Below are 225895 nucleotides of genomic sequence, written 5' to 3' on the forward strand. Positions count from 1 at the left end.
CGAAACGTTTTTCGGCCTGATCCCAGACTCCGATGACGGACGAAGCGGACTGCTACTGCGCACCATGGGCTATGCGGAAAAAGCCCCAGCCACATCGCGCTTTTCCATGGATTCCGAGGATGGCCTGATCCTGGAGACCGCCTACGAAACAATGACTGTCTGGGAACGGTTCAGCTTCCTGAGCCCAGACATTCGCGTGCGATCCAGCACGGTGCAGGGTCTCTCCAACAATGCGTCCTATTGCGTCGAATGCCGAGTCAACGAGGAACAAACCGAGGCGAATGAGGCCACGAAGCCCACAGCACAACCGTCGCAGCAATCGATCTCAGCCCTTGGTTGGTAGCGAGTATTACGGTCTGTAATCGCTTTTCAGAAAAGCCAGGAAGCCACTGAGAACGTCGCTTTACAGTCCGGTTCAGTGTGCGTTGAAGCTCGCGTGGCCATTCCTCTTCTGAAGTACGCGCCGATTACTCAGAACGCTCTGAGAGCGGGTGTTCCCAACATCCGTATCGGCTCTGACGAGGGATCCAGGGCCTACTCCATGGAAATTGCCATGGACGGCGACAACCTGAAGACGGTGATCGAAAGCGCTTACCGCCAGATTTTTTTCCACGCGTTTAAGACCGATCGAGACGTCAACCTCGAATCCCAGTTGCGCGACGGTCAGATCACCGTGCGCGATTTCATTCGAGGGCTGGTCCTCTCGGATACCTTCAAGCGCACCTTCTACGGGTTCAACAGCAACTACAAAGTTGTGCGTCACCTCTGCGAGCGCATTCTTGGCCGCAAGGTGAATGGCAAGGGTGAGGAGCTGTCCTGGTCGATCGTGATCGCCAGCAAGGGGCTCGAAGGCCTTGTGGATGTGCTCCTCGACAGCCAGGAGTACTTGGACTCATTCGGTTACGACACCGTTCCTTATCAGAGGAACCGTGTCCTCCCCGGTCGAGACCTTGGCGATACGCCTTTCAATGTCTCCACGCCTCGCTACGACGAGTACTACCGGGGCATCTTGGGCTTCCCGCAGATCGTCTTCACTGGCACTGCCAAAGCCCTTCCGGCTCGCGCCAAGATCAAACGTGGCGGCGCCCCATCCGACTACATGGCTTGGGTTGCAGGCCTTGCCAATCCCCCAGGAGCCTCCCCAACCAACTCCTCCGACATGGACTACATGGCCAAAGTGCCTTATCGCAGCGTCGGCCGCTGATCGTTTGGCCTTCGCAACTCCAGAAGGGGCTTTGGAGCCCCTTTTTTTGTGCCCCAAAAGCCGCCAGTGGTCAGGATCTTCTGACCCTGGGGAATGCAGGTGATCTGAATCGGGATCTTTCACGCAGACTGATCCCAAAGAAACCTGGGTGACTCCCACCGTGACGCAAGCTCTGACATCTCTGGCCCGCCTCACGCTTCGCCAACTGCGTCAGATGGCGAGTGATCTGGGGGTGACGCTGTATAGCCGCAAGAGCAAAGACGCCCTGGTTTCCGAGATTGCAGAGCGCCAGGAGCGCAAGAGCGGAGATCAAAAAGCGATCGAATCTGAGCTGTCGGCACCCACCCGTTCGACCTCCTCGACTCGCGTTGTCTTTCTGCCGCGCGACCCTCAGTGGGCCTACGTGTTCTGGGAAATCAGCGATCAAGACCGCAAGCGAGCACAAACCGACGGCGCTGCCCACCTCAGCCTTCGTCTGGCTGATGTGACTGGCATTCAGGACGGAAGCTCACACCCCCACACCCTTCAGGAAGTCCCTGTGGATAGCCACAGCACCGAGTGGTACCTGCCTGTTCCCCTGTGTGACCGTGACTATCGGGTTGAGCTCGGTTACCGCGCAGGGGCCAGCTGGATCTCCCTGGCCTTCTCGTCGGTCGCAAGAGTTCCGGCCCTGCATCCGAGCGAGCAGATCATGGATCAGTTCGTGCCGTTCAGCCTGGAGGCAACGCCGGCAGCGGCTGCTCCAAGCGCACCGGTCAATGTTCCCGACAACACCGATAGCGGCCTGCATGAGCGCCTCTACCAAACGGCAACGACCCATTTCCGTAGCCGCCGCGTGGGCTCCGAAGTGCTGCACGAGCAAGAAGGAATTGGAAGCGATCAGCGCGGCCTGAGCGACTCCGGCGCTGGCCTCTGGGCGAGTGGTCGCAATGAGTCCGGCCTTGGCGGTGTCGCCCCTCGCCAACGCTCTTTCTGGCTGATCGCTGACGCCGAGCTGATTGTTTACGGCGCCACCGATCCGTCGGCTCGCCTGACCATTGGCGGTGAGGATGTTCCCCTCTCCAGCGATGGCACCTTCCGGATTCAGGTGCCTTTCCGGGATGGCAAGCAGCTCTACCCGATCGAGGCCACAGCTGCTGATGGCGAACAGAAGCGCAACATCACACTCAACTTCGAACGCGTCACCCCAGAAGACAACACCAACCCTGCGAGCGAAGCTCAGGTTGAGTGGTTCTGACCTGATGAACGACAAGCGTTCAACCCTGCGTTGGATCGTGGCCATCACTCCGCTTGCCGGGGCGATGGCCTTCCCTGTGGTCGTTCCACTGACCATTGCCAAGGTGGGGATCGGAGCCGGTGTTGGCGTGGCGCTCGTTCTCAGCACTGCATGGTTCGTGGCGATGCTGAGCACCGCCGAAATGCCCCATTAATGCTCCCTGGAGCAAGCTCGGGGAACACTGCCATCAGCACCTGAATCCAAAGCCATGACCCTTCGCCAGGTTTGGGGCCTTGCGCTGATGGCGCTTACCCCCATCACCTGTGCCTCCTGCAGCCAAGCAGGACAAGTGCTTGGTGATCCCGCCCCAGATCTATCGCTGCCAGCCGGCATCCAGGTGCACTTCAACCACCGCGATGGAGTTGGCTATCGCAGCCCGATCGATGGCCAGTGGCGCAAGGGAGACAACCTGGAAGCCGAGCTGATCAACGCCATCGATGGTGCTGACGAGGAGTGCCTGGTGGCCGTGCAAGAGCTGACCCTTCCAGCTGTTGCTCAGGCTTTGGTGCGCGCCCAGGCACGCGGGGTTCGCGTGCAAGTGGTGCTGGAAAACACTTACAGCACTCCCTGGAGTCAGATGCATGAAGCAGGCTTGCCACGCCATGCACGTCATCGGATTCAGCGGCTTGCCGAGCTGGCAGATCGAAACGGTGACGGACGCCTCACCGCAACAGAACGACTGGAAGGGGATGCCCTAGCCCTGCTTGCGCAGGCTGGCGTACCGATGATTGATGACACGGAAGACGGCAGCAAAGGCAGTGGATTGATGCATCACAAATTCGTGGTGATCGACCGCCGTCTTGTGCTCACAGGCAGCGCCAATTTCACCAGCTCTGGCATCCATGGAGATGCGGGAGCGCCGCGGACTCGGGGCAATGTCAATCACCTGCTGCGCTTCAACAGCCCTGAGCTTGCTGCCGTCTTTGCCGCAGAATTCACGCGCATGTGGGGTGATGGCCCTGGAGGCGTCGCCAAAAGTCAATTCGGTCGCGGCAAAAGTGATCCCGCTCTTGAACAGGTGCAGATCGGCAACCAAACCATCAGCGTGCTCTTTGCCCCACACAGCAGGAGCCATCCAAATCACGGACTGCGTCTGATCGCGCAGGAGCTGGGACAGGCCCAACGCAACATCGACATGGCCCTGTTTGTGTTCTCAGCGCAAGCACTGGCCAATACGTTGCAAGCGCTGGTGGAGAAAGGCATCAAGGTGCGGCTTCTGGCTGACCCAGGCTTTGCCAGCCGCCCATTTTCAGAAGTCCTCGACTTACTCGGGGTGGCCATGCCGGATCACAACTGCATGCTGGAAGCCAGGAACCGACCATTCACGACACCGGTGAAAGGAGTCGGCACGCCTCGTCTTGCACGTGGTGACAAGCTGCATCACAAGTTCGCCGTAATCGATCACAAAACAGTGATCACGGGATCCTTCAACTGGTCACCTTCTGCCGCTCACACCAACGATGAAACCCTGCTGGTGATCCACTCACCGCAACTTGCCAAACACTTCACCCGTGAAATGAATCGGATGTGGCGCGGGGCAGAACTGGGGATCACCAAGCGGATGCGGCGAAAGCTGGAGCGACAGCATGCACTGTGCGGGAGTGGGCGGAAGAGAGACTAAGCCTTATTTGAAACAAGAAACCACACTCGACTGCGAAACCACCTGGAAACTCAGTAAAGCAACGCTAGACTGAAATGCGAAAAGAGCAGGCTCGCAAAAGCAAATCAAAAGCAAAAAACAGCCCGAAGAGAAGAAGAAAAATGATATGCAAAGCCTCTGTTTTGTGTCTAGCGCCACAAAACATTAAAGAAGGCATGGCAAAATAGGAAAGCACCCGAGGGAATTGATGCCGTCAATTCACAAATCAATTGGCAAAAAAGCACTATTCACCCTGCTTGGGACCCTTAGATTCTTTTTGGTAGCAGCGGCCATCAGCGTTATCACTGTTGAGATAGTCGAAGTCTTTCTAAAAAAGGATGTTCTTCATCTGGCACTCTTTGCCATGTTTTTCTTGATATGCAATTTTCAAATTAATTTAAGCAGACATACAACAGTCCTCAAAAGCGAGGAGCGAGTAAGCAGGCTGTTCATCCTGGCCCTCTTCAGCCTTGGGGCAGCGTTCCTTGAACTTGTTGACCTGGGCTTTGATCAAGTCAACGACAGTCTAAAAGCAAGTCCCGCACTAGCCAGTGCCTATCAAAGCATCTGCATTCTGGAAGCAGGAGTTGGCATTGCCGCCATTATGCTCATCACATTTTCGGTTGATCGAATGCTGGTAACCCTACGGTCGACTGCCCATGACTACAGAGCGATTGACTTATAGCCCTGAGCAGAGCAGCGCCCCTCAGAAGACCAGCAAACTTAGCCCTAAAATGATCGGCCTTCCACAACTCACCTGTACATTTAGACGGCTGAGGCGAACTCATACGACCCGGAAAATCTTGCCGGCCAAAGCCAGAGCAAAGTGCACTTAAGTACTCGCAATTACTTTCGACAATCACTAAAATCCTTATCTCTAGGTTTAGGCGATACAGCCACCGCCCTATATTGCCAATTCACACATAAAAGCAATGCAAAAACCCTCACACATTAACCTTCCCGTAATAACGCTTTGTCTCAGGCTTAAGCCAAAAGATTAGAAGCGGCAACGCAGCCGGCAGACAACAAACACTGGTCATACCAAAAGCAATTTCCACCAAAATCCAGACCCAGACCCAAGGCTTTGGAGGAAGAAAAATGGGAACAAGCGAAAGAAGCGCGCATGGAAGACCGATCACGAAAAAAACTATTCCATAAGCAAAAGCCTCTTCATCCCCAGAAGCCATCATCAAGGGGGCTAAAAGCAGGAGAGCAAAATACAGAGCAGCCATCGCTCCCAAATACACCTTTGCCCAGACAACTACTCCAGGCTTTACAGGAGTCGGGGCCATTGAAAGAACAACCAACTGACATAAATATGATTCAGATCAAGGATTGAAACCACGGAGTCGAAACTTATTTTCACAAGGACCACTGCAGCCCTAAAACATCCGCAAAAAATGCCCCCACGAAATCGATCACCGTTGACACAGCACGGAATGGGAGACCACCAAACCTGAAGCCCTACAAACCAGAACGTCAGCGAGCACGATAGGAAGGGTGAACAGGAGAGTTCTAAATTGAAAAAATCATGCAGAATTAAACAAACGATCCGAATCCATCAAACCAATCACCAGACATGACACCAAAGAGAATCCACCGTACCAATTCGCGCACACATCAAACCAAAAACAGAATAAGAGTCGCCTTATCCACAGCATCACTTCTTCTATTGACAAGCTTGACCAATACAGCCCAGGCAAAAGAAATGATGTGCAAAGTTTCCGATCCAAATGATACCTATGTCAATCTTCGCTACCCAGCAAATGGGGAACTGATGAGGTCACTAGCTAACGGTAGCTGGATCGAGATTGATAGCAATGGGACCACATATGATCAACAAGGACGACCATGGACCGCAAGCGTAAGCCAGCGCACAAGGTCTCCGATTGGCAGAGAATATGTCATGAGTCAATTTGTTTATGGCTGCAGACCCGGCAATTCGTTTTCGGAATGGTTTATCCGTCTCAAGTAAGGCGGATGACCGGCAGACTATGGCGCGATGCAGGCTCCAGATGAACTAGCAGGAGCACCGCGGACGACAAGGCCACGATAAAAAGTTAGAGGGTGTCAGCATACGGAATAGACTCAGACAATTCACTGAAAAATCGATGAAAATTTTGTTTTTCTCACTTGCATCAGCACTTGCAATCATCCTACAAATGCCTGCAGAAGCCAGCAGAGGCTTACCAGCAGATCTTGAATCACTTGATCAACTCTGGCAGACATACAACGCGTCTTGCGAACAGGGAGATCAAAGAGCCTGTCAACTGAAAGAAAAGTATCGCGAAATCATCAAACAAAATTTTCCCAATGCAGTACCTGCTGCATGCCCACCTAACCTCAAAAGAGTGTGGTTTGAAAGTGGCAGGAAGGGAATGGCCTCAGGCTGCCAAATGTTTTAGTGGCTGAGGCTAAAAACGGCCTTAACCCAAGAAACATGTTCAAGACTGACCCCGCTACACGTCCAACGCAAGCTGGATTGCCAGCAGGTTCTTTGGCGGGATCAGTCGAGGGGAACAGGAGAGAACGTGTGCGATTCAGATCAAGAGAGGATGCAGCCTCCTCGAGTCACCTCGAAATCACTTTGCAGCCGTCAAGCGTTACCCCCAAGGTTGTTCCTCCCACAACACCAGCCACAACAATTCTTTGCCCCTTGCTCAAAGAAGTGGCACCAGAAACTTCGTCATCCGTCAAGAAACACTGAACACTCGCAAAGTCGTATTCTCCCCTGATCGAGACATACGGATTATCCAAAATGTCTTTGTCGATAGAGCCAACCGGACCACTGACATAAATCAATTTACCCTCATACTTAGACTCTGCAGCAATTGAATTATCATCAAACTCATCAGCCAAAGTTTTGTAGTTGACCTCATAGCTAGGCGACGAATAATCAAAAGAAGAATAATCCGTATCATCCTCGACCGAGCCCGCCCCCAACACAGCCAGGGCGCCAAGCCCGAGAGACAAAGAAATCAGCTTTTTAATCATTGGCCTAAAAAACCTTAAGGCATCCTAACACCTGCCATTTTGACGAGCACTATTTAAAGGCACCATTAAGTCACGGACCACACAAAAATAGAAGCAAGAAAAGCCAACGCAATATCCAAAACGTCAAAAGTCCCTGGAAGCAAGCCCAGAAACTGGAGAAAATCAGGCACAAACGCTACAAATAAGAACAAGACAAGACGAAACCTCCAAACGGCTCCCTTCACACCCCAAAAAGACTTCAGGCCAAAACTCAACACAAAACACAGAGACACATGCCACAAGGCATTGGGCAGCGAGTAAACAACGAGACGGTACGCAAAATCATCCGCAAGAATAGATCGACAGGAATAATTTAAACCCCTTTTCAGGGAAGGCCACGAATCTCCAACAAACACATGAACAATGCGCTCATACAACAGAGTGGTCGGGCGACACAACGCGTAGAGGGATGAGCCCAACAAAATAGGGAGGAAATATCTCCCCAAAAACCGTTTCATCGGGAGCAAAGACAATTGATAAAACGCCCCTGGGTGCTCATAACAGCGATGAACCAACAACAACTGATCCTCTCACCAAAGTCGCGCAGGACGCTTTCCTCCCAAGCAACCTCAAGCACCCGAACTTGTTCGTCGTTCAACCCAATCCAAACCATTGTCATTGCATCAATCTCTCATGATCAAAGCCTCCACCATGAGCCGGTCAAACACGGGAGGAATCCCCACATTTTTGGGATCATGATCAAGTCAAAACATAAAACATACGACCGATCAATCAAGTAGTACGTGCCTCCGCACACACTGATTTGCTTCCACTCTTGAAAGTAAGACAGGAGTTTTTGGCGTGATGCGAGAGGAGAGCGCTATCGAGTTGATATCCGCATCAGGACACCATGCAGTGCCGACGACGAGGGCGCTTCTTGCTGGTGAGTTGGCAGCCGAAAGAAAGCGCGTGGATCACCACGATGCTGATCGATGTATTGCACCCCCTGCGAACCCGGCGGATCCAGATCGGCTGAAGCGCGAATCAGCCTTCACAATGGCCGCAGGAACGGATTCAAGATGCGACGTGCCCTGCAGCTTCTGATCGGCTTGAGCCTCACTGCTCCTGCAGGCCTCCAGGCCAAACCTGTGTCTATGCCGTATCCAACTCGCGAGGCGCTGCGTGAGATCCAGCTGCAGGCTTACGCCTGCTCCAGAGAGAACACAGCCGAGTTCTGTGATCGCACCGTGAAACTTGCAGATCCGCTGATGGATCACCCCCGCCTGCCAGCAGCCTGCAAAGACACCATCTGGGAACTGCTGCAAAACGCCAAGGTGGTCAGCAGCAACAGTTTTCAGCGCCGGGACAACATTGATCGGCCAGCCCGGCGAATCACCGTGGTCTGCGCCAATCCTGTGAAGCCATCGGCACCCGTACCCACGGGTGCGCCATCTGGGGGATTCAATCCCAATCGAACGTAAAGCGCTGAGCGGGGAGGTCACGACCCTCCTCATCGCGAAGCTCCTGCATCAACTGCACCGAGATCCAGGCCAGGACTTTCCGAGCATGAGCTACGAGAAGTGGTCGTGACCACGTCGTGAAAGCAAGTTCCCGTGTTTACCTGCCTCAGACAGTCCCGTTCGCGTGATGAGCAGCACGGCAACCGCGGAACCCATCCAACGCCAGGTCCGCCTTGAGACCCCGTTCAGTGACCAAAAACCTGGCACTTCAGGCCTGCGCAAAAGCAGCGAACAGTTCGAGCAGCCGAACTATCTGGAAAGCTTTGTTGAAGCGATCTTCCGCACCCTTCCTGGTGTGCAGGGAGGCACCCTTGTGCTCGGTGGCGATGGCCGCTACGGCAACCGCCGTGCCATTGATGTGATCTTGCGCATGGCAGCCGCCCATGGCGTCAGCAAGGTGATCACCACGACTGGCGGGATCCTGTCCACTCCGGCGGCATCCAACCTGATTCGCAGCCGCAAGGCGATCGGCGGCATCATCCTGTCGGCCAGCCATAACCCCGGTGGCCCCAACGGCGACTTCGGCGTGAAGGTGAACGGCGCCAACGGTGGCCCCACTCCAGCCTCTTTCACCGATGCGGTGTACGAATGCACCAAAACCCTGGAGCAGTATTCGATCGTTGAAGCTCCAACCATCGATCTCGATGCCCCTAGCAACCATGGCATCGGCGCCATGGTTGTTGAAGTGATCGATGGCGTCGATGACTTCGTCGAGCTGATGCAGGAGCTGTTCGACTTCGAGAGCATCCGCGATCTGATCCGCAGCGATTTTCCGCTGGCCTTCGATGCCATGCATGCGGTGACCGGGCCCTACGCCACGCGGTTGTTCGAAGAGCTTCTGGGCGCCCCGGCAGGCAGCGTTCGCAACGGCATCCCCTTGGAGGATTTCGGCAAAGGCCACCCCGATCCCAACCTCACCTACGCCCATGATCTGGCGGAGCTGCTGCTGGAAGGCGATGACTATCGCTTCGGAGCAGCCTGCGACGGCGACGGTGATCGCAACATGATCCTCGGGCAGCGCTGCTTCGTGAATCCCAGCGACAGCCTGGCGGTGCTCACCGCCAACGCAACCCTGGCCCCGGCCTATGCAGACGGCCTCTCCGGGGTGGCTCGCTCCATGCCCACCAGCGCTGCGGTGGATGTGGTGGCCAAGGAACTGGGGATCGAGTGCTTTGAAACACCCACGGGCTGGAAGTTCTTCGGCAATCTGCTCGATGCCGGACGCATCACGCTCTGCGGCGAAGAAAGCTTCGGCACCGGCAGCAATCATGTGCGCGAAAAGGATGGTCTGTGGGCCGTGCTCTTCTGGCTTCAGATCCTCGCCAAGCGCCGCTGCAGCGTGGCCGAGATCATGGATGAACACTGGAAGCGCTTCGGCCGCCACTACTACTCACGTCACGACTACGAAGCGGTAGCCAGTGAGGCAGCCCATGGTCTGTACGACCGCCTTGAGGGCATGCTCCCAGACCTGATCGGTCAAGCCTTTGCAGGTCGTCAGATCGCCAACGCCGACAACTTCAGCTACGTCGATCCAATCGATAGCTCCGTCACCAAAGGTCAGGGGCTTCGCATCCTCCTGGACGACGGCAGCCGTGTCGTGGTTCGCCTGTCGGGAACCGGCACCAAGGGCGCCACGATCCGCATTTACCTGGAGAGTTATGTGCCCAGCAGTGGTGATCTGGCCATGGATCCCCAGGTGGCTCTGGCCGACATGATCAGCGCCATCAATCAGCTTGCTGAAATTGAGCAACGCACTGGCATGGACCGTCCGACAGTGATCACCTGATCAGACTGATCAACCAAGCGTTCGAGCCCCCGCGAGGGGGCTTTTTGATGCGCTCCAACAGGCTCAACCTTTGCGGGATCGACGCCCGCGATGGGCGTTGGAATGGCGGTAGACAGGATCGGTGGCCTGCTCCTGCAACTGCCGGGTGGACTCGATGGCAAATCCAGCCAAGGCGCAAGAGGTGATCACCATCAAATAAAAAAGACGCAGACGCCGTACATCGAGCTCAGCAGGGGTGTTGTCGATCAACACCTTGAGGAAATAAGCCAGCGCAAGTCCGACTGCAGCGCCGATGGCAATGGCCACCAACACCCTGGAACCACTGAAACGCTTGGTGATCGCATGTTCAGGGCCTGAAGATTGTGACGACGAACGCTCCATCAACTCACCTGGGCATCAGCGGGCGGGTTGGCATCGGCTTGCCCCAAGAGTGACTTCATCACCACATAAAAGACCGGCACCACAAGCGTGGAGAGGAAGGTGGCGACCAGCAGCCCGCCAAACACCACCAAACCCAACGACGACTGGCTCTGGGCACCGGCACCACTGGCCAGCATCAAAGGCAGGAAACCGGTGAGCGAAGAGATCGCCGTCATCAGGATGGGGCGCAAACGCGACTTTGCGGCGAAGCGAGCCGCATCCAGAGCAGAAGCACCCTCCCCCATCTTCTGGTTGGCGAGGTCAACGATCAGGATCGCGTTTCCTCCTGCCAAGCCGATCAGCATCACCAGACCAACCTGCGCATAGATGTTGAGCACCTGGCCAGCGGCCCCCAAAAACACCAGGGCACCGAGGAGCGCCGTCGGCACCGTGAGAAGAATGATGATCGGATCGGTATAGCTCTCGTATTGAGCCGACAGCACCAAAAACACCGCCAGAATGCCGAGGGCAAAGATCACCACGGCCAACGATCCGGCTTTGACCTCCTCACGGGAAATGCCCGTCCAGTCGAAACCCAACCCCTGGAAGGAGCCGTCATTAAAGATGGTCTTCATGGCGGTGATCGCCTGCCCCGAACTCTTGCCTTCCGCTGGATTGCCCTCGACCTTGATTGAGCGGTAGAGGTTGAAATGCGGGATCACGCTGGGACCGGTGGTGGCCTCCACCGTGAAGAACTCCGCCAGCGGAATCGACTCCCCCTTGGCATTGTTCACATAGATCGCGGAGAGTTGTTCGGGGGTGGCACGGCTGGCGCCCTCTGCCTGGACATACACCCGGCGCACCTTGCCTTCCTGGAAGGTGTCATTCACATATGCACCACCGAAGTTGACGCTGAAGGCCTGCATCGCCGAACCGAAATCAACACCGAGCGAGGCCATCCGATCCCGATCCACGTTGACTTCCACCTGGGGAGCTGAAGGCGTGAACAAGGTGCGCACACGGCTGAGCATCGGATTGGTGTTGCCCGTCTGAACGATCTGCTCTGCTGAACGGAAGAACTGATCGAGGGGATAGGCCCCACTGCTCTGATCCAGGAGCTGAAACTCGAAACCACCACCGGCGCCATAGCCAGGAATCGAGGGTGGTTCGACGACAAACACCCGTCCACCATCGATGGTCATGAACAGCTTCTTGTTCAGCCGCTCAACGATGGCGGCGACGCTGTTCTCACTGCCCTTGCGGTCATCCCAATGCTTGGTGCCGAAGAAAAACAGACCCTTGTTGGGAGCATTGCCGTCGAGACTGGCACCACTGAACAGGGCCGCAGCCTTGATGTCCTTTTCACTGCGGAGCACCTCGGCCACCTGACGGTTGATCGCCAACGTGGTCTCGTTGGAAACACCGTCCGGTGCCTGCACGACACCAATGGCATAGCCCTGATCTTCAATCGGCACAAAGCCTCCAGGGATCCGGGTGAACGCAAATCCAGTGAGCAGAATGCCGATTCCCAGAGCCGCCATCACCATCGGCCGTGCCTTCAGCACCTGCTCCAGGATCTGGGAGTAGCGCTTTTCAAAGGCCGCGTAATAACGGTTGAAATTGACGAAGATTTCGGGCACAAACCACCCCACACCGCCACCGAGGACGGTGAACAACACGACTGGAATCAGATTGGTCACCCCAGCCAGGATCAAGCCGACCACCGCACCACCCACTGCACCGGGCAAGCGCAGCGGACGCCCAGTCAGTTTGCCGGCAACAAAGCCGAGCAAGGCACCAACCACAAGTGGCACCAGGGCCAACGCCGCACCACCTCCGGCGCTGAGCAAGCCATACACAAAACCGAGACATCCACCGGCAGTGGCGTACTGCTGCTTGGAGAGCTCCTTCGTGTCACGGGAGAGCAACAACGCCGCCAGCATCGGCGAGAAGGTCAGGGCGTTAAAGGTGGAGATCCCGATGGAGAACAGGATCGTCGCCGCAAACTGCTTGTAGATCGTCCCTGTGGCACCAGGGAAGAACAACACCGGCAGGAACACCGCCATCTTCACCAGCGAGGTCGCGATCACGGCACTAAACAGCTCGTCCATGGTCGCCATGGCGGCCTGAACGGAGGTGAGCCCCTCGGCCTTCTTGGCCGAGGTGTCTTCCACAACGGTGATCGCGTCATCCACCACCAGGCCAGTCGCCAGCACCAGACCAAACAGCGTGAGCTGGTTCAGGGAGAAGCCAAAGGCGAGCACAAGGGCAAAGGTGCCGATCAAAGCCACGGGAATGGCAATGGCCGGAACCAGGGTGGCTTTCCAGTTCTGCAGGAACAGAAACAGAATCAGCACCACCAAGATCACCGCGTCCCGGAGTGAGTTGGTCACCCCTTTGATCGACTGATTGATGAAGTCAGTGGTGTCGTAAATGACTTGCGATTCAAGGCCCACAGGGAGGGTGCGCTCGAACTCGGCAATCACATCCTTCACACCATCAGACACCTGGATGGCATTGCTACCCGAGAGCTGATAAACCGCTACACCCACTGAGGGGGTGCCCTGGAGATCCATGGCATCAATGCCATAGGTCTCACCACCAAGGCTGACGCGACCAACATCGCGAAGCCTGATCAAACCACCGTCATCGGTGGTGCGCAGCACAATGTTGGCGAATTCCTCCTCGGTGGTCAGACGACCCTGGAGCTGAACGGTGAAGGTGAATTCCTGCCCGTCAGGAGAGGGGGGTCCGCCCACCTTGCCGGCAGGCACCAAACGGTTCTGGCTTTTGAGCTGATTCACCACATCGGTGGATGTCAGCCCATTGGCGGCCAACTTGTCAGGGTCCAGCCAAAGACGGAAGGCAACCTTGCGATTGCCGAAGTAGGTGACTTCACCCACACCAGGCACACGCTTGATGTTGTCGGTGAGGTTCTTATCGAGGTAGCCGCTGATCGTCTCAACGCTGTAAGCGGTTTTGGACGGATCGCTATTGACGAAGTTGTAAACCAGCAGGATTGAGTTCGAGGCCTTATTGACCGTGACGCCAGCCTTCCGAACCTCCTCAGGCAACTGGGGCTCCGCCAAGGAGACCCTGTTTTGCACATTCACCTGGTTGATATTGCCGTCGGTGCCACTGTTGAACGACACCGAAATCGAACTCACACCATCGGCCGAACTGTTGGAGGTGATGAAATCCATCTCCTCCACACCATTGATCTGCTGCTCGAGCACCGAGGTCACCCCTTGCTCCACCGACACGGCATCGGCACCCACATAGGTGGCCTGCACCTTGACGGTGGGAGGTGCAATATCCGGGAGGTTTTCGATCGGAAGGATCGGGATCGCAATCAAGCCAACGATCACGATCAGGAGGCTGCAGACCGTGCTCAGAACCGGCCGAGTGATGAAGTTATTGGATGCAGACATCAGGTGACCTCAGTTCTTGGCCTCAGAAGCACCAGAACTTCCAGCCGCTTTGAGCTGCACCGGCATGCCGTGCTTGAGGTTGAGCAGATTGGTGGTGATCACCTTTTGATTGAGGGTCAATCCCTTGGTGATCGGGTAGCGGTTGTTCTGCAGCGCTCCAACCTGCACCGGGGTTTGCAGGGCAAAGAGGGTGGTCTTCGGCAACTTGCCGTACTGAATGCCCTTGCTGATGCGCTCGATATCAGCCTTTCCTGGATTGGCCTTCAGCTCTTCGAAGCTGCCCATGCGAAAGACAAAGCTTTGACCGGACGACTGGGTCACAGCAGCGAACGGCACAGACAACCGCTCCTTTGACTGCACTTGCACCCGGGTCCGCAACCGCTGACCGCTACGCAGACGTCCATCAGCGTTGGCAAACAAGGCCTTCACCAACAACCCCTGGGTCTGTGCATTGACCTGGGGATCGATGGAATCCACCTTGCCGGTCGCCAGCACCTTGCCGCTCCCCGGAGCGCTCAGGAGCACGGGTTGGCCAAGCGCTAATCGATCACCAAACACCGCCGGCACCTCAACACGGGCCTCCAAAGCGTTGTTCTGGACCAGGCTGGTGAAGGGTTGGTTCTGCTGAACGATGTCGCCCACCTTCACCTGCACATCAGCGACGGTCCCGGCGGTGGGGGAGCGCAGATTGCTGTAGCTCAGGGTGGCTTCCAGGGATTTCACCTGCTCAGCAGCAGCGATGTAACGCGTGCGGTAAGAGTCGCGTTGACGCAGCGATGACGCACCTTGACGGGCCAGGAATTCCTCCCGTTGCCAGTCGAGCTTGGCGGTTTCCGCCTTCGCTTTCTGCTCAGCGAGGGCCGCCCGCTGTTGGGCCTGATCCAACACCACCAGCAATTGACCAGGCTGCACCTGATCGCCCTGACTGATCTTGAGCTCCAGCACCCGACCTGAGGCTTGGGCCGCCAACTGCACCAGGTTGTAAGCCTCAAGCGTGCTGACCGTGTCAATGTCGTCGGTGAACCGTGCCAGCTGCACCGGCGCCTGCTGCACCGCGACCGGTGGGCGCTGAGGGCCTGAGGGACCGCAGGCGGTCACCATGACGCCCAAGCTCAGCAGGCCTGCCATCCGGGTGGATCGGTTCACGCGCACTCCCCTTCACGGGCGAATTATGGGAGAGGTTTTTCAACCTGTTGGTCCCGAACAGGTCAAAATTGGTAGATGGAAACTGAGCCATGACGGCCGACCTGTTCTCCCATCACGGTGATCAGCTGCGTCAACGGCAGGCTCCCCTGGCCGATCGCATGCGGCCGCGCAACCTTGAGGAGTTCGTCGGGCAAGGAGCGATCCTGGCGGAAGGTCGTCTCTTAAGACGTGCCATCGCCGCCGATCGTGTCGGCAACCTGCTGCTCCATGGCCCGCCTGGAGTCGGCAAAACCACCCTGGCGCGGATCATCGCCAATCACACCAGAGCCCACTTCAGCAGCCTGAATGCGGTGCTGGCCGGCGTCAAAGATCTGCGCACCGAAGTGGATGCCGCACGCCAACGCTTGGATCGCCATGGCCTTCGCACCATCCTGTTCATCGACGAGGTGCACCGCTTCAACAGTGCCCAGCAGGATGCCCTGCTGCCCTGGGTGGAGAACGGCACCCTCACCCTGATCGGGGCCACCACGGAGAACCCCTACTTCGAAGTCAACAAAGCCCTGGTCAGTCGTTCCAGGTTGTTTCGGCTGCAAACCCTGGAAGCCGATGACCTGCGAGACCTCCTCAGCCGTGCCCTCTCCGATCAAGAGCGAGGCTATGGCGACCGCCTGGTGACGATCACGAGCGAAGCGATCGACCATCTGGTCGATGTGGCCAACGGGGATGCCCGCAGCCTGCTCAATGCCCTGGAGCTAGCGGTGGAAAGTACGCCCGCAGATGCAGACAGCGGCACGATCTCCATCGACCTCACCATCGCCGAGGAATCGATCCAACAGCGTGCCGTTCTCTACGACAAACAGGGGGACGCCCATTTCGACACGATCAGTGCCTTCATCAAGTCACTGCGTGGATCTGACCCCGATGCGGCACTGTTCTGGCTCGCTCGCATGGTGGAAGCGGGAGAAAATCCCCGCTTCATTTTCAGGCGCATGTTGATCTCTGCCGGAGAAGACATTGGCCTGGCAGACCCCCAGGCGGTGGTGGTGGTGGAAGCCTGCGCCGCGGCCTTCGAGCGCATCGGACTGCCGGAAGGCCTCTATCCCCTGGCCCAGGCAGCCCTTTATCTGGCGAACACCGACAAGAGCAACAGCACGATCGGCATTTTTGAAGCGATCAAACATGTGCAAGCCAGCGCCCGTCAGGACGTGCCCAGTCACCTTCGCGACGCCCACCGTGATGGCGATGCTTTCGGTGATGGCAAGGGCTATCGCTACCCCCATGCTTTCCGGGAACACTGGGTCGCCCAGCAGTACCTACCAACAGCACTCCAAGGCGAAGTGTTCTGGACCCCAAGCCAGCAAGGCTGGGAGGGCACGAGACGCCAACGCATGCTTGAACGTCGTGCCGCCCAGCTCGCCGCCGCTGCGGAAGCTGTGGATGAACACCCTTTGCTGGTCAGCAGTGGGCCCGAGATTCCAGATCTGGAGCGCTGGCTGCAACGCCAACTGAGCCAAGACGGCGAACGGCTCCAACGCCTGCGCGAACGCCTCTGGCAAGGGTTGGCCTGGCAACGCACTGACCGGGTGCTGATGCTGGGGGGAGCGTCACTGCTTTGGAGCCTGGATCCGCTGGCGGCCGTTGCCGATGGCGGTCTCACCATCCTGTGCACCACTCAGGCGGAACACGAGCGGCTAATGGCGCAGCTGCAGCTTCTCGACCCCTTGCAGCGGCCTCAGCTGATTGTGGGCGATGACACCTTTGCCAACCTCACGCCTGACCATCATTTCGAGGTGGTCGCCGGGCGCCTCAACCGCCAAGACATGGGCCAACGCATCACGACACAGCTGCTTCAACAGCTCGATCAACGCTGTCCCGCTGGATCCCAGATACGACTTCTTCTCAGCGACGCCGACCTAGGCCCCACCGAAGCTTTGCTGCGGCTTTGCGAGCCCGGCAAACTGACACCCGAAGAGCAGGGGCTTCTCGACGGCCTACTCACACGCGAAGCCGACTGGATGCACAAACCTCAGCAACAGGAGACGTTGCTCGCTGCATTGCGCAGTCAAGGTTGGCAATTGGAGATCGAACAATGGGAGGAACCCCTCAGCCTCCCCGTTGACAGCTCCCTGCAGGAGCGCTGGCTGGGAAAAGATCGCCCCTTTCGCGCCGTGCTGGCCGATGGCCCCCAGGGGGAATCGGAAGCAGCTTTGCTGCGCCGGCTACTCAAAACGGTGCAGGGCGCTCAGCTCCCCCAACGACTTTTGCACCTGCGTATCAGTGGCCACCGCACCGCGGCTTAGCCAAGCAAAAAGCCCCGGCATCTGCCGGGGCGGGCTGCAAAACGAAGGCAACGTCTGATGACGTTGCGCACTGATCACCAGAGGCCGCGCACTGGAGCAGGAGCAGGTGCGGGCTCAGCAGGCAGGATCTGGTTGGCCTGCACACACTTGGGCAGGAACACGTACCAAGAGAGCAGGGAGGTGTCTTGGGGAGGCTCCAAGCCAGGCTGGCAGACGTTCTGAGCACCATCGGACTTGCCGTTGTCGGCCAGACCGAAATCAACAGGCAGGTTGTCCATGATGCCGGCCGAAGACAGCTGACCATCGATGGAGTCGGCGATGATCGCCGAACGCAGAGCCACCACAGCGGTCTTCTTCTTCATCCAGTAAGGGAAGTAGCTGCGGGTCTGCTCATCCAGCCACGCCTCACCATCGGAGGAGTAGAGGAAGCGGGAGACGCCGATCAGATCAACGTCGTAGGTCTTGGTCATGTTCTCGCGGATTTCATCGGCGGTCCAACCGGACTCGGCGATGCCTTGAGCGAGGCCACGATCGGTGATGTCACCGTCGTTGAAGAAGGTCTTGAACGCACTGCTGGTGGTGGTCCAGACAGCACCACCGGTCTCCCAACGCACAGGGCGCTTGGTACCGGCTTCGGCTGAAACAGCCAGGGTTGAAAGAGTTGCGCCAGCGAGAAGGCCGGCTGCGAGACGATTGAACACGGACGGCGATTGAAGACGTCAAACCTTTTTTAGACACAGAGGAAGAAAGTGCCAACAGTGTTGCTCTCAAGAGCAGCCAGGGAGTGAAACAACCGATCCGATAGGGATCATTGAGCCGCAACAATCACCGCATCGCAATGGATCTGCCAGTCAGGCAACAGTGAAACACTGCAATTGCATCAATTATTGAAGTCGCCTATCAACCAATCATCAAGACGATGGTGATCCAATCTGGGTCCATCCATCAGGGCAGCCATCGGCAAGGCTGAGGCGCACACCCTTCTCAGGCAATGGGCCTCGGCACTGCCAGCGAAGAATCCGCGGACCGCCTTGGCGCACTGCAGCTGCATAACCTTCCTTTCCGCGCCGAGGCTGCAACCACAACTCACTTCCAGCAGGAGTCGATGTCACAGTTGCCTCCAACTGCGGCCCACTATCCAGCCCCAGATCGCGGAGCGAAGCAGCGAAATGGCCCCAGTAATGGCGAGTCATTTGGCCCCGAATGAACTGCTCAAGCAGGGCTTCGGCATCACGCCGCTGCTGCAGAGTCAACTCACGCTGTTGAAGCGCTCCATCCACCATCAGCAGATCCGGACGTCCTGAAAATGTGCGTCCTTGCGACGAGTGCAGGGGTTGGCGAAGACCAACAATCCCTACAACGACAAGACAACCTGCAGCCACCCATGACGGTGCTGAAGCAGAACGGGACCACACCACAACCACTCCAAACGGGAGCCTCAAATCACGCTAGGCAAAGCATTCCGCTGTGCACAGGATTGGCACCAGCGACGACATCTCCCTGAGAGGCCACAAGGGCCAATATCCAATCCCCCTGCCGCCAAAGGTCAGAACAAAGTTGCGTTCCATCGCGTTGATCGACCACAAGGTTGCCGTCAGGCTCACAACACCAGTGCGCAAGGTCGCGGGCCAGGCTGCCTCTCTGCCATTTGATCGCCGCTTCCTTGCGCACCCAATGCTCGAGCACCGCTTGACGCTGCTGCTGATCCGATAGCGCCAGCAGCCCAGGCTGCTCCGCGTTGCAAAAGAAACGGCGCACAAGCGCGTCCGCCGGAATCCTCCGATCGGCGCGTTCCAAGTCCACCCCAATCCGCCAAGGGCTCCAGGCCACCAACAAGGCATCCGGGCAGTGGCTCAAACTGACGAACCCCCATCCATCCGTGAGCTCAGGCGGCTGACCCGGCGGGGCCTGAAGAGGCAGCTCAGCAGCGGGGATCTGCAGCAACTCCGCGATCAAATGACGCATCCAACGGCGTGACCAGCGGTAATGGTCGCTGCGGGGAGCGGGCAAAGTCCCTGCCCAGACCTGCTCTTGGGACGACAAATCAATGGTTGGCGCCGGATGCGACAACGGCAACAGCCAGAGGGCGGGTACGCTCCGCCTCGGCCTCTGAGCACGTTGACATGCCGCTTCAAATCGGTGATCCCGCACCTGATTTCACTCTCCCGGACCAGAACGGGGCATCGCTGCAGCTGTCCTCTCTGAGAGGAAAACGCGTGGTGATCTACTTCTATCCCAAAGACGCCACACCCGGTTGCACCAAGGAAGCCTGCAATTTTCGCGACCGCTGGGACAGCTTCAAGCAGCACGACATCACGGTTCTCGGCATCAGCAAAGACAACGCCACCTCGCACCAGCGCTTCATCACCAAGCAGGAGCTGCCGTTCACTCTGCTCACGGATGAAGAGCCCTGTGCTGTGGCCACGAGCTACGAAAGTTACGGCCTGAAGAAATTCATGGGCCGCGAATACATGGGCATGATGCGCCACACCTTCGTGATCGATGCCGACGGCAACCTCGAACTGATCTACCGGAAGGTTAAGGCCGACACCATGGCGGATCAGATCCTGACGGACCTCGGGCTCAACTGAGTAGAGCCACCAGCCCCTCCATCACAAGATCAGGAGCATGGCGTACATCGGCCCCCCTCGCGCGCAGTTGGTCGTGCAGCAGGGGGGCGTCGCCACCGCACAACCACAGGGGCCAACCACACTGGTGCTGAGCCTCCAGCAGGAGACCCAGCAACGATTGAACTGCGCCTCGCTGCATTGCCTCGACTGTGAGCTGCGGGAACAGATCACGGGGCAGAGAACCAAGCTTCTCCGGGTGGGGTAGATCCCTGGTTCCGGAAGCCATGGCCCGCAGCTGCAAGCCAAACCCCGCCGCCAACTGGCCGCCGGCAAAACTGCCATCCGCTCGCACCCGGGTGAGGCTGAGCACCGTTCCGGCATCGGCAACAAGCAACCCGTCCTGCGTCAGAGGGTTAGCAGCACGCCAAGCCGCACAGCCGGCCAGGGCACGATCGACTCCGAGCCAGGGAGGCAGTCCCTGCAAAGGCACATCAGCCAGACCAATGCGCCTGGACTGAGAAAGGCGTGGATGGTCAGGCACGGGGCCTACCGCCGCCCAGCCAATCAGATCCACTTGGTCCAAACGACATGGCTCGGGCTGGGTGTGTTCAAAACACCAGCCGCGCGGCGCGTCAACAGCCCAATGCCAACGACTGTTGCCGATCAGAAGAGCATGGCCGCCCTCTGGCATGCCTAGATGCCTTCGCCAGCCAAACCCGAGAGACCCTCGGACCCGCTCCCCGGCAGATGAATGCCGCATTCCTGCTTGAGCCCACCGAAACGGGTGCTTCGCCCGGATTGTTCGGCACCGTCAGGAGCACTGGAGTGCCAATCGCCAACAGTGGAGTAGCCCTGATCGAACAGGGGATGCTGCGGTAGTTCGTGCTCCTGCATGTAATAGAAGACGTCTCGCGGGGTCCAGCTGAGCAAAGGCCTCAAGGAAAGACGACCTCGAATGGGTTCGAGCCACTCCATGGAGCTGCGGTGATCCGTCTGCCCCCGACGCACACCACTGGCCCAGCACTGGACGTCGAGGGAGGCCATTGCGGCTTCCAAAGGCTCCACTTTGCGGATCTGGTGATAGAGCTGCAGGTCTTCGACTTTGCCGGTGTCCCACAGCTGGCCGTGCAGAGCTTCCATCCGCGCAGGGGAAAGCTCGCTCTGGGCCACCCGGAGGTTGAGCTGAAAGCGATCGCACAGCTGAGCGGCGTAGCGGTAGGTCTCCTCGGGAAGATATCCAGTGTCGACCCAGATCACCGGGATTGCCTCGGCACCATCCAAGGTGCTGAGCATGTGCAGCAAGACCGACGACTGGATCCCAAAACTGGTGGTGATCGCAAAACCATTGCCAAAGCGTTCGTGCGCCCAGGCCAACCGTTCGACAGGAGCAAGCTGCTCCAGCAATGCCGCATCCTCGGCCGACCCGGCAGCCGCGGATGACGTTTGTCGTGCCGCGGCGGCAGTGGTGAGGCCTTCAGTCATTCACCCATCTTCTAATGCCGCCGGTCCCAATCGAATGCCTATGGTCGTTTTCACTCTTTACTGCAGCGATGACCTCCCGATCCACTGGCTTTGAGGGGGAGACAGCACGGCCCGTGGTGATCGTCGGCGGAGGCTTTGCAGGCCTCACGGTTGCCCTCAGGCTGAGCCGGCAGAGGCCAAGACCTGGAGTGGTTTTGGTGGAACCCAGGAAACAGTTCGCCTTCCTGCCGCTGCTCTACGAACTCCTCAGCGGTGAAATGCAGCCTTGGGAAGTCGTGCCCAGCTACGACACCCTCCTCAACAGCTCCGGCATCGCTGTCATTCACGACCGCGTCAGTGCCGTGAATTGGAAAGACAAAGAGGTGCAGACCGCCTCCGGCCAACGACTCGCCTACGAGCAGCTCGTGCTTGCCACGGGCTCGCAACCCAATGATTTCGGAGTACCAGGGGTCAAGGAGCATGCCCTGCAATTCCATTCCCCTGACGATGTAACAGCGCTGCGGCAGCGCATCAAAGACCTGCAACGCCAGGGAGGTGCTGTGGAAGGGGCAGTGCCCGCGCTGGTGATCGTCGGGGCGGGTGCCGCCGGCGTAGAGCTGGCCTGCAAGCTGGCCGACCTCACCGAAGGGCGCATCAGTGTGCACCTGATCGAACAGGGCGATCGCATCCTTCCCATGGCCAAGGCCTTCAACCGCGAACAAGCGGAGGCCTACCTGGCGCAACAAGGCGTGCACTGCCACCTGAACACCCGCGTGGAGTCCGTCACGCCCAACGACGTCAGTCTTCGCGATGGCGATCAATCCACCGTGCTCCCCCATCAGGGATTGATCTGGACAGCGGGCAACAAACCAAGACGGCCCCAGCTGATCCCCGAGATCACAGCCAGCAACGGGCGACTGGCAGTGGATGAGGCGCTCCGCAGCCAGGATTTACCCGATTGTCTGGTGCTGGGGGATCTGGCCATGCGTGCTCAGGCGGATGGTGCGGAAAGAAGCCCATGGCCTTGCACAGCCCAGGTGGCGATGCAGCAAGGAGAAGCCGCGGCCAACACCTTGATCGCCCTTCAAAAGGGGACACAACCCGAGCCATTTGCCTACAACGACCTCGGCGAAATGCTCAGCCTGGGGATCGGCAAAGCCACCCTCACCGGCATGGGGATCACCCTCGCCGGCCCGCTGGCCTTCAAGTTGCGGCGTCTCACGTACCTCGCCCGGTTCCCAAGGCTTTCACTGGGCTTGCGATCCGCTGGAGCCTGGCTGCTGAGCCGTTGAAACAAACCCACTTAGCCGGACGCACCAAAGGCCTGCGTCCCTCGCAAGTGCGTCAGGCCGAACGCCTCGGACACCGGCGCCATCCACAAGGGGCCGGTGCTGACCTGCTGGCCCTAGAGCGTCTGGCCGAACTGGTGATTGACCTTGCCCAGCCTCTCCATCTGCTGGTGGACACCCGAGGGCTGTGCCGCCTGCTCTGGGTCGGGCCTCTGACGGAATCCGGCCAACTGCTCTCCCACTTGCCAGCCAACTCCCGCCGACGATCGGACGACCAAGGCGGTTGGCGTCTGATCAGCTGCCTGAAAGGACAGGCTGACGCAAGCCTGAGCCTGGATGCCCGGGAGTCGGTGGTCGCACTCGATCTCAATCCCGACAGCTGGCTGCGTTATCCCTGTCAGCCCAAGGCCGGCGGTCTCTGGCGGGCAGGAGCCTGGCGACCGGACCCAAGCGCCCCTCTGGGCTGGAGTGCCGTGGGCAGCGATCAGTTGCAGCCCTTGTGCAATGAAGATCTGCCTGCCGTGGATCACGTTGCGTCATCACCCGCTGCCACCCCATCGGCCGCTGCTGGACAGGGTGAGGAGCGGGTGCTGCTGCTGACCCTGTCCAGCAGCGACCCCAAACGCAACGAACGGGATCTCGCCGAGCTGGAGGGCCTTGTGCGCAGCGCAGGTGCCAATCCGGTGATGGTTTGCCATCAGAAACAGTCAGGCGCCAACCCTCAGACGCTCTGGGGCACCGGCAAACTCCAAGAGGCCGCCCTCGAAGTGCGGCGGCACAACGCCTCATTGGTGATCACCGACCGCGAACTCTCTCCAGTCCAGGCCCGCAACCTCGAACGCTGGCTCGACTGTCCGGTAATGGACCGGAGTGAACTGATCCTCGACATCTTCGCCCAGCGCGCCGCAAGCGCAGCAGGACGCATCCAAGTGGAACTGGCCCAGCTGCGCTATCGCTTGCCCCGCCTCCTGGGGCGGGGCCGCAGCCTCTCCCGCCAGGGAGGCGGCATCGGGACCCGAGGACCGGGGGAAACCCAGCTGGAAAAAGACCGCCGGGCGATCAGCCGACGGATTGAGGCCCTGCGCAGAGCCACCAAACAACTGGAGGAGCATCGCGCCCGACTACGCGACCGTCGCGAGAGCCTGCCCAGGCTGGCGCTGGTGGGTTACACCAATGCCGGCAAATCGTCGCTGCTCAATGCCCTGTGCGTGAAAGGCGAGCGCAAAAAAGTGCTGGCCGAAAACAAGTTATTTGCCACCCTCGATCCCACCACCCGACGCCTGACCCTGCCCCAACCCGCCGCTGCCGCCAGGGAGCTGCTGATCACCGACACGGTGGGCTTCATCCGGGACCTGCCCGATGCCCTGGTGGAAGCATTCCGGGCCACATTGGAGGAAGCCCTGGACGCCGATGTCCTTCTTTTGGTCGTGGATCTGGCTGATCCTGACTGGCAGGCGCAGCTCACCGCTGTGCATCGCCTTCTGACGGACCTGGGCTGCAACAAACCCCGGCTCGTGGTGGCCAATCAGATCGACCGTTGCCAGGTGGAAGCAATTGATGCCATCACGGATCAGGAATCTGAGGTGATCTTTATTTCTGCCACCGATGGCACCGGACTGCAGGGGCTGAAGCAACGCTTGGAACGGCAGTTCTGGGAGGTCGAAACAGACACCTCTACGGTGGCCATGCCGAAGCCCGACGGGCCCGCCCCTCCATGGTCGAACTGACTGCGGCGCTGCAGAACCCCCAAGCCCAGATCACGCTGGCGGTGCTGGGCCTGGCTGTCGTGCTGTTCGTCACCGGAGCACTCGCACCGGAACTGACCGGCCTGCTCAGCGTCGCCTTGCTAATGAGCACGGGTGTGCTCACCCCGGAACAGGGTCTGGCGGGGTTCGGAAGTCCGGCCCTGATCACACTGATGGGGCTGTTTGCCGTTTCTGCTGCGCTGTTCCGCAGTGGAGCCCTCGACCGCCTGCGGGAACTGATTGCGTCTGAGCGCATTCGCAGCTCCCGGCGAATGGTGGCGCTGCTCTCGCTCGTGGTGGGGCCGATCTCCGGTGTGGTGCCCAACACTCCAGTGGTGGCAAGCCTTCTACCAGTGATCGAAACCTGGTGTCATCGGCGACGCATCTCGCCATCCCGGGTGTTGCTGCCACTGTCGTTTGCCACCTTGCTGGGGGGAACCCTCACCCTGCTGGGGAGCTCGGTGAACTTGCTGGCCAGCGACATCAGCCGCCAGCTGGGCTTCGGAACCCTCGAGCTGTTCAGCTTCACGGCCATCGGCATTCCGGTTTGGCTCGCCGGGTCGGCCTACATGCTGGTGGCCTCTGGCCTCCTGCCCAATCGTTCAGACACCAGTGAGCGATTGCGTACCGACCAATCCCAGATCGGTTATTTCACCGAAGTCAGCATCCCCAACAACTCCACCCTTGTGGGCCAGACCCTGCGCCACAGCCGGCTGCAACGTCGCTTCGATGTCGACGTGCTGGAGTTGCAACGGGGACGCGAGCGGGTCTTGCCCCCCTTAGCCGACCGCCGTCTTGAAGCGGGCGACAGGCTGCTGCTGCGAGTCACCCGAGCCGATCTGCTGCGTCTTCAGCAGGAACACACCATTCAGCTGGCCGATGCCAACCGGCCAGCAGCCAACCCCATGGCGCTGAGTGCTGGCGACAAGCCCCTGTTCAGCAACGAGGAAAGCGGTCAGAAAACCGTGGAAGTGCTGCTGCCGGCAGGCTCCACCCTCGCGGGGGCCAGCCTGCGGGAACTTCGGTTCCGTCAGCGGCACAACGCCACAGTGCTCGCCCTGCGCCGCGGCCAGCAAACCGTTCAGGAGCGCCTGGGGCAGGCCGTGCTGCGGGAAGGAGACGTGCTGCTGCTGCAGGCGCCCTTCGATGCCATTCGCGGACTGCAGGCCAGCAACGATCTGCTGGTCCTCGATCAGCTTGAAAACGATCTACCCACAGTGCAGCGCAAGCCCTTGGCAGTCACGATTGCCCTGCTGATGCTGCTGATCCCCACGGTCACCCCAATTCCCTTGGTGGCGGCCGTGTTGCTGGCGGTGGTACTGCTCGTACTGGTTCGTTGCCTACGCCCTGGCGAGGTGCAACGGGCGATCCGCCTGGACGTGATCCTGTTGCTGGGTTCCCTCTCAAGCTTCAGTGTCGCCCTGCAAACCAGTGGTCTGGCCGATGGTCTGGCTGCAGATCTGGAGCGGCTTCTTCTGCAGTGGCCCGCCTACTGGTCACTGGTGATGATCTTCCTGGTCACCACCCTGATCACCAACGTGATGAGCAATGCCGCCTCCGTCGCCCTGCTCATCCCCGTCGCCACTCAGCTCGCCCAACCGCTCGCGATTCCTGCCCAGGCCATGCTTTTGGTGGTCTTGTTTGGGGCCAGCCAGTGCTTCCTGACACCCATCGGGTACCAGACCAACCTGATGGTGTTCGGCCCCGGTCGGTATCGCTTCCTGGATGTACCCCGCTACGGAGCTGGCCTCACGGTGCTGATGTGCCTTCTAGTTCCTGCTCTAATTCTCTGGCACTACGGCACCGTGTGATCGATGCCGATTCCCACCGCCATCCACCGCACCCAGGCCTGGTATCGCCGGCTCACGGTGCCCCAATTCACCGTGGTGACAGGCCTGCTGGTGGTGGCCGTCGGAACCCTGGTGTTGGCCACGCCGCTGTGCTCGGGGCCCAGCGTGGGGCTTTGGGAAGCATTTTTCACCGCCGCCTCAGCAGTCACAGTCACCGGGTTGAGCGTGATCGATGTGGGGCGGGATCTGACCGGCTTTGGTCAGGGGGTGCTTGCCCTGATGATCCTGGTGGGAGGCCTTGGTTTGATGGCGATCACCACCTTCCTGCAGGGATTTGTGGTGCGCGGAACAGCACTGCGCCGCCGCCTGGATCGCGGCCAAACCCTCGACGAATTCGGCGTCGGCGGCGTTGGATCCACGTTCCGAGGAATCGCCCTGACGGCGGCCGTTCTGATTCTGCTTGGAGCGGTCGTCCTCTACTTCTACGGATTCACAGACCTTCCCCGCGGTGGCGGACGGCTGTGGGCCGCGCTGTTCCACAGCATCTCGGCTTACAACAACGCTGGCTTTGGGTTGTGGCACGACAGCATTGAGCATTACCGCACCAACAAAGTGGTGAATGGGGTGGTGCTGCTTCTGATCGTGCTCGGAGGCCTTGGCTGGCGCGTCACCAGCGACCTCTGGAGCAACCGCAAGCGCCTCCAACGCCGCAACCTCAGTCTCCATACCCGTCTGGTGTTGCGGTCCTCGGTGATCCTGATCGCCGTGGGCACCCTGGGGCTACTGGTCACCGAGAGCCTCACCCAAGGGCAGCTGCTCACGGGCATGGCCTGGCCAGAACGGCTGATGAGTGCCTTATTCGAATCCGTGAGTTCCCGCACCGCGGGATTCACCACCGTGCAGCTCTCTCTTGCGAGCGTCTCGGACTCGGGGCTCCTGCTGCTGATGACGTTGATGTTCATCGGCGCCAGTCCAGGCGGAACAGGAGGCGGCATCAAAACCACCACGGTGGTTGCGCTCATGGCGGCCACGCGATCCACCCTGCTGGGCCGCGAGGAGGTGGTGATCCGCAACCGTGAGATCTCCGACAAGGTGGTGCTGCGGGCGGTGAGCATCACCGTGGCGTCCCTGATGTTCGTGCTGGGAATGGCCCTGCTGCTAGCCCTCAGCACCAATCTCAAGGGCGACGAACCATTCACCTTCCTCGAGCTGCTGTTTACCTGCATCTCAGCCTTTGCCACCGTTGGCCTCGACCTGGGAGTCACCGAAAAATTGAGCCAGTTCGGCCAATTGGTGCTGGTAGTGGGGATGTTTGTGGGCCGCCTTGGGATCCTGTTGCTGCTGAGCGCGATCTGGGAGACCCTCAAGCGCGAACGCAACAATCGTCAGAATCGAATCGGTTTTCCGCGGGATGATCTTTATGTCTGAGCTGGAGCGACGGGCATGAGGGAGTGGTGGCACTGGTCTCAAGCCCAGGGCGAGCAGCTGCAGAGCTTTGGGGTTGTGGGCGTTGGGCGCTTTGGCAGTGCTGTCTGCCAACAACTGCTGGAAAACGGCGCTGAGGTGCTGGCTGTCGATCGCGACCCTCGCGCGATCGAAGAGTTACGTCAGCAGTTGCCGTCTGTTGAAGCCCGCGTGGTCGACTGCACCGACGAGGAATCCCTGCGTGCCGCAGGAATCCTCGACATGGACACCGTGGTGGTGGCCATCAGTGAACCGATCGAGGCCAGCATCACCGCCACACTGATCGCCAAAGACAGTGCCGGAACGCGGGTCCGACGGGTGATCGCCCGGGCCACCAGCGACCTGCACGAAAAAATGCTCAAACGGGTCGGTGCCGATCGGGTGGTGTTCCCCTCGCGCATGCAGGGCGAACGGCTGGGCCTGGAACTGGTGCGGCCGAACTTGATGGAGCGGCTTGAGCTGGATGAGCGCCACTGCATCGAAGAGATCAAAGTGCCGAGTCGCTTCGTTGGTCGATCGCTCCGCGACCTGAACCTGCGCAAGAACTATCGCGTCAACGTGCTGGCGGCAGGACCCGCCAAAGAGCTAACGGTGAACCCACCGGCCTCTCACATGCTCGTGGAGGGCAATGTGCTGGTGGTGATGGGTCTGATCGACGATCTCCAAGACCTGCCCAAGGATTGATCGCATGCGCGTTCTGGGCCTGATGAGTGGCACCAGCGCCGATGGCGTTGATGCGGTGCTGGCGCATTTCGAAGGTCCCCCGACACATCCGCGCTGGCACTTGCTGCGCAGCGCGTCCCTGGCCTATCCCGCTGAACTGCATCGACGCATCGTGTCAGCAGGGCAAGGTCACCCCCACTCCGCAGCAGCCCTGCTGGATCTCGCCGAAGACATCACCGAGCACCAGGCTGCCGCCGCCCGGGCCTGCGATCCCGACGGCCAAGCGGCAGTGGTGGGATGCCATGGACAAACCCTCTGGCATCGCCCTCCCCAAGCAGGGAAAGGTGACGCTGCGAAGCGGGGAACCAGCTGGCAGATGCTGCAGGCACCGCTGTTGGCGCATCTGTTGCAACGCCCAGTGGTGCACGACTTTCGCGCCGCCGATCTCGCCCTCGGCGGCCAAGGCGCACCGCTGGTGCCGATGGCAGACGCTGCGCTCCTGGGGGCAGCATCCGGCTGGCGCGCTCTGCTCAATCTCGGGGGGATTGCCAATCTCACCCTCATCCCCCCCGGCACGGGCCCCGACCGTCACTCCCCTGTACTCGGCTGGGATTGCGGCCCCGCCAACACCCTGATTGACCTGGCGGTGGAGCATTTCAGCGAAGGCCGGGAGCATGTGGACCGGGATGGTCGACGCGCCGCAGCCGGACACATCCAGGACTCCCTGCTCAACCGCTGGCTGCAGGAGCCCTACCTGCACCAGCCGCCACCCAAATCCACCGGCCGCGAACTGTTCGGACGCCAAGACCTTCAGCGACGCCTGATGGAACTGGAGGGCCGCCATCCCGATGACTGCATCGCGACGCTCACTGCCTTCAGCGCCGCCGTGGTCGCCCAGGACCTCGATCAACTGACCGATCGCGGACTGCCGCGCCCCTTCGAACTGGTGGTGGCCGGAGGAGGCAGCAACAATCCTGTTCTGATGAACGAACTGCAACGCCGCTGCCGGGGCCTCCGCGTGCGCCGCAGTGATGACCTGGGCCTGCCCGCGGAGAGCAGGGAAGCACTGGTCTTCGCCCTGCTGGCCTGGTGGCATCAACGAGGCCATTGCGGCAATGCGCCGGCAGTCACCGGAGCCAGCAGGGCATCTGTGCTGGGCGTGCTGGCTCAGCCCCCTGGGGTCTGAACGGACTTGAATCAGCCCGGCCGAAACAAGCGCAGCCGACGGGGGGCACCCCGCAACCGACGGGCCGGCTGGGATTCCAATTCGGAGCGAATCTGAGCCGAGTCTCGTGCCCTTGGCTGAGCCACAGGCGCCTGGGGCGCACCCTGCTCAAAACGCTGCACGCCCTGCTGAATCAGCACCTTGGCCATGTTGCTAACGGTGCGCGACTCCTGCTCGGCCAGGGCCGCCAGCCGTTCGCACAATTCTTCGGGCAGCACCACCTGAATCCGAGGCGACTTCGGCTTGCCACTGGATGAGGTTTGGCGGGTGGCCATGCCCCTGAGTGCGTCAGAGCTACTTCAGAGTGTAGTCAGATGCGCAAGGATAGTATCCAGCACTATGCTGTGGTCACGCTTCAGCACCTTGCTCACCCACCCGGAGAGCCCATGCCCCGATCAGCCAGCCAGGCGCCCAACGCTGGGGAAGCCACTGCAACAACAGGCAAGACGGCCCCTGAGCTCCCGAAGACGCCCCCCAGCAGGCGCGCTCCTCGGGCTGCATCCAGGACCTCGGCACGCCGCAGGCGCAGCGCTCCAGCGCAGCGCAGCCAAGAAAACAGCGACGTGCTTGTGTCGGCTGTGATCAGCACCTATCTGCTCACCCATTTGCACCACGTGTTGCAAAGGGCTGAATTCGGTGCTGTGCAGGAAGGGCGTCAATCTCAGGCGGCCAACTACGCCCAGCTGCGCAAAGTGCTCTGCATGGATGCCCGCAGCATGGAAGACGCCTCGGCATCCGGCCTCCGCGATTCCGACCTCGAGAGTGCTGCCTGAAGGTTGTTGCCCAACAACCTTTATCGCAGAACAGCCTGTCGCAAAAAAGCCTGGCATTCACTCCAGAAGCCAAGCGAGAGACAACGTCTGCATGAGTGAACAATCCGCAGGTTCACAACAGCGGCAATCCAAAACCGGCGACTCTGAATAGCTTGAAGGAGAGTTGCCACCCTCTCCATGAGCAACGCTGCTGAGCTCTACCGCAGGATCGAGAGTGATCATGAGCTCACCAATGGCCTGTTCCGCCAGGCGCTCCAGAATCCAAGCGGAGCAATCTCGGCCATTTGCGAGATCGGCCAGTCCCTTGGATTGCCCGTGACACCCGACGAGGTCAAAGCGCACATCAGCAGCCTCGATGACGACCTCACCAAACAGTGGCTGATTAAAGCCAGAGGCGGCCTCTAACCTCCCGGCCCTATTTCCATTTGCCGTCAGCTCGGCTGGTGATCTCCGCCGCCCCCAGGCAGACATTGAGCATGGAGAGCAGGCTGAACACAGCCCAAGTCAGAGCGCTGTTTCTGACGGCTGTAGCCACCACCGCCTGCCCAGCTGAAAAAGAGCCAGTAGCTCACGATCGCCAGGCCTGCGGCAACCACAAGCGCCGTCACCTGTTCCAGTCGCCGCATGGCCTCGGAGCTCCGTTCTCGCGAAGTCCAGTCTGCATCGCCCCCTCCGCACGGGATGATGTGGGCCGCATGCCCCCACACCTGTGCTGAGACTGGAGCGCGTCAGCAAGATCTATCCCACGGGAGAGGTGCTGAAAGATGTGACATGGGAGGTCAAGCCAGGCGACCGCATTGGCCTGGTGGGCGTGAACGGCGCCGGAAAATCAACCCAGATGCGCCTCATTGCCGGGCTGGAAGAGCCATCGTCCGGCCAGGTGGTGCGTCAAGGGGAACCCCGGATCGCCTATCTGCAACAGGAATTTGATGTGGACCCGCAACGGACCGTGCGGGAAGAGCTCTTCCAGGCCTTCGGTGAAGCCGCCGAAGTACTGAACCGCCAACGGGCAGTGGAGGCTGACATGGGATCAGAGAAAGCGGCCGAGGACCCGGAGCATCTCGACCAATTGATTCATGAGCTCGGGCGGCTGCAATCCCGCTTTGAAGCCCTGCATGGCTACGAACTGGAAGCTCGAATCGACAAACTGCTTCCCACCATTGGCTTCACACCGGAAGGCGCAGAACGCACCGTTGCGGACTACTCCGGCGGATGGCAGATGCGGATCGCCCTGGGCAAAATCCTCCTGCAGGATCCCGACCTTCTTCTTCTCGACGAACCCACGAACCACCTCGACGTCGCAACCATTCAATGGCTGGAGGGCTATCTCACCGAACAAACCGCGGCTCTCGTCGTGATCAGCCACGACCGCACATTTCTCGACCGGGTGTGCAACCAGATCGTGAGCACTGAACGCGGAGTATCCCGTGCCTACCTCGGCAACTACACCGCCCACCTCGAACAGAAGGCCCAAGAACGGGAAGCCACCCAGGCCGCTTTTGATCGCCAGCAAAAAGAGATCGCAACCCAGCAGGCCTATATCGATCGGTTCAGAGCCAGCGCGACCCGGAGCACCCAAGCCAAGAGCCGCGAGAAGCAGCTTGACAAGGTGGAACTGGTGGACGCTCCTGTGGAAAGCGTGAGCGGACCCAGTTTTCAATTCCCGCCGGCACCCCGCTCGGGCCGTGAGGTCGCCCGCTTTGAGAACCTCACCCACTCCTACGGCGACAAGATTCTGTTTCTTGGCGCGGAACTGGACGTGGAGCGCGGTGATCGGATCGCGTTTGTGGGCCCCAATGGCGCTGGAAAATCCACCCTGCTGCGCCTTGTGATGGGCATCGAGACCCCGGATGAAGGCAGCGCCGGGCTCGGAGAACACAACATCATTGCCAGCTACTTCGAGCAGAACCAGGCCGAAGCCTTGGATCTCACGAAAACGGTGATCGACACCCTTTTTGAAGCGGTGCCGGACTGGACCCAAACCCAGGTGCGCTCCTTACTCGGCAGCTTCTGCTTCAGCAATGAGAGCGTCTTTAAGGAAGTCGGCAAACTCAGCGGCGGCGAAAAAGCACGGCTGGCCCTGGCCCTGATGTTGCTAACCCCTTGCAATCTGCTGGTGCTGGATGAGCCCACCAACCACCTCGATATTCCCGCCAAACAAATGCTGGAGAACGCCCTCTGTGACTATGACGGCGCCGCTCTCCTTGTCTCCCACGACCGCTATTTCATTTCCCGGGTCGCCAATCGGATCGTCGAACTCCGCGACGGAGAACTGATCCTCTACCGCGGCGACTACGACTACTACCTACAGAAAAAGCAGGAGGAAGCCGAGCAGGCGCGTCTCGCCAAGGTTGCAGCAGAAAAAGAAGCCAAACGCAAAGCGAATCAGGCGAAACAGAAGCAGAAACAGGCAAAACGCAAAAAAGGCTGATACCAGATCAGGCGCAAATTGCAAGATGAAACTTCATACTTGGCTAGGCAGGAAGACTTATTTCTCTTTGCCGACCAGTTTTGTCTGCATAGGCTGACTTCACTGACTCCTCGGGCCCGCCATGACAAGCCTTCACTCCAACCATGACGGCCCCAATGGCGACAACGGTCTCAACTCGGATCAACAGCACGAGCAGACCTGGGATTCGGTTGAAACCTATTTCCATTGCATCACCACTTGCTCTCTTGATGACGGGGAGTGCGTCACCCGTTGCGTTGAACAGTTGCGCGATTCCGACTCCTGACCTTGGTGATGCGGTTCAGCGCTGCAACCGACCCATTTCCGTCGGGGTCATGGTCACCGCCACCCGCCGACTGCCCCTTTGAACCTCCACCTTCAATGGGCGATTGACCCCATTGCGATCGATGGCCGTGACCACATCGCTTGGAGTTTTGACCGCTGATCCTGCAATCGCCACAATCACATCGTTGGTCTTCAAACCAGCTTGAGCGGCTGGCCCATTGGGCACCACAGAACGCACAACGGCGCCATGGGGATTGGGGGCACCGGGCCGGGGCGCAGGCACGGCCGAGAGGGTGACGCCGACCATCGGATGACTGGCACGGCCAGTGCTGGCGAGCTGCTTGGCAATGACACGAGCGCGATTAATCGGGATCGCAAAACCCAAACCGGCCCCAGGGCCTGAACGCACCAAGGTATTGATGCCCACCACTTCACCTGCGGCATTAAGCAGCGGGCCACCGGAGTTACCCGGATTGATCGCGGCATCGGTCTGAATCAGGTCGAGTCGCTTCCCAGAGATCCCCAACTGGGAGACGTTGCGATTGAGATTGCTGATGATCCCCAACGTGACGGTATTTTCCAAACCGAAAGGATTACCCACAGCAATAGCCCAGTCCCCCACTTGCAAAGCGTCGGAATTTCCAAGAGGCGCCGTGGGCCACGGGCCACCCTGATCAAGACGGACCACAGCCAGATCCGTGAGGCTGTCCTGGCCAAGCACCCGGCCGGAGACCCGACGCCCATCGGGCAATCCCACCATCACCTGTTCCGCCTTCTCCACCACATGGGCATTGGTGAGGACCAGGCCGGAAGCTTCGAAAATCACGCCACTGCCTTGTCCGGTTTCCACCCTTGAACGGGGAGCGAGAGGCCCCTGGAGACCGAAGAAGCGCCGGAAGACTGGGTCCATCATCAAGCCCCTGGGAAATCCAGACAGCCCGCCGGCCTGAACCGTGCGCTTGGTTTCCAGGGTCACCACTGCGGGACCGCTGCGCTTGACCGCGTCGGCCACAAACGAGCGAGGCGTGATCAATCCTTGGGTGGCCGGTGCCGCCTGAACTGTGGCGCCCGGAGCCAATGACCACAGGGGCATCGCCAGAGCCGCAGCCGACATCAACAGGGGGATGGATCGCCGAGCGGACATGGTTGTCACTTCAGGCCAACGATCGACAGACCGTAGACAGAAAAGACGCGAAGAACCGCGTGGATTGGTCGCGCAGACGTGACCGGATGCGACCGGACCAGCGAAGATGAAGAGATGCACGAGGACCCAGAGCACAGGGTCCACCGCGACCCCCAGCTTTGACGCGATGCTCAACAGCTTGTTCCCCTTGGTCTACGGCGCCGTTTTTGTGCTGCTGCTTTGGCAAGCCTTCCGGGTGATGGGGCAGGGGTTCAAAGCCGCCCACCCGTCCAAAGACCGCACCGGCAAAGTGACCGTGCATCCAGAACTGCTTGATCAGGACGGCCGCCTGACGGAGGAAGACCTCCTGACGGTTCGTTTCAGTGGAGACCAGGAGCCCTCAGAGAACCCCGACTGAATAAGGTTGGAGCCACGGCAGCCCTGAAAGCGCCGATTGGACTCGTAGGGGGGACTCCCAAGGTGGATCAACGAACACGGATCGTGGCAGCGGTGATCAAATCCGTGAAATTGCCTCCTCGTTTCCGGCTGCGGATGCTGAAAGACGATCCCGTGCGGCTGGAACTGAGCCTCACCCCTGCCTACGGCAAGCAACCCATCCAGGTGGGACTGGTGGAATCACTCGACCTCGTGGCACGCCGTGACCGCGAAGGACGCATCCCACGGGACCTTCAGGGCACCTGGGACTGGACCGTTCGCCATGGCCAGGTGAGCACCGGGGGTTGGAACCCTTACTTGAAGGAAGCACTGCAGACCATGTTTGAAACCGGCCTCCCCGCCATCGTTTACGAGGAACTGACCGGCGAGGACTATCACCCCGTTGATGGGGCGCGCCACGTCCGCTGACCCATCCATCCGAGGGAGTACTTCACAAGCGATATGAAGGCGTGCGAACCGTTACCGCACGCCCGGCCCAGTTGGGCTAGACAGAACAAGTTCGGCCTTTAAGGTTTTCTTTATGGCCACCCTCCGATCGTCCCTTGGCCCCCTGGTGCGCCTGCTGGCTGCCATGGGTGCTTTGAGCAGCCTCCTGCTTCTGGGCTTGCTCAACCTGTTCAGCTGATCGCAACCGCGTTGCCTCAACCGCCATCGGGATCCTTCCCGATCGATCCCTTGCTGCAGCGCCTGCGCAAGAACCTTTCGCCAGGCTCTCTTGTCCTGTTGCAGGCTCCTCCCGGAGCAGGGAAAACCACCCGAGTCCCCTTGGCATTACTCGGTCAATGGCCTGAAATCCCTCCCATGGAGGGCACAGTGCTGATGCTGGAGCCCCGACGTCTGGCGACCAAAGCCGCTGCTTCGCGTCTGGCAGATCAGCTCAATGAGCCCCTCGGGGAACGGGTGGGTTACGCGGTGCGTCATGAGAGCAAACGCAGCCGCCGCACCCGGCTGGAAGTGCTGACTGCCGGCTTGTTTCTGCGCCGCCTCCAGGCCGATCCAGACCTTGAGGGGGTCAGTTGCGTGATCTTCGATGAATTCCACGAGCGCGGACGGGACAGTGATCTGGCCCTGGCCTTGGTGCGCGACACCCAGACCCTGTTAAGGCCTGATCTAGCCCTGCTGCTGATGTCAGCAACCCTCGACCTCAGCGACCTCCAAGCACGGCTACCAAACGCAGACGTACTCGCCAGCGAAGGGCGGGCCTTTCCAGTCAGCACCTGCCATCTCCCACCCCGAGCGGACGAGTCCCTGAGCCGCACGGTGTTCAGAGCTGTCGAAGCCCATGGCCTTGCCCTGCTCGATCAGCCGTCCCCAGAGCTGGCATCGCCAACCCCGCCAACCGTGCTGGTGTTTCTGCCCGGCCTGCGCGAAATCGAGCGCTGCCGCGACCAGCTGGAGCAGGCGAGTTCCCTCGCGCGATGGGAGATCTGCAGCCTCCATGGCCAACAGGCATTGGCCACGCAAGCACAAGTGCTGCACCCCTGCCGTTCCGATGTGGAGGGACGGATTGTGCTGTCAACCGCCATTGCCGAAAGCTCGCTCACCATTGACGGCGTCCGCCTGGTGATCGACAGCGGCCTCAGTCGCCACACCCAGTATTCGCCGGGCACTGGCATGGAAGGCTTGGTGACCGTTCCTTCCAGCCAGGCCAGCGCTGACCAAAGGAGAGGCAGAGCCGGCCGACAAGGCCCTGGCCAGTGCGTGCGTTTGTGGTCACCTGCAGAGCAGCAACGGCGCCCCGCACAAGATCCACCAGAGCTCCTCCGCTGTGACCCTCAACCCCTGGTGCTCGACCTGGCGGCCTGGGGGGCTGGGCTGGGGCAAGAGCTGACCTGGCTCGATCCCCCGCCGTTGGCATCCTTGCAAGAGGGGCAGCAAGCGCTCAAAGACCTGGGTGCGCTAACACCCACAGGAACCCCCTCGCGCATGGGGAAGCAACTCGCCCAGCTCGGTACTCACCCACGGCTGGCGCTGATCTTGGTGCAGGCGCGCGCATGGGGGTGCAGCGGTCTCGGCGCGGATCTTGCCGCGGTCCTCAGCGAACGCGATCCGCTCAACCCCCGTGACCATGGCGCCGATCTGGGTGCCCGTTTGCAACGTTTGCAGCAACGCGGAGGCGACCGTATGGGCACGATCCGGCGCCTCAGCCAACAACTGGAACTCCAGCTTCAGCACTTACCGGCGCTACCGGATGAGGCCTTGCCCGGCTGGAGTGATCCGCCTGGTGAACGCGACGACGCCATGACCATTGCGGCTCGCCTGATTGCCACGGCCTTCCCTGAATGGCTCGCCCTACAGCGCGACGCGCAACCCGGGCGCTATCAGCTGCGCCAAGGGCGGGGCGCCCAGCTGCCGGAGGGCGACCCCTTGTTGGGGCATGACGCTCTGGCGGTGGCAAGGCTCGACATGGGAGGACGCAATGCCCGGATCCAACTGGCACTCCCCCTACCGAAAGCCTGGTTACAAGATCGAGCCGAGCTGGAAGGGAACTGGCGCACCACCGTGTTCTGGGACGACGCCAGCAGCAGCGTCCGAGCACGCCGGACCCTGGCGTTGGGTGCCCTCAACCTTCAAAGCTTGCCGCAGCCCAAACCGCCTACTGCGGAAGCCTGTCAGCTGTTGTTGGACAAGGTGCGCGACCAGGGGCTCGAGCTGCTGCCCTGGAATGCACGAGCGGAGCAACTACGGGCCCGCCTGCAGATGCTGCATCTAAAGCAAGGTGCTCCCTGGCCCTGCCGTGACCACGAACAGCTGCGCATGGCACCAGAAACCTGGCTGCAGGATGCACTGCATGGCTGCATGGGTTGGCGCGACCTCAAAGAAGAGACCCTCATCGAAGCGCTCTGGGGGGATCTGGACTGGAGCAGCCGTCAAAGGGCAGCACAGCTGCTGCCAGAACAGATTCGAATTCCGTCAGGGCGCCATGCCTCCCTGCGCTACAGCGAACAGGAGGTTGTGCTGGCCGTCAAACTCCAGGAAATGTTCGGCTGCGACCAGAGTCCATCCGTCCTGGGAGGTCAGCTACCGATCACGCTCGAACTCCTCTCGCCAGCAGGACGGCCGCTGCAACGCACACAGGATCTTGCTGGGTTCTGGGACGGGAGCTATCAGGACGTTCGGCGAGAGATGCGCGGGCGCTATCCAAAACACCCCTGGCCAGACGATCCACGCACCTGCCAGGCCACCGCAAAAACCAAAAACCGACTCCAAGCGGAAGCCAAGGGCCAGAGCCGATGAGCAATGCCGCGAACAGCCCTGCGCCAGAGTGTCGGTACTTGCCTGCTGGCTTTGCCCAGACTGTTCGTCAACAATCGCCGCGATGGCGCCCGGCTGATCAGCAGTGCGCTGGTGCTGTTCACCATCTTTGCCACCCAGATTCATCAGACCTGGGCGCTGCCTTTCGTTCTGTTCTTCACTGTGTTGTGCCTTTACTGGGGCATGCTCTACCGCCGCCTTGACCGCTGACGCCCCACCGACTTACTCCGTCCGTGAGCTGAACACAGCCATCGGATCACTGCTGGAACGCGGGTTTGCTCCCCGCTTTCTTGTGCAGGCCACCGCATCAAAACCACAGGTCAAAAAAGGACACCTCTGGATCACACTCACCGATGGTGAGGCCAGCATCACTGCCGTGGCCTGGGCCTCCAAGCTGAAGCAACTGGACTACGTGCCCGCAGACGGTGAGGGGGTGACCGTTGTCGGGAAGCTGAACTTCTGGGCGGCCCGCGCCACCCTGGCCGTCCAGGTGCTCGATCTGCGACCGAGCCTGAACACGGTGCTACGGCGGTTTGAAGCAGTGCGCGCTCTGCTCGAAGCCGAGGGAGTGATTGACCCGCTCAAGCGACGGCCGCTGCCCACCGCCCCACGACGCGTCGCTGTCCTCACCAGCGTGCCCAGCTCCGCGTTGGCAGACATGCTGCGCACAGCCCGCGAACGCTGGCCACTCAGTGAGCTGCTGGTGGTGCCCATCCCCGTTCAAGGAGACGTCAGCAACCGTATTTGCTCCGTGCTTCAGCGGTTGCGTGACGCGCCCGAGCCTCTGCAGGCTGATGCGTTGGTGCTGGCCCGTGGTGGCGGCAGCAGGGAAGACCTGATGGTGTTCGATGACGAACAGCTGTGCCGAGCCATCGCCACATTTCCTGTGCCAGTGGTGACTGGCATCGGCCATGAAGACGATTTAACGGTGGCTGACCTGGTCGCAGACCACCGAGCGGCGACGCCGACAGCGGCGATCGTCAGTCTCTTGCCATCCCGCGACACGGCTCTCCTGCAACTGCAGGAGCGGCTCCGTCGTCTCGCCAATCAACGCCAATGGTGGCTTGAACGGAAACGCCAGGTGCTGTGGGAGCGCCGTCAACGCTGGCAACTGCTGCAACCACAGGTGCTGCTGCAGCAACGACGCGATCAACTGCTCCAGCGACAGCAGCTGTTGCGAGCACTCTCGCCACAACGCTGGTTGGCACGCGGGTTTGCAATCCTTGAATCGCCGGAGGGGACGGTGTTTCGCAGCGTTAGCGAAGTCAAAAAAGGAAGCGACCTGGTGGTGCGTCTCAACGATGGAACCATCGCCGTTCAGGCGCAGAGCATCCGACCATCGAGCGCGGAGCAACCCGTCACCCCGTAGCGTTCGAGCAGTAGAGCAAAACTGATGGCCCCTCGAACGGCGAAGGACCCTCTCAAACAATGGCGCAAGGATGCACAGAGCCTCAGCTATGAAGAGGCTCTGCAAGCAGCCGATCTACTGCTCAACCAACTTCAGAGCGACACCATCCCACTCGCTGATCTGCAGCAGACCTACCAGCGCGGCCAGATTTATCTCGAGCACTGCGAAACACTGCTTGCAGCAGTCGAGCAAAGCGTACTCACGCTGGATCCCGACACGATGACCAGCCAACCGCTCAAAGACAGCGCCAACAATGACTAATCCTGTGCGTTGGATTTACCTGCTGCTGGCAATCCTGGGGGGAATCCTGCCCTGGCAAGCCAATCTTGAATTCATGCAGGCCCAAGGGGGGGCAGGCTTTGACATTCAGCAATTCATCGCTGATGCGAATATCAACGCTGCAGCACGGTCCCTCAGTCGAGATCTACTGATTGGCGCAACAGCCGTCAGCATCTGGATCGTGGTGGAGGCACGACGTCTCCAAGTGAAGCGTTGGTGGATTGCCCTGGTGGCCTGTTTCTCAATCTCATTTGCGTGTGGGGCACCACTGTTTCTCTTCCTTCGTGAAGCACGACTGAAAGAAATGGAAATGGAAAGCGGTGATCCGTCTTAGGGCTCAGCGCTTCGGCCTCAGTCCAGTTCTTCCGCACTGACGTCAATGGTGGCGGCGCTCGCAGGCACCGCGTTGTCTTCGACAGAGCCTGAAGAGGGTGCAGAACCAGTCGACGACGTGGTCGGCAATTCAGCTCCACACATCTGGCAGCTTCCAGAGGTGGCAAAACTGACCGTGCCGCAAGCCGGGCAGGTGCGCATCCGGCTCTGCAACAGCCTCCACCCGATCCAACCCACACCACCGAGGATCACCGGCAGTGCCAACACCACCAAGATCAAGCCCCCTGCGACATCGAGAAGCACCCGTCCGGCAGCGGTTGGCAGCAACAACAAAGCCAACAGCGCGATCCAGACCAGGGGAATCGGAGAACGCAAGGGTCGAACCGCTCAGATCAAGATTCAGTGTCGCCGATCTTTGGGAAGAGAGATAGGCCGGTCACGTTCGGATCCCCGATGCGGCGCAGATACCCGCGAGCAATCACAACGCTCCAGCATTGGCCGTAATAGAGAACCACTCCCACCATCCAGACCCACAAGGTGAGCACTAAAACGCTTCCAATCACGCCATAGGCCTGAAAACGTGAACCCAAGGAAAGAATGCTTCGGCTGACAGCCAAGTTGAGAACAGTGAGCAGAACTCCGATCAACGCCGCACCGGGGATCAATGGCTTCAAGGGGACACGACGACTGGGCAATAGAAACTGCAACAACAGAGCCATAACAGCAAAGCCGAGGCATGGAATTAAGAATCGACCAAAACTAAGCACAGGGATATAACGCAAGACCCCTTCCAGCCAAGGCACAGACAGCACAAAGTCAGCGAGCGCGGCAGCCGGAACCATGCGCAAATTGGCACTGATCTGATCGACAACAATCAGCAATCCAATCAACAACACAACGACAAAAGCCTCAAGTCGTACTTTGACGAACTGCCAGACCTGCTGCTGCCAAGGCAGATCAACCCGAGCCCGAGGCAAGACTCCATGCCAAATTCGATCAGCACCACGTTGCAAGGTGAGATAAACATTGCCAGCCGTTACCAACAGAACGCCTGCACCAAGAACACCAGCGCCCACACCCTGACGCACAAGCTGATCGAGCGTTGTCCGCACCAAAGCAACAACTGAGGGCGGAAAAATATTGGCTGAATACTCAACAATCTGATCAGTCAAGCCAACCTGGCGCCCCAAAAACCAGGAGGCAATCGAAAGCACAATCAACAGCAGCGGGAAGATCGACTGCAGGGTGTAATAAGCAAATGCCGCACTGAGATCAACGCAGTCATAGCGACACCAACGCAGATAGGCCTGCCAAAGCGACCGCACCACGCGCTTTACAGCAGATCGACGCCCCATCAAGATCAGCTTTCCATACCCGACGCTAGCAACCCCCCACATCTCGATCTGAAAGCGAGCACAAAAAAAGCCGCCCCGGACGGAGCGGCTTTCTTCTCAGAAGAGGCGATGGAGGGTGTCAACACCACTGCCATCACCTTCTTCAGATTGAAAATTGAGTTTTACCTGGCATCGAGTTATTTTCTCAGGGGGCTACCCCCCAAATATCGTCACCGCTGCTGCGTTTCACAACCGAGTTCGAGATGGATCGGAGTGGTGCCACAGCGCTATGGACACCAGGATAGGTCTCAATTCTCAAGGATGAACCCTGAGAACTGCATAGGTTTTGATCACTTGCGTGATCTCATCTAGAAAAGAATCAAGCTTGTTTCAAGGCAAGAACCAAAATGTTGGTCAAGCCCTCGGTCTATTAGTACTCCTCTGCTGCATCCATTACTGGACTTCCACATAGAGCCTATCAACGGGTGTTCTTCCCGTGACCTTACTGGGTTACCCCATGGGAATACTCATCTTGAGGTGGGCTTCCCACTTAGATGCTTTCAGCGGTTATCCACTCCGCACATGGCTACCCAGCGTTTACCGTTGGCACGATAACTGGTACACCAGAGGTGCGTTCCTCCCGGTCCTCTCGTACTAGGGAGAAATCCTCTCAATATTCCTACGCATACACCGGATATGGACCGAACTGTCTCACGACGTTCTGAACCCAGCTCGCGTACCGCTTTAATGGGCGAACAGCCCAACCCTTGGGACCGACTTCAGCCCCAGGTTGCGATGAGCCGACATCGAGGTGCCAAACCTCCCCGTCGATGTGAACTCTTGGGGGAGATCAGCCTGTTATCCCTAGAGTAACTTTTATCCGTTGAGCGACGGCCCTTCCACTCAGAACCGTCGGATCACTAAAGCCGACTTTCGTCCCTGTTCGACTTGTAGGTCTCACAGTCAAGCTTCCTTCTGCTTTTGCACTCGTCAGCTGATTTCCAACCAGCCTGAGGAAACCTTTGCGCGCCTCCGTTACCTTTTAGGAGGCGACCGCCCCAGTCAAACTGCCCACCTGATACTGTCCGCTCCCCGGATAACGGGTGAACGTTAGAACCCTAGCTCTGAAAGAGTGGTATCTCACCATTGACTCCCTAGCACCCACGAGCACTAGATCAACGTCTCCCACCTATCCTGCGCATTCAGAGCCCGGGCACAATACCAAGCTACAGTAAAGCTTCATAGGGTCTTTCTGTCCGGGTGTATGTAGTCCGCATCTTCACAGACAATTCTATTTCGCCGAGCCTCTCTCCGAGACAGCTCCCAGATCGTTACGCCTTTCGTGCGGGTCGGAACTTACCCGACAAGGAATTTCGCTACCTTAGGACCGTTATAGTTACGGCCGCCGTTCACCGGGGCTTCAGTCGCCAGCTTCGCTTACGCTGACCGGCTTCCTTAACCTTCCGGCACTGGGCAGGCGTCAGCCCCCATACATCGTCTTGCGACTTAGCGGAGACCTGTGTTTTTGGTAAACAGTCGCCTGGGACTCTTCACTGCGACCAGCTCTCGCTGGCACCCCTTCTCCCGAAGTTACGGGGCCATTTTGCCGAGTTCCTTAGAGAGAGTTACCTCGCGCACCTCGGTATTCTCTACCACCCCACCTGTGTCGGTTTCGGGTACTGGCAGTTATGCCTTAACGGGTATAGAGCTTTTCTTGGAAGCATGACGTCACCAACTTCGCTGCCGTAGCAGCTCGTACTCACGCCTCAGCTCGGATCGTTTTCGCCGATCCTCAACGCCTCGAACGCTTGAACCAGTAACCAACATCTGGCTTGGCTAGCCTTCTCCGTCCCTCTTCCCAAAACATAACCGGTACAGGAATGTTGACCTGTTATCCATCGACTACGCCTTTCGGCCTCGCCTTAGGTCCAGACTAACCCTCCGCGGACGAGCCTGCCGGAGGAACCCTTAGGGTTTCGGTGCATGGGATTCTCACCCATGTTTTCGCTACTCAAGCCGACATTCTCACTTCTATGCAGTCCACGCCCGCTCACGCTAACGCTTCACCCCACATAGAACGCTCCCCTACCATAAATCCGCAGCTTCGGTACAACACTTAGCCCCGTTCATTTTCGGCGCAGGATCGCTCGACCAGTGAGCTATTACGCACTCCTTTGAGGATGGCTGCTTCTAGGCAAACCTCCTGGTTGTCTGGGCAATCCCACCTCCTTTATCACTTAGTGTTGATTTGGGGACCTTAGCTGGCGGTCTGGGCTGTTTCCCTCTCGACCATGGAGCTTATCCCCCACAGTCTGACTGCCTCGCTACACACAGGGTATTCAGAGTTCATCTCGATTTGGTACCGCTCTCGCAGCCCGCACCGAAATGGTGGCTTTACCCCCCTGCTGGAGCACGAGACGCTACGCCTCAACGTATTTCGGGGAGAACCAGCTAGCTCCGGGTTCGATTGGCATTTCACCCCTAACCACAGCTCATCCGCTGATTTTTCAACATCAGTCGGTTCGGACCTCCACTTGGTATCACCCAAGCTTCATCCTGGCCATGGTTAGATCACCCGGGTTCGGGTCTATAAACACTGACAAACGCCCTATTCAGACTCGCTTTCGCTATGGCTCCACCATTCCCGGTTTAACCCGCCAGTGCCTATAAGTCGCCGGCTCATTCTTCAACAGGCACACGGTCACCCTATCAGTAGGGCTCCCATTGCTTGTAAGCTCACGGTTTCATGTTCTATTTCACTCCCCTCCCGGGGTTCTTTTCACCTTTCCCTCGCGGTACTGTTTCGCTATCGGTCACACAGGAGTACTTAGCCTTACGAGGTGGTCCTCGCGGATTCACACGGAATTTCACGTGCTCCGTGCTACTCGGGATACAGCTAGGTCAGTTCAGTTTTCGTGTACGGGACTTTCACCCTCTGTGGTGTGCCATTCAAACACTTCCACTAACATCCCTTTTCCATAACGCTGTCCCACAACCCCGATAGTCGAAACTATCGGTTTAGGCTCTTCCCCGTTCGCTCGCCGCTACTGAGGGAGTCGTTTTTACTTTCCTTTCCTCCAGCTACTAAGATGTTTCAGTTCGCTGGGTTGGCTCGCGCCAGCCTATGGATTCAGCTGGCCGTTCTAGGGGTTGCCCCATTCGGAAATTCCCGGATCAAAGCGTGTTTCCAGCTCCCCGAGACTTATCGCAGGTAACCACGTCCTTCATCGCCTCTGTGTGCCAAGGTATCCACCGTGAGCCCTTTGTAGCTTGACCAATGTATCTCCATCACGCTTGCCGTCGTTGAAACGGATTCTCCATAATTCATTGCTGAATTAAAGATCAAACTCCCAATTGCTCGACACAATCAGAAGAACGTGGTGGAGTCTCGGCTCTTGCTCAAGAATCAAACATCATCCATAAAAGAATGATGCATCCATGAGATGCTTTTATTCTTTCCAGACTCACCTATGCAGTTGTCAAGGTTCTGCTAGAACTCAAAACTGATTGCTCAGTTCGAGCCCAGCATCTTATCAACTAAAAACTGATTCGATCAATTTCTAGAATGACAGGAAGCTGGGGTCTTCCAGCGGACACATCTAAATCACACGCCATTCGAGCTCAACTCCATACTCTGAAGTTGGGGACAAAGTTCGGTCAGTGGAGGTTAGGAGACTCGAACTCCTGACATCCTGCTTGCAAAGCAGGCGCTCTACCAACTGAGCTAAACCCCCAACACCGAATGGGCCATCCTGGACTTGAACCAGGGACCTCACCCTTATCAGGGGTGCGCTCTAACCACCTGAGCTAATGGCCCAGGAGTCTCATCCCTTTTGGGGTGTGACCTAGACAAAGTTTAGGAACTAAGAATCTCCATCAAGCAATCTGCATCACTGCACACTCTTGACTTCAAAGCTGAGGTACCGATCGACCTAAGGTGACAGGATTTCGGCCTAAGAATAAAAGCACTCAGGCATCAAAATCATTGTGTTGTCTCCCTGTTAGGAGGTGATCCAGCCGCACCTTCCGGTACGGCTACCTTGTTACGACTTCACCCCAGTCATCAGCCCCACCTTCGACGTCCTCCTCCACAAGGGTTGGAGTAACGGCTTCGGGCGTGGCCAACTTCCATGGTGTGACGGGCGGTGTGTACAAGGCCCGGGAACGTATTCACCGCAGTATGCTGACCTGCGATTACTAGCGATTCCTCCTTCACGTAGGCGAGTTGCAGCCTACGATCTGAACTGAGCCACGGTTTATGGGATTTGCTAGCTCTCGCGAGTTTGCTGCCCTTTGTCCGTAGCATTGTAGTACGTGTGTAGCCCAGGATGTAAGGGGCATGATGACTTGACGTCATCCACACCTTCCTCCGGTTTATCACCGGCGGTCTCTCTAGAGTGCCCAACTCAATGCTGGCAACTAAAGACGTGGGTTGCGCTCGTTGCGGGACTTAACCCAACATCTCACGACACGAGCTGACGACAGCCATGCACCACCTGTCACTGCGCTCCCGAAGGCACTTTCCGGTTTCCCAGAAATTCGCAGGATGTCAAACCCTGGTAAGGTTCTTCGCGTTGCATCGAATTAAACCACATACTCCACCGCTTGTGCGGGCCCCCGTCAATTCCTTTGAGTTTCACACTTGCGTGCGTACTCCCCAGGCGGAACACTTAACGCGTTGGCTACGACACCGGAGGGGTCGATTCCCCCGACACCTAGTGTTCATCGTTTACGGCCAGGACTACAGGGGTATCTAATCCCTTTCGCTCCCCTGGCTTTCGTCCATGAGCGTCAGTTATGGCCCAGCAGAGCGCCTTCGCCACTGGTGTTCTTCCCGATATCTACGCATTTCACCGCTACACCGGGAATTCCCTCTGCCCCTACCACACTCTAGTCCAGAAGTTTCCACTGCCATGATGGAGTTAAGCTCCACTTTTTAACAGCAGACTTTCTGGACCGCCTGCGGACGCTTTACGCCCAATAATTCCGGATAACGCTTGCCACTCCCGTATTACCGCGGCTGCTGGCACGGAATTAGCCGTGGCTTATTCATCAAGTACCGTCAGATCTTCTTCCTTGATAAAAGAGGTTTACAGCCCAGAGGCCTTCATCCCTCACGCGGCGTTGCTCCGTCAGGCTTTCGCCCATTGCGGAAAATTCCCCACTGCTGCCTCCCGTAGGAGTCTGGGCCGTGTCTCAGTCCCAGTGTGGCTGATCATCCTCTCAGACCAGCTACTGATCGATGCCTTGGTGAGCCATTACCTCACCAACTAGCTAATCAGACGCGAGCTCATCCTCAGGCGAAATTCATTTCACCTCGCGGCATATGGGGTATTAGCAGCCGTTTCCAGCTGTTGTCCCCCTCCTGAGGGCAGATTCTCACGCGTTACTCACCCGTCCGCCACTAACCCGAAGGTTCGTTCGACTTGCATGTGTTAAGCACGCCGCCAGCGTTCATCCTGAGCCAGGATCAAACTCTCCGTTGTAGATCATTTCCTCTTAGACGTTTTTCACATCCTCAAAATGATTTGCTTCACCCGCAAAGCAGCAAAAATGCTCTCCGCAGTTGTTGCCTCCTTTCAGCTGACACAAAAAGGGTTCTTAAGAGTGCACTTCTAGATCTCTCTATCCATGACTTTCCAGAATCTCAGATCCGGTTGTTGCTCCGTCACTTCGCACACCGGCAACAAAGAGGCTCGTGAAAACCTCCCCGTTGCAGCGAATGACTTCAACGCAACGAAAATTTTTGACGGGACCTCACACCTTTATCGCAATTCCATTCAGCTCCTCACCTCACCTTTCAGTTCGGCTCAAAACCAAACGCGATAAAAGCGTCAGTTCCTAAACTTTTCAATTGTCCAGGTTCTCGCTTCCCTACTCCCTCTCAGGAGTGGTTCTGCGCTGCGGCCTCGCGACCGCCTAATGAACTTACAACACCGTGGGATCGCTCCCTCATCTGTTGCAAGCGCCACAGACACAACAAAGCTCTCGCCTCATCAGACCGTGACCTGCGCTCTCGCCTCTCGGCTCCTGCGCAGTCCAAAAACATAACCCATCAATGGGCTGTGCTCCAAACCCACCGGCGTAGGGCAGTCGAAACGGAGTTCAGGCCTGCAGTAACGCCTCGCCCCACTCGCGGAGACGCTCCAGCATCTCGACGTTTCCCGCCACCACGACCGGAAAATCGGCATCTGATAAGTCATCTCCGGCGTTAAGGCTGCCCGGATCTCGCGACAGCCAGATGATCGGACACTCCAGCTCACTCAGCACGAGCCACACTGCAGCCAAATCCCAGATCTTGGGAGTGGCTTCCAAGGCACCTGCGGTCTGCCCCATCGCCACACTCAGCAAATTGAGACTGGCGACTCCAAGCAATCGAATTTTTCCCGGAAAACGGCGATCGGGACGACGTTGCAACACGCGAATCGAGCGGCTGCACAGCGAGACACAGGCACTCTCAGATGCAGTGCGTGTGTCCGAAGTCAGGAGCTTGCCGTTGCGCCAAACGCCTTTCCCTCTGATCGCCACGATTCTCTGCCGCAACGACGGCACATCAAGGAACACCTCCGAGGGGACACCATCCACCCAACGCGCCACTGAGATCGCCCAATAAGGAATTCCGGCAGCAAAGTTGGTGGTGCCATCCAAGGGATCCACCACCCAGTAAGCCTGCGTGGTGGGCACAGACTTCGAGCCTTCCTCGCTAAGCACGCCTTCTCCGGGGGCAATCAGACCAAGCCCCGAAGTAATCGCTTCATCACTCCAGCGATCACAGGTGGTGATCAGCGTGCCGTCGGACTTGAGATCAGCAGAGATATTCCCGAAATCTTGACGCTGGCGTTCAGCAACCCGATCGAGCAGCTGATGCACGGCATTGAGCTGCTGAGACGAGAGCGCGACTGCCACGATCGGGAACTACCCCTCAGACGACATAACAGCAGCTTGGCAGGCCGGTCGATTCGGAATCGGCTCAATCGGCACGCTGTAGTCCTTGTCTTGAACAGGCTTCGTCGCCGACAGTTGAACGGCAGGGCAGGTCGTGACCTGATCCAGGCCGGTGCGACGACGCAACTGCGCCAGCGAGGTGTTGTAGGTGGTCACGGCATCGGCATAACGCACCTCGGCCTGGGTGAGATCCCTCTGGGTATCCACCACTTCACGCTGCGTGGTCACACCGGCCTGGAAACGCAATCGAGCCAGACGCAGGGATTCGCGTGCAGAGAGAACCTCGCGGGTGGTGGTGTGGATGTTCTGGTTGGCCGTGCGCAGATCGAAGAAACTGTCTTCGACTTCCTGACGGATCTTGTCCCGTTCCGAAGCGAAGTTGTAGGTGCTCTCCTCAGCCTTCTGCTTGTTGAGCCTGTACTGAGCACGGGCCCGACCGCCATCAAAGATGTTCCAGGTGGCATTGAGCGCCACCGTGTTGCTGGCACTCCAGCTGTAATCGGCCATATCCACTGGAGTCTGAACGGCGGTCTGTCCCTGGGTTCGGGAGGTGGAGAACGTGTTGACCAAGCTCAGAAGCGGCTGCACTGCGGCTAAAGCCGCATTGGCATTGCTGTTGTTGATGGAGATGTCGAGGATGAAGCGATCCAGTTCTTCGCGGAAGGCATAAGCCGCCACGATGCTTTCCTGCAACGAGGGTTGCCAGATTCCAGTCACCCGCGCTGGGGATGCAGCGGTCGGCGTGATGTCCTGAGGGAGGTCCAGCTGGGCCGCCAGCGCACGACGGGCTTTGGCTTGATCGCGGACAGCCTCGCTGAGCAACTGCTGGTCGCGAGCGAGCTGGGTTTCGGCTTCCAGAACCTCCAGCTTGGTGGCGACGCCAGCCTCAAAACGGGCACGAGCATCGCGCAAACTCACGAGCGATACCCGCACCGACTGCTGACCAATGCGCACCTGCTCGTCCTGACGCTGCAAGTTGAAGTAGCGGGTGGCGGTATTGAGGCGCAGCTCACGCAGGGCAATTAAATAGGTATCGCGCGCTTTCTCGTAGCCGTCGCGTGCAGCGGCGATCTGGGGAACACGGGCAGGGTCGATCAGGTTCCACTGCACCTGAGCCGCAAAGTTGGCGGTCCACTGGCTGCTGGTGGTGTAAGGACTAATGGTCTTGCCCGTGACAGGGTCAATGCGGGGCTGACCGAAGCTGGGGCTAGCGGGGTCCTGAACCTTGAGGAAGTCAGGGTTGCGGTATTGATCGGCGGAGAGGTACTGCGGCAAGCCATTGGCCGTGAGGTTGACCGTCGGGTACCAGGCAGAAATCGCAGCCAACAACTGGGATTTCGCTTGCTCAACTTGGCTAGCAGCCGCCTTGAGGCTGGGGTTATTGACCTCGGTGAGACGCTCAGCCTGCTCCAGGGTCAGGGGGCGCAACTCACGCACCTTCACTTCGCTGGGCTTGTCGGGCAAGGCCAGCGATGGAGGGGATGCAAGGGGCGTGAGGTCCTCAGGGAGGGTGGTTGCCGCTGGAGGCAACACGGATGGATCAGCCTTTGGCCTTGATCCATGGGTGTCGATTGCTGAGGGCAGTGCGGTCTGATCCAGCAGCCCTGTCTCTTCGTTCAGCTCTTCAGCACGAAGCGAAGCAAAATTGGTAAACGTGAGGGCGCTGGCAACGAGCAACAGGCGAGCAGCAGTCCGACTCACAGCAATTCACAATCTGGCTCGGAGCTTAGGGGCTTTCTTGGGTCTCGCCGAGCACCGCGGCCACGATGTCAGCTGCTCCATGCACGATGCGGACCGGCACGGGTAGGCGTTGCTCCAGTTCCGCCAACGTCATGTCGTCCAGAAACACTGGTTCGCCCTGGCGAAGCATCACCGCCGGCAAGAGCAACTGATCCCCCAACTCTCGTCCTTCCAGGCCTTGAAGCAAGTCTTGCCCCGTGAGCAGTCCGGTCACCACCTGATCCTGCCCCCAGTAGGGACTGGGCAGGCCATGGAGAAGAAGGTTGACGCCATCCACCGCATTCAGGCGCGCCGTGACCGGAGTCAGGGCCTCGTCCACCAGACGGCCCACAACCCAGCTGCTGCGTAAGGGTGTGGGAATGGAGACGGGCAACCCGGTGCTGGCGTCATCCAGCGCTTCGAGAAACGCGCGAATGCTGCCAACTCCATTTTCTTGTTGAGGCAGGTCTTCGTAGCTGGCGCGTGGAGGCAAGGGCTGACCAGCAATCAGATACCACTCATCCGACAACCAGGCGAAGCGACTCCCGAACTGGGCCTGGAAGCGCTGCTGCAGGGGCTCAACGCGAGCGATCACGGCGCGGGCATCGAATGGCGTCACCGGAACCAGACCATCACCATCCGGACGGAAACGGGTCAAACCAACCGGCACCACGGCCGCCGACAACACGGCAGGCCACTCACCGCCTGCAAAACCAGCGAGGTCGAGAAGCGTTCGCTCAAGCGCATCCCCATCATTAAGACCCGGACAGACCACCACCTGAGCGTGAATCTGGAGATCGCGTTCCGCGAACCAGCGCACCTGATCCATCAACAGACCAGCGCGAGGATTTTTCAACAGCTGGCCACGGAGCTCGGGGTCTGTGGCATGCACAGACACAAACAATGGCGTGAGCCGCTGTTGTTCGATCCGCAGCCAGTCAGCGTCGGTGAGGTTGGTGAGGGTGAGATACGAGCCGTAGAGAAAACTGAGGCGGTAATCGTCGTCTTTGAGATAGAGGCTGCTGCGGCGTCCGGGCGGCTGTTGGTCGATAAAGCAGAACGGACAGGCGTTGTTGCATTGCCGCAAACCATCGAAGAGAGCCTCACTGAATTCCAGGCCCAGTCCGTCATCGGCATCTTTCTCGAGGTCGACCTCATGCAGCTCTCCCGCCGCATCCCTGACCTCCAGATGGAGCTCCTCCTCCACACACAGGTAGCGGTAATCGATCAGATCCCGGGGTCTGATGCCATTGATGCTGAGCAGCTGATCGCCGGGCTCAAAACCAAGCTCCTCCCCGATCGAGCCGGGCTCGACAGCAACTACCACTGCCGGGGCAGGCTGCCGGGAGGCGGAGTCAGGATCCAGCGCCGCGACGGCGACACCGGCAGAGGGCTCATTCCACACGCCGAAGGAGCTGCTGCATTCAGTTTGCTGCGGAGGTTGACCACCAGGCCAGCAACAGCACACCGAACAGCAGGCGATAGACCACAAAGATCCAAGTGCTGTGGCGCTGGAGGTAGCGAATCAACCAATCAATGGCCAACCAAGACACCACCGCGGCAGACGCAATCCCGACCAGCAGGGGCAGCACACCACCTGTGTTCGGATCCCCCAGAGCGTCTTTGAGCTCCACCAATCCGGCAATGGTGATCGCAGGGATCCCCAGTAGGAAAGAAAAACGAGCCGCATCCGCCCGCTGCCAACCGTCAAATAGAGAGGCGGTGAGGGTGCTGCCGGAGCGGGAAACCCCAGGAATGATGGCCAGCGCCTGGGCGAGTCCCACCACGAAACCATCACGCCCCTGCACCTGAACGAGCTGCTTGACTCTGGGACCAAATTGTTCAGCCAGTGCAAGCAGCAGTGCCATCACGATCGAGACGATGGCAATCGAGGGCACGCTCCGCAGAGGCGAGCTGGAGTAACCCGGCCAAAAGGTCTTGATCAGGAACCCGACCACAAGAATCGGCAGGGTGCCTACCGCCATCGCCAGGCCTAGGCGCGCCTCCGGCTCGCGCCATTGCCCGCGACTGACGGCAGCACCAATGCCACGAATCACGTTGCTGAGATCGCTACGGAAATAGGCGATCACCGCGGCAATGCTGCCGAGCTGAATCACGGCAGTCACGGAGACCCCTGGATCTCCCCAGCCCGCCAGCACAGGCACCACCTTGAGATGGGCGGTGCTGCTGATGGGAAGGAATTCCGTCAACCCCTGCACCACCCCAAGGATGAAATTGCGCCAACAGGCTGCCAGCAGGCCAGGAGCCGCCACAACGTCAGTCATTGCCAAGACCAAAGCAGGTCGAAGCTATGCGCTACGCGGCTTAGGCGCCAGCCCCCGCCCTCTGGCATGGGTCTTCTAAGGTTTCGGTTCTTTCTTCACAAACGGAGGCTCTCCTTTTGCCAAGCGGCCTGATCCAATCCGAAGCGCTGGATCGTCGCCTGCTCAGGGAGCTTCCCCTGACCCAAGAGCCGCGTCTCAAGGCTGAATCCCAGTCCCAGATTCAGCTCTGGGCCGCTGGCTTAGTGGTGCTTCCTGTCTTTTTGCAGGCTCCTTGGGTGCGGCTCAACCCCTTCAGTGCCTGCCTGTTCACGGTGGTCTTGCTGGCGGTTGCCATTCCGCTGGGATGGCAGCAAGCCAAAGGCCGACATCAAGCTGGGTCTCTGCTGCTGGGGTTTTGTGGCAGTTGGCTGGCTGGGAGCTTGTTCTGGGGATGGCTAAGGGCGCATCCGAGTTGGCACCTCCCCGTCGAAGCCATTGCCCTGCCTCTTGCTCTTGCTGGCCTTGGCAGTCGATGGAGGCTTGGATGCGCGTTCTATCTCTCGTCTCTGGTCGGAACAGCCCTTACCGATCTCGCCATGGCGCTGACCGGAGTGATGCGTTTCTGGCCCGCAGTGGTACAAGCCCCCTTGCATGAGGCCAGCCCACTGCTCCATTCCGCAGCGACCTCGCTCGAGCAGCCTCTCGCCATTGGGGTCATCGCCCTGTTGGCAACCCTGATTCTGAGTTCAGCGCGCTGGATGCACCGACGGGGCAGCTCCGGCATCATCCATGCCGACAGTTGGGCTGTCGCGGCGTCCGTGCTGATCACCACCGTGATGGTTGATGGCCTTTTCCTGGTGCTGGCCTTGATTCACCCAAGCCTGAGTGGGCTGATCTGAAACGAACTGCAAAAGCTGGTCACAAGAGCAGGGATTTGGCCAGGACTGACTTGTATGGTGCCTCTACCGGCGATGCCGGAAGTCTCGTTCCGATTCCTAACGGAGTGTTCCGATGAAGCGGCTGGTCTCCTGGCTGACTGGTGTTGTGGTGATGACAGGCCTGCTGCTGGGGCTAGTCCTTCCCCAAGCGGCCTATGCCGATGAGATTCGCAACGTTGCCGACGACAAGATCGCTGAGCGCGGCGACAAGGTGGACCTGAACAACTCTTCAGTGCGCCGCTTCCAGCAGTTCCCCGGCATGTATCCCACCCTCGCCGGCAAAATCGTGCTAGGTGGCCCCTACGACAGCGTTGACGATGTGCTGAGCCTTGACCTGACCGAGCGTCAGAAAGAGCTGTTCAGCAAGTACCGCGACAATTTCGTCGTCACTGCCCCCTCGATTGCCTTGAATGAAGGCTTCGACCGCATCAACGATGGTCAATACCGTTGATCGGTTGATCTGATCACGACCTCTCGCGTTCAATCACCCTTGAAAAAACCGCCGGAGCTCCCGGCGGTTTTTTTGGTTCTGGCATGAGATCCCACCCCTCCACTGGCGAGCCCATTCCTCCAGGCCCCTGGGATGTGGTGGTGGTGGGTGCCGGTGCGGCAGGGCTGATGACTTGCCTTGAACTGCCTCAAGGGTTGCGGGTCCTGCTGCTCAATCGCAACACCAGCCGTCGCTCATCCAGCCGATGGGCCCAGGGGGGCATCGCCTCGGTGACGCGACCGGACGACAGCGCCGCCAGTCATGCCGCCGACACACTCCAGGCAGGGGCTGGGTTGTGTGATGGCAATGCAGTACGCCTGCTGGTGGACCATGCCCCCCAATGCGTCGAGCGACTGCTCCAGGTCGGCATGGCGTTCGATCGCAACAGTGACGGCAGCCTGGCGACCACCCTTGAAGCGGCCCACAGCCATCACCGGGTGCTGCATGTGCAGGATCAGACGGGGCGAGCCCTGGTCGATGTGTTGCGGGAGCGCGTGGAGCAACGCGAAGGCCTGCTTCACAGGCGAGGTGTTCGCGTCAGCAAGCTTTGGGTGGAAGACGGCCGCTGCTGCGGCGTGCAGGTGCTAGATGGGCCCTTGCTGCACTGGATTCGGGCGCGGGCTGTCGTGCTGGCCACCGGCGGAGGGGGCCACCTTTACACCAACACCACCAATCCCGCCCAGGCAGCCGGTGAGGGCGTGGCACTGGCCTGGCAGGCCGGCGCCGCCATTGAAGACCTGGAATTCGTTCAGTTCCACCCCACTGCTCTGCATCGACCTGGGGCTCCCTGTTTCCTGATATCCGAGGCGGTGCGTGGTGAAGGTGGTGTGCTGGTGGATGCCACTGGCAACAGCCCCGTGGCCGGCCTTCCAGGAGGAGATCTTGCCCCCCGGGATCAGGTGAGTCGCGCGCTGGTGCGCAGCATGCGTGCCGCCGGCACCGACCATGTCGGGCTTGACCTGCGCCCGATCCCTCGGAGCCAGGCGGAGCGCCGCTTCCCCACGATTCTTGAGCACTGCAGGGAATTCGGTCTGAATCCCCTCGAACAACCCCTTCCTGTCGCTCCGGCAGCCCACTACTGGATGGGTGGAGTCGCCACCAATGCCCATGCCGCCACCAATGTGCAGGGCCTGTATGCCGTTGGCGAAGCCGCCTGCACTGGCGTGCATGGCGCCAACCGCTTGGCCAGCAATTCACTGATGGAATGCCTGGTCTATGCCAGGCAACTGCGAGACATCGACCTGCCGCTGTGGTCGCAGAGCGACCGCCGCAGCCTGGACCAATTAACAGCCGCGCCTCCAGCGCTTCGCACGAACCTGGTCAGCAGCCAGAACGCAACAGAGCTCAAGCGGGGGATCAATCAGCTGCGCAAGCAATGCTGGGCAGTGGCCGGTGTGGACCGCTCCGTGCCCGGGATGCGAGAGGTGCTCGCGGCAACACTCCGGGCCATGCCCCGGCTCGAGCAGGAAGAAGCACTTTCATTAATGAACAGTCAGCGCACTGATCAACAGTTCCTGCTGGAGGAACCGAGTCGGCGTGACCTCAACCTGCTGCTGGACCTGAACCACCGCCAACGCACCAGTGCGCTGCTACTGGAGGCCTGCCTGTTCCGGAAGGAAAGCCGCGGCGGCCATTTCCGCAGTGACGCTCCAGTGGCGTTACCGCATTGGCAATGCCACTCACGCCAACAAAAAGGGCGGATGATTCACACCCGCCCAGTCAACCCTTAAACCTGAACCCTCGATGGATCAGAAATCGGCAGGGCCCTGGTAGCCAGACAACTTGGCGAGCTCATCCAGAGGCTTGACCCCGGAATCGAGCGTCCCGTCAATTTCCCAGGTGGGGAAACCCTCGATGCCCTTTTTCTCGCACAGTTTGGGCTGACCATTCACCCCATCTGGAGCGCACTCCACCACATCCAGCTTTTCGGCAGCCTGCTGGCCAAACATTTCCTTTTGTTCCGTGCAATGAGGGCACCAATAGGCGGTGTAAAGCACGGCACCTTCAGCAGTCAGATGCTCGGCAAGGGCCACCTTGGCCGGGGAACTCGTTGTGGTCAGCGCTGGAGCAGCACGACCATCGGGCCGGTTCGGATCAACCACCGAAGCCCAGATCAAACTCCCGAGCAGCACCGCCAACCCCAGCAGCACTCCACGAAACAGCAGAGGCGCGGGATCATCCCAACCGCCTCCGGCCACTGCCAACACCAAGAGAATCACCGAGATGGTGGCTGAGAGAACGCAGAAGAAACAGAAGGCGTCAATCTTGAACACCATCAAGCCCATCAGCACGAAACTGAAAACGGCCATCGACAGGGAGACCGTGAACAGCCCCCACCAAGTACGGCGGGAGAGGTCAGCTTTGTTCTCCGACAGACCAGGGAGGAGAGGAACGATGGCCATCACCAGCACGGCCAGATAAGCCAGTAGGCCAGCGAACGACAGCGGGATGCTGAATCCATCGCCCTGAAACAACGTGCCCCAGGGGCTGTTGAGCACTTTGTCGCAACCATCGCCACCCACGGGGCAAGTGAGCTGACCAAGCAGCCCCCAACGCTTGAGGGTGATCGAACCGGTGTCGATCAAACCCACAGTGGCCAGGACCGCCATCGCAATCCGGACCCACTTCGATCCAGGGTCCTGGCGGCGGCGACTGGTGAGGCGCGTGGTGGCCATACAGGCGAATCAGATGACCGCAAGTTTGCCAGGGATTGCGGCGTTGTTCAGGCTGCCGCCTCGCCATGAACACACGGCTGCGCCTTGCGATTGGAGGCGCAACCGTAAGGTGAAGAATTACGAGTTCCAGCCCATGGGCGGCGACGCGACGACAGCAAGCGCTCAGGCCGCACGGCCCACGGTTGCTTTCGCGCATCTGGGCTGCGAAAAAAACAGAGTGGACACCGAGCACATGCTCGGGCTGCTCTCAGAAGCTGGATATGGCGTCAGCAGTGATGAGAACGACGCCAATGTGGTGGTCGTCAACACCTGCAGTTTCATCCAGGACGCCCGGGAAGAATCCGTGCGCACTCTGGTCGGTCTGGCGGAACAGGGCAAGGAGCTGATTATTGCGGGTTGTCTGGCCCAACATTTCCAGGACGAACTGCTGGAGTCGTTGCCGGAAGCCAAGGCGATCGTCGGCACAGGTGACTACCAGCACATCGTGGATGTGCTCAAGCGGGTCGAAGCTGGAGAGCGCGTCAAACAGGTGAGCGAAAACCCCACCTTTGTGGGCGACGAAAACCTGCCGCGATACCGCACCACTGGCGAAGCCGTGGCCTATCTGAAGGTGGCCGAGGGCTGTGACTACCGCTGTGCCTTCTGCATCATTCCCCACCTTCGCGGCGACCAGCGCTCACGGCCGATTGAATCGATCGTGGCCGAAGCCCATCAGCTGGCGGCACAGGGTGTGCAAGAGCTGATTCTGATCAGCCAGATCACGACCAACTATGGACTGGATCTCTATGGAAAGCCTCGGCTGGCAGATCTCCTGAGGGCCCTTGGCGAGGTGGAGATTCCCTGGATCCGCGTGCACTACGCCTACCCCACGGGACTCACCCCCGACGTGCTGGCTGCATACCGAGAGGTCCCCAACGTGTTGCCCTACCTCGACTTACCTCTTCAACACAGCCATCCTGATGTGCTGCGGGCCATGAACCGCCCCTGGCAGGCCGACGTGAACGAACGCCTGCTGGATCAGATCCGTGAGCAACTGCCGGATGCCGTGCTGCGCACCACCTTGATTGTGGGTTTCCCAGGCGAAACCGAAGAGCAGTTCGAGCATCTGGCCTCGTTCATCGAGCGTCAGCGCTTCGACCATGTGGGCGTCTTCACCTTCTCCCCTGAAGACGGCACACCGGCAGCCACCCTTCCAGACCACGTACCTGAAGAGGTGGCCATCGCCCGCAAGGACAAATTGATGGGTCTGCAGCAACCGATTTCGGCTGCGGGCAACGCCAGCTGGGTGGGGCGCACAGTGGATGTACTGATCGAACAGCACAACCCCACCACCGGCGAAATGATTGGCCGCTGCGCACGCTTCGCTCCAGAGGTGGATGGAGAGGTGCTGGTGCAACCGGGAGACAACGGCATCCAGGCCGGACCCGGAACCATGGTGCCGGTGTTGATCACAGGGGCCGACGTCTACGACCTCACCGGACGGATCGTGGGCGCCGCCGACATGGTGGCGGCAGCACGCGGAGCCTCGTGAGGGGCCACCTCGACTGGCATCAACAGCAACGCAACCTCTTCCTTTTTGCTTCCGGCCTGAGCACAGCAGGGTCGTTCGCCGGCCTCACCGCCAAGGGCTGGATTCTGATGAGCGGAACGCAGAACGCCATGCTCCTGGCACTGCACTTTGCTGCCCTGTCCCTGCCCACCCTGCTGGTGAGCGGACCCGCAGGGGTCAGGACCGATCGCATCGGGTGTGAACGAGTGCTGGTGCAGGCGCAATGGGCCCTGCTGGGGGCAGGCCTGCTCGGTGCCCTGGCCATTCCTTTGCTCTCGGGCCAAGCCCAGGTGGTCATGCTGTTGAGCAGCACCCTGCTCACGGGCATTGCCGGGGCCTACGAACTCACTGCCCGCAACAAATACTGCGCTCTGCTGGTGGACTCACCCCAGCAGCTGGCCCCCTACCTCACCAGCTTTTCAGTGGTCTTCAACGTGGGCAAGCTGGTGGGTCCCCCCATCGGTGGCTGGCTCGTTGCCCTCACAGGACCAGCCATGGCGCTGGGCCTTGATGCCCTCAGCTACCTACTACCCATCGCGAGCGTGATCTGGCTGCTGAAACCCAATAGAAGCCTTGAGCAGCGCAGCGACAATGCCGAGAGCACCACGTTGAAGGCCGCCTGGAACGAGTGCGGTCCGGTGCTGCGCCACGTTTTGCAGTTCACAGCGTTGATCTGTGTTGTGGGCTTCTTCCATCCAGGCCTGGCACCTCTGATTGCAGCCGACACCCTGGGACCAGACCCCCGAGATCTGGGATTGTTCACGAGCGTGCTGGCGGCAGGGAGCATTACCGGCGGCATCGTGCTCCAACGCAACAGCCACAGGTTCAGTCACCGTCCTGCCCGCACTCTGGGATGTTTCGCACTGATCACAGCCGTGGCCCAGCTAGGGATGTCCCGAGGCGGTTCGATGGCCGTGGTGCTGGGAATGGCTTTTTTAATCGGAGCCGGAACGGCAGGTCTGCTGAGCAGCGCCAACTTGGTCACCCAGGTGGGATCTCCACAGGTCATCCGTGGCCGAATGGCCGGTCTCAGCCAGATTGCCTTCCTCGGTGGCGGGGGACTCAGTGGCCTGCTTGCAGCACTGCTCGCCACAAACCTCGGCTTGAACCAAACCTTCGCCATTACTGGAGGCGTCGGGCTTGCACTTGCGAGTTGGGAGATTTGGAAACGCGGCGGAAGCACACTCGAAGAGCAGTGCTAATAGCTGACCGGGTCTGGGACGTGGACCAAGAAAGGGGCGTGAACCCCTCAGATCAACTTGATCCCACGCAGCACGCCACTGATCACAGCAGCGGTGACCAGACCGGCACCGACGAGACCCAGATAAATGACAACGCCCACGGCAGTGATGGCAAGACAGACCCATTAGATCAGACCCGGGGCCGGTCTTTGCCAGATACGCCTTAAGGTTGATGCATTCAAAGTCCTGAATTCGGACGGGTCTGCGCCCATCGCCGGCGACCTGCTTCTGCTCAATTCCAGCCCCGTCGCGATCTCACCATGCGCACCCTCTTTCTCTACCCCCAGTTCCCCAAGACGTTCTGGAGCTACGAGAAAATCCTCGAACTGGTGAACCGCAAGGTGCTGCTGCCACCCCTGGGGTTGGCCACCGTTGCGGCCCTACTCCCCCAGGAATGGGAGATGAAGCTGGTGGACCGCAACGTGCGGGAAGTCACCGAAGCCGAATGGCAGTGGGCCGAACTGGTGGTGATCTCCGGAATGATCGTCCAGAAGGACGACATGCAGGTGCAGATCCGAGAGGCCAAGCGCCGTGGCCTGCTGGTGGCCGTCGGAGGCCCCTACGCAAGCTCCACTCCAGACGCTCCGGAAATCGCGGACGCTGACTTCAAAGTGTTGGACGAGGGCGAAATCACCCTCCCTCAGTTTGTCGAAGCCATCCAACGCGGTGAACGCAGTGGCCGCTTCAGCGCCGAAGGCGACAAGCCCGACGTCACCGCCACGCCGGTGCCCCGTTTCGACCTGCTTGAGCTGGATGCCTACGACTCGATGAGCGTGCAGTTCTCAAGGGGCTGCCCGTTCAACTGCGAGTTTTGCGACATCATCGTTCTCTACGGACGCAAGCCCCGCACCAAAACCCCCGAACAGCTGGTGGCCGAGTTGCAGCGGCTCTACGAGTTGGGGTGGAGGCGCTCCATCTTCTTGGTGGATGACAACTTCATCGGCAACAAGCGCAACGCCAAACTGCTGCTTCCCCAGATCAAGACCTGGCAGGAAGAACGGGGCTACCCCTTCAGCTTCGCCACCGAGGCGTCTGTCGACCTTGCTGACGACGAGGAGATGATGCGCATGATGCATGAAGCACGCTTCGAGAGCGTGTTCCTCGGCATCGAAACCCCTGACGAATCCAGCCTGGAAACGGCTCGCAAAGTCCAGAACACGCGCAATCCCCTGGATGCGGCAGTCGATCGCATCACCGCCAATGGCATCCGGGTGATGGCCGGCTTCATCATCGGCTTCGACGGCGAAAAGGATGGTGCCGGAAAGCGCATCGTCGATTTTGTAACCCGCACCGGCATTCCCGCCGCCATGATGGGCATGCTCCAGGCCTTGCCGAATACGGCCCTCTGGCACCGTCTCGAGAAAGAGGGGCGCCTGATTCAAGACAAGGATGCAGCCAAGGGGGTCAACCAGACCAACCTGCTCAATTTCAAACCCACTCGTCCGATCCGCGACATCGCCAACGAGTACGTGGAGGCTTTCTGCGCTCTCTACGAGCCGAATGCCTACATGGATCGCGTGTACTCCTACTACCTCAAGATGGGCGCCCCTCGGTGGAAAGGGAAGGCCAAACTGCCCACCTTCACCGACCTCCGCGCCCTCTCGATCGTGGTCTGGCGCCAAGGCATCAAACGCGGCACCCGCACCCGCTTCTGGCGCTACATGCTGAGCATGGCCCGCAAAAACCCGGCCATGCTTGAGCAATTCCTGGTGGTGCTCGCTCACAACGAACACTTCATGGAATACCGCGCCATTGTGCAGCGGGAAATCCGCGAACAGCTGGAATCCCTGCCTCCTGAAGAACCCCGGAACACCCGCGAACTTCAGCCGGTCTGAGCAATCGGAACCAAGCCGGTTCCGGTTGCTGGTTAATCCTGCACGTAATCAATCCCTGTGAGCAGCGCCAGTTCAGCGCGCTGCAGTTCACGACCCAGATACAAGGCGTGATCAAGGCAGCTCAGTGGATGGGGACCATCTCCTTCCGTGAGCTGGATGCCCATCTCTTTCGCTGTACGTGCGCGGTACACCGCTGCTGCCGTCCGCGGCCCAGACCCGCGGCAGCTAAGCACCTCACCCGTTTCGGGATCGGTGGCCAGGCCCCGCTCGTCGACGTCGTTGCGGTAGTGCTCCACCACCAGCTCCGCCGTTTCACGATCGAGCTTGATCAGGAAATACCCAGCGGGATCAAGGGCAATAAACCGCTGCGACAGCTGATCATCCAAGGCCTTGCGAGCCTCAGGTCTGGCAACGGTCTGGGAGAGATCAACCATCACTTCACCCTACAAATTCCAGGGCTGGCGGCTCTGACTTGAACGGCAACTCCGCGTTGATGGCTTCGATTTCCTCGGCCATCAGCCCATTGGCCTGCGGTAACCACTGACGGATCAGCCCATCCATTCCGGAGTGGTACCAACGGTGGAGGCTGGCATGGGGCCGAGCCACAAACCCGCGACGACGCTTGTGGCTACCGCCTGCACCTGGATCAAAGCTGTGCAGACCGTTCTGCAACGCCCACTCAATCGGGGCGTAGTAACAGACCTCGAAATGGAGACAGTCGATCTCCTCTTCACTGCCCCAGTAACGGCCCCAGAGCTGCTGCCGATCGTGCACACAGAGAGACATCGCCACCGGATCACGGGGATCACCGCGGTGAGCGCTGAACAGCACCACCTGATCCCGAAGCGCAGGACTGGCCAGCTGATCAAAAAAAGCGGCTTCAAGGTATTTGCTGCCCCACATCCCCCAACGGGCGCAATGCTGTTCGTAAAAGCCGTGCATGCGCTGCAGCAGCTCCGCATCCAACGCCTCACCGGTTAACGCCGTCACGGTGATCCCCGCCTGCTGCACCGCGCGCCGTTCGCGTTTGATGTTGCGCCGCTGGTTGGCATTGAAGCCAGCCAAATAATCCGCGAAGGTCTGCTGCCCGTCTGCCGTCCACAAACTCTGTTGGTTAACCCAGGTGGCGCAGCCGGCGGCTTCCGCCAGGGGCTGCCACTGCGGATCCACGTAGAGGAAATTGCAACTGAGAATGCCGTTGCGGCCAGCAAACTCATCAATCACCTGCAGCATCAACGCTGTGAGCTCTAAAGCGTTTTCCTCCGCGGCAATGTGAAAGCGATATCCCTGCACCGGACTAACCGGGCTCATGCCTACCAGCTTCGGGTAGTAACGCTCTCCGAGGTCTGCAGCGAGACGGGCAAAGACCTGATCAAAGACAAACTCGCCATAGCTGTGGCCCTTCAGATACAGAGGTGCCACAGCCACCAGCTGCTCTCCACGCCAGAGAGAAAGATGCAGAGGTTGCCAGCCCTGATCCGGCGCGATGCTGCCGGATTCCTCCAAGGCCACCAACCAATCCCAGCGGTAGAAGGGAATGACGTGCTCCCCCACCAGGGCCTGCCACTGGGCTTCGGGGATGTCCCGCAGTGAACGATGCCAGCGGGCAGACAGCGCGGTCATAGCCAGCGGTGAGGGGTCTGTTGGGCGACGTTAACCATCACGCGCCCCAGCGGGCGCAGAGTGGTGGTTTGCGGTGATCACCGCTGTGAACAGTTCCGCCACTCCCGCCCGCGTCGCCCTGGTGATCACCATGCTCACCCTGGGGCTAGGAACCAGCCCCCAGGCAGCCCGAGCAGGCTTGCTGCAACCGGTGCTGCAGATGCTTCGACCTCGGCTGGAGGCTGAGCTCACCGACACGTGCACCAGCCTGGTCGGCGAAGCCACCGGAGGATTGGAGGGGATCGAGACCTTGGCGAAGGGACCTTGCCGATCCGCAGCCAAACCGATGAGCGAATGCCTGATCCGCGAAGCGGGCCGCAGTGGCCGGGAACTGGAATTGCTCAGCGAATTGATTCGCGGCACGGTGGGCGACAACTCCACGCTCGTGATCCGGCGTTGTGTGAGCTCCCTGATGGGCTTACCCGCGGATGGCCAGGGGAGTCTCGAGGGATTGCTTCGTCAGCTTCAGGGGGAGCGCCGACGCTGATAGCGAACCACCAGTTCATCCTCTTGCAGCCGCTCCGCACCCTGCAGGATCCAGGCATCGGAGCTCGCCAGAGATGGGGGTAAGCCAGCAGCATCAAACGGCACCCAGCTGTGCTCTCCGCCCACCACCCGCGGCGTGAGTGTGAGCTGCAGGTCATCCACGGCATCATCCTGGAGGCATGACGCCACCAGGGAGGCACCGCCCAGCAGCACCAGGCGTTGCATCCCTTGAGCCGTGAGCTGGGTGAGGGTCTCCTGCCATGTGGCTCCCATCGCCAAGCGTTGCGAGAACCCGGCGGGCGCTGCCGAAGGAGCCGCGGCCTCTTCCCCATGCAGCAACCAACGCTCCAAAGGCTGCTGAAAAAAAGGCCACTCCTCGGGGAAGGTGGGGGTGGCCGATCGACTGACCACGCACGCAGTCGGCTGAGGAGAACGTTGCGCTTTGGCCCTCTCCTCCAGCAACCCGGAATCACGAATCAGACAGGTGCAGTGATGGGCCCGCAGCGTGCCGGCACCCATCAAGCAACCGTCGGCCCAGGCCAAAGCCTGTTCCAAGACTTGGCGGTCACCCGCTCCACCCAACTGCGCTGGGCCTCCACCAGGAAAGGCCAAGCGGCCGTCAAGGCTAACGGCCAGCACCAGACGAACAGTCGGCCTGAGGGGCAACGGAATCAGGAGGCCATCACCGCCTCAAGAGCAGCGGGCTGCATCTCGAGCTGGGGCACTTCGGCGTAGACCTCAGCGGCATTGTTTGGGCTCTCCTGGAGGCGCACCTTGTGCAGCTGGGCTCCAATCGCGCGAATTGGGGCGGACAACTGATCGGCGATGTGGAGGGCAATGTTCTCAGCCGTGGGAACACAATCCACGAAATGGGGAACGTCCTTGTTGAGGAAGGTGTGGTCGAAGGGCTCCACCACGAGGTCATCGACCAAACGCTGTAAAGCGGCCAGGTCGCAGACCATGCCGGTGCGGGCATCAATCGCGCCCCGCACGGTCACATCCACCAAATAGTTGTGGCCGTGGCCATGGGGACGGGCACATTTGCCATAGATCGCCTCGTTCTCCTCCTGGGAGAGTTCTGGACGGGCCAGCCGGTGGGCGGCAGCGAAGTGGGTGCGAATGGTCAGGTAAGCGTCCATGCCTTGTCCGAGGTAATCAGCCCAGAGGGTTTGAGATTCATGCAGCCGCAGGGCGACCAAGGGGAGGTGAGGGGAAAGCCGCTGCCAGATCACCCGCACGAGGGCTTCGGTGGTGGGCAGACACCCCTGAGGTTGAGAGAGGTCAAATTCCGGCCACGCCTCATTGAGGAAGCGGAAATCCAGCTGGCCAGTCACCTCCGAGCGGATGGCGTGTTTGACATCCGAGAGATTGAGAACCATGCCGTCCGCATCGAGGGCACCAGCCATCGACACGATCAGCTCATAGTTATGTCCATGGCCGGGGGCGATGGCGCAGGGGCCGAAACGGGCAGCGTTGTCATCGGCACTGAGTTCGGGCAGCCAATAGCGATGGCTGGAGCTGAAACACGCTCGTCGGGTGATGACACAGCCGCGGCCACGCCCATGGGGAGCTTCTGTCATGGCGCGATCAGTCAAGGGGGCATCCTAGTGAGTCCAGCGGCGCGACCGAGCAGGCATGACCGACCAACCCCAGAACGGGCCCCACCCCCTTCGCTCCCGCCTGGGGGGCCGCAACCTTTATCTGGTGGGAATGATGGGCAGCGGCAAGAGCAGCAGTGGCCGTCCCCTGGCCCAGCAGCTCGGCTACGGCTTCGTGGATGCCGACCCCGTGATCGAACAAGTGGCCGGTCGGCCCATCCCGCAGATCTTCAGCGAAGACGGCGAAGACGGCTTCCGCGCCATCGAAGCCCAGGTTCTGCAGGCCATTGGCCAACGCCATTCCCTGGTGGTGGCCACCGGCGGAGGGGTCGTCACCAAACCAGAAAACTGGGGCGTGCTGCATCAGGGCATCGTGATCTGGCTCAACCCAGGACGGGACCGGCTTCTGGCTCGACTGCAGAACGACAGCACCCAACGGCCGCTCTTGCAGACCGAGAGTCCTGCCGAAGCACTGGATGCGCTGCTGGAGGCGCGCACGCCCCTCTATTCAGAAGCAGATCTCCAACTCAGCGTGGGCGATCAGTCCCCTGAGCAGGTGGCAACCATGGTGTTGGATGCCCTGCCCTCAATCCTCACCCCTGCGTCGGGGGGTCCAGGCGCACCGCAAACCACTGCAGGTTGAGGCCTGGCTGCAACTCCAAATCACAGGCCGTTTCCAAAAGACGCTGCGCAGCGGCGGCGGATGAGCCAAGCCCACTGAGGTCTTCCGGTAATGCATCCAGGCACCGCAGGTGCCGTTCGAGCCATGCCAGGGTGTCGTCGGCACTGAGCAGCTGCTCCGGCTGACCGGGCTCCAGCACCACGTAGTGATCACAGGCACGGATCAGGGGATCAGACATGGGGCGACGACTGCTGACGATGATCATCGGCCTGCTGGGGCTGCAGGTGTTGCTGTTTGCTCCCCTGCCTGCCGCCTGGGCCGCTGATGGCTGGCTGACCGAGCGCCTGGAGGCCTGGCCCAACTGGCAGCTCCCCGCCCCACTGCCGCGGCCCCGGGCACAGCAGGATTTGGTGTATCCGACCTGGTTCGAGGGGACCTGGCGGGTGGAGAGCACCGACCTCGAGGACGACAGCACGCTTGACCATCTCGCCCGCTTCGGGACCACCAGCACCAGCAGGGGCGCCGTGGTTGGCGATCGCAAGTTCAATGCCCGCGCCATTGGCAGCGCGGTGCTGGGGGACCAGCTGCTGGCGGTGGAGCAAGCACCGGGTCAGGTGAACCGCCAATTGGCACGGCTCTCAAACGACCGGCAACTGGAAACCACCGTGATCGGCAGACGCGAGAGCCCTCTCGATCAGCCCACATTTGTCAGCGATGAGCTGGTGCTGCAAATCCTCCATGGCCCTGGAGCGCCCCGCATCAGCCGCATCGAGACCCTCAGCCGCTATGAACGCTGCGATGACGGCATCTGCGCCGAGCAGTGGCAGGCGCGCTACAGCCCCCCCGGCGAGGACATCACGGCCGCGCCACTGCACCTGAGTCACTACCGACTGACACTCAAACGGCAGCCGGATCCGACTGCATCAACTGCGTTTCCAGCTGATCGCGCCAGTGGAACAAAGGCTGCAAGCGGGGGTGATCACTGAGACCTGCCACTCCCTGACCGGCGAGCAGCTCTCCGGAAGACGCCGGGAAACGCAGCAACGACACCTGAGCCGCCACGGCGATATCCGCAAGGCTAAGGGTGTCACCCACCAACCAGGGCTTCAGCGCCACGGAATCCGCGATTGCGATCAGGCTGGCGAGCATCTCAGCGCGCCCCCCCTGGTCGACCACCTCGCCAAGCCCCTGTAACCACCCACCCGGCAGAGCCGCGACGGTCTGACGCACGGGCGACGGCAACCCATCGGGCAGTAAGGCCTCCCGCAGAGCGTTATCACCCACCGCTGCCTGGGCCAGGGCCATTCGGGCAGCAGCGGCCAAGGTGGTGTCCGCCCAATCTTCGATCAGTTGCGCTTGGGCCCGGTGCCAGGGATCGGAGGGAAGGAGGGCCGGATCAGGTTCCAGGGTCTCGAGATGGCGGGCGATGGCACTGGAGTCGGCCACCACCGTGTCGCCATCGACCAACACGGGCACCTGGCGCTGGCCCGACAACCGGAACACATCGATCTGCCCCACACCGGGAACGACTTCCACCACCCGATAACTCAGGGATTTGGCCTGAAGAATCATCCGCACCTTCAAGCAAAAGGCGGAGTGACGGAACTGATGGAGCTCCAACATGGCCAGACCTGCCTTGCGACCGGCAGAGTAGCCATCAGATTCCAACGTTCGCCAGCTGCATGCGCGAGTTTTTCGTCAACGTGACGCGCTATCCGCGCTATTTGATCGCCTTCACCCTTGGGGTGATGAATTCCGTTGCTGAGCCCCTGGCGCGGCGACGCAGCAACCCCGTCACCGCGGTGGCCCTCATCGGCGCGCTGATCAGCGGAATGATCAGCATGGGCCTGGTGTTGCGTGCCATGGTGACTTCATCACCTCTGGCTTGAGTCGCCATGGCACCGGGACGGCGTGTGGAGCGGGTCGCGGCCCTGATCAGGCGCGAAACCAGTGAACTCTTGATCAATGGCATCCGTGATGAGCGGGTGCATCAAGGGATGGTGAGCATCACAGAGGTGGAGGTGAGTGGAGATCTCCAGCACTGCAAGATCTTCGTCAGCATCTACAGCGAAGAGGAGCAGCGGCAGCAGGTCCTGGAGGGTCTTCAAGCCGCGAGTGGCTACCTGCGGGGGGAGCTGGGACGACGACTGCAGATGCGTCGCGCCCCTGAAGTGGTGTTCCAATTGGATCGCGGCATTGAGAAGGGCACGTCGGTGCTCAACCTGCTGAACCGCCTCGAGGACGAGCGGGAGGAACGGGGCGAGATTCCCCCTGGCAGCGATGTCGAGGACGCTTGACGCGCAGGCTCTGCGCCGGCGGGTGGCCAGCCTGCTGGTGGTGCGAGCCAGTGGCCATGCCGGGGACCGGCAACGGCGTTATCCCCGATGGGAGCTGGCCAATGCCGAACTGAAGCGACTGCTCGAAAGCGGCGTGGGTGGGGTCATCCTGTTGGGTGGCAGCAGCGTGGAACTACGGCAACGCTGCCTACAGCTCCAGAACTGGGCTAAAGGCCCGCTGCTGCTCTGCGCTGACGTGGAGGAAGGGGTCGGTCAGCGTTTCGAAGGCGCCACCTGGCTGGTGCCGCCCATGGCACTTGCGCGCTTGCATGCCAACGACCCCGAACGGGCCGAAGCCCTGGCAGAGCAATTCGGCCGCTGCACCGGACGCCAAGCACGCCACTGCGGCCTGAACTGGGTCTTGGCACCGATCGTGGATGTCAACAACAACCCTGCCAATCCCGTGATCAACGTGCGGGCCTGGGGAGATGACCCGGACACGGTGACGCGCCTCACCCTGGCCTTCCAGAAGGGCGTGGAGCAGGAGAACGTGCTGGCCTGCGCCAAACACTTTCCTGGCCACGGCGACACCGCTGAAGATTCCCATCTCCAGCTGCCGGTGATCCCCCACACGCGGGAACGACTGGAGCAACTGGAACTGGCTCCTTTTCGTGCCTCAATTGCAGCCGGCATCGACAGCGTGATGACGGCCCACCTGCAGATTCCATCCCTTGACCCCGACCGTCCCGCGACGCTGTCGAAGGCAGTGCTCAACGATCTCCTTCGCGATCAACTGGGATTTCAAGGCCTGGTGGTGACCGATGCCCTTGTGATGGAGGCGATCCGGGCCCATCACAGTGCAGGCGATGCCGCCCTGCTGGCCTTTGAAGCAGGGGCGGATCTGATCCTGATGCCGGAAGACGCGGACGCCGCCATCACAGCGATTTGCGATGGGCTTCGCAGCGGGAGGATTCCCCGGGAGCGGCTGGACGCCAGCGTGGAGCGTCGGCAGAGGGCCCTGGCCAAGGTCGCAGAGGCCAGCGAATGCGAGACAGGGGCACTGGAACTGGAACGGCAAGACGAACGGGCCCTGAGCGAGGCCCTACTCCAGCTCACCTGCGAGCGTCAGGGCCCCCAGCTGCACCCCCTGGGCGCTGCGCAAGGCATCAATCTGATTCGCATCGATGGCGTGTTGGCCTGCCCCCAGCTCCCGGCAACGGCACCAGGCCTGAAACAACCGGAGCAGGCGGGCTTCCGCGCACTGATCACCCACCCGGGCGCGCTGTCGATCTGGGAGACCAACCACCCCGACGCGCCACTGGCCTTGGACCGCCTGGGGGCAGGGCCGGTGTTGCTGCAGCTGTTCCTACGCGGCAATCCGTTCCGCGCCGGACGAGAACAGCAGGAACCCTGGGAAGCAGCTTTGGGTCAATTGCAGGCAGCCGAGCGGCTGGCCGGGCTAGTGGTTTACGGCAGCCCTTACGCCTGGGAGAGTCTGCGCGCCAGGCTCGCCCCGTCGATTCCAGCGGCCTACTCCCCAGGCCAGATGCCCGAGGCCCAGGCCCTGGTGCTCAGTGGCCTGATCAGCAACCAGGGCGCTGAAGCAGCGGAACCGGACGGCCCTGGGGAAGGCTTCACCGACTGACCCGCCCAGCCAGCACACGCCGAGCAAGGGCCGTAACCTCGGCGCCAGCCGTTCTGCTTCCATGCTCAGCCTCAACATGATCGTTCGCGATGAGGCCGAGCGCATCGAAGCCTGCCTGGCCTCGGTGCGGGATCTGGTGGACGAGATGGTGGTGGTCGACACCGGCTCCCGGGATGACACCGTGCAGCGGGCGCAAGCAGCCGGCGCCCGGGTGGAACAGCAGAGCTGGCCCGGTGATTTCGCACCCGCCCGCAATGCAGCCCTGGAGCTGGTGACTGGCGACTGGGTGCTGGTGCTCGATGCCGATGAACAGCTCGTGCCTGAAGCGATTCCGGCCCTCAAGGAGCTGATGGCCCAGCCGGATGTGCTGGTGATCAATCTGCTCCGCTTTGAGCGGGGCGCGGCGATGGCTCCTTATTCGAGTGTCAGCCGATTGTTCCGGCGCCATCCACGCCTGCAGTGGAGCCGGCCCTATCACTCCATGATCGACGACAGCGTCGAAGCTGTGCTCAGGGATGAGCCCCACTGGCGGATCGTGAACTGCGGCACTCCAGCCCTGCTCCATGACGGCTACAGGCCCGAACTCCTGGCCGGCAGCGACAAAGCGGCACGGCTGCGAGACGCCATGGAGCAATGGCTTCAGGCCCACCCAGGCGATCCCTATGCCTGCGCCAAACTCGGCGCCCTGGAGGTGGCTTCAGGCCAGCGGGAACGAGGTATCAACCTGCTGCAGCAAGGTCTTGCCGCCCTCAAGGACGCTGGCGAGCGGGCCGCTGAACGCTACGAACTGCTGCTCCACCTGGCCATCGCCCAGCGGGATCAAGATCCAGCCCAGGCCATCACCACCTATCGCCAAGCCCTTGACCTCCCTGTGGAAGCGCGTCTCAGCCTTGGGGCCCGCCTCAACCTGGCGACCCTGCTGATGGAAGCCGATCAACTCGATGAGGCCATCCGCCTAACCACCATCGCCACCGAAGAGGCACCGGAAGTGGCCCTCGGTTGGTACAACCTCGGCCTGATGCAAAGACGCAAGGGCGACATCGCCGCGGCGATCCGGGCCTATGCCGCAGCCCTCGACCGTCACCCCGACCACCCCGAAACCCACCAGAACTTGGCCGTGGCCCTGCTCCTTGGCGGTGATATCGATGGCGCCCGCAAGGGCTTCCGCGTGGCCATCGCCCTGCTGGACGACCAAGGAAGATCAGAGGAAGCAGAAGCGCTTTACAAGCAGGTGCAGGGAATGGTGAAGCTGGATGAGGTGGGTGCCTGATGCTCCCCCTCGAAGGCCGCACGGTGCTGGTGACGCGGGCCCAGGAACAACAGGGGGAAGGGCGCAGGCAGCTGGAACAGCTGGGCGCCCAGGTGATCGATTTGCCAGCCCTGGTGATCGGCCCGCCGGATGAGTGGGGGCCCCTGGACGATGCCCTCGACGAACTGGATGAGTTCCATTGGCTGCTGTTCTCCAGCGCCAACGGTGTGCGGGCTGTGGAAGAACGGCTGCAGCGTCTCGGGCAAAGCCTGGCCCGACGCCCCGGCAGCTTGCGCATCGCGGCTGTGGGCCGCAAGACAGCGGCCCTGCTGGAGCAACTGGGAGCACCCGCTGATTTCGTGCCGCCGGATTTTGTGGCCGACAGCCTGATTGAGCATTTCCCCGTCTCAGGCTGGGGGCTGCGGCTGCTGATCCCCAGGGTGCAGAGCGGCGGACGCACCGTGCTGGCAGAAGCGTTCGGAGAAGCGGGTGCCCGGGTTGTGGAGGTGGCCGCCTACGAATCCCGCTGCCCGGACCACATCCCTGAAGCGGCAGCCTCTGCGCTGGCATCTGGCGAGGTGGCCGCCATCAGCTTCAGCAGCGGTAAAACCGTGACCCACACCGCCCAGTTACTGGAGGCCCGCTTTGGGCCCGACTGGCGCCAGTTGCTGGCATCCACCCAGATCATCTCGATCGGGCCACAGACCAGCCAACGGTGCCAGGAGGTGATGGGCCGAGTCGATGCGGAAGCGACCCCCCACGACATTGCCGGGCTGGTGCAGGCCTGTGTTCAGGCCTTGGGCTCCGCCAAACACACCGGGGGTTGAGTCTTGCCATCCACCGCATAGGTGAGACAACCGCTCGGAAGGTCGATCGACAGCACAGACCATTCCTTGGGCAGCAAGGGAGTCTTGATGCCCTTGCAACGACCGGCCTGCCCCAGGCAGACGGGTCCAGAGCCCGACGCGGTGCGCACCAACGCCTGCACCTGGCCACCCACCGCCAGCACCCCCTGAAGGCTGAGGCCAGCCGACGCTGCGGCCGTGGTGCTCTCACCCCCACCAACGGCAGCTGAAGAACCCGCCGAAGCGCCTGTCAGGGGAGCAAAGGGGTCGACACGGCCCCGACTGACCGACCCCTGCACCTGGGCCGTGGTCGGTAAGGGAGTGAGGGCGGCCGGTGGGGTCGCAGGACTCACCACCGGGGGTTCCGGGTCGGGCTTCGCACCAGAAGAGCTTGTCCCAGCATTCGAAGGCTGGGACTGGGATGGTGGCTGCGACTGGGACGACGCGGGTTCATTGACCTGTTGGCCACTGCAGCCCACGGCCACGAGCGTCAGCAACAGGCTCGCTAGCCGTTTAGGCCGAAACGGCGTAATCGCTCTCCACCAGATCCCTGAATCGGTCAAGGTTTGCCTGCAGTTCTTTCGTGACGATCCCCCCCAGGATGCTTGGTTCCATCAGGGGTGCCAAGACCCTTGGGAGTTCGTAGGTCACGCTCAGCTTCACAGCCGTGCGATCGGACGCTTCGGAATAGAACCGCACCGCTCCCTTGGTGGGCAATCCACCCACCGACTCCCAATGCAGCTGCTGCGCCTCCACCCGGGTGGTGATCCGCGCCTTCCAGCTGAAGCGAAAGCCTTGGGCCGCCAGAGTCCAGTCGGTGAGGTCAGGATCATCCAGGGTCTTGACCGATTCGATCCAGCGCATCCAACGCGGCATCGCCTCCAGGTCGCTCCAAACCGCCCAGACCCGCGCCACGGGAGCGTTCACCTCGGTGGTGACAGTGTGTTCAAGCCAACGTCCCATGGATTCGTTCAGGCAACAGCGGCATTGGTGGCCAGGCTGGCCGACCGGCCCAGGATGGCAGCCGCTGCCAAATGACCGCTCATGGTGGCTCCCTCCATGGAATCGATGTAGTCCTGCTTGGTGTAGCTGCCGGCGAGGAAGAAGTTGGACACCGGTGTGCGCTGATCAGGCCGGAAGGGCTCCATGCCAGGGGCTTCGCGATACAGCGACTGGGCCAGCTTCACCACGTTGCTCCAGGTGAGCTTGAGGTTGCGAGCCGACGGGAACAACGCGCGCACCTGGGCATCGGTGTGGGCGACGATCTCGTCCACACCCTTGGGGATCCAGGGATCGCCGGGTGTCAGCACGCACTGAAGAAGGGACCCCTGCCCTTCCTTGCGGTAGTCCTCAGGGCTGGCCAGGGCCAGATCAGCGAAGCAGCTGAAATCTGCATCTGCTGTGTAGAGCAGGTTATTGAGCCCAGCGGGAGTGGCCAGATCACGGCGGCGCTGTTCCTGCACCTGCTCGTCACCCAGCTCCGTCACCCAGCCGTCGTACCGCAACTGAACAGTGGCAACAGGGACCGCTTCCAGCTTGTGGATCGCCTCGAACTGAGGGAAACGACGCCAGGCCTCAGGCAACAAACGCTGAATCCCGGGCACATCGCAGGCAGCCAGGTAGGCATCAGCCTGCACCTGAATCTCTCCATCAGGGGTACCCAGGGTGAGCGACGTCACTTCAGGCGACGCGCCCTCGCTGAAGTGCACCTCTTTGACACGGTGGCGGAGGTGAAGCTTGGCTCCACGGGCCTGGATGTACTCCAGGATCGGACCGGTGAGCCAGCGATGGGGCGACCCCTTGAGCAGATTGAGCTTTGAAGCCTCGGTTTTGGCCGCAAACATCATGAAGATGGTGAGCATGCAGCGGGCGGAGATCGCCTCGCAATCGATGAACCCCAGGGCGTAGGCAATGGGATTCCACATGCGGCGAATGCTCTCCATGCTTCCGCCATGGCCCACAAACCAATCTTGGAAACTGACGGAATCAAGGGCACGAATCGTGCGCATCGCGCCTTCGTAATCCACAAGGCCACGCACAATCGGGCTCGTGCCAAGGGCTAACGCATTGCGCAGCTTGTCAATCCAGGTGAGCTGGGGGGTTGTGAAGAACGCCTTGAGGCCGTTGAAGGGAGCGCCGAGAGCGAAACGAAAATCGAGCTCACGCAGATCACCGCCCTTGTTGCAGAAGAGGTGGGTGTGATCCTTCGGGAGAAGGTTGTCGATCGCTCCCACCTTGCGCATCAGGGCGAACAGGTTGGCGTAGTTGAAGAAAAAGACATGCAATCCCATTTCGATGTGATTGCCACCGTCATCCACCCAGCTGCCAACCTTGCCGCCCATGAAGGGACGTGCTTCGTAGAGATCCACCTGGTGGCCAGCATCCACCAGATCCACAGCCGCGGCCAATCCAGCCAGACCCGCACCCACGATCGCGACCTGCACCGGCTGCTCCCGCCAAAAAACTTCACGACTCTATGAATGCGCCATCCCGGAATGGGCCTCAATACAGTACGGAGAACGGACTGATTCCCACACCATGACCGCATCCGTCCCCTCCAGCGGCACATCTGAGAGCCCCGTCAGCGGATCGGACATGGCCGCGCCCCACACCGCAAGGGACGGCAAAGGCATCCAGATCACTGACCCGGCCATGCAACAGCTTGCCAAGCTCTGCCGCGAACAGGGCGAAAGCCAGGTTCTGCGCGTGGGTGTGCGCTCCGGCGGATGCAGCGGCATGAGCTACACGATGGATTTCGTGCCCAGCAGCGAGATCGAAGACGGGGATGAGGTGTACGACTACACCGCTCCCGATGGCGCTGATTTCCAGGTGGTCTGCGATCCCAAGAGCCTGCTTTACATCTACGGAATGCAGCTCGACTTCAGCACTGCATTGATCGGTGGCGGGTTCAATTTCACCAACCCCAATGCCAGCCAGACCTGCGGCTGCGGCAGCTCCTTCGCGGTCTGAACCGGCTGCATGGGAATCTGAGGTCACTGCCACAACACGCGCACGGTGACCGAGTCGCACGAGGAAAGCCTGTTCGAGCAGGCCATGGCCCGCTACCAGGACGGAGCTGCAGCCAGTGACGTGCTGGACGATTTCATCGCCATCACCAATGCAGCCCCCCGGCAGTCGGCGGGTTGGACCTGTCTGGCCTGGTTGCAACTGCTCTGCGACCAGCCCGAAGAGGCACTGCGGTCTGCCCGCTTCGCCGTGAAACTGAACGGCCAGGACCCCCAGGCCCGCATCAACTTGAGTGTGGCCATGCTCGAAACCCAGGCCAAAGGGGTGCGCGACCACATCCAGGTGGTGCAGCAAATTCTTGCGGTGGCGCCGGAAGTGACTCAGGAACTGCAGGCCTCGATTGCCGACGGCCTGGCCCGCAAGCCGGGTTGGCCTGCCCTCACCAAGGTGAAGAGCTGGCTGGAGATCTGAAGTGGCACGGCTGCTGCTGCTGAGCAATGGTCACGGGGAGGACCTCTCCGGCGCCTTGCTGGGCAAAGCTCTCAAGACCTGCGGCCATCAGGTCGAGGCCCTGCCGTTGGTGGGTGGTGGTCATCCTTACCGGGACGCCGCGATCCCCGTGGTGGCCAACACCCGGGAATACAGCACCGGCGGGCTTGGTTACACGAGCTGGCGCGGCCGCCTCACCGAGCTGATTCAGGGGCAGGTGCTGCATCTGCTTCAGGCCTTGCTGCGCCTGCTGCGGATCCGCAAGCGCTACGCACTGGTGGTGGTCATCGGCGATGTGATCCCGGTGATGGCGGCCTGGCTCAGCGGCAGGCCCGTGGCCACATACCTGGTGGCCTACTCCAGCCACTACGAGGGGCGCCTCAACCTGCCGTGGCCCTGCGGCAGCTGCCTCAGCCATCCCCGCTTCCAAGCGGTCTACAGCCGCGATCTGCTCACCGCCGACGACCTCAGCAGCCAACTGGGCCGGCCGGTGCAGTTTCTCGGCAACCCCTTCATGGACCCGGTGCTGGCAGCCGCCCCAGCACTGCCCGCCCGCCGGCGGCGGATCGCCCTGCTGCCCGGCAGCCGACGGCCTGAACTCGAACACAACCTGCAGCTACTGCTGGCGCTGATTCAGCGTCTACCAGCACCCCTGATCAGCAGCGGCGAACTGGCCATCGACCTGGCGCTGATTCGCGCCCTGGATGATGCCGCGCTGAACGCCCTGACAACGCCCCTCGGCTGGCAGCTGCGGGAGGCCGACAACAGCATGACCCTGATCAAGGGATCCCACCGCGTTCACGTGCGCCGGGGCCAGTTCACCTCCGTGCTCCAAAGCGCTGATCTGGTGATTTCCATGGCCGGCACCGCTGCCGAACAGGCGGTGGGTCTGGCCAAGCCAGTGCTCCAGATCGCCGGCGCAGGGCCACAATTCACCGCGAGCTTCGCTGAGGCCCAGCGACGGCTGCTGGGCCCCACGGTGTTCTGCGCGGAAGGCGACAGTGGATCAGCCAGCACCCTCGATGCCAGCGCGCGTCTGGCGTTGCAGCTGCTCGAACGCAGCAGCCAGGATCCATCTCTCCAGCAACGCTGCCGCCAACAGGCAGATGAACGGCTGGGCAGCATGGGCGGGGCTGCACGCATGGCTGCTGCAATCACGGCCTTGATCAAGCCCTAACCCCCCAACAACTCTCGCCAGCGATGCCGTCGACCCCTGATCAACCCACCTGGAAGCTCTGGCTCGACCGGTTGCTGGTGGTGGATGTGTTCCTGGTGCTGGCGGGGGCCGGCTGGTTCGGCATCGCCATTGTGGCCAGCAGCCAGGGAGTCGAAGGCCCCCTGCATCTGTTCCAGCAGCTCTGGGACCCCCTGTTCACGCCCGCCATTGGCCTGCTGATCGCCTCAGCGCTCGTCAGCGGGATTGCGTCGTGGTGGCAGCGGCGAGGGCCTCAGGCAGATCGGGATAGCTGAAGCTGAACCCGAGCTGAGGCAAACGCTCCGACCGCACATGCTGGCCATCAAGCACCACCCGGGCGCCATCGCCCAACAGCAGATGCAGCACCGGGCCGGGCACGGGAAGAAGGCTGGGGCGTCCCAGGCAACGTCCGAGCGTGGAGGCAAAGCTGGCCATGCTCACGGGTTGGGGAGCCACTCCATTCACCACCCCGTCCCAGCTGCTGTCGGTGAGAGCGGTCTGAATCAGGGCGCACAGATCGGTGCGATGGATCCAGCTCATCCATTGACGCCCTGAGCCGATCGGGCCGCCGAAACCAGCGCGGAAGATCGGCAGCATCTTGCCCAGGGCACCACCATCGGCCGCCAGCACGATGCCAATGCGCACCACCACCAGCCGGGTGGTCTGCGGGCGACCCGCGGCGGCGGCTTCCCAATCGCGACAGAGGGAGCCGAGCACATCCGTGCCAGCAGCACTCGACTCAGCAAAACTGGCCTGTTCGCTGGTGCCATAGAAGCCCACGGCGGAGGCATTCACGAGCACAGCCGGGGGCGTGGCCAGGGCCGCCATTGCTGCGGTCAGATGGCGGGTTGTGGCAATGCGACTGTCGTGGAGCAGCTGCAGATGGGCCGGCGTCCATCGCTGCTCAGCAATCGGTTCACCGGCCAGGTTCACCACCCCCTCAGCGGTGGCCAGCGCCTGCTGAAGAGCACCGCCCTGCGCCCAGCTGCTGGCCTGGGCGGGATCACATTGCACCCACTCGACCTGCTGTTCGGGCGCCCAGCTCACGGCGGTGCGGGGACGCCGGCTCACCAACGTCAGCTGATGGCCTGCCTCCTGAAGGGTTGGAACCAGCTCCCGTCCGACCAAACCAGTGCAGCCGAGCAGGAGCAGACGCATGGGAAGCGGAACAGGCGTAAGGGCGCCACGTTAAGAGGATGGGGCGGTGTCGAGTGGCGGATCGGCGCCGGGATCCGGGAGGGTGATCTGGAGGCGACGCGCCAAGGGAACCAGGGCAAACCCCTGGATCAGGAGTCCGTAGAGCACCACGGCCAGAGCCAGCGGTGGCATCTGCCAGCCCCAGGGCACATCCGATGCCCAAGCACCGATCGCCAACGCGATCGGCACCGCTCCCCGCAAACCGGCACAGACCACGAACATGCGCTGCGGTGGAGGGAATGCGGTACGCAACAGGAGCACCTGGACGATCACCAAGCGCACCACTTGCATGACCACAAACAGCAGCAGGCCCCAACCGGCTGCGTGCACCACATGGGTGGGGTCCACCACTAACCCCATGCAGAGGAACAGCAGCAGCTCGGCCATTTTGGCGAAGCTGGCATGGGCTTCCTCGAGAACTTCCCGATCAAGGCTGTCTGCATTGCCCATCACCAGACCTGCCACATAGGCGGCAAGCAGGGAGCTGCCGCCGAGCAGGATGGTTCCCCCACTGAGCACCAGCAACAGCGCCAAACTCACCACCGGCAACATGGTGCTGTGGCTGAGGCTCGTGCGGCTTCTCAGCAGCTGCACGGTGAGGCTGCCTCCGAAGAAGCCCACCATGATTCCGAGCAGAAACTGACGCACCACGTCAATCACCAACTGCCCCGGCGTCACCCCGCCACCACCGACCAGGGCCAGGGCCACTCCCGCCAACACCACCGCCATCGGGTCGTTGAAGCCCGATTCAATCTCGATCAAATCCAGCAGCGGCTTGGGCAGGCGATTGCGGAGTGGTCGCAGCAGGGCAAACACCGCGGAGGCGTCGGTGCTCCCCACCATCGCCCCGACAAACAACGCTTTCGGAAGGCCCGTCGTCCATGACGCCCCCGACACGCCAACGCCAAACAGCAGCATGACGACTGCCAGCAGCACCGAGGTGAACACCACGCCCAGAGTGGCCAGACGCGCAGCAGGCCGAATCACCCCTTTGACCTGTGACCAGTTGGTGGTGAGGCCCCCGAAAAAGAGCACCAGCACCAGGGCGGCCTCGGTGATCTGCTGGGCCTGGTGCAACGAGAGCAATGGCGCTGCCCCAGCCCCGGAGCCCAGTTTGTTGTCGATCAGCAAACCCAGCAGCAACACCATCAGCACGCCAGGCATGCGGATCCGCTCGGCCAGGTCGTCCAGCAGCACGGCCAGCAGGAGCAATCCACCAAACACCAGCAGATAAATCGCAAGCTGGTGGGTCACGGAGCCGACCGCAGAGGGACGGGTTGGTTCTAGCCTGCATTCCAGCCCACACCTTCTTGATGGCCGAAACCGACACCGCGGCGCCAGCCAAGGCCAAACCCGCTGCCCTCAAGAAAGGTGCACTGGTGCGGGTCAACCGCAAGGCCTACGCCGGCAGCGTGGAAGCTTGTGCCAGCGATCCCACCCCTCCGGACTACATCTTTGAAGGCCCCGGCGAGATCCTGGTGGTGAAAGGCAACTACGCCCAGGTGCGCTGGCGCCGACCGGTGCCCGATGTGTGGCTGAAACTGGCTCAGCTTGAAGCCTGGTCCTGAAGTTCAGACTCCACGCTCTTCACGGCGTTCGGGATGGATTGCAGCGCCGACGGCACCCGCCAAAGGGCACCGGACAGCACGGCACTGAGATCATCGAGAGCGATCAGCAAAGGCTGCTCACCATGGCGTTGCCGCGCAGCTGATGTGATCGCTGCAGCTCGCCAGGGATTCCAACCGGCAATGGTGACCACCGCCCGGTAGGCACTGGGCCAGGGATTGGCGGGGAGAACCTGCTCCAGGGCCGCGAATTGGGCTGAAGCTTCGGCTGGGCGATTGGCCAACACCGACAGCAGCGCCAGGGTCCAACGGGCCTGGGCATCGTTGGGGTTCTGCGCCAGACGTGCCCGGGCCTGACGGCGTAAAGGCTGGCGATAGAGGAAGTGACCATCGAGCATGTGCTCCGTGGCCACGGCACTGAACAGGGGGTCGAGGCCTTCCGGACCGGCGGCCAGCCCCTGGGCCAGTGCAGGAAAACGCTCAACAAAACCCGGCGCAGCAGGAGAGTCCGCCCGGCGCTTCCAGAGGGAATAGCTGTCTCCGCCGCTGCGAGGGAACTGCTCCACCAGGGCAAACACGCCGCTGTTGCGCACGGCCTGATCCAGCTTGCGAGCGCTCTTGCGCACCGAGCCCTGGTCACCTTCCGCCAGCACCACCCATTCGGCCCGGGCCAACACCGGTTCGCGATCACGGCGACTGCTGCCCAACTGTCGACCCACCAAGTGCCCTCCACCGCGGCGGCCGTAATAGCTGACGTTGTGCTGATTGAGATCTGCGGTGCTCGGCACCACAATCAAGGTGGTGGGGTCCGCCCCGGCAGTCGCACCGCCAGCGCGGCGCACAATCGCCTCCAGCGGCCCCTGCTGACGATCCTTCAAGCGACTGAGCTGCGCTTCCGCGCCAGCCTCAGTGCCAGCACCGACGCCCAACACCAGCAACACAGCCGGAAGCCATGGCGAATGCTGAGGCCAGCGCTGCTGACACCACACCCCCCACTGCCACCATCCCCTGGTGAGCAGCAACAACAGCGCCGGTAGAAGCGGGGCGATGTAGCGGTCATCCTTGTTCGGGCTCAGGCCGGTAAACACCCACCCCGCCACCAGGCTGATCAACAACCAACACCAGGCCAGGCGATCGTCGTGGGCTTCAGCGCCAGGTCCCAGCGCCCCCCGCAACGGGCTGCCTGGCCCAAGCCTCCAGCGCTGCCAGCTCCAGAGAAGCAATCCAGCCAGACCCACCGCCAGCACCACGCCCCCCAGCTGCTCGGGCAACAGGCGTGGGTACCAAAGCCAACCCTGCAGCGACAGGGGGCCTGGATCGCCCTCACGGGCGGCGGATTCCAGCACGGCCCGGTTGGTGCCCCCCAGGGTGGTGATCCAGTTGTGCCGCAACCACGGCAGCACACCCGCCAGGATCAAGGCCAAACCGGCCAGCAACTGCACACGCCGGCCAGCACCCCGTCGCAACGCCTGCACAGCCGCCCAGGCCAGCGCCGGTAACAACACCAGCAGGGCGCTTTGCTTCACCAGCAACGCCAGCAGGCAGGTCAAGGCAGCCGTGAAGGCCTGGTGCCAGCGGCCACCGCGTTGGGGATCCCACCAGCACCCCAGGCGCCAAAGGGCGAGGGTGACCGTCGCCGTGAGCGGCAGCTCCAGCACGTAGTCACTGCGCAGATCGAGCAGAGCTGGCGCAAGGGCCACCAGCACAGCCGCCAGCAGCGCAAAGGCACGGGCCGCGGGCCGCGGTCGGCGCAGCTCCAGGGCCCAGGCCGCCACCGCCAGCAGCAACAGTCCATGCCAGAGGCTCAGGGTCCAGGCAGCCTGGGCAGGGGCATCCCCCGCCAGAGCCATCACACTGCCGTTCACCAATGAGGCAAGGGGGGGAATCTTGGGCGACAGATCGAGCAGCGCATCCCAACCCTGCCAACCGCCTCCGGGGAGGAACCCCAGAGCCCGGCCGTGGTCGAGAGCGCTGTTGAGATAGTCGGCCTGATCCCAGGCGGGAATGCTGTTGAAGTGTGTCCACCACAGGCGATCCGCCAGCGTGGACAACAGCCAGACCAGCAGCAAGGCCAACCGGAACAGCCAAGCCGACATCAGGCGATCTCCAAACGGCGCCGTTCCTGCTGCAAACGCTGGCGCCGCTGCTTGGCCTCCCGCAGCATCTCGCGGCCGTCGTGGAGATAACTGTCCACGTAGCCCATCGTGTAGCGCTCGAGTTCAGTCACCGCATCCTCCACCTCCGAAAGGCAGTGATAAAGGCTGAGGCCGAAGCCACGGGCCCCCTCAGGCACGGGCAGCGACTGATACAGGTCCTTCACCTTCTCCAGCTTCCGCTGGCTGGTCTCGATGTAGGCACAGAAGGCCTCCATCAAGGTGTCGTCGTAGGGGTCGGCGGACAGGGCCCGCAACTGGGCGGGAAAGGGATTGATCACCTGGCCGAGCTGACGATCCACCGGGGCGTACACGGTCTGCAACCAGTGCACCAGGGCATCATCAGCCGCAGCAGCCTGACCACTGGCCGCATGGGCCGCCTGACTGGCCCTGGCATTGCGAGCCCCACGGCGGCGGGCCTCCGCCACCCCTTCCGCCTGGGACGCACCGATGCCAACGGCGCTCTGCCGGTCAAATTGGCGGCGCCGCTCCGCATCCCCCAACAACTCCCAGGCGGCATTGAGGGCGAGGATCCGCTCAGGATCACCGCCGGCATCGGGATGATGCTGTTTCACCAAACGGCGGTAGGCGGCCTTGAGTTCGGCCTGGGTGGCCTGGGCTGTGACCCCCAACTCGGCATAGGGGTTGTTCACAACTGACCATCCAGCCGCGGGGGCAACGGCAGGGCCGAGCTGAACATCGGTGTGGAGAGATAGCGCTCACCGAAGCTGGCGAGGATCACCACAATCCGTTTGCCTTCCAGCTCCGGCCGCTGACCGAGTTGAAGAGCAGCCGCCACGGCCGCACCACTGCTGACACCACTGAGCAACCCTTCCTCCCGGGCCAGGCGACGACCGATCACCATCGCCTCCTCATCACTGACAGCCATCACCTCATCAATGAGGTCACGGTCCAGCACTGGGGGGACAAAACCGGCACCGATGCCCTGAATGCGATGGGGGCCTGGGGGCTGACCGCTGAGCACCGCGCTGCCCGCAGGCTCCACCGCCACCACCTTCAAACCTGGATGACGCTGCTTCAGCAGACGTCCGCAACCGGTGATCGTGCCTCCAGTGCCCACCCCTGCCACCAGCACATCCAGCTGGCCTTCGGTGTCAGCCCAGATCTCTTCAGCGGTGGTGCGGGCGTGGATCGCGGGGTTGGCAGGGTTGGCGAACTGCTGCAGCAGGTAGGCCTCAGGGATTTCATCCACCAGTTCCCGAGCCAGGTCAATCGCCCCCTGAATCCCTTCAGTACCCGGAGTGAGCTGCAGTTCTGCCCCGTAGGCCCGCAACATCGCCCGCCTCTCGGTGCTCATGGTGTCGGGCATGGTGAGAATCAGGCGGTACCCCCGGGCTGCTGCCACCATCGCCAAGGCGATCCCGGTGTTGCCGCTGGTGGGCTCCACCAGCACCGTGCGCCCTGGTGAGATCGTGCCCGCCTCTTCTGCCGCCTGCACCATGGCCCCGGCGATCCGGTCTTTGACCGAGGCGGTGGGGTTGAAACTTTCCAGCTTTGCCACCAGCTCAGCCCTGCAACCACTGGCTGCAGGCAAACGATTGAGACGCACCAAAGGCGTGCGTCCCACCAGGGCCGTGATGTCGGAGGCAATCACCATGCCGTCATCCAACCAGACAGAAGTCAGAACTGAAAGCTGATTTTGAAAAGAGCTCTGCAGCCAGGTTGTGGTTGCAAGCAAACCGAACACCCACGGCGGTGCGGCCATCGCAATGCATCGGGCACTGATGCATCCCATGACCAAGACTCACAGCGCAACGATCACCAACGGGGCATTAATCACAGAAGGGGGCAATCTTCGCCACATTCCCAACAAAAAAGCCCTCCAAGGGGAGGGCTTTACGAAGAACAAATAACAAAGGATTCACGCAGAAGCGGGAATCCTTCTTGTTCGTCAGATCAGAACTTGAAGGTGGTCTGAACCAGACCGCCGAACACATTGAACTGACCGTCGTAACCACCGCCGTTTTTCGCCAGATTGCTGGTGTACTGACCCATGGGGCGGGACAGATAGAACACGGCAGGGGTGATGGCGATGTTGTCGGTCACCTGGAAGTTGTAGTACCACTCGAAGACATAGTTGCCATCGAAGGGAGTCTCATTGCAGGTGCCGGCCTTCTTGGACGCCTTCGTGCAGTTCTTCAGGCTGGTGGCGAAGGTGGGCTGACCAACGGCAAAGCCCATGTCATTGCCCTTGAGGAACACATCGTCCCACTTGAGGCCAACCATCCAGCTCTGAGACTCGGTGGGGGTCTCTTCCACCAGATTGTCGGCGCTCACAGTGTTGAGGGCCCAACCCAAAGAAACGGAAGGAATCCAGCCAGCCTCTTCTGGCTGCCAGTAAGCGTTCAGGGCGTAGCTGTTGGAGCTGCTGTCTTGACGCTTGTCGACACCATTGGCGTTCTCGAACACACAGTTGTTATTCCAGCTGTTGTTCTTGGCGAACTCGGTGCCACGACGCAGACCATTGCCGCTGTCGCACTGTCCGTAGCGGTAGGCGAACGCAGCACCCCAACGGGAACCGCCATAACCGAGCTGAGCCAAGAAGCTCGCCTCGGAGTTGTCGGTCATGAAGCCACCCTCACGGGCGTTGGAGCTATTGCCATTGCCGCTGTCAGCCACATAGTTGGCGCTGACGCTCCAGGCGTTCTCACCCTTCTTGACCTTCTGCTTCCAGTAGGCACCGATCAGCTGACCGGTTTCCTTGTTGTAAACGCCGCTGGTGCCCATCAGAGCAGTCCAGTCGAGGATCTTAGCGCCACCCTTGTTGTAAACAGAGGGCCAGATCGCCAGAGCTTCGGTGTTACGAGCTTCAGCACCAACGAAGGCGGTGAACTCTTTTCCGATCGGGAACTTGTAGTAGAGGCGATCCAGCTTCACGTTGTTGGCAATGCGATTGGAGCCAGCCACGCCGGAATCGGTTGCCACGTCGAGGGCGGCCAGATTCACACCAGAACCACTGAAGGCATTCAGGCCCTTGGTGAAGTTGCCAGTACGGAGGCGGACACGCAGCTTGTCCTTACCGGTGAAGCTGGTGTCAAACACCAGACGCTGGTCGTAATTGAACGTGAAGGCGCCGTAGTTGCGGTTGTAAGCGTCTGCACCACCCTTCTTGCCCTTCTTATCGAAGGCAGTCTTGTCGCGCAGCTTGGTGCCGTAATACTTGTAGCCGTTGTTGCCACCGGCGGTGGTGGCGCCCATCACGAAGGTGGTCTTGCCCTTCAGCTTGGTGGTGGTGGAGAACTGGGTTGCTTCCAGTTCGCCCACGCGGGCTTCCAGACCGTCCACGCGGCCCTTGAGGATGGCGAGTTCCTTCTCGAACTCCTTCATCAGGCGCTTCAGCTCGTCGGTCACTTCAGTGATCCGGTCGAGGCAAGCGTTCAGCAGTGCGGCCGCTTCATAGCGGGTCATCGCACGGTTGCCGCGGTAGGTGCCGTTGGGGTAACCGGCGACGCAGCCGTAGCGCTCGATCAGGTTGCTCAGTGCCTGGTAGGCCCAGTCAGTCGGATACACATCCGAGAACTGGCTGATGCTGGTGACCTGCTCGCCGGTAGCGGCGTAGTCAGACACACCGTTGATGTTCAGCTCAGCGGCGTTGGCAGACCGGTTTGCATCAACAGCCAAAGGAGCCAGAAGGCCCAGGGCAGCAGGTGCCACCAGCAGTTGCTGGAAGAGTTTCATGGTTTCCTCACACAGGAAGGGCGCAAAATGCGCCACGTGCGGAGCTTACCGATGAGCCATACCAGTCGCCGATAAGCACCCATCAAGAAACGGTGATGGATTGGTTAACAGGCAAAAAAAAACTCCCTGCCGAAGCAGGGAGCCCAAGGTGATGAGGAGTGTTGGAAGCCCCGAATGTCGGGGCTTCCAAGGGGTGTTCGATCAGAACTTGAAGGTGGTCTTCAGGAGACCGCCGAACTGGTTGAACTGGACGCCCTGGGTTGCAGAACCGAGAGGACGGCTCATGTAGAAGAGGGCGGGGGTCACAGAGATGTTGTCGGTGACCTGGAACATGTACCACCATTCCCAGGCGTACTGGCCGTCGCGGACGAGGCGCTCTTCGGCCTTGTTGGAGTTGCCGTAGCCGAAGTCGAACTTGTTGTTCGACAGATCCAGGGCAGTCACGAAGCCCTTCTGACCAACAGCCATACCGGCGGTGTTGCCCTTGAGGAACACGTCGGTCCACTGCAGACCCACAGACCAGGACTGGGTGGTTGCGGACTGGAAGTCGTAACCAAACAGGTTGGTGTAGCCCTTCGACTTGCTGTAGCTACCGCCGTTCTTAGAAATGCGGTAGGTGTCGTTATCAGCACCGGAGGTGGAGTTGAGGCCCCAACCAGCGGAGATCGAAGGCATCCAGCCGGACTCTTCGGGGCTCCAGTAGGCGCTCAGACCAACAGAGTTGGTGTTACCCAAAGCGGTGATGTTGCTCGCCAGAGGGGTTGCCGTGGCGGGGTTCAGAGCGGACGCGTACTGGCTGCTGTAGTTGTAAGCAGCAGCGACACCCCAGTTGTCGTCGGTGTAGGCGAGCTGAACGGTACCGGTACCACCAGCACAATCGGTGGCAATGCCACCAGAGGCTGTGCAGTCCTGGGAATCCTGGAAGACGGTGTAGACGTCAGTGCCGTTGCTGTAGACGGCGTAATCAGCGCTATAGCCGTTGGTGGCCTTCGAAACGTTGCCGTTGTTGGAAACGTAGTTGGCGCTGACGCTGAAGCCGTCGTTCTGCCACCAGATACCTGCACCTTGACCCAGGTTCAGGTTGTAAGCGCCAGGAGCGCCGGCGTAGGTGAAGAAGTCGAGAACGGTGTCAGCGGGGTATGCGCTGGGCCACACAGCCAGCATGTCGTCCTGACGGACAACACCACCGGCGGTGACGGTGAAGTTCTCACCCAGGGGGAACTGGTAGAACACGCGGTTCAGGACCACGTTGTTGTTGGTAGCACCGCCTTCGAAGGCAGTTTCCAGGGTGGACTGGGTGGAGTACTGACCGCCGAGGAAGCTGGGGATGCCGGTGGAAGCACCGCCGAAGGCGCTAGGACCGAAGTTGCCACCGCGAAGCTTGACTTTCAGCAGATCCTTACCGGTGAAGCTGGTGAGGAAATCAAGCTGCTGGTCGTAGTTGAAGGTGACAGCACCCAGATACTGGTTGGCCACATCGGCCATCTTGCGGCCTTTGTAGACCTTCTTGCTACCGGAGTAGTAGAAGGGGTTGTCAAAGGTCTTCTCTTTGCCGTTGACGTCGGTGTAGCTGAAGCTTTCGGCGTTGTCGTAGCCGTACTTCGAGCCGATGAACAGGTTGCGGCCGAACTGCTCACGCACGTAGGCGTCGCCACCGAAGCTGCTGCCACCGATCACGAAGGTGGTCTTGCCCTTCAGCTTGGTGGTGGTGGAGAACTGGGTTGCTTCCAGTTCGCCCACGCGGGCTTCCAGACCGTCCACGCGGCCCTTGAGGATGGCGAGTTCCTTCTCGAACTCCTTCATCAGGCGCTTCAGCTCGTCGGTCACTTCAGTGATCCGGTCGAGGCAAGCGTTCAGCAGTGCGGCCGCTTCATAGCGGGTCATCGCACGGTTGCCGCGGTAGGTGCCGTTGGGGTAACCGGCGACGCAGCCGTAGCGCTCGATCAGGTTGCTCAGTGCCTGGTAGGCCCAGTCAGTCGGATACACATCCGAGAACTGGCTGATGCTGGTGACCTGCTCGCCGGAAGCGGCGTAGTCAGACACACCGTTGATGTTCAGCTCAGCGGCGTTGGCAGCCACAGGAGCCAGAAGGCCCAGGGCAGCAGGTGCCACCAGCAGTTGCTGGAAGAGTTTCATGGTTTCCTCACACAGGAAGGGCGCAAAATGCGCCGAACTAAACATTGCCGATTACCAGGAGTTAACCCACGGCCCTTGTGCCAGCTCAAAAAAGGGCCAGTAACGGTTGCTACACAACCAATCCTTAATTAAGCGGCCACCGAACCACCCCTTCAAAACGATGCCCCCGACCGGAAAACCGGTCGGGGGCTCTCGCCGGGTCCGCTCTGGCGCGGAACCGATTGATCAGTCAGAGGAAAGAGCCGTCAGCCGGCGTTCTCCGCGATCAGCAGACCCTGCATCAAAGAACTGGAACTCATGGACACCTCCTCCCGGATGGATAGATGAACGCCGGCGATGCATTCGAAGCCAAACGAACCGCGGACGGCCCAAGATGCCTTCACATCACTGCGATCAGGACTCTTGAACCCTAACGGACTTGCAAGGTCTGTGCTGCTGTGGTGTTTCACCCTGCTGGTGTGGCTGCCAGGCCTGGGCACCCTGCCTCTGCGCGATTGGGACGAAGGACGCGTTGCCAGCGTGGCCCGCTCCACCATGGCCCGCCTGGATCTCAGCCAAGCCAACCTGGACTGGCTGCTGGCCTGGAAATGGCACGAGGCCTATCTCAACAAGCCTCCAGGTCTGCATTGGTTCATCGGGTCAAGCACCCGCCTGCTCGGCGAACAGGAGTGGGCCGTGCGCTTGCTGCCTTGCCTGATCGCCAGCCTGGCCATACCTCTTCTCTATGCGCTGCGCCGCCAACTCGGAGGCCCCCATGCGGAACGCAAGGCCCTACTGGCCAGCCTGATCCTGATGACCCTGCTTCCTATGGCGCGCCATGGGCGGCTGGCCATGCTCGACGGCAGCCTGGTGACCAGCATGCTGCTGCTCTGGACCGGTTGGCTCAGCAGTCGTACCCGCCCCTGGCATGGCCTGCTGGCCGGACTGGGCATCACAGGCGTGCTGATGCTCAAGCCGCCAGCGGTGCTGGGATTTCTGCTGATCACGGCAGCGATCAGCGCGATCGACCGCCGCCAAAGCCATTGGCGCCGCTCAGCGATGGCCTGGGTCGTGGCTGGTAGCGCTCCTGGTCTCGCCTGGCATCTCTGGCACGTCTCGCAACGGGGCAGCGATGCCCTGTTGATGTGGGGCGGCCAGGGGCTCAGCCGGGTAGCTGAGGTGGTGGGCGACAGCACCGGCGCCTGGGTGATGCCGCTCACCGAAGTGCTGGAAGGCGGATGGCCGTGGCTGCTGCTGCTGCCAGCCGGGGTGATCTGGGCCTGGCGCCAGCGCCACCACAGCGTGGGGCGTTGGGAACTGGGCCTGCTGCTGGGCAGCGCAGCCCTGGTGCTGCCGCTGCGCACCCAACTGCCCTGGTACAGCCATCTGCTCTGGCCCTCCATTACTCTGCTCTGCGCTGAAGGCTTGGAGCCCGTGCTCAGTGATGGGCGCCCCCGCTGGGTGGGGCGCATCTGGAGCCTGCTGGGAGCTCTGGTGCTTCTGGGAACAGTGGTGGTTTGGGGCGCCGAGGTGATGCAGCTCCCCGCCACCCCGTTGGCCCTGCCGACACTGGCCTTGCTCTGTGCCGGTTCGGGCCTGCTGGCCGGTGGCCTGCAAGTGCTGCAACCCACCAGGCAGCAGAGGCGCCGAGGGCTACTCACCCTGCTGGCGGGCTGGGGCCTGGCCTTGCTGGCGCTTTGGCACAGCCCGTTCTGGCTGTGGGAACTGAATGAAAGCTGGGATCCTCGACCGGTGGCTGCCGCCATCCGCCAGCTTCCCGATCAAGCGCCCGTGATCCTCAAAGGCCCCACCCGCCCTTCGTTGGGCTGGTACGCCGGACGGGAACTGCTGCCCAAGGATGCTCCGCGCCAAGGCGAGCACTGGGTGGTGAGCCGCAAGCCGCTGCAAGGCTGCCAAGCCGTCTCCCCAGCCAGCCCGACCCAAAGGACCCAGACCCCAAACAGTCACTGGCAGCTCTGGCATTGCCCGACGCCATGAACACGTTCCTGACAACGCCTACTCTCGCTCCACCCCGACGCCTTTGGGCCCTGAGCCTGCTGCTGGGCCTGGTGGCCTGGGGCGGCAGTGCAGCGCGCCACCATCTACTGCAAAGCAACGCCTACGACCTGGGCCTCTTTGACCAATGGGCCTGGCTGCTGAGCCAAGGCCTGCCGCCGATCTCTTCGATGGAACAGGTGCACTGGCTGGCCGACCACGGCGCCTGGGGCTTTGCCGTTGCAGGTGGCTTCTATGCGCTCACCCCATCCGTGCAATGGCTGCTGGCCACCCAGGCCCTGGCCTTAAGCCTCACGGCAGTCCCGATCTGGATGTTGGCCGCCCAGGCGCAGTTGCCCCGACGGCTGTGCTGGTTGGCCTGCCTGTTGTGGTGGCTGCAGCCGGTGGTGTTCAACAGCACCCTGTTTGATTTCCACCCGGAGGTGTGGGTGATGCCGGCCCTCGCCCTCAGCCTCTGGGCCCAACGGGCCAGGCGATTCCGGCTCTGGTTTGCCCTCTTGCTGCTGTTGCTGAGCTGCCGCGATGGGCTGGTGCTGATCACCGCCGGCATTGCCCTTGAACTGGCCTGGCGGCGCCGCTGGCGCTGGAGCACTGCAGCGGCTCTGCTGTCAGGCGGCTGGCTGCTGATGCTCAGCCGCTGGCTTTACCCCTGGCTGCGGGATGGCGAAGGCCCGAAAGCGGCAGGGCGCATGTTCAGCCATCTCAGCGGCGGGCCCATCAGCGCGCTTGCTGGCCTGGATTGGCCGGGAGGGCTCAGCTATCTGCTGCTGCTGGCGTTGCCCTGTGGCGTGCTGTGGCGCCGCCGCTCCCTGCCGGTGCTGCTGATCGGCCTGCCGCTGGTGCTGGTGAACCTGCTTTCAGCCGCCTCCAGTTACCGCACCCTGGTGCACCACTACAGCCTGCCCTTGGCGGTGGTGGCCGTGCTCGCCGCGATCGATGGTCTGGCCGCTGACGGGCAACAGGGCCTTGCTGTTGGCCGGCGAAAAAAAGCCCTGGTCGTGGGCTGGGCGGTGCTCTGCTGGCTGGCCCTGGCCAAACCGTGGTTTTTCACCGGGCCCTACCTGGAACGCATCAGCCTGCGCAGTGAAGCGGCCGCTGCCACCGCCGCCATCCCCTCCGATGCCGGTGTGCTCACCACCAGTTATCTGGTGCCTCACCTGAGCGCGCGGCGCCAGATCGCCTTCCCGAAGAAAAGCTTTGATGGCCCGCTGGAGGCAGACGGCTGGACGGCTCTGCTACTTCACCCAAGCGACCCCGGCTGGGGCTCATCCAGAAAGGTGCAACAGCAATTGCTCAACCGAGCGCATCGCAACGACTGGGACTGCCGGCGTTGGCCGTCAGGCCTGGAGTTGTGCCTTGCACCCGGCGCAGCACCACCGCCCCCCCTTGGCAGTGAATCAGCTGGTAGTCACCGCGGCTGATCAACTGGCTGATGCGATCGCGGATCGATTCCTGTTGCTTGCGCTCCCGCTTGAACACCGGCGCCATGGAGGTGTAGTAGCCGGGGAAAGCCACCACGTAGTCGACGGCCTGTTCCACCCCCTCGCGATCACGAAACTGCCAATGCTTGGGGAAGCGAATCACCTGCTCGCGCTCCGCCAGCAAAGGCAGCAGAGGCGTATCTGCCGAGACGCTGGCGGATGAAGGCACCTGAGCCACCGCCAACCGGGCCGCTTGCCGCCGGGCCAGCATCTCCTGGGGCGACACATGGACCCAGGGGGAAAAACTGTCAGGAATCAGGGCCGACAGGCTGCGATGGGGATTGCCCGCCAGGGTGAGCACCAAGCCAAGGGCCAGCGCTCCCGTCCAGAGCGACCGCAGCCGGCGCCGTTCCCAGACCTGGGGGTGCGCTTCCCACCACAACACGGTTCCCATGTAGAGACCGGGAACGAGAGCGAGCACATAGCGCAGGGTGACCGCCAAGGCCGTGCGCCCCTGCGACACCAGGGCAATCAACAACGGCACGGCCACCAGCAGAGCGGCATCCGCCGACACCAGCGGCACAAACAGCAGCGGCAGGCTGAGGGCCAGCACAAAACCGAGGGTGGCACCTGGTGGTGAAACCAAGGCCTGCAGCACCGCCAGGGGCTGAGACACCATCGTGAGCACCACCGATACGGTGCCGCCGGAAGGGTCATCGACCAGATGGCCGAATTTCTCGCTCAGGAAGCGATCGGCAAGAGACGAATCCACCGCCGGCTGAATCCAGCTGGTCACCAGCAGCACCCAACCAAACGACGCAAGCATCAACGCCAAGCCCCACCAGCGCACCTGCGGGCGACGCACCAGGGCCCAGAGGCCCAGGGAAAACAGCACCAGACCACTATCTTCCCGCACCAACAGCAGCAGCGCGGAGCAGAGCAACACCTGCCACAACCGCCGCTCCAGCAGTCCCTCCACCACCCAGAAGCCCAACAGGGGGAGCCAGATCAGATCATGAAAGTTCTCCAGTGCGGGCCCGATCACGGCACCACTGAGGAAGTAGGCGAGCGTGATTCGGAACGCCAGAGGATGGGGCAGACGGCGGGCTGCCATGCGCCACAGCACCAAGCCCGCAGCGGTCAGCACTGACACCTGCACCAAGGGCAACGCCCAGCGCCCCAGCAGCGCCACCAAGGGAGCGATCACCAGCGTGAGGGCATTGGCGTGCTGACCGAGATGGAGGTAGTCGACCCAGGGGAGAGCACCCCCAATCGCCACCGCCCCCGACAACACCGAGGACAGGCTGCTTTCAAATGGACGCCCCTGAGCTGTGGACCACAACTCCTGCAGGAACAGGGCCTGGTCATAGGTGGCGCTGAGACTCTCCAACCGCCAAACCTGGATCAGCAGCGTGACCAGCCAGAAGCCCGCAGCCAGCCAGCCAATGGAAGGGGGCCAGACCTCAGCCCTTGACGCAGATGCAGGCATCGATGTGCTGAGGCGGGCGACGTGCTGCCATTCAAAACGACGCCTCCCAGGCTGCGATCACAGGCCCGAACGACACCCGCCCCAGGACCAAAAACTCACCAAGAGACACTAATTTGACACTATTTCGTAACGGTAACGCGCCAATAATGCGACAAAGGCGCCCGGGTGGGCAACAAAAAAGGGATGCCCGAAGGCATCCCCAGAGAGGAAGGAAATCGACGCCTGACAATCAAAGAGCGTTGCCGCGGGGCAGAACCTCTTCAGGGAAGACGAAGTTTTCGTGCGGCTGGTCAGCCGGTGCCATCCAGGCACGCAGACCTTCATTCAGAAGGACGTTCTTGGTGTAGAAGGTCTCGAATTCGGGATCTTCTGCAGCGCGGATTTCCTGAGACACGAAGTCATAGGCGCGCAGGTTGAGAGCCAGACCGATGATGCCGATGGAGCTGGTCCACAGGCCCATCACAGGCACGAACAGCATGAAGAAGTGCAGCCAGCGCTTGTTGGAAAACGCAATTCCGAAGATTTGGCTCCAGAAGCGGTTGGCGGTGACCATGGAATAGGTCTCTTCTTCCTGGGTGGGCTCGAAGGCCTTGAAGGTGTTGGACTGCTCGCCGTCCTCAAACAGGGTGTTTTCCACGGTGGCGCCGTGAATGGCGCAGAGCAGTGCGCCGCCGAGGATGCCGGCCACGCCCATCATGTGGAAGGGGTTCAGGGTCCAGTTGTGGAAGCCCTGAAGGAAGAGGAGGAAGCGGAAAATCGCAGCCACACCGAAGGAGGGCGCGAAGAACCAGCTGCTCTGACCGAGGGGGTACATCAGGAAGACGCTGACGAACACCGCGATCGGGCCGGAGAAGGCGATGGCGTTGTAGGGGCGGATGCCCACCAGACGAGCGATCTCGAACTGACGGAGCATGAAGCCGATCAGCGCGAAGGCACCATGTAGGGCCACGAAGGCCCAAAGGCCGCCGAGCTGACACCAACGCACGAAGTCGCCCTGGGCCTCAGGGCCCCAGAGCAGCAGCAGGCTGTGACCCATCGCATCAGCGGGGGTGGACACAGCTGCGGTCAGGAAGTTGCAACCTTCCAAGTACGAGGAGGCAATGCCGTGGGTGTACCAGGAGGTGACGAAGGTGGTGCCGGTGAGCCAGCCACCGATGGCCAGATAGGCCGTTGGAAAGAGAAGGATGCCGGACCAGCCGACAAAAACGAAGCGGTCGCGCTTGAGCCAGTCATCGAGGACGTCGAACCATCCCCGCTGTGGCGCGCGTCCTACAGCGATCGTCATGAGAAAGGCGCTTCATGAAGCGTTACGTTGCGCAGCCTAATGGGCGCAAGCCGTCTTGGGGGAAATCCACCCCACACGCCCAGGGCGATAAGTGGAAATACTCAGAAAGCACAGCAGCGAGCCTTCCCCGCCAGGTGCACCCTGCACACCAGGCGGAGATTCCATTCGCGAGAATGCGCCGACTTGCAGCCCACCCCCGTGTACGTCATTGAACTGGCCATCAAGATGAGCCCGATGCCGGTGTCGGTGCAGCGCAAGGACCAGGCCGCCGCCGAAACTCTGTATCAGCAGGTGCGCCAGACCATGGAGCAGGGCCAGCCCCGCCTGCTGGAACTCAGCTGCGAAAAAATGGAAGGCAAGCGCGTGAGCGTGCTCAGCAGTGAAGTGCTGGCCGTTCAGATTTACGAAAAGACCGCCACGGGCGGCGGCAGCAAGCGCCCTGGCTTTGCCTTTGATGGCTGAGCTCACCGCTCCAGGCTTGCGGTTCGACCGGGTCAGCTTCAGCTGGCCCAACGGCACACGCGCACTTGATCAGTGCTCCTTCACCATTCCCGGACCCGGCCTATGGATGCTGGTGGGCAGCAACGGCAGCGGCAAAAGCACGCTCTTCCGCATGATCGGGGGGTTGCTTGAACCACAGAGCGGTCAGCTGGACTGCACCCTCAGGCCTGCCCTGGTGTTCCAGAACCCCGACCACCAATTGCTGCTGCCCAGCTGCGGCAGCGAACTGCTGCTGAATCTGCCCCGCCATCTCAGCAGCGGGGAGCGCCACACCCGCATCAACCACCTGTTGGAACAAGTGGGCCTGGCGGGGATGGCCACCCGGCCTATTCACACCCTCAGCGGCGGGCAAAAACAACGCCTGGCCATCGCCGGCGCCTTGGCGAGCGACGCCAACCTGCTGCTGCTGGATGAACCGACAGCGCTTCTGGATCCCGCCAGCCAACAAACGGTGCTGGCTGCTGTGCAACAGCTCTGTCACCGCTCCCAAGCCCCATTAACCGCTCTCTGGGTCACCCACCGCCTCGACGAGCTGGACCACGCCGATGGAGCGGCACGCATGGAAAAAGGCCGCATCGCCCCCTGGAGCAGCGGCCAAAAACTGCGCAAACAGCTTCAACCGCTTGCAGGGCGGCGGGGCTGAGGGGTAAGTTCTTCGGGTCCCATTCCTCGGTAGCTCAGCGGTAGAGCGGTCGACTGTTAATCGATTGGTCGCAGGTTCGAATCCCGCCCGGGGAGTTTTTCAAAAGCCACAGCAGAAGCTGTGGTTTTTTTGTGTGTCCAGCTAAAAATCAACCTGAAAAACGCTCATCGCGTAACAAACCACAGCTGGATTCCGAAAACATTCTGAAAAGACAGGCGCTTCCAGAGCGATCAATGGTGAGCAAATCACAGTGAGAGACTGGCATGTGAGGGCATTACCGCAAGAGGCAAGCCCCTGCACCAGCCCGCCAGAGGGTCTACAAATCTTGTGAGAATCCGAACGAACGTCATTCCTCTGCGCGTCGCGTTCCAATCGTTCACCGAGCCAGCGTCCCGATGAAGCCCTGCATCCTCCTGATCGAAGACGACGGCGACATGCGCGAACTCGTGGGTGGACACCTCGAGCACAACGGCTTTGACGTGCAGCGTGCCGATGACGGCATCAAAGGTCAGGCCCTGGCGCTTCAGTACACCCCGGATCTGATCCTGCTCGACTTGATGCTGCCCAAGGTGGATGGCCTCACCCTTTGTCAGCGCCTGCGCCGGGATGAGCGCACCGCCGGCATTCCCATCCTGATGCTCACGGCCCTTGGTGGCACCAAGGACAAAGTGAGTGGCTTCAATTCCGGGGCTGACGACTATCTGACCAAGCCCTTCGATCTCGAGGAGCTCCAGGTGCGGGTCAAAGCGCTGCTGCGGCGCAGTGATCGTGCCCCTGTGGGCAGCTCGAACCACAACGAAATCCTCAGCTACGGCCCCCTGACCCTGGTGCCTGAGCGTTTCGAAGCCATCTGGTTTGACACGCCTGTGCGTCTCACCCATCTGGAATTCGAACTGCTCCACTGCCTGCTGCAACGCCATGGCCAGACCGTGGCGCCATCCCTGATCCTCAAAGAGGTCTGGGGCTATGAGCCCGATGACGACATCGAGACCATCCGCGTGCATGTGCGTCACCTACGCACCAAATTGGAGCCGGATCCCCGCAAGCCACGGTTCATCAAAACGGTCTATGGCGCCGGGTATTGCCTGGAACTGCCCACCGGGGCCCAGCTTGACGACCTCCAGGACGTCCTAGCCCAGGCCCGCCAAGAGCGGGAGCAAAAAGACGAGTCGAGCAAGCGGGTCAGCGCCTGAGTCAGGCCTTGCTGAAGGCGTCACTTAGCTCGATCCTGCTGTGAGCAGATCAAGCAAGGTGACTTCCCAGGCCAACCGCGGTTGCACAAACGAGAGCAGGTGGCTGCGCAACCGTTCCAGGCGTTTCAGCCCCTGGCTTTGCCCCTGCTGATACCAAAGGTGGTGCTGCCACCAGGAGATCAACCAGAGCTGCTGTTCGCCACTGAGAGCTTCGGTCACATCCCGTGCGAGAGCCAAGGCCTCCGCTGGCTTGCTGGGCAGCACCGTCAACCGATCCCGCAGGGAGTCCGGCACCGCCTCCCAGTAGTTGGCATGGTCGAGCAGTGCTCCAGGGGAACCGGCCGCCAGGGCCCGAAGCTCCGGGAGCTCCAGAGCCGCCGCGGCCTGGGCACGCTGCTCGCCATCCAGGCGCGCAAGCACCGTCTGCATTTGCCCTGGATCGAGGCGTTTGAAGCTGATCTGCTGACAACGGGAACGAATGGTGGTGAGCAGGCGTTCCGGCGCAGCTGAGAGCAAAATCAGCAAACCATGCCCAGGCTCTTCAAGGGTTTTGAGGAGGGCGTTGGCCGCCGACTCCGCCATCGCTTCCGGGTCTTCAATCACCACCAGCCCCCGAGGCGACTCCAGAGGCTGTCGGGCCAGGAAACGACTCACCTCACGGATCTGATCGAGGCGCAATTGCGGCGGCGTGCGCTTGCTCACGCCCGCCTCCTCCGCCTCCGAGCGAGGGATCAGCCGACCCTGATGGGAATAGCTGGGTTCCACCCAGAGCAGATCAGGATGGTTACGGGCCTCCAACCGACGACGTTCTCGGCGGTCCTCTTGCCCTCCCTGAAGCACCCCCTCCAGAAACCGCAGCGCAGCCAGACGCCGGCCTACACCATCAGGTCCAGCAAAGAGATAGGCAGGCGCCACCCGCTGATGGCTGAGGGCCGCCTCCAGCAACGACACCGCCTGGGGCTGGCCCACCAGATCAGAAAACAGAGGAACCATCAGCCCCCCTCAGAGAAACCGCGCTGCAGGCGATCCCGGATCTGAGCCGTGACCGCATCGGGGACTTGATCCGCATCAATGCACCACCAGCCGCGGCCTGCCGCCAACACCCGGAACCCCTCGCTGACGCGCTGCAAAAACGCCTGACCGGCCGCCTCGATCCGATCATTGGCCTGATCCGCACGGCGGGCCTGACTGACCGCCAAAGGCAGATCCAGCAGGAAGGTGGCATCAGGCTGAAGCCCCGTTGTGGCGATCTGCTCGAGTTGAACAATGAGCTCCCGATTAAGCTCCCGGCCATAACCCTGATAAGCCAGTGTCGATCCGGCGAACCGATCACTGATCACCCAGTCGCCCCGCGCCAGGGCAGGCCGAATCACCTGGTCCACATGCTGGGCCCGATCGGCGGCATACAGCAGCAGTTCGGCAACCGGGCCTGGTGCCACTGCCTCAGGAGGATGGAGCAACAACTGACGCAGGGCCTGGCCCAGGGGAGTACCGCCCGGCTCCCGCGTCTGCACCAACTGGGCCCCTGAAGGCATCAAACCGCTGCCTGGCAACCACTCCGCCAGGCGCTGCATCTGGGTGGTCTTGCCGCACCCATCAATGCCCTCCATGACCAGAAAGCGACCCCGCATCCCGCTCATGGAAGGCGAAGACTGAGGGCATTGAGCACCACAGTGATGGAGCTCAGGGCCATCAACAAGGCCGCCAGTGGCGGCGACAGCAGCAGGCCAAAGCCCGGCAGCAACACTCCGGCCGCCACCGGTAAGGCCAGCAGGTTGTATCCGAAGGCCCAGAAGAGGTTCTGGCGGATCTTGGCCATGGTGCGCTTGGCCAGCTGCAGCGCTTCAGGCACCGCCTCCAGGCGGTCTCCCAATAGCACCAGGTCAGCGGTGTCTTGAGCGATCTGGGTGCCAGTGCCCACAGCGATCCCCAGATCAGCCGCTGCAAGAGCAGGCGCATCGTTGATGCCATCCCCCACCATCGCCACGCTGCCGGTGGTCCTGTAGGCCTCCAACCGCTCCAGCTTCTGCTCCGGCAACAACTGCCAGGCGAGTTGATCGGCCTGAAAACCCAGCGCATCACCCAGGCGCTGCACCGACGGCTGACGGTCGCCGCTCAGCATCGCCAACATCAGACCCTGACCGCGCAACCGTTGCAAGGCCACAGAGGCATCGGGGCGCACGCGGTCGTCCACACAGATCAAACCCAGGGGCCTCTCATCCAGAGCCACCGCCACGAGCGACTGCCCTTTGTCGGAGGCCTGATCAAGAGCCTCCTGGAAAGGCGCAGGCCAGACGATGCCTTCCCGTTGCAGCCATTCGGGAGCACCCACGCGCACCGTGCCCTCAACCCCCTCAAGCTCACCAGCCACACCCGCGCCGGGGACGGTGCGACTGCCCACCACCGGCAGCAAGGGCAAGCCACGACGCTGTGCCTCCTGCAGCAGGGCGTGGGCCAATGGATGGCGACTGGTGTTCTCGACGCTGGCCGACAGTTGCAGGGTGCGGGCTGGATCAGCACTCGCCAGCACCTCAGCCACCAAGGGACGGCCAAGGGTGAGCGTGCCGGTCTTGTCGAACACAACGCGATCCAGCCCAGCCGCCAGCTCGATCACATCCCCACCGCGAAACAGCCAGCCCTGACGGGCCGCCAATCCCGACGACACCGTGATCACGGTGGGGGTGGCCAGACCCAGTGCACAGGGACAGGCGATCACCAGCACAGCAATGGCCAGCTGAATGGCCAATCCCAAGGGAGTTTCAGCGCCTGCACCCAAGGGGCCATGCAGGCCATGGCCATGCGCAGCGGCCATGGCAGCGGAATGGTGATGGGCCGCTGGCATCGGCGCCGCCAACACCTGGGTCCAGAGGCGGGGACCCACCTGCCACCAAAACAAAAATGTGAGCGTGGCCAGACTGATCACGCCGTAACAGAACATCCCGGCAACGCGGTCAGCCAGCCCTTGGATCGGAGCCTTCCGGGCCTGGGCCTGCTCCACCATGGCGATGATCCGAGCCAGGGCGGTCTCCGCACCCACCCGCTGCGCCTCCAGCACCAAGGTCGCTTCGAGGTTGAGGCTGCCTGAGGACAACTCCGTGCCAGGGGCTGCCTCAAGGGGCAGAGGTTCGCCGGTCAGGCTCGAGACATCCACCGCCGAGCAGCCCTCGATCACCACGCCGTCGACAGGGATGCGGTCACCCGCCAGCAACTGGAGGCGCTCACCAGGCCGCAATGCAGCCACCGGCACCTCCCTGACACTGCCATCGGCCATGACCAACCGGGCTTGATTCGGCTGCAACGCAGCCAACTGCTGCAACGCCCGGCCCGTTCGTACCCGGGCCCGCTCCTCCAGGAAGCGGCCGAGCAGCACAAAGCCGAGCAACATCACCGGCTCGTTGAAGAAACAGGGCCAGCCCACCTGGGGCCAGATCAAAGCCACCAGGCTGGCGAGATAGGCACTGCTGACGCCGAGGCCCACCAGGGTGTCCATGCTCGGCGCTCCCGCACGAACCGCCCTCCAGCCCCCCACCAGGATCGGTCGACCCGGTCCGATCAGCGCTACCGAGGCCAGGGTCGCGTGAAACCACAATTCCCCCACGACGGGCAGGTTCAGGTGGCCGCCTTCCGCCAGATGCCCCAACACCGACAGCACCAGCAACACCAGGGCCACCATCAGCTGCCGCCACTGACGCCACCAGCCCCAGCTGCGCTCCACATCGTCTTCGCCGGCACCGGGGGCGGTCTGGGAGCGGGCTTTGGCGGGGAAGCCGCGATTTTCAAGCGCCGACAACACCCCTTCCAGGGCTTGACCTTCGCCGGCAAGGCTCAACCAGGCACTGCGCGTCACCAGATTGACGCTGGCCTCCTCCACGCCCGGCTGCTCGAGCAAGGTGCGCTCCACAGCGCGCACGCACCCTCCGCACTTCATGCCCTCCACATCCAGGAGAACAGTGGTGTGGGGACCAGCGGTGGAGGTGCGACTCACAGCAGGGTTTGAGACATTTGCACGCTAGGCAGGGCTGCGTGCACCAGGATGGGAGCCATTCCAGCAGGCCCGCCGTGCCCCGCAGCAACCGCAACGACAACTTCATCGACAAGAGTTTCACGGTGATGGCGGATCTGATCGTGAAGCTGCTTCCGATCAACGCCCGGGCCAAGGAGGCCTACGTCTATTACCGCGACGGGCTTTCAGCCCAGAACGACGGCGACTACGCCGAGGCACTGGAGAACTACGAGGAAAGCCTGAAGCTCGAGGAAAACCCGATCGACCGCGGTGAAACCCTCAAGAACATGGCGATCATCTACATGAGTAATGGAGAGGAAGACCGGGCGATCGAGACCTATCAGAAAGCGCTCGACGAGAACCCCAAGCAGCCCTCCTGCCTCAAAAACATGGGGCTGATCTTCGAGAAGCGCGGACGCACAGCTGAAGAGGAGGGTCGCCGCGATGAAGCCGACAGCTGGTTCGATCAGGCGGCCGAAGCCTGGACCCAGGCGGTGCGCCTCAACCCAGGCGGCTACCTCGACATCGAAAACTGGCTCAAATCGACCGGTCGCAGCAACGTCGACGTTTATTTCTGATCGTCCTGAGCCGTCGCTCCATCGCCGAGGGCCAGCACGAGGGCTTCGGTGATCCGCGAGGCCTCCAATAACTCCAGCCCCAAGGCAGCCGCCACCGCACCCAGGCCGCTGGCCTGGGGCACAACAGCACGCCTGAACCCGAGTCGGGCGGCCTCCTGCAGGCGCAGCTCCAGTTGGGGAACGGAGCGCAGCTGACCGCCCAGACCCAGCTCCCCCATCAGCACCGTGCCAGCCGGCAACGTCAGATCCCTGTAGCTGGCCACCACAGCCGCCGCCACCCCCAGATCAGCGGCGGGTTCCTCCACATCGAGGCCGCCAGCCACCGCCAGGTAGCAATCGAAGCGTGAGAGCGGCAGGCCCATGTGCTTCTCCAGCACCGCCAGGATCTGGTGCAGACGGTTGACCGCAATCCCCGTCGCAGTCCGGCGCGGACTGGCGTAACTGGTGGTGCTCACCAAGGCCTGAAGGTCCACCACCAGCGGACGGGTGCCCTCGCAGGCCACGATCGTGGCCACACCACTGGCTTGTTCACCGCTGAGGAACAGCTCACTGGGGTTACCCACCTCCGCCAGCCCCTGCCCGCGCATTTCGAACACGCCCAGCTCATGGGTGGCACCGAAGCGATTTTTGACCGCACGCAGCAGGCGATGGCTAGCAAAGCGATCGCCTTCGAAGGTCAGCACCGCATCCACCAGGTGCTCCAACACCTTGGGCCCAGCCAGCACTCCCTCTTTGGTGACGTGACCCACCAGCAGCAGTGCCGTGTTCTGACGCTTGGCCAGCCGCTGCAGGGCAGCCGCACACTCTCGCACCTGGGCCACCGATCCCGGCGCACTGGTGAGGTTGGCGTCGTGCATGGCCTGGATGCTGTCGATGATCGCCACATCCGGCCTGAGAGCCTCCAGCTCCTCCAGCACCAGCTCCAGATCGGTTTCCGCCAGCAACTGCAGATCGGCGCCGCGGCGCTGCAAGCGCTGCCAACGCAACTTCACCTGCTGCGCCGATTCCTCCGCACTGACATAGAGCACCGAGCGGTCCCCTCCCATGGCCGTGGCGCTCTGGAGCAACAGGGTGCTTTTGCCGATGCCCGGATCTCCCCCCACCAGCACCAAAGACCCCGGCACCAAGCCACCGCCAAGCACCCGGTCGAATTCGTCGTAACCACTGCCAAGCCGCTGCATCGGCTGATCACCAAGGTCAGCCATGGCTGTGGATCGGCGCGCCACGGGAGCCGCCTTGGGATCAGCACCAGCACGCCTGCGACGGCCGTCGTCTTTGGGCTGCGACTGCTCCACCAGGGAATTCCAGCTGCCGCAGCTGTTGCAACGACCAAAAAACTGACGGGTCTGCGCCCCACAGCTCTGGCAAACGAACAGGGTGGAAGAACGGGGCACGAATAGGGGGAGGAAAGGCAGCGAACGCCGACTTCCGAAAAAGTCGAACTATGAAGAAAACTGGCGGGGAGTGAATAAATCGGGCGGCTGGCCACTTAGGTGTAACCAGTTGTTGTAGTGCCCGCGGGCCTGATGACAGTCGCCAGTCCTGCCAAGGAAACCATCCTCGTCGTCGATGACGAAGCCAGCAGCCGCCGGATTCTGGAAACCCGCCTCTCGATGATTGGCTACAACGTCATCACCGCCTGCGACGGCAACGAGGCACTGGAGTGCTTCCGCAACGTGGAGCCCGACCTGGTGGTGCTCGACGTGATGATGCCGAAGCTTGACGGCTACGGCGTTTGCCAGGAGCTGCGCAAGGAATCGGATGTGCCGATCGTGATGCTCACAGCCCTGGGGGATGTGGCGGACCGCATCACCGGCCTCGAACTGGGCGCCGATGACTACGTGGTCAAGCCGTTCAGTCCCAAGGAACTGGAAGCCCGCATCCGTTGCGTGCTGCGCCGGGTGGACAAAGAACAGGTGGCTGGCATCCCCAACTCCGGCGTGATTCAGGTGTCCGATCTGCGCATCGACACCAACAAGCGTCAGGTGTTCCGTGGCGATGAGCGGATCCGACTCACGGGCATGGAGTTCAGCCTGCTGGAACTGCTGGTCAGCCGTTCTGGAGAACCCTTCAGTCGCGGGGAAATCCTCAAGGAAGTGTGGGGCTACACCCCAGAACGCCATGTGGACACCCGGGTGGTGGATGTTCATATTTCCCGGCTTCGCTCCAAACTGGAAGACGATCCGGCGAATCCCGAGCTGATCCTCACTGCTCGCGGCACCGGCTATTTGTTCCAGCGCATCGTTGACTCCGTTGCCTCCGAAGGAAACTGACTCCAATGCGACGCCCCCTGTGGGCGATTCGTTGGCTCGGGCCAAGCCCCGACGCTCCAAGGCCGTTCGCCGTCTTGTGATTTGGTATCGCCGCAATGCCGCGGTCACCAGCCTTGTGGGCACTGCCACCTCCTCAGCAAGCGCCGCTGGCTCTGTCGCCGGCACGGTGGTGTCGAGCGCGGGCAACGTGGCCGGCACCGTGCTGCAACCCTTGGTCTTCGACCCTCTTCGACGGCTGCAAGGTGGCCATAGCGATGGCGACACCGCCATCAACGATGCAGAACGCCTGTGGGTGGCCGTCGACGGCATGGGTGGCGACCATGCGCCTGGCCCGATCTTGGAGGGATGCCTCCAGGCCATCACCCGCCTGCCTCTCCGCATTCGTTTTGTCGGAGAAACCGATCGGGTGCTGGCTGCCGCCGAGGAGATGGGGCTGACGGAAGCCCTGAATGACGCGCGCAACGCCGGCTACCTCGATCTGGTGGCCAGCGGTCCTTCCGTGGAAATGAATGAAGAGGCCACGGTGGTGCGGCGCAAACGCGATGCCAGCATCAACGTGGCCATGAACCTGGTAAAAAAGGGGGAGGCCCTGGCGGTCTATTCCGCAGGCAACTCAGGAGCTGTGATGGCCTCAGCCATTTTCCGGCTGGGGCGCCTGGCAGGCATCGAACGCCCTGCCATTGGAGCCCTGTTCCCCACCAAGGATCCAGGCCAGCCCGTGTTGGTGCTGGATGTGGGCGCCAACATGGATTGCAAACCGTCCTATCTCCACCAGTTCGCCCTGCTCGGCAACATCTACAGCCGGGATGTGCTGCAGGTCGCTCAACCGCGGGTGGGGTTGCTGAACATCGGCGAAGAGGAGTGCAAGGGCAACGATCTCGCCCTCAAGACCTACCCACTACTGAAAGAGGAGTCCCGTCTCCATTTCGCGGGCAACTGTGAGGGCCGCGATGTGCTTTCCGGTGAATTTGACGTGGTGGTCTGTGATGGATTCACCGGCAACGTGCTGCTCAAATTCCTCGAATCGGTGGGCAGCGTGCTGCTCGGGGTGCTCAAAGCCGAACTGCCCCGTGGCCGCCGCGGGAAGGTGGGTTCAGCCTTCCTGATGAGCAACCTCAAGCGCATCAAGAAACGCCTCGACCACGCCGAACACGGTGGCGCCCTGCTGCTGGGCGTGAACGGGATCTGTGTGATTGGCCACGGCAGCAGCCGGGCCCTGTCCGTGTTGAGTGCCCTGCGCTTAGCCCACTCCGCCGCCAGCCATGGCGTGATGGACGATCTCGCCGAACTCGGCAACACCGCCAAGCCCGTTGGGGTCTGAGACTGCACCGCGCCAGCCTCGACTGTGATTGACTGACGCCACCTCGTCTGACATCGCCCTTGGCTGGATCAGCACCACTCTCCGGACCCTCCGGCGGCGTGGCCCTGGTGGCCAGCGGAAGTGCCCGCGGTGAGCAACAGATCAGCAACGATCAACTCGGGCAACGGGTCGACACCAACGACGAATGGATCCGCACCCGAACCGGCATTCAGGCCCGTCGCATCTGCGGGCCTGATCAATCGCTCTCCGGCCTGGCTGCCGATGCTGGGCGAGAAGCCCTGTCCATGGCGGGATGGGACGCCGACAGCCTCGACCTGGTGCTGCTGGCCACCTCCACCCCCGATGACCTGTTCGGCTCAGCGCCGAAAGTGCAGGCTCTGCTGGGCGCCCGCAACGCCGTGGCCTTCGATCTCACCGCTGCTTGCAGTGGCTTTCTGTTCGCGCTGATCACGGCATCGCAGTTCCTGCGCACCGGAGCCATGCGGCGGGTGCTGGTGATCGGGGCCGACCAACTGAGCAGCTGGGTCGACTGGGACGACCGGCGCAGCTGTGTGCTGTTCGGCGATGGCGCTGGAGCCCTGGCTCTGGAGGCGTGTCCAGCGGATCAAGATGGCCTGCTCGGCTTCCAGATGCGCAGCGATGGCAGTCGCGGCGAATGTCTGAACGTGCCCCAAAGCCGCGATCGCCGACCCCTAGTGGATGGCAGCAGCCATCAGGGCGGCCACTACGAACCGATCCAGATGATCGGCCAGGAGGTCTACAAATTCGCCGTCCGGGAAGTGCCGGCGATCCTCAAGGCGCTGCTGCAAGACACAGCCACCAGTGCCGATCAACTCGACTGGTTGTTGCTGCATCAGGCCAATCAACGCATCCTCGATGCCGTCGCGGATCGGTTTGCCATTCCCCACAGCCAGGTGCTCACCAACCTGGCCAACTACGGCAACACTTCAGCAGCCACGATCCCGCTGATGCTCGACGAGGCCGTGCGCGACGGACGCATTCAGCCTGGTCATCGCATCGCCAGCAGCGGCTTCGGTGCGGGCCTCAGCTGGGGTGCAGCTCTCTTGCGCTGGCAGGGCCCCTCGTAGGCTCCCCCCACAACCGCGCACTTTTCGATGGCGATCGCCTGGGTGTTCCCTGGTCAGGGGTCTCAGAAAGTCGGCATGGCCGACCCTGTGATCAGCCTGCCTGGCGCTGAAGAACGCTTTGCCCTGGCCTCGCGGCTTCTCGGTCGTGATCTGCTGGCGATCTGCCGTGGCGAAACCAGTGACGCCGACGGTCCCGCCGACCTCAACGACACCCGCAACACCCAGCCCGCCCTGTTCGTGGTGGAGTCGCTGATCGTCGACGAACTGCGCCGACAAGGACGGGAACCGGCCCTGGTGGCTGGCCACAGCCTGGGAGAGCTGGTGGCTCTCTATGCCGCCGGCGTTTTCGATGCCGCCACTGGCCTGGAGTTGATGCTCAAGCGCTCCACCCTGATGGCCAATGCTGGCGGTGGAGCGATGACGGCCGTGATCGGCTTCGATCGTGACCAGCTCGACTCCCTGGTGGCCGCCCATGAGGGCGTGGTAATTGCCAACGACAACAGTGCCGCCCAGGTGGTGCTGTCTGGCACCCCCGAGGCGGTCAAAGCCGTGAGTGCTGAACTCACCTGCAAACGTGCCATTCCTTTGCCGGTGTCTGGGGCATTCCATTCCCCCTTCATGGCCGACGCGGCGGACGCCTTCGCCTCCCACCTCGACAGTGTGACCTTTGAAGATGCCCGCGTGCCGGTGCTCAGCAACACCGATCCCAGCCCCAGCTGCGATGCCGGAGTGATCAAGCAGCGCCTGCGGGATCAGATGACCCGTGGTGTGCGCTGGCGCGAAACCATGGAGGCCATGACCGCTGCCAAGGTGGACACCCTGGTGGAGATCGGCCCCGGCAACGTGCTCAGTGGTCTGGCCAAACGCTCCATGAGCGGCGTGGTTGCCAGCCAGCTGGCCAGTGCCGGCGACCTGGGACTGTGAGCGTGGTGCAGCCTGATCCGGCCCGTGAAAACCCGGCGCTGGTAAAGCGACCACCCCGCCCCAGCCTCACCTACAGGCTGGTGAGTGCTCTGCTGGTCTTCCCCCTGTTCCGAGGCCTGTTCCGTGGGCGGATCAGCGGTTGTCAGAACGTTCCGATGCAGGGCCCACTGGTGGTGGTGGCCAACCACGGCTCCCATCTCGACCCTCCCCTCCTGGGTCATGCCCTTGGACGCCCTGTGGCCTTCATGGCCAAAGCGGAACTGTTTGCTGTCCCCCTACTCGGCTCTCTGATCCGGGCCTTGGCGGCCTATCCCGTCAAACGGGGAGCCAGTGATCGGGAAGCGATTCGCACGGCGACAGCCCGCCTGCAGGAGGGCTGGGCCACGGGGGTGTTCCTCGACGGCACGCGCCAGCCCGACGGACGGGTCAATCAACCCATGCCAGGCGCGGCCCTGCTGGCCGCCCGCAGCGGCGCTGCCCTGCTGCCTGTGGCGATCATCAACAGCCATCGCGCGCTCGGCACGGGCCAGAGCCGTCCGCGCCTGGTGCCCATCCAGATCCGAGTGGGGGAGCCGCTTCCGCCTCCGGCCAGTCGGCGCAAACCCGACCTGGAAGCCACCACCCTGGAACTGCAGCGGCGCATCAACGCCCTGCTGGATCAGGGGCTGCTCACCAAGCGTTCCCACTGAGCTCGAGCCCAGGGTTTCAGATCCCTTCCCGTAATCACCCAAGCCAGGGCACGCAGGCCATCGCCCCAGCGTTTTCCTGGACTTTCCTGCACACAGTCCACACCACAGGACACGGGTACACCGGTCAAACGAATCCCTCGGCTCCCTGCCACCAGGCTGCCCACCGTGAGCGCGCGGGGGAGATGGTCTTCGCTGGTCACCAGCAACACATGCTGAACACCCTGCTCACGGAGGTCATCCACAAGGGATGTGAAATTCCCGAGGGTGTCATTGGCGCGGTAATCCAGCACCACCTGGCCCTCCCGCAACCCTTCGGTCTCCATCAACCAGTGGGCATATTCGGGATTGCTGCCCCCGCTCACCACAAGCGGCAGATTGAGCCGACGCGCCAGCTGAAGGCCGGCCCGCTCCCGGTCCACATCGCCCCCCAGCACCAGAATCCGTTCCGGCGGCTGAGCCGTGACAAGAGCTTGGTGATAAGGCCGGAGAGGCAAAGCACACACCACGCCGAGCAATCCAGCGCCAGCAACCCACCCCCAGCGGCTGCCCATCGCCCTTACACCACCCCCACCGGAGAGGTGGGGTAGATCGGCAACACAGCGGTCCAAGGGCTGGGGAGACCGCGCTGATGCGCCGCCAGGCAGCAGTCCAGCAACCGGCTCACATCGGCTTCCACGTCTTCGCTCATGGTCAGGGCCGGCTGCACCATCTCGTCCTCGGCCAAAAGATGGGGCACCTGCAGCTCCTCCACCGCATCACCCTCACACACTTGGTAGGCGCCCCCGACCTGACCACGGCGCGGCAGGGTCTGCACGATCCAGAAGGGGTCGTGCGGCGACGCCAACGCCCCTTGGCGTGCCAGCCGAGGGGCCATCAGGGCAAAGCTGCTGATTCCATCCAGCGGGCAGTCGAGCTGCTGGGCCAGCGTGCGCGCCATCACCACCGTCAGGCGTGTGCCTGTAAACCCACCGGGCCCGGTAGCCACCGCCAGCCGCACGATCGCTGACCACTGATCCGGAGGCAACAGCTCCTGCACAGCAGCCGGAAGACCATTGGTGAGTTCACGCCCAGCAGGCCGGGTCAGCACCCGGCGGCTGCCCTGGGGATCATCCAGATCCAGCACCGCCACTCCCAGCACAGGGGTGGAACTGTGCAGAGCCAGCAACCAACGGCTCATCGCGGCAGCTCCACTCCGGGCCGCAGGCGCTGCCAACGCCCTGGCTCGGCCTCAAAACTGGCGCAACTGCGCACGTCCCATTCGATCCCGGCCTGACCGCCGGGAAGATCATGAACGCTGATGTGAATCCGCGGCTGCTCAGGCACCAGATCCGGATCCTCGCTGAGGTGAACAGCGCCATGCTGACGCTCCACCGCGTGATAGGCCTGACATCGATCCACCCAGCGGCAATCCACGCAGATGCACATGCCTCCCCCTGCCGCTGAGGGTTCCATTCTGGAGGCCAATCCCGCCGATCAGGCGGAGCTGTTGCGGGATGCCTTAGCCCCGCAACGCTGGCCAGTGCCTCTGGAGTCGTTTCCACCAGGCAGTGCCCTGGTGGGTGGAGCGGTGCGGGATGCCCTGCTGGGACGGCTCAGCTCGACCCCCGACCTTGATCTGGTGGTGCCGGCGGATGCCCTGGGGGAAACCCGCCGTCTTGCCAAGCGCTATGGCGGTGCCTGCGTCGTGCTGGACGAACAGCGCGACATGGCCCGGTTGGTGGTGAAAGGCTGGACGATCGACTTGGCCCGCCAAGAGGGGGCCAACCTCACCGCTGACCTGCAACGACGGGACTACCGCATTAACGCCATTGCCCTGCGCCTGGCCCCCACCCCCGAGTTGGTGGACCCCTGCGGCGGCCTTCAGGACCTCAACGCTGGGCTGCTGACAGCCGTGGCGGAGCAGAACCTGATCGATGATCCCTTGCGCCTGTTGCGGGGGATCCGCATTGCGGCGGAACTGAACTTCAAGATCGCGGCGGACACCTGGCCCCTCTTGAACAAACATCGAAAGGCACTGCCCAAGGCGGCACCCGAACGGATTCAGGCCGAACTGACCAAGTTGGTGCAAGCCCCCGGCGCTGATCAAGCCATGGAGCAACTGCGCTGCAGTGGGCTGCTCTCTCCCTGGGCCCCAACCGAAGACGCTGGCTCTCAAGCCGATCTCAAGAGACCTCCAGAGCCCCTCACACCGTCTGCAGCCTCTCTCACCCAGGAGGAACGCCAAGCCGCCCTGCCCCTCGTGCGGCTGACCGGACTGCTGAGCGACCACGGTCTCAAGACCTTGCGGTTCAGCCGCCGTCAGATCCAGCGCTGTGGGGTGTTGCGCCGCTGGCAGCAGATGGACGACGGCCTCGGTTTCGACTCGTTGTCTGAAGAGCGACGCCTGAAGCTCCACACCGAACTGGGGGATGACCTGCCCGCGCTGATCCTGCAGCTTCAACCGCCTTTTCAAGAGGCGTGGCTGGAACGCTGGCGCAACCCCGTCGACCCCTTGTTTCATCCCCAGCCACCGCTGGACGGCACCACCTTGCAAGATGCATTGGGCATCACCCCTGGCCCCCAACTCGGTCAGCTTCTGCAACACCTTGCTGTTGAACGGGCCTTCGGTCGCTTGCCGAACCGAGAGGCGGCATTGACCGCCGCTCGCCGATGGTGGATGACCTCCCAGCCACCACGCTGTGATTAACTGCCTTTGCAGTGTCGACATCGATCGAACTGACCGGATCTTTCATCCTTCCCCCCTTCCATGAGCGCTCGCCTTTACGTCGGCAACCTGCCGCAGACTTTTGAATCCAAGGAGCTGGAGAGCCTGCTGGCCAGCGTCGGGGAAGGAATCCGCTTCAAAGCCGTGCTCGACCGGGAGACCGGTGCTTGCCGTGGTTTCGGCTTCGCCAACGTCAACGACGAGAAAGTTGCTGATGCGGTGATCGAACAGCTCAACGGCAAAGATTTCGGCGGTAACGCCCTGCGCATCGAGCGCTCCGAGCGCCGTGACAACAACGCAGGTGGCGGCGGACGCCGCGGCGGCCCTGGCGCTTCCCATGCTCCTGGCTCTGCCCGCAAGGCCGTCAATAAGGTGGTCCACAGCGACGCCAAAGCTGAAGAAGCTCCCGATCCCCGCTGGGCCGGTGAGCTGGCCAAGCTCAAGGATCTTCTGGCCAATCAGAAAACTGCCGTCTGAGCGCAACGCACCAGATCATCAAAAAGCCCGGGTTGCACCCGGGCTTTTTTCATGGCCGCCAGCAACCAAACGGCATCACCTTCAACGGGTCTGCGCAATCACGTAGGACCGGGGCAACTCCAGCATCTTTCCAAGCCGACCGACATAAGCCCGGTTTTGGAAGACGTCGTAATCGAGCTGTTCAATGACATCAAGAATGCCGCGATACAGACGCAGAGAGGTCCAAACAGGCCAGCGAGCATCAGCTGACAACCAGCGGATACCAGCCTCAGAGCGCGCAAACCACTCACGGGCTCGCTCCAGCTGAAAAGCCATCAGAGCCCTCCAGGCGTCATTGAGACGGCCCGCCATCAAGTCCTCCTCGCTGTAGCCGAACCGTTCAAGGTCCTCCTGAGGCAGATAAATCCGACCTCGCCCCCGGTCTTCTCCGACATCGCGCAGGATATTGGTGAGTTGGTTGGCGATCCCCAAGGCCACTGCCGCATCGGACGTGTTGGGGACATGGCTCCAGGGCGCTGTTGTGTAGGCCTGATCGATGCCCATCACCCCTTCCGTCATCAAACCGACGGTGCCAGCCACCCGATAGCAGTAGAGACGCAGATCCTTGAACGTCGGATAGCGGGTCCAGGTGAGATCCATCCGCTGACCTTCGATCATGTCGAGGTAGGGCTGAATCGACTGTGGGAAGCGCTCAAGCGTGTCCACCATCACCGCGTCAAGGTCGTCGGCGATCTTGCCCTCAAACAGCGCACGGGTCTTGGCTTCCCAGCGATCGAGACGCTCAGCCAGCTCAGACACCGGACGCGCCTGGGCCTCTTCGCTGTCCATCAATTCATCGGTGCGTCGGCACCAGACATAGATGGCCCAGATCGCCCTGCGCTTCTCAGGAGGAAGCAGCAGGGTGCCGAGATAGAAGGTTTTCGCCCAGGTCGCCGTTTCCTGCCGACAACTCTCGTAGGCAGCCTCGAGATTCAGTGCGGCGAGGGGCATGACTCAGGCCGACACCGGCGCGCTGACAGGGGTCGATGATGCCAGCTGGCCGCTCTTGCGGTCCACTGCGCCAGCGCAGAGCTTGCCACTGAGCACCGCACCTTCCATCGACGCCAGATAGCGCTGCATGGTGTAGTCCCCCGCCAGGAAGAAGTTCTTAATCGGTGTGGTCTGATCCGGACGAAGCTGCTGGCATCCGGGAGTGGTCTTGTAGACCGACAACGGTGTTTTCACCACCTTGTACTTGCGCAGGGTGGCGGGGTTGTCGCCACCGAAGTGCATGGGGAACAGCTTCTTGAGCTCGCCCATGGTGGCTTCGATGATCTCTTCGTCCGGGCGACCGATCCAGTCCTTTGCTGGGGCAAACACCAGCTCGAGCATGGATTTATCTGGGTCCTCGTATTCCCGGCAGGTGATGCTCATGTCGGCGTAGACACTGAGCAGAGGAGAGCGGCTGAAGAGCAGATGGTCGATGTCGGTGAGCTTGCGGTCAAACCACAGGTGCAGGTTGATCACAGGAACACCTCGCAGGCCATCCAGCTTCTGGAACACCTCCATTTGCTTCCAGGGCTCGGGTAGCAGCAGCTTGAAGGGATCCACTGGCAAGGCGCTGACGTAGGCATCGGCGTGGATTTCCCGGGTTTCCTGGCCCTTCACTCCGCCAATCAAGAACGAAGCGACGCTGCCATCCGGATTGAGCTTGATCTCACGCAGAGGGCTGTTGAGGTGCACCTCGCCTCCGCGCGCTTCGATGTGCTCAACGATGGGTTCACAGAGCCGTTCCGGGGGAGCTCCATCCAGGAAGGCCATCTGGGAACCGTTCTTCTCCTGAAGAAAGCGATTGAGCGCGGTGAGCACCACCGTGGCGGAGATTTCATCAGGATCGATGAAATTGAGCGCCTTGCTCATGGCGATGAACACCTCGTCATTCACCCGCTCTGGAATGTTGTGGATGCGAAGCCACTCAGTCCAGGAGTACTTGTCGCACTCTTCGACATAGCCCTGTCCGCGCAGCATGGCGGGCACGAGACCGAGACCGAAGCTGATCTTCTCCGGCCAAGTGAGCATGTCGTTGTTCCCCAGGATCGCTGCAACGCCGTTCACCGGGGCGGGTAAGTCGGGGAAATCGAAACGGCTGTAGGTGCCAGGCTCCTCAGGCTGGTTGAAGATCATCGAGTGGCTCTTCCACTGCAGCCGGTCCTCGATGTTCAGCTCCTTGAACAGCTGCAGCATGTTCGGGTAGGCCCCGAAAAAGATGTGAAGGCCGGTCTCATACCAGTCGCCGTCCTCGTCCTTCCAGGCCGCCACCTTGCCGCCGAGCACATCACGGGACTCGAGCACCACCGGGGTATGACCGGCATCCGCCAGATACTTCGCGCAGGAGAGTCCGGCCAAACCGGCCCCTGCAATGGCGATGCGCATGGTGGTGCTTAGAAATTGCAACTAACCTTAAAAGCTGCCCTCCCCCGCTTGCTTCCTAAAGTCGGTCGAATCGCCGTTTCGGTTTTCTCCGGAACCTCACTGTTGCCATGGCTGAGACTCTGCTCAAGTGCACCACCCGCCACGTGCGGCTGTTCACCGCCAAGGTGGAGAACAACAACCTGGTGCCGGACCCCGAGCAGCTGACCCTCGATCTCGACCCCGACAACGAATTCATCTGGAACGACAGCTGCATTGCCAAGGTGCAGCAACGGTTTAAAGATCTGGTCGAAAGCCATGCCGGTGCTGAGCTGAGCGACTACAACCTGCGCCGCATCGGCACAGAACTGGAAGGCTGCATCCGCCAACTGCTCCAGGCCGGAGAACTGAGCTACAACCCCGATTGTCGGGTGCTGAATTACTCGATGGGACTGCCCCGCTCGCCTGAACTGCTTTGAGCCGCTCCCCCTACGACCGTCCGCGCTACGACGGCCCCCAGGGCAGAGGTCCTCGGGACAACCGGCCCCGTGACGACAGGGGTAGCTATGGCCGGCAGCCATCCTCTGGGCGCTACGACCCAGGCAGACGGCCCCCTGGCGGTCGCCCCCCAGGCGGACAGCCTCCGGGGGGACCACCTGGTGGTGGCGGGATGAAATTCAACACGGCCACAGCGGCGGTCCTCGCCGGTGTGCTCGTTGTGGGCATCGGGATCGGCAGTGCTGTGACCAGCACCACCCAGGGCGATCAAGGCAACATCGCCAGCAGCCAACAACTCGACATGGCCGTACCGGATCCCGAGTTCTGCAGGCAGTGGGGCGCCAGTGCCTATGTGATGGACCTGGAGATGTACACGACCATGAACCCGGTCAGCAGCTTCGTCACCCAGCCGGCGCTGCAGGCCGGATGCGTGATCCGAAGGGAGAACTGGGCCGTGCTGCGCAAGGAAGGAGCGATCACTCCTGCCCAGGAGCGGGAGTGCAAACAGCGGATGAACACCTTCGCCTACATCGGCTCAATCCGCGACAAACCCTTTGTGCGCTGCGTCTACCAAACAGACGTGCGCGAGAACAAATTCATCACCAAAGGCGTGGCCGACGACTCGGTGGGCTTGACCCCAGAGGCGGATCAGTTCTGAGCCTGTGCAGGTCGGCTTTCGCCGTCCTCATCGGGTGTTGCCAGTCCTGTGCGCACCTGGCGCAACGGGCTATCGGGGCTGGCAAACAGAGGGAGCACGTCCCTGCGGAAGGCATCGGAGGCCCGGGAGCAATACCGGGCGGGATGGCTGATCAATTTGAGCTGGCGGCGCACCTGCAGATCCACCACCGCGGGCTTGTGCAGGGTGCCGGCATTCAACTCCCGCTCAATCGACACCACCGGCAGGAACGCGGCACCAAGACCTGCCTGCACTGCATTTTTGATCGCTTCCAGCGAATTGAGCTCCATCTCGATCCGCAGACGCTGAACATCCAGGCCTGAACGAGCCAACAGCTGATCGACCATCTTGCGCGTAGTGGATTGGGAATCCAGGCAAACAAACCCAAGGCGATAAAGGTCGTCTTTGCTCAGTTCCATCAACCGAGCCAGCGGGTGCTTCACCGGCAACACCAAAGCCAGTTCATCACTGGCGTAGGGCACCACCTGCAGCAACTCATTGAGTTCGGAGGGCAACTCCCCACCGATGATGGCCAGATCGATCTGGCCGTTAGCCACGCTCCAGCCGGTACGGCGCGTGCTGTGCACATGCAACTGCACCGCAACATCGGGATATTTCTGCCGGAACAGCCCGATCATCCGAGGCATCAGATAGGTACCCGTGGTCTGACTGGCACCGACCACCAACGACCCACCCTTGAGGTTGTGGAGGTCGTCGAGGGCGCGGCAGGCCTCATGGCACTGGCTCAGGATCCGGTCGCAGTAGCCGAGCAGCAGATGCCCTGCCTCAGTCAGCTGAGCTTTTCGGCCACCGCGGTCAAACAGCGACACCTCCAGCTGCTTTTCGAGGTTCTGAATCTGCAGGCTGACGGCCGGCTGGGTCACGAACAGGCTGTCGGCAGCTTTTTTGAAACTGCCCTCGCTGACGATGGCCCGCAGAATGCGCAGTTGATCCAGGGTGAAGGGCAGATCGGCCATGGGGGCCTGCCCACCCGGGCAGGAAGAACCAAAAAACTGTAAGGGGGATGCCCGCCTCAGGGACACCACCAAGCCCCGGAACCGACCGATGAACTTTCAGAATCGGCGCATCCTTCTCCGCAGAGGTCTGTGTCCGAGGCCGTCAACGGCAGCATTCACCACTCCAGCCTGGTGATGTTCGCCCTTCTGGTGCTGTTCGCCGTGATCCACAGCGGCGGTGCCGCTCTGCGCAACCACGCTGAGGCCAAAATCGGTGCCCGTGCCTGGCGTCTGCTGTTTGCCGCCGCCAGCATTCCTTCCGCTGTTGTGGTGATCGGCTATTTCCTGGCCCACCGCTACGACGGCATTCGACTGTGGAATCTGCAGGGGGTGCCAGGCCTCATCCCCGTGATCTGGGTGCTGACCGCCATCAGTTTTCTGTTCCTGTATCCGGCCACCTACAACCTGCTGGAAATCCCAGCCGTGCTCAAACCTCAGGTGCGGATGTATGCCACCGGGATCATTCGCATCAGCCGCCACCCCCAGGCGGTGGGCCAGATCCTCTGGTGCATCAGCCATGCCCTCTGGATCGGAAGCAGTTTCATGGTGGTGACCTGCATCGGCCTGATCGGCCATCACCTGTTTGCCATCTGGCATGGCGATCGGCGCCTGCAGGCCCGCTTCGGTGATGCCTTCACGGAGTTGCGAGCCAACACCTCTGTGGCGCCGTTCGTCGCCGTGCTGGATGGTCGTCAGCAGCTGACCTGGGCGGAATTTCTACGCCCTGCCCAACTGGGAATTGTCATTGCCGTGGGGGTGTTCTGGTGGGCCCACCGTTTCATCCCGATCGGCACCACTGCGTTTCTCCACTCCCGACTGGAGAGCCTGCTGGGCTGAGCTGCCTAAACTCAGCAAAATCCTGCTTCGTCCGGATGCACTCGGCCGCTGACTACGCCTGGTTGATTCCAGTGCTTCCGCTGATCGGAGCGCTGATCACCGGCATGGGATTGATCAGTTTCAACCGAACGATCAATCGCCTGCGCAAGCCGGTCGCCGTCTTGCTGCTCAGCTGTGTCGGTGCCGCAGCGGTGATCAGCTACGCCGTGCTGTTTGAACAGTTCAACGGTGCACCCCCGGTCGAACATTTGTTTGTTTGGGCCAGCGCCGGCAGCTTCAGCTTGCCGATGGGCTACGTGGTGGATCCGCTGGGATCCGTGATGCTGGCCCTGGTCACCACCATCGCCCTGTTGGTGCTGATCTACTCCCATGGCTACATGGCGCACGACAAAAGCTACGTGCGCTTTTTCACCTATCTGGCGTTATTCAGCAGCTCGATGCTGGGGCTGGTGATCAGTCCCAACCTGCTGGAGATCTACGTGTTCTGGGAGCTGGTGGGCATGTGCTCCTACCTGCTTGTGGGCTTCTGGTACGACCGCGACGGCGCCGCACACGCGGCCCAGAAGGCCTTCATCGTGAACAGGGTGGGCGACTTTGGCCTCCTGCTCGGCATCCTCGGCCTGTTCTGGGCCACCGGCAGCTTCGACTTCCAGGGCATTGCCGATGGCTTGGCTGCCGCCATCAGCAACGGCTCCGTGCCTGGATGGGCCGCTCTGGCGCTGTGCCTTTTCGTCTTTATGGGTCCCATGGCCAAATCGGCCCAGTTCCCTCTGCATGTGTGGCTGCCGGACGCCATGGAGGGCCCCACACCGATTTCAGCCTTGATCCACGCCGCCACCATGGTGGCGGCAGGTGTCTTCCTGGTCGCTCGGCTTGAGCCCCTCTATGCCCAGTTTCCCAGTGTTGGCCTTGTCATTGCTGTGGTCGGGACCATCACCTGCTTCCTGGGAGCCTCGATTGCTCTGACCCAGATGGACCTGAAGAAAGGTCTGGCCTACAGCACCGTGTCGCAGTTGGGTTACATGATGCTGGCCATGGGCTGTGGCGCTCCCGTTGCGGGCATGTTCCACCTGGTGACCCATGCCTTCTTCAAGGCCATGCTCTTCCTGGGTTCCGGCTCGGTGATCCATGCCATGGAAGACGTGGTGGGGCATGAACCTGTGCTCGCCCAGGACATGCGCCTGATGGGCGGCCTCCGCCAGAAGATGCCGATCACAGCCATCACCTTCTTCATCGGCTGCGTGGCCATCAGCGGCATTCCTCCGCTGGCTGGTTTCTGGAGCAAGGACGAAATCCTCGGCCAAGCCTTCAACACCTATCCCGTGCTTTGGGCCGTTGGTTTCCTCACGGCCGGCATGACCGCCTTCTATATGTTCCGCCTCTACTTCCTCACCTTCGAAGGGGAGTTCCGCGGCAACGACACGGCCATGCAGCACCAGCTGATGGCCGCTGCTGGCAAAAGCGTCGACGACGAGCATGCTCATCACGGCGGAAGCGTGCACGAGTCCCCTTGGCCGATGACGCTTCCCCTGGCCGTGCTCGCAGCTCCCTCTGTGCTGATCGGCCTGCTGGGCACGCCCTGGAACAGCCGTTTTGCAGGGCTGCTGAACCCTGAAGAAGCGGCAGACATGGCTGAGCACTTCAGCTGGGGCGAATTCCTGCCGTTGGCCGGAGCATCCGTGGCGATCTCAGTGACCGGCATCACCATTGCAGTGCTGGCCTATGCCCTTCGCACCATCGACCTCGGAGAACTGGTGGCCGCGCGAGTGCCAACCATCAATGCCTTCCTGGCCAACAAGTGGTACCTCGATTGGATCAACGAAAAGCTGTTCGTGCGTGGCAGTCGCAAGCTGGCGCGTGAAGTGCTCGAAGTTGACGCCAAGGTGGTCGATGGTGTGGTCAACCTCACCGGTCTGCTCACCCTGGGCAGTGGCGAAGGCCTCAAGTATTTCGAGACGGGGCGCGCCCAGTTCTATGCCTTGATCGTGTTCGGCGGTGTGATCGCCATGGTGGTGTTGTTCGGCGTTCTTGGCAGCCCGATCAGCTGATCGCTCGTTGTTCCATCTCGTCAAGCCGGCGTCGTTGTCTGACGCTCTGTGTCCCAACGACCATCCAGCGTGTTGAAACCAACAACCGTTTCTACACTCCGGCAAGACCTGAAAAGGCTTGTCCGTGCTGGAGTTTGCCGTTAGCCCCCCGTTTGATCCGCAACTGGTGGGCCTGCGACCCGAGTCGATTTCCACCGATGTTCCCTGGCTGAGCCTGTCGATCCTGTTCCCGATCGTCGGCGCGCTGATTGTTCCGTTCATACCCGACAAAGGGGAAGGGAAGCAGGTGCGCTGGTTTGCCCTCGGAATCGCACTGATCACCTTCCTGATCACCGTCGGGGCCTATCTCGACGGCTACGACCCGAGCATCAGTGGGCTGCAACTGGCAGAACGGGTGAGCTGGTTGCCCGATCTGGGCCTCACCTGGGCTGTCGGGGCCGACGGTCTCTCGATGCCGCTGATCCTGCTAACAAGCTTCATCACAGCCCTGGCTGTGCTGGCCGCCTGGCCGGTCACCTTCAAGCCCAAGCTGTTCTTTTTCCTGATCCTGGCCATGGATGGTGGCCAGATCGCCGTGTTCGCCGTCCAGGACATGCTCCTGTTCTTCCTGGCCTGGGAACTGGAACTTCTTCCCGTTTATCTACTGCTGGCAATCTGGGGCGGAAAGAAACGGCAGTACGCCGCCACCAAATTCATCCTCTACACCGCCGGTAGTTCCCTGTTCATCCTGCTGGCTGCCCTCGCCATGGGCTTCTTCGGTGGCGGGACCCCCAATTTTGAATACAGCGTTCTGGCCCAGAAGGGCTTCGGCCATGGCTTCCAGCTGCTCTGTTATGCCGGCCTGCTGATTGCCTTCGGGGTGAAGCTGCCGATTGTTCCCCTGCACACCTGGTTACCGGATGCCCACGGCGAAGCCACAGCACCGGTCCACATGCTTCTCGCAGGCATCCTGCTGAAAATGGGCGGTTATGCCCTGCTCCGTTTCAACGCCGAAATGCTGCCGGAAGCGCACGCCCAGTTCGCGCCACTCCTCGTGGTGCTCGGCGTGGTGAACATCATTTATGCGGCGCTGACGTCCTTTGCTCAAAGGAACCTGAAACGCAAGATCGCCTACAGCTCGATCAGCCATATGGGCTTCGTGTTGATCGGCATCGGCAGCTTCAGCGACCTGGGCACCAGTGGAGCCATGCTTCAGATGATCAGCCACGGCCTGATCGGCGCGAGCCTCTTCTTCCTGGTGGGAGCCACCTACGACCGCACCCACACCCTTCAACTCGATGAGATGGGAGGTGTGGGCCAGAAGATGCGCATCATGTTTGCGCTCTGGACCGTTTGCTCCCTGGCCTCCCTGGCCCTGCCGGGCATGAGTGGCTTCGTGAGCGAACTGATGGTGTTTGCAGGCTTCGCAACCGACGAGGCCTACAGCCTGACCTTCCGAATCGTGATCGATGGTCTGGCCGCCGTCGGTGTGATTCTCACCCCCATCTACCTGCTCTCCATGCTTCGGGAGATCTTCTTCGGGAAGGAGAACAACGACCTGGTCTCCCACACCAACCTGGTGGATGCAGAGCCCCGTGAGGTGTATGTAATCGGCTGCCTGCTTGTGCCCATCATCGGCATCGGCCTTTATCCCAAGCTGATGACCGACAGCTACCGGAGCTCGATCGAAGCCTTGGTCAACCGCGACGTGGTGGCCATGGAGCGGATCACCCAACCCACAGCTCCCCTGCTGCGCATGGCACCTCTCACCCCGGCATTCGTGCAAGCACCATCGCTTCCCCAGGGCTGACGCGTAACGAACTTCGTCCGTTCGGCCTTCTGAACAGACGGGCGAGGCCGTCGCCCGTACGTTTCACTGACGATCCTTTCTGACCATGCGCCAGATCAACTTCGGCCTGATCTTCGCCTTCGGCCTGGTGATGGTGTTCTTCACCTTGGAGAACACCGCGGCCACCACGGTGCACTTCCTTCCCGGCCTGCAATACACCCTTCCACTAGCCGCCGTGCTGCTCGTGGCTTCAGGGGTGGGAGCCGTTTCCGCCTGGTTCTTCGCCGCCTGGAGCGGCATGCTCAACACGGTGGAAACGCTTGGCAAAGAAGAGGAGATGCAAGCCCAACAGGTGCGCATCGAGGAACTGGAAACCGACCTCAACCGCTATCGGTCCACCGTCGAGACCCAGCTCGGACTTTTACCCTCCGCCAAGGTCAGCACAGATGGCGACCAGAACTCTGAGATTGACCAGCTTGATGTCAGTGCATCCTGAGCTGGCGAAGAGGCTTCAACACCGATACCTTGCGAGCAGACTGGGTTGAGTGGTGTCCGAGATCAGCCGAAGTCAGCGCGCTGATGCCGGAGCACGCCTCGCCATCAGGCTTCTCCAGGACGCTGCCCAACGAGGCGACCTCGACCCCTGGGATGTCGATGTCATCGCAGTTGTCGATGGCTTTCTTGACCAGCTGCGCCAACGCATTGAAGTGCCGCGTCAGGTGCATGCGGCTCTGCAGGGCCGAGGCGGGAGCTACGAGCGCGATCTGGCCGACAGCAGCGAAGCGTTCCTCGCCGCCTCCGTGCTGGTGGGCCTCAAAGCCGAACTACTGGAGGCGCAAACCTTTCCGCCCGAGCCCGTCTTCGAAGAAGGCTTCGAAGCGGAGCTTGGAGACCAAGGCTGGCTGGATCCCGACTTCAACTTGCCCAGACGACCGGAACGGCACCTGGAGCGGCGGCCTGTTGCACCTCCACCGCTACGGAGACCCGTCACCCTGGGCGAGCTGATCGAACAGCTGGAATCCATTGCCGAGCAGCTGGAAACCGACGAGCTGGAAATGCGTCGGCGGCAGAAGAAAAAACGCTTCAGCAACCGCGAAGCGATTGCCCAGGTGGCCGCTCTGGCCCACCGAGAGAAACTGCCCGAGACCACCGCCGCTCTGGGGGTCTTTCTGCAGGAATGGGAAGAGGGCCTGCACTGGACCGATTTCGAACAGCTGGTGCTGCGCTGGTGCGAAGTAGCACCCCCTGACCTCGACACTGACCGGGTCGGCGTGTTCTGGGCCCTGCTCTTTCTCTCCTCCCAGGGGCAAGTGGAACTACAGCAGGAGGGGTCTCTGCATGGCCCTCTCCAACTGAAACGTCTTCTCGCCCCCGGAAGCATGGCCCAGCTGCCGATCACCAGGCTTGACGTGCCAGCTGTTGTGCCGGCCGGAGAAGCGGTTGCTGCTTGATCTGGCCTTTATGTTGACCTATCGATCTGAGGCCTGAAGCGCCATGAAGGCGATGATCCTGGCGGCCGGCAAGGGGACGCGGGTACAGCCGATCACGCATGTGATCCCCAAGCCGATGATTCCCATCCTGCAGAAGCCAGTGATGGAATTTCTGCTGGAGCTCCTCAAGGAGCACGGGGTCAAAGAGGTGATGGTGAATGTCTCCCACCTCGCCGAAGAGATCGAAAACTATTTCCGCGATGGCCAGCGCTTCGGCGTGGAAATCGCTTACAGCTTCGAGGGCCGGATTGAAGACGGCGAACTGATCGGTGATGCGCTGGGATCCGCTGGGGGTCTCAAAAAGATCCAGGATTTCCAGCCCTTTTTCGATGACACCTTCGTGGTGCTCTGCGGCGATGCCCTGATCGATCTCGACCTGAGTGAAGCGGTCCGCCGCCACCGGGAGAAAGGCGCCATCGCCAGCATCGTCACCAAGCGCGTCCCCCGGGATCAGGTGAGCAGCTACGGCGTTGTGGTGACCGATGACGCCGGTCGCATCAGTGCCTTCCAGGAAAAGCCCACGGTTGATGAAGCCCTGAGCGACACGATCAACACCGGCATCTACATCTTCGAGCCGGAGATCTTCGCGCACATTCCCTCGGGTCAAGCCTTTGACATCGGCTCTGATCTGTTCCCAAAGCTGGTGGAGCAAGACGCTCCCTTCTACGCCCTACCAATGGATTTCGAGTGGGTGGATATCGGCAAAGTGCCCGACTACTGGCAAGCCATTCGCAGCGTGCTTCTGGGCGAGGTCCGTCAGGTGGGCATCCCGGGCAAAGAAGTCCGTCCGGGCGTGTTCACCGGCCTGAATGTGGCCGCCAATTGGGACAAGATCAACGTGCAGGGTCCTGTCTACGTGGGTGGCATGACCAAAATTGAAGACGGTGCCACCCTGATCGGCCCGGCCATGATTGGGCCCAGTTGCTCGATCTGCGAAGGAGCAGTGATCGACAACTCGATCATCTTCGACTATTCGCGAATCGGCCCTGGCGTCCAGTTGGTGGAAAAACTGGTGTTCGGCCGCTACTGCGTGGGCAAAGACGGCGACCACTTTGACCTGCAGGAGGCAGCCCTCGACTGGTTGATCACCGATGCCCGCAGAGCTGATCTGATCGAACCCTCCCCGCAGCAAAAGGCCATGGCCGAACTGCTGGGCACAGACCTCACACCGACGCCAGGGGGCTGATCCCCGCTTGATCCAGCACCAGCGGTAGGCGTTCTTCGGCGCGCACTGCCATCAGATGCACCCCCTGGGCCACACCGAGGTAGGAGCGCACCTGTTCAGCTGCAATAGCGATGCCCTCAGCAGCTGGATCAGCAGCAGCATCAAGGCGCGCAATCAAGGACTCCGGGATACAGGCACCCGGCACCATGCGATTGATGAATAGGGCGTTCTTGGCCGACTTCAGCAGAAACACCCCCGCCAACACCGGCAACTCCAGCGGTTCAGCCACCTGACGGCAAAAATCCTCCAGCACCGCCGCATCCATCACCATTTGCGTCTGCACAAAGCGGGCACCAGCGTCACGCTTGCGCTCCAGGCGACGCAACAACCCACTCTGACTGGGGCAATGGGGATCTGCAGCCGCTCCGGCAAACAGCGCCGTCGGACCATCGGGGAGACGCTCCTTCACAGGGTCCTCGCCGCGGTTAAAAGCCGTGACCTGGCGCAGCAACCGCACGGACTCAAGCTCATTCACCGGCCGAGCTGCGGGCTGATCACCGGCTCGCACTGGATCACCGGTAAGACACAGCAGATTGCGGATCCCGAGGGCATGGGCACCAAGCAGATCTGCCTGCAAACCGATCCGGTTGCGATCACGACAGGCCACCTGAAGCACAGGCTCCAGACCGGCATCCAGCAGCAGACGACACACGGCCAGGCTGCTCATGCGCATCACAGCACGACTGCCATCGGTGACATTAATGGCGTGCACACGGCCCCGCAGTGCTTCTGCCATGGCCAGGGTGTGGGACACATCACCACCCCTGGGAGGCATCACCTCGGCTGTGATTGTTGCTGCCCCGGCTGCCAGATTGCGCTGCAGCGCCGTGGTCTCCATCCCAAATTGCGTTTACCCAGCAGCCACTATGGGGGATCGGGATCACACTGGTGGAACGTGCCTAGGATGATCAAATGATGGGGAGGCAGCGACGATGAGCAGCGGCGGCACTCCGGGCTCGATGAGCGTTTCCCTCTCCGGACGCGAACTGGAAATCATCGAGCTGGTGGCTGAAGGGCTCACCAACCAGGAGATTGCCGAGCGACTCACCATCAGCAAGCGAACCGTGGACAACCACGTGAGCAATGTGTTCACCAAAACCGGATCCAAAAACCGGGTGGCGCTGCTGAATTGGGCGATGGATCACGGCAAGATCTGCCGGGATGGCTTCAACTGCTGTGCCCTTCCTGACGACGGGACCGACGCTTCTTGAATCCCGGCACCGCTGGCCTGGGCATGGGCAACAACGAACAACTTGAAAGCGGAAGCCCGAAGAGCTGGGCATAGGCCTCGCAGGCCTCCACATCACCACCCATGAAGCGGAGGATGCCGTCGTTGTCGTAGAGGCCATACATTGCCTCACCTCCCGCAATCAGGGTTGTCAACCAGCTGCGCCGAGCAGCCCCGACACTTACCCCGCAAATCTAAAGCAAATCAAAAGAATCTTTCAAGTCGCTCGGCCAGCGCGAAAGGGGATGGGAAGCCAGAGCAGCATTGCTCCAGCGGTTGTCTCCTGTGATTTCCAGACCGCACCAGGAGGGCAGCTCCAGTGGCGTATCAACAGACGGAAGTTCTACCTCTGCGAGCACAAGGGGAGCGTTCTCGCCCGCAAAGCAATCCACAACCCAATCCCCACCGGGGAGGTTCAGGGCGTAGCGGGTTTTGGTGAGTTGCTGCGGAGCCAGGAGCCAGAGACCCTCAGCATCCGCCAGGGGCAGCGGATACTCAAACTCATGGCGGGCATACCCTCCCGCAGGAGCCTTGAGGGTCAACCAAGCCTGCTGCGCATCCTTAATGCGCAAACGCACGGTGACCCCCTGCTCCGAACTGGCCAGGTAGCCCTGGCGTAGCGCTTGAGGCGCACCCGCCAAAGCCCGCCAAGCGTCGGAGCAGACCAGAAAGCGTCGTTCGATCTCCAAGGCCATGGGCAACGTCAGTTGGGAGAAGGAGTGGACGCCACCAGGCTGCCGGCCCAATGCAACTTCTGGGCCAGTGTGCGGTAGTAAGACGGCCGCTGATCCAGCTGCAACATCAACGCATGATGGGGCGCGCGCTGCACCACGCAGCACTCTCCTGGATCGAGCACCGTGCCCGAAACGCCATCCTTCCAGAGCTTGACCTGTTGCGCCCCTTCCCCCAGGGGCCAGATCATCAGTCGAGCGCGTGGAGGCACCACCACGGGGCGACTGGACAAGCTCATGGGACAAATCGGACTGACGATGATGGCATCGATCCCTGGATGCAAGATCGGCCCCCCGGAGGCCATGGCATAGCCAGTGGAGCCGGTGGGCGTTGCCAAGATGAGGCCATCACCCCGCACCTGATCCACCACCTCGCCATCAATCTCCAGCTCCAGCGTGCAGGTGGGAGCCAGATCCTCCTGATGGGGACGCAGATACAAATCATTGAAGGCCCAATGACGCTCAGGCCCTTGAACGCCTGTGGCTGGAACGCTTTGGCCCTGCTCGAGGGCACAACGCAGATCACGACCGTGGTGCACCGTGGCCTGCAACATCATCCGCTGCTCCACAGCGAACTGATCGGTTTGCAGACGCTCCCAGAGCTCACATCCACCGAGCATGGAAGGCTCGTGGGTGAGAAAGCCCAGGTGCCCACCCACGTTGAAACAGAGAATCGGCACCTCATGGACTGCAAGGTGGCGAGCAGCTCCGAGCACCGTTCCATCACCACCCAACACCACCGCCAGGTCGGGCAGCTCCGGCTGCGTGGCCAGCAAACCGGGATAAGGATCAGCAGTCTGGCCACTCATGGCCAGCGTGACCTGAACTCCAAGCGAAGACAGATCCTTGGCGCATCGCCGCGCTTCTCGCAGCGCCACGGGACTGTCTGCTCTGTAAATCAACCAGACCCGATCGAGGCGCATGAAGATCAGGCGCCGGCTCTTACCAGCGCAGCAGGTTGAAGCGTTCCATATCCACTGTGACGCGGTTGCGATAAAGCGACAAAAGAATCGCCAGGCCTACAGCGGCTTCAGCAGCGGCCACGGTGATCACAAACACGGCAAACACCTGTCCACGGATGAGATCACCATCCACATAGGAAGAGAAGGCCATCAGGTTGATGTTCACAGCATTGAGCATCAGCTCAATGCTCATCAGCACCCGCACGGCATTGCGGCTGTTGATCAATCCCCAGACGCCAGTGCAGAAGAGCACTGCGGCCAGCAGAAGAAAGGCCTCCAAGGGAACAGATCCGCTCAACAGCTCAGACATGGGGCAGCGATAAAAACGGAACGGTGAAACAAGTGGGGATCAGCCTCCGGCGATCAGGCTGGAGGCTGATCAACCAACAGAGGGGTGCGTGACTTTTCGATCAAGCCCTGATCAGCGGCCTGGCCGGTCCCCAGGTCAGTCGCCTGCACATCACGGCGTGCCAGCACGATCGCACCGATCATCGCCATCAACAGAAGAACGGAGGCGAGCTCAAAGGGAAGCAGGTAGTCGGTGAAGAGGTGTTCACCGATCCGCACGGTGGCGTCTTCACCCACTGCTGCTGGGCCAGGCACGGCCCAGGGGGTAGTCAGAGCCACCCGCACCAAGAGAGCGAAGAGACCGGCACAGACACCACCGGAAATCAGTCGCCGGGTCTGGAGACCCTTAATGGGGGCGAGATCTTCGCGCTTGTTCACGAGCATGATCGCGAACAGGATCAAAACGTTGACCGCACCGACGTAAACCAGCACTTGGGCTGCTGCCACAAAACTGGCATTGAGAAGCAGATAGAGCCCCGCCACCGCCATGAACACACCTCCGAGCAGGAAGGCGGAGTAAACGATGTTGCTGAGAAGCACCACACCGAGGGCGCCGATGGCGACCACGGATGCGAGCACAAGGAAACAGATGAGCTGGGTGGACGCAGCAATCGTCATCCTGCGTTCTCCTCCTTGCTGGGGGCAGTCGTTGAGGATTCTCCCTCATTCGCTGCTGGCTTGGGCAGGGTAGCCAGCACTTGGTCCGGAAGCTGTCCGGCGCGAGGGCGATCAGCTGCAACGCCATGGGGATCCATCTCGCCTGCCGGTAGATAGGCAAGCTCGCGCAATGGCTGCACCGAGGGGTCCGTGGTGACGCTGGTGGGAAGGCGACCCAAAGCGACGTTGTCGAAGTTGAGGCTGTGGCGATCAAAGGCCGCGAGCTCGTACTCCTCAGTCATCGACAGGCAGTTGGTGGGGCAGTACTCCACGCAGTTGCCACAGAAAATACAAACGCCGAAATCGATCGAATAGTTGCGCAGCTCCTTTTTCTTGGTTGCCTTGTTCATCACCCAATCAACGACCGGGAGATTGATCGGGCAGACACGAACGCACACCTCACAGGCGATGCATTTGTCGAACTCGTAGTGAATGCGCCCCCTGTAACGCTCCGATGGAATCAGCTTCTCGTAGGGGTACTGCACCGTGACAGGACGGCGCTTCATGTGGTCAAACGTGACCGCCAACCCCTGGGTCAGATTGCGGGCGGCATCAACGGCATCCCTGGTGTAGTCACCAACCTGCTTGAGGAATCCGAACATGGCCTGGGTGAAGGAAAAACGGGGAGCGGGTGAGAAGTTGCGAGCGCCGGATCAGCCGCCGAACGCGACAGGAAAAGCGAGCTTGAGAGCTGCCGTCACCAGCAGATTGACCAGGGCCAGAGGCAGAAGGAACTTCCACCCCAGGTTGAGCAGCTGGTCGATGCGCACGCGGGGTGTGGTCCACCGCAGCAGGATGGCGAAGAACACCAGCAGGTAGGCCTTGAGCACAGTCATGACGATGCCCACGGTGCCCGTGATCACCTGCACCAAAGGCGCATCCACCGACTGACCCAGCCAGCCAGCCAGCCACTCGACCGGAATCGGGAAGCCCCAGCCTCCGAGGTAGAGAACGGAAACCAGAAGCGCCGAAAGCACCAGGTTGATGTAGCTGCCCAGATAGAAGAGGGCAAACTTCATGCCGGCGTATTCAGTCTGGTAGCCGGCCACCAGTTCCTCTTCAGCCTCAGGGAGGTCAAAGGGAAGGCGCTCACATTCCGCCAGGGCGCAGATCCAGAAAATCAGGAAGCCCACGGGCTGGCGCCAGATGTTCCAACTCAGCAAACCCGCACCGGTCTGTTGATTGACGATGTCGATGGTGCTGAGCGAGTTGCTCATCATCACGATCGCCAAAACGGCCAGCGCCAGTGGGATCTCGTAGCTGATCGACTGCGCCGCGGCCCTCAGTCCACCCAGCAGGGAATATTTGTTGTTGGAGGCATAACCACTCATCAGCAGACCAATGGGCTGAATGCTGCTGAGTGAAATCCATAGAAAAATGCCGATGCCCACATTGCTGACCAGCAGGTTCTGACCGAACGGAACGATCAACCAGGACAAGATCACTGGCACCACCACCAGCACGGGGCCGAGGGTGAACAGCAGGCTGTCGGCACGCGCCGGAATGATGTCTTCCTTCACCAGGAGCTTGAGGCCATCAGCCAGAGGCTGGAGCACCCCAAGAGCACCGGCGTATTCAGGACCAATGCGCTGCTGAACGGCCGCCGAGATTTTGCGCTCTAGCCAGACCGTGACCAGCACCCCGACCACAGCCGCCACCAGCACCAGCAGCATCGGCAGCGGCAGCCAGATCAGATGAGCCAGATCTGAGGAGAGGCCAAACCCTTGCAAAGCCTCACTGAAGCTGCGCTCCAGATCGAGGCCGGGCGTTACCAGGGCCGTCGTTGTGGTGGCGAAGGGGGGCACCATGTTCACGGTTGTGATGAGGGCAACTTAGGCGCCCGCAGCCGGAAGGCGGCTTTCGAGCGGAATCCAACGGCGCTGTTCACTGCCGGTATAGATCTGCGAAGGGCGGAAAATCCTGTTGGCGCCGAGCTGTTCGCGCCAGTGGGCCAGCCAGCCAGCCACGCGGGAGATCGCAAACACCGGCGTGAACAGATCCCGAGGAATGCCCAGCTTGCGGTACACGAGCCCGGAATAGAAATCCACATTCGGATAGATGCCCTTGGGACCGAGACGGGTTTCAGCCGCCTCTTCGAGGGCACGGGCCACGTCGTACAGATCGTCGTGGCCGAAGCGCTCGAACATCTCCTCGGCGAGCGCCTGAAGGATCACTGCACGCGGATCTTTGACCTTGTATTCCCTGTGCCCGAAACCCATCACCTTGCGCTTGTTGGCAATGGCCTCATCGAGGTAAGACGCAGCCTGATCAGGGGAACCGATCTCCTCCAACATCGCGAGCACATCCTCATTCGCCCCTCCATGCAGGGGGCCGGCCAGGGTGCCAACAGCTGAAGCCACCACCGCGTACGGATCGGTCAGCGTGCTGGCGGTGACGCGTGCACTGAAGGTGCTCGCATTCAGGCTGTGCTCGGCATGGAGTATCAGACAGCGGTCAAAAATCCTGGCTGCAAAGGGATCAGGCTCCCGCTCGGTGAGCATGTAGAGGAAATTGGCGGAATAGGCCAGGTCATCCCGGGGCTGAATCGGATCCTGACCTTTCCGGATCAGCTGGAACGCCGCCACCATCGTGGGGATTTTGGCGATCAGCCGCACCACTGCGGCATAGATGTATTTGGGGTCATCAATCGCCCGGCGGGAATAGAACAACCCCAGAGATGCCGCACTGGACTGGAGGGCATCCATGGGATGGCCGGTGGCCGGGAAGCACTTCATCATGTCCCGCACCCGGAAGCTCACCCGCCGGTGCATTTGCACCTCGTGCTCAAAGGCCTGGAGCTGCGCAGCCGTGGGCAGTTCGCCCCAGATCAGCAAATAGGCCGTTTCCAGGAATGTGCTTTCAGCCGCCAGCTCTTCGAGGGGGTAGCCGCGATACGACAAACGGCCCAACTGGCCATCGATATCGCAGATGGATGACTGGGTGGCAGGCACGCCATCCAAACCCGGACGGAACACAATGCCCGTGCGCTCGTGGCGGATCTCGTCTGCGGAAGCCTGTGCCACCCCCAACCTGCGTCGCTCAAGCAACCTTATCGGCACCGTGCGACGCCCGCCTTCACCCCTGCAGCGCACCAGGCCGCAGCAGCAACTCAAGTCGGGCTGCCCCCCTCCAGGTTGCAGCGTCCGCTGGCAACTGGAGATGCAACCAACCCGCCTTACGCAAGCGCAGCGCCCCAGCAGGTGCACCGATCAAGACAGCCGCCAGGGAACTGAGATCCGGTTCATGACCGACCAAAAGAACACTGCGCTCTTGGAAGGGGAACAGGGCCTGAGGATCCCCGCCTGGAACGAGCCAATCCGACACTTCTGGGAGCGGGGCCAGGCCAGCCCGGTGGGCCAGCCACGCGGTCTCAAGCGCGCGGACGTAGGGACTGCTAATCAGCCGTTCTGCCCGAACCCCGAGCTGGGCCAGATGGTTGACCACAGCTGCTGTGCGCTGCCTCCCCCGCAGCGTGAGCGAACGATCGGGGTGATCCAGACCATCCATGCGCTCCTGGGCGATGCCATGGCGGAACAGAAACAGATCAACCCAGGTTGAGGAGCACACGCAGGCGCAGGGTGTCACTGCCATCAGGCTGTTCACGACCCGTGGCGTTGTCAGATGACGATGCCGGTCCGACAGCCAGCGCCAGGCCCTGAACCGGTTCGAGCAGAGACCGACCCGCCACGGTTTGCACAAACGCCCAAGGCCGCCACTCCCGCAGCTGCACGCGACTGAGTGGGGCGGCCAGCGCCAGCTGCTGTGGGAGTCGGGTCTCCCGATCCGCCAGGGCGGTCAGCTGCTGGAGCCTTGGTTGCAGCGCTTTCTCGTCGCGGCGCTGTTGCAAGGCATCCAGGCTGCCACCCCACCACTCCTGGTTGCCATCCTTGGCCAGGGCCACCGCCAACTGAGCCTGGAGCGAATCGGTGCCATGGCTGCGTTTGCGCTGGAGCTTGGTCCAGACCGTGAGTGGACCTCGATCGGCCTCCAGCGACGACGCGGCGAGACCCTGTTGCTGCAAGGCCGCATCAACAGCTTCCGAGCCGGGGTGACCAGCCCGGGTACCCAGCAACCAGCCCTGAGACTGTTGTTCCCACAACAGAGGGCCATCGGTGCGGGTGGTGATCGCATCCACAGCAGGTGCAGAGAGAGCCTTCAGCTGCGCCAGAACAACGGGACCAAGCCATTGCGCCAGCGGGTCGTCACTCTCAGGCTGCAACAGCGCTGACGGGTTGTTGAGCAGGGCCAACGCCTGGGCATCACCGCCGGCTCCGCTCAACAAAGCCTCCCCTGCAGCTGCTGCACCACCTGAGGAGCCAGCGGAGACAACAGGAGCACGAAAGCGCAACATGCCATCCACGCTCAGATCAGCCCCCTGCAACCCGAGGGCCGCCACCAGACCTTCCAAGTCGGGATGCTGCACCAGCTCAGCAGGCATCCCCAGCCACGTGCTGAGAGCCTGCGGTGAAGCCGTCACGACGGCGACCCCTTCACCCAATTGATTGAGGCGTTGCTTCAGATCCTCATCCCCGAGCTGATGCATTGCATCGAGCTGGGAGACATCGAGGGCCTGCTCGAGCACCCCCCGGCCGGATGCCAACAGCAACAGGTCGTCGTCGATCAGAGCTGTGGCGAGGGGCTGGGGGTCCCTGCCCAACAGCGCACCACGGCCACTGATCACCCCCATGCCGCGATACCGGCTGATCTGCAGATCCGTTCCAGCCAGGCTGCGGGTCTGCCAGAAGCGCTGCAGGAAGCGTTTGGCACCATCCTGATCACGGCTGGAAAGGGCCAGCACCCAGCCAAGACGGCCTTCCCCTGGCGCTGGATCCAGCAGCGAGAGGCTCACCTGAGGGCCGATCCAATCGGCCAATTCATCACTGAACTCAAGACCCGCCAAAGCGAAGGCACCATCCCGCAACTGCTGAACGGCATCCCGCGCATCCCGGCGTTGCTTCGCAGGTGCGACAGCCTGGGCGTAGGCGGGAAGACGCCCTGGATCGACGAGCCAATGCAGGCTGAGGGCCGACTGACGGGGAACGAAACGGGCTGCCCGCGGGAGCTCGAGGGGCTGCTGCGCGAGTCGCAGCGGACTCTGCTGCGCCATCGCCCACCACAAGCCAGCAGCAGCGGTAAGCATCACCACCACTGAAGCAGCAACTGCGAGAAAAAAGGAGCGGGCCTTCATGGGCCGGCGATCAGGTCACTTGACGACATCTTTATCCATCTGCGGGTGGATGCCAGGGGTGGCTTCAGAATTCCGCCATGCCTGATACCTCTCCCGACGGCCTGCCCAGGCCCCTCTCCGCCAAGGAGCTGCAGCGACTTCTGAACGACACGCCGCGCCCCAGGATCGTGGATGTGAGGGAACAGCAAGAGTTGGTCATCGCTCCTTTCCCTGGCCCCGTGGAGCATTTACCCCTCAGTGCTGCCGAGCAATGGATGGAGGGACTGCCTGAACAATTCGAGATTGACCAACCCGTGGTGGTGCTTTGCCACGCCGGCGTCCGCAGCTGGCAATTCGGTTGCTGGCTCCTCGCGCAACGGCCAGAGCTCAGCGTCTGGAACCTTGAGGGGGGCATCGATGCCTGGAGTGTGCAGGTCGATCCCAGTGTTCCGCGGTACTGAGCAAACCCCCGTACGATCGCGCTGGTGACACCAACGCCGTGGATTCCCTGCCCAGCCGACAACAGGAGGTGCTGCGGGCGACGGTTCATCACTACGTGGACACGATCGAGCCAGTGGGCAGCCGCACCCTGGTGAAACGGTTCGGGCTGCAGGCCAGCTCCGCCACCGTGCGTTCGGCAATGGGGGCCCTGGAGCAGCGAGGCCTGCTGACCCAGCCACACACCTCCGCGGGCCGCGTGCCCAGTGCAAAGGGATACAGGCACTACGTGGATTGCCTGCTCCCTCAACCGGGGGCAGCCGCTCAGTATCTCGAGCAGGAGCTAACCCAACTCAGCCTGCGGTGGGCCGCCCTCGACGACCTGCTGCAACAGATGACCCGCAGGCTCACCGATTTCACCGGTCTGATGAGCCTGATCACCCATCCGAGCCGCCGGCAACCGGCCCTGGAGGCCATTCGGCTGGTGCGCAGTGACGATCGTCTGCTGGTGATGCTGGTGGAGAACTCCAGCCAAGCCCACCACCTCAATCTGCGGCTTCCACACGGCAGCGAGGGGCAAATCGAGGCGATGGAGGCATGGACGCGACGCCAACTGGCGCAGAACGGCAACGGTGGGCTCGACTGGCAAGCCCTACCCAGGGAACTGCAGGCCTGCGGCCGTCCTTTGCGTGATGCCATCAACAGCCACCAGCAGCGGCAAACACCCCAGGAAGCGACGGCCCTATTCCATGGCGTGTCACGGCTGATCGCTGAGCCGGAATTCAGCCAGAGCGCACGTGTCCGCCCGCTGCTGGAACTGATGGATGAGCAACCAACCGCCCTGGTGCCGGCAGACGGCTCCCCCAGCAGTGGGGTGTGGATCGGCGAGGAGCACCCCCAAACGGAGCTGCACCACTGCTCCGTGGTGCAGGCGACGTACCGAAGCGGGGGCGAAGGCATCGGCCAGGTGGCCCTGGTGGGCCCGATGCGCATGGCCTATGCAACGGCCCTGGCTGCGGTCCAATCGGTGGCCCGCACCCTCGAGCGTTTACTGGCCTGAAGCCGCAGGGGAAGGGACGCCTCAGCCCCCCAACGCACTGCCGAGCTTCTCAGCCACCGTGTTGACATCCTTGTCGCCGCGGCCACTGCAGTTGATCACCACTTCAGTGCCATCGGGAAGTGTGGGGCAAAGGGTCTCCAACCAGGCGAACGCATGGGCGGTTTCCAGGGCCGGAATGATGCCCTCGAGCTGACTCACCAGTTGCAGGGCTGCGAGTGCTTCCGCATCAGTCACCGCCCCATATTCCGCACGACCGATCTCGCGCAGGTAGCTGTGCTCTGGGCCAACGCCGGGATAGTCGAGGCCCGCACTAATGGAGTGCGCCTCTTGAATCTGGCCGTCTTTGTCTTGCAGGAGGAGGCTCATCGCACCGTGCAGCACGCCAGCACGCCCTTCCGTCATGGTGGCGGCATGGCGACCGGTCTCAACCCCATCGCCTGCTGCCTCAACGCCGATCAGGCGCACGTCAGGGCAGGTCACAAACTCATGGAACAGGCCCATGGCGTTGGAACCACCACCAACACAAGCCAGGAGGACATCCGGTAGGCGACCGAAGGCCTCACTGCATTGCTGGCGCGTTTCTCTGCCGATCACCGCATGGAAATCGCGGACCAACATCGGATAGGGGTGGGGTCCCGCAACGGAACCAAGGATGTAGTGGGTCGTTTCCACATTGGTCACCCAGTCGCGGATCGCTTCGCTGGTGGCGTCTTTCAAGGTGGCGGTGCCAGCCGTCACCGGTTGCACGGTGGCACCGAGCAAGCGCATGCGGAAGACGTTGAGGGCCTGACGGCGCATGTCTTCAGCGCCCATGTAGATGACGCACTCCAAGCCGAAGCGCGCACACACGGTGGCGGTGGCCACGCCGTGCTGACCCGCTCCGGTCTCGGCAATGATCCGCTTTTTGCCCATGCGCAGGGCCAATAGCGCTTGGCCAAGGGCGTTGTTGATCTTGTGGGCGCCGGTGTGATTGAGGTCCTCCCGCTTGAGCCAGATGCGGGGGCCGCCGTCAGCGCGGCGGTAATGGGCCGTCAATCGCTCCGCCTCATAGAGCGGTGTCGCACGCCCCACATAGGACCGGAGCAACCGGTCGAGCTCTGATGTGAAGGCAGGATCACTCCAGGCTTGGGCCGCCGCTTGTTCCAGCTCGGCAAGCGCCGGCATCAGGGTTTCGGGCACGTATTGCCCCCCAAAGCGACCGAACCGGCCCGAAGCGGCAGGCCGTGAACTCACGGCCAGATCCTGAGCGGTGGGCTTAGGGGGCAGGGTGCTGGTCACAGAGCGTCTGACCGCGCGTGCGGCCGCTGAAGCGTTGACTCAGCGTAAGCAGGCGATCACACGATGCCGAGGATCACAAGCACTGACCTGCAGTGCATGGAAACCCGCATCCCTGAGAGCGGCTTCCATATCCAAGGCGAAATATTGCTCGATATAGGGCTCTGTGCTCTTCAGCAACGTGGCCACTGGTGCTGGCAACCGCTGCAAAACCGACGACGCCGGATCTTGATCCACCATCACCAGCGCTCCACCGGGACGCAACACACGAAACGCCTCAGCCAGGACATCCCGGGTTGCAGCCTGAGGCAGCTCATGACAGACGAACTGCACGCTGATTAAGTCGACGGAACCCTTCGGCAGGCCGGTGTGTTCCGCCGCTCCATGGCGCCACTCCGCCACGGCCCCGTTCCGGTCACGAACCCGTGCCACCGCCAACATTTCAGGAGACAGATCAAGGCCCATGACGCTGGGCGAGGCCTCCCCCTGACGTTCCGCCCGTTGGCGCAACCACTCCGCCAGGGCTTGCGTGCTCACCCCAACAGAACAGCCAAGATCCAGCACCTGGTGCAACGGGCCAGTGAGGAGGGGCTCGACAGCCGCGTGGATTGCGTCCCGTAGCCGCTTCTGAGCTTGATCTGGGGAAAGATCCTCGTCGGGCCAGATCCGCAGAGCCATGGCATCCGTGGCCTGCTCAGCTTCAGCGGCAGCCTGCCAGCAGAGATTGCCTTGCTCATAGGCATGAAACCGCGCGACGTAGTACTCCGGAGTTTCGACCTCAGCAGTTGTGCTTTGGGCCAGCAGGGGAGCTGCAGCCGCCTGCAATTCCGCCCGTCGCTGGCGCCAGGGGATGCCGTTCCGTTCTGCCGTGCGAATAATCAACTGCCGCGCCTGAAAAAACAACGGCCGGCGCAGAATGCCAATCCGGATCAGTCGTTCGATCCAACGACCCAAACCCTGGCTGGAGTCAGCCCAACCAGGTGCAGCGGTGGGAGCAGTCATCAGCGAGGCGACGGAGAACGGCAGGATGGAGTGGATTGCGGGTGAGCAATGCCGAAAGGAGGCTGGCAAGAATTCAGCAGCGCTGACAGTCTGCAGCGCCCAAGCGGCCCAGCATCAGCCCCCACGCCCAAGGCGCAGCAAATGGTGCGGGTGCAACCCACCCGCGGAGGACGCGGTGGCAAAACAGTCACCGTGATCCGCGGACTGGAACTGGACGCTGCCGGCTTCAAGGCCCTGCTCAAAAAACTCAAGAGCCGTATCGGCAGCGGTGGTACCGCCAAGGACGGTGTGGTGGAACTCCAGGGGGACCAGGTGGATCTCACCCTGGAGCTGCTTGCCAAGGAGGGCTATCGCCCCAAACGCGCGGGCGGCTGACGCAACGGAGTGGGAGACAATGGCGCGACGAGAACGCCGACACCCCATGACCGCCTCCCCCACTTACGGCCAGCTCACCAACCAGGGCGCTTCCACCAACATCGCCTGGCACCACGCCTCAGTCGATCGGGCTGCCCGGGCGGATCAGCGCGGTCATCGCAGCGCCATCCTCTGGTTCACCGGCCTCAGCGGCGCCGGCAAAAGCACCCTGGCCAATGCCGTAAACCAGGCCTTGTTTGAGCGAGGACTGGCCACCTACGTGCTGGATGGCGACAACGTTCGCCACGGCCTCTGCAAAGACCTGGGGTTTTCCGACGCTGACCGGGAGGAAAACATTCGCCGCATCGGCGAAGTGGCGAAGCTGTTCCTCGACTCCGGTGTGATCGTGCTTACCGCCTTCGTCTCTCCCTTCCGTGCCGACCGCGACAAAGCTCGTGCCCTGGTGGACGACGGCGACTTCATCGAAGTGTTCTGCTCTGCCGATCTGGGGGTCTGTGAGGAACGCGACACCAAAGGGCTCTATGCCAAGGCGCGGGCCGGCGAAATCAAGGAGTTCACCGGCATCTCCAGCCCTTATGAAGCCCCCGAATCCCCCGAGCTGTCGGTCGATACCGGTGCGGCGGCTCTGGACGCTTGCGTTGAACAGGTGGTGAACGCCCTGATCGAACGCGGCGTCATTCCGGCTCAGTCCTGAAGGATTCCCGCCAGGCATCCACAAAGGTCTTGGTGCAGCTCGCCACCGGCACCGCCAGCAGCAATCCCAGCAACGAACCAAAACCGAACAGATCACCTGCCCTAGCCCCCAAGGGCAGAACGATCAACAACCAGGCGGGTTGCAGACCCAACAAATTTCCCATCAGGTGAGGCTGAATCACCTGATCCACGATTTGGCCCACAAGAATGGCGGCCACAAGGATTTCGAGGCCGGTGCTCGGATCTTGCACCGCCAGTAGCGCGCTGACGGCCACGATCGTGAGCGCACTGGCGTAGGGGAGCAAGGTGGTGAAGCCGATCAACACCGCGAACAACACGCCGTAGGGAATCCCCAACACCGTGAACACCACCATCTGACCCAAGCTGAGGATCAGGGCTAGCAGCACCTGTCCAGCGAAGTATCCACGGAAGGTGCGCGTGATCGTGGAGACCACCAGATTCCGCCAAGAGTCGGGCAGCCAACGGGCGAGGCCGGCGGTGATTGACTCGCCCCCCAGCAGAAAGAACACCGCCAGCACCAGCACGATCACGATGTTGATCGTGGTGCCGAGGGTCGCACCAAGAATGCCGAGCAGGCGCTGGCTCAATTGACTGGCCACCTGGCTGATGCGGGTGAGGAGATCACTGCTGAGATCACCAAAATCACTGGGCAGCCCCCGCTGCAACGCCCATTCCTGCACCCGATTGATCCACCCCTCGGCCGCTTCAAGCCAGCTGGGCAAGGCATTGATCAGCTGCACCAGCTGATCAATCAACAGCGGAACCAAGGTGAAGCCAGCGAGAACCAAGGTCCCCACGGTGAGCAGCGCCACCACCAAAATCGCCAACCAACGGGGAAGACCACGACGCGTCAGCCACCGCCTGGGAATGTCCAGCAGGAAGGCGATCAGGGCTGACGTGAGGAACAGGCCGGGGAAGGGGGCCAGAGGCAGCAACAGCTGCCGGCAGACGTAGAGATTGAGGGTGAAGAGTGGCAGGGCCAATGCCCAACGCAGCCAGATGGGCCAGGCCATGGAACCATGAAGAGTGACTCCATTGTGGGGAGCTTTTCAAGGCACCAGCCGGCAGGCTGCGATCAGCGCCCCGGCATGCGCTCCAGATAGGCAGTGGCGCCAAGATCCACCAGCCGCGCGTCCTTGGCCACGACCGTGTCGTGCAGGGTCTGGCGATAGGCCTCCAACCGTGCCGCCAGAGACGCATCCGCCACCGCCAGGATCTGGGCAGCCAGCAGACCGGCATTGAGTCCACCCCCAATCGCCACCGTGGCCACAGGGATGCCACCAGGCATCTGCACGATGGAATGCAGTGAATCCACCCCGGACAGTGCCCGACTCTTCACCGGCACCCCGATCACGGGCAGGGTGGTGAGGGAGGCGACCATGCCGGGGAGATGGGCCGCACCACCAGCGCCCGCCACGATCACACCAAAGCCCTGATCGCGGGCCTGCTGGGCGAAGGCCACCATCTCAAGCGGAGTGCGATGGGCGGAGAGCACCCGCACCTCCACCGCCACCCCAAGATCCTGCAGGGCCTGCACCGCCGGGTGCATGGTGGGCAGGTCGGAATCGCTGCCCATAATCACCGCCACCCTGGGCTGATGCGATGGCGTGGATGCGGGGGATGCGGTCACGGCTCTGACAGGGCGAAGGCGAACTGGCGAGACTGACATCGTCCCGCACCGACTCGACCGGTCACCTGCCATGCGTCGGATCATCAACATCCGCCTTCCGCGCCGCCCCAATGGCACCGGAGCGGAACCGTCGGAGCACTGGTCAGCCCTGGTGGATGACGAGGGGCGCCTTCAGGCCCTGACGCCGATGCGAGAGGAGGCCTCGATGGCGGGCGAAAACTGGCAAGGGGATTGGCTCAGCCCGATGGGAGTCGATCTGCAAATCAACGGTGGCCTCGGTCTGGCGTTCCCCGAACTGCAGGAACGCGACCTACCGCGACTGCTGGAGTTGCTCGACCTGCTCTGGGAGGACGGCGTGGACGCGATCAGCCCCACCCTGGTCACCTGTGGGATTGCGCCCCTGCGCCAGGCCTTAGCCGTGCTGCGAGCAGCCCGGTCTCACCATCAGCCCCGACGCTGTCGCCTGCTCGGGGCCCACCTCGAAGGACCGTTTCTCGCTGACGCTCGCCGCGGAGCTCACCCCCGGGAGCATCTGTGCGTGCCCAGAGTGGAGGCGCTCAACGCCCGCATCAGCGGCTTCGAGCACGACATCGCCCTGGTCACCCTGGCACCGGAGCTGGAGGGCGCTGGAGAGGTTATCCAACGCCTGAGGGAGTTGGGCATCACCGTGGCCCTCGGCCATAGCGCTGCCACTGCCGAACAAGCCAGCCAGGCCTTTGAAGCGGGGGTGAGCATGCTCACCCATGCCTTCAACGCCATGCCGGGTCTGCATCACCGCGCCCCAGGGCCATTGGCGGAAGCGTGCCGATCAGAAAAAGTCGCCCTCGGCCTGATTGCCGACGGCGTGCATGTGCACCCAACCATGGCCGTGCTGCTGCAGAAGCTGGCCGGCGACCAGCTAGTGGTGGTGAGCGATGCCCTCGCCCCCTACGGCCTGGCGGACGGGGAGCACCGCTGGGATGAGCGGGTGCTGCTGGTGGAGAAGGGCACCTGCCGTTTGGACGACGGCACCCTGGCGGGCGTGACCCTGCCCCAGCTGGAAGGAGCCAGCCGTCTGGCCTCCTGGGGGCAGCGCCCGGAGGCATCGATCTGGGCCGCCACCATGGCCCCCAGGGAGGTGATCACTCCCGACATCAACCTTGATGCGGCCAATCAGCTGCTGGGCTGCCGGCTAGAGGCACTGCTGCGCTGGCGCTGGGATCAGGACCAGAGTCGGCTCCATTGGCAGCACGCTGCCTAGGATCCCGCCGATTCGCCCCCACCCCTGCCCATGGCTCCCGAGCAGCTGCTGAACGACAAGCAGACCGAAAAGCAGGAGGTGAAGGGATACTTCGAGACCACCGGCTTCGATCGCTGGAACCGCATCTACAGCGAAAGCGACGATGTGAACAAGGTGCAGCGCAACATCCGCATCGGCCACCAGAAAACCGTGGATGAAGTGCTGACCTGGATCAAGGAGAGTGGCGAACTCAACGCTGTGAGCTTCTGTGATGCCGGCTGCGGCGTGGGCAGCCTCAGCCTGCCCCTGGCCGCAGCGGGGGCAGGATCCATCACCGCCAGCGACATCTCCGAAGCGATGGCCCAAGAGGCCGACCGTCGTGCCCGCGACGCCGGGCTGGACATGGGCAAACTCAGCTTCAGCGCCTCAGATCTGGAAAGCATCAGCGGTTCCTTCCACACCGTTTGCTGCCTGGATGTGTTCATCCATTACCCCCAGCCCGCGGCAGAGGAGATGGTGAAGCACCTTTGCAGCCTCACCGAAGAGCGCCTGATCGTGAGCTTCGCCCCATACACCCCGCTCCTGGCACTGCTCAAGGGAATCGGCCAGCTGTTCCCGGGCCCCAGCAAAACCACCCGGGCCTACACCCTCAAGGAAGCCGGCATCATCAAAGCCGCTGAAGCCTGTGGCTTCAAGCTGGTGCGCCGCAGCCTGAACCAGGCCCCCTTCTACTTCTCGCGACTGATCGAGTTCCGCAAGGCCTGAGGTTGAGGCCACCCAACGGTGGATTCACTCAACGCAGGCTCAGCGGACGCACGCGTCCCCCTCGCATCACCCCGAGCTGAATCGGCCGTGGCGGTCCACTCCGCGGCAAGGTCACCTCAACCCACAGGGGATCGGATGGCGAACGGCGCGAGGGATCTTTGACATCAGGAGGCATAAACAAGGCCAGGGGCTCGCTCAACTCCACGAGGGGTTGCCCATCCCGACGGATCACAGCACCGGTATGGCGCTCACCATCGCCATTGTTTTCGGCCACCAGCCGGTCACCTTGCGCCTGAAGGATCACAGACTGCGTCGTGGATCCAGAGGTCTCGACGCCCGACAGCGGCACACGCAAACGCAGGCTGACGTAACGCCCGCGAATGGGGAGGTTGGGATCCACCGGTTGCGCCAGCGCCCAAAGCCGCGGTGCGGTGAGGCGCTCGATCCAGAAGGTCAAGCCAACCAGCAGCAACAGGCCGGCTTGAAACAGCGCCAAAACCACACCAGCACGCCGCGTCGTCATGGCTGGGACTCCTTCTGTACAGGCAACAGTGAGCAACGCAAACGGTTCAACCCCCAGCCGCCAGCCAGGAACAGCAAACCCAAACCGAGCAGGCTCAACGAGCGTTCCAAGCGCCCCATCACTTCAGCGATGTAAAAGCCCATCAAGGTGATGGCAAACAAGGCGGTGCCGAAATTGATGCGTTCAGCACGGGCCTCCGCCGTCCCCCAAGCCATCAGCCCCATGGCACCAAGCCCCCACCACAGAAAACTGAGCGCTGTAGGCGCCTGACCTTGCACCTGCAGATCCACCAGGGTCCAGACCAATGCCACGGCCAACGGCCAGGCCCGATGACGGCGCAACAGCCAGGCCAGCAGCATGGGCAGCCCCAACAGCAGCCCCCAAGCCAACAGCATCGGCCAGGTCAACGGCAGTGGGCGTGGTGGTGGTGACGACGCTGCCATCGCCAACACAATCAACCCGGGAGGCAACAAGAGGCCCCCCACCCAGAGCAGCACGCGCTGAACAGGGTCAGCAACAGGGAGCATCGGCGCCGTGAAATAGGTGAGGGCCAACAACACACTGCTCACCACCCAGGGAACCCCGGCCCAGGAACTGAAATCCGGATCGAACCGTTCCAGCTCCAAGGCCAGCAGTGCCCCCAACCAGCCTGGCAACAGCAAACTGAGCAGCACCAGCTGCGGCCCCTGACGCAACAACCACCAACCGGCCGCCGCCGCCAAGGACCAGAGCAGGAGTCCCCAGCGGAGCGACCAAGTGACCTCGAGGTTGAAGATTTGCGCGCAAAGGAACACCCCTGCCCCCAGGCTGATCGTTCCAACCGCATGCAGCCCCTTCGACATCACGGGCAAACGCTGCGCAAACCAATGACCACCGAGATGCAGCGCCACGGTGCACAACCACAGCAATCCAAACCGGCTGAGTGGTGAAAGCTGATCCCAATGGGCAGCGACAAACAGCAGCACACCCGCCGCAAGCAGCAGCGAGCCCACCAACACCAACAGCCGCACTGGCCAGCTCAGCGCAGGCTGAGTCCTCGCCGGTTGACCGTCCAAGCGCTCCTGTTCCCAGGCCACGATCGACGCCGCAGCAGCGTCATCAATCAGACCTGCATCGCGCCAACGTTGCAGGTGACGATCCCAGGACGGGAGGGACTGAGGCGAAGGCTCCACGGGATCAACGGTTCAAGGTCACCTGGGGGACAAGACGCGCCTCCAGCAGCGGTGGGTCGCCAGCCTTCAGTTGCGCTGAACCCACCAAACCCGCAAATTGCCCGCCTTGCCCCTGCACCGTCAGCGGATGGGCCCCAGGAAAGAGGGTTTGCACGGCGATGTCTTGGGAGCCGCTGCGAACCATTGAGGACAGATCCCCATCCTTGATCTTGATGGTGCCCATGGCCATCAGTCGCAAATTGCCATCCGGCAGCATCACCGTTCCCTGCAGATCCGTGAGGAACTGCACGTGACCTTCACCAATCTCGCGACGCTCAACAAGCTGCTCAGCGCCGTAGAAACTCCCCGTGGGATTGGTGCAAGACGGCGTGGCGTTGTCCAGCACCGGCGCCACCTTGACCACATAGGTGATGCGATCCCCCACGCTCACGACTGCATCGTTGTTGTGATCAAACAACTGGCCGCTTTTGATGCTGCAGAACGCCAGTTGCAACGCCTGCGTTGCGTCTTGTTGCCGATCACTCTTGGCGTTGGGCATCAGTCCGCACCCAGCGACCAGCAGCAGGAGAGCAGCAGCGGAACCAGCAACGGGGCAGCGCACGGAAAAGATCAGCCGTTACCGCCCATGCTGGCAACGGTGTCGTGAAGGCTGGGTTAAGTCGCTGTGAGGAATGCAGCGGGTAACGGCGCCTCAAGGGCCAAGCCATCTGAACCCCGACTCGGCAGCTTCTCCAAACGCCAGGCATGCAACCAATACCCCCCATCGCCGGGAGTGGCAGAGGGGGCCAGGCGACGGCCCCGCAGGTAGAGCGGATCGCCCAGCAGAGGGCTGCCCAGCTGAGCGAGATGAATGCGGATCTGATGGGGTCGACCGGTGGTGATGGCCACCTGAAGCCGGTCGCCCTGCTCGCCTCGCTGCAGCAAGGTCAGCTCGGAGTGGGCATTGCGTCGCCGGCGCACGGGGGTCGCGTCGCCCCGAGCGTCATCGGGAGGCTCGGGTCCCCAGACCCACCCCAGCAGGGGATGGGGCCGTTCCACCACATCGGTGCAGACCTCAACAGACGCCTCCAGATCCAGCCCCTCCACCCGCTGGCTCCAGGCTTGATAAAGCTTGCGGCACCCTCCCTGGGGCCGGAAGTGGGCAGAGAGAGCAGCCCTGGTCTCCGGCCGGCGCGCGCACACCTGAAGCCCCGAGGTGAATCGACCAAGACGGTGAACGGGCTTGGGAGCCAGAGACTCCCCCCGCTCCCGGCTGCGCTGCTCCAGCAAGGCCGTGAGGGTGTGGAGCAGGAATCCGCCACCGGGCATCACCGGCAAGCCGGAGGGTTTGTTGATCACCAGCAGATCACCGTCGTCATGGATCGTCTGCCACTGATCCGGCACCGCCGCTTCCAGCCAGGGGGGGCGGTGCCAACTGATCCGCTCGCCCCGCTCCACCATCACATCCACCTGCAGCAAGTGACCATCCCGCCGCAGCTCACCTGACTCCAGGCGCTGCTTCCACTGCTCAGCTGACGAATGGTTGTAGCGAGCGGCCATCACAGCCGTCAGCCATTGGCCGGCTTCCGATGCAGTGATCGAATCGTGATACGTCCAGCCCTGGTTAAGAGCTTCGGGTCGCCAACCCTCCAAAGCACCCCAAGCGGGGAGGGCCATCAGTCCACCAGATGGTGCTGAAGAGCAAAGCGCACCAACTCGGTGCGACTGGAGGTGCCCGTCTTGATGAACAGGCGGCTCACATACTTCTCGACATTGCGAATGGAGGTTTCCAGCTGCCGGGCGATTTCCTTATTCATCAGCCCCTCAGCCACCAGCTGCAACACACTGGCTTCCCGAGGGGTGAAGCTGAGCTGGGGTGTGTCCGGAGACGCCGCAGCATCTGCTGAACCGGTGAGCATGGAGCGGATTTCACTGATCTGCTTGGCCATCTGCCCCACATCGGCATCCGCAAAGCGGGCCGCCTCAGTCAGCAAGCGATCCTGGCGACGCACCACATTGCGCACCCGAGCCACCAATTCATCGGGATCAAAGGGCTTGGGGATGTAGTCATCGACCCCTGCCAAGTAACCCTGGGTGCGATCAGCCGTCATCCCCTTGGCGGTGAGGAAGATCACGGGGGTGCCACCGAGCCGCTCATCGGCGCGCATCTTCTCCAGCAGGCCATACCCATCGCAACGCGGCATCATCACGTCGCTGATCACCAAATCAGGCATCTGCTGCTGAGCCTTCTCCCATCCATCGAGACCATCCACCGCGGTGGTCACCACAAAGCCCTCATCCTCGAGATAGGCCTGCACAGCCGCGCGCAGACCGGGTTCGTCATCCACCAGCAGCAGCCGCGCTGCCGGCCGGTTGGCGTCATCTGCGCCCTGGAGGTCGGCGTCCACAGGCGGAGTGGCGGTCATGGCCCTTCATGCAGTGCCCAAAATCTAAGAGGGGCGTCTATCAGGGCAGGCGCAACGTCTCCGTGCTCTCCACAAGAAGGGTGGAGTAGCCAAGTTCTTTGGCCTTGCCCGCCAGGGTCACCGGATCGACGCCGGCCTGCTCCGGCACACAGGCCGCCCACCAGACCAGATGATCTTCGCGATTGGCCTCCGTGATCAACCCCCCGGGATTGAGACGGCGCACATAAATCGCCGCCTCATCCCGCTTCACGCGAACCGGTGCATCAAGACTGCAATTGACCGACTCAGTCGGAATGACCAGATCGTTGGGGTACTCCTTCCAGAGCTTGTAGCGACGCAATGCCGGGTCCGCCGTGTCGGTGGAGATGGAAAAGATCCCCAGGGTGTAAGTGCCGTTCGCCACGGGACGGCTCGCCAAAATGGTGATGTCGGCCGGGCGCCTGCGGCGCATCTGCTCGAGCACCTCCCCGCGGTCAATCGCACCCGCTGCGCAAGGGTTCATCAGCGCACCACCGGCCAGAACGATCAGACTGAGGACTCGTTGTGCGGCCTGCATCGCATCGGGAGCTGAGGTCACACCATGCTGCCAAGCCCTTCCCAGCCCCTGACGCGGCGCTCCAGTCCAGTGGCGCTTGACTTTCAAGCCACCACCCCCTGCGCCCCAGAGGTGCTTGAAGCGATGGAACCGTGGTGGCAGCAGCACTGGGGCAACCCCTCGAGCCGCCAGCACCGGCTGGGGCTCACAGCAGCAGCAGCCGTGAGTGATGCCCGTGAGCGCCTTGCCGCCTGCCTCAAGGTGGATCCCATCCAGGTGGTGTTCACCAGCGGCGCCACGGAAGCCAACAACCTGGCCCTGCTGGGCCATGCCCGAGCGATGGCGGAGCAAACAGGCCATCGCGGGCACCTGATCAGCGTCAGCAGCGAACACCATGCCGTGCTCGATCCTCTGCAGCAGCTGCGGCGGGAAGGGTTCCGATTGACCCTGCTGGAGCCCGGTCGTGATGGCCTGCTGAAGCCAGCGCAACTGGAGGAGGCCCTGCAACCCGACACGCTGCTGGTGAGCGTGATGGCCGCCAACAATGAAATCGGCGTGCTGCAACCCCTGAAGGAACTGGCCGCCATCTGCCAGGCCCATGGAGTCCGCCTGCACAGTGACGCGGCACAGGCCTTCGGGCACCTGCCCTTCCACCCCACCTCCCTGGGGGTGGAGCTCGCCAGCCTCAGTGGCCACAAGCTCTATGGCCCCAAGGGCATTGGTGCCTTGGTGATGCGTGAAGGGCTGCCGCTGCAACCGCTGGTGTTTGGCGGTGGACAAGAGCAAAGCCTGCGTCCGGGCACCTTGCCAGTGCCGCTGATCGTGGGTTTGGCCAGGGCTGCAGAACTCGCGCTCAGCGATCAGGAGGACCGCCGGATCCGGCTGGAAAGCTTGCGCAACCGCCTGTGGCAAGAACTTCAGGACCAGGTGGGCGATGTGCAACTCAATGGCGCCCTGGAACCACGGCTGCCGCACAACCTCAACATCACCGTGGAGGGGGTGAATGGAAACCGACTGCAGCAAGCCTTGCGCTCCCGCTTGCTGTGCAGCAGCGGCTCGGCGTGCAGTGCAGGCACGCCCTCCCACGTGCTGCAGGCGATCGGACGCAGCCAGGAGCAGGCCAACGCCTCACTGCGGCTCAGCCTCGGACGCCCCACCCAACGCGACGACATCGACGCGGCGATTGAGCTGATCAGCGAGGTGGTGGGGCAAATGCGACAGAACGCCTGAAAACAAGCGCTGCAATCGCTACGTTCCGGGCAGAGCACCCTTCCCACGCCAAGCGATGACGGAGTCCAGCGGGAGCCCCCGGCTCCAGGTCATGAAGGCCGTCGAAGACGGCTGGAGCGCCTTCACCCGCTCTCCCTGGCCCTTTGTGTTGTTCGCACTGCTGACCGGGGTGCTGTCGGTGGTCTTTCAGATCATCGGCAATGTGGCCACAGCCACCAGCAGCGACGCCGCGGGGCCTGGGGTGATCGTGGGCACCCTCGTGTCTCTTGTGGGCAGCACGATCGTCAGCCTCTGGTGCGTGAATGGGCTGATCCGAGGGGCATGGAAGGCTCTCGATGGCGCAAAGCCCAGCTTCGCCGACCTGGCCCGTTGGGACGGGGGTGCCGCAGGGCGCCTGTTTGTGACCCAACTCGTGCTGGCTCTGATCTTCGGAATCATCCTGGTGATCACCATGGTGATCGCCGGCGGGCTGGCGCAGGTGCATCAGGCGCTGGCGGCCATTCCTGTGATCGCAGCCGTCGTCGTCTTCCTCTATCTGGGCATCAACCAGACCTTTCTGCCCTGGATTGCCGTTCTGCAGAGCGGAAACCCTTTCGACACCGTTCAACGGGGACGCGCTGGCGTGGATCCTTCCTGGTGGTGGGTGGTGCTGTTGCTGATCGTGGAATCGCTGATCCTGATGATCGGATTGCTCCTCTGCGGCGTTGGTCTGCTGGCGGCATCACCGGTGGTGTTCTGCATTTCCACGGCTGCCTACCGCCAACTGTTCGGCGAGGAGGACAACACTGGCTTCGTGAGCTGATCTCAGTCGGGATCAGTTTCCCGGCAGGCGACGGGCCAACCGCAACTTGGCGCTGCGACTGCGGGGATTTGCCGCTTCCTCCGCTTCTGCCGCCACCAGGGGTTTGCGCGTGATCCGCGCCAGTCGATCGTCTTGCAGGAACGCCGTTTTCACACGGCGATCTTCGAGGGAATGGAAGCTGATGATCGCGAGAACGCCTCCGGGATTGAGCCAGTCGGGGGCCTGCTGCAGCAACCGATCCAGCACCCCCAGCTCATCGTTCACGGCAATCCGCAGCGCCTGGAAGGTGCGCGTTGCAGGATGAATACGACCGCGCCGCGCCTTGGGTGGGTAGCAACCCGCCACCGCATAAGCCAGATCGGCCGTGCCGGCGTAGCCGCCGTTCTCTTTGAGATCGGCTTTGATTCGCCGGGCGATGCGGCGGGAAAGCCGCTCTTCGCCATAGGCATAGATCAAATCCGCCAACGGCTCCTCCTCGAGGCGCTCGATCAGCTCGGCGGCTGTTTCGCCTCCTCCCTGCGGATTCATGCGCATGTCGAGGGGGCCATCCAAGCGAAAGCTGAAGCCCCTGGCTGCCACATCCAACTGCGGGCTGCTCACCCCTAAATCCGCCAAGACCAGATCCGCAGGTGCCTCCGGTTGGTAATCAGCGAAGTTCGTGGCCACAATCTCGGCCCGATCGCCATAGGGCTCAAGGCGCACCTGGGCCGCAGAGCGGGCAGTGGGGTCCTGATCGAGGCCGATCAAGCGCAACTGCGGGTAACGATCCAGCAGCAGGGCACTGTGTCCCGCCCCGCCCAAGGTTGCGTCGATGAAGAGACCCTTTTCCCAGGGAGATTCAGGACTCGCAGCCAAAGCCTCCAGAAGCGGTTCGGCCAAGACCGGCACGTGAGCGAACGCTTCTGGGAAGTGCGAAGGCTGATCGGGCATGGGTCCTTCCTAAGATCTTTGGCATTCGCTTCGCCACGGCCCCATGACGCAGCTGGAAACGCGCACGGAGCCGATGGTGGTCAACTTCGGCCCCCATCACCCCTCGATGCACGGGGTGCTGCGGCTGGTGGTGACGCTGGATGGCGAAGACGTGGTGGATTGCGAGCCGGTGATCGGCTATCTCCACCGCGGCATGGAGAAGATTGCTGAGAACCGCACGAACGTGATGTTCGTGCCCTATGTGAGCCGCATGGACTATGCGGCGGGCATGTTCTACGAGGCGATTGTGGTCAACGCCCCGGAGCGCCTGGCCGATATCCCGGTGCCGAAGCGCGCCAGCTACATCCGCGTGCTGATGCTGGAGCTCAACCGCATCGCCAACCACCTGCTCTGGCTGGGTCCATTCCTGGCAGACGTTGGCGCCCAGACCCCCTTCTTCTACATCTTCCGCGAACGGGAGATGATCTACGACCTCTGGGAAGCGGCCACTGGCCAACGCCTGATCAACAACAACTATTTCCGTATCGGTGGTGTTGCCGCCGACCTGCCCTACGGCTGGCTTGAGAAGTGCCGCGATTTCTGTGATTGGTTCGGCCCCAAGATCGACGAATACGAAAAGCTGATCTCCAACAACCCGATCTTCCGTCGCCGGATTGAAGGCCTGGGCGCGATCAGCCGCGATGAAGCGATCAACTGGAGCCTTTCGGGACCGATGCTGCGGGCCTCGGGGGTGCCCTGGGACCTGCGCAAGGTCGACCACTACGAGTGCTACGACGACTTCGATTGGAACGTGGCCTGGGAGAAGGAAGGCGATTGCTTTGCCCGCTACCGGGTGCGGATCGAAGAGATGCGTCAATCGCTGAAGATCCTGCGCCAAGCCTGCGACATGATCCCCGGCGGCCCAACCGAAAACCTCGAGGCCCGGCGCATGGCCGAGGGCAAAAAGAGCGAATTCGCTGGCTTCGATTACCAATACGTGGCCAAGAAAGTCGCTCCGACGTTCAAGATCCCTAACGGCGAGCTCTACACCCGCTTGGAATCAGGCAAAGGCGAGATTGGCGTGTTCATTCAGGGCAACAACGATGTCACCCCATGGCGCTTCAAAATCCGCGCCGCCGATAGCAATAATCTGCAAATCCTTCCCCACATCCTCAAGGGACACAAGGTGGCCGACATCATGGCCATTCTTGGGTCCATCGACGTGATCATGGGATCCGTGGATCGCTGATTCATCAAGATGAAGGGTGACGCTTCGTTCACCCTTCAAACGTCACAACTCATGGCTAGGAGCCAATATTTACAATCCTGCCTTCGGTCGTACATAAAGATGGGCCGACATCTCCATGGGATTGGTTTCAGCAGACTGCCCGGCCACCAGAGAGAGAATGTGATTGGCGTCAACCCCTTGCTTCAGACGCGCAACCTCATCAACACAAACACCAGAACTGCTTTCATCCACCAGGCAAAGACGTAGACCGGCCTGGTCAGAGGTCAACGACAGACCCTGCTGCAATCCATCGAGAGCTGCAAGGCAGGCGGCATTCGGCGAACCAATGAGAAAACGCTGCGCCTCAGAAAAGTCCAAAAACTGGGATCCATCAGCCAGAGTCATGAGCCCTTCAATAGAACAACGTGAGTGACCAGCAGCCTCAACATCAGAGACCGAAAACGAGGAAACGCCCAACAAAACGGACAAAGATAAACACCAGCCTTTGCAAACCATCAACAAGAATCTGGGCACATGAGTGCCATAATACAAAAACAAAACAGCACCAGACCTTAGCTGTGCCATGAATGCGCAAAGATTGCGGCTATTAATCGGGGCTGGTGGACTTTGCGCATCAGCCATTCTTTGCATCAGCTCCTACAACGGATATATCAAGTTCTCAAGAAAGATCGACCTAGAATTTGAAAACCTAGAATCGCAGAAAGAACTTTTACTGACAGCAACGGCAGCCCTCAAAGATGCACAGCTTGCCGAAAGCAATTCACAAAATACCAGTCTTAACAACAAAGCAGAAACCATCAACAAGCTTCTTGAGTGCAGAAGCATGAGCAAACGCGTTGAACTTTTCAGCAAAGAGCTCAGCGAGGAAAACCTCAGCGGAGGGGAAGTATTTAATGCTCGGGCTAACAGCAACTTGATGGAAGCCGACCAAGAATTATTTCGTCGCACAGGTCAGACGATTGATCAACTAATTGCCGCTGGTGCAACCAACGGTGCTGCCATCGCGGAGTTCAACAACAGCAGCCAGAAGCAGTGGGAAAACGCAACGCGACAAATCTGCAACAAGTCTGCAGAGCTTTACCTAGAGATCGCGGCCTACAGCAATTCTGAGGCCCTGGCTCGGAACCAAGAGAATGAAAATAAAACCGAAATCACAAACCCAACCCAACAACTCGAAGTTGCATCAATCATTCAAATTGCCGCATTCACCATCGCCAATCTCATCGATATCGACATCAACCTTCCCCTATGAAAATCACCCTACCCAAAGCAGTAACGATCGTCAAATGGAGAAGCGTCGCATTAGCGGCATCAATCCTGTGCAGCATTTTAGAACTTGCAAACATTCAAACAGCCGAAAAAAGTGGCTACATCGCGGCAACATCGCAGCAGGAAATTGAACTCGCCAAGCTTTCACTCACCATAGCAACCGACGCAAGACTCCTATCGAATAAAGCAGACAACGACCAAAGCAAGAATCAATACCGCCAAATTTACATCAAAAGCATCTGCAAAATCGAACAACTCGTCAGCCAAGGCCTGCGAGCCTCCTCAAAACAAGCTTCGGAAGCCAAAAGCTGCAAGGCCGATGAGAACACATCAATCGCAGACATTGTAATCAACGAAAGCGAACTAGCGAACAGTATCGACGAATGGGAAAAAGATACAACGATAGCCGCAACAAAACAATCGGAACACACCTCAGCTGCACTCCAACTGAACTACTTAGCAACTATCCTTCTGCTCTTATTCCTTGCCTTAGACTTGTTCGATACCTATGGCCCATCACGCGATCAGCAAGATTAAACAAACTGATCAAGCACTAAAGACATGGCAACAGGTCGCTAAATGAACCGCTTCCTTCGCTACATCAGCCATTCGGGCTACCTGTTACCGGCAGCCCTCACTGGATATCTATGGCTCAAAGGCCAATGGCCTCACCTGCCTGGATGGGGGTGCCCCTTCTTAGCACTGACAGGCATTCCCTGCCCCGGCTGCTATCTCACCCGGGCCACGTCTGCGGCACTGCAGCTCAATCTCCATCAATCCGTGGAGCTCCATGCGTTCGGACCCATCGTGGCTGCAGGATTAATCGCTTGGAGCATCTGGGCCTTGCGGGCCAAAAAATTCATTCCACCAGGCCTCAATCTGAAAATCGTCACTTTGGGCTCATTAGCCCTATTCGGATACTGGATTTTGCGCCTTGTCGCAACCTATGGGTTCAACCTCAATGGTCCCACGGCCTTTCCCGCAATTGCTTACGCCAACACCCTGGCATAAAAAAAGCCCCCGACCGATGGACGGGGGCTTGAGATTAAGCTGAGCTCAATCAGGCCGCGGACTGACGGACCAAACCATTCACCACAATATATTTCTGAAGGAAGAATGTAATCACCGGGACATACACAATCAGGCCCACCAGACAGAAACCGCACGTGACAATGGCTAGCAAGATAGCGAGAGCCTGAATGCCCACAAACCCCCAACCCTTCTGCGAACCGAAAGCAGCAGAAAATGATGACGTAAAACAGGTCATCACATCATCGTCAGTTGTGAACACCTTATTGACGTAGATCGGCAACACTGTCACGACCGCAATACCGGGAAGGACGCAGAGAACAAATCCCACACCCGCGACAACGGAATACAGAACACCGGCCAACACATAGCGACCGAGCCGTCCCATCAAAATCGCATAAGCATCCGAAAACGAGACAACCTCACTCCTGGAATAAAACACTGCAGGAATCGCAGTGAACATCACACCAATAAGATTCTGAACAATCACAAAAGGCAGCTGGGCAAAATTACTCAGCACCAAACCAAGCATCTCAGCAGAGCCCGTGCCATCATCAGCCGCAGTAAAAACCAGGCTGATCACCAGACCGATCAAGACGGTGAATCCATACACCGCGATCGCACACAGCCAGGTGAGAAGCAGAGTGGGCGCATGGGCAAGGGTGTCGGTCCAGGCCGCATTCAGCGTGGCCCGAGACTCAGAAGAGGCAGTCAAAAGAAAAGCTGCAAAACGCACAAAACCTAAACGAAAACCATTAATTGCCAAGCTTTCCTCACAACATCGACAACAAGTTCAACAACCACAAGCACAGCAAACCCATCAGTCAACAAAATCAATCCCGAACCAATCAACCAATCAGACAGCTGTAAAATCGAAAAAGATCCACAGCAAGCAGGCCATGCAGGTCATCCCAGCTCTCCTTCTCTGCCTGGCGATGCTGATTGATCTTGGCAATGGCCTGGCATCAATCCTGCTCAGCTACGACGTGCTTCCCGAGCTGGGGAAATGGACCAACATCGCCAGCGCCCTGCTGTGCTTGCTGGCGATGTTGCTCTCGGCAATTGTGCTCGCCACCAAAAAATATTCTTCTCTGCTGATGGGTTTTGTGGTGACGGCCCTCTGCGCCCTGGCGACCGCTGTGTTCGCCACATGGACCGCCAGCTGGTTTATCGGGGCTTGAACCCTTGATGGCAACCAAACCCAATCCCCAACACTGGCTTCAACTCAAACGCCATGTTCGTTTTGGCGACACCGATGCCGCGGGTGTGATGCATTTCCACCAGCTGCTCCGCTGGTGCCATGAGGCCTGGGAAGACAGCCTTCAGCTCTACGGGATTCATGCGGGGACTGTGTTTCCAGGTTGCCGGGCACAAGAGCATTGGCCTGAGATCGCCTTACCGGTGGTGCACTGTGAGGCCGACTTTCTCAAGCCCGTGCATGGAGGCGACTGCCTGCAAGTGCAACTAGAAGCTCAGCGGTTGAACCCAGGCTGCTTCGAAGTGCGCAGCCGATTCCAGCTCGACGACACTGACGTAGCCCGAGGAATGATCCGCCATCTGGCCATCTCTTCAACCACCCGAAAGCGCTGCCCGCTTCCGGAGAGCATCGACCTCTGGCTTGAGGCATCCAACCTGGGACGCCTCAGCAGCCTCTAATTCGGCTTGCGCTGCCAGGCCCAGACCAACGCAGCACATTGAAGCGGCAGCATGCAGGCCGCAATCAAAAGAGGGTGAAACCCTCCTTGCGATGTCTCCGAAATTGCAGCAGCACTCACAATTGTGGCTCCCACCAACAAACCGGAGGGAGCCATGCGCCGCAGGGACGGCAACGACATCAGAACCAGGCTTTTTGCTGATCGATGTAGGTCTCACGGAACTCCTCAGGAGTTTTTGTGAGATAAATGATTCCCTCAATCAGGCCAATCACCTGCATCACGATGTAAGCAACACCACAGGTTGGGATGCTGCCAGCAAGACTGACAACAAGCATGATGATGCCTGCGTTGTTGTAGCCAAGGATGAATTTATGAATACCCAGACCTCCGAAGAAGATGCCCAGGAGACCGGCGGTCAGTTTTTTGCTGCTGATTTCCGACTCAGAGAGGGTGGACATCCTTTCGAAGCAAATTCGAAGTAATTATTGCAAACCAACCCAGGCTTGCCAACGCTTTCGCTCCCACTTTCCAGCATCTGTCACATCGAGGTCTGGGCACTGCAGCCATCGGGATGGTCGTTCGGCAGGGAGCCAATCACGCGTCAAACCTTCCAAACAAGACTGAACTTGATGCCATTGATCAGTGGCCAGACACCCCTCTCGGCAGCGCACCAAAGCCACCAAACGCTGCCCCCACTCAGGGTGATCCACGGGAAAGAACAAAACCCCATCAAGGGCACATCCATCAGCATGGGCTTTTCTTAACAATCGCTGCGCCAACTGATCAGGGAAGACTGTTTCCCCGCCTGAGTGAATCGCATCATCCAGGCGGCCATGCATGGTGAGCAGCGACTTCCCGTCAGCAGCCCACTCCAGGGAGGCTCCATCACCCGATCGCCACCAGCCGTTGCCATCCACCAAGGGCTGCAAGGCTCCCTCTCGCCAACGGCCTATGGCCAACCGCAGTGTGCGCACTAAACGAGCCCCTGAAGACTCCAAACGCAGCTCCACATCGCCAAGAGCTGTTCCATAACTCTGCTCACCCGCCAAAAAGCGCTCTGGTGATTGAGCCGCCACCATGGCGGCCGTTTCAGTCGCGCCGTAACAAGGCGCCAGCCGCACCTCCAGCGCACGGGCGCGATCAGCCAGATCGATGAGGAGCGCGGCTCCACCCACCCAGATCACGTCCAAATCGCGCAACCAGTGCACACCCGCAGAGTGATCGAGCAGGCGTCGCAACTGCGTGGGCACCAACGACACCACCCGCGGCTTGCTGCGCCAGAGCGGCATGGCTCGGCAGTGAGACAACAACGCCTGCGGATCTGGCATGGATTCGAGCCCTGCAGCCCGAACAAAGGCCCATACATTTGAGCAGCACGATGTCTTATCCCGTCGGATGCAGGCCGGTTCCGTCTCCAACCCGGATGCTGCACGCCTTGCTGACGTGCTGGCGGAAGCCCTGTGCACCTGGGAACAGCACCGGGGCGACGACGGGGTCTTCACCATGGCGCTGCCCCTGCAGGGCGTCGACCCCTTGCAGCAACTGCCCCTGCTGGAGGCTCCCCATCCCTTCCGTTTTCTCTGGGATGGCTCCCCAGGCCTCTCCCTAGCCGCCAGCGGTCGCTGCCATCACCTCGATCTGGCCGGACCGAAACGCTTCGAACTGGCCCAGCGCTTCAGCGACGCCACCTTGGCCCGGCTGATTGATGCCAGCCCCGACGCCCCGGCCCAAGCCCGCAGCCGCGTCCTTCTGGCGTTTGCCTTCTTCGCCCATGCCGGGGAGCAACAGCCCCAGCCCGTCGATGCCATTCCGTCGGTGCAGGCGGTGCTGCCGCGCTGGCAATTAAGCCGCCATGGCCGTCAGGGCTGGGTACGCGTCCATGGCCTGGCACAGCACAGCGGAGATGTGCGCGAGCTGGTGGAAGCCCTCTGGGCCATGCGCGAACGCCTGCTGGCCCCGACTCTGCCCAGCGACAACGCCACCACCATCCCCTGGCACGGGCCGGTCGGTGCCGTGAGCAGTGAACGGCCTTGGCAGCAGTGCTACACCCCTGCCCTCGAACAAGGCATCGCACTGGTCAACCAAGGCGAGCTCCACAAATTGGTGCTGGCTGTGCGCCAAAGCATCGCCCTACGCGAGCCCCTCAATCCCCTGCCGCTGCTCGACCGCTTGCGTCAACAGCAATCCGGCAGCTGCCGCGCTGGTGCCATGAAGCCTGGGAAGAAAGAATGGAGCGTTTCGGCCTACCGGCGTGCTCGGTCTTTCCCGGAGGGCGCGGTGAACAACCCAGCGTGGCGTTGCCGATCGTGCACTGCCACGCAAATTTCCGAGCTCCTATACAGGTGGGCGACAAGCTGCTGGTTCACCTGGAGCCGAAACGACTGAATATCAGCAGTTTTGAGGTAGGTAGTCGGGTTCTGCTGGGGGAACAGCTAGTCGCCCATGGTTGTCAGCGACATGTGGCCATCGAAACCAACACACGTCGACGCTGTGCGCTTCCAGATGGCGTGGACCGTTGGCTGGAAGCGTCAAGTCTTGGCAAAATTCAAAGCTTGTAAGAACCATGCAATCCAAACAGCTCCTAAGGCAGAGGATTACAACCCAGCCTGGGGGCGAACGTAAAGATGGGCAGATGTCTCGAGTCTCATTGAGCTGGCTTCACGCCCGGCAATCAATGTCAACACCTTGTTGGCGTCAGAACCAGGCCTTAAGGCCGAAACGACCTCAACACAGCCACCACCCTCTTTCGAGACAAGACAAAGGTTCTGAGATTGAAGATCTGAGGTCAGCAGAAGCCCGGACCTCATACCAGCAAGCGCCGTTTCACAGGCCTTTTTGGGTGGAGACACTAAAAAGCGACGTGCCTTCGAAAAATTAATAAAAATTGCACCATCAGCTCTCTTCATTGCCCCAGTCACAGAGCAGCTGGATTGCGCCCTCAAGGGCGATAAATGGACAAGAGAAAAAGCGGGAGCTAACACCAATGCAACAAGGCAGCTGCGCAGGAGAAGCATTGGAACTCACTAAGAATATTCCACTATACTGACACAAAAGGGATTCATTCAATGGGTCGCGTCAATTGGCGCCTATCCATTGGAGCTACTGGGCTTATAGCCTCGAGCCTCCTGTGTATTTATTCATACATTAGCTATAACCAATCGAATCGATACATTGGCCAAGAGTTAGAACTACTCGAATCCCAGAAAGAGCTTTTAATCACCAGCCAAAATGCACTCAAAGACTCAGAGCTTACAGCTTGAGCCGCCGATGCCAAGCCACATCACTCGCTTTGCCGCTAAATTATCTTGCTACGTTCTTTCTGCTAATATTTCTAGGGTTAGACCTACTAGACACTCATGAAGTTCAATAAATCTAGAGCTACATTCACTTCATTTCTGGGCACGTTTTTAATTGCAGCATGCTCCTCAGCAGCACAGAGTTCACCTGCAGACAGTATTGTCAGAATCAAAGGCAGTGCAATGCCAGGATCTGGAGTCGTCGTTGATGCTCAAGGGGGCAAAGCTACAATTTGGACAGTAGCTCATGTAATTGGTAACGCCGACAGTGACATTTCTGTAACTGAGCGAGATGGAGCAACAGCAACAGCAACTCTTTTAAAGTTTGACGAAAATCGGGACATTGCAGTTCTCCAAATCAATACAAAACTGCCATATAAGTCAATTCAAACCAGCAATGCATCAAGAGAAGAAACTGGATTAGTTGTCATTGGCTATCCCAACAGATTTAACACAAGACAGCAGAAAGCCAAAATTCAAGTTTCCCGAGATGGCGTTGTTTATGGATCGTGGCCCAATAGTGCAAGCAACTACAACATTGCTTACAAGGCCGCAACACTTCCAGGAATGAGTGGAGGAGGTGTCTTCAACGCCAAGGGCGAACTGGTCGCCATTCATGCACTGAAAGATATTGGCGAAACACTAGTCGAAAGTTGCCAGGGCTCTCTGAAAGAAGTTGGAAAAATTGGCATGGATTGTACGAACTCATCTACTACAAATGACCATGCCATTGCATATGAAAAATCAAATCCAACCTTTTATACAGTCAGACTGCTTGGATCAAGGGGCATAACACCCAATCGGTTTCAAACACCTATTTCAAGCCAAACATCGCTAGCCCTTGATATTCCAGTCTTGCTTGACAATTTCAACAAAAGCAAAGAAAAAGCATACTCTTACATCGCCAAATCACTTCCAAGCTCAAAAAGCAACGACCAATTAACCCAAGATCAAAAATTAGCAGCGCTCATTTATTACAATAACAATGCAGGGTTCAGGAAGCATCCAGCATCTCCTGTCTACAAGGAATTCATTTTGAACCAAAATCTTAACACCAACTCAAGAATAGACAATCTCCTTGTCACACAAGCAGCTCGCTTCGGCACCGAAAGCATTGACTACAAGACAACTCCCTATGGATCACAAGCCTTCGAAAAGCTTGAATCAGACTGGTGGTCTCAATACGGAAGCCGATACAAATCAGCCTGCCTGGCCAGTGATGCTGCACCATTTTGGTGCGAACCAGACAATCTAAAAAGCAAAAATTTGGCAAAAAATGCCAGGCAAGCATTTAACTTAAACAGCAGCTTTGTCAAAGCCAAGATTGCGAATGGAACAGCTGATGCTGACGAGTATTTACTTGCAGCTCAAGGCCTAACATATCTGAACAAAGACCCTAAACAAGCCCTTGAATATGCGCTTGAAGCACAAATGCTTGGGGAGCAAAGAGCTGAGCAATTAATCAATGACATTGCTCAACGCATCGGAGACTACGACGCTTTAGTTCTTTCATTCTACAACAAATTCTTTTACCAGCTCGAGAAAAGCAAAGGCAGTAAAAACTCTCCTTACACAATTCAGCTGCCTATTGGGAATAGCCTAACAGCCTTCAAAAAAAGTCCACTTGGCTGCGAAGTAGGTCGAGAAATACAATCATCTGCGCCTGAACAACTTAAGCAAACATGGCAGTCCACATTCAATGATTTTGTCAGAACGATAGATACATCCTGCAGCAACAATAATCCTTCTGGCGATAGTTCAAATGCCATCACAGAAAAAACATTAGATACCAAAACAGAGGCCCAAGCTCTCAAAACACTAACGCAGCTGGGCATTGAGATACCTGCAGAAGCATCAATTCAGATGACGATGCCCACATCGATTCCAGGTATCGTTGGGGAAATGGCCACATACAGCGGTCCGAAGTCGGCCAAAGTCCTTTACGAGGAAATTGTCAAAAAAGCTTTGCAAAATGGTTTTAAGCCAACAAATGGTGGTGCTGGACGAGGAGCTGGAAACGGCTGCATGAGCCCCGGAGGCATGACCATGTGTGCCGCTTATTTTTCAAACGAAACTCTCGGCAAAGGCAAAAAGTTCTTTCTAATGATTAATTCAGCACCAGGGATGGATGGACTTATGATTCAAACAAATATCGCAAACTGAGCACCTGAATATCGCGCCTGCACAACAACCATCACCAGGCTACGGATAGCTTCAATCTACTCTTAGCCTGGCTCTAATCAATCAACAAGCAAAAGTCTAATCAAGGAATTACCTCTTTCCGCTTGATTTCAAATCAAATGGCTTCAAGCCATTTCCGCCAGCGCTGACGCTCCCACTTGCCTGAAGCGGTGGGAGCCAGTTTTGGACAGAGCACCCAGCGCTTCGGTCGCTCGGCAGGCGGCCAACTAATAGTAAGTGATCTAAAGCGCCTTAGGAAACAGTCATCACAACTACCTACCAAAGCCACCAGTTGTTGCCCCCATTCAGGGTCTTCCACACCAAGGAAGAGCACTGGAAGAATGGGCAGTGAAGCTCTTTCAATTGCAGCTAAAAGCCGAGCTTCCAGTTGCTCAGGAAACACGGTTTCTCCACCGGAATGAATAGCACCATCGATCCGGCCCGCAATCTGGAGGAATGGGGTCAACGTGGCTCGATCCCCGGAGCGCCACCAACCTTCCCCGTCGGTGAGTGGTTCCCAACGATCAGGCTGATCCACACACCAACGCCCCAAAGCCAAGCGATCGGTGCAGACTTCTAGTGCCCCATCAGAGGCAAGGCGAAGCTGCACATCCACCAGCGGATCCCCACAACCAGGCTCACCGGCTAGGAAGCGGGCCGGTGGCAAGGCAGCCACCATCGCCGCCGTCTCCGTCGAGCCATAACAAGGCGCCAAAGGCAGCCTCCAAGTGCGTGCCTGCTTCGCCAACGGCGGCGGAAGAGCAGCACCTCCGATCCAGATCAACTGCATCTGCTGCAGAAAGGCCACCCCATCGGGATGAGCCATAAGACGCGCCAACTGCGTGGGCACCAACGAAAGCAATGCAGTGTTGGTCCTCCAGGCGGGTAGGCCCCGGCAGAACGCGAGCAACTCAGTTGGGGCTTTCATCAACCCCGGCGGCAGCTGCTGATAGTCAGCACCCCAGCAGCGGGCGCGCCACCAAGGCATCAGACCACTTACGTGCTCCAACGGCAGGGGATTGAGCAGCAGGCTGGCGGCAGGGTCAAGACCGATTTCTGTTAGCCAATGGGCGGTGGCTGCTGCCGAACGGTCCAGATGAAGCAAGGGCTGAGCACAGCAGCGGCTGCCGCCACTACTGCCACCACTGCGCACCAGAACTCCCGGCCCCGACGGCAGCTGATCAATGGGGGCCGCTGCAGCCTTGGGAGACAGGCTCACCCACTGGCCCGCTGCCAGCCCCTGCTCCAACAGTTCGACCTCATTCATACAGCCGCCGCTCTCCATACCTCCTGAGGGTCAAACGAAAACAGCGCCCCCTCCGGACACCACCCCGGGGCCAACCCCGGCGCAGCTGGCGTCGGCCCCTGCTGCTGCAAAGCCGCCAGATGGGCCAGCCAGCGGGCCCCAATGCCAGTTTCAAAGGCGGTGCTCAGCATCCGATGGGGAGCTCCCTGCTGCAGTTGACGCAGCAACGGCCGGGGATCCCCCTCCAGAGCGGGTCGCCGCACCTGCCACCCAGGCCACTTGGACCGCCAAGCAGGGTGGTCCCGCAAGCCCTCATCCAACGCCACAGGGACCCTCGCTAACAGATGATGATGGCCCACCAGATCATCCAGCGCCAAAGGCTGCTCCATCCACTCCAGACGGGGCTCGCTCTGAAGCGCCTCGGCCCATTGCTCCGCGGTCGCCAGCCCCCACCCGCCGTTCGCATCCAAACGCAGGCGGGCCTGCGATGGCAACGCCTCCAGCAACCAGGCCAACAAACGGCGTTCCTCAGAATCCGCTGCCGCCGCCACCTTCCACTTAAGGGTCAGCGCGCCATCGACCGGCATCGCCGCGAGCACCCGGGCCAGCGCCTCCTGCATCGGGGGCCCAGCCGGCAGCAACCGGGCTGATGCAGGCGCTGGCAACCAGTCCAGCGGACTGCGCTCTCCCACCAGACCCTGCAGCTCTGCCAGGGCTGCCCCCAAAGCGAAGGCCACTTCTGCAGGGGGGCCCGCCAACAGCTGTTCGACCTCATCCACAGACGCAAACGTGGCTGCGCCATGGATCCGCTCAGTCAACCAGCGGTCGCAAAGCACCTGTTGCTCTGGTGTGAGCGGTGATACCTCGCCCCAACCACAACAACCACAGCCATCTGTGATGCGCAGCAACCAGCCCCGTCGCTGCTGCCAGGCTCCAGCAGCAGTCTGCAAAGGGCGGGTGAGCGCAAAGGCGTAGGGCCTGGTCTCGAGCCTCAGACCCATGACCCTCATCACCCCGCCATCTTTACCGACCATCCCAGCAGAGGAGCCAGCGCCAGACCAGCGCTGAGGCCAAGACCGTTCAAGGCCTGAAAGCGGAGGGCCAGAAACTTGCTTTGCTGGATGCGCTCTGGTTGATGGTGGTGGTGGCGCAGCAAACGAATCAAGGCGACTCCAGCCGGTAGGCCCAGAACGCCAGCCAGGGCGGAAGGGGGCCAATGGCCCTGCAGCACCGGGATCCACTCCAGAGCCAAGGTGCCGCCCACAAACCAGGGAATCAGCGCCGCGGCCCTGGCCGTCCCCAGACGCACCACCGGAGAGCGCTTGCCATGGGCCGCGTCCTCCTCCACCTGATGGAAGTGGGAGCAGAAGAGCACCAGCGCCGTGGCCAAGGCCGGGCCGGAGCCCAGGGTGAGCGCGGTGCCCCAGGGGAGCACCGCGGTCTCACCTGCAGCCGGAACGGGGGCCAGCACCAGCAGAGCGGCCGCCGTTGCAAAAGGGCCAAAGGCCAACCAGCAGAGCGGTTCTCCCAAGCCCAGATAGCTGAAACGGAAGGGAGGACCTTGATACACGTAACCAATGACGCAGCTGATGGCCACCAGCAGCAGCACCCAAGGCGTGCTGCGCAGGGCCAAGAGCAGCATCAACAACAGACCGAGCAGCAGAGCCAGCCAGGCCAACTGCCGCACCGGTCGCTTGCGACCCAGCAAAGCCACGACGGAATGAGGTTTGCCTACCGCATCCACCCCGGTGTCGGCATCAAACAGATCGTTGCTGAGGTTTTCCCAGAGGAGCAACAACACAGCTGCCATCAGGAAGCCAGCGCACTGCCCCCAGCGCACGGGCTGTGCCGCGGACAGCCGCCAACCCGCTGCCAACAGCACAGGCATCACCGCCACCGAATACATCGGCCACTTGATCGCAGCCTTCCAAAGACGCCGGCGATCCGGGGACGGGGAGTAACGGGATGCAACAGCCTGCGGATCTGGCATGGATTCGAGCCCTGCAGCCCGAACAAAGGCCCATACATTTGAGCAGCACGATGTCTTATCCCGTCGGATGCAGGCCGGTTCCGTCTCCAACCCGGATGCTGCACGCCTTGCTGACGTGCTGGCGGAAGCCCTGTGCACCTGGGAACAGCACCGGGGCGACGACGGGGTCTTCACCATGGCGCTGCCCCTGCAGGGCGTCGACCCCTTGCAGCAACTGCCCCTGCTGGAGGCTCCCCATCCCTTCCGTTTTCTCTGGGATGGCTCCCCAGGCCTCTCCCTAGCCGCCAGCGGTCGCTGCCATCACCTCGATCTGGCCGGACCGAAACGCTTCGAACTGGCCCAGCGCTTCAGCGACGCCACCTTGGCCCGGCTGATTGATGCCAGCCCCGACGCCCCGGCCCAAGCCCGCAGCCGCGTCCTTCTGGCGTTTGCCTTCTTCGCCCATGCCGGGGAGCAACAGCCCCAGCCCGTCGATGCCATTCCGTCGGTGCAGGCGGTGCTGCCGCGCTGGCAATTAAGCCGCCATGGCCGTCAGGGCTGGGTACGCGTCCATGGCCTGGCACAGCACAGCGGAGATGTGCGCGAGCTGGTGGAAGCCCTCTGGGCCATGCGCGAACGCCTGCTGGCCCCGACTCTGCCCAGCGACAACGCCACCACCATCCCCTGGCACGGGCCGGTCGGTGCCGTGAGCAGTGAACGGCCTTGGCAGCAGTGCTACACCCCTGCCCTCGAACAAGGCATCGCACTGGTCAACCAAGGCGAGCTCCACAAATTGGTGCTGGCTGTGCGCCAAAGCATCGCCCTACGCGAGCCCCTCAATCCCCTGCCGCTGCTCGACCGCTTGCGTCAACAGCAATCCGGCAGCTGCCGCTTTCTGTGGCAACGCAGCCACGACGATGCCTTTTTCGGTGCCTCACCCGAACGTTTGTTGAGCCTGCGCGGTGGCCAACTGCGTAGCGATGCCCTGGCTGGCACCGCTGGACAGAGCGATTGCGGCGAGGCCTTGCTGCAGTCCGATAAGGACCGACGTGAGCATGAACTGGTGGTGAAGGCGATCACAGACCATCTGCAGCACAAAGGCCTCAACCCCCGCCGTCCGCGACGGCCACAACTGGCCCGCCATGGAAGGCTTGTGCACTTGCACACGCCGATCACGGCCGCCGCCGATGGCCACCAGCCCCTCACCCTGGCTGGCGCATTGCACCCAACTCCCGCGGTGGCCGGCCTTCCAAGGCGGGAAGCCATGACCTGGCTGCGCAGCCTGGAACCGTTCGAACGGGGAGGTTATGCAGCTCCCGTGGGCTGGATCGACAGTGCTGGTGATGCCGAGCTACGCGTCGCCATCCGCTGCGGCCATGCGCGCGGCCATCGGCTCGACCTCACCGCCGGCGCGGGCCTCGTGCGCGGATCCCTGGCCGAGCGGGAACTGCAGGAGGTGGGACTGAAGCTGGCCGTGTTGGCAGACCAGCTTGATTTGCAATCAGGGCTTCGGGAGCGAGCGCAGACGCCATTCCATTGAGGACTGCTCGAGCACGTCGCCGAATGGCTCTGCCCTTCCGCCGATATGACGTTGCAAAAACGCTTCGGTTAGGGCTTGCATCGCCAGCGCGTTGCGGGGATTGGCCAATCCATGCCCCTCATCCGGGAACACCACGAAATCAATCGGAAGGTTGCGGGCCTCCATCGCTGCTGCGATGGTTTCACTCTCTTTGAGATTGACGCGTGGATCATTGGCGCCATGGCCCAAAAGCAGCGGACGCTGAATCTGATCCACATGGTTGAGGGGCGAGATCGCGTCCAGATCAACGCTTCCCACACCGATCATGCGCTCCGTAATTTTGCGACCAGATTCCCAATACGGAGGGAACGATGCCAACAACGTGCGCAGATTGGATGGCCCCACTTCGGCCACCGCCGCCGCGAACAGTTCGGGATCACGGGTGAGACCGGAGAGGGCGGCATAGCCCCCATAGGAGGCACCCATGATCACCAGCCGATCCGGGTCGGCGATGCCCTCATCCACAGCCCAACGCACCGCATCGACCAGGTCATCCTGCATGCGTCCGTACCACTCCCCTTCACCAGCGAGGAGATGGGCTTTGCCAAAGCCGGTGGACCCCCGGTAATTGACGCTCATCACGTGGTAGCCGCGGTTGGCCAGCAGTTGATGGGTGCCGTTGAGGCCCCAATAGTCACGCGCCTGAGGACCACCATGGACCACCAACACCAAGGGCTGGGGTCCCTGGTCGGCCAAGGGCGTTTTGGTGAGGTAGGCCGGCAAGCGTCGCCCATCGCGCGCCTTGAGGTCGAGACTCTCCATCGGCGCCAGGGTGTAGGCATCGAGACGCGGCCGAACGGTGAACAACTTGCGGTGGCGTTGCTGATCACGATTCCAAAGCCAGTACTGGGGGCCTTGCTGATCAGAGCCAATCGCGACAAGCCAGACGCGATCGTTGAGGTCGCGGTCGACGATGGCGAAGTCATTGCGGCCTGCCAGCCGTTTGAGCGCCGCCAGGTCTGGCTTTAACGCCGGATCAAGCACCACCTTTCGGGTCCGCAGATCCGTTTCCTGCAGCAGCGTCGGCACCCCGGTGTCGATATCAACCAACGCGGTCCCGAGACCGCCGCTCTTCGAGCGATACACCACTTCTGCGGGGCAATCCGTGCCACAGGTGCGCAGTTGGTCGCGACTCCAACGCACCAGACGCGGCAAGTCTTCCCCCGTACTCAAGTGTCCATAAAGCCAGCGCCCATCCCGGGTAAAACCGCCTGGGCCCGATCCGCCAATGGTGTCTTCAAAACTGAAGCTGAGGAACGGGCGCCACTCCGATGCGCCGGGCAAACGCAATTCATAGGCACTGCCCCCATCGGGAAGCACCCGCCCGCGCAGCACCGGTTGCCAGCGACCATTCAGCCACTCCACCGAGCTGATAAACCGACCGTCATCGGTGGAGCGATACAGCAGCTCTCGCTCTCCACTGTCGATCTTGATTACATAGAGATCATGAAAACGGGGGTCTCGGTCGTTGAGCCCCACCACCACTTCATTGGGGACATCACGGTGGATGCCCACCACCCGCGCTTGAACACCCCGAGCGGGGGTGAGGTCCTGGCTCTCCCCGGTTTCGGGGTCGATGCGCACCAGCACGGTGTTTTCATCCCCTTCGCTATCCCTGGAGGTCACCAGGTAGCGGCCATCAAAGGTCCAGTTCGCACCACGCTGGGGCCGATCTTGACGACGGGTCAGTAACTGGGGTGGCTCTTTCCCATCCAGCGTCCGCACCCAGAGGTTCATGACGCCTTGGTAAGGCGCCCGGTAAACGATGCGCGTGCCATCGGGACTGAGATCAACACCCGAAATCTCAGGGTTACCGAACAACACCTCCCGGGGGATCAATGGCGGAGATTCCGCCGCTTGCAGCCCCACAGGGAGGAGCGCCTGACCGATCATCAAGCCAGAGAGAAGCAATCCCCCAAACAAGAGCGAGCGCTTGCGCATGAAGCTGTTTGCATCCGCTCTCGATTGTGACCAGAGTTCTCCAGGTCTGACTCAGGGGCGCAACATCTCAGCAGCACTAGGCCGCAAGCCGTGCAATCACCATGTCAGCCAATGGGACGTTCATGAGCCGTTCCACTTCACGGATGCCTGTCGGGCTGGTGACGTTGATCTCGCTCAACATCCCCCCGATCACGTCAATCCCCACGAAGAACAACCCTTCCGCCCGCAACGCCGGGGCAAGGGCTGCACAGATCTGACGCTCCCGATCACTGAGCTCGGTGGCTTCCGGATGACCACCCACCGCCAAATTGCTGCGGAATTCACCTTGCTTGGGCTTGCGGTTGACCGCACCAAGGGGCTCTCCATCCACCAACAGGATCCGCTTGTCGCCTTCAGTCACGGAAGGAAGAAAGCGCTGGGCCATCACCGGCAGCCGCCCTTGCTCGGTGACCAGCTCCAGCAGTGCGCCAAGGCCTGGGGCCTCGGCTGAAACACGCACCACCCCCAGACCGGCACGACCACCAAGGGGTTTGAGCACCACTTCCCCCTGATCCTTGGCGAAAGTCTCCAGCTCGGAAATACGCCCGGCCACCAGCGTGGGGGCCATCCAACGGCTGAAGCGCAGGGCACCCAGTTTTTCGTTCCAACTCCGCAACGAGGACGGACGGTTCAGCACCAACGCCCCAGCCCTCTCCGCCACCTCCAAAAGGTGGGTGGCATACAGGTAAGCCTCATCGACGGGTGGATCCTTGCGCATCCAGATGGCGTCAAAGCTCTGGAGTTGCTGCCGCTGAGAGGCACCAATCGTCAGCCAGGGTTCAGCCTCCACGGGCACCGCCACCACCAGGGGCTCGTCCCCCAAGGCGATGAGATCAGCAGGAGTCGAGGCCCACACCTCATGACCAGCGCGCTGGGCCGCCTGCATCAAGGCGGCCGTGGAATCTTTTGCCGGGTTGATCCGCTCCAGCGGATCCATCACAAACAACTGGCGCATCACAGCCCTGCTCAGCCCTGGGCCAGGAGCGCATCCAAATCGCCTGCACGCTCCCGCGCATGCAGATCATCACAGCCGCCGATGTGCACATCGTTGATGAACACCTGAGGCACACTGCGACGACCATCACCCCGCGCTGCCATCGCATCACGGGCGGGCTCATCCCCATCGACGCTGTGCTCGGTGTACGCCACCCCTTTGCCATCCAGCAGGGCTTTGGCACGCACACAGAACGGGCAGGTGCGCCAGGTGTAGATCTCGACCTTGGCCATGAAACTGCTGACGCGGGTAAGAGGGAATCCTATGCAGGCCAACCTCGCTGATAGCGTCGTTCCAACAGACCAACTTCCGTTGCTCGACCTCACCGACTTCAAGCGCGATCTCTCCGAGCTCACTGACCGCCTGGGCAATGCCCAGGACTGTCTTTGACGTTCCTGCACTGAAAGCCAGGCAACAGGACCTCGAACAACTCGCTGCCCAACCTGACTTCTGGGACGACCAGCAGAACGCGCAGAAGCAGATGCGCCGCCTCGATGAGGTGAAGGCTCAGCTGGAGCAGCTGAATCAGTGGAAGCGTGCAGTCGACGACGCCGACGCAACGGTTGAGCTCTATGCGCTCGAGCCTGACGACGACATGCTCGGAGAAGCCCAGACCGGGTTGACCCAGCTGCGCACGGAACTCGATCGCTGGGAACTGGAACGACTACTCAGCGGTGAATACGACAAAGAGGGTGCCGTGCTCTCCATCAACGCCGGTGCCGGCGGCACCGATGCCCAGGACTGGGCGTTGATGTTGATGCGTATGTACACGCGCTGGGCGGAAGACCACGGCATGAAAGTGACCGTGGACGAACTCTCGGAAGGAGAAGAAGCCGGGATCAAGAGCTGCACGATCGAGATCGAAGGGCGCTACGCCTACGGCTACCTACGCAATGAGAAGGGCACCCATCGCCTGGTGCGCATCTCACCCTTCAACGCCAACGACAAGCGCCAGACCAGCTTTGCCGGTGTGGAGGTGATGCCCAAGATCGAGGAGGACGTCCAGCTCGACATTCCTGAAAAGGATCTGGAGATCACCACCAGCCGCTCGGGCGGCGCGGGTGGCCAGAACGTGAACAAGGTGGAAACGGCTGTGCGCATCCTGCACATACCCACCGGGCTGTTTGTACGTTGCACCCAGGAACGCTCCCAGCTCCAGAACAAGGAGAAGGCGATGGCGTTGCTGATGGCCAAATTGCTGGTGATCGCCCAGGAGCAACGAGCGGCAGAGATTGCCGACATCCGCGGCGACATTGTGGAAGCCGCCTGGGGAAACCAGATCCGCAACTATGTCTTCCACCCCTATCAAATGGTGAAAGACCTGCGCACGCAGCACGAAACCAACGACGTGCAGGGCGTGATGGATGGGGATCTCGACCCCTTCATTCAGAGCCTGCTGCATCAAGGTGTCGACAGCCCTGGGAGTGAGGACGAGGGCTAAGCCATGGGCGACTCTTCAGGGCAAACCAACGCTGCAGCGGAGAACCAAGGCGACCAGGCCAAAGTGAGCACGGATTCGGTAGCCACCACCACCCCTCCGCCGAGCTTCGTGAAGCAGGCGATGCGCAACATGGTGCGCAAAGGCAGCAAGAGCCTCTTCCACTTCGGGCTCACCGCCGTGGGATTCCTTGGCTTCATCGTGCTGGTGGCCTGGCTGGGGCGGCCAACCCTGCCGCAATGATCGAGCTCGACCTGGCCTTCGATCCCGCACCGGACGCGGTGGTGGATGCCACCGACGGTGACCTCCTGCGGGCACGACTTCGCAATCCGGAGGATTGGATCACCGATCTCAGCGACTGGCTCCAAACCATGCGCCAGCTCGCTCCTCCGGCCTGCCCCGACAGCGTTGGCAAGGCCAGCATGTTCAGCCTGGGGCTTCAGCTCACCGATGACGCCACCATCGCCGAACTCAACGGCAACTGGCGGCAGAAACCCGAACCCACCGACGTGCTCTCCTTTGCCGCACTGGAAAAGGCACCACCGTTCAGCGGAGACCCCTGTCTGGAACTGGGGGACATCATTGTCTCGGTGCCCACCGCCCGGCGTCAGGCGACTGAACACGGCCATGCGCTGCTCTGGGAACTGCGCTGGCTCGTGAGCCATGGGTTCCTGCATCTGCTGGGCTGGGACCATCCTGATGAGGCCCAGCTCGCCGCCATGTTGCGGCGGCAGGAACAGCTTCTGAACAACGGCGGTATGGTTTTGGGCGAAGGGAAGCGTGGCGTTGATGGAAGTCAAAGATCCACCGCCGCGTCCTGAACGCTCCGCCAACGTGCCTGAGGATCTCAGCCAAACCAGTCCTGGCCAAGCGCGACGAGCCGCCCGCCATGCGGCCCATCGTGGCGCGTGGACGATTGCTGGGGACCTACCCTCCAGCTTCCGCTATGCCGCACAAGGTCTCGGCTACGGCTTCATCAGCCAGCGCAACTTCCGCATCCATGTCGTCACTGGAGGCGTGGTGTTCGGCCTAGGACTCTGGCTGCAACTGCCTGCCCTGCAGCTGGCGGTGTTGGTGCTCACGGTGGCGGCCGTGCTGGTGCTGGAACTTCTGAACACAGCCATTGAAGCGGTGGTGGACCTGGCCATCGGCCGACGCTTCCATCCCCTCGCCAGAATCGCCAAGGACTGTGCCGCTGCGGCCGTGCTGGTGGCGGCGATCAGTTCGATGTTGATTGCCCTGCTGCTGTTGCTACCGCCGCTGTTGGAGCACCTTCAGAGATAATCAGCGCCATGCTTCTGGTCATCGACAACTACGACAGCTTCACCTTCAACCTGGTGCAGTACCTGGGGGAGCTAGCCAGTCGTCACCCGGTGGCGGCGGACCTGAGGGTGGAGCGCAACGATGCGCTGGATCTCGAACAGATCCGTCACCTCAAACCCGATGCCATCCTGCTGTCCCCTGGGCCTGGTGACCCGGATCAGTCCGGTGTGTGCCTGGATGTGCTGCGAGACCTCTCTCCCACCGTTCCCACCCTCGGGGTGTGCCTGGGTCATCAAGCGCTGGCCCAGGTCTATGGCGGCAAGGTGGTACGAGCCCCAGAACTGATGCACGGCAAAACTTCACCGGTACTGCACAAAGGTGAAGGGGTGTTCGCAGGCCTGCCCCAACCCCTCACCGCCACCCGCTACCACAGCCTTGTGGCTGATCGCGACAGCCTCCCGGCCTGCCTTGAAGTCACCGCCTGGCTGGAAGACGGCATGGTGATGGGACTTCGCCACCGGGACTACCCCCACCTCCAGGGGGTGCAGTTCCACCCCGAGAGTGTGCTCACCGAAGCTGGTCACCAGCTGCTGGCCAATTTCCTGCGCCAGGCGGAAGCCTGCTGAAGCCCTCCGGCATCACTGCTAGTTTCCAGAGCCAGACGGATGCTGTCCATGCCCGCTCGTCAGCCGCTCATGGCCGTTGGAACCACAGCGGCACTGCTGGGAGTCGGCCTCGGATTGGGGCCCATGCAGCCTGCCCAGGCCGGAGGCGTGTCCATCACCAGTTACGGCCATAGCGCTCTGCTGATCAAAGGGGGCGGGCAGTCCGTGCTGGTCAATCCCTTCAAGGCCGTGGGTTGCGCCAAGGGGCTGACGGAACCCCGGGTGTCGGCCACGGTGATTTTGGCCAGCTCGGAATTGCTGGATGAAGGGGCACGCATCGCCAACGGCACCTTCCTTGTCAAACCTGGCTCCTATCGGGTTGGGGGGCTGAAATTGGAAGGCTTCGCCGCACCCCATGACCGCATCGGCGGCCGCCGTTATGGCCAGTCCACCCTGTGGCGCTGGCAGCAAGGGGGCCTGAGCTTTGCCCACCTCGGTGGCACGGCTGCTTCCCTCAGCGGAGAGGACAAGGTGCTGCTTGGACGGCCCGATGTGCTGATCATCGGTGTTGGTGGTGGTGGCAAGGTCTACGACGGCAACGAAGCCGCGGCCGTGATCAAAGCCCTGAACCCCCGCCGCGTGATCCCGGTGCAGTACGTCACGGGAGACGCACCCGCGGGCTGTGACCAGACCGGGATCCAGCCGTTCCTTGATGCTCTCAGTGGCGTCACTGTGCAACGGGTGGGCAACACTCTCACCCTGCCCTCCAGCCTGGGGGACTCCACCGTGGTGGACGTGATGCGCTGAGCGCAGGCCGGGGATCAGACCGCCATCAAACCCAGGCGTTGGAGTTCACCCTCCAGATCAGCGCGGGTGTAGCCGGCGATCAGCGCCAACAGCAGCAGGACACGGGCCTTCTGAGGGCTGAGAGTACCCGCCGGCAACAGCCCTAAACGGGCATGGTCGGCGCAGCGATGCACCGGCCCGGAACCACAGCGATTGGCGCGGAGCATCAATGGCAAAGGGCCATTCCACTGGTCGATGGCGGTGCGTTCCACCGCCGACAGCTGGCCTGCACCGGTGCCGGTGAAGACCAATCCCTGCACACCGGCCTGGAGCAGCGCAGGGATCAGCGCCGCTGGAGGCTCCACGCAGCCATGCAGGATCGCCACCTGGGGCCACATTGATGAGAGCGGGAGGGCAGCGAAGGGCACCATCGGCGCCCCTGCCGCAGCCGGCCAGTGCACGCCGGCATCATCCACCCACCCCAACGGGCCCGCCCCAGTGCTGCGGAAGGCGCCCACCCCCTGGGTGGCGACCTTGGTCACGGCACGGGCCCCATGGATCTCGCCATCGAGTACCGCAAGCACGCCGCGCCCGCGTGCTTGCGGATCGATCGCCACCTCAACCGCCTGGTAGAGGTTCAACGGCCCATCGGCGCTGAGGGCGGTGGCCGGTCGCATCGCCCCCACCAGCACCACCGGCCTGGGGTCATCGATCAAGAGCTGAAGCAACCAGGCGGTTTCCTCCAGGGTGTTGGTGCCATGGGTAATCACCACCCCGGCGAGGTCAGGTTGCGTCTGAAACGCCTCACGAATCCGTGCCACCAACAGGCGCCAATGGGCGAACTGCAGGTCGGCACTATCGACGCTGGCGATGGCCTCCACCCGGATCGTCGCCAGCTGCTGCAATTCGGGCACCGCCGCCAACAGGGCATCACCGCTGAGGGCGCCAGCGGCATAGGTATTGACCTGGGTGCTGGTCGCCCCGGAGCCGGCAATCGTGCCTCCCGTGCTGAGCAACAGCAGCGCAGGCCGCTGCACCGCAGGCTCCCCCATCAGCGGAGGCCGAAGCGGCGGCCCAAGGTGTCGAGCACAGCTGCATCCACGCCATAGCCCCGCAACGCCTCGATCACCGCCCGGGGCTTCTCCGCAGGCGGGCACTGGTCCAGCTGATCGAGCACGGTGAGGCCAATCGGGCCGATCAGTTCGGTGAGTTGGTCGCGCAGCTGAGCCTCATCGAGCACATCAACAGCAGCCTCAGCCACTGGGGATGGAGCGGGTGTAGACGACGACGGGATGGGGGACGAAGGCTGAACCGCAGCCTCTGGGGCCTCTGGATCAGGGGGCTCCATCGACGACTCCGCAGCCATCGACGTTGCTGCAGCCGTGAGCAAATCTTCAATCACAGCATCGGGCACCGAAGCGTTTTGCAACTGGATTCGGAAGCGCGCAGGGTCATGGGGCAGCAATGCCGCCAACTCGGCGGTCCAAATGAAATCAGCGATCGGACCGATGCGATCCCGCAACAGGGCCAACAAAACCGGGTTCCAATCGCCAGCCCCGGAAGCAGGTGCCGATCCGGATGGTTCCGGGGTCGCAGGATCGACCACTGCCTGGGGCTCAGATGGGGCAGGCGCCACTGGCTCCGGCGTCGGCACTTCCGCCTTGCGGCAAGCCTCGTCGACGTCAGCGACCGCCAAGCCAGCTGCCACCAGCCGATCCCGCAGGGGCCCGAGCTGTTGAGGGTCGATGGTGGAGGGAACGGATTCCAGCAACAGCTCCACCATCGGGCCATAAATCACCACCAGATGGTCGTGGAGGCCGGCTTTACGCACCGCCGGTCGGGACAGATCCACCGCTGGGGAAGGAGCAGAGGCACCCGTCGTGGCGCTGACTGCACTGGTCCGTCCAGCGCTGGCAGGAGCTGCGCTGGCACTGACTGGATTGGAATTCTCTGGAGTGGTGCTGCCTGGCGCAGACACCGGCACCTGCACCGGCTGGTCCAGCAGCTGCAGAGCATCGGAGGCCTGCTTCAAACGTCGGGCCGGCTGATCTTCCAACAGGGGCGCCAGCCAGCGCTGCACCTCCGGGTCAAGGGCGTCCAGAGTCCAACAGGCCAGGGTCTCGTCATAGAGCTGGGAAGGCTCACCACCGGTGTAAAGCAACAACGCCGTCACACCGAGGGCGTAGAGATCGGCCGCTGGTGTGATCCGTCCAAAACGGGCCCGCTCCGGGGCCGTGAAATAGGGCCTCCCCCGCTCCGACAGGCTGGGCTCGCGAGCCTCGGATGGCTCATGGGTGGTTTCCGTGCGGGCGCGCAACAGGGAGAAGTCGACCAGGAACGGAGCAGCGTTGCTGTCGGGAAGGATCAGGTTGGCGGGATGAATATCGCCATGCACCAGACCAGCGGCATGCACTTCCTCCAGCACCTGCAACACCTGACGGAGCAAAGCGGCAAGCCGCTGTTTGCGCCGCAACAGATCGAGAGAACCCTGCAGGGATGGACCTGCGATGTACTCCTGGATAAAGCAGAACATCCCCCCCTGGGCATAGGCATCCAGCACCCGGGGAATGCGGGGATGGCGCAGCCGATCGAGGCAAGCGGCCTCCACCCGTAAGGCCTCCTCCAGAGCGGGATCTGCAGGAATCAGCTTGAGAACCGCCTGACGGTCGCGCTGGCGCTCCTGCAACAGGAGGGTGTTGCGCTCCACGGAACGACTCAGGGGCCGCACCACGGAATACGGGGTGTCCTGCAGCAGGGCATCCACATTCATGCCGTCATCAACGGGGGCCCGCCCGAAGCGCAGTAGTTCCTCAGGGCCGAGGCAATAGAGCTCCATTCGCTCCGGCAGACCCTTCAACTCCACATCCCCCATGCTGCGTGCGATCTGGCGAAACCTGGGATCAATCAATTCATAGGTCGAACGCGTAAAGGCCACGCCGTTCGCCGGACTCACGGTCTGCAACCGAGAGGCGAGATGCACCCCCTGGCCAATGATGTCGTCGCCGTCGGCATAGATCTCGCCGGTGTGCAGCCCAAAGCGGTGCGCCAATGATTGACGCCCGCGGGCACTCAGGGCCTGCACCGCTGTCTGAATGAACTGCAGTGCTTGCGTCGGCCCATCGAACGTGACCAGCAGACCATCGCCAAGGGATTTCACCAACAGCCCCCCATGGCTTTGCACCGCATCACGAATCAGGGAAAGGTCCTCCTTGATCCGCTGGATAGCAATCAATTCATCAGCAAAGATCTTGAGCGACGAATCGACCACATCACTGAAGACGATGGCGCGCAGCTGGCGGGCCTGTTCCGGCATCAGCGGCTCTCCTCCTTGGCAGGCGAGGCAACTTTTTTCGCCCCATACACCGTGTAAGGAGCTCCGGCCCGCGGCAGAGACCACCCTTCAACGGCCGCCACGATCCCCCGCAACTCCTTGAGGGAGTAGGGCTCAGGGATCACGCCGCTGGCATAGCCCAGAGACGGGGGCAGCTGGGAGACGTTCTGATCCAGTTGACTCAAGAAGGGTTGGTGATCCGACTGCAACAGCGGCTGGCTGAGGGCCAGGGCACCCAGAGGAATCAAGTGGGAATCCTCATAGAGCATCCGCAAACCGGGGCTGCCATGGGGAAGCGCCCCATCCCAAGCGATCACATCCACACGACCGTCGTTGAGCATCTCGCGCAGATCGGCGTAGCTCAGGGCGTACTGCACTTCAGAGAAGCGCAGGCCATGGAGATTGAAGAGGGGTAAGTAAAAGCCCGTGAGGGAGCCTCGCGGCAGCAACCCCAACCGTTTGCCGCGCAGGTCGGCCCTGGTGCGAAGGCCACTGGCTTCACGCACCAACAATTGCGACTTGGAATTGCTGCGCCGCCCCAACTGACGCACCAGCCCATAGCCACCCCCCTGCTCGAGGGCATAGGCCGTCAATCCCGGTGGCAGAAAGGCCAGATCCCAGTCACCCGTGCTCAGCCGGCGCCGCGCCTGCTCCGGACTGGCCACTGGCTCCAGCTGCACCTCACAGCGACTGGCCACGGTCAACAACTCCTTGAGCCGAAACTGGTCGCTGTCAGGCAAAACCGCTGCACCACCCTGCGTGCGACCTTCCAGGGCCCCCACCAGACCAACACGCAAGCGATTGCCCGGCCCGCATAAAGCGACGGAAGGAGACTGCGGTCCACCACAAGCGGCGGTGAACAACAAAGCCAGCAGCGGCAGCCAGCGCTTCATCAACCCTGGCCTTTGCGGTCCTTGAGCATCTGCATGGAAATCGCCAGGCTCTGCTTCATGCGCTCGAAACTACGGGCCAACAACCCGATTTCATCGCGACGCTCCCGTTCCTCGAAGTTGACGGTGGCGGGAGTGACGCTGGCTTCCTCGGCCTTGCGGCTGATCTCGCGCATCGGGCGCAGGATCAACTGACTGAGCACCACGTTGGTGATCACACCCACCACAGCGAACGCCAGCACCATCAACAGCGCGGTCGCAATCAAGGAGCGATCTTTGGCCGCAAACACCGCCTTCTGGGGGACGGTGACGATCTGGGTGCCGACGATCTCATTCAGCTTCCAACCGAAGCCACTGCTATCGCCGTAAGCCAGCAGCTGACTTGCGGGTGCCCGATCCGGGGTGGAATGGCAAACCAGGCAACTCTCCTTGCTGACCTTGATCGGCTGGGCAACGAAGTGAACTGTGCCCAGAGGCGTGTTCTTGCTACCGGACTGACGCTTCAGCGACGGATCGCGACGGAAATTCTCGATGATGCCGGTTTCAAACGAATCGGCCTTGTCTCTCAGATTGGTGGGGTTGAGGGCCGCTTCGCGATAGGAGTATTCGCGGTAATCGGGATTGTCTTTGAGATAGCCCGCAACGGTCTGGGCGGAATAACTGGGCACCGCTTCCGGACGGAACAACCCCACTCCCTGATTCAGCGGGGCAACGATCGGATTCACCTTCTTGCTGGTGTAGGCGCGAACCGACAACATCGCGTCCATAAAGAACGCCGCTCGCTGATCAATGAGCTCCCGAGCCTGCCAGCCAAACAGCAGATTCAGCAGCAGCACCGCCACAAGAATCGACAGCGTGAGAATCGCTGTAAGCGTGATAGCGAGCTGCTGACGCAAGGGACGCTGGCCCGGCTCCGGGAACAACCGCTTGATCGGTGACATCAACGCAACCGGGAGCTCTTATCCACAAACTAGTGGGCAAGTTGGATTTTCACCGCTCAAGAGGGCACAGAATCAATCTGCTGATAGGTCTGCCAAAAGCGCTGCATCTGCTCCGTGGTGCCGAGGCTGACCCGCAAGGCACCGTCGATCTGCGGCTTGCCAGCCATCGAACGCACAAGGATCCCTGCAGCACGCAGCTCGGCGTCCACACACGCCACACCGCGACGGGGCCAGAGCAAGAGGTAGTTGCCGCCATCGACGTGGAAACGCACACCAGAGCGCGTCAACTCCGACACGATCCAGTTACGCGCACGCAACACCTCGGCAACGTAGGCGTCTGTGTAGGCCTGGTCCGCCAGGGCCGCAAAGGCCGCGGTGACCGCCAAGCTGTTGACGTCATAAGGGCCCGTCACCCGGCTGACGCGATCCACCACCTCGGCATGGCCGATGGCAAAACCAATGCGCAGCCCCGCCAGTCCTGCCGTCTTCGCGAGAGACCGCAGCACCAACACATTCGGCATTGCTGCGAAGTCGACACAAGGAAGCACGCTGTCTCCCGTAAACGCCTCATAGAGCTCATCCACCACCACCAAGGTGTCGGGAGCTCCTGCCGCCAGCTCCAGCACCCGGTCCGGCGCCAGACGCGTGCCGGTGGGGTTATTGGGATTGCAGAGCATCAGCACCCGAGGGCGCCGTGCCAGGGCCTCTTGGATCGCCGCGAACGGGAAGACGTAACCCGGCATCTCATGGGGCACGGCGTCGATCACCATGCCCTGCATCCCTGCGCAAGGGGCGTAATAGCCAAAGGTGGGACTGGTGGTGAGCAGGGTGTCGCCGGCACCGCCATAGGCCTGCAGCACCGCGTGAATGGCCCCATCCACGCCGTTAAAAATGCCCACATTGGCGGCGCCAAGCCCCGTCGCCAGGCCCATCGGCGCCGCGGCCAGATTGGCCACCACCGCCTCGCGCAGGCCGTCGTATTCGGGATACACCGCCAGCTGATCGGCTGGAATCGACCGCAACGCCTCCACCACCTTCGGGCTGGGACCGACCGTGTTCTCGTTGAAATCGAGGCGCAATAGGCCCCGCCTCCCCTCCAGAGGAGCGCTGTAGGCCTTCAGACGCTCCACATCGGCGCGGGCTGGCGGAACGCCGGATGAGGGCGCTGCACTGAACGCGGTCGCAGCAGGGTCAGTCATCGCCATCGGCTTGGGATCGCATCTCCAGGGGGCGGGCACGGGGGCGGGCATCAACCCGTTCGGCCTCAGCAAGGCTGGTGCCGATGCACGTCATCCCCAGCTTGCCGTGCGCAGAGAGCCATCAGGGCAAAGCCCTGATCAGCCACCGCATCGATCCAGAGCACAAGGACATCCAAGTCTGGTGATCGCTCCACTCCACGTCAGCACCAGAAGCGTGCCGAGAATGGGTGCACGACCGCGCCGAGCCCCTAGCCATGACAGGCGAGCAGACCCCATCGACCACTGGGGCGATCCAAAGCTTCAGCGCCCTGGCCGAGCGGGCGGACTATTCCCTTCTGGACACGCTGCGGGCGGACCCAGACGCCAGCGTCGACGGCAACGATCACCGGGCGCGCCAGGTGTATTCCGGTCACTACGTACCGGTGACGCCCACCCCTTTGGCGGAGGCGGAGTATGTGGCCCATAGCCCAGACCTCTTCAGCGAACTGGGGCTGAGCGATGCCCTGGTGCACGACGAGGCCTTCCGGCGCTGGTTCTCGGGCGACAGCAGTATGGCGACCGGCCCCCTCCGGCCCTTCGGCTGGGCGACGGGCTACGCCCTGTCGATCTACGGGACCGAATACACCCAGCAATGCCCCTTCGGCACCGGCAACGGCTATGGGGATGGCCGAGCTCTCTCGGTGTTTGAAGGAGTGTTCAAAGACAAGCGCTGGGAGATGCAGCTCAAGGGCGGCGGCCCCACCCCCTACTGCCGCGGTGCCGATGGCCGTGCCGTGCTGCGCTCCAGCGTGCGCGAGTTTCTGGCCCAGGAGTTCATGCATGCCCTTGGCGTGCCCACCTCACGCTCCCTGACGCTCTACGTGTCCCGCAGCGAAACCGTGCGGCGACCTTGGTATTTGGAGCACTCACGCTCCCTGGATCCCGACGTGATGGTCGACAACGCAGCGGCGATCACAACCCGCGTCGCACCATCGTTTCTGCGGGTGGGTCAGCTGGAGCTGTTCGCCCGCCGGGCCCGCAGCAACGCGCATCCCGATGCGATGGAAGAGCTGCGCATGATCGTGACCCACTTGATCAGTCGCAATTACCGCGAGGTGATTGATCGCTCTCTGGACTTCAGCGATCAGGTGGTGCAACTGGCGCAGTTGTTCCGAGGCAGGCTCACCAGCCTGGTGGCCGATTGGATGCGGGTGGGCTATTGCCAGGGCAACTTCAACAGCGACAACTGTGCCGCCGGCGGATACACCCTCGACTACGGGCCGTTCGGATTCTGCGAATTGTTCGACCCCCGCTTCCAACCCTGGACTGGCGGAGGGGAGCATTTCTGCTTCTTCAACCAGCCTGCGGCCGCTGAAGCCAATTTCCAGATGTTCTGCAGTGCGCTGCGGCCATTGCTCCAGGACCAGCCGGACGCCATGGCACAGCTGGATCAGATCAGTGCAGGGTTCGCCGAAGCCATGGAAACCACGCTGGATGCGATGTGGGCGAGGAAACTCGGGCTCCCAGGCTCCAACCCCCCACTGGTGCGCGAACTGCTGGCGCTGATGGCCCAATCACGAGCGGATTACACCCTCTTCTTCCGTGGCTTATCGGCCTGTCCCTCAACGCTGGAGCCCTTAGCGGGCAGCTTCTATTTCCCCTGCAGCCCTGAACTGGAAACGCAGTGGCACAGCTGGCTGGAGCGATGGCAGGAGCAGACCATGGGCAACGGCGACAACGCCGAGCGATCCACCGCCATGAAACGCGTCAATCCCGCGATCACCTGGCGTGAATGGCTGATCGCTCCGGCTTATCAGCAGGCAGAGCACGGTGACACCAACCTGATCCAGGAGCTCCAAGCCGCATTCCGCAACCCCTATGACGACCCCAGCGAGGCGATGCAAGCGCACTACTGCCGCTTGAAACCAAGGGAGTACTTCAACGCTGGGGGCATCTCCCACTACAGCTGCTCGTCGTAAAGGCGAAGCGCTGTCGTAATCACATCCGCTCGAGGGTGGCGATTCCCAACAGACCCAGGCCCGCTTTGAGGGTGTCGGCCGTGAGTCGGCAGAGGGCAAGCCGTGAGGGCAGAGCCTCGGGGTCAGCCTTCAGCACCGGCACTTGGTCGTAGAAGCGGTTGAACACCTGACTGAGCTCGAACAGATAGCTGCACAGGCGGTTGGGCAGCAGTTCCTCCTCCACCTCAGCGATCACGGCGTCGAACTTGAGCAGCTCCCGCACCAGTGCCCACTCCTGGGGTTCGCTGAACTGCAGCTGCGCACCCAACACCTCCAGATCGCCTCCCTTGCGGGCGATCCCAGCAATCCGCACCACGGCGTAAAGCAGATAGGGGGCGGTGTTTCCCTGCAGGGCCAGCATCCGATCGAAGGAGAACTGGTAGTTGGTGATCCGGTTCTGGCTGAGGTCGGCGTATTTCACAGCCGCGAGTCCCACCGTGGTGGCCACATGGCCAATGAACTCCTTGGATTCGCTGCGCTCCTCCTCAGAAAGGCGCGAGCGCAGATCAGCTTCGGCGCGCTCGACGGCTTCATCGAGCAGATCCCGCAGACGCACGGTGTCACCGGCGCGGGTCTTCAGCTTCTTGCCGTCTTCCCCCTGCACCAGCCCAAAGGGCACGTGCTCGAGGCGACTCCCCTCAGGGATCCAGCCGGCCCGTTCGGCCACCTGGAACACCCCAGCGAAATGGTTCGCCTGGCCGGCATCGGTCACGTAGACCACGCGCTTGGCACCGTCCCCATCCGGCGCTGCCCCAAAGCGATAGCGGATCGCCGCCAGGTCGGTGGTGGCGTAGTTGAAGCCGCCATCGCTCTTCTGCACGATCACCGGCAAGGGCTTGCCGTCCTTGCCCTGCACACCCTCCAGGAACACGCACTGGGCACCGTCATCGGTGACCAACAGCTCGGCGTCCTTCAAGCCATCAATCACGGCTGGCAAGAAGGGGTTGTAGAAGGATTCGCCCCGCTCGCTGAGACGGATATCCAGGCGGTCGTAGATCTTCTGGAACTCGCGCCGCGACTGATCGCAGAGCAGCCCCCAGGCCTTGAGCGACACCGGATCACCACCCTGCAGCTTCACCACTTCATCGCGGGAGGTGGACTGGAAGGCTTCGTCGTCATCAAAGCGCTTCTTGGCCTCGCGGTAGAAGGCCACCAGGTCGCCGAGATCCACAGCATCGGCCGTCTGCAGGGCTTCCGGCGCCACCTGCTTGAGGTGGGTGATCAGCATGCCGAACTGGGTGCCCCAGTCGCCCACATGATTGAGGCGCAGCACGGGATGGCCGCGGAACTCAAGCACCCGCGCCAGCGAGTCGCCAATGATCGTGGAGCGCAGATGCCCCACATGCATCTCCTTGGCAATGTTGGGGCTCGAAAAATCGACCACCACCGGGGCCGCGTTCTCCACTGCGGGCACCCCCAGGCGTGGGTCGCCGAGGCGTGAGGCCACCTCAGCCGCCAGCTGCTCCGGCCGGATCGTGAGGTTGATGAACCCAGGGCCAGCGATCTGGGGTTCGAGGCAGAGGTCTGTGAAGGCGGGATCGGCCTGCAGCTGCTCCACGATCGCCGTGGCGATCTGCCGAGGTGCCTGCTTCAGCGGTTTGGCCAGGGGCAGCGCTCCATTGGCCTGAAAGTCTCCGAACTCCGGCTTGCTCGCCGGGGCCAACTGAGGATCAAGGCCCGCCCCTTCCGTGGCCTCCCAGGCTTCGGGGAAAGCCCGCTGCAGAGCACCGCGCAGCTGAGTTTCGAGGGCCTGGGCGATGCGCAGCATGGACAGCAGCGGTGACAAGGTCAGCACCCGATCATCCCCCGGCAGGGGTCAGGCCCGGATCAAACCTCCGACCAGCAGCGGCAAACCAGCTCACCAATCAGGCTGAGACTGACTGTTCAGGGACAGGAGGTGCGGCGCAGGGGTCCCTGACTCACCCCTCCATCCGCAAGGCAAACACCACTCCGCGCACCGTCTGAATCACCCTCTGGGAGCCCGTGGCCTCCAGCTTCTTGCGCAGATAGCGCACATACACATCGACAACGTTCTCGTCTCCGAAATAGTCGTCACCCCAGACGTGCTGAATCAACTGAGCCCGAGACAGCGCCTGACGGGGATGACGCATGAAGCACTCCAGCAGGTCAAACTCCCGCACCGTGAGCACCAGCGGGGTCCCGTTGATGGCGCAGGTGCGTTCGGCGCCATTCAGCACCAAATCCCCCACCTGCAGCACATCGGAACTGAATCCCTGCGAACGGCGCAGCAGCGCTTTGGCACGCGCCAGCACCTCACGCACGTTGAACGGCTTGGCAATGAAATCGTCGGCTCCGGCCTCCAGCGCGGCGACGCGATCATCCATTTCATCCCGGGCCGTGATCATGATCACCGGCAAAAACACCCCGGTGTCGCGAAGGCGGCGGCAGATGTCCAAGCCGGTCATCCCAGGCATGTTCCAGTCGAGCAGCGCCAGATCCGGGGGGGTGTCACGCACGGTCTTCATCGCCGTGACGCCATCCGATGCCGTCAGCACTGTGAAGCCCTCGGCCTCAAGCTCCATCTCCAGGAGCATCACGATGTTGGCCTCATCATCGGCCAACAGCACCGTGGGAGTGGAACCGGCCATTACCAAGAGAAGTCTGAAAAAACGCTAGTGGCAACGTCCGATCGCCACAACTGATTCGACCATCAGGCCACGGCAAGGCCACTGAAACGCATGCTGAGATCCAACCAGGAGCTGCGGGTCACAGGAGCACTGGTGGAGATCAGATCAATCCCTGTGGCGGCATAGGCCCCCAGCTGGGCCGGCTGAATCCCTGAGGCCTCGAGAACCACCGGAGCGGCGCTCGGGCGATGCCGGGCCTGCTCCCGCAGTTGGGGCACCAGCCCCATCAGTTCAACTGGCGTGAATTCATCCAGCAACACACCATCGGCCCCTGCCGCCACAGCAGACAGCGCCTCTTCCGCTGTTTCCGCTTCCACGATCACCCGAGTCGGCCAAGGGGCCTGGGCACGCACCGCGGCCATGGCCTGCACCACCCCACCAGCCCAGGCGAGATGGTTCTCTTTCAACATCGCCGCATCGTCGAGACCCATGCGGTGATTGAGGCCACCGCCGCAACGCACGGCGTATTTCTCCAGCTCCCGCAAACCCGGGGTGGTCTTGCGGGTGTCGGCGAGCACCACGCCGGTGCCCTCCAGTTCCGCCACCAAAGCCGCCGTAGCGCTGGCAATCCCCGACAACCGCATCGCCAGGTTGAGGGCCGTGCGTTCCAGAGCCACGAGCACGGAAGCGGGCCCCTCCAGCTCCACCAACCGATCACCGGCTCGCACCCTTGCCCCATCCACCACCAGGCGATGAAGCCTGCAGCCGCCATCCGGAGGTTGCAGTTCCCGCAGCAGGGGCTCGATCAGCACACCGCCACAAAACACCCCGTCAGCTTTGGCCACCCAATGGGCCTGTCCGCGCCTTGCCTGCAAGGCCGGAGCCGTGAGATCACCCCGACCCAAGTCTTCCTGCAACCATTCGCCCAGCTGCCGGCGCAACCGGGGCGTGATCGTCAAGGTCGCGGGAGCCATGGCACTCCGTCGAATGGGACAGGGGCAATGGACCCATGTTGACCGCTGAGGGCCGCCTCACTTGCCAATGCAGAAACGGGAGAAGATCCGATCCAGCACCGATTCGGTGAGTTCTTCCCCGGTGATCTCCCCCAGGCTCTGAATCGCTTGACGCAGATCAATCGTCCAGAAATCCCAGGGGAGCCCCTGCGCCGCCACCTCTTCACTGCGCTGAAGAGCCGCCGCTGCCGCCGCCGCCAGATCCACCTGGCGCTGATTGAGGGCAAGCAGCAAGGGCTGCTCACTCAAGGCACCGCAACGGCGCAACATCGCCTGCACCAACTCGGCTTCACCATCTCCCGTCTGGGCACTGAGCTGCACATCCACCGCCAGCGGCCGGCCTTCAGCCTGCACCGGAGCAGCCAGATCAGCTTTGTTGCCCACCAGCAGATGCTCGACCCCCTCAGGGATCCGAGCCAACAACGCTTGATCCTCAGCGGTCCACCCCTCGCTGAGGTCAAACAACAACAACACCAGATCAGCACTGGCGAGAGCATCGTGACTGCGGGCGATCCCAAGTTGCTCAACGGCATCGGTGGTGACCCGGATCCCGGCCGTATCGAGCAGGGTGATCGGCACACCCTCCAGCACGATCTCACTCTCGAGCAAATCCCGCGTTGTGCCCGGCAGATCGGTGACGATCGCGCGCTCACGGCGGCTGAGGCGATTGAGCAACGAGCTCTTGCCCACGTTGGGGCGCCCCACCAGGGCCACCCGCAGACCGGTGCGTAAGGCATCCCCACGTTCCCCATCCGCCACCAGTTCAAGAAGTGCGTCCCGCACCGCCAACAGCTCCCGCAGCAGAGCCGGGCCATCCAATGGAGGCAGATCCTCTTCAAAATCCACCCGCGCCTCCAGCTCGCTCAACTGGTCGAGCAGCCGCTCCCGCAAGGCGCCAATACGCCGCTGAATCCCGCCATCCAGGCCGGCCATGGCCAACTGCGCTGCCCGCTGACTGCGAGCCGCCACCAGATCTGTGATGGCTTCGGCTCGGGTGAGATCCAAACGCCCGTTAAGCACCGCCCGTTGGCTGAACTCACCGGGGAGGGCGCGACGCACTCCAGGCTGCTCCAGAACACGGGCCAGCACCCGTTGCACGGCAATCACCCCGCCGTGACAGTGGATCTCCACGACGTCTTCAGCGGTGAAGCTGCGCGGTGCCTGCATCACCAGCACCAACACTTCATCCAACCGCTCCACCCCATCGGCCGCCAGCACATGGCCGTAGAGCACCCGATGGCTGGCCCACTCCTGCTGGCCAGGGAAATGGGCAATGGTTTGCACCACCTGCTGGGCCTGGGGGCCCGACAGGCGAATCACAGCAATGCCGCCCTGCCCCGGTGCCACCGCCGTCGCAACGGCAACGATCGTGTCAAGCGGGAGGGAATGACCGGTCTCTGGCGTGGACATCACGATCTCAGGAGCATCGAGGAACACACCACAGCGCCCCCATCCAGACCTCCCTTCTACGATCCCCGGCAACCTTCACCCGCCACTGGCGGCAGCGCTGCTCCCATGACCCGGTGGTTGCGACGACTCTGGCGCCGCGGCAGACAAGCCCTCCAATGGGTGTGGCAGCAGGAGGGCAGCCCAGGACAACGGGCACGGGGCTTAGCGGCAGGCATCTTCTGCGGCTGCTTCCCCTTCTTTGGCCTTCAGACCCTGCTAGGCATTGCCCTGGCCAGCATGGTGCGCGGCAATCATCTGCTTGCAGCCGCCGGAACCTGGATCAGCAATCCCTTCACCTACGTGCCTCTCTACTGGTTCAACTATCACGTGGGCGATGTGCTGCTGCGGGGGGGAGCGGAGCCAACCGCACGCACCATCAACCAAGCCTCGATCTGGGACCAGGGGTGGACTTTCACCAGCCGCCTCCTCCTGGGCTCGAGCCTTGTGGGGCTGGTGCTGTCGCTCAGCCTTGGCCTGCTGGCCTGGAGGCTGTTCCGCTGGCAGTCCAGACACCAACATCGCGTGCCAACGGAACGGCACCTCTAGAGGCAGATCCAGGCACCGTTCCTAGGGTGAAGCCCATGGGAAGCCCAGCCCCCTTGCCAATCACGACGTCACCGTTGGCGGTCACACCAAAGGATGTGAAGCCGAGGCAGCGGCCATGGAGGATGACCAGGGTTGCTGCCAGCTGGGTACTTGGCGCCAGCCTGAGTGCCTGCAGTGCACCCTCGCCCTCACTGACACCTCCAGTCGCCCCAAAAGACGCAGATTTAAGGCTCACGGAAGAGCCGTACCAAAGCCAGGAAGCCATCAATCAACGGATGGCGATCGTGATCCCCTACCTGGAACGCGTCACTGGCCTTCGCATCGCCTACGTGCCGGCCATTAATTACGCCCATAGCCATCAGATGCTCCGGGATGGCGAGGTGGATGTGATCAATATCGGCGTGATGGGTGGCTATCGATTGCTGCACAACAACCCTGGCGTGCAACCACTCGCGGTTCAAAAGCCATCCTTCCGGAGTGTGCTGATTGCCAATCAAGCAGCTCTCAAGCACAAGGCTCTGTCGCCCCCCGATGCATCCCCTCTTGCCATCCTTCGCGATCAACGCGTGGCGTTTGGCAGCCGCTCATCCGGGTCGACCTTTATGCAACCACTACTGCATCTGCGTGATCAGCAGATCGAACTCTCAGCCTTGAACGGCTGCGTGCATGAGCCCAACACCAACCACTTGTCGCAGCTCGTGGCCGAAGGCGGGATGGTGGATTTTGCCTTCATCCCCAGCTTCAGCGGCGACCCCCTGCATGCCGTGCCCGAACACCTGCATGAGGCGGTCACGGTGGTGTGGGCCAGTGATCACTCCCGCAACGACTTCATGGCAGCGGCTGTTCACCCACCCACATCAACGAAATATCGCCATCTGCAGCAACTCAAGATGGCGTTCCTCAAACTCAACCTCAACGATCCTGCCCAGAAGCGCGTGCTCGACACCTGGGGCTATCACGGCTTTGAACAACCCACCGCCGACTTTCCTGGCGCCATGATTAACAAAGTGGCCGATGCTCATGCCAGTGCTGGAGGTGTGTCTCAATGCCAACAGCTGTAACCCCAGCCCCAAAACGGCCTTGGTCGCTGGGGCGGCGACTGCTGTGGATCAGTCTCGCAGTGGTGCTCGGACAGTCGATCATCAGCATGGTGATCGCCACCACCCTGCGCCAGCAGCTGATGGCGGGTTTGCTGCAGGGAACCCTTCAACGCCAAGGGCTGCTGGCCCTGAACAAGGTCAACAATCAGCTGGATCAACTCACGGCAACCCAAGCGAAACGCTGTTGCTCCCGTGCTGATTACCAACGTTTTCTTGCCCCCCTCAAGCTCAACGACGGCAAAGCAGCTCTGATCCTCGGGAGCGCTGGCCTCGTCAGCACACCGGGGAGCCGGACTCTGTTCACCAACGAGCAACTCCTCGACGTTGCCGAGCAAGCCATCCATGCGCCCGGTGGCTTCAGCATCGTTGACACCAGCGCACAAGAAGCGGTCGCCGCAAAAGCGATGAAGCTCCCCGGTGGCCTGCAAACGGGGCACTTCGTGTATCTGCGGCCGGTGTACGCCATGCCGGCCGTGAAAACCCAGAGCCTGATCAAACTCGGGGCGGAATTGCTCTTGATCCTGCTCACCGGGTCGGTGCTGATCATGAGCGCACGGCGGATCTTCCAACCCGTGCGCAAGCTCAGCCAGGACCTGGCCGCGATTGAACTGAACTCCTTAGACGGCGCCACGCTGCCGACGGACAACGCACCGGTGGAACTGCTGCCGATCCTGGAGGAGTTCAACCGCATGGTGGAACGGCTGCGCCGCTCAGCCGCCAACCAAAAACAATTCGCCTCCACCATCAGCCATGAATTCCGCACACCACTGACGGTGATTTCTGGGTTCATCCAGTCGGTGCTCAACCGCAGTAAAGACCTCGCAGAGCCACAACGGCGGGCCCTGGGGATTGCTGACCTGGAAGTGCTGCGCTTGAACCGCATGCTCAGCGACTTGTTGGACCTAAGCCGCGCCGACAACCATCAGCTCGCGATCCGCCAAGAAGCATTTGAGCTGATCCCCAGCCTGGAGCATGCACTGCGTTTGGCACGTGCGGCCCACAGCAATCCGATCGGCGACAACTTGACCGAGCTCGACAACCTGACCGTGATCGGCGACCCCGACCGCCTCGTTCAGTGCATCGGGAATCTAATCGGCAATGCAGCGAAGTATTCGCCGTCGCAGGCACCGATCACGCTGCAGGTGAACACCAGCCCTCAGCACGTCGTCATCTCCGTGCAGGATCAAGGGCAGGGCATCCCCAAGAACCAACTGGCACGCATCTTCGAGCGGTTCACCCGAGCGGAAGGCGTCACCCTACCCAAGGGGCAAAGCAGCTCTGGCCTTGGGCTGTCAATCGTGAAGATGCTGATCGAAGCGATGGGAGGCACCGTCAGTGTGGAATCCACCGTGGGCGAAGGCAGTGCCTTCAACCTGAAGCTGCCGTTGGCGGATCAACCCTGACCCGTACGGGCGATATCAAGAACATCCGCCATGGAACGGATCTGATTCATGGTGCGCTGCAGCAACTCCGCGCTGCCCAGCTCCACCTGCAGTTCAATCCGTGCCGGCTTGCCATAGGCGGTTTTCACCCGTGCATCGCTGACGTTGATCGAGCCATCCGAGAGGCGCATCAGGATGTCTTTGAGGATGCCGACCCGATCGATCACCTCAATGCGCAGGTGCACCGGGAAGCGCTGACCCTCGCGGCTCACCGCAGGGTTCCAGCGCACCGGCAGTCGCCGTTCACTGGGCATCGCCTCGATGTTGGGGCAGTCCTGGCAATGAATGGTGATGCCATGGTTGCCAAGGGCCACAGTCCCCACGATCGCTTCACCGGGCAGAGGGCCACAGCAGCGTCCAAGCCGGTAATCGAGGCCTTCCACACCCAGGATCGGCTGGGAATCACCATGGCGTTCGCGCGTGGGGGAACCATCGGCCTGCTGCTCCACCAACTTGCGGGCCACGTCCTCGTTGCTGAGGGGCTGGGCCTGAGCTTCCGTCTGCAGGCGCACTTCTTCCCGCAGACGGTTGAGCACCTGATGCAGGGTGACGGCACCGAAACCCAGGCCGGCCAGAAGATCGTCCGTGCTCTGCAGATTGCAGCGCTCGGCAACGCGGGTCATCGCCTCACTGGAGAGCAAAGCATCAAAGCCACTCCGCCCCAGCTCCCGCTCCAGCAGCTCCTTACCGCGTTGGATCGTTTCATCGCGATGGCTGCGCTTGTACCACTGGCGGATGCGATTGCGGGCCGTGGGGGTCGCCACGAAGTTGAGCCAATCGAGGCTGGGATGGGCTGTCTTGCTGGTGAGGATGTTGACGAAATCGCCGTTCTGCAACGGTGTGGACAGGGGCGAGAGACGATCGTTGATGCGCACCCCATGGCAGTGATTCCCCACCTCGGAGTGGATGCGATAGGCGAAGTCCACAGCGGTTGAGCCTTTGCGCAGGCCCACCACTTCTCCTTTGGGGGTGAACACAAACACCTCTTCATCAAAGAGGTCTTCCTTGATCGAAGCGAGGTAGTCGTTGTGATCGTCGCTGCCGCCCTCTTGCTGCCAATCCACCAGTTGGCGCAGCCAGTTGAAACGCTCGGTGTCACCACCTGCTGCGGGTGAACCACCCTCCTTGTATTTCCAGTGGGCGGCGATGCCGAACTCCGACACCTGATGCATTTCCGCCGTGCGGATCTGCACTTCGATCGGGCGATGCCGACCAATCACAGCCGTATGCAGCGATTGATAGCCATTGGGCTTCGGTAAGCCGATGTAGTCCTTGAAGCGTCCCGGGATGGGGCGGAAGGTGTCATGCACCACCGCCAGCGCCCGGTAACAGGTCTCGAGGTTGGGGGTGATGATCCGCACCGCCGCCACGTCGTAGATCTCGTGGAAGGCCTTCTGCTGGCGCTGCATCTTGCTCCAGATGCCATAGAGATGCTTCGGGCGGCCATTCACCTCGCAGCTCTCCAGCCCCACCGCCGCCAACCGGTCACCCAACAACTTGAGGGTCACGCCAAGCCGTTCTTCCCGTTCGCTGCGCTTGGTGGCCACCTCCTCGGTGATCTCCCGGAACGCCTCAGGCTCCAGCAGCTTGAAGGCCAGATCTTCAAGCTCCCACTTGAACCGGCCGATCCCGAGCCGGTTGGCCAGCGGCGCGTAAATCTCCCGGGTTTCGCGGGCGATGCGCTCCTGCTTCTCCCGCTTCAGGGAGCCGAGGGTGCGCATGTTGTGGAGCCGATCCGCCAGCTTCACGAGCACCACGCGTATGTCGCTGGCCATGGCCAGAAACATCTTGCGCAGGTTCTCCGCCTGGGCTTCGGTGCGATTGGTGAAGTGCAGTCCACCGAGTTTGGTCACCCCCTCCACCAGGGCCCGCACCTCAGGGCCGAAATGTTCTTCCAGCTGATCTGCGGTGAGGTCGGTGTCTTCCACCACGTCGTGGAGGAAGCCCGCAGCGATCACCGGAGCACTGGCACCGATGTCGCGCAACAGATCGGCCACCGCCACAGGGTGAACGATGTAGGGGTCACCGCTGGCGCGGAACTGACCTTCATGGAGCTGAAACGCGAAATCAAAGGCCGCGGCCAGCAGCGCTTCTGAATCCGTGGGGCAGCTGTATCCCGCGCCTGGAGGCACATGGTCCAGACACTCCTGCAGCCAAGGGGGCAGGTCGATGCCGTAATCCTCGATGCTGCGAATCGGATGGGCGCGAACCGTGGGCAGACCGGTGGACGGTCCAGCACCGACCGCATCGGTCTGTGTCGGTTCTGTCGTAGAGGCGCCTTTCAGCATCCGACCCGTCAGGGTTGAACCATGGTATTGGAGTCATGCGTCCAGTAACGCCCTCGATGCCTCCATCGCCTGGCCCCGGCAGCACGACACCAGCGATTCTTGAGCTGGAACAGTTGCAGCTGCGCTATCCAGGCACCGACCACTGGACCCTGAATGGCCTGAATCTGCGCATCGCGCCGGGCGAACACCTGGCCCTGGTGGGCCCCTCCGGCTGCGGCAAAAGCACCGTGGCCCGAGCCGCCCTGCAGCTGTTGCCCCCCGGGAGCCTCTGCCAGGGGACCCTGCGGCTCAACGGCCAGGACCCCCGCGGCCTTAGTCGTGCAGCCCTGCGCCGCCTGCGCGGTGAAGCAGTGGGCCTGGTGTTCCAGGACCCGATGACCCGGCTCAACCCACTGATGACCGTGGGCGGACACTTGCTCGACACCCTGGAGGCCCACCAAGCCGAACAATCGCTGGCAGCCCGGCGCGACAGGGCCTGCAACCTGCTGGAGCGGGTAGGCATCGGCGCTGACCGCTTCAACGCCTACCCCCATGAATTCAGTGGCGGCATGCGCCAACGACTGGCCATTGCCTTGGCCATCGCCCTCCAGCCGCCCCTGGTGATCGCCGATGAACCGACCACCAGCCTGGATGTGGCCGTGGCAGGGCAAGTGATGGCGGAACTGCGCCAGCTCTGCGACGACCTGGGCAGCGCCCTGCTGCTGATCAGCCACGACCTGGCCATGGCCCACCGCTGGTGCGACCGGATGGCGGTGCTGGACGGAGGACAGGTGGTGGAAATCGCCAGCAGCACAGCCGTGCTCACCCAACCGCAATCGGCCGTGGGCCAGCGGCTGGTCGCGGCAGCCCGAGAACGGGAAGGGGGCGAGACACCGCATGCTGCTGATGCCGCAATCGTGCTGAAGGTGGAGGCCCTGCGCTGTTGGCACAACTTGGGTGGGCCGCCCTGGGCACCCCGCTGGCTCAAGGCCGTCGACGGGGTCAGCTTTGCCCTGCAGGCCGGGGAATCCCTCGGGGTTGTGGGGGGGTCTGGCTGCGGCAAGAGCACCCTTTGCCGCGCCCTGATGGGGCTGAGTCCAATCCGGGGCGGGCAAGTGTGGCTGGATGGGAACAACCTGCTGCAGCAACGGGGCCGTCGCGAACGGCAACTGCGGCGCTCAATTCAGATGGTGTTTCAAGACCCTCTCGCCTGCCTCAACCCGGCCATGCAGGTGGCCGATGCGATCGCCGATTCCCTCCTGATTCATGGTCTGGCCAGCAAGGCGGCCGCCCGAGAACGGGCCCGAGAGTTGCTGGAGCTGGTCGGCCTCTCGCCGGCCGAGCAGTTCCAACAACGCCTGCCAAGGCAACTGTCGGGTGGCCAGCAACAACGGGTCGCCATTGCCCGGGCCCTGGCCTTGGAGCCCAAGGTGCTGATCTGCGATGAAAGCGTGAGCATGCTCGACGCAGAAATCCAGGCCGAGGTGCTGGCCCTGCTGCGCTCTCTTCAGCACCGTCTGGGTCTGGCGATGGTGTTTGTCACCCACGACCTTTCAGTGGCCAGTGGCTTCTGCCACCAGGTGATCGTGCTCGACCAGGGCCACGTCGTGGAACAAGGGCCTGGGGATCAGCTCTTACAACGGCCGCAGGCCGCCATCACCCAGAGCCTGGTGGAGGCATGTCCACGCCTGCCCGCCGCCTGAGCACCGACAGCAACTTCTCCATCACCGGCGGGAGTGGGGCTTCAAACACCATCCGTTCCCGTGTGATCGGGTGGTCGAGCCCCAGTTGAAAGGCATGCAGGGCCTGGCCAGGCAGGTCGATCGGCAGTTTGCGGCAGCGGCTGTAGGTGGGATCCCCCACCACGGGGTGATTCATGTGGGCGCAATGGACCCGGATCTGGTGGGTGCGGCCGGTGTCGAGCTTGAAACGCAAGAGCGAATAATCCCCAAGCCGTTCCACCAGGGTCCAGTGGGTGCAGGCATAGCGGCCGCTCTCGCCACTCACCACCGCATATTTCTTGCGATCCGCCGGATGCCGCCCGATCGCCCCAACAATCGACCCCGAATCCCCCTGGGGAAGTCCATGCACCACAGCCATGTACTCCCGGGAGGCAATCCGTTTCTGGATCTGCACCTGCAGTTTGACCAAAGCCTCCTGGCTCTTGGCGATCACGATGCAACCGGTGGTGTCCTTATCAAGCCGGTGCACGATCCCGGGCCGCAGTTTGCCGCTGATCCCTGGCAGATCCGGGCAGTGATGCAGAAGGCCGTTCACCAAGGTGCCGTCTTTATTGCCGGGCGCTGGATGCACCGTGAGACCGGCCGGCTTGTTGATCACGATCAGGTGATCGTCTTCAAAGAGCACATCCAGGTCCATGGGCTCTGGCTTGAGATAAGGCAGCGGCTCGGGCGGCGGCATCCACAGCTGCACCTCATCGCCATCACGCAATGGCGTTTTCGCCTTGCCGGTTTTGCCGTTGACGCGCACAAAGCCAGCGTCGATGAACTTCTGAATCCGGGCCCGGCTCTGCTCGGAGCGCTGACTCACCAACCAACGATCCAGTCGCATTGGCAATGGCTTGGGATACGTGAGCGTGACCAATTCCCCCTCGCCCTCACCAAAGGCCTGAGTGAAGGTCTCCTCCGGCAAGGGAGGCCGTGGCCGCCGCTGACCCTGCGGACTCACGCCACCTGCTCCGCCGGCAGTTCCAGAGAAATACTGCCCAAGGCTGATTTACGGAAATCGTCCATCAGACGCTGGGCCATGCGCGAGGTATCGGCAGAAGTGTGCTTCTCCGCCGCGGCCTGCATCCACAGCGCGGGATCCGCTGTCTCACCGGTGAGCGCAATGCCATAACGCTTTTCAACCCGGCCCAAGGAGACACCGGACCCCGGCCGCTGCTCCATGGCCGTCAACATACGCAGAAACGCCTGAGCCACCAGCTCACCGTCGTAGGCCGCCTGGCCGATGTCATCGCAGAGGGCCAGGAACAGAGCCGCGCGCTGGTCGTCGAGCCGGGGAGGCAACACCCCAGGAGCATCCAGCAGATCCAGGTCTTGGCCCAAACGCACCCAGCGCAACGTGCGGGTGACCCCAGCGCGGCGGGCACTGGCCACCACCTTCTGTTTCACCAGGCGATTAATCAGAGCCGACTTCCCCACGTTGGGGAAACCCAGGGTGAGGGCACGCACCGGCCGTGGACGCATGCCCCGGTTGCGGCGGCGCTCATTGAGCTGGTTGCCTGCCCGAATCGCCGCCTGCTGCAGTTGCTTCACACCGGTACCGGCCTTGGCATCACACCAGACCGTGGCCTGCCCCTGGCTCTTGAACCATTGCTGCCAAGCATCACGCGCCTCAGCGGTGACCATGTCGCGGCGATTGATCACCAATAAATGTTGCTTGCCCTTCACCCAGCGGTTGAGGTGGGGATGCCCCGTCGCCAAGGGGATGCGCGCATCGCGCACCTCGATCACCAGATCCACCTTGTCGAGGTTCTGCTTGAGCTGCTGCTCCGCTTTGGCGATGTGGCCGGGGTACCACTGAATGGGGGGGGTACTCACGGCACCACCAGCACAGGGCAGGGCGCCAGCTGAATCACCCGCACCGCCGTGCTCTCCGTGTCGTCTTCGAGATTCACGCCGCGGGTGCCCATCACAATCACGTCCACATTCAACTCGTCAGCCACATCGCAGATCACGAAGGCCGGCTTGCCCTGCCGTTCCACAACCTCGCAGGCCACCCCCGCCTCCTCGAAGCGGCTGCGGGCCTGCTCCAGCAGGGGGGCCACGGTGGCGTGGTCATGCATCTCCGGTCGCTCCGGCTGCACCACCGAGAGCAGCACCATGCGGCTGCCGTGGCTGCGGGCCAACTCCAGAGCTTTACCGGCGGTCTCCACCGCCTCGCGGCTTTGATCGATCGGGAACAGAACGGTGTTGAACATGCGTTCCTCCTCGTGAACCGCACCGATAACGCTGGTCTAGCGCCAGATCTGCACGACTCGCGTTAATCTCCCCTCGTTTTCTTACCGCACGACACAACCCCATGGCGAAGCGTTCCCTGGCCAGCCTCACCGGCGCCGACCTCAGCGGCAAACGCGTTCTCGTGCGGGTTGATTTCAATGTGCCTCTGAACGACGCCGGTGCGATCACCGACGACACCCGCATCCGCGCCGCCCTCCCCACCATCAACGACCTGATCGGCAAGGGCGCCAAGGTGATTTTGTCGGCCCACTTCGGTCGCCCCAAGGGCCAGGTGAACGACAGCATGCGCCTCACCCCCGTGGCCGCGCGCCTGAGCGAGCTGCTGGGCAAGCCCGTCGTGAAGACCGACAGCTGCATCGGCCCCGACGCTGAAGCCAAGGTGGGCGCCATGGCCGACGGCGACGTGGTGCTGCTGGAGAACGTGCGCTTCTTCGCCGAAGAAGAAAAGAACGATGCCGGCTTCGCTGAAAAGCTGGCCGGCCTGGCTGAGGTGTACGTGAACGACGCCTTCGGTGCCGCCCACCGCGCCCACGCCTCGACCGAGGGCGTGACCAAGTTCCTCAAGCCTTCCGTCGGCGGCTTCCTGATGGAGAAGGAGCTTCAGTACCTGCAGGGTGCCATCGACGCTCCCAAGCGCCCCCTCGCCGCCATCGTGGGTGGCTCCAAGGTGAGCTCCAAGATCGGCGTGCTCGAGGCACTGATGGACAAGTGCGACAAGATCCTTGTCGGCGGCGGCATGATCTTCACCTTCTACAAAGCGCGTGGCCTTGCCGTCGGCAAGAGCCTGGTGGAAGAGGACAAGCTGGAACTGGCCAAGGAGCTCGAGGCCAAGGCCAAAGCCAAAGGTGTGGAACTGCTGCTGCCCACCGATGTGGTTCTGGCCGACAACTTCGCTCCCGATGCCAACAGCCAGACCGCTCCTGTGACCGCCATCCCCGACGGCTGGATGGGCCTGGACATCGGTCCCGACTCCGTCAAGGTGTTCCAGAACGCCCTTGCGGATTGTCAGACCGTGATCTGGAACGGCCCCATGGGTGTGTTCGAGTTCGACAAATTCGCAGCCGGCACCAACGCCATCGCCACAACCTTGGCCGACCTGAGCGGCAAGGGTTGCTGCACGATCATCGGCGGCGGTGACTCCGTTGCAGCCGTTGAGAAAGCCGGTCTCGCCGACAAGATGTCCCACATCTCCACCGGCGGTGGCGCCAGCCTCGAGCTGCTGGAAGGCAAGGTTCTCCCCGGCGTGGCCGCCCTCGACGCCGCCTGATCACCCCCAGGCATCGGTTGGGCAGCCTCACTGCTGTGGCTGTTCAGGCTTGTTGGCCGCTCCTCAAGGAGCGGCCTTTTTGTTGGTCAGCTCACCCCTCACTCAGCCGCGCTTGGAGTGGCGCCCAGACCGCTCAGGCCAGAGCGGCAAGCCCAGTCGCTTGCGCTCGACATTGAGCTGCTCACGCCCCTGCCGATGCAGTGAGCGGCGGGCCTGATAGCGCTGCTGTTTGCAAGTGCGATAGGACTCGATGGTGTCGGCATCCTTGAGGCACAGCTGCTCGTTTTTAAGCAGGGCAAGCCGCTGGGGGTAGCTGCGCAACTCCCAGTCACGACGCACCTTGAACAACGCCTGCTTCTGGACCTGGGTGAGCTTGGGCCGCTGGTCAGGCTGCCCATCGCGGCGGGATTCGGCCTGGCCACGACTCGCAAGAAGCGAAGCAGCGGCAAGAGCCGCGCAGGGGATCAACAACACCCGCTGCCAACGTTGCGCTCGGGTCATCACTGCAAAGGATCGGGACTCGCCAACGTTGCTGCAACCCAACTGGCGAGGTCTGACTGACCTCCGCACAAACAATGACCAGATCTGACTCACGTCTCCATGAGCACGGGAGCGGAGCAGATCTCACACAATCAAGGGGCAGGCCTACGCCCTTATCCCGCCCGTCATGCCCAGATCTCCCCTCAGTGCTCCCACCCAACTGGCCGTGGTGGGGCTTGGTGCTCTGGGGCTGCCCATGGCGATCAACCTGCTGCGGGCCGGCCATCACCTGCGGGTGCACACCCGCAGCCGCAGCGCTGAAGATCACCCGGATCTGCAAGGCGCTGTGCGTTGCGCCACGCCGGCCGAAGCCGCCCAAGGCTGCCAAGCACTGCTGGTCTGCGTCAGTAATAACGCCGCGGTGGAGGAGGTGCTCTGGGGAGCGCAAGGCGCCGGACCGGCGCTGGCGGAAGGCAGCCTGGTGATCGATTGCTCCACCATCAGCCCCGCCGGGGCGCAAGCGATGGCGCAGCGACTGAACGCGCGAGGAGTGCAGTTCCTGGATGCACCCGTCACCGGGGGCACGGAAGGCGCCAAGGCGGGGAGCCTGACGGTGCTATGCGGAGGAGACGCAGAGGATCTGGAGCGGGCACGGCCGCTGCTGGAGGTGATCGGCGGCTCCATCCACCACTTCGGCCCTGTGGGTGCTGGCCAGCAGGTGAAAGCGATCAACCAGGTGCTGGTGGCAGGTAGCTATGCCGCCGTGGCGGAAGCGATCGCCCTTGGCCAACACCTGCAGCTGCCGATGGATCAGGTGGTGAATGCCCTCAAACACGGAGCGGCCGGATCCTGGGCCCTGGAGCACCGCTCCGCCGCCATGCTCGCTGATACCTATCCGCTGGGCTTCAAGTTGGAGCTCCACCACAAGGATCTGGGCATTGCCCTGGCGGCCGCAGCGGCCGCCGGTCTGGAGCTCCCGATTACCGCCGCGGTGCGCGACCAGGAACAGGCGCTAATGGACCAAGGCCTGGGCGAGGCGGATGTGTCGGCGCTGCGGCGGAGACTTCCTCAAGCCAACGCCACGGACGCTTAATGCCATCGAGATCAAGCCAAGGGCTTGGCCGCATCCAAGACGGCGTCGTTTAGCCACCCAGCTGACTGCGGTCGCTCACCACGCGCACCTGTTTGGTGACCGTGATCACGCCATCGGGATGCACCAACATCGCAGCCCAGGTCTGCACACCGGGCTGGAAGGGAGCCTGCACCGACTTGAACAAGCCACCACTACCCAAAGGCTCCAGCTGAATATCCGGACTGGTTTGCGCACGCACTTGGGCCGGCGTCAGGGCGATCAGCCCTCCAGCGACCATCGCCTGACCCAACGGCTCATCGAGGATCACATCCACGTCGTAACGGCTCCCTGTCAGCACAGTGTCGGGAATCAACAACGTCACGGGTAATTCGCCTCGCGCATTGACCAGCAGAGACTGCTCGTTCAGCACTTCCTGGTCGGTGATCAACCCGGCTTCGGTGCTGAGGGCCAACGACTGACTCGCCTGCAGCGAAAACATCAGTCCATCTTTTTCCGTGCTGCCCTCCACACTCACGGCCACAGGCAAGCGGCCATCGGAAAGAGGTGCTCCTGCTTTGAGCTGCCAACGGGCATTGGAGAACCGCTCTGTAAAGCGCTGCAGGCGAGGAACCCACTGCGGAAGCTGCCCCGGCGCGACCAATGCCTCGAGACCCGCTGGATCGGAAGCGTTCAGAGCCTGCTCGAGACGCTCCACCAAATTCGCCGGCTGAGAAGCAGCACGCACAGGAGCTTGGGCACTCACCAATCCAGCCACGGGAGCGCTGATCGCCACCAACGCAGCCAACACCATCGAACGCAAGGACCCGTTCAGCACGCCTCGAGGGTTTGCACGGCGAATTGCACGGCCAGTGATCCAATCGAGATGCCGCACGCCAACCGTCCTGAGCTTCGCCCTTAAGTTAGGGCGCCTGTTCGTGCCCGCCCGCTGCCATGTCACGGCTTCTCATCGCCGCCAGCGGCACCGGCGGCCATTTGTTTCCCGCCCTGGCAGTCGCCGAAGCCCTACCAGCCCACTGGCAAACCCGCTGGCTTGGAGTCCCCGATCGGCTGGAAACCAGCCTGGTGCCCGAGCGCTACGGGCTGGTCACCGTCAAAGCCGGTGGGCTCCAGGGCAGGGGACTGCGCAAGCTGATCCAACTGATCCAACTGATTGCCGCCAGCCGTGACGTGCGCCGGCTGATCCGCCGCAGCGGCAGCGAGGTGGTGTTCACCACCGGCGGCTACATAGCGGCACCCGCAATCCTGGCGGCCCGATGGTGCAGGGTGCCGGTGGTGCTGCATGAATCCAATGCCATCCCCGGGCGTGTGACCCGCCTGCTGGGACGCTTCTGCACTCAGGTCGCCGTTGGCCTGCCAGCCGCAACAGAACGCATCCCGGGGACCAACGCCTGCGTCACCGGCACGCCTGTGCGCACCGCCTTCTTGGCACCTCAGGGGCTTCCCACCTGGGTCCCCCAAGGACCTGGGCCTTTGCTGGTGGTGATCGGCGGCAGCCAAGGCGCCGTCGGCCTTAATCGAATGGTGCGTGCCGTGCTGCCGGAGTTGCTGGCCGCGGGGTGCCGTGTGGTGCACCTGAGCGGCAGCAACGACCCGGAGGCCGGCACCCTGAAGCATCCGCAATTGGTGGAGCGCCCCTTCAGCGATGAGGTGCCGGGCCTGCTGCAACATGCCGATCTCGCCATCAGCCGTGCGGGAGCAGGCAGCCTCAGCGAACTGGCGGTGGCGGGTACGCCAACGATATTGGTGCCTTTTCCCCAAGCCGCCGACCAACATCAAGACGCGAATGCCGCCTGCGCCGCAGCACTCGGAGCGGCCGTGATCGTGCATCAACACGCTCCCGAGCAACCTGTGTTACTGCAAACCCTCTGGCGCCTGCTGGGGCCTCGCCTGCGCGGATGCGCGCCTGCCGCCGACCCACTGACCACGATGCGCACCGGCATGGAACACCTGGCCGTGCGGGATGCCGAACAACAACTGGTGACCATCCTTGAAGGCTTGGTCGTTCAAACCAACGACTGACGCTCCAGCTCCTGACGCAGAGCACGCACGATACGGCGGTTATTCGCATGGCTTTGAAGGCCAACACGCAGCCAACGCTCCCCGAGCCCTTCAAAGGAACGGCAATCGCGCAACAGCACCCCGCGGCGCGCCAGCCCGTCGCGAATAGTCAGCAACGACGCGCAACCTTCAATGAGCAGAAAGTTGACGCTGCTGGGACGCGCTGTCAGCCCTGGCAGCTGATTGAGCTGAGCGCGTAACCAGGGCTCTTCGCGCTGAACCCAACCATGAACGCGAGCCATCCAACGCTCCAGCCCGGACCGGTCACCCATCACGGCTGCACCCGCAGCCATGGCCAGCCCATTGACACTCCATGGGTCACGCCATTCCTTCCAACGCTGGAGGCGATCGGGATGGGCAACGACATATCCAAGGCGCAGGCCAGCGATGGCAAACAGCTTGGTGAGGCTCCGAATGACTACCAGATTCGGATAATCCCGCACCCAAGGGACCAGCGAATGAGCCTCCCCCTCTGGCACTAAAGGCAGAAAGGCTTCATCGCAGATCACCAACGCGTAATGCGGCAGAAGCCTTGCCAGCGAGGCACGATCCCAGAGCTGGCCCGTTGGATTGTGGGGATTGGTGATCCACAAGCAGCGACCCGAGGACAACCCTGAGGCGAAATCAGAGTGATGAGGGAAAGGCTGAGGCCAAGCATCAGACCAAGCGAGCGGTAAGCGCATCGCCTCAGTTGCCCCCCGCCAACAATGGAGGGCACGGGCGTAATCGGCGAAGCCCGGCTGCGGGAGAATATTGCTGCCCGCAGCGGCCGCATCACGCGCCGCCCAGGTGAACAATTCAGCAGCTCCGTTGCCAGCAAGCAGCGCATCTGGATCGATGCCGTGGTGCGCAGCAAGAGCAAGGCGCAACTCCGACTGACTGCGGTCTGGGTAATCGCGCAATGCACTGCCACGGATCGCCTGCGCCAGAGCACGTCGCAACGAACGCGGAGGCTGAAAGGGCACCAAGGATGCACTGGCATCGAGCAAGCGTTGGGGATCACAGCCCAAACGCCGCGCTTCAGCGCTGAGATTGCCCCCATGGGGAGGAACCGGGCTAGCCAAGGGGCTGGTGCTGAATCACTGCATCCTGACGCTCGACGTCAACGGTGCGGAGCGATAAAACCCAGCCAGCAGCACGCATCACCATGGCAGCCCTGAGCTATCGCCTGATTCTGGTCGCTGCGCTGATCACTCCCACGACTTGGGTGTCTCAAGCCATGGCTAACGAAAGCCTGCTTGAGCTGCTGCAAAACAAACGCTGCCCGCAATGCCGCCTAGCGGATGTGGATCTGGTGCACGTTGACTTGCGCGATGCTGATCTCACTGGCGCTGGCTTACAGCGCGCCAACCTCGGCCAAGCCCGTTTGGATGGCGCCAATCTGCGCGGCGCCGATCTCAGCTTCACCAGCCTGAAAGGGGCCTCTCTGCGGGGAGCCAATCTGCAAGGAGCCAAGCTCTACGGCACTGATTTACGAAATGCCGATCTCACTGGCACAGTGCTGGACGCGAATGCCCTCGAGCAAGCCCATTGGAACGGTGCCACGGGAATGCAACCCCAGGCCCAGAGTCACGCCGCACTGCACAACTCCGGGGTGAGCGCGGCGGAAAGCGATCGCTGGAACCAAGCAGAAAACCTGTTTGGTCTCGCCATCCGCAAACAACCCGACGCCGCCGAAAGCTGGGTAGCCCGTGGCATTGCTCGCGAGAAGCTCGGCAAACGCCAACTTGCGGTTCAAGACTTCAGCTACGCCAGCACGCTTTATGAAGGCGAAGGGGCAACAGCCAAGGCCGAACAGTTACAGGCTGCCGCAACATCTCTGCAGGACAAAGTGCACAACAAACAAAGCGGCAATGGCGTGGGATCTGCACTGCTTGGCGGCCTCCTTTCAACATCCAAGGCTCTGCTACCACTGGCGATGAAACTGTTCATGCCAGCGACGGGCTTCTGATTAGCTGGGGCCCATCAACTGACGGGCTTCTTTCGTTGAAGGGCGGAAGCCATAGCCATAGGCCCCACCCGCCTCATCGTCAACAATTGATGGCGTCACAAGGATGACGAGCTCTTGCTTTTCTCGCTCTGATTCAGTTTTACGAAACATCTGACCCAAAACAGGCAAGTCGCCAAGAATGGGCCACTTTCTAACAACTTCAATATCCGACTCCCGAATCACACCCGTCAAAACAAGCGTCTGCCTGTCTCGCAATCGCACGCGGCCAGAACTCAGGCTTCGACCAGTAATATTGTAGATAGGCACCCCCTCCTGAAAACCAGCTTCCTGCGGTATCGAAACGGAAGGGAATACCTTTAATGTCACAAACCCATTATCATCAATTTTCTCAATATCTACACCTAAAGTCAAACCTGCATTTTCCCTGGTGTTCTCGAATTGGGTCGAGCCATTTGCCGTCTCCGTTGCCTTTACACCAGTAATCACACTTGTACCAGTCTCCACTTTTGCGCTTTCTCCTTCCTGCACCAGAAGAGTAGGCGACGCAAGAGTCTTAGCACTTGTCGACTGGATGGCAGCCTCTAAATAGCCATAAAATGAATTTTGCGGATAACTAAACTCCCGAGGATCTTTACCCGCGACGTACACAGGCCTTCCATTTTTGTCATAGCGAGGCATCAACTTTGGCTCGGCAGAGGGATCCGCTGATGGCACATAAATAGGTCGCCCCAAAGAGTCATACCTAGGCACAAGAGTTGGTGCCGCAGCAGGGTCTGTCGACTGCACATAAATAGGCCGCCCCTGCACGTCATACCTAGGCACTAATTTCGGGTCAGCAGAAGGATCGGCAGAAAGAACGTATTCCGGCTGACCGTCAGGACCGATTGAAGGAAATAGTTGTGGGCCGGTGACAGAAGAAATCAGATTTCCAGTATCAGGATCGTAAGTCCTTGTTGTCACATTTTTGTACTCACTTTTTGGGACATAGGGAGGATCAAAGACTTTTTGAGACTCCGCAACCGGAGCAACGACATCCTGCGCACCCACGACAGCCCCAACCACATCGCTGGCAGCCTCCATGGGCACCCCAGCGGAATAAGAGCCGGGAGTTGCATAAGGAGTTCCTCGACCCAAGAGCCCCGTCCCAGCACTATTCCCAGGCCTATATTCGCCAAAATTCATGAACGCCTTCCCGCTCTCACTCACAATAAAAGTATTACCAAGCCTCGCCGAAAAACTTGCATCAATACTCTTGTCATTTGTCAAATCAATATTCAAAATCTGAACCTTAACAGCAACCTGACGCTTCCTCAAATCCAAATTTTTGAGATAAGCCTCAGCTACCGCAACCAAGCGCGACTCACCCACCAACGTCACTGTGGACAAACGACCATCCGTCGTGCCTTCTAGCCCCAAAAGTGGACCCTTCAACGCAAGATGACCAGACTTTTTTTCACCCTGATTTCCGCCATAACAACTGATTTCTGTTTTCGTGGAAGAGGACGACTGCGTCTGACTTGAACTAGCCGATGCAGTTCCTTCAGTCGAACTATTTGAGCTATTAAATGTTGTCGTCGTCGGCACACAAACCTTTGCACCAAGACTCGCCAGATACTGGGCCGCAGCATCAGCTGTCACCTGATTCAATCGATAAACCTTCGAGACAGACGGCGAAAAACTGACATTGGCAAGCTGGGAGCCAACGAACACAGTCTTCCCATCGATCCGACCCTTCAATCCAGCAGCCAAAAGAACAGAATTAAAGGCTTTTGCATAATTTTCTTCCTGAAAAGCCAACGACACCAATTTCACCGACGGATCACTATCACCGCCCTCTGACACACCGTTTGAATTTGCGGCCTCCTGACCAAGAAATACAAACCCATACCCTCCCAATCTAGCCAAAGCCATCAGGGCATCTTTCGCCGGCGCGTTATTCAATGTGAGCGTCACCGGAGGGCCACTCACATTCACAAAACTGCGGTTCTGGAGCACCATCGTTCCCACCGCCATGTCACCCAACGGCGGTGCCACCGCCCTTGGCCGAAGCGGTGGGGCATAACGAGGTTGAGGCACCCGGCCGGGGGTATTGAGATCCAGGCGACCGGTCTGAAGCTGGGGCGTGCCCAGACCAGAGAACGTGAGGATCAAATTGCGGCCGTCGGCGCTGACCACGGGGTCCTTCAGGGACTGACCCTGCACCGGACGCACCGTCACCTGATAGCGGTCACCTACCCCCGACAGCGACACCGCTTCAATCCCCAGCTCCGGCAGGCTGAGGGTCTGGGGTCCACGCATGAGCCCTGGCGTGCCCTGGGTGCGCAACTGTGCTTCCCAAACACCGTTGTTGAGGCGCTGCTGCAGCTCCGGCCGTTCACCCACCCCTTCCAGCACTACCTCCAGGGCCTTGGTCTTGCGCCGCAAGGTGAGCTGCAAAGTGCCCTGCCGCTGGCTTCGGCTCTGCGCACGGGCGACACCACCACCTGCTGTCCCCTGAGCCACTCCATCCACAGCAGCGGCTCCAAGCGCCAGCACCAGGATTGCGGACGACAGTCGCCGGGGAGAGGACATGGACAAACCGCCAGCAATGCTTAATGGGCGGATGGTATCGATTGCCTATGGCTTCAACCAGCCAGGCCGTCGCGGAATGACAAAGCCAGTCAGGACTGGATGGCCGCTGGGGTTTTGTCAAAGAACGAAAGCCGCAGCTTTAATTCGGTAAGAGGTTGCACCCTGACCGCTGAATCCTTGGCATCGGCCTTGATCTCTAGCGCCCTAAGGGCCAGATCACTGGGCTGCACCAGCAACTGCAGAGCCTCCATTCGGCGCAAAAAAGACTGAATCCCCGTGTAGGGACCCTGCACTTGCAGCAACACGCTGGTTTTGCTGTAGCCGAGCCCCGTCAGCGGATCCTTGGGGACCGCCGCCTTGGCATTGCGGGAGTTGTTGCGCGCATTGCGGTCCGATGTCTCGGCAGGCGCAGCCGTTGCAGGCACCGGCTCATACAGCTCAATCAGCACGCCTGTAGCGGCCGCCTCTCGACTGAGTTGGGCCAGGAAGGTCTGAATCCGTCCCCGGCCCGCAATCAGATCCACCAACAGGGCCTGCTCTAGTGCCACCTGCTCTGCTCGGATCTCCGCCTTGGGCAATTGACGCTGCAGCCCGGGCAAAGACGCCTGTTTTCGCCGCAAGTCCTCCAGACGCTCCTGCTGCTCCTGCATCCGCCCCAGCCGGGGCCAGCCATCCACCACCGCCAACAGGGCCACCACCACCAGCACCACCAGCACGGGGACACCAACCAGCACCCGCTCCCGGGTGAGTCGGCGCCGCCAGGCCGGTAACTCAGGGCTGAGGTTGGTCACAACTCCACCCCCTCGCGCTCCAGCAGCCGCAACCGTTCTGCCATCCCCTCAGCCCCCAGATCCTGGAGCATTTGCAGCGAGGGTTTCGCGGCTGAATCCAAAGCCCAAGTGAGGCTGAAGCTCACCGTGGACGCATCATCCTTGTCATTCCGAGTGACTTTCACCACCTTCACGCCATCGGCCTGGGTCTGCGGCAACTTCCCCAGGGCCAGCACCAGGGCATTGATGCGCTCCAATGGGCCGGGACGGCCACCCCCCTGCACTGCCCCACTGAGTTTGATGGTGTCGTCATTCACGTTGAGATCCTTGAGCTGAATGCCCTGAGGCGTGATCCGGCGCAACTGCTCGAGCAGCGCTGATCCCGATCGCACCGCCACCAATTGCTTGGCGATCTGTTTGTTGTCTTTGGCGAGGGTGGCCGTACGGGATTTCAAGCGGCGCAGCTTCGCTTCCGTGGCCTGCACCTGCTGCTCCACCGGCAATAAAGCCTCCAAATGCTGAGCCTGCTGGCCTTCCCACCAGGCCATGCCCCCAAGCCCGAGCACAGCCAACAAGAGCACACCACCACCCCAGCCAGCCCCCTGCAGTAGCAAACTGCGGCTCGCGCGCCGCACCGGCGTCGGGGCGGGCAGCCCGAGTTCAGGCCGCCGCTCCTCCAGCAGATCCAGGTCCTGTCCACCGGCCAAAGCCAGGGCCATCAATGGGTCCGCATGGAGATCAACCGTGCCTGCCTGCGGGGAACGACGCCCCAACACAGGCCCATCCGCGAAGGCCGCCAGCCATCCCAACCATTGCTCCTGCGCGTCAGGGCGTGCCGTGATCCACCAATGACGCTCCCAGCGCGACGCGCCACCGCCCTGACCGGGGAGTTGCTCCCAACCCACCAACAACGCCTCAAGCTCCAGGCGCAGCGCCTCCTCCGGGGCCAGGTCAGGGGCCAAGTCTTGGTCCCTGATCCAGCGATCCAACTCCGGCAAGCCCTCAGCCAGCACCAGCACACGCCAACCGCCCTTGGCGCGAATCAACCACACCAACTCATCCGGAAGCTGATCAAAACCCGCCACGAGCCCGCGCCAGGCAGCCGCCAGCAACCAATCCATCCGCTGCAGGCTGAGATCAGCGGCTTCGGCCACATCCACCCAGGCCTGGAGCATCAGTCGCTGAGCCCCCACCAAGACCTGCACTGAGGCAGCGTGCTCTTGCGGCATCAGGGCCAGGTAGGCGTCATCGAGCGTCAGCGGCCAGTCCAGAGGCGGAGCGAGCCGGCGCAACGCCGCCGCATCCAAGCCACGTAGATCAACGCCGCCATCGCTGCCCGCCAGCAGTCGCCACTGACAGGCTTCAAGAGGCAACAACAGCTCGAGATCCACCGCTGCGGGGCTGAGACCGCAATCGAGCAACAGATCCGCGCAGAGCTCGCCCAGGGCCTGACGCTGCATCGGCAGACCATCCCGGCACAGATCAACTGGCAGGTCGACACCACGCCACTGGCGCTCCCCGTTCTGCAGCCAGCTGAGGGTAAGGGTCTCCTCCTGCACCGCCACCGCTACCAACTGACGGCGGGTGAAGCCACGCGAAAGTGCTTCCAGACGAGCCAGCGCCGGGACGCGTTCGAAGAGCTCAGCCAGCGCCAACGGGGGGAAGCAACCCTGCCCGCAGGGTATCGATCATTGCCAGGGCACGCCGCTGCCCACCGCATCGCGCAGATGACGGAAGCCATGGCGATCCAGCTGACTGCTCAAACCCTGCAGGATCCGAGGCACCAGATCGGGGCCTTGGAAAATCCAACCGGTGTAGAGCTGAATCAAGGACGCACCGGCCGTGATCCGCTCCCAGGCCACCTCAGGAGAATCGATCCCACCCACACCGATCAGGGGCAACGAGGGCCCTGCAGTGGCTCGCAGCCGGCGCATCACCTCCAGCGCCCGATGGCGCAACGGCGCACCACTGAGGCCACCGGCCTCCTCCGCCAACGTGCGACCGGTCTGAGACAGCACGCGCTGTTCCATCCCCAACCGGTTAAGGCTGGTGTTCACCGCGATCACCCCGGCGAGCCCCTCCTCATAGGCCAGGCGAGCAATGGCATCAATCGCCTCATCGTCGAGATCGGGGGCGATTTTCACCAGCAAAGGTGGGCAGGCCGGCAGACGCCGGAGCCGCTCCACCAAGCGGCGCAGCTGGGAGGAATCCTGCAGATCCCGCAGCCCTGGCGTATTGGGGGAGCTGACATTGATCACGGCATAGTCCGCCATCGGCGCCAGCACCTCCAGTGAGGAGGCGTAGTCGTCGGGGGCCATCTCGAGGCTGGTGATCTTGGATTTGCCGAGATTGATCCCGAGCACCGCCGGGCGCTGTCCTGGAGGGGGCAGGGTCTGACGCTCAAGGGTGCGCACCATGGCCTCGGCGCCTTCGTTGTTGAAGCCCATGCGATTCAGGGCCGCCTGCTCCGCTGCCAAGCGAAACAAGCGCGGGCGGGGATTACCGGGCTGGGCATGCCATGTGACCGTGCCCACTTCGGCAAAACCGAACCCAAAGCGATCCCAGATCCCGGCCGCCACGCCGTTCTTATCGAATCCAGCCGCCAACCCCACCGGATTGCTAAAGCGGCAACCAAACAGCACCTGCTCCAACCGCAGGTCACGATGCTGCAGCTCGGCACCCACCCCATCCAGCACGGTGGAAATCCCCGGCCAGGAACGGCGCAGGCTGGCTTGCCCCAGGGCTGTGAGAGCAGTGCGGCTGAGCTGCTCGGCGTCGATGCCCTCGTCATTGGCCAGCACCGGACCAAACCAGCGCTGATAAAAGCCACCGGCGAAGTTGCGTGTGGGCTCAGCCATGGCCCGCCTCGTCGTTCTGCTTCGATCCTGCCGTGTCGCGGTGCAACCGCCAGCGGCTCCCCTCTTCGATGGGCTGCACCTCCCAGTCACGCCAGCGCCAGGCCCCCTGGTGTTGGCCCAACTTGGAGAGCGGTTGTTCCACCAACTGCGCCAACTCAATGGCCGTGAGCGCATAACCGCCGCTGGCCAGGCGATCCGCCAGTTCCAGGCGACTCAGCAACCGCTGCAGACCGGGAGGAGCGGGATCCTCCACCGCTTGCTGACTGGCCACCTCCACCACCTGGGACTTGGTGGCACCGGATGCACTCTTGCGACGTGCCATGGGTAAACCCGCCTTCACTTCTCCAGCCTGCGTCGGCACCGGCTGTTGCCCGCGTGAAAAGGCCACGGCGATCTGATCGACCCGTTCGTTATCGGGGTCACCGCTGTGCCCTTTCACATAGGCCAACGGCACGTCGTCAAGCCGGGCCCGGTCCAGGGCCTGCCAGAGATCCTGGTTGAGCACAGGTTTGCCCGCGGCCGTCTTCCAGCCCTTGCGTTTCCAGCCCTTCATCCAGGAGCCGAGGCCATCGATCAGATATTTGCTGTCGGTGCGCAGGCGCAGATCGGGGTGGCGGGGCAAGTCCTGCAACCGCTCGAGCACTGCCAGTGCGGCCTGCAACTCCATGCGGTTGTTGGTGGTGGCAGGGGCAAAGCCACCGAATTCCTCCACGCTGCCGTCTTCGTAGCGCAGCAACGCTCCCCAGCCGCCAGGCCCCGGGTTGCCACTGCACGCGCCATCGGTGGCGGCGGCCACCACGCGACCCGGGCCCTCAACCATTGGATTCTCCGCGCCAGGTTCGGTACAACACAGATTCGTTCTCTTGTGGGGCCTCAGCCATGCCGCGAACCTACCCCGAACGTCGGCGGCGCCAGCCCCGCAAGCTCGGGCAGATCGCAGCCCTGATGGCTCTGACTGGCAGTGCAGTTGCAGGCATTCCGCTGGCGGCCGCCAACCTGTTTGACAGTCAACCCCTCGACGAGGAGCGCTTCGCGGTGCTGGCCCAGGCCGTGGGCCGTGACCGCTGGAAACTGCTCGTTCTGGAGCAAATCAAGCCACGGCCAAGCTGCTGGGACGAGCGCAGCGATGGTCTGGTCAATCCGGCACTGAACAGCTTCGATTTCAGCGGCATCTGCAGCCGTTACCTCGATAGCAATGGCTATTCCCTGCGCACCGGCGGCAGCGATATGGACCGTGCCTTCCGCCTGCGTGTGGAAAACGACCGCCAGGGGCTGGTGCTCACCGCCATGAACCCCAACCGCGGCGTGCCCATCGTGGTGGCGCGGGCCAAGACGGTGAAACGGGATCGCGATGCCTTTGTGAAATTGACCCTGGAACCAGGCTGGAGCTTGGAGCGACGGGCCTACAAAGGCCGCACCCTGAGCCATGTCTATTTCGCCCACGCCGACTCAACGGCCTCCTTGCTGGCCAAGGCGGGTGCATCCAGACCATCACCGGGATTCAAAACTCTGCGCTACGCGCCGACACGTCCTCCTGAGACCACCAACGTGGCCTTCCGCCCAGGCGCTGCCAGCAATGGACCAATCCGGCTGCAGGTGATTCCCTTCCGCCCCTGAGCAGCAGCCATCAAAAAACCGGTTGCTCCCTGAGGGAACAACCGGTGGATGAGAACAAAGCAGTTGCCGAGGCGAACCTCGGCGCAGCGATCACTTGAGGGTGACCTTGCCGCCTGCCTCTTCGATGGCCTTCTTGAGGGCCTCGGCGTCGTCCTTGGAAGCACCTTCCTTGACGGCCTTGGGAGCAGCCTCGACGAGAGCCTTGGCATCGCCCAGACCCAGGCCGGTGGCTTCGCGCACAGCTTTGAGGACCTTGATCTTGGCGGAAGCATCGAAGCTTTCCAGCACAACATCAAATTCGGTCTTCTCTTCAGCGGCTTCACCGCCACCACCAGCAGCGCCGGGGGCAGCCATCACGACGCCAGCAGAAGCAGCGGCGGACACACCGAAGGCCTCTTCGATCTGCTTGACGAGCTCGGAAGCTTCAAGCAGGGAGAGCGTCTTCAGTTGCTCGAGAATTTGGTCGGTAGTAGCAGACATGGTTGGGAATCAGCAACAGATCAAAAAAACAGTCGGGTCGAAGACGATCAGCTGTCGCCGGATTCGGCGTGCTGCTTGAGCGCCCGAGCAAGACCGGAGGGAACCTCGTTGATGCCCACAGCCACCTTGGTGGCCACTGCGTTGACGGCACCGGCGATCTGGGCCATGAGCACTTCCTTGGAAGGAAGGTCGCCAATGGCTTTGATCTCGGCCTGAGACAGGAGCTTGCCTTCGAAAAGGCCGCCCTTGGTTTCAGACTTCTTGGTCTCCTTCTGGAAAGCCTGAACGGCCTTCACAGCACCACCCACATCGCCCTTCACCAGGACGAAAGCGTTAGTGCCACTCAGAAGCGAGTCGAGATCCGACCAAGCACTGTCACCATCAATGGCACGGCGCATCAAGGTGTTTTTGGTCACCTTGCACACACCGTTGCTGGCCTGCAGACGGGTCCGCAGATCAGACATTTCCTTGATGGAAAGACCCTGGTAATCCAGGACCAGTGCCATTTCGGCCTCACCGAGGAGCTGCTTGAGCTCTTCGACGATCTGTTGCTTGCTCTCCAGCGTGCGGCCCATAGGAATTGGATCGGATCGAGGGGAACAAGCTGGGCACGCGGCCGATGCAATTCCGAGAGGAATCGAGGCCGCGTGCCGAATCCAATCCCAATGGGAGAAAAGTCGTCGCGTTGTCCTCGGCAGGGCTTACACCAGAGCGGAAGAACCGAAGTTCAACCGTTTTGATCACCTGCTGTCTTGGGCCGGGCGCGTGCCCGTCTGGCTTTCGCCAGCTCATAAACCTACAACAAAGCCCCCCACCGAAGTGGAGGGCGAGCGTGCACTTCAGGAGCGCTGTGTTGACTCAGCCTTCCTGGCTGATGTCCTGCAGTGCAGTGACGTCGACTTCCACGGAGGGGCCCATGGTGGAGGTCACATACAGGCTCTTCCAATAACGACCCTTCGCACCGGAGGGCTTGTTGCGGTCGATGGATTCCTGCAGGGTCTTGAGGTTGTTCAGCAGGGCATCAGCAGAGAAGCTGGCCTTGCCGAAACGGACGTGCACGATGCCGGTGCGATCCGCACGGAATTCCAGTTTGCCGGCCTTGAATTCCTTGATAGCGGCAGCCAGATCAGTGGTGACGGTGCCGGCCTTGGGGTTCGGCATCAGACCACGGGGGCCGAGCACACGACCCAACTTGGCCACCTTGGGCATCATGTCGGGGGTGGCGATCAGCAGATCGAAATCCATTTCGCCCTTGGCGATGGTTTCGACCAGATCGTCGTCGCCAGCGAGCTCAGCACCGGCAGCTTTGGCTTCGGCCACCTTTTCACCGCGGGCGACCACAGCGATCCGCACGGTCTGACCGGTGCCTTCAGGCAGGGCCACGGTGGTGCGCAGTTGCTGGTCGGTGTACTTGGGGTCGATGCCAAGACGCGCGTGGGCTTCGATCGTTTCGTCGAACTTGGCGTTGGCGTTCTCCTTGACGATCGTGATGGCGTCAAGGGGTTCGTAGGCACGGTCCTCGATCTTGCTGACGAGGCTGGCCAGACGCTTAGAGAGTTTGGGCATGTCAGAGGTGGGGTTCAGGCGACCGAAACGGTCTCCCCCAATGGGGTGTACGGAATGCGGAAAACGCTGATGCGCTGCGCGTGTCAGTCGCTGATGGCGACGCCCATGTTGCGGGCGGTGCCTTCTATGACGCGCATGGCCGACTCAACGCTGGTGCAGTTGAGGTCGGGCAGCTTGGTCTTGGCGATTTCCTCGAGCTGGGCGCGGTTGATGGAACCAACGCTTCCCTTGGCGGACTCACCGGAACCTTTGGCGATTCCAGCGGCTTTGGTGATCAGCACCGACGCCGGAGGCGTCTTGGTGATGAAGGTGAAGCTGCGGTCTTCGAAGACCGAGATCTCCACCGGAATCACAAAACCGGCCTTGTCCTGCGTGCGGGCGTTGTATTCCTTGCAGAACGCCATGATGTTGACCCCGTGCTGACCGAGGGCAGGACCCACGGGCGGTGCAGGGTTGGCTTTGCCGGCCTGAAGGGCCAGCTTGATCACAGCTACGACTTTCTTGGCCATCGGCTAGCGGGGTTGGACATCTGCGGATCACCTGACCCTCGGGGCAGGTGCGGCGAAGCGGCGAACCACTTCTGAGGCCGCCCTCCACAGGGAGACGGCCGCCGTTGGGTCAGCCTTGCTTGCTGACCTGGGAAAACTCCAGTTCGACAGGGGTTTCCCGGCCGAAAATGGAGAGCAGGGCTTTGAGCTTGCTGCGCTCGCCCGAGACTTCGATCACTTCGCCCTGGAAATCCTTGAACGGACCAGCGGTGACCAGAATTTGATCGCCTTCGGTGAGATCGACCTTGACCACAGTCTTCTTCTCAGCCGCACGCTTGAAGATGCGATCCACCTCGGAACGGCTGAGCGGGCGTGGCTTGATGTGACCACGCGCCTTGCCTGTGGCACGGCGGTCTTCAGCACCCACGAAGTTGATGACGTTGGGGGTGCTGCGCACCGCCATCATCGTGTCTTCGTCGAGCACCATCCGAACCAGGACATAGCCCGGGAACACCTTCTCCTCGGTGGATTGCCGGCTGCCGTCCTTCTTAATTTTGACGGCCGGGGTTTCAGGGATCTCAATCTCAAGAATGCGGTCGCTGACCGCCAGGGTGACCGCACGCTGTTCAAGGGTGGCCTTCACCTTCTTCTCGCAACTGGAAGCCACCTGCACTGCATACCAACGAGCCACCGCGGTGCGAGCGGCCGGCGACACCGTGCCCGCCTCGCCCTCGTTGGGTGCGGGCAGATCAAGCACGTCAGCGCTCTGGGCAGTGAGATCGACGTCAGACACGGGCTAAGGAGTTAAAAAAAACGTGAAGAGCGAGACCAACGGGTCCCCGGAGTGCATCCGGGAATCAACGGAACACTTGAGATGCAGACCAACTGAAGAAACGACTGACCGATGCGATCGCCGCTGCCGACAAGCTCACCATCAAGATCACAGCGATCGATTCACTGAACAGCTGCTGGCGGGTGGGCCAGACCACAAGCTTCAGCTCCTCCAACGTGGCCGCCAAAAACCCGCCCTTCCGGCTTTCGCCGGATGGCGTCTGAGGCGTGGTCGCTGCTGTGTCCTCGGAAGTGGGGGTGGTCACGGATCCTGGGCCGGTGCTGACGGAGGTGCTGAACACACCTGCCAGCAAACGATCACCATACCGGATGCCTCTCTCGTCAAGACTCAGCTGCAAATCGGAAGGGATCACCGGCTGCATCACCGGCCGTGACCTTCACGGCTGTCGCACCGGCAAAGCGCTCCTCCAGTAGTTCGGTGGCCAGGGGATTCTCAAGATGGCGGCGCAGCACCCGGCGCAGGGGCCTTGCACCGTATTCAGGCTCGTGACCGAGCTCCGCCAGGGCCCGCACCACAGGGGAATCCACGTGTAGCTCGAGCCCTTGCTCAGCCATCAGCGTCGAGAGATCCGCCAGCTGCAAACGCACGATCCGCTCCAGGTCATCGACCCCCAAAGGCCGGAAGCGAATCACTTCATCAATGCGGTTGAGGAACTCCGGCCTGAACTGCCGGCCCAGGGCGTCATCCACCTGGGTCGCGAGGGTCTGCGCCAGCGCCGCCGGATCAGCACCCTCCTCTTGGGCCTGCCGGGCACTGTCCAGGATGGCCCGGCTGGCCAGGTTGCTGGTCATCACCACCACGGTGTGGCGGAAGTCGACCGTGCGGCCCTGGGAATCGGTGAGGCGGCCATCGTCAAGCACCTGCAGCAGCACGTTGAACACATCCGGATGGGCTTTCTCCACCTCATCCAGCAGCAACAGGGCATAGGGGCGACGCCGCACCGCTTCGGTGAGTTGACCGCCTTCCTCGTAGCCCACGTAGCCAGGAGGAGCCCCGAGCAAACGCGCCACGGCATTGCGCTCCATGAACTCGCTCATGTCGAGACGCACCAAAGCCTCGTCTTCATCGAACAGCAAGGCCGCTAACGCCTTCGCCAACTCCGTCTTCCCCACCCCAGTGGGGCCTAGGAACAGGAAAGAGCCCACGGGCCGGCGCGGGTCCTTCATGCCGGCCCGAGCGCGCCGGATGGCAGCCGCCACCGCCTGCACCGCCTCGGGCTGACCGATCACCCGCTCGCCGAGATGGGCGTCCAGCTCCAGCAGTTTTTGGCGTTCACCCGCCAACAGGCGCTGGACCGGGATCCCGGTCCAGCGAGCCACCACATCAGCGATGTCACCAGCTTCCACCTGCTCCCGAAGCAAGGCCGTGCCGGCGGCCTGGGCTGCCGCCAGGGTCTGCTCCAGGTCATGGCGCCGCTGCTGCACGCGATGCAACTGGTCGTATTCCAAACGCGCAGCTTCCTCAAGATCGCCGCCCCGCTCAGCCTCCGCCATGGCATGGCGCAAATCTTCGTCGTCCTGCAGGAGCTGGCGCAGTTCCGACAGCTGATCCCGCTCCGCCTGCCAGCGCTCCCTGAGGCTCTCGAGTTGGTTGGCTGCTTCAAGGCGCGAGCGCTGCAGCTGCACCCGCTCTGCCTCCGGGGCCTGCTCCGCCGCCAGCAGAGCCAGTTCCACACGGCGTAACTCCGCTTCAGCGTCCTCCACGACCTGGGGCTTGGAGGTCACATCCATCTTCAACTGAGCCGCCGCCTCATCGATCAGATCGATCGCCTTGTCAGGCAAGCAGCGATCACTGATGTAGCGATCCGCCAGACGCGTGGAGGCCACCAAGGCGTCATCGGTGATCGTTACCCCGTGATGGAGCTCGTAACGCTCCTTCAACCCGCGCAAGATCTCGATGCTGAGGTCAAGCGATGGCTCGAGGATCGGCACCTGCTGGAAACGGCGATGCAGTGCCGGGTCCTTTTCCACCGTGCGGCGATAGTCCTCCGGGGTGGTGGCGGCGATGCAGCGCAGATCCCCACGGGCCAGCGCCGGCTTGAGCAGGCTGCCCGCATCAGCGCTGGAGCGATCACTGCTCACCACCGTGTGCAGCTCGTCAATAAACAGCACCACGCCGGCATCAGGGTCACTGACCTCCGCCAGTACGGACCGCAGGCGTTCTTCAAATTGGCCGCGAAACTTGGCACCAGCAATCAGCGCTCCCACATCCAGGGCCACCAGGCGCAAGCCCTGCAACGACTCCGGCACCTCCCCAGCCACGATCCGCTGGGCCAGCAACTCCGCAATCGCGGTTTTGCCGACACCCGGCGCACCGATCAACACGGGGTTGTTCTTGCCGCGGCGGGAGAGCACCTTGATCAAGCGCCGGATCTCGGTGTCGCGGCCGATCACCGGATCGAGCTGACCCTGGGCCGCTGCCGCGGTGAGATCGCGCCCATACAACTGCAGGGCCGTGGGCTCGTCCTCCGGAACCTGATCGCTGAGGAGAGGATCGGCCGGTTGGGGCTCAACGCGCGCCACGGGAACGGCAGTGGCCGGAGGGGCACTCCGCCTGCGGCCGCTTGATGCGGGGGAAGACGGCACGCTTTCGCGCGCCTGGCTCTGGGAGGGGAACGAGGGCGGTCCATCCGCCTCAGCAGGCAGGTCTCTTGGGCCAGGCCTGTTACTGCGAGGGACAGCCCTGTCGTCGCGAGGCGCAGCACTCGTTCTGAATGGGGCCCCATCTTTTGAGGCAGATCGTTCTGCTGAGACAGCCCTGTCTGATGCAACAGCCCTCTCGGTAGGGACGGCCATGGCTTCGCGCTGGACTGGCCTCCACTGACGCACCTCAGCCTCAAGCCGATCGGCCGGCAAGCCCAAGCGCTCAAACAGATCCGCTCCGACACGTGGGTCCCGTCCCATCGCGATCAGCAGATGGGAGACCTCGATCAACCGGGAGCCCCACAGCCCACGACACCGGTCAGCGGCCTCCAGCAGATCCTCAAGATCCTCTCCAACGAACAGTTCATCGCCACGGGCCATCGGCTGTTCAGCCAGAAAGCCTTCGAGTCGATCGAGCAACTCCTCGGGATCCAGAGTCAGACCATCCACCAACTCGCTGTAGCGACGGTCGCTGAACAGCACCTGGAGCAAGTGCTCCACATCCAGTTCGCCATGACGCCAGCGTCGGGCCAGGTCCTGGCCTGCGAGCAGTAGATCCCAGGCTTCATCGCTGAAGCGATCCGGCTCCGCCGTGAGGCTGGCGGAAGGTTCAACGCTGGGGCGGGCCGAAGAGGTCATGGCGTGTTGAGCCGTCGCTTAAGCCGCGTCCGAGCGGGACGACAGCTGAATTAATTCCACTTTGTAGCCATCGGGATCTTCCACAAAGGCGATCACGGTGTTGCCGTGCTTCATCGGCCCGGGTTCACGCACCACCCGTCCACCCCGTTCGGCGATGGCCTGGCAAGTGCCGACGATGTCATCGACCCCAAGGGCGATGTGGCCATAGCCGTCACCGATGGCGTAATCCTTGGTATCCCAGTTGTGGGTGAGCTCCAACACCGTGTGGTCGCTCTCGGGGCCGTAACCGACAAACGCCAGGGTGAAACGGCCGGAGGGGTAATCCTTGCGACGCAGCAACTGCATCCCCAGAACCTCGGTGTAAAACCGCAGAGACCGCTCGAGGTCGCCGACCCGGAGCATGGTGTGAAGCATGCGCATGCGCAGGGATTCCGCCTGATCTCACCGCATGGTGCCAAAGCGAACAGGGGGGCGGCAGGGGGCATTCCATAGGATCTCTTCATCTTTGACCCGCTGCACGTGCTCGACTCCCTCGATCTCGTCATCGACACCATCGTGGCCAGGGAGGTGCTCGACTCCCGTGGCAACCCCACGGTGGAAGCAGAGGTCCTGCTCGAGGGCGGCGCCAGCGGAAGAGCGATTGTGCCCAGTGGTGCCAGTACAGGCGCCCATGAAGCCCACGAACTGCGGGACGGCGGCAGCCGCTACATGGGCAAAGGTGTGACCAAAGCGGTGGATCACATCGAAGACCGCATCGCTCCAGCCCTCTGCGGACTCTCCGCGCTGGATCAGGCCGCAGTCGACTCCACCATGCAGGAGCTCGACGGAAGCGAGAACAAATCGAACCTGGGTGCCAACTCCATCCTGGCCGTGAGCATGGCCACCGCACGGGCGGCAGCCAATGGTGTGGGCCTGCCCCTTTACCGCTATCTGGGCGGTCCGATGGCGTCGCTGTTGCCAGTGCCGCTGATGAACGTGATCAACGGTGGCGCCCACGCCGCCAACAGCCTGGATTTCCAAGAATTCATGCTGGTGCCCCACGGCGCACCCACCTTCCGGGAAGCCCTGCGCATGGGCACCGAGGTGTTCCACACCCTTAAGGGCCTCCTGCATGACCGCGGTCTGAGCACCTCCGTGGGTGATGAAGGTGGTTTCGCCCCCGATCTGGGCAACATCGAAGCCGGTGACGTGCTGGTGCAGGCCATCGAAAAAGCTGGCTACAAACCCGGCGAGCAGATCTCCCTGGCCCTGGACGTGGCCAGCACCGAGTTCTTCAAGGACGGCCGTTACGCCTTCGACGGCGGCAGCTTCGACAGCGCTGAGATGGTTGGCCAGCTGGAGCAGCTGGTGAACCGCTTCCCAATCGTGTCAATCGAGGACGGTCTGGCCGAAGACGACTGGAGCGGCTGGAAGCTGCTCACCGAGCGTCTGGGCAGCAAGGTGCAGCTGGTCGGTGATGACCTGTTCGTGACCAACAGCAAGCGCCTGCAACAGGGCATCGATCAGGGCGTGGCCAACTCGATCCTGATCAAGGTCAACCAGATCGGCTCCCTCACCGAGACCCTGCAAGCCATCGATCTGGCAGGTCGCTCCGGCTACACCAGCGTGATCAGCCACCGCAGCGGCGAGACCGAAGACACCACCATCGCTGATCTGTCGGTGGCCACCCGCGCCGGCCAGATCAAAACCGGCTCCCTCAGCCGCAGCGAGCGCGTCGCCAAATACAACCAGCTGCTGCGCATCGAAGACGAGCTGGGCAGCCAAGCCGTCTACGCCGGTGCTGCTGGTCAGGGCCCCCGAGGCAACGGCTGATCACGCCACCGGGTCCTGCTGCGAACGAGCCTGCCTCCCCGGCAACGGGGGCAGGCCATTGGCTGAAACCCCAGCTCTTCGATCCTCAGCGCTTGGCGCTGATCAACCAGCAGTTGCAAGCCCAGGCCACCGCCACAGGCCTGCAGCCAGGTCGCCAAGCACTGTTAGGCATTCAGGCCGACGGTGCCCACCTGCATGCCGACCGCTTCAATCAGGAGCTGTTTGCCTTGCTCACCGACCCAGCCCTGGTGGCGGCGGTGAAAGAGGTGAGTGGCCTTGATGCTGTGCGGCCGTTTCAGTTCGATCTGCTCACCAAAGCCCCCGGTGGCCCTGGCACGCCCTGGCACCGGGACCGCGATTTCCTGCCAATCGATCGCCAGTCCTACACCTGCTGGATCCCACTGGATCCAATCCCAGCGCATTGCACGTTGGTGTACGCGGAAGGAACGGCACAGCTCTCACCTGAGCAAAGCGACATTCCCCACCCCGATGCCCTCCAGCAGCTGCTGGAGCGGCATGGAGCTCCGATGCAAGCCCTTCCAGCCATGCAGCCAGGGGATGTGGACATTCACGAGGGCCAGGTGTGGCACTACGGGCCTGCCAATGCCACGCCCCACTGGCGGCGCGCCCTCGGCGTCGCCTACGTGGCGGATGGCACCCGACTTTGCACCCACCCCCCTGGGTTTTCAGGAGCGGCTGGTGCCACGATGCGGGCCACCACCCTGCGCACCCTGTTCGGCCCTGACGCTGAAGGGCAAGCCGTGCAGGGTTCCCGGCATCCGCGGCTCTAAGCCATGGCCTTTCCCGACTTCGCCGCTGCGGCCGAGACCGATCGAGAGCGGGGCAGCCATGTATTTGTGCAATGCCTCCCCAAAATGGGGTCCACGGCCCTCAGTCGCAGTCTCAGCAACGCTGCGCATGAAGTGGACATGGATGGGGCTCCGCTGTTGATGCAACACCGCGTGCAAACCGACTTTGATGCCTTGCGCTGGAGCTGGCTCAGTGAACGCCGTCAGGCGCTGGGCACCACCATTGACGTGTGCACAAGCCTGTTCCTGCTCACTGCGGAGCTATCGGATGCACAGCTGCAGCAGCGGGGGCACCATCGCCTGCTGCTCAACCGATCCCTGCGGCCGTGGTTACGCAGCATCAGCCACTGGAGCTTCCAACACGCCGACCATCCTCTGCGGGAGACGTGGCATCAGGGCTACCGCCAGTTCGTGAATCAGCGCGACCCGGACCTCGCCGCCACGATGCCTGCCGTGCTGAATGACCTCAGCAGTGCGGTGCGCTTCTGGATGCCGGTTTGGCTGCTGTATCAGCAATGGCTCGACACGCACGCATCGGAGTGGAAAAGCAGCGTGCGCTGTCTGGTCACGGACGCCAACACCGTGATGCCCACCCGTGCCAACAGCAGCCACTTTTCCGACGCGTTCCAGCGCCGCTTTGATCAACTGATCCCGGCCCTGCCCAGCCTGACGCTTTCAGCCGAACGCCACCACGCCTTCCAGCAGGACCTACGCCGCAAACTTCTAGGGACGTCGGCCTCAGCGACCTGAACCGGACAACCCCTCAACACGGGCGTCACGGCGCAACTTGACTTGCAGCTGCAGCCAACCCATTCCCACAGGCACCCCTGCCGCAATCGGCAGAAGAGCCCACAGCGGACGCGCACTCGCCCCCAACAAGGCAGCGGAGAGAGCCAGTCCCGCCAGGAGGACCGATTGCCCCAGGGCGTGCTGGGCGGTCACCATCCGCCGGAACTGGCGATCGGACTCACCCATGCGGATCTGCAGCTGCAGATCTCCCTGCTCCAAGCGCTCGAGGCTTTCATCCAAGCGGCGGGGAATGCCGACAGCCTTGCTGCTCAAGGCACCCACCTGTCGCCCCAGCTCGTTGAACAGGTCGTTGGGGCCGGATCCACTGGCAGTCATCAGGGGCAGCAGGTAAGGCTTGGCGATCGCCACCAGGCTAAAGCCGGGATCGAGGCTGCGTCCTACGCCTTCAAAGGTGGAGAGGGCCCGCATCACAAAAATCAGCTCCACCGGAAGACGGAAGGGCTGGCCATACACGAGCTCGTAGAGGTCACCCGACAACTTGTCGATCACATTGGGGCTGAAGGGCGGGGTGAGGGCCTCCTTCAGCATCACGCGCACCAGCCGACGCACAGGACCCACATCAATCCCGGAGGCAATCACACCCGCGGCCTGCATCTCGGTGACCAGACCAGAGGCGTCGCGGGCGGCCGCCGCCCGCACCATTGATCCCAAACGGCGACGGAGCCCTTCTGAGAGCAGGCCCATCATCCCGAAGTCGTAGTAGATCAGGGCACCATCACTGGCCACTGCCAGGTTGCCGGGATGGGGATCGGCATGGAAAAAGCCGTAACGCACCAATTGCTGCAGATAGCTGGCAGCACCGATCTCCGCCACCGCAGAGGGATCAATCCCCGCGTCGAGCAGGGCCGCACGATCGTTGATCTTGATGCCGGGCAGATAGTCGAGACACAGCACCCTGCGGCTGCTCAGCTCCCAGATCACCCCTGGCACCCGAATGCGGGAGTCATCAAGGAACTGCTGGCGGAAACGGGCGGCATATTGCGCTTCCACGCGGAAATCGAGTTCCCGCAGCAAGACCCGCCTGCACTCCTGGGCGATCGCCACCCAGTCGCGCCCTCGCCCCCAACTGGGATGACGTTGCAACACAGCGGCCACCTGCTGCATCACCTCCAGATCAAGGCGAAACACACGTTCCAGCCCAGGCCGTTGGATCTTGAGCACCACCTGGCGACCGCTGCGCAGACTGGCGCGGTGCACCTGGGCCAGTGAGGCCGCCCCGAGGGGCTGTTGGTCGAGATCGATGATCTCCGCGCAACGCTGGCCGAGCTCCTCCTCCAGAACGGACTGGGCCCGATCGAATGAGAACGGTGGAACTTTGTCTTGCAGGTCGGCCAATTCCGCCACCCAGCCTGCAGGCAGCACATCTGGGCGTGCCGAGAGCAATTGCCCGAGCTTGATGAACGCCGAGCCCAGCGTCAGCAGCTCAGCAGTCAACCAACGGGCACGGCTCTGCTGACGAATCGCGCGCCGTTCGGGCGTGCACCCGCCTGGATACGTCCAGGCGCGGGCATCCCACCACAACAACACGATCAGGGTGAGGACTGATCGCCAGATCCGCAGGGCACGCCAAGCCCCTCGCAGGGGCGCCCGCAACCGCAACCGGCCCATCAAAGGCTGCCCTCCACACGAGTGTTCAGGTCTGCCACCTTCGCCCGCAAGCGATCGATCTGCTCCTGAGGGCTGGCCGTGGGAGGCGGTGAGGATGAGGTGACATCGGACGCAGAGGCCTGCGGCGGATCACCATCACGTTCCAGCCGCTCGGCTTCAGCCTGAACCTCTTCCTGAAACAGATCCCATTCGCGCTTGAGACGTTCAGGCGCATCTTGAGCCAGCACAGCCACCTCCGCGGCAGCATCCGCCAAACCATGGCCCAAGCGCGCCGCCAACCGGCTGACGGTGGCCTTCAGCAGAGCATCAGGGGAAGGCATGGCCTCATCACTGCATTGAGGTGACTGTGGCAGATCCAAACCCGCGCAGGGGGCCAAGACCGAAGCGAACGCTGCTCAGGGTGTGGGCGGAAGCGATGGCTCCATCAAGTCGAGTGCAGCAGGTGCAGGTGCGGGTGCGACTGGTGCAACGGTCGGAGCAGGAAGCAAGGGCCCAGGCTCCTCAACGACTGGCAGCAGCTCAGGCGTGGCAACGTCGAGCGCAGGAGCATTCGCCGCCTCCGGCATCCCCTCCTCTGGCACCAACGCCTCAGGCAGCTCCGGTGCGGGAATCACCTCGGCTTCATCTGGAGGCGTGGCTGCTGCAGGAACGACCTCCGGTGCCCAACGGGTTGCGGTCTGCTGCTGCTGACGACGGGCCTCTGCCGCAAGACGCTCAGCCTCCTTCTTGGCTAGGTCAACTTTTTTCGGTTTCGGGGGCCGCGTTTTGGCCAACTCCGCCTCCCGAGCCGCCACATCCGCTTTCAGCGGCTTTGAAGCCCCCGCAAAACGGTCCCGCAAACTCTGCAGACGTTCTCCAGGGAAAGGCTTTGGGTTGAATGCCTGGGGCTTCGGTGACGACTCTCCACCCTGCATGGCCACGATCCGTTGGGTGATGCCGAACCCCAACGCGAAGCAGCTTCCAGCCACCAGCGGGCCAACCCAGAATCGCGGGCGGCGCCGAGGCTTCTCGACCGAAGGGGGCTGAGTCTCCGCAGGCACGGCAACAGCAGCGAACAGCGCTGACATCCTGGCAGCCCTGTTCAACTCTGCCTGAATCAACCAGACCTAAGTGGTGTAGTCGGCATTGATGCGCACGTATTGATCCGAGAGATCACATCCCCAGGCCTTCGCCTGGGAGGGCCCATCGCCGACAACCAGGCGAATCTGCACGCAATCACTCTGGAGGTACGCACCATCCACACAGGCCTGCAGATATGCGGACGCGGCCTGCCGATCAAACGCAATCGGTTCCCCTCGCTCCATCAACTGATGCGAGCCGAGCCAAAGCGCCACGGCCGCCGGATCAAAAGGCACGCCAGCGCGTCCCGCAGCTGCCACAATCCGGCCCCAGTTCGGATCGCGACCGTGCACGGCTGTTTTCACAAGAGACGAGCCGCACACCGTGCGAGCCATGCGCAACGCGTCTGGTTCATTGCTGGCGCCCTCCACCTGCACCTCAATCAGGCAAGTAGCGCCTTCTCCATCCCGAGCAATGGCACGCGCAAGATGTTGCGCCACCAGGGTCACCCCTTGCTCCAGAGCCATGTACTGATCAGCAGGCAAAACCTCGCCAGCCGCAAACGCCAAGAAGGTGTCATTGGTGCTGGTGTCCCCATCAACGGTGATGGCGTTGAACGACCGCTCCACGGCGCGGCGCACCATGCGCTGCCAAACCTCAGCAGGCACGCCCGCATCACAGGTGAGGTAGCCGAGCATGGTGGCCATATCGGGATGAATCATCCCGGAGCCCTTCGCCATCCCGCCCAGACGCACGCGCCGACCGGCCAACTCCGTCTCCAGTGCGATCTGTTTGTCGACCAGATCAGTGGTGAGGATTGCTGCGGCCGCAGCCTCTCCGCCTTCGGCCGACAAGGCTGTGACCAAAGGATCGACAGCTGTCAACAAGGTGTCCATCGCGATTGGAACACCGATCACACCCGTAGAGCAGATCAAGACCTCTTCCGGCTCCAAACCCAAGCGATCAGCCACAGCCTGGGTGGCCCGCAGGCTGTCGATCAGCCCGCGGTCGCCCGTGCAGGCATTGGCCTGACCAGAATTGGTCAACACCGCTCTGGCAGAACCGCCAGCCTCTGTAAGGCGTTGAGCACAAAGATCCACACAACCCGCACGCACCACAGACGTGGTGAAAGTGCCAGCACACACCGCTCCTTCTGGCGCCAAGAGAAGGGAGAGATCGGGTTTGCCCGATGCCTTCAGACCAGCCGTAATGCCAGCGGCTTGAAAACCGACAGGGGCAGTAATCCCACCCTTAATGGGCGTCCAGCCAACGGAGTGCGCCATCGACGAGTCAGGCAAGGCCAACCACAGCCCCTATTCAACGCGGCCAAGACCCTTCCACTCCAAGCTCCGATCAAACTGGTGCGACGCACATCTCAAGATCCGTGAGTCCATCCGCACGCTGGAACAGCCAACAGCGACGCATCGGCCTCACCGGCGGGATTGCAACCGGCAAAAGCAGTGTTGGACGCTACCTCGCAGCACTGGGCCTTCCAGTGCTGGATGCTGACCGATTTGCCCATGAGGCCTTAGCCCCTGGGAGCAAGGGGGAGGCCGCGGTGTTGAAGCGCTACGGACCGCGCGTCGCAGCACCAAGCGATTCCACCATCGAAGGCTCGAAGAACAACAGCGGCATCAACCGCAAAGCGCTGGGTTCAATCGTGTTCAACGCACCTGACGAACTCCTGTGGCTCGAGCAACTGATTCATCCCTATGTCCGTGCGCGCTTTGATGAAGCACTCGTGGGGCTCAACGATGAACCCACCGTGGTGTTGATGATTCCGCTGCTCTTCGAAGCCAACCTCACGGGTTTGTGTTCCGAAGTTTGGGTCGTGCATTGCCAGCCCCAACAACAGATTGAACGGATTCAAAAAAGAGATGGTCTCAATGAGGCCGCGGCCAAGGCCCGTATTGACGCCCAATGGCCTATTGCGCAAAAACAAGAACTCGCTGATCAGCTCATCGACAACAGTGGTGATGCCGGCCGGTGGGACGAGCAAATCCAACGGTTGCTTGATACGCCAACGGGTCTGCAAACAAGCGAGGAACTCGGGGAAAACCCCTAAGGAATGAGTTGTCGCTTTTGAGGCCTGTGATCAACATCACAGCAGTGGACGACGTAGGTCTTCGTAAACGGCTTGCAGGCCCAAGACAGTGAGTACACCAGCAGGACACAACGTCCTTGCCACGCCTCTCTCCTCACAACCACCTCATGGCTTCCTTCAACAAAAGCGCCAAATCAGCCTCTCTGCTGTGCGCTGCAGCCCTCATGACGGCATCGGGACTGCAAACACCGACCTTTGCAGGGAACAACAACAGCGCAAAAAACTGCGAAAACGGCAGGCTGATCGGCACCTTTGCGATCCAAGCCCAAAGCAACTCGAAGTTCGTCAAAAAAGACGACGGCAAACTCAGGGCAACGAAAAGGTCACAACCATCCAGCCCATCTAGCAAAGGTGTCTTTGAGCTTTACAGCCTCAAAGGAATGCCTGGCGCAACTGATCAAACTGTCGCCCTGCGCAGCACCCGCAATCCCAGTAAATGGTGGCGAGTCAAGAGAAACAACCACAGCGTCAAGCTGGAAAGCTATCAATGCCGTTCTGATCGCACGAGCACAACTTTCATCGGACGCGGCTCATACGGAGCCATGGCTTTGCAAGCCCGTAAAAACGACCAGTGGATTTACGTTGCAGGCAATGGAAAGCTCAAAGCAGCATCAGACTCCGTCAGGAACGAATCGGTTTTCAAACTGGTTCAAATCGGGCAAACAGCCGACCCCGATCCACAACCCCCGACTCCAGATCCTGATCCTCAACCCCCAACTCCAGATCCTGATCCTCAACCCGTTGAACCCGAAGTCAACCTTCGAGAAGACTGTCTTGCATTCAACCCACGGGCTCTTGAGGTGAAGGATAGAGGCGGCAGAGGTGGCTGGACCATTACCCAAGGCAGTCGACAACTTCTCTCTTTTGGAGACAACAAAGAACAAGCCCATCGCTCCCTAGATCTCATCAAAGCCTATGGATTCAACCAATCCTGTTTTGTCGGACGGCCTGGTCCATCAATGCGGTACTTCAAGAAAGGATCCTCAGTACCTAAATATGCAGATTCTGCAGTCACGCCGCGCGACTGCATCAACATCAACAATAGAAACCTGAGTCTTCGAGACAACGGTTCCTATTGGTCCCTGACCGATGGCCGCTCGAGCCTGCTTTCCTCCGATAGCAAAGAGGAAATGGCACAAGCCAAAGCCATTATTGAAAACTATGGGCTCACCAAGCACTGCTTCGTTGGAAGGCCAAACCCGCCTTTTGCCTTCTGGCTCCGCTAAGCAACCCGACAGCACAACCTCAGTAAAAACTTTTGCCCCCGCTAAAAGCGGGGGCTTTTTCATGCCTGTGACGAACCTCACAGCCCAAGGCGACTCCCCTCATCAACTGGCATCCGAATTTCGGAGATCTTGAGTTCATTGGCGGCTTACACCGCACTCCACTCCTCACCCACCGACCACCATGAACCGCTCACTCTCTCTCCTCTCCGCAATCACCCTCTCCTCCGCGGCTCTTCTCTCCGTTCAACCCCAAGAGGCCAGCGCCATGGCCATCGCCTTCGACTGCTTTGAGCGCAGCACTGAAAAACTCGTTGCTCGCAGTGCCGTCGACATGACCAGCACTACCATCAGCTGCCTCCCTGTGCCTGGCAATCCCATCACCGTGGACAGCAGCATCGACAGTGATGAAGGCGACATCCTCGAAATCGATAACCCTGGCGAAGACGAGCCTTTGCTGCCCGGAGAGGACGAAGAGCTGTTCCCTGAAGAAGGTGACCTTAGCTCCGTGGATGAGTATGAGGACAATGATGACGAGGACCAGATCGGTGGAGATACCACCAGCGATAAAATCTCCGATCTCCTCGGTCACCTCATCCGTAAAGGCATCAACGACCTCATGCGCTGAGACTGCCGACGCAAAGACACTGCGCAATCGCAAAAGCATTAAAAGCCCTGGTCATACGACCAGGGCATTGCATTGGCCTCAAAAGAAGACCAATCACCACCAATCCGAATAGCCACTTCACAATGAACGGAAGGGTTGTCATTCGCTTTCTGCACATGCGCAGGTCTATCCCAAGCCCAGCAGTTCTGGTTTTCTTGGCCAGCACATCATTGGCAGTAATGCCAAAAGCCGAAGCCAGCGCTTACCGATGCTTCGATCGTCAAACTGGCGAGCAGGTGGCCATTAGTGACATCGACATCACAACCCCAAGCGTGAGCTGCCTTCCCAACGACGGAGCCACGACAGCGCCGGACGGTAATGGCGAATCAAATCCAGGTGACGATGACTTCAACCCTGGGCAGGCTCCAGAGAGCAACGACGAAGATAACGATGACGACGAAGCAACACCCACCATCCCGACTCCATCGACCACAACCATTGATCCATTGGCAACCCAACGAGCCATCAACCTGGCCCGCGGCACAGCCGTGTCACTCAACGGTGGACTCAGTCAATACCGCCCTAGCGCTTGCATGTTCGCCAGCATCAACAACAACCCCTGCATCACGCGCGCAGATTCAGAAGGGATTGAATTCACCATTCCTGGAGGTCCCCCCGGCTGGGAACAGAACGGAGATGGGTCGAGCGTGAACACCGTGGTTGTAATTTCGGCCGATGGCCGCTCCGTATTGGAAACACGCAACAACTGATAAGTTAGTCCCCCTCCAGTTTTTTGCTGAGGATCTGATTACTAATCTTGGAATCGGCCTTGCCGCGGACCTTCTTCATCAACTGGCCAACAAAGAGAATCCCTGAAACTTATTCCTTCCGCCACGGAAGGCGTCCACTTCATCCGAGTGAGCGGCAAGCAGTTCATTGACAACAGTACTGATACCGAGCAACGGAAAAGGAAATAAAAGCAGGCTTTAAAGGCACAGAAATACACCCCAAAACCCCTGAGGGACGCATCTCCGCACCGAAAAACTGTAACGAAATAATTATCAAATGCGACGGCCATGACGCAGATCACTGGAACAAATGATAGAGGCCACAGCACAACGAATGAATCAAAAGCACACTAGGTGTACTGGGGAAGTCGCCATGACAAACCAGAACCATCTCCTCCCAACCTCACACAGACTGCAAACCTCATGAAAAACCAGCAAAACCTCAAAACTGTACGCACCCTGATCGCAGGGGGCTTAGTTGCCAGCACCTTGATCACTGGAGCAGCCCCAGCAGACGCAGACGTCTCACAACAAAATATCCAATCGCTTAATCCAAGACAACAGAAATACAACCGGTGCCCAAAAGATGCCGATTGCTACATCCTCAGCACACGCATCATCTCAGGCCAAGTAGCTGACCCAAGCGAGTTAAGCGGGGACGAGAACTACATTCTGCCAATCTGGTCAATCATTGATGGCATGGGTGTCGATGTGCACCCCCTGGCCACTGACTCCGACGACTTCTTCAGGGTCAATATCGCCAAAAAAACTATTGGCAACATGGGAAGAAAATTCAGCCAACGCAGAACTGGCAGGACTATCAACCTGAGAAATGAGCACCCCGCAGCATACAAACTGCACACCAACAAAGACTTTGTAGTCCCAATGGCAGGCAACAGATGGACTACAGACGGGCTCATTTTTTCTGTCAACATGATGGAGCATGACAACAGCAAACGGTCTGATATTGACAGAGAATACCTAAAAAGTGCTAGACGCGTTCAAGCTGGTCTACTCCGCAATGCCCAAAGCGTACGCGTCGGAATGAGGTCTCCAACATATTATTCAGATGCCGCAAAAGCCACTTACAAGTTCACAAAAGAAGCGGCACCAATGGCAGCATCCGCCTACGCGGCATACCAAACGGGCGGAGCCGCAGCTGCCGCAGGCTCCGTTGATATCAGCTCCCTCCCAGGGCTATTCCAAGGCTTATGGAGCGGATTAAAAAGACTTGACAAGGATGATGTAGGCCATCAAAAAACTGTGTATATCCCCTTCAGATCACTTCGCAATGGCGTGGAGAAACAGAAGAAAATCTGCGGAAAAACAGATCCAAGTGCCGCAAATACAGGAAAATTTTGCATTACAATCGGCGTCAAGCTAGATCTTTACTCTCGCAAAAGCGCTGACTCTGCGTTCGACAAAAGAGCCAACTCTGGCACTGGGGGTGGCAACACAGGAACAAATACAAGTCAAAATACCAAATACAAACTGGCTGGAACTTGGAAAGCCAATGACGGCGGCATTTACACAATCACGCAATCCGGAAATCGCATTTACTGGAAAGGGAAAGGAGGTAACTTCATCAACAAATTCTCAGGCGTAATCTCCGGTCGAACCATCACGGGCAAATGGCACGACACTGCTGCAAGTCAAACCCAAAATCGTGGAACTTTGAAGCTGCGTATTAATAGCTCAAACAAGCTGACACGCATTGGGAGAACCGGGGCTTTCACTGGCTCTGTCTGGAAGCGCGTCACAAGCAACACGGGCAGCACGGGCAGCACAAGTCGACTGAAAGAA

The 225895-nt window shown here is 61.5% G+C and carries 223 protein-coding genes, 3 tRNA genes, 3 rRNA genes and 3 pseudogenes (2 of these 232 cut by a window edge); 111 read left to right on the forward strand and 121 right to left on the reverse strand.

Annotated elements, in window-relative coordinates:
* The 6 genes from RS9916_RS08670 to RS9916_RS08695 form a co-directional block, all read left to right on the forward strand.
* A protein-coding gene (locus RS9916_RS08670; protein WP_038023538.1) for a phycobiliprotein lyase crosses the window boundary here: on the forward strand, positions 1-343 show its 3' portion. It extends 266 nt beyond the left edge of the window; 343 of the gene's 609 nt are visible here — the last part of the coding sequence; the start codon falls outside the window, past its left edge; it ends in the stop codon at positions 341-343.
* Between the two features lie 93 nt (positions 344-436).
* On the forward strand, positions 437-1204 hold the full coding sequence (locus tag RS9916_RS08675) for a phycobilisome rod-core linker polypeptide (RefSeq protein ID WP_232199564.1): 768 nt from the start codon (positions 437-439) through the stop codon (positions 1202-1204).
* Positions 1205-1364: 160 nt separating this feature from the next.
* Entirely contained in the window at positions 1365-2441 is a 1077-nt protein-coding gene (locus tag RS9916_RS08680) for a DUF4912 domain-containing protein (protein ID WP_038023541.1), read from the forward strand.
* Between the two features lie 4 nt (positions 2442-2445).
* Positions 2446-2634 carry a hypothetical protein gene (locus RS9916_RS08685; RefSeq protein WP_007098989.1) on the forward strand — a complete coding sequence of 63 codons (189 nt, stop codon included), beginning with the start codon at positions 2446-2448 and terminating at the stop codon, positions 2632-2634.
* A 54-nt stretch (positions 2635-2688) separates the two neighbouring features.
* Complete coding sequence (locus RS9916_RS08690) at positions 2689-4101, forward strand: phospholipase D-like domain-containing protein (RefSeq protein ID WP_007098990.1); 1413 nt, start codon at positions 2689-2691, stop codon at positions 4099-4101.
* A gap of 226 nt (positions 4102-4327) precedes the next feature.
* A complete protein-coding gene (locus RS9916_RS08695; RefSeq protein ID WP_007098991.1) occupies positions 4328-4804 on the forward strand; it encodes a hypothetical protein in 477 nt (158 codons plus the stop codon).
* Positions 4805-5063: 259 nt separating this feature from the next.
* On the opposite strand, the gene RS9916_RS08700 is transcribed toward RS9916_RS08695, so the two are convergent.
* The gene (locus RS9916_RS08700) at positions 5064-5351 is read right to left on the reverse strand and encodes a hypothetical protein (RefSeq protein ID WP_156777517.1); all 288 of its coding nucleotides are present in this window, start codon (positions 5349-5351) and stop codon (positions 5064-5066) included.
* Between the two features lie 879 nt (positions 5352-6230).
* On the opposite strand from RS9916_RS08700, the gene RS9916_RS14535 reads away from it, so the two are divergent.
* On the forward strand, positions 6231-6524 hold the full coding sequence (locus RS9916_RS14535; RefSeq protein WP_156777518.1) for a hypothetical protein: 294 nt from the start codon (positions 6231-6233) through the stop codon (positions 6522-6524).
* A gap of 166 nt (positions 6525-6690) precedes the next feature.
* Here the strand turns inward: RS9916_RS14535 and RS9916_RS13545 are convergent, their stop codons facing one another.
* Positions 6691-7113, reverse strand: a complete 423-nt coding sequence (locus tag RS9916_RS13545) for a hypothetical protein (RefSeq protein ID WP_007098993.1) — start codon at positions 7111-7113, stop codon at positions 6691-6693.
* A gap of 1058 nt (positions 7114-8171) precedes the next feature.
* On the opposite strand from RS9916_RS13545, the gene RS9916_RS08715 reads away from it, so the two are divergent.
* The gene (locus RS9916_RS08715; protein WP_038023543.1) at positions 8172-8573 is read left to right on the forward strand and encodes a hypothetical protein; all 402 of its coding nucleotides are present in this window, start codon (positions 8172-8174) and stop codon (positions 8571-8573) included.
* 166 nt (positions 8574-8739) lie between these two features.
* A complete protein-coding gene (locus tag RS9916_RS08720; RefSeq protein WP_007098997.1) occupies positions 8740-10398 on the forward strand; it encodes an alpha-D-glucose phosphate-specific phosphoglucomutase in 1659 nt (552 codons plus the stop codon).
* Positions 10399-10461: 63 nt separating this feature from the next.
* Here RS9916_RS08720 and RS9916_RS08725 read toward each other — a convergent pair whose 3' ends face one another.
* The 3 genes from RS9916_RS08725 to RS9916_RS08735 are packed head-to-tail and all read right to left on the reverse strand — an operon-like array spanning position 10462 to position 15317.
* Positions 10462-10779 (reverse strand): hypothetical protein, encoded by a 318-nt coding sequence (locus RS9916_RS08725; protein WP_007098998.1) that lies wholly within the window; start codon positions 10777-10779, stop codon positions 10462-10464.
* A complete protein-coding gene (locus RS9916_RS08730; protein WP_007098999.1) occupies positions 10779-14189 on the reverse strand; it encodes an efflux RND transporter permease subunit in 3411 nt (1136 codons plus the stop codon). The genes RS9916_RS08725 and RS9916_RS08730 overlap by 1 nt, the downstream gene beginning before the upstream one ends.
* Before the next feature lie 9 nt (positions 14190-14198).
* Positions 14199-15317 (reverse strand): efflux RND transporter periplasmic adaptor subunit, encoded by a 1119-nt coding sequence (locus RS9916_RS08735; protein WP_038023546.1) that lies wholly within the window; start codon positions 15315-15317, stop codon positions 14199-14201.
* A gap of 107 nt (positions 15318-15424) precedes the next feature.
* Here RS9916_RS08735 and RS9916_RS08740 point away from each other — a divergent pair, with 107 nt between their 5' ends.
* The gene (locus RS9916_RS08740) at positions 15425-17635 is read left to right on the forward strand and encodes an AAA family ATPase (RefSeq protein ID WP_007099001.1); all 2211 of its coding nucleotides are present in this window, start codon (positions 15425-15427) and stop codon (positions 17633-17635) included.
* 74 nt (positions 17636-17709) lie between these two features.
* Here RS9916_RS08740 and RS9916_RS08745 read toward each other — a convergent pair whose 3' ends face one another.
* From RS9916_RS08745 to RS9916_RS08755, 3 genes are all read right to left on the reverse strand, one after another.
* Entirely contained in the window at positions 17710-18336 is a 627-nt protein-coding gene (locus RS9916_RS08745) for a hypothetical protein (protein WP_007099003.1), read from the reverse strand.
* 210 nt (positions 18337-18546) lie between these two features.
* A complete protein-coding gene (locus tag RS9916_RS08750) occupies positions 18547-19017 on the reverse strand; it encodes a thymidylate synthase (protein WP_156777519.1) in 471 nt (156 codons plus the stop codon).
* A 61-nt stretch (positions 19018-19078) separates the two neighbouring features.
* Entirely contained in the window at positions 19079-19645 is a 567-nt protein-coding gene (locus RS9916_RS08755; protein WP_007099005.1) for a 4'-phosphopantetheinyl transferase superfamily protein, read from the reverse strand.
* A 113-nt stretch (positions 19646-19758) separates the two neighbouring features.
* Here RS9916_RS08755 and bcp point away from each other — a divergent pair, with 113 nt between their 5' ends.
* A complete protein-coding gene (gene bcp / locus RS9916_RS08760; protein ID WP_007099006.1) occupies positions 19759-20226 on the forward strand; it encodes a thioredoxin-dependent thiol peroxidase in 468 nt (155 codons plus the stop codon).
* Here bcp and RS9916_RS08765 read toward each other — a convergent pair.
* Together RS9916_RS08765 and RS9916_RS08770 are read right to left on the reverse strand one after the other, a co-directional pair.
* Positions 20219-20896, reverse strand: coding sequence for a type III pantothenate kinase (locus RS9916_RS08765; RefSeq protein WP_007099007.1), 678 nt, complete (start codon positions 20894-20896; stop codon positions 20219-20221). The genes bcp and RS9916_RS08765 overlap by 8 nt on opposite strands.
* Positions 20897-20898: 2 nt before the next feature.
* On the reverse strand, positions 20899-21687 hold the full coding sequence (locus RS9916_RS08770; RefSeq protein WP_007099008.1) for a phosphoadenylyl-sulfate reductase: 789 nt from the start codon (positions 21685-21687) through the stop codon (positions 20899-20901).
* Between the two features lie 68 nt (positions 21688-21755).
* Here RS9916_RS08770 and RS9916_RS08775 point away from each other — a divergent pair, with 68 nt between their 5' ends.
* From RS9916_RS08775 to RS9916_RS08800, 6 genes are read left to right on the forward strand one after another with little or no spacing between them, the layout of a single operon-like run.
* Positions 21756-22958, forward strand: coding sequence for an NAD(P)/FAD-dependent oxidoreductase (locus tag RS9916_RS08775; RefSeq protein ID WP_007099009.1), 1203 nt, complete (start codon positions 21756-21758; stop codon positions 22956-22958).
* Positions 22955-24682, forward strand: coding sequence for a GTPase HflX (hflX, locus tag RS9916_RS08780; protein ID WP_007099010.1), 1728 nt, complete (start codon positions 22955-22957; stop codon positions 24680-24682). The genes RS9916_RS08775 and hflX overlap by 4 nt, the downstream gene beginning before the upstream one ends.
* Positions 24670-26511: an SLC13 family permease gene (locus RS9916_RS08785; protein ID WP_007099011.1), complete on the forward strand. Its 1842-nt coding sequence runs from the start codon at positions 24670-24672 to the stop codon at positions 26509-26511. The genes hflX and RS9916_RS08785 overlap by 13 nt, the downstream gene beginning before the upstream one ends.
* Before the next feature lie 3 nt (positions 26512-26514).
* Complete coding sequence (locus RS9916_RS08790; protein WP_007099012.1) at positions 26515-27918, forward strand: TrkH family potassium uptake protein; 1404 nt, start codon at positions 26515-26517, stop codon at positions 27916-27918.
* Positions 27919-27933: 15 nt separating this feature from the next.
* Positions 27934-28638, forward strand: a complete 705-nt coding sequence (locus RS9916_RS08795; protein ID WP_007099013.1) for a TrkA family potassium uptake protein — start codon at positions 27934-27936, stop codon at positions 28636-28638.
* Positions 28639-28642: 4 nt separating this feature from the next.
* Positions 28643-29803 (forward strand): anhydro-N-acetylmuramic acid kinase, encoded by a 1161-nt coding sequence (locus RS9916_RS08800; RefSeq protein WP_007099014.1) that lies wholly within the window; start codon positions 28643-28645, stop codon positions 29801-29803.
* An 11-nt stretch (positions 29804-29814) separates the two neighbouring features.
* Here RS9916_RS08800 and RS9916_RS08805 read toward each other — a convergent pair whose 3' ends face one another.
* The gene (locus tag RS9916_RS08805; RefSeq protein WP_007099015.1) at positions 29815-30117 is read right to left on the reverse strand and encodes a hypothetical protein; all 303 of its coding nucleotides are present in this window, start codon (positions 30115-30117) and stop codon (positions 29815-29817) included.
* A gap of 111 nt (positions 30118-30228) precedes the next feature.
* On the opposite strand from RS9916_RS08805, the gene RS9916_RS15145 reads away from it, so the two are divergent.
* Both RS9916_RS15145 and RS9916_RS08815 read left to right on the forward strand, forming a co-directional pair.
* A complete protein-coding gene (locus RS9916_RS15145) occupies positions 30229-30615 on the forward strand; it encodes a hypothetical protein (protein WP_038023552.1) in 387 nt (128 codons plus the stop codon).
* A 177-nt stretch (positions 30616-30792) separates the two neighbouring features.
* Complete coding sequence (locus tag RS9916_RS08815; protein WP_007099017.1) at positions 30793-31020, forward strand: hypothetical protein; 228 nt, start codon at positions 30793-30795, stop codon at positions 31018-31020.
* Between the two features lie 26 nt (positions 31021-31046).
* Here the strand turns inward: RS9916_RS08815 and RS9916_RS08820 are convergent, their stop codons facing one another.
* Positions 31047-31241: a hypothetical protein gene (locus RS9916_RS08820; RefSeq protein WP_007099018.1), complete on the reverse strand. Its 195-nt coding sequence runs from the start codon at positions 31239-31241 to the stop codon at positions 31047-31049.
* Between the two features lie 83 nt (positions 31242-31324).
* On the opposite strand from RS9916_RS08820, the gene RS9916_RS08825 reads away from it, so the two are divergent.
* Both RS9916_RS08825 and RS9916_RS08830 read left to right on the forward strand, forming a co-directional pair.
* On the forward strand, positions 31325-33046 hold the full coding sequence (locus tag RS9916_RS08825) for an ABC-F family ATP-binding cassette domain-containing protein (RefSeq protein WP_007099019.1): 1722 nt from the start codon (positions 31325-31327) through the stop codon (positions 33044-33046).
* 121 nt (positions 33047-33167) lie between these two features.
* On the forward strand, positions 33168-33350 hold the full coding sequence (locus RS9916_RS08830) for a hypothetical protein (protein ID WP_007099020.1): 183 nt from the start codon (positions 33168-33170) through the stop codon (positions 33348-33350).
* A 15-nt stretch (positions 33351-33365) separates the two neighbouring features.
* On the opposite strand, the gene RS9916_RS08835 is transcribed toward RS9916_RS08830, so the two are convergent.
* The gene (locus tag RS9916_RS08835; RefSeq protein WP_038024416.1) at positions 33366-34493 is read right to left on the reverse strand and encodes a trypsin-like peptidase domain-containing protein; all 1128 of its coding nucleotides are present in this window, start codon (positions 34491-34493) and stop codon (positions 33366-33368) included.
* 166 nt (positions 34494-34659) lie between these two features.
* Here RS9916_RS08835 and RS9916_RS08840 point away from each other — a divergent pair, with 166 nt between their 5' ends.
* The 7 genes from RS9916_RS08840 to RS9916_RS08870 all read left to right on the forward strand — a co-directional run bounded on the left by RS9916_RS08840 (position 34660) and on the right by RS9916_RS08870 (position 40204).
* A complete protein-coding gene (locus RS9916_RS08840) occupies positions 34660-34890 on the forward strand; it encodes a DUF2973 domain-containing protein (RefSeq protein WP_007099022.1) in 231 nt (76 codons plus the stop codon).
* Between the two features lie 62 nt (positions 34891-34952).
* Positions 34953-35336 (forward strand): hypothetical protein, encoded by a 384-nt coding sequence (locus tag RS9916_RS08845; RefSeq protein WP_007099023.1) that lies wholly within the window; start codon positions 34953-34955, stop codon positions 35334-35336.
* 228 nt (positions 35337-35564) lie between these two features.
* Positions 35565-38165, forward strand: coding sequence for an ATP-dependent helicase HrpB (hrpB, locus tag RS9916_RS08850; RefSeq protein WP_007099025.1), 2601 nt, complete (start codon positions 35565-35567; stop codon positions 38163-38165).
* A 3-nt stretch (positions 38166-38168) separates the two neighbouring features.
* Complete coding sequence (locus tag RS9916_RS08855) at positions 38169-38393, forward strand: hypothetical protein (RefSeq protein ID WP_007099026.1); 225 nt, start codon at positions 38169-38171, stop codon at positions 38391-38393.
* A complete protein-coding gene (xseA, locus tag RS9916_RS08860) occupies positions 38383-39552 on the forward strand; it encodes an exodeoxyribonuclease VII large subunit (protein ID WP_007099027.1) in 1170 nt (389 codons plus the stop codon). The genes RS9916_RS08855 and xseA overlap by 11 nt, the downstream gene beginning before the upstream one ends.
* A gap of 24 nt (positions 39553-39576) precedes the next feature.
* Positions 39577-39852: an exodeoxyribonuclease VII small subunit gene (gene xseB / locus RS9916_RS08865; protein WP_007099028.1), complete on the forward strand. Its 276-nt coding sequence runs from the start codon at positions 39577-39579 to the stop codon at positions 39850-39852.
* The gene (locus RS9916_RS08870) at positions 39845-40204 is read left to right on the forward strand and encodes a DUF2834 domain-containing protein (protein ID WP_038023557.1); all 360 of its coding nucleotides are present in this window, start codon (positions 39845-39847) and stop codon (positions 40202-40204) included. The genes xseB and RS9916_RS08870 overlap by 8 nt, the downstream gene beginning before the upstream one ends.
* Before the next feature lie 17 nt (positions 40205-40221).
* Here the strand turns inward: RS9916_RS08870 and RS9916_RS08875 are convergent, their stop codons facing one another.
* The 11 genes from RS9916_RS08875 to RS9916_RS08925 form a co-directional block, all read right to left on the reverse strand.
* A complete protein-coding gene (locus RS9916_RS08875) occupies positions 40222-40578 on the reverse strand; it encodes a hypothetical protein (protein ID WP_007099030.1) in 357 nt (118 codons plus the stop codon).
* Between the two features lie 17 nt (positions 40579-40595).
* Positions 40596-41558, reverse strand: coding sequence for a YihY/virulence factor BrkB family protein (locus RS9916_RS08880; RefSeq protein WP_038023561.1), 963 nt, complete (start codon positions 41556-41558; stop codon positions 40596-40598).
* Positions 41559-41721: 163 nt separating this feature from the next.
* Positions 41722-41838 (reverse strand): 5S ribosomal RNA (gene rrf / locus RS9916_RS08885).
* A 109-nt stretch (positions 41839-41947) separates the two neighbouring features.
* Positions 41948-44813 (reverse strand): 23S ribosomal RNA (locus tag RS9916_RS08890).
* Positions 44814-45198: 385 nt separating this feature from the next.
* Positions 45199-45271 (reverse strand) — tRNA-Ala (locus RS9916_RS08895).
* A 9-nt stretch (positions 45272-45280) separates the two neighbouring features.
* Positions 45281-45354, reverse strand: a tRNA-Ile gene (locus RS9916_RS08900).
* Positions 45355-45538: 184 nt separating this feature from the next.
* Positions 45539-47023, reverse strand: a 16S ribosomal RNA gene (locus RS9916_RS08905).
* The 16S, 23S and 5S rRNA genes sit together here with 2 tRNA genes alongside, the layout of an rRNA operon.
* A gap of 619 nt (positions 47024-47642) precedes the next feature.
* Positions 47643-48446: an inositol monophosphatase family protein gene (locus RS9916_RS08910; protein WP_038023563.1), complete on the reverse strand. Its 804-nt coding sequence runs from the start codon at positions 48444-48446 to the stop codon at positions 47643-47645.
* Between the two features lie 6 nt (positions 48447-48452).
* A complete protein-coding gene (locus RS9916_RS08915; protein WP_038023566.1) occupies positions 48453-50183 on the reverse strand; it encodes a TolC family protein in 1731 nt (576 codons plus the stop codon).
* A 25-nt stretch (positions 50184-50208) separates the two neighbouring features.
* A complete protein-coding gene (locus tag RS9916_RS08920) occupies positions 50209-51606 on the reverse strand; it encodes a TIGR03279 family radical SAM protein (protein WP_007099034.1) in 1398 nt (465 codons plus the stop codon).
* 19 nt (positions 51607-51625) lie between these two features.
* Positions 51626-52486 carry an undecaprenyl-diphosphate phosphatase gene (locus RS9916_RS08925; protein WP_007099035.1) on the reverse strand — a complete coding sequence of 287 codons (861 nt, stop codon included), beginning with the start codon at positions 52484-52486 and terminating at the stop codon, positions 51626-51628.
* A 116-nt stretch (positions 52487-52602) separates the two neighbouring features.
* Between RS9916_RS08925 and RS9916_RS08930 the strand changes: the two genes are divergently transcribed.
* From RS9916_RS08930 to nadB, 3 genes are all read left to right on the forward strand, one after another.
* The gene (locus tag RS9916_RS08930; protein ID WP_007099036.1) at positions 52603-53364 is read left to right on the forward strand and encodes a DUF3120 domain-containing protein; all 762 of its coding nucleotides are present in this window, start codon (positions 52603-52605) and stop codon (positions 53362-53364) included.
* A 112-nt stretch (positions 53365-53476) separates the two neighbouring features.
* Complete coding sequence (gene psbU / locus RS9916_RS08935; protein ID WP_007099037.1) at positions 53477-53854, forward strand: photosystem II complex extrinsic protein PsbU; 378 nt, start codon at positions 53477-53479, stop codon at positions 53852-53854.
* 83 nt (positions 53855-53937) lie between these two features.
* A complete protein-coding gene (gene nadB / locus RS9916_RS08940) occupies positions 53938-55623 on the forward strand; it encodes an L-aspartate oxidase (RefSeq protein WP_007099038.1) in 1686 nt (561 codons plus the stop codon).
* Positions 55624-55641: 18 nt separating this feature from the next.
* Here the strand turns inward: nadB and RS9916_RS08945 are convergent, their stop codons facing one another.
* Positions 55642-56568 (reverse strand): vitamin K epoxide reductase family protein, encoded by a 927-nt coding sequence (locus RS9916_RS08945; RefSeq protein ID WP_007099039.1) that lies wholly within the window; start codon positions 56566-56568, stop codon positions 55642-55644.
* Between the two features lie 133 nt (positions 56569-56701).
* Between RS9916_RS08945 and rimO the strand changes: the two genes are divergently transcribed.
* Positions 56702-58099, forward strand: a complete 1398-nt coding sequence (gene rimO / locus RS9916_RS08950) for a 30S ribosomal protein S12 methylthiotransferase RimO (RefSeq protein ID WP_038023570.1) — start codon at positions 56702-56704, stop codon at positions 58097-58099.
* Positions 58096-59319 carry an MFS transporter gene (locus RS9916_RS08955; RefSeq protein WP_007099041.1) on the forward strand — a complete coding sequence of 408 codons (1224 nt, stop codon included), beginning with the start codon at positions 58096-58098 and terminating at the stop codon, positions 59317-59319. The genes rimO and RS9916_RS08955 overlap by 4 nt, the downstream gene beginning before the upstream one ends.
* A gap of 47 nt (positions 59320-59366) precedes the next feature.
* On the opposite strand, the gene RS9916_RS08960 is transcribed toward RS9916_RS08955, so the two are convergent.
* A complete protein-coding gene (locus RS9916_RS08960; RefSeq protein ID WP_038023572.1) occupies positions 59367-59459 on the reverse strand; it encodes a hypothetical protein in 93 nt (30 codons plus the stop codon).
* A gap of 159 nt (positions 59460-59618) precedes the next feature.
* On the opposite strand from RS9916_RS08960, the gene RS9916_RS08965 reads away from it, so the two are divergent.
* A complete protein-coding gene (locus RS9916_RS08965) occupies positions 59619-61193 on the forward strand; it encodes a B12-binding domain-containing radical SAM protein (protein WP_007099042.1) in 1575 nt (524 codons plus the stop codon).
* 32 nt (positions 61194-61225) lie between these two features.
* Here RS9916_RS08965 and RS9916_RS08970 read toward each other — a convergent pair whose 3' ends face one another.
* Entirely contained in the window at positions 61226-61627 is a 402-nt protein-coding gene (locus tag RS9916_RS08970; RefSeq protein WP_007099043.1) for a DUF4346 domain-containing protein, read from the reverse strand.
* 4 nt (positions 61628-61631) lie between these two features.
* Positions 61632-62816 carry a GNAT family N-acetyltransferase gene (locus RS9916_RS08975; RefSeq protein ID WP_007099044.1) on the reverse strand — a complete coding sequence of 395 codons (1185 nt, stop codon included), beginning with the start codon at positions 62814-62816 and terminating at the stop codon, positions 61632-61634.
* Between the two features lie 85 nt (positions 62817-62901).
* Here RS9916_RS08975 and RS9916_RS08980 point away from each other — a divergent pair, with 85 nt between their 5' ends.
* Positions 62902-63342: a hypothetical protein gene (locus tag RS9916_RS08980; RefSeq protein WP_232199565.1), complete on the forward strand. Its 441-nt coding sequence runs from the start codon at positions 62902-62904 to the stop codon at positions 63340-63342.
* Here the strand turns inward: RS9916_RS08980 and RS9916_RS08985 are convergent.
* Together RS9916_RS08985 and RS9916_RS08990 are read right to left on the reverse strand one after the other, a co-directional pair.
* On the reverse strand, positions 63321-64007 hold the full coding sequence (locus tag RS9916_RS08985; RefSeq protein ID WP_050752261.1) for a dihydrofolate reductase family protein: 687 nt from the start codon (positions 64005-64007) through the stop codon (positions 63321-63323). The genes RS9916_RS08980 and RS9916_RS08985 overlap by 22 nt on opposite strands.
* 5 nt (positions 64008-64012) lie before the next feature.
* Positions 64013-64921 (reverse strand): 6-carboxytetrahydropterin synthase, encoded by a 909-nt coding sequence (locus RS9916_RS08990; protein WP_038023577.1) that lies wholly within the window; start codon positions 64919-64921, stop codon positions 64013-64015.
* 55 nt (positions 64922-64976) lie between these two features.
* Here RS9916_RS08990 and RS9916_RS08995 point away from each other — a divergent pair, with 55 nt between their 5' ends.
* Positions 64977-65582: a shikimate kinase gene (locus RS9916_RS08995; RefSeq protein ID WP_007099048.1), complete on the forward strand. Its 606-nt coding sequence runs from the start codon at positions 64977-64979 to the stop codon at positions 65580-65582.
* Here RS9916_RS08995 and RS9916_RS09000 read toward each other — a convergent pair.
* Positions 65533-65799, reverse strand: a complete 267-nt coding sequence (locus RS9916_RS09000) for a chlororespiratory reduction protein 7 (protein ID WP_007099049.1) — start codon at positions 65797-65799, stop codon at positions 65533-65535. The two genes, RS9916_RS08995 and RS9916_RS09000, sit on opposite strands and share 50 nt — an antisense overlap.
* Here RS9916_RS09000 and RS9916_RS09005 point away from each other — a divergent pair.
* On the forward strand, positions 65798-66547 hold the full coding sequence (locus tag RS9916_RS09005; RefSeq protein ID WP_038023580.1) for a DUF6816 family protein: 750 nt from the start codon (positions 65798-65800) through the stop codon (positions 66545-66547). The two genes, RS9916_RS09000 and RS9916_RS09005, sit on opposite strands and share 2 nt — an antisense overlap.
* Here the strand turns inward: RS9916_RS09005 and RS9916_RS09010 are convergent.
* On the reverse strand, positions 66459-67184 hold the full coding sequence (locus RS9916_RS09010; RefSeq protein ID WP_038024418.1) for a glutathione S-transferase family protein: 726 nt from the start codon (positions 67182-67184) through the stop codon (positions 66459-66461). The genes RS9916_RS09005 and RS9916_RS09010 overlap by 89 nt on opposite strands.
* Positions 67185-67243: 59 nt before the next feature.
* On the opposite strand from RS9916_RS09010, the gene RS9916_RS09015 reads away from it, so the two are divergent.
* From RS9916_RS09015 to RS9916_RS09035, 5 genes are all read left to right on the forward strand, one after another.
* Entirely contained in the window at positions 67244-67450 is a 207-nt protein-coding gene (locus tag RS9916_RS09015) for a DUF751 family protein (protein WP_007099052.1), read from the forward strand.
* Between the two features lie 6 nt (positions 67451-67456).
* A complete protein-coding gene (gene rbfA / locus RS9916_RS09020; RefSeq protein ID WP_007099053.1) occupies positions 67457-67858 on the forward strand; it encodes a 30S ribosome-binding factor RbfA in 402 nt (133 codons plus the stop codon).
* Positions 67842-69482 carry a glycoside hydrolase family 3 N-terminal domain-containing protein gene (locus RS9916_RS09025; RefSeq protein WP_007099054.1) on the forward strand — a complete coding sequence of 547 codons (1641 nt, stop codon included), beginning with the start codon at positions 67842-67844 and terminating at the stop codon, positions 69480-69482. The genes rbfA and RS9916_RS09025 overlap by 17 nt, the downstream gene beginning before the upstream one ends.
* Before the next feature lie 61 nt (positions 69483-69543).
* A complete protein-coding gene (locus RS9916_RS09030; RefSeq protein WP_007099055.1) occupies positions 69544-70752 on the forward strand; it encodes a glycosyltransferase family 2 protein in 1209 nt (402 codons plus the stop codon).
* Positions 70752-71558 carry a uroporphyrinogen-III synthase gene (locus RS9916_RS09035; protein WP_007099056.1) on the forward strand — a complete coding sequence of 269 codons (807 nt, stop codon included), beginning with the start codon at positions 70752-70754 and terminating at the stop codon, positions 71556-71558. The genes RS9916_RS09030 and RS9916_RS09035 overlap by 1 nt, the downstream gene beginning before the upstream one ends.
* Here the strand turns inward: RS9916_RS09035 and RS9916_RS09040 are convergent.
* The 3 genes from RS9916_RS09040 to zds are packed head-to-tail and all read right to left on the reverse strand — an operon-like array spanning position 71522 to position 74020.
* Positions 71522-72073 (reverse strand): hypothetical protein, encoded by a 552-nt coding sequence (locus tag RS9916_RS09040; protein WP_007099057.1) that lies wholly within the window; start codon positions 72071-72073, stop codon positions 71522-71524. The genes RS9916_RS09035 and RS9916_RS09040 overlap by 37 nt on opposite strands.
* 16 nt (positions 72074-72089) lie before the next feature.
* Positions 72090-72539, reverse strand: a complete 450-nt coding sequence (locus RS9916_RS09045; RefSeq protein ID WP_007099058.1) for an SRPBCC family protein — start codon at positions 72537-72539, stop codon at positions 72090-72092.
* An 8-nt stretch (positions 72540-72547) separates the two neighbouring features.
* Positions 72548-74020 carry a 9,9'-di-cis-zeta-carotene desaturase gene (gene zds, locus RS9916_RS09050; RefSeq protein WP_007099059.1) on the reverse strand — a complete coding sequence of 491 codons (1473 nt, stop codon included), beginning with the start codon at positions 74018-74020 and terminating at the stop codon, positions 72548-72550.
* A gap of 94 nt (positions 74021-74114) precedes the next feature.
* Here zds and RS9916_RS09055 point away from each other — a divergent pair, with 94 nt between their 5' ends.
* From RS9916_RS09055 to RS9916_RS09070, 4 genes are all read left to right on the forward strand, one after another.
* Positions 74115-74546, forward strand: coding sequence for an iron-sulfur cluster assembly accessory protein (locus RS9916_RS09055; RefSeq protein WP_007099060.1), 432 nt, complete (start codon positions 74115-74117; stop codon positions 74544-74546).
* 84 nt (positions 74547-74630) lie between these two features.
* Entirely contained in the window at positions 74631-75014 is a 384-nt protein-coding gene (locus RS9916_RS09060; RefSeq protein WP_050752318.1) for a hypothetical protein, read from the forward strand.
* A 1-nt stretch (position 75015) separates the two neighbouring features.
* Positions 75016-76209 carry a lipid-A-disaccharide synthase-related protein gene (locus RS9916_RS09065; RefSeq protein WP_007099062.1) on the forward strand — a complete coding sequence of 398 codons (1194 nt, stop codon included), beginning with the start codon at positions 75016-75018 and terminating at the stop codon, positions 76207-76209.
* 23 nt (positions 76210-76232) lie between these two features.
* Entirely contained in the window at positions 76233-76502 is a 270-nt protein-coding gene (locus RS9916_RS09070; RefSeq protein ID WP_007099063.1) for a hypothetical protein, read from the forward strand.
* On the opposite strand, the gene RS9916_RS09075 is transcribed toward RS9916_RS09070, so the two are convergent.
* On the reverse strand, positions 76444-77385 hold the full coding sequence (locus RS9916_RS09075; protein WP_007099064.1) for a TIGR01777 family oxidoreductase: 942 nt from the start codon (positions 77383-77385) through the stop codon (positions 76444-76446). The two genes, RS9916_RS09070 and RS9916_RS09075, sit on opposite strands and share 59 nt — an antisense overlap.
* A 30-nt stretch (positions 77386-77415) precedes the next feature.
* Positions 77416-78678 carry a cation:proton antiporter gene (locus RS9916_RS09080; protein ID WP_007099065.1) on the reverse strand — a complete coding sequence of 421 codons (1263 nt, stop codon included), beginning with the start codon at positions 78676-78678 and terminating at the stop codon, positions 77416-77418.
* A gap of 59 nt (positions 78679-78737) precedes the next feature.
* Here RS9916_RS09080 and ndhO point away from each other — a divergent pair, with 59 nt between their 5' ends.
* Positions 78738-78992 carry an NAD(P)H-quinone oxidoreductase subunit O gene (gene ndhO / locus RS9916_RS09085; RefSeq protein ID WP_007099066.1) on the forward strand — a complete coding sequence of 85 codons (255 nt, stop codon included), beginning with the start codon at positions 78738-78740 and terminating at the stop codon, positions 78990-78992.
* Here ndhO and RS9916_RS09090 read toward each other — a convergent pair.
* From RS9916_RS09090 to RS9916_RS09110, 5 genes are all read right to left on the reverse strand, one after another.
* Positions 78971-81085 (reverse strand): phospholipid carrier-dependent glycosyltransferase, encoded by a 2115-nt coding sequence (locus RS9916_RS09090; protein ID WP_007099067.1) that lies wholly within the window; start codon positions 81083-81085, stop codon positions 78971-78973. The two genes, ndhO and RS9916_RS09090, sit on opposite strands and share 22 nt — an antisense overlap.
* Positions 81085-81795: a J domain-containing protein gene (locus RS9916_RS09095; protein WP_007099068.1), complete on the reverse strand. Its 711-nt coding sequence runs from the start codon at positions 81793-81795 to the stop codon at positions 81085-81087. The genes RS9916_RS09090 and RS9916_RS09095 overlap by 1 nt, the downstream gene beginning before the upstream one ends.
* Complete coding sequence (gene cysK, locus RS9916_RS09100) at positions 81792-82760, reverse strand: cysteine synthase A (RefSeq protein WP_007099069.1); 969 nt, start codon at positions 82758-82760, stop codon at positions 81792-81794. Before cysK ends, RS9916_RS09095 begins: the two co-directional genes overlap by 4 nt.
* A 299-nt stretch (positions 82761-83059) precedes the next feature.
* The gene (locus tag RS9916_RS09105) at positions 83060-84841 is read right to left on the reverse strand and encodes an iron uptake porin (RefSeq protein WP_038023586.1); all 1782 of its coding nucleotides are present in this window, start codon (positions 84839-84841) and stop codon (positions 83060-83062) included.
* Positions 84842-85042: 201 nt separating this feature from the next.
* The gene (locus tag RS9916_RS09110) at positions 85043-86977 is read right to left on the reverse strand and encodes an iron uptake porin (RefSeq protein WP_038023589.1); all 1935 of its coding nucleotides are present in this window, start codon (positions 86975-86977) and stop codon (positions 85043-85045) included.
* A 336-nt stretch (positions 86978-87313) separates the two neighbouring features.
* Between RS9916_RS09110 and RS9916_RS09115 the strand changes: the two genes are divergently transcribed.
* Positions 87314-88954, forward strand: a complete 1641-nt coding sequence (locus tag RS9916_RS09115; RefSeq protein ID WP_083773050.1) for a glycosyltransferase family 39 protein — start codon at positions 87314-87316, stop codon at positions 88952-88954.
* On the forward strand, positions 88951-90393 hold the full coding sequence (locus RS9916_RS13905) for a DUF2079 domain-containing protein (protein ID WP_083773051.1): 1443 nt from the start codon (positions 88951-88953) through the stop codon (positions 90391-90393). Before RS9916_RS09115 ends, RS9916_RS13905 begins: the two co-directional genes overlap by 4 nt.
* Before the next feature lie 10 nt (positions 90394-90403).
* Here RS9916_RS13905 and RS9916_RS09120 read toward each other — a convergent pair.
* A pseudogene (locus RS9916_RS09120) lies at positions 90404-91882 on the reverse strand (DUF2079 domain-containing protein); the annotation flags it as partial.
* 229 nt (positions 91883-92111) lie between these two features.
* Positions 92112-93167 carry a photosystem II D2 protein (photosystem q(a) protein) gene (psbD, locus tag RS9916_RS09125; protein WP_007098349.1) on the reverse strand — a complete coding sequence of 352 codons (1056 nt, stop codon included), beginning with the start codon at positions 93165-93167 and terminating at the stop codon, positions 92112-92114.
* Between the two features lie 198 nt (positions 93168-93365).
* Between psbD and RS9916_RS09130 the strand changes: the two genes are divergently transcribed.
* From RS9916_RS09130 to RS9916_RS09145, 4 genes are all read left to right on the forward strand, one after another.
* Positions 93366-93629, forward strand: a complete 264-nt coding sequence (locus RS9916_RS09130) for a hypothetical protein (RefSeq protein ID WP_038023594.1) — start codon at positions 93366-93368, stop codon at positions 93627-93629.
* Positions 93622-94311 (forward strand): ABC transporter ATP-binding protein, encoded by a 690-nt coding sequence (locus RS9916_RS09135; protein ID WP_007099079.1) that lies wholly within the window; start codon positions 93622-93624, stop codon positions 94309-94311. The genes RS9916_RS09130 and RS9916_RS09135 overlap by 8 nt, the downstream gene beginning before the upstream one ends.
* Positions 94312-94334: 23 nt before the next feature.
* Positions 94335-94406: transfer RNA gene (locus RS9916_RS09140), tRNA-Asn, on the forward strand.
* A gap of 300 nt (positions 94407-94706) precedes the next feature.
* Complete coding sequence (locus tag RS9916_RS09145; RefSeq protein WP_007099080.1) at positions 94707-95504, forward strand: response regulator transcription factor; 798 nt, start codon at positions 94707-94709, stop codon at positions 95502-95504.
* A gap of 24 nt (positions 95505-95528) precedes the next feature.
* On the opposite strand, the gene RS9916_RS09150 is transcribed toward RS9916_RS09145, so the two are convergent.
* From RS9916_RS09150 to RS9916_RS09160, 3 genes are read right to left on the reverse strand one after another with little or no spacing between them, the layout of a single operon-like run.
* Positions 95529-96497 (reverse strand): DNA polymerase III subunit delta', encoded by a 969-nt coding sequence (locus RS9916_RS09150; RefSeq protein ID WP_007099081.1) that lies wholly within the window; start codon positions 96495-96497, stop codon positions 95529-95531.
* A complete protein-coding gene (gene tmk, locus RS9916_RS09155) occupies positions 96497-97135 on the reverse strand; it encodes a dTMP kinase (protein ID WP_038024421.1) in 639 nt (212 codons plus the stop codon). Before tmk ends, RS9916_RS09150 begins: the two co-directional genes overlap by 1 nt.
* A gap of 5 nt (positions 97136-97140) precedes the next feature.
* Positions 97141-99489: a cation-translocating P-type ATPase gene (locus RS9916_RS09160; RefSeq protein WP_007099083.1), complete on the reverse strand. Its 2349-nt coding sequence runs from the start codon at positions 99487-99489 to the stop codon at positions 97141-97143.
* Between the two features lie 125 nt (positions 99490-99614).
* Between RS9916_RS09160 and RS9916_RS09165 the strand changes: the two genes are divergently transcribed.
* Positions 99615-100085 carry a photosystem I assembly protein Ycf3 gene (locus RS9916_RS09165; protein ID WP_369791604.1) on the forward strand — a complete coding sequence of 157 codons (471 nt, stop codon included), beginning with the start codon at positions 99615-99617 and terminating at the stop codon, positions 100083-100085.
* Here the strand turns inward: RS9916_RS09165 and radA are convergent.
* On the reverse strand, positions 100076-101479 hold the full coding sequence (gene radA / locus RS9916_RS09170) for a DNA repair protein RadA (RefSeq protein WP_007099086.1): 1404 nt from the start codon (positions 101477-101479) through the stop codon (positions 100076-100078). The genes RS9916_RS09165 and radA overlap by 10 nt on opposite strands.
* 132 nt (positions 101480-101611) lie before the next feature.
* On the opposite strand from radA, the gene rpaB reads away from it, so the two are divergent.
* Genes rpaB through RS9916_RS09195 form a run of 5 tightly spaced genes read left to right on the forward strand, consistent with a single transcriptional unit; the run spans position 101612 to position 106380 of the window.
* Entirely contained in the window at positions 101612-102358 is a 747-nt protein-coding gene (gene rpaB / locus RS9916_RS09175) for a response regulator transcription factor RpaB (RefSeq protein ID WP_007099087.1), read from the forward strand.
* A complete protein-coding gene (gene plsX, locus RS9916_RS09180; RefSeq protein ID WP_083773052.1) occupies positions 102339-103679 on the forward strand; it encodes a phosphate acyltransferase PlsX in 1341 nt (446 codons plus the stop codon). The genes rpaB and plsX overlap by 20 nt, the downstream gene beginning before the upstream one ends.
* A gap of 59 nt (positions 103680-103738) precedes the next feature.
* Entirely contained in the window at positions 103739-104767 is a 1029-nt protein-coding gene (locus RS9916_RS09185) for a beta-ketoacyl-ACP synthase III (protein ID WP_007099090.1), read from the forward strand.
* A gap of 27 nt (positions 104768-104794) precedes the next feature.
* Positions 104795-105691 carry an ACP S-malonyltransferase gene (gene fabD, locus RS9916_RS09190; RefSeq protein WP_007099091.1) on the forward strand — a complete coding sequence of 299 codons (897 nt, stop codon included), beginning with the start codon at positions 104795-104797 and terminating at the stop codon, positions 105689-105691.
* Positions 105688-106380 carry a 1-acyl-sn-glycerol-3-phosphate acyltransferase gene (locus tag RS9916_RS09195; protein ID WP_007099092.1) on the forward strand — a complete coding sequence of 231 codons (693 nt, stop codon included), beginning with the start codon at positions 105688-105690 and terminating at the stop codon, positions 106378-106380. The genes fabD and RS9916_RS09195 overlap by 4 nt, the downstream gene beginning before the upstream one ends.
* On the opposite strand, the gene RS9916_RS09200 is transcribed toward RS9916_RS09195, so the two are convergent.
* The 3 genes from RS9916_RS09200 to RS9916_RS09210 are packed head-to-tail and all read right to left on the reverse strand — an operon-like array spanning position 106350 to position 107805.
* Complete coding sequence (locus RS9916_RS09200; protein WP_007099093.1) at positions 106350-106931, reverse strand: YdcF family protein; 582 nt, start codon at positions 106929-106931, stop codon at positions 106350-106352. The genes RS9916_RS09195 and RS9916_RS09200 overlap by 31 nt on opposite strands.
* 5 nt (positions 106932-106936) lie before the next feature.
* Positions 106937-107557, reverse strand: coding sequence for a tRNA (adenosine(37)-N6)-threonylcarbamoyltransferase complex dimerization subunit type 1 TsaB (gene tsaB / locus RS9916_RS09205; protein WP_007099094.1), 621 nt, complete (start codon positions 107555-107557; stop codon positions 106937-106939).
* Positions 107554-107805: a Ycf34 family protein gene (locus RS9916_RS09210; RefSeq protein ID WP_007099095.1), complete on the reverse strand. Its 252-nt coding sequence runs from the start codon at positions 107803-107805 to the stop codon at positions 107554-107556. The genes tsaB and RS9916_RS09210 overlap by 4 nt, the downstream gene beginning before the upstream one ends.
* Here RS9916_RS09210 and RS9916_RS09215 point away from each other — a divergent pair.
* Positions 107804-109066, forward strand: a complete 1263-nt coding sequence (locus RS9916_RS09215; protein ID WP_007099096.1) for a CCA tRNA nucleotidyltransferase — start codon at positions 107804-107806, stop codon at positions 109064-109066. The genes RS9916_RS09210 and RS9916_RS09215 overlap by 2 nt on opposite strands.
* A 60-nt stretch (positions 109067-109126) precedes the next feature.
* The gene (locus RS9916_RS09220) at positions 109127-109561 is read left to right on the forward strand and encodes an RNA-binding protein (RefSeq protein WP_007099097.1); all 435 of its coding nucleotides are present in this window, start codon (positions 109127-109129) and stop codon (positions 109559-109561) included.
* 81 nt (positions 109562-109642) lie between these two features.
* Here the strand turns inward: RS9916_RS09220 and RS9916_RS09225 are convergent, their stop codons facing one another.
* Positions 109643-110551, reverse strand: a complete 909-nt coding sequence (locus tag RS9916_RS09225; protein WP_007099098.1) for a phytoene synthase — start codon at positions 110549-110551, stop codon at positions 109643-109645.
* A gap of 3 nt (positions 110552-110554) precedes the next feature.
* Positions 110555-111973 (reverse strand): 15-cis-phytoene desaturase, encoded by a 1419-nt coding sequence (pds, locus tag RS9916_RS09230; protein WP_007099099.1) that lies wholly within the window; start codon positions 111971-111973, stop codon positions 110555-110557.
* Positions 111974-112080: 107 nt separating this feature from the next.
* On the opposite strand from pds, the gene RS9916_RS09235 reads away from it, so the two are divergent.
* Both RS9916_RS09235 and RS9916_RS09240 read left to right on the forward strand, forming a co-directional pair.
* Positions 112081-112428 carry an NAD(P)H-quinone oxidoreductase subunit M gene (locus RS9916_RS09235; RefSeq protein ID WP_007099100.1) on the forward strand — a complete coding sequence of 116 codons (348 nt, stop codon included), beginning with the start codon at positions 112081-112083 and terminating at the stop codon, positions 112426-112428.
* Positions 112425-113105 carry a DUF3172 domain-containing protein gene (locus RS9916_RS09240; RefSeq protein WP_038023599.1) on the forward strand — a complete coding sequence of 227 codons (681 nt, stop codon included), beginning with the start codon at positions 112425-112427 and terminating at the stop codon, positions 113103-113105. Before RS9916_RS09235 ends, RS9916_RS09240 begins: the two co-directional genes overlap by 4 nt.
* Here the strand turns inward: RS9916_RS09240 and RS9916_RS09245 are convergent.
* Positions 113096-114100 (reverse strand): LysR family transcriptional regulator, encoded by a 1005-nt coding sequence (locus RS9916_RS09245; protein WP_007099103.1) that lies wholly within the window; start codon positions 114098-114100, stop codon positions 113096-113098. The two genes, RS9916_RS09240 and RS9916_RS09245, sit on opposite strands and share 10 nt — an antisense overlap.
* A 174-nt stretch (positions 114101-114274) precedes the next feature.
* On the opposite strand from RS9916_RS09245, the gene RS9916_RS09250 reads away from it, so the two are divergent.
* The 6 genes from RS9916_RS09250 (at position 114275) to RS9916_RS09275 (ending at position 121468) form a co-directional block, all read left to right on the forward strand.
* On the forward strand, positions 114275-114976 hold the full coding sequence (locus RS9916_RS09250; RefSeq protein ID WP_038024423.1) for an NnrU family protein: 702 nt from the start codon (positions 114275-114277) through the stop codon (positions 114974-114976).
* 35 nt (positions 114977-115011) lie between these two features.
* On the forward strand, positions 115012-117024 hold the full coding sequence (locus RS9916_RS09255) for an NAD(P)H-quinone oxidoreductase subunit 5 (RefSeq protein ID WP_007099105.1): 2013 nt from the start codon (positions 115012-115014) through the stop codon (positions 117022-117024).
* 124 nt (positions 117025-117148) lie between these two features.
* A complete protein-coding gene (locus RS9916_RS09260; RefSeq protein WP_038024424.1) occupies positions 117149-118813 on the forward strand; it encodes an NAD(P)H-quinone oxidoreductase subunit 4 in 1665 nt (554 codons plus the stop codon).
* 85 nt (positions 118814-118898) lie between these two features.
* On the forward strand, positions 118899-119288 hold the full coding sequence (locus RS9916_RS09265) for a lipopolysaccharide assembly protein LapA domain-containing protein (RefSeq protein WP_007099107.1): 390 nt from the start codon (positions 118899-118901) through the stop codon (positions 119286-119288).
* A 49-nt stretch (positions 119289-119337) separates the two neighbouring features.
* Positions 119338-120243, forward strand: coding sequence for a segregation/condensation protein A (locus RS9916_RS09270; protein ID WP_007099108.1), 906 nt, complete (start codon positions 119338-119340; stop codon positions 120241-120243).
* A 43-nt stretch (positions 120244-120286) separates the two neighbouring features.
* On the forward strand, positions 120287-121468 hold the full coding sequence (locus tag RS9916_RS09275; protein WP_007099109.1) for an NDP-sugar synthase: 1182 nt from the start codon (positions 120287-120289) through the stop codon (positions 121466-121468).
* On the opposite strand, the gene RS9916_RS09280 is transcribed toward RS9916_RS09275, so the two are convergent.
* A complete protein-coding gene (locus RS9916_RS09280) occupies positions 121446-122345 on the reverse strand; it encodes a methylenetetrahydrofolate reductase (RefSeq protein WP_007099110.1) in 900 nt (299 codons plus the stop codon). The genes RS9916_RS09275 and RS9916_RS09280 overlap by 23 nt on opposite strands.
* A 94-nt stretch (positions 122346-122439) precedes the next feature.
* Between RS9916_RS09280 and RS9916_RS09285 the strand changes: the two genes are divergently transcribed.
* Positions 122440-122718 (forward strand): helix-turn-helix transcriptional regulator, encoded by a 279-nt coding sequence (locus RS9916_RS09285; RefSeq protein ID WP_007099111.1) that lies wholly within the window; start codon positions 122440-122442, stop codon positions 122716-122718.
* On the opposite strand, the gene RS9916_RS13910 is transcribed toward RS9916_RS09285, so the two are convergent.
* The 10 genes from RS9916_RS13910 to RS9916_RS09330 are packed head-to-tail and all read right to left on the reverse strand — an operon-like array spanning position 122675 to position 130621.
* The gene (locus RS9916_RS13910; protein WP_232199566.1) at positions 122675-122890 is read right to left on the reverse strand and encodes a hypothetical protein; all 216 of its coding nucleotides are present in this window, start codon (positions 122888-122890) and stop codon (positions 122675-122677) included. The genes RS9916_RS09285 and RS9916_RS13910 overlap by 44 nt on opposite strands.
* A 39-nt stretch (positions 122891-122929) precedes the next feature.
* On the reverse strand, positions 122930-123430 hold the full coding sequence (locus RS9916_RS09290; protein WP_007099113.1) for a CYTH domain-containing protein: 501 nt from the start codon (positions 123428-123430) through the stop codon (positions 122930-122932).
* 8 nt (positions 123431-123438) lie between these two features.
* Entirely contained in the window at positions 123439-124389 is a 951-nt protein-coding gene (locus tag RS9916_RS09295) for an NAD(+) kinase (protein WP_007099114.1), read from the reverse strand.
* Positions 124390-124408: 19 nt separating this feature from the next.
* Positions 124409-124738: an NADH-quinone oxidoreductase subunit NuoK gene (gene nuoK, locus RS9916_RS09300; protein ID WP_007099115.1), complete on the reverse strand. Its 330-nt coding sequence runs from the start codon at positions 124736-124738 to the stop codon at positions 124409-124411.
* A 53-nt stretch (positions 124739-124791) separates the two neighbouring features.
* A complete protein-coding gene (locus RS9916_RS09305; RefSeq protein WP_007099116.1) occupies positions 124792-125394 on the reverse strand; it encodes an NADH-quinone oxidoreductase subunit J in 603 nt (200 codons plus the stop codon).
* Positions 125391-126035, reverse strand: coding sequence for an NAD(P)H-quinone oxidoreductase subunit I (ndhI, locus tag RS9916_RS09310; protein ID WP_007099117.1), 645 nt, complete (start codon positions 126033-126035; stop codon positions 125391-125393). The genes RS9916_RS09305 and ndhI overlap by 4 nt, the downstream gene beginning before the upstream one ends.
* A gap of 51 nt (positions 126036-126086) precedes the next feature.
* The gene (nuoH, locus tag RS9916_RS09315) at positions 126087-127241 is read right to left on the reverse strand and encodes an NADH-quinone oxidoreductase subunit NuoH (RefSeq protein WP_007099118.1); all 1155 of its coding nucleotides are present in this window, start codon (positions 127239-127241) and stop codon (positions 126087-126089) included.
* Between the two features lie 24 nt (positions 127242-127265).
* Positions 127266-128462: a citrate synthase gene (locus tag RS9916_RS09320; protein ID WP_007099119.1), complete on the reverse strand. Its 1197-nt coding sequence runs from the start codon at positions 128460-128462 to the stop codon at positions 127266-127268.
* A 46-nt stretch (positions 128463-128508) separates the two neighbouring features.
* Positions 128509-129000, reverse strand: coding sequence for a histidine phosphatase family protein (locus RS9916_RS09325; protein ID WP_007099120.1), 492 nt, complete (start codon positions 128998-129000; stop codon positions 128509-128511).
* Positions 128978-130621, reverse strand: coding sequence for a DUF3352 domain-containing protein (locus tag RS9916_RS09330; RefSeq protein ID WP_007099121.1), 1644 nt, complete (start codon positions 130619-130621; stop codon positions 128978-128980). The genes RS9916_RS09325 and RS9916_RS09330 overlap by 23 nt, the downstream gene beginning before the upstream one ends.
* Before the next feature lie 77 nt (positions 130622-130698).
* Between RS9916_RS09330 and RS9916_RS09335 the strand changes: the two genes are divergently transcribed.
* Both RS9916_RS09335 and hrcA read left to right on the forward strand, forming a co-directional pair.
* Entirely contained in the window at positions 130699-131061 is a 363-nt protein-coding gene (locus tag RS9916_RS09335; protein ID WP_007099122.1) for a rhodanese-like domain-containing protein, read from the forward strand.
* Complete coding sequence (gene hrcA / locus RS9916_RS09340) at positions 131058-132098, forward strand: heat-inducible transcriptional repressor HrcA (protein WP_050752264.1); 1041 nt, start codon at positions 131058-131060, stop codon at positions 132096-132098. Before RS9916_RS09335 ends, hrcA begins: the two co-directional genes overlap by 4 nt.
* 21 nt (positions 132099-132119) lie before the next feature.
* Here the strand turns inward: hrcA and trpB are convergent, their stop codons facing one another.
* Complete coding sequence (trpB, locus tag RS9916_RS09345) at positions 132120-133376, reverse strand: tryptophan synthase subunit beta (protein WP_007099124.1); 1257 nt, start codon at positions 133374-133376, stop codon at positions 132120-132122.
* Positions 133377-133415: 39 nt separating this feature from the next.
* Positions 133416-134375: a class I SAM-dependent methyltransferase gene (locus tag RS9916_RS09350; RefSeq protein WP_007099125.1), complete on the reverse strand. Its 960-nt coding sequence runs from the start codon at positions 134373-134375 to the stop codon at positions 133416-133418.
* Positions 134376-134423: 48 nt separating this feature from the next.
* Here RS9916_RS09350 and RS9916_RS09355 point away from each other — a divergent pair, with 48 nt between their 5' ends.
* Both RS9916_RS09355 and cysC read left to right on the forward strand, forming a co-directional pair.
* Positions 134424-134750 carry a translation initiation factor gene (locus RS9916_RS09355; protein ID WP_007099126.1) on the forward strand — a complete coding sequence of 109 codons (327 nt, stop codon included), beginning with the start codon at positions 134424-134426 and terminating at the stop codon, positions 134748-134750.
* A gap of 46 nt (positions 134751-134796) precedes the next feature.
* Complete coding sequence (gene cysC / locus RS9916_RS09360) at positions 134797-135444, forward strand: adenylyl-sulfate kinase (RefSeq protein WP_007099127.1); 648 nt, start codon at positions 134797-134799, stop codon at positions 135442-135444.
* Here cysC and RS9916_RS09365 read toward each other — a convergent pair.
* Both RS9916_RS09365 and purE read right to left on the reverse strand, forming a co-directional pair.
* A complete protein-coding gene (locus RS9916_RS09365; protein ID WP_007099128.1) occupies positions 135425-136477 on the reverse strand; it encodes an AI-2E family transporter in 1053 nt (350 codons plus the stop codon). The two genes, cysC and RS9916_RS09365, sit on opposite strands and share 20 nt — an antisense overlap.
* A gap of 62 nt (positions 136478-136539) precedes the next feature.
* Entirely contained in the window at positions 136540-137094 is a 555-nt protein-coding gene (gene purE, locus RS9916_RS09370; RefSeq protein ID WP_255346330.1) for a 5-(carboxyamino)imidazole ribonucleotide mutase, read from the reverse strand.
* Positions 137095-137164: 70 nt separating this feature from the next.
* On the opposite strand from purE, the gene RS9916_RS09375 reads away from it, so the two are divergent.
* Positions 137165-138334, forward strand: a complete 1170-nt coding sequence (locus tag RS9916_RS09375; protein WP_007099130.1) for a hypothetical protein — start codon at positions 137165-137167, stop codon at positions 138332-138334.
* A 30-nt stretch (positions 138335-138364) separates the two neighbouring features.
* Entirely contained in the window at positions 138365-139078 is a 714-nt protein-coding gene (gene bchM, locus RS9916_RS09380) for a magnesium protoporphyrin IX methyltransferase (RefSeq protein ID WP_007099131.1), read from the forward strand.
* 28 nt (positions 139079-139106) lie between these two features.
* Here bchM and RS9916_RS09385 read toward each other — a convergent pair whose 3' ends face one another.
* The 6 genes from RS9916_RS09385 to RS9916_RS09410 are packed head-to-tail and all read right to left on the reverse strand — an operon-like array spanning position 139107 to position 143734.
* A complete protein-coding gene (locus RS9916_RS09385; RefSeq protein WP_007099132.1) occupies positions 139107-139601 on the reverse strand; it encodes a hypothetical protein in 495 nt (164 codons plus the stop codon).
* A complete protein-coding gene (locus RS9916_RS09390; RefSeq protein WP_007099133.1) occupies positions 139598-140773 on the reverse strand; it encodes a DUF2157 domain-containing protein in 1176 nt (391 codons plus the stop codon). Before RS9916_RS09390 ends, RS9916_RS09385 begins: the two co-directional genes overlap by 4 nt.
* A gap of 4 nt (positions 140774-140777) precedes the next feature.
* Positions 140778-141374 (reverse strand): hypothetical protein, encoded by a 597-nt coding sequence (locus RS9916_RS09395; RefSeq protein WP_007099134.1) that lies wholly within the window; start codon positions 141372-141374, stop codon positions 140778-140780.
* 53 nt (positions 141375-141427) lie between these two features.
* Complete coding sequence (locus tag RS9916_RS09400) at positions 141428-142429, reverse strand: pseudouridine synthase (protein WP_007099135.1); 1002 nt, start codon at positions 142427-142429, stop codon at positions 141428-141430.
* The gene (locus RS9916_RS09405; protein WP_007099136.1) at positions 142429-143178 is read right to left on the reverse strand and encodes a response regulator transcription factor; all 750 of its coding nucleotides are present in this window, start codon (positions 143176-143178) and stop codon (positions 142429-142431) included. The genes RS9916_RS09400 and RS9916_RS09405 overlap by 1 nt, the downstream gene beginning before the upstream one ends.
* A gap of 40 nt (positions 143179-143218) precedes the next feature.
* Complete coding sequence (locus tag RS9916_RS09410; RefSeq protein ID WP_038024427.1) at positions 143219-143734, reverse strand: hypothetical protein; 516 nt, start codon at positions 143732-143734, stop codon at positions 143219-143221.
* 24 nt (positions 143735-143758) lie between these two features.
* On the opposite strand from RS9916_RS09410, the gene RS9916_RS09415 reads away from it, so the two are divergent.
* Positions 143759-144943 carry a cysteine desulfurase family protein gene (locus RS9916_RS09415; RefSeq protein ID WP_007099138.1) on the forward strand — a complete coding sequence of 395 codons (1185 nt, stop codon included), beginning with the start codon at positions 143759-143761 and terminating at the stop codon, positions 144941-144943.
* Positions 144944-145034: 91 nt separating this feature from the next.
* Entirely contained in the window at positions 145035-145745 is a 711-nt protein-coding gene (locus tag RS9916_RS09420; RefSeq protein ID WP_232199567.1) for a hypothetical protein, read from the forward strand.
* A gap of 12 nt (positions 145746-145757) precedes the next feature.
* On the opposite strand, the gene rsmH is transcribed toward RS9916_RS09420, so the two are convergent.
* Positions 145758-146675, reverse strand: coding sequence for a 16S rRNA (cytosine(1402)-N(4))-methyltransferase RsmH (rsmH, locus tag RS9916_RS09425; protein ID WP_007099140.1), 918 nt, complete (start codon positions 146673-146675; stop codon positions 145758-145760).
* A 43-nt stretch (positions 146676-146718) separates the two neighbouring features.
* Here rsmH and RS9916_RS09430 point away from each other — a divergent pair, with 43 nt between their 5' ends.
* Positions 146719-147903, forward strand: a complete 1185-nt coding sequence (locus RS9916_RS09430; RefSeq protein WP_007099141.1) for an NAD(P)H-quinone oxidoreductase subunit H — start codon at positions 146719-146721, stop codon at positions 147901-147903.
* 69 nt (positions 147904-147972) lie between these two features.
* Here the strand turns inward: RS9916_RS09430 and RS9916_RS09435 are convergent, their stop codons facing one another.
* On the reverse strand, positions 147973-148359 hold the full coding sequence (locus RS9916_RS09435) for a hypothetical protein (RefSeq protein ID WP_232199568.1): 387 nt from the start codon (positions 148357-148359) through the stop codon (positions 147973-147975).
* 106 nt (positions 148360-148465) lie between these two features.
* Here RS9916_RS09435 and RS9916_RS14545 point away from each other — a divergent pair, with 106 nt between their 5' ends.
* Genes RS9916_RS14545 through RS9916_RS09450 form a run of 3 tightly spaced genes read left to right on the forward strand, consistent with a single transcriptional unit; the run spans position 148466 to position 150183 of the window.
* Positions 148466-149155 (forward strand): hypothetical protein, encoded by a 690-nt coding sequence (locus RS9916_RS14545; protein ID WP_007099143.1) that lies wholly within the window; start codon positions 148466-148468, stop codon positions 149153-149155.
* Entirely contained in the window at positions 149152-149709 is a 558-nt protein-coding gene (locus tag RS9916_RS09445) for a hypothetical protein (protein WP_007099144.1), read from the forward strand. The genes RS9916_RS14545 and RS9916_RS09445 overlap by 4 nt, the downstream gene beginning before the upstream one ends.
* A gap of 42 nt (positions 149710-149751) precedes the next feature.
* The gene (locus RS9916_RS09450) at positions 149752-150183 is read left to right on the forward strand and encodes a DUF2752 domain-containing protein (RefSeq protein ID WP_007099145.1); all 432 of its coding nucleotides are present in this window, start codon (positions 149752-149754) and stop codon (positions 150181-150183) included.
* Between the two features lie 49 nt (positions 150184-150232).
* Here RS9916_RS09450 and RS9916_RS09455 read toward each other — a convergent pair whose 3' ends face one another.
* Entirely contained in the window at positions 150233-150784 is a 552-nt protein-coding gene (locus tag RS9916_RS09455; protein WP_232199569.1) for a hypothetical protein, read from the reverse strand.
* A 16-nt stretch (positions 150785-150800) separates the two neighbouring features.
* Here RS9916_RS09455 and RS9916_RS14550 point away from each other — a divergent pair, with 16 nt between their 5' ends.
* Together RS9916_RS14550 and RS9916_RS09465 are read left to right on the forward strand one after the other, a co-directional pair.
* Complete coding sequence (locus RS9916_RS14550) at positions 150801-151382, forward strand: hypothetical protein (protein WP_232199570.1); 582 nt, start codon at positions 150801-150803, stop codon at positions 151380-151382.
* A 7-nt stretch (positions 151383-151389) separates the two neighbouring features.
* The gene (locus RS9916_RS09465) at positions 151390-151857 is read left to right on the forward strand and encodes a thioesterase family protein (RefSeq protein WP_007099148.1); all 468 of its coding nucleotides are present in this window, start codon (positions 151390-151392) and stop codon (positions 151855-151857) included.
* A 178-nt stretch (positions 151858-152035) separates the two neighbouring features.
* On the opposite strand, the gene RS9916_RS09475 is transcribed toward RS9916_RS09465, so the two are convergent.
* Positions 152036-152314: a TM2 domain-containing protein gene (locus RS9916_RS09475; protein WP_007099151.1), complete on the reverse strand. Its 279-nt coding sequence runs from the start codon at positions 152312-152314 to the stop codon at positions 152036-152038.
* Between the two features lie 24 nt (positions 152315-152338).
* Positions 152339-153184: an AMP-binding protein gene (locus RS9916_RS09480; RefSeq protein WP_007099152.1), complete on the reverse strand. Its 846-nt coding sequence runs from the start codon at positions 153182-153184 to the stop codon at positions 152339-152341.
* Positions 153185-154084: 900 nt separating this feature from the next.
* On the opposite strand from RS9916_RS09480, the gene RS9916_RS09490 reads away from it, so the two are divergent.
* Together RS9916_RS09490 and RS9916_RS09495 are read left to right on the forward strand one after the other, a co-directional pair.
* A complete protein-coding gene (locus RS9916_RS09490; RefSeq protein ID WP_083773054.1) occupies positions 154085-154414 on the forward strand; it encodes a thioesterase family protein in 330 nt (109 codons plus the stop codon).
* 798 nt (positions 154415-155212) lie between these two features.
* Positions 155213-157315 carry a serine protease gene (locus RS9916_RS09495; protein WP_083773055.1) on the forward strand — a complete coding sequence of 701 codons (2103 nt, stop codon included), beginning with the start codon at positions 155213-155215 and terminating at the stop codon, positions 157313-157315.
* 133 nt (positions 157316-157448) lie between these two features.
* Here RS9916_RS09495 and RS9916_RS09500 read toward each other — a convergent pair whose 3' ends face one another.
* Genes RS9916_RS09500 through menA form a run of 3 tightly spaced genes read right to left on the reverse strand, consistent with a single transcriptional unit; the run spans position 157449 to position 160569 of the window.
* Entirely contained in the window at positions 157449-158600 is a 1152-nt protein-coding gene (locus RS9916_RS09500) for an AMP-binding protein (RefSeq protein WP_007099157.1), read from the reverse strand.
* Complete coding sequence (gene menC, locus RS9916_RS09505) at positions 158597-159580, reverse strand: o-succinylbenzoate synthase (RefSeq protein WP_038024434.1); 984 nt, start codon at positions 159578-159580, stop codon at positions 158597-158599. Before menC ends, RS9916_RS09500 begins: the two co-directional genes overlap by 4 nt.
* 8 nt (positions 159581-159588) lie before the next feature.
* The gene (menA, locus tag RS9916_RS09510) at positions 159589-160569 is read right to left on the reverse strand and encodes a 2-carboxy-1,4-naphthoquinone phytyltransferase (RefSeq protein WP_007099159.1); all 981 of its coding nucleotides are present in this window, start codon (positions 160567-160569) and stop codon (positions 159589-159591) included.
* Between the two features lie 67 nt (positions 160570-160636).
* On the opposite strand from menA, the gene RS9916_RS09515 reads away from it, so the two are divergent.
* Positions 160637-162088, forward strand: a complete 1452-nt coding sequence (locus tag RS9916_RS09515; protein ID WP_007099160.1) for an isochorismate synthase MenF — start codon at positions 160637-160639, stop codon at positions 162086-162088.
* On the opposite strand, the gene RS9916_RS09520 is transcribed toward RS9916_RS09515, so the two are convergent.
* From RS9916_RS09520 to grxC, 3 genes are all read right to left on the reverse strand, one after another.
* Complete coding sequence (locus RS9916_RS09520; protein ID WP_007099164.1) at positions 162050-164068, reverse strand: S9 family peptidase; 2019 nt, start codon at positions 164066-164068, stop codon at positions 162050-162052. The two genes, RS9916_RS09515 and RS9916_RS09520, sit on opposite strands and share 39 nt — an antisense overlap.
* 76 nt (positions 164069-164144) lie before the next feature.
* Positions 164145-165062: a glutathione synthase gene (gene gshB, locus RS9916_RS09525; RefSeq protein WP_007099165.1), complete on the reverse strand. Its 918-nt coding sequence runs from the start codon at positions 165060-165062 to the stop codon at positions 164145-164147.
* 11 nt (positions 165063-165073) lie between these two features.
* Complete coding sequence (gene grxC / locus RS9916_RS09530; RefSeq protein WP_007099166.1) at positions 165074-165334, reverse strand: glutaredoxin 3; 261 nt, start codon at positions 165332-165334, stop codon at positions 165074-165076.
* Between the two features lie 79 nt (positions 165335-165413).
* Between grxC and prfB the strand changes: the two genes are divergently transcribed.
* From prfB to RS9916_RS09560, 6 genes are all read left to right on the forward strand, one after another.
* A protein-coding gene (gene prfB, locus RS9916_RS09535) for a peptide chain release factor 2 (protein ID WP_156777643.1) occupies positions 165414-166542 on the forward strand; the annotation gives its coding sequence in 2 pieces (ribosomal slippage) (positions 165414-165488 and positions 165490-166542; 1128 coding nt in all).
* Positions 166543-166605: 63 nt separating this feature from the next.
* Complete coding sequence (locus RS9916_RS09540; protein ID WP_071961610.1) at positions 166606-166782, forward strand: DUF3285 domain-containing protein; 177 nt, start codon at positions 166606-166608, stop codon at positions 166780-166782.
* The gene (gene ybeY, locus RS9916_RS09545; RefSeq protein WP_007099170.1) at positions 166779-167360 is read left to right on the forward strand and encodes an rRNA maturation RNase YbeY; all 582 of its coding nucleotides are present in this window, start codon (positions 166779-166781) and stop codon (positions 167358-167360) included. The genes RS9916_RS09540 and ybeY overlap by 4 nt, the downstream gene beginning before the upstream one ends.
* Positions 167329-167823: a diacylglycerol kinase family protein gene (locus RS9916_RS09550; protein WP_007099171.1), complete on the forward strand. Its 495-nt coding sequence runs from the start codon at positions 167329-167331 to the stop codon at positions 167821-167823. The genes ybeY and RS9916_RS09550 overlap by 32 nt, the downstream gene beginning before the upstream one ends.
* Before the next feature lie 8 nt (positions 167824-167831).
* Positions 167832-168428 carry an aminodeoxychorismate/anthranilate synthase component II gene (locus tag RS9916_RS09555; RefSeq protein ID WP_007099172.1) on the forward strand — a complete coding sequence of 199 codons (597 nt, stop codon included), beginning with the start codon at positions 167832-167834 and terminating at the stop codon, positions 168426-168428.
* Between the two features lie 39 nt (positions 168429-168467).
* Positions 168468-169214, forward strand: coding sequence for an MBL fold metallo-hydrolase (locus RS9916_RS09560; RefSeq protein ID WP_007099173.1), 747 nt, complete (start codon positions 168468-168470; stop codon positions 169212-169214).
* Positions 169215-169228: 14 nt separating this feature from the next.
* Here the strand turns inward: RS9916_RS09560 and RS9916_RS09565 are convergent, their stop codons facing one another.
* The 6 genes and pseudogenes from RS9916_RS09565 to RS9916_RS15410 all read right to left on the reverse strand — a co-directional run.
* The gene (locus RS9916_RS09565; RefSeq protein ID WP_007099174.1) at positions 169229-170245 is read right to left on the reverse strand and encodes an asparaginase; all 1017 of its coding nucleotides are present in this window, start codon (positions 170243-170245) and stop codon (positions 169229-169231) included.
* Entirely contained in the window at positions 170245-172506 is a 2262-nt protein-coding gene (locus RS9916_RS09570; RefSeq protein WP_007099175.1) for a protein kinase, read from the reverse strand. Before RS9916_RS09570 ends, RS9916_RS09565 begins: the two co-directional genes overlap by 1 nt.
* Positions 172506-173417, reverse strand: coding sequence for a PhnD/SsuA/transferrin family substrate-binding protein (locus tag RS9916_RS09575; protein ID WP_007099176.1), 912 nt, complete (start codon positions 173415-173417; stop codon positions 172506-172508). Before RS9916_RS09575 ends, RS9916_RS09570 begins: the two co-directional genes overlap by 1 nt.
* Positions 173417-174355 carry a DUF3365 domain-containing protein gene (locus RS9916_RS09580; protein ID WP_007099177.1) on the reverse strand — a complete coding sequence of 313 codons (939 nt, stop codon included), beginning with the start codon at positions 174353-174355 and terminating at the stop codon, positions 173417-173419. The genes RS9916_RS09575 and RS9916_RS09580 overlap by 1 nt, the downstream gene beginning before the upstream one ends.
* 56 nt (positions 174356-174411) lie before the next feature.
* A complete protein-coding gene (locus RS9916_RS09585; RefSeq protein ID WP_007099178.1) occupies positions 174412-175560 on the reverse strand; it encodes a histidinol-phosphate transaminase in 1149 nt (382 codons plus the stop codon).
* A pseudogene (locus RS9916_RS15410) lies at positions 175547-175663 on the reverse strand (hypothetical protein); the annotation flags it as partial. The pseudogene RS9916_RS15410 and the gene RS9916_RS09585, both read right to left, overlap by 14 nt.
* Positions 175664-175808: 145 nt before the next feature.
* Between RS9916_RS15410 and RS9916_RS09590 the strand changes: the two are divergent.
* Positions 175809-177512, forward strand: coding sequence for a YdiU family protein (locus tag RS9916_RS09590; protein WP_050752321.1), 1704 nt, complete (start codon positions 175809-175811; stop codon positions 177510-177512).
* A gap of 19 nt (positions 177513-177531) precedes the next feature.
* On the opposite strand, the gene argS is transcribed toward RS9916_RS09590, so the two are convergent.
* The 4 genes from argS to mnmE form a co-directional block, all read right to left on the reverse strand.
* Positions 177532-179319, reverse strand: coding sequence for an arginine--tRNA ligase (gene argS / locus RS9916_RS09595; protein WP_007099181.1), 1788 nt, complete (start codon positions 179317-179319; stop codon positions 177532-177534).
* 151 nt (positions 179320-179470) lie between these two features.
* A complete protein-coding gene (locus tag RS9916_RS09600; protein ID WP_007099183.1) occupies positions 179471-180160 on the reverse strand; it encodes a response regulator transcription factor in 690 nt (229 codons plus the stop codon).
* Positions 180161-180222: 62 nt separating this feature from the next.
* Positions 180223-181113: a carboxylating nicotinate-nucleotide diphosphorylase gene (gene nadC, locus RS9916_RS09605; protein ID WP_007099184.1), complete on the reverse strand. Its 891-nt coding sequence runs from the start codon at positions 181111-181113 to the stop codon at positions 180223-180225.
* Positions 181114-181170: 57 nt separating this feature from the next.
* Positions 181171-182562, reverse strand: coding sequence for a tRNA uridine-5-carboxymethylaminomethyl(34) synthesis GTPase MnmE (mnmE, locus tag RS9916_RS09610; RefSeq protein WP_007099185.1), 1392 nt, complete (start codon positions 182560-182562; stop codon positions 181171-181173).
* Between the two features lie 105 nt (positions 182563-182667).
* On the opposite strand from mnmE, the gene RS9916_RS09615 reads away from it, so the two are divergent.
* The 3 genes from RS9916_RS09615 (at position 182668) to RS9916_RS09625 (ending at position 185650) form a co-directional block, all read left to right on the forward strand.
* Positions 182668-183147, forward strand: coding sequence for a DUF2062 domain-containing protein (locus tag RS9916_RS09615; RefSeq protein ID WP_050752267.1), 480 nt, complete (start codon positions 182668-182670; stop codon positions 183145-183147).
* Between the two features lie 122 nt (positions 183148-183269).
* On the forward strand, positions 183270-184208 hold the full coding sequence (locus RS9916_RS09620; protein WP_007099188.1) for a PhnD/SsuA/transferrin family substrate-binding protein: 939 nt from the start codon (positions 183270-183272) through the stop codon (positions 184206-184208).
* Positions 184193-185650 carry a cell wall metabolism sensor histidine kinase WalK gene (locus RS9916_RS09625; protein ID WP_007099189.1) on the forward strand — a complete coding sequence of 486 codons (1458 nt, stop codon included), beginning with the start codon at positions 184193-184195 and terminating at the stop codon, positions 185648-185650. Before RS9916_RS09620 ends, RS9916_RS09625 begins: the two co-directional genes overlap by 16 nt.
* On the opposite strand, the gene RS9916_RS09630 is transcribed toward RS9916_RS09625, so the two are convergent.
* Positions 185641-187977: a bifunctional (p)ppGpp synthetase/guanosine-3',5'-bis(diphosphate) 3'-pyrophosphohydrolase gene (locus tag RS9916_RS09630; RefSeq protein WP_007099190.1), complete on the reverse strand. Its 2337-nt coding sequence runs from the start codon at positions 187975-187977 to the stop codon at positions 185641-185643. The genes RS9916_RS09625 and RS9916_RS09630 overlap by 10 nt on opposite strands.
* Before the next feature lie 56 nt (positions 187978-188033).
* On the opposite strand from RS9916_RS09630, the gene RS9916_RS09635 reads away from it, so the two are divergent.
* Entirely contained in the window at positions 188034-189659 is a 1626-nt protein-coding gene (locus RS9916_RS09635; protein ID WP_007099191.1) for an ABC transporter ATP-binding protein, read from the forward strand.
* Here RS9916_RS09635 and RS9916_RS09640 read toward each other — a convergent pair.
* Genes RS9916_RS09640 through RS9916_RS09650 form a run of 3 tightly spaced genes read right to left on the reverse strand, consistent with a single transcriptional unit; the run spans position 189613 to position 191899 of the window.
* Positions 189613-190644: an RluA family pseudouridine synthase gene (locus RS9916_RS09640; RefSeq protein ID WP_007099192.1), complete on the reverse strand. Its 1032-nt coding sequence runs from the start codon at positions 190642-190644 to the stop codon at positions 189613-189615. The two genes, RS9916_RS09635 and RS9916_RS09640, sit on opposite strands and share 47 nt — an antisense overlap.
* The gene (ylqF, locus tag RS9916_RS09645; RefSeq protein WP_007099193.1) at positions 190641-191519 is read right to left on the reverse strand and encodes a ribosome biogenesis GTPase YlqF; all 879 of its coding nucleotides are present in this window, start codon (positions 191517-191519) and stop codon (positions 190641-190643) included. Before ylqF ends, RS9916_RS09640 begins: the two co-directional genes overlap by 4 nt.
* The gene (locus tag RS9916_RS09650; protein ID WP_007099194.1) at positions 191516-191899 is read right to left on the reverse strand and encodes a universal stress protein; all 384 of its coding nucleotides are present in this window, start codon (positions 191897-191899) and stop codon (positions 191516-191518) included. Before RS9916_RS09650 ends, ylqF begins: the two co-directional genes overlap by 4 nt.
* A 101-nt stretch (positions 191900-192000) precedes the next feature.
* Between RS9916_RS09650 and pgk the strand changes: the two genes are divergently transcribed.
* Positions 192001-193206: a phosphoglycerate kinase gene (pgk, locus tag RS9916_RS09655; protein ID WP_007099195.1), complete on the forward strand. Its 1206-nt coding sequence runs from the start codon at positions 192001-192003 to the stop codon at positions 193204-193206.
* Positions 193207-193308: 102 nt separating this feature from the next.
* Here pgk and RS9916_RS09660 read toward each other — a convergent pair whose 3' ends face one another.
* On the reverse strand, positions 193309-193707 hold the full coding sequence (locus tag RS9916_RS09660) for a hypothetical protein (RefSeq protein ID WP_038024443.1): 399 nt from the start codon (positions 193705-193707) through the stop codon (positions 193309-193311).
* A gap of 166 nt (positions 193708-193873) precedes the next feature.
* Between RS9916_RS09660 and RS9916_RS09665 the strand changes: the two genes are divergently transcribed.
* Positions 193874-194779 (forward strand): NAD(P)-dependent oxidoreductase, encoded by a 906-nt coding sequence (locus tag RS9916_RS09665; RefSeq protein WP_007099197.1) that lies wholly within the window; start codon positions 193874-193876, stop codon positions 194777-194779.
* A 49-nt stretch (positions 194780-194828) separates the two neighbouring features.
* Here the strand turns inward: RS9916_RS09665 and RS9916_RS09670 are convergent, their stop codons facing one another.
* Positions 194829-195650, reverse strand: coding sequence for a hypothetical protein (locus tag RS9916_RS09670; protein WP_007099198.1), 822 nt, complete (start codon positions 195648-195650; stop codon positions 194829-194831).
* A 59-nt stretch (positions 195651-195709) separates the two neighbouring features.
* Between RS9916_RS09670 and RS9916_RS09675 the strand changes: the two genes are divergently transcribed.
* Positions 195710-196798, forward strand: coding sequence for a glycosyltransferase (locus tag RS9916_RS09675; protein ID WP_007099199.1), 1089 nt, complete (start codon positions 195710-195712; stop codon positions 196796-196798).
* On the opposite strand, the gene RS9916_RS09680 is transcribed toward RS9916_RS09675, so the two are convergent.
* Positions 196783-197901, reverse strand: coding sequence for a histidinol-phosphate transaminase (locus tag RS9916_RS09680; protein WP_007099200.1), 1119 nt, complete (start codon positions 197899-197901; stop codon positions 196783-196785). The genes RS9916_RS09675 and RS9916_RS09680 overlap by 16 nt on opposite strands.
* 44 nt (positions 197902-197945) lie before the next feature.
* On the opposite strand from RS9916_RS09680, the gene RS9916_RS09685 reads away from it, so the two are divergent.
* On the forward strand, positions 197946-198788 hold the full coding sequence (locus tag RS9916_RS09685) for a pentapeptide repeat-containing protein (RefSeq protein ID WP_007099201.1): 843 nt from the start codon (positions 197946-197948) through the stop codon (positions 198786-198788).
* Here RS9916_RS09685 and RS9916_RS09690 read toward each other — a convergent pair whose 3' ends face one another.
* From RS9916_RS09690 to RS9916_RS09715, 5 genes are all read right to left on the reverse strand, one after another.
* Positions 198789-201359, reverse strand: coding sequence for a type II secretion system protein GspD (locus tag RS9916_RS09690; RefSeq protein ID WP_038023615.1), 2571 nt, complete (start codon positions 201357-201359; stop codon positions 198789-198791). It abuts the gene before it with no gap.
* 89 nt (positions 201360-201448) lie between these two features.
* On the reverse strand, positions 201449-202150 hold the full coding sequence (locus RS9916_RS09695) for a hypothetical protein (protein ID WP_007099204.1): 702 nt from the start codon (positions 202148-202150) through the stop codon (positions 201449-201451).
* Positions 202147-203784: a PilN domain-containing protein gene (locus tag RS9916_RS15150; protein ID WP_007099205.1), complete on the reverse strand. Its 1638-nt coding sequence runs from the start codon at positions 203782-203784 to the stop codon at positions 202147-202149. The genes RS9916_RS09695 and RS9916_RS15150 overlap by 4 nt, the downstream gene beginning before the upstream one ends.
* A 33-nt stretch (positions 203785-203817) precedes the next feature.
* Positions 203818-204987, reverse strand: a complete 1170-nt coding sequence (locus tag RS9916_RS09710; RefSeq protein WP_007099206.1) for a quinone-dependent dihydroorotate dehydrogenase — start codon at positions 204985-204987, stop codon at positions 203818-203820.
* Positions 204980-205807 (reverse strand): ribonuclease H, encoded by an 828-nt coding sequence (locus tag RS9916_RS09715; RefSeq protein WP_007099207.1) that lies wholly within the window; start codon positions 205805-205807, stop codon positions 204980-204982. Before RS9916_RS09715 ends, RS9916_RS09710 begins: the two co-directional genes overlap by 8 nt.
* Before the next feature lie 59 nt (positions 205808-205866).
* On the opposite strand from RS9916_RS09715, the gene RS9916_RS09720 reads away from it, so the two are divergent.
* Positions 205867-206604 (forward strand): DUF3747 domain-containing protein, encoded by a 738-nt coding sequence (locus RS9916_RS09720; RefSeq protein WP_007099208.1) that lies wholly within the window; start codon positions 205867-205869, stop codon positions 206602-206604.
* A gap of 90 nt (positions 206605-206694) precedes the next feature.
* Here the strand turns inward: RS9916_RS09720 and rplL are convergent, their stop codons facing one another.
* The 8 genes from rplL to gloA all read right to left on the reverse strand — a co-directional run bounded on the left by rplL (position 206695) and on the right by gloA (position 213692).
* Positions 206695-207084 (reverse strand): 50S ribosomal protein L7/L12, encoded by a 390-nt coding sequence (rplL, locus tag RS9916_RS09725; RefSeq protein WP_007099209.1) that lies wholly within the window; start codon positions 207082-207084, stop codon positions 206695-206697.
* 47 nt (positions 207085-207131) lie between these two features.
* Positions 207132-207659, reverse strand: coding sequence for a 50S ribosomal protein L10 (gene rplJ / locus RS9916_RS09730; RefSeq protein ID WP_007099210.1), 528 nt, complete (start codon positions 207657-207659; stop codon positions 207132-207134).
* 283 nt (positions 207660-207942) lie between these two features.
* Positions 207943-208650: a 50S ribosomal protein L1 gene (gene rplA, locus RS9916_RS09735; RefSeq protein ID WP_007099211.1), complete on the reverse strand. Its 708-nt coding sequence runs from the start codon at positions 208648-208650 to the stop codon at positions 207943-207945.
* An 83-nt stretch (positions 208651-208733) separates the two neighbouring features.
* Positions 208734-209159, reverse strand: coding sequence for a 50S ribosomal protein L11 (gene rplK / locus RS9916_RS09740; protein WP_007099212.1), 426 nt, complete (start codon positions 209157-209159; stop codon positions 208734-208736).
* Positions 209160-209268: 109 nt separating this feature from the next.
* A complete protein-coding gene (gene nusG, locus RS9916_RS09745) occupies positions 209269-209931 on the reverse strand; it encodes a transcription termination/antitermination protein NusG (RefSeq protein WP_007099213.1) in 663 nt (220 codons plus the stop codon).
* Positions 209932-209995: 64 nt separating this feature from the next.
* On the reverse strand, positions 209996-210235 hold the full coding sequence (secE, locus tag RS9916_RS09750) for a preprotein translocase subunit SecE (RefSeq protein ID WP_038024454.1): 240 nt from the start codon (positions 210233-210235) through the stop codon (positions 209996-209998).
* A gap of 76 nt (positions 210236-210311) precedes the next feature.
* The gene (locus RS9916_RS09755; protein WP_007099215.1) at positions 210312-213272 is read right to left on the reverse strand and encodes an ATP-dependent Clp protease ATP-binding subunit; all 2961 of its coding nucleotides are present in this window, start codon (positions 213270-213272) and stop codon (positions 210312-210314) included.
* Positions 213273-213290: 18 nt separating this feature from the next.
* Complete coding sequence (gene gloA, locus RS9916_RS09760; protein ID WP_007099216.1) at positions 213291-213692, reverse strand: lactoylglutathione lyase; 402 nt, start codon at positions 213690-213692, stop codon at positions 213291-213293.
* Positions 213693-213791: 99 nt separating this feature from the next.
* Here gloA and eno point away from each other — a divergent pair, with 99 nt between their 5' ends.
* From eno to RS9916_RS09775, 3 genes are all read left to right on the forward strand, one after another.
* Entirely contained in the window at positions 213792-215084 is a 1293-nt protein-coding gene (gene eno / locus RS9916_RS09765; RefSeq protein WP_007099219.1) for a phosphopyruvate hydratase, read from the forward strand.
* 62 nt (positions 215085-215146) lie between these two features.
* Positions 215147-215875, forward strand: coding sequence for a phytanoyl-CoA dioxygenase family protein (locus tag RS9916_RS09770; protein ID WP_071961566.1), 729 nt, complete (start codon positions 215147-215149; stop codon positions 215873-215875).
* A gap of 3 nt (positions 215876-215878) precedes the next feature.
* Positions 215879-216643 (forward strand): hypothetical protein, encoded by a 765-nt coding sequence (locus RS9916_RS09775; protein ID WP_007099222.1) that lies wholly within the window; start codon positions 215879-215881, stop codon positions 216641-216643.
* Here the strand turns inward: RS9916_RS09775 and RS9916_RS09780 are convergent.
* From RS9916_RS09780 to argJ, 4 genes are all read right to left on the reverse strand, one after another.
* Positions 216632-218311: an AarF/ABC1/UbiB kinase family protein gene (locus RS9916_RS09780; protein ID WP_007099223.1), complete on the reverse strand. Its 1680-nt coding sequence runs from the start codon at positions 218309-218311 to the stop codon at positions 216632-216634. The genes RS9916_RS09775 and RS9916_RS09780 overlap by 12 nt on opposite strands.
* Positions 218311-218631 (reverse strand): hypothetical protein, encoded by a 321-nt coding sequence (locus RS9916_RS09785; RefSeq protein ID WP_038024457.1) that lies wholly within the window; start codon positions 218629-218631, stop codon positions 218311-218313. Before RS9916_RS09785 ends, RS9916_RS09780 begins: the two co-directional genes overlap by 1 nt.
* A gap of 75 nt (positions 218632-218706) precedes the next feature.
* Complete coding sequence (locus RS9916_RS09790; protein WP_007099225.1) at positions 218707-219378, reverse strand: hypothetical protein; 672 nt, start codon at positions 219376-219378, stop codon at positions 218707-218709.
* 39 nt (positions 219379-219417) lie between these two features.
* Positions 219418-220653: a bifunctional glutamate N-acetyltransferase/amino-acid acetyltransferase ArgJ gene (argJ, locus tag RS9916_RS09795; RefSeq protein WP_007099226.1), complete on the reverse strand. Its 1236-nt coding sequence runs from the start codon at positions 220651-220653 to the stop codon at positions 219418-219420.
* Positions 220654-220754: 101 nt separating this feature from the next.
* On the opposite strand from argJ, the gene coaE reads away from it, so the two are divergent.
* The 4 genes from coaE to RS9916_RS13555 all read left to right on the forward strand — a co-directional run bounded on the left by coaE (position 220755) and on the right by RS9916_RS13555 (position 224074).
* Positions 220755-221435 (forward strand): dephospho-CoA kinase, encoded by a 681-nt coding sequence (coaE, locus tag RS9916_RS09800; RefSeq protein ID WP_007099227.1) that lies wholly within the window; start codon positions 220755-220757, stop codon positions 221433-221435.
* A gap of 146 nt (positions 221436-221581) precedes the next feature.
* Entirely contained in the window at positions 221582-222700 is a 1119-nt protein-coding gene (locus RS9916_RS09805) for a hypothetical protein (protein ID WP_007099228.1), read from the forward strand.
* A 181-nt stretch (positions 222701-222881) separates the two neighbouring features.
* The gene (locus RS9916_RS09810) at positions 222882-223325 is read left to right on the forward strand and encodes a hypothetical protein (protein ID WP_007099229.1); all 444 of its coding nucleotides are present in this window, start codon (positions 222882-222884) and stop codon (positions 223323-223325) included.
* 218 nt (positions 223326-223543) lie between these two features.
* Positions 223544-224074 carry a hypothetical protein gene (locus tag RS9916_RS13555; RefSeq protein WP_007099230.1) on the forward strand — a complete coding sequence of 177 codons (531 nt, stop codon included), beginning with the start codon at positions 223544-223546 and terminating at the stop codon, positions 224072-224074.
* Between the two features lie 4 nt (positions 224075-224078).
* Here the strand turns inward: RS9916_RS13555 and RS9916_RS13915 are convergent.
* Positions 224079-224257 (reverse strand): annotated as a pseudogene (locus tag RS9916_RS13915) (Asp-tRNA(Asn)/Glu-tRNA(Gln) amidotransferase GatCAB subunit B); the annotation flags it as partial.
* Positions 224258-224515: 258 nt separating this feature from the next.
* Here RS9916_RS13915 and RS9916_RS13560 point away from each other — a divergent pair.
* Positions 224516-225895 carry the 5' portion of a hypothetical protein gene (locus RS9916_RS13560; protein ID WP_007099231.1) on the forward strand. 459 nt of this gene lie beyond the right edge of the window, so only the first 1380 of its 1839 coding nucleotides appear in the window; its start codon is at positions 224516-224518; its stop codon lies off the right edge, out of view.

The sequence above is a fragment of the Synechococcus sp. RS9916 genome (assembly GCF_000153825.1).
Classification (GTDB): Bacteria; Cyanobacteriota; Cyanobacteriia; order PCC-6307; family Cyanobiaceae; genus Synechococcus_C.

What these genes read in the sequence shown, in the direction of transcription:
- bchM (WP_007099131.1), top strand. Translation starts at nt 138,365, where the DNA reads ATGGCTCCCGAGCAGCTGCTGAACGACAAGCAGACCGAAAAGCAGGAG.
- RS9916_RS09445 (WP_007099144.1), top strand. Translation starts at nt 149,152, where the DNA reads ATGAAAATCACCCTACCCAAAGCAGTAACGATCGTCAAATGGAGAAGC.
- RS9916_RS09630 (WP_007099190.1), bottom strand. Translation starts at nt 187,977, where the DNA reads ATGCTGAAAGGCGCCTCTACGACAGAACCGACACAGACCGATGCGGTC.
- RS9916_RS08990 (WP_038023577.1), bottom strand. Translation starts at nt 64,921, where the DNA reads ATGACAGAAGCTCCCCATGGGCGTGGCCGCGGCTGTGTCATCACCCGA.
- RS9916_RS09025 (WP_007099054.1), top strand. Translation starts at nt 67,842, where the DNA reads ATGTCGAGGACGCTTGACGCGCAGGCTCTGCGCCGGCGGGTGGCCAGC.
- RS9916_RS13555 (WP_007099230.1), top strand. Translation starts at nt 223,544, where the DNA reads ATGCCAAAAGCCGAAGCCAGCGCTTACCGATGCTTCGATCGTCAAACT.
- tmk (WP_038024421.1), bottom strand. Translation starts at nt 97,135, where the DNA reads ATGCGGGGTCGCTTTCTGGTCATGGAGGGCATTGATGGGTGCGGCAAG.
- RS9916_RS09055 (WP_007099060.1), top strand. Translation starts at nt 74,115, where the DNA reads ATGACCGCATCCGTCCCCTCCAGCGGCACATCTGAGAGCCCCGTCAGC.
- RS9916_RS09430 (WP_007099141.1), top strand. Translation starts at nt 146,719, where the DNA reads ATGACGCAGCTGGAAACGCGCACGGAGCCGATGGTGGTCAACTTCGGC.
- RS9916_RS09515 (WP_007099160.1), top strand. Translation starts at nt 160,637, where the DNA reads ATGCAGGCCGGTTCCGTCTCCAACCCGGATGCTGCACGCCTTGCTGAC.
- RS9916_RS09105 (WP_038023586.1), bottom strand. Translation starts at nt 84,841, where the DNA reads ATGAAACTCTTCCAGCAACTGCTGGTGGCACCTGCTGCCCTGGGCCTT.
- RS9916_RS09720 (WP_007099208.1), top strand. Translation starts at nt 205,867, where the DNA reads ATGCCGCGAACCTACCCCGAACGTCGGCGGCGCCAGCCCCGCAAGCTC.
- RS9916_RS08855 (WP_007099026.1), top strand. Translation starts at nt 38,169, where the DNA reads ATGCCGCGAACAGCCCTGCGCCAGAGTGTCGGTACTTGCCTGCTGGCT.
- RS9916_RS09275 (WP_007099109.1), top strand. Translation starts at nt 120,287, where the DNA reads ATGAAGGCGATGATCCTGGCGGCCGGCAAGGGGACGCGGGTACAGCCG.
- RS9916_RS09235 (WP_007099100.1), top strand. Translation starts at nt 112,081, where the DNA reads ATGGCTGAGACTCTGCTCAAGTGCACCACCCGCCACGTGCGGCTGTTC.
- RS9916_RS09675 (WP_007099199.1), top strand. Translation starts at nt 195,710, where the DNA reads ATGTCACGGCTTCTCATCGCCGCCAGCGGCACCGGCGGCCATTTGTTT.
- psbU (WP_007099037.1), top strand. Translation starts at nt 53,477, where the DNA reads ATGAAGCGGCTGGTCTCCTGGCTGACTGGTGTTGTGGTGATGACAGGC.
- RS9916_RS08870 (WP_038023557.1), top strand. Translation starts at nt 39,845, where the DNA reads ATGACTAATCCTGTGCGTTGGATTTACCTGCTGCTGGCAATCCTGGGG.
- RS9916_RS09090 (WP_007099067.1), bottom strand. Translation starts at nt 81,085, where the DNA reads ATGTCGGCTTGGCTGTTCCGGTTGGCCTTGCTGCTGGTCTGGCTGTTG.
- RS9916_RS09280 (WP_007099110.1), bottom strand. Translation starts at nt 122,345, where the DNA reads ATGGAGACCACGGCGCTGCAGCGCAATCTGGCAGCCGGGGCAGCAACA.
- pds (WP_007099099.1), bottom strand. Translation starts at nt 111,973, where the DNA reads ATGCGCATCGCCATTGCAGGGGCCGGTTTGGCCGGACTCTCCTGCGCG.
- RS9916_RS09400 (WP_007099135.1), bottom strand. Translation starts at nt 142,429, where the DNA reads ATGGCCCTCCCCGCTTGGGGTGCTTTGGAGGGTTGGCGACCCGAAGCT.
- RS9916_RS09290 (WP_007099113.1), bottom strand. Translation starts at nt 123,430, where the DNA reads ATGGCCTTGGAGATCGAACGACGCTTTCTGGTCTGCTCCGACGCTTGG.
- RS9916_RS09575 (WP_007099176.1), bottom strand. Translation starts at nt 173,417, where the DNA reads ATGAAGCGCTGGCTGCCGCTGCTGGCTTTGTTGTTCACCGCCGCTTGT.
- RS9916_RS09805 (WP_007099228.1), top strand. Translation starts at nt 221,582, where the DNA reads ATGGCTTCCTTCAACAAAAGCGCCAAATCAGCCTCTCTGCTGTGCGCT.
- nadC (WP_007099184.1), bottom strand. Translation starts at nt 181,113, where the DNA reads ATGGCTCCCGCGACCTTGACGATCACGCCCCGGTTGCGCCGGCAGCTG.
- RS9916_RS09780 (WP_007099223.1), bottom strand. Translation starts at nt 218,311, where the DNA reads ATGGGCCGGTTGCGGTTGCGGGCGCCCCTGCGAGGGGCTTGGCGTGCC.
- ybeY (WP_007099170.1), top strand. Translation starts at nt 166,779, where the DNA reads ATGATCGAGCTCGACCTGGCCTTCGATCCCGCACCGGACGCGGTGGTG.
- RS9916_RS08805 (WP_007099015.1), bottom strand. Translation starts at nt 30,117, where the DNA reads ATGGCCACCCGCCAAACCTCATCCAGTGGCAAGCCGAAGTCGCCTCGG.
- argJ (WP_007099226.1), bottom strand. Translation starts at nt 220,653, where the DNA reads ATGGCGCACTCCGTTGGCTGGACGCCCATTAAGGGTGGGATTACTGCC.
- RS9916_RS09285 (WP_007099111.1), top strand. Translation starts at nt 122,440, where the DNA reads ATGAGCAGCGGCGGCACTCCGGGCTCGATGAGCGTTTCCCTCTCCGGA.
- RS9916_RS09035 (WP_007099056.1), top strand. Translation starts at nt 70,752, where the DNA reads ATGCTCCCCCTCGAAGGCCGCACGGTGCTGGTGACGCGGGCCCAGGAA.
- RS9916_RS09335 (WP_007099122.1), top strand. Translation starts at nt 130,699, where the DNA reads ATGCCTGATACCTCTCCCGACGGCCTGCCCAGGCCCCTCTCCGCCAAG.
- RS9916_RS09075 (WP_007099064.1), bottom strand. Translation starts at nt 77,385, where the DNA reads ATGCGTCTGCTCCTGCTCGGCTGCACTGGTTTGGTCGGACGGGAGCTG.
- RS9916_RS09775 (WP_007099222.1), top strand. Translation starts at nt 215,879, where the DNA reads ATGGCCTTTCCCGACTTCGCCGCTGCGGCCGAGACCGATCGAGAGCGG.
- RS9916_RS08785 (WP_007099011.1), top strand. Translation starts at nt 24,670, where the DNA reads ATGGTCGAACTGACTGCGGCGCTGCAGAACCCCCAAGCCCAGATCACG.
- rpaB (WP_007099087.1), top strand. Translation starts at nt 101,612, where the DNA reads ATGACAGTCGCCAGTCCTGCCAAGGAAACCATCCTCGTCGTCGATGAC.
- RS9916_RS14535 (WP_156777518.1), top strand. Translation starts at nt 6,231, where the DNA reads ATGAAAATTTTGTTTTTCTCACTTGCATCAGCACTTGCAATCATCCTA.
- cysC (WP_007099127.1), top strand. Translation starts at nt 134,797, where the DNA reads ATGACCGCCTCCCCCACTTACGGCCAGCTCACCAACCAGGGCGCTTCC.
- RS9916_RS08735 (WP_038023546.1), bottom strand. Translation starts at nt 15,317, where the DNA reads ATGGCAGGCCTGCTGAGCTTGGGCGTCATGGTGACCGCCTGCGGTCCC.
- RS9916_RS08740 (WP_007099001.1), top strand. Translation starts at nt 15,425, where the DNA reads ATGACGGCCGACCTGTTCTCCCATCACGGTGATCAGCTGCGTCAACGG.
- RS9916_RS09755 (WP_007099215.1), bottom strand. Translation starts at nt 213,272, where the DNA reads ATGACCTCTTCGGCCCGCCCCAGCGTTGAACCTTCCGCCAGCCTCACG.
- menC (WP_038024434.1), bottom strand. Translation starts at nt 159,580, where the DNA reads ATGGGTCTGAGGCTCGAGACCAGGCCCTACGCCTTTGCGCTCACCCGC.
- RS9916_RS08695 (WP_007098991.1), top strand. Translation starts at nt 4,328, where the DNA reads ATGCCGTCAATTCACAAATCAATTGGCAAAAAAGCACTATTCACCCTG.
- RS9916_RS09620 (WP_007099188.1), top strand. Translation starts at nt 183,270, where the DNA reads ATGACCAGGGTTGCTGCCAGCTGGGTACTTGGCGCCAGCCTGAGTGCC.
- nuoH (WP_007099118.1), bottom strand. Translation starts at nt 127,241, where the DNA reads ATGGTGCCCCCCTTCGCCACCACAACGACGGCCCTGGTAACGCCCGGC.
- RS9916_RS08685 (WP_007098989.1), top strand. Translation starts at nt 2,446, where the DNA reads ATGAACGACAAGCGTTCAACCCTGCGTTGGATCGTGGCCATCACTCCG.
- rbfA (WP_007099053.1), top strand. Translation starts at nt 67,457, where the DNA reads ATGGCACCGGGACGGCGTGTGGAGCGGGTCGCGGCCCTGATCAGGCGC.
- ndhO (WP_007099066.1), top strand. Translation starts at nt 78,738, where the DNA reads ATGGCCGAAACCGACACCGCGGCGCCAGCCAAGGCCAAACCCGCTGCC.
- nuoK (WP_007099115.1), bottom strand. Translation starts at nt 124,738, where the DNA reads ATGTCTGAGCTGTTGAGCGGATCTGTTCCCTTGGAGGCCTTTCTTCTG.
- RS9916_RS09420 (WP_232199567.1), top strand. Translation starts at nt 145,035, where the DNA reads ATGAAGGCCGTCGAAGACGGCTGGAGCGCCTTCACCCGCTCTCCCTGG.
- RS9916_RS09590 (WP_050752321.1), top strand. Translation starts at nt 175,809, where the DNA reads ATGACAGGCGAGCAGACCCCATCGACCACTGGGGCGATCCAAAGCTTC.
- nadB (WP_007099038.1), top strand. Translation starts at nt 53,938, where the DNA reads ATGAGATCCCACCCCTCCACTGGCGAGCCCATTCCTCCAGGCCCCTGG.
- RS9916_RS09785 (WP_038024457.1), bottom strand. Translation starts at nt 218,631, where the DNA reads ATGCCTTCCCCTGATGCTCTGCTGAAGGCCACCGTCAGCCGGTTGGCG.
- RS9916_RS09010 (WP_038024418.1), bottom strand. Translation starts at nt 67,184, where the DNA reads ATGTTGGAGCTCCATCAGTTCCGTCACTCCGCCTTTTGCTTGAAGGTG.
- RS9916_RS08830 (WP_007099020.1), top strand. Translation starts at nt 33,168, where the DNA reads ATGACAAGCCTTCACTCCAACCATGACGGCCCCAATGGCGACAACGGT.
- RS9916_RS08925 (WP_007099035.1), bottom strand. Translation starts at nt 52,486, where the DNA reads ATGACTGACGTTGTGGCGGCTCCTGGCCTGCTGGCAGCCTGTTGGCGC.
- RS9916_RS08820 (WP_007099018.1), bottom strand. Translation starts at nt 31,241, where the DNA reads ATGCGGCGACTGGAACAGGTGACGGCGCTTGTGGTTGCCGCAGGCCTG.
- RS9916_RS08945 (WP_007099039.1), bottom strand. Translation starts at nt 56,568, where the DNA reads ATGGCCACCACGCGCCTCACCAGTCGCCGCCGCCAGGACCCTGGATCG.
- RS9916_RS09135 (WP_007099079.1), top strand. Translation starts at nt 93,622, where the DNA reads ATGGCTGAGCTCACCGCTCCAGGCTTGCGGTTCGACCGGGTCAGCTTC.
- RS9916_RS09110 (WP_038023589.1), bottom strand. Translation starts at nt 86,977, where the DNA reads ATGAAACTCTTCCAGCAACTGCTGGTGGCACCTGCTGCCCTGGGCCTT.
- RS9916_RS09150 (WP_007099081.1), bottom strand. Translation starts at nt 96,497, where the DNA reads ATGGTTCCTCTGTTTTCTGATCTGGTGGGCCAGCCCCAGGCGGTGTCG.
- grxC (WP_007099166.1), bottom strand. Translation starts at nt 165,334, where the DNA reads ATGGCCAAGGTCGAGATCTACACCTGGCGCACCTGCCCGTTCTGTGTG.
- RS9916_RS09690 (WP_038023615.1), bottom strand. Translation starts at nt 201,359, where the DNA reads ATGTCCTCTCCCCGGCGACTGTCGTCCGCAATCCTGGTGCTGGCGCTT.
- RS9916_RS09555 (WP_007099172.1), top strand. Translation starts at nt 167,832, where the DNA reads ATGCTTCTGGTCATCGACAACTACGACAGCTTCACCTTCAACCTGGTG.
- RS9916_RS08835 (WP_038024416.1), bottom strand. Translation starts at nt 34,493, where the DNA reads ATGTCCGCTCGGCGATCCATCCCCCTGTTGATGTCGGCTGCGGCTCTG.
- RS9916_RS08800 (WP_007099014.1), top strand. Translation starts at nt 28,643, where the DNA reads ATGCGCGTTCTGGGCCTGATGAGTGGCACCAGCGCCGATGGCGTTGAT.
- xseB (WP_007099028.1), top strand. Translation starts at nt 39,577, where the DNA reads ATGGCCCCTCGAACGGCGAAGGACCCTCTCAAACAATGGCGCAAGGAT.
- RS9916_RS13905 (WP_083773051.1), top strand. Translation starts at nt 88,951, where the DNA reads ATGAACACGTTCCTGACAACGCCTACTCTCGCTCCACCCCGACGCCTT.
- RS9916_RS09550 (WP_007099171.1), top strand. Translation starts at nt 167,329, where the DNA reads ATGGAAGTCAAAGATCCACCGCCGCGTCCTGAACGCTCCGCCAACGTG.
- RS9916_RS08795 (WP_007099013.1), top strand. Translation starts at nt 27,934, where the DNA reads ATGAGGGAGTGGTGGCACTGGTCTCAAGCCCAGGGCGAGCAGCTGCAG.
- RS9916_RS13545 (WP_007098993.1), bottom strand. Translation starts at nt 7,113, where the DNA reads ATGATTAAAAAGCTGATTTCTTTGTCTCTCGGGCTTGGCGCCCTGGCT.
- rsmH (WP_007099140.1), bottom strand. Translation starts at nt 146,675, where the DNA reads ATGCCCGATCAGCCTTCGCACTTCCCAGAAGCGTTCGCTCACGTGCCG.
- RS9916_RS08975 (WP_007099044.1), bottom strand. Translation starts at nt 62,816, where the DNA reads ATGACCGCGCTGTCTGCCCGCTGGCATCGTTCACTGCGGGACATCCCC.
- RS9916_RS09475 (WP_007099151.1), bottom strand. Translation starts at nt 152,314, where the DNA reads ATGTCCACCCTCTCTGAGTCGGAAATCAGCAGCAAAAAACTGACCGCC.
- RS9916_RS08995 (WP_007099048.1), top strand. Translation starts at nt 64,977, where the DNA reads ATGACCGACCAACCCCAGAACGGGCCCCACCCCCTTCGCTCCCGCCTG.
- RS9916_RS09625 (WP_007099189.1), top strand. Translation starts at nt 184,193, where the DNA reads ATGCCAACAGCTGTAACCCCAGCCCCAAAACGGCCTTGGTCGCTGGGG.
- RS9916_RS09710 (WP_007099206.1), bottom strand. Translation starts at nt 204,987, where the DNA reads ATGGCTGAGCCCACACGCAACTTCGCCGGTGGCTTTTATCAGCGCTGG.
- RS9916_RS09015 (WP_007099052.1), top strand. Translation starts at nt 67,244, where the DNA reads ATGCGCGAGTTTTTCGTCAACGTGACGCGCTATCCGCGCTATTTGATC.
- RS9916_RS15145 (WP_038023552.1), top strand. Translation starts at nt 30,229, where the DNA reads ATGCCCCGATCAGCCAGCCAGGCGCCCAACGCTGGGGAAGCCACTGCA.
- RS9916_RS09115 (WP_083773050.1), top strand. Translation starts at nt 87,314, where the DNA reads ATGCATTCGAAGCCAAACGAACCGCGGACGGCCCAAGATGCCTTCACA.
- rplJ (WP_007099210.1), bottom strand. Translation starts at nt 207,659, where the DNA reads ATGGGCCGCACGCTGGAGAGCAAGCAACAGATCGTCGAAGAGCTCAAG.
- RS9916_RS09225 (WP_007099098.1), bottom strand. Translation starts at nt 110,551, where the DNA reads ATGCCCCTCGCCGCACTGAATCTCGAGGCTGCCTACGAGAGTTGTCGG.
- gloA (WP_007099216.1), bottom strand. Translation starts at nt 213,692, where the DNA reads ATGCGCATGCTTCACACCATGCTCCGGGTCGGCGACCTCGAGCGGTCT.
- RS9916_RS08775 (WP_007099009.1), top strand. Translation starts at nt 21,756, where the DNA reads ATGACCTCCCGATCCACTGGCTTTGAGGGGGAGACAGCACGGCCCGTG.
- RS9916_RS09245 (WP_007099103.1), bottom strand. Translation starts at nt 114,100, where the DNA reads ATGGCCGATCTGCCCTTCACCCTGGATCAACTGCGCATTCTGCGGGCC.
- RS9916_RS09385 (WP_007099132.1), bottom strand. Translation starts at nt 139,601, where the DNA reads ATGACGACGCGGCGTGCTGGTGTGGTTTTGGCGCTGTTTCAAGCCGGC.
- RS9916_RS09330 (WP_007099121.1), bottom strand. Translation starts at nt 130,621, where the DNA reads ATGAAGGCCCGCTCCTTTTTTCTCGCAGTTGCTGCTTCAGTGGTGGTG.
- RS9916_RS08965 (WP_007099042.1), top strand. Translation starts at nt 59,619, where the DNA reads ATGCGCACCCTCTTTCTCTACCCCCAGTTCCCCAAGACGTTCTGGAGC.
- RS9916_RS09615 (WP_050752267.1), top strand. Translation starts at nt 182,668, where the DNA reads ATGACCCGGTGGTTGCGACGACTCTGGCGCCGCGGCAGACAAGCCCTC.
- bcp (WP_007099006.1), top strand. Translation starts at nt 19,759, where the DNA reads ATGCCGCTTCAAATCGGTGATCCCGCACCTGATTTCACTCTCCCGGAC.
- RS9916_RS09295 (WP_007099114.1), bottom strand. Translation starts at nt 124,389, where the DNA reads ATGCGCCTCGATCGGGTCTGGTTGATTTACAGAGCAGACAGTCCCGTG.
- RS9916_RS09305 (WP_007099116.1), bottom strand. Translation starts at nt 125,394, where the DNA reads ATGACGATTGCTGCGTCCACCCAGCTCATCTGTTTCCTTGTGCTCGCA.
- RS9916_RS09350 (WP_007099125.1), bottom strand. Translation starts at nt 134,375, where the DNA reads ATGACTGCTCCCACCGCTGCACCTGGTTGGGCTGACTCCAGCCAGGGT.
- RS9916_RS09365 (WP_007099128.1), bottom strand. Translation starts at nt 136,477, where the DNA reads ATGGCCTGGCCCATCTGGCTGCGTTGGGCATTGGCCCTGCCACTCTTC.
- rplK (WP_007099212.1), bottom strand. Translation starts at nt 209,159, where the DNA reads ATGGCCAAGAAAGTCGTAGCTGTGATCAAGCTGGCCCTTCAGGCCGGC.
- RS9916_RS08720 (WP_007098997.1), top strand. Translation starts at nt 8,740, where the DNA reads ATGAGCAGCACGGCAACCGCGGAACCCATCCAACGCCAGGTCCGCCTT.
- RS9916_RS09520 (WP_007099164.1), bottom strand. Translation starts at nt 164,068, where the DNA reads ATGCGCAAGCGCTCGCTCTTGTTTGGGGGATTGCTTCTCTCTGGCTTG.
- RS9916_RS09415 (WP_007099138.1), top strand. Translation starts at nt 143,759, where the DNA reads ATGCTGCCAAGCCCTTCCCAGCCCCTGACGCGGCGCTCCAGTCCAGTG.
- RS9916_RS08815 (WP_007099017.1), top strand. Translation starts at nt 30,793, where the DNA reads ATGAGCAACGCTGCTGAGCTCTACCGCAGGATCGAGAGTGATCATGAG.
- RS9916_RS09045 (WP_007099058.1), bottom strand. Translation starts at nt 72,539, where the DNA reads ATGGGACGTTGGCTTGAACACACTGTCACCACCGAGGTGAACGCTCCC.
- fabD (WP_007099091.1), top strand. Translation starts at nt 104,795, where the DNA reads ATGGCGATCGCCTGGGTGTTCCCTGGTCAGGGGTCTCAGAAAGTCGGC.
- RS9916_RS08840 (WP_007099022.1), top strand. Translation starts at nt 34,660, where the DNA reads ATGCTCAACAGCTTGTTCCCCTTGGTCTACGGCGCCGTTTTTGTGCTG.
- RS9916_RS09665 (WP_007099197.1), top strand. Translation starts at nt 193,874, where the DNA reads ATGCCCAGATCTCCCCTCAGTGCTCCCACCCAACTGGCCGTGGTGGGG.
- rplA (WP_007099211.1), bottom strand. Translation starts at nt 208,650, where the DNA reads ATGCCCAAACTCTCTAAGCGTCTGGCCAGCCTCGTCAGCAAGATCGAG.
- RS9916_RS09265 (WP_007099107.1), top strand. Translation starts at nt 118,899, where the DNA reads ATGCGCCAGATCAACTTCGGCCTGATCTTCGCCTTCGGCCTGGTGATG.
- RS9916_RS09715 (WP_007099207.1), bottom strand. Translation starts at nt 205,807, where the DNA reads ATGGTTGAGGGCCCGGGTCGCGTGGTGGCCGCCGCCACCGATGGCGCG.
- RS9916_RS08770 (WP_007099008.1), bottom strand. Translation starts at nt 21,687, where the DNA reads ATGACTGAAGGCCTCACCACTGCCGCCGCGGCACGACAAACGTCATCC.
- RS9916_RS09070 (WP_007099063.1), top strand. Translation starts at nt 76,233, where the DNA reads ATGCCGTCGACCCCTGATCAACCCACCTGGAAGCTCTGGCTCGACCGG.
- RS9916_RS09250 (WP_038024423.1), top strand. Translation starts at nt 114,275, where the DNA reads ATGTTCGCCCTTCTGGTGCTGTTCGCCGTGATCCACAGCGGCGGTGCC.
- RS9916_RS08690 (WP_007098990.1), top strand. Translation starts at nt 2,689, where the DNA reads ATGACCCTTCGCCAGGTTTGGGGCCTTGCGCTGATGGCGCTTACCCCC.
- RS9916_RS09030 (WP_007099055.1), top strand. Translation starts at nt 69,544, where the DNA reads ATGCTCAGCCTCAACATGATCGTTCGCGATGAGGCCGAGCGCATCGAA.
- RS9916_RS09200 (WP_007099093.1), bottom strand. Translation starts at nt 106,931, where the DNA reads ATGGGCAGCCGCTGGGGGTGGGTTGCTGGCGCTGGATTGCTCGGCGTG.
- RS9916_RS14545 (WP_007099143.1), top strand. Translation starts at nt 148,466, where the DNA reads ATGAATGCGCAAAGATTGCGGCTATTAATCGGGGCTGGTGGACTTTGC.
- RS9916_RS08880 (WP_038023561.1), bottom strand. Translation starts at nt 41,558, where the DNA reads ATGGGGCGTCGATCTGCTGTAAAGCGCGTGGTGCGGTCGCTTTGGCAG.
- gshB (WP_007099165.1), bottom strand. Translation starts at nt 165,062, where the DNA reads ATGCGCCAGTTGTTTGTGATGGATCCGCTGGAGCGGATCAACCCGGCA.
- RS9916_RS09790 (WP_007099225.1), bottom strand. Translation starts at nt 219,378, where the DNA reads ATGTCAGCGCTGTTCGCTGCTGTTGCCGTGCCTGCGGAGACTCAGCCC.
- RS9916_RS09650 (WP_007099194.1), bottom strand. Translation starts at nt 191,899, where the DNA reads ATGTTCAACACCGTTCTGTTCCCGATCGATCAAAGCCGCGAGGCGGTG.
- RS9916_RS09810 (WP_007099229.1), top strand. Translation starts at nt 222,882, where the DNA reads ATGAACCGCTCACTCTCTCTCCTCTCCGCAATCACCCTCTCCTCCGCG.
- RS9916_RS09165 (WP_369791604.1), top strand. Translation starts at nt 99,615, where the DNA reads ATGGCGGATCTGATCGTGAAGCTGCTTCCGATCAACGCCCGGGCCAAG.
- RS9916_RS09255 (WP_007099105.1), top strand. Translation starts at nt 115,012, where the DNA reads ATGCACTCGGCCGCTGACTACGCCTGGTTGATTCCAGTGCTTCCGCTG.
- RS9916_RS08790 (WP_007099012.1), top strand. Translation starts at nt 26,515, where the DNA reads ATGCCGATTCCCACCGCCATCCACCGCACCCAGGCCTGGTATCGCCGG.
- menA (WP_007099159.1), bottom strand. Translation starts at nt 160,569, where the DNA reads ATGCCAGATCCGCAGGCTGTTGCATCCCGTTACTCCCCGTCCCCGGAT.
- rimO (WP_038023570.1), top strand. Translation starts at nt 56,702, where the DNA reads ATGGGCGGCGACGCGACGACAGCAAGCGCTCAGGCCGCACGGCCCACG.
- RS9916_RS08765 (WP_007099007.1), bottom strand. Translation starts at nt 20,896, where the DNA reads ATGCCAGAGGGCGGCCATGCTCTTCTGATCGGCAACAGTCGTTGGCAT.
- RS9916_RS09635 (WP_007099191.1), top strand. Translation starts at nt 188,034, where the DNA reads ATGCCTCCATCGCCTGGCCCCGGCAGCACGACACCAGCGATTCTTGAG.
- argS (WP_007099181.1), bottom strand. Translation starts at nt 179,319, where the DNA reads ATGCTGCGCATCGCCCAGGCCCTCGAAACTCAGCTGCGCGGTGCTCTG.
- RS9916_RS09480 (WP_007099152.1), bottom strand. Translation starts at nt 153,184, where the DNA reads ATGCCAGATCCGCAGGCGTTGTTGTCTCACTGCCGAGCCATGCCGCTC.
- RS9916_RS09410 (WP_038024427.1), bottom strand. Translation starts at nt 143,734, where the DNA reads ATGCAGGCCGCACAACGAGTCCTCAGTCTGATCGTTCTGGCCGGTGGT.
- RS9916_RS09005 (WP_038023580.1), top strand. Translation starts at nt 65,798, where the DNA reads ATGGGGCGACGACTGCTGACGATGATCATCGGCCTGCTGGGGCTGCAG.
- RS9916_RS09565 (WP_007099174.1), bottom strand. Translation starts at nt 170,245, where the DNA reads ATGGGGGAGCCTGCGGTGCAGCGGCCTGCGCTGCTGTTGCTCAGCACG.
- RS9916_RS09000 (WP_007099049.1), bottom strand. Translation starts at nt 65,799, where the DNA reads ATGTCTGATCCCCTGATCCGTGCCTGTGATCACTACGTGGTGCTGGAG.
- RS9916_RS09355 (WP_007099126.1), top strand. Translation starts at nt 134,424, where the DNA reads ATGCCGAAAGGAGGCTGGCAAGAATTCAGCAGCGCTGACAGTCTGCAG.
- rplL (WP_007099209.1), bottom strand. Translation starts at nt 207,084, where the DNA reads ATGTCTGCTACTACCGACCAAATTCTCGAGCAACTGAAGACGCTCTCC.
- RS9916_RS09145 (WP_007099080.1), top strand. Translation starts at nt 94,707, where the DNA reads ATGAAGCCCTGCATCCTCCTGATCGAAGACGACGGCGACATGCGCGAA.
- RS9916_RS09490 (WP_083773054.1), top strand. Translation starts at nt 154,085, where the DNA reads ATGGAGCGTTTCGGCCTACCGGCGTGCTCGGTCTTTCCCGGAGGGCGC.
- tsaB (WP_007099094.1), bottom strand. Translation starts at nt 107,557, where the DNA reads ATGAGCCGTTGGTTGCTGGCTCTGCACAGTTCCACCCCTGTGCTGGGA.
- RS9916_RS09600 (WP_007099183.1), bottom strand. Translation starts at nt 180,160, where the DNA reads ATGGCCGGTTCCACTCCCACGGTGCTGTTGGCCGATGATGAGGCCAAC.
- RS9916_RS09585 (WP_007099178.1), bottom strand. Translation starts at nt 175,560, where the DNA reads ATGGCGATGACTGACCCTGCTGCGACCGCGTTCAGTGCAGCGCCCTCA.
- RS9916_RS08700 (WP_156777517.1), bottom strand. Translation starts at nt 5,351, where the DNA reads ATGGCTGCTCTGTATTTTGCTCTCCTGCTTTTAGCCCCCTTGATGATG.
- RS9916_RS09660 (WP_038024443.1), bottom strand. Translation starts at nt 193,707, where the DNA reads ATGACCCGAGCGCAACGTTGGCAGCGGGTGTTGTTGATCCCCTGCGCG.
- RS9916_RS09560 (WP_007099173.1), top strand. Translation starts at nt 168,468, where the DNA reads ATGCTGTCCATGCCCGCTCGTCAGCCGCTCATGGCCGTTGGAACCACA.
- RS9916_RS09570 (WP_007099175.1), bottom strand. Translation starts at nt 172,506, where the DNA reads ATGCCGGAACAGGCCCGCCAGCTGCGCGCCATCGTCTTCAGTGATGTG.
- RS9916_RS09215 (WP_007099096.1), top strand. Translation starts at nt 107,804, where the DNA reads ATGCCTCCCCCTGCCGCTGAGGGTTCCATTCTGGAGGCCAATCCCGCC.
- ndhI (WP_007099117.1), bottom strand. Translation starts at nt 126,035, where the DNA reads ATGTTCGGATTCCTCAAGCAGGTTGGTGACTACACCAGGGATGCCGTT.
- RS9916_RS09495 (WP_083773055.1), top strand. Translation starts at nt 155,213, where the DNA reads ATGAAGTTCAATAAATCTAGAGCTACATTCACTTCATTTCTGGGCACG.
- psbD (WP_007098349.1), bottom strand. Translation starts at nt 93,167, where the DNA reads ATGACGATCGCTGTAGGACGCGCGCCACAGCGGGGATGGTTCGACGTC.
- RS9916_RS08730 (WP_007098999.1), bottom strand. Translation starts at nt 14,189, where the DNA reads ATGTCTGCATCCAATAACTTCATCACTCGGCCGGTTCTGAGCACGGTC.
- RS9916_RS09405 (WP_007099136.1), bottom strand. Translation starts at nt 143,178, where the DNA reads ATGACCGCCACTCCGCCTGTGGACGCCGACCTCCAGGGCGCAGATGAC.
- RS9916_RS09375 (WP_007099130.1), top strand. Translation starts at nt 137,165, where the DNA reads ATGCGTCGGATCATCAACATCCGCCTTCCGCGCCGCCCCAATGGCACC.
- RS9916_RS09210 (WP_007099095.1), bottom strand. Translation starts at nt 107,805, where the DNA reads ATGTGCATCTGCGTGGATTGCCGCTGGGTGGATCGATGTCAGGCCTAT.
- RS9916_RS08970 (WP_007099043.1), bottom strand. Translation starts at nt 61,627, where the DNA reads ATGGTTGATCTCTCCCAGACCGTTGCCAGACCTGAGGCTCGCAAGGCC.
- mnmE (WP_007099185.1), bottom strand. Translation starts at nt 182,562, where the DNA reads ATGTCCACGCCAGAGACCGGTCATTCCCTCCCGCTTGACACGATCGTT.
- RS9916_RS09465 (WP_007099148.1), top strand. Translation starts at nt 151,390, where the DNA reads ATGGCAACCAAACCCAATCCCCAACACTGGCTTCAACTCAAACGCCAT.
- RS9916_RS08725 (WP_007098998.1), bottom strand. Translation starts at nt 10,779, where the DNA reads ATGGAGCGTTCGTCGTCACAATCTTCAGGCCCTGAACATGCGATCACC.
- cysK (WP_007099069.1), bottom strand. Translation starts at nt 82,760, where the DNA reads ATGGTGATTGCCTCCGACATCACGGCCCTGGTGGGACGCACGCCTTTG.
- RS9916_RS09500 (WP_007099157.1), bottom strand. Translation starts at nt 158,600, where the DNA reads ATGAATGAGGTCGAACTGTTGGAGCAGGGGCTGGCAGCGGGCCAGTGG.
- RS9916_RS09580 (WP_007099177.1), bottom strand. Translation starts at nt 174,355, where the DNA reads ATGTCACCGATCAAGCGGTTGTTCCCGGAGCCGGGCCAGCGTCCCTTG.
- RS9916_RS08715 (WP_038023543.1), top strand. Translation starts at nt 8,172, where the DNA reads ATGCGACGTGCCCTGCAGCTTCTGATCGGCTTGAGCCTCACTGCTCCT.
- pgk (WP_007099195.1), top strand. Translation starts at nt 192,001, where the DNA reads ATGGCGAAGCGTTCCCTGGCCAGCCTCACCGGCGCCGACCTCAGCGGC.
- RS9916_RS09220 (WP_007099097.1), top strand. Translation starts at nt 109,127, where the DNA reads ATGAGCGCTCGCCTTTACGTCGGCAACCTGCCGCAGACTTTTGAATCC.
- RS9916_RS09060 (WP_050752318.1), top strand. Translation starts at nt 74,631, where the DNA reads ATGGCCCGCTACCAGGACGGAGCTGCAGCCAGTGACGTGCTGGACGAT.
- RS9916_RS09450 (WP_007099145.1), top strand. Translation starts at nt 149,752, where the DNA reads ATGAACCGCTTCCTTCGCTACATCAGCCATTCGGGCTACCTGTTACCG.